Raw genomic sequence first — 213,988 nt, 5'->3', positions numbered from 1 at the left:
ACCGGGGCCCTCCGGGCGCTTCCCTTCGTTCTTGCGTTTCCGACTCTATCAGACTCTTTCGTGTCCGATTCCCGGCCGAAGCGGGTTACTGCTTGCTTCGCTTTCCAGTTCTTCGCTTTCGCGTTTCCCTTTCCGGCGAGTCCGACTCTATCAGGCCTTTTCCCTTTCCCTTGACCACGGTCTCGCGAGCATGCGAGAGCACAATCAGAGTTAGAGTCTGGGCTTGGGAGTCGCTGCCGACCCCCGACTCGAAGTCGCGTTGGGGTCAGGCAGGGGTATGACAGTACAGGTCGCTGTGGGGCGAGGCAAATCGTTTCCGGTGCACCCCTAGGTCGGCCAACCGGTAGCTCTCGGGCGGAACCGGGACTTCATATGACTTACGCTGCTGATCAGTACGCCGCACTCCATCAGTCGTGGCGGTTGACCCCACAAACGGATCCCCACCCCTGGGAGGCTCTCCATGACCACAGTGACGTCCCCTCTTGCCGGCCGCGCCATCGGACTCACCGCGGTTCCCGACCCCGTGTTCTCCGGAGCCATGGTGGGTCCCGGTACCGCCATCGACCCGGTCCGCGAGCCCTCCGAGGCCGTTTCGCCGGTCGACGGCATCGTCGTCTCCCTGCACCCGCATGCCTTCGTCGTCGTCGACGACCAGGGACACGGGGTGCTGACGCACCTCGGGATCGACACCGTGCAGCTGAACGGCGAGGGCTTCGAGCTGCTCGTGAACAAGGGGGACACGGTGACCCGCGGTCAGGGCATCGTCCGGTGGGACCCCGCCGGGGTGGAGGCGGCCGGCAAGTCCGCGATCTGCCCGGTCGTCGCCCTGGAGGCCACCGCCGAATCCCTCTCCGACGTCCGTGAGGACGGCGACGTGAAGGTCGGCGACACGCTGTTCGGCTGGCAGTGACACCCTCGGCGCAGTAACGAGCCAGTTGGGCATCAACCGCGGCGGCGCAGCCGCCGCACGACCGGAGACGGGTGAAATGGAGACAACGCTGCGAGGCGTCGGCGTGAGCCACGGTGTGGCGATCGGCGAAGTTCGGCACATGGGTACGGCGGTCCTGGAGCCGCCGGCCAAGCAGATTCCCGCGGAGGAGGCCGAGCGCGAGCAGGGGCGTGCCCGCCAGGCCGTGGAAGCTGTGGCGGCCGACCTCATTGCGCGCGGCAACCTGGCCGGGGGCGAGGCACAGCACGTGCTCGAGGCCCAGGCCATGATGGCGCAGGACCCCGAGCTCATCGCGGACGTCGAGCGCCGTATCGCCGTCGGCAGCACCGCCGAGCGCGGTGTCTACGACGCGTTCGCCGCCTACCGGGCGCTGCTGGCCAACGCCGGTGAGTACCTGGCGGGGCGCGTGGCCGACCTCGACGACGTGCGGAACCGGATCGTGGCACGGCTGCTGGGTGTGCCGATGCCGGGTGTGCCGGACAGTGACCAGCCCTATGTGCTGATCGCGCGTGACCTGGCTCCCGCCGACACGGCCCTGCTCGACCCCACGCTGGTCCTCGGCTTCGTCACCGAGGAGGGCGGGCCGACCAGCCACAGCGCCATCCTGGCGCGCGCACTCGGGGTTCCGGCCGTGGTCGCCCTCCCCGGCGCGGGTGAGATCGCCGAGGGCACGGTCGTGGCGGTGGACGGCAGCACCGGTGAGATCTTCGTCGAGCCGAGCCAGGAGAAGCGCGCCGAGATGGAGAGCGCTTCGGCCGCACGCAAGGCGGCCCTGTCGGCCGTGACCGGTCCCGGTGCCACCTCCGACGGTCACAAGGTGCCGCTGCTCGCCAACGTCGGCGGTCCCGGCGACGTGCCGGCCGCGGTGGAGGCCGGTGCCGAGGGCGTCGGGCTGTTCCGTACGGAGTTCCTCTTCCTGGACGACAGCAAGCAGGCTCCGTCCGAGGAGAAGCAGACTGCGGCCTACCGTGCCGTCCTCGAGGCGTTCCCCGAGGGTCGTGTCGTCGTGCGGGTGCTGGACGCCGGTGCCGACAAGCCTCTGGACTTCCTGACGCCGGCGGACGAGCCGAACCCCGCACTGGGTGTGCGTGGTCTGCGCAGCCTGCTGGACCACCCGGACGTGCTGCGGACCCAGCTGACGGCGCTGGCCAGGGCGGCCGAGGGGCTGCCCGTGTACCTCGAGGTCATGGCCCCGATGGTGGCGGACCGTGCCGACGCCAAGGCGTTCGCCGACGCCTGTCGTGAGGCGGGGCTGCAGGCCAAGTTCGGGGCGATGGTGGAGATTCCGTCCGCCGCGCTCCGGGCGCGCTCGATCCTTCAGGAGGTGGAGTTCCTGTCGCTGGGTACCAACGACCTGGCCCAGTACACCTTCGCGGCCGACCGTCAGGTGGGTGCCGTGTCGCGGCTGCAGGATCCCTGGCAGCCCGCACTGCTCGATCTGGTCGCTCTCTCGGCCGACGCCGCGAGGGCCGAGGGCAAGAGCTGTGGCGTCTGTGGTGAGGCCGCTTCGGACCCGCTGCTGGCGTGTGTGCTGACCGGACTGGGGGTCACCTCCCTGTCGATGGGTGCGGCGTCCATCCCCTACGTGCGGGCCACGCTGGCGAAGCACACCCTCGCGCAGTGCGAGCGTGCGGCCTCCGCCGCCCGTGCGGCGGACTCCGCCGAGGAGGCGCGCCTCGCTGCGCAGGCGGTGCTCTCGGGCGAGTGACGCCGTCCGCAGGACGCAGTCGGATGTGAAGGGGTTCCCGCCGGTTCCGGTGGGAACCCCTTTCGTCTGTCGGCGGCGGGCCGCCGCGGCTGTCAGCGATGGGCCTCCGGTTCGTCGGCGCCGAGGTCGGACCCCGCGCAGTACTCGACGCCGGACTCCGGCGAGACAGGTTCACCCGTGTCCGCGTCGGTGCAGTAGGCGCTGAAGACCTCGCCCGCCGTGAGCGGCAGGAGACTTCCCCGGTGCAGACGCCAGCCGTGCACCCGGTCCGGGGTGTCCGGCGTGGTGGTGCGCAGTACGACACCCCCCTGGGTCTCCAGCGCGACGCCCACGGCGAGGACCGTGGCGAACTCCGCCCCCTCCGCCGACTCGAGACAGGCAGGGCCCTCCGGGTCCCGCGTCGTGTGGAGGACGGCGAGGAGCTGTTCGCTCTCCGTGGGGATGCTGCAGACCACGTGGTGGGTGCCCGGACCCGCGGTGTCCAGCAGCCGCGTCAGCAGGTGGGAGGCCCGGTCGAAGGCCGCACGGCCGATGTCCTGCCCGCAGTCCGCGCAGTCGCCGAGGCCGGCGAGCAGCATGGTGGCGTACTCCCATGTCGCCCGTCGGACGGCTCGGGAGACGAGCAGGGGGATCAATGTGTCGATCGGCTGGCCGGTGTAGGCGACGGTGGCGCCCGCCGCGGCGATCTCGGCGGTGAAGCGGCCCCTGCTCGCGCGCTCGTCGGGTTCGATCCCCGACTCGGCGCAGAACTCCGCGTAGTCCTCCGGGTCGAAGAGGGCGACGGTGGTGTGCATGCCCTGGGCGGCGAGCGTGCGCAGCAGGCCCTCGACCTGCCGCAGATAGACCGTGTGGTCGTCGAAGGTGAAGGTCCGGTAGTGGCGCATGGCCGCGAAGTCCTCGGGGTCGACCAGGAGGCCGACGGTCGTGGGTGCTTCGCGGCGCAGCGCGCGTCGCATGGATGTCGCGGAGTGTCGCCGGCCGCGCCCGGTCTGCCTGATGTGCGCCATGAGTCCCCCTGTGCGCTGTCGATCGTTGCTCACTCAGCGTAATCAGGGGGACTGACAACGGCCGCCCGCGGCCGGTTCAGCGGCGCTTGCGGGCGAGGTCCTCGTAGAAGTGGAGGAGTTCGAGGTTGTCGATGGAGCCCGGGTTGACCGCCTTGGACAGCGCGGTTCCCTGGAGGAGCCGCTTGACCGGGACCTCGATGCGCTTGCCGGTGAGGGTGTGCGGGATGCCGGGCACCTCGATGACCTCGTCCGGCACGTGGCGCGGGGAGAGGTTCTCCCGGATGGTCCGCTTGATGCTGTCGCGGAGTGCGTCGTCGAGGGTGGCGCCCTCGGCGAGGTGGACGAAGAGCGGCATCCAGTAGCCGCCGTCCGGCTCTTCGAGGCCGATGACGAGGGACTCGCGGATTTCGGGGAGCCGCTCGACCGCCTCGTAGATGTCGGCGGATCCCATTCGGACACCCTGCCGGTTGAGGGTGGAGTCGGAGCGGCCGTGGATGACGACCGAGCCGCGGTCGGTGAGGGTGATCCAGTCGCCGTGGCGCCAGACGCCGGGGTACATGTCGAAGTAGCTGTCGTGGTAGCGGCTGCCGTCGGGGTCGTTCCAGAAGCGGACCGGCATGGAGGGCATGGGGGCGGTGACGACGAGCTCGCCGACCTCGTCCGTGAGCGGCTGCCCCGCCGGGTCCCAGGACTGGAGGTCGGTACCCAGGCAGGGGGCCTGGAGTTCGCCGATGTGGACCGGCAGGGTGGGGACCGCGCCCGCGAAGCAGCTGCAGACGTCGGTCCCGCCGCTGACGGAGGCGATCCAGAGGTCCTCGGCGACCTCGTCGTGGAGCCAGCGGAAACCGTCGGGCGGGAGCGGGGAGCCGGTGGTGGCGACGCACTGGACCCTGCTGAGGTCGTGGTCGCGGCCGGGGTGGACCTCGGCCTTGCGGCAGGCCATGACGTAGGCGGCCGATGTCCCGAAGAGGGTCGCGCCGGTCTGTTCGGCGACCCGCCACTGGGCGCTGACGTCCGGATACCCGGGGCTGCCGTCGTACAGGACGAGGGTGGTGCCGGTGAGCAGGCCGGAGACGAGGAAGTTCCACATCATCCAGCCCGTCGAGGTGTACCAGAAGAACCGGTCGTCGGGGCCGAGGTCGCAGTGCAGGCCGATCTGCTTGAAGTGTTCGAGCAGGATGCCGCCCTGGGACTGGACGATCGCCTTCGGCAGGCCGGTGGTGCCCGAGGAGTAGAGCACCCAGAGCGGATGGTCGAAGGGGACCTGTTCGAAGACGGGTGCGGTGTCCGAGGCGGTGAGCTCCGCCCAGTCGAGGGCGCCTTCGGGGGTGTCCGTGCCGAGGAGCGGGATGTGGACGACGGCGCGCAGGGTCGGGAGTTCGCCGCGGAGTTGGGCCACGGTGGCGGTGCGGTCGTGCTCCTTGCCGCCGTAGCGGTAGCCGTCGACGGTGAACAGGACGACCGGTTCGACCTGCTGGAAGCGGTCCAGGACGCTGCGGGCACCGAAGTCCGGGGCGCACGAGGTCCAGACCCCGCCGACCGCGGCGGTGGCGAGGAACGCGACGACCGCCTGCGGGATGTTGGGGAGGTATCCGCTGACCCGGTCGCCGGGGGTCACGCCGAGGGCGCGGAGTCCGGCGGCCAGCGAGCCGACCTGGCGCCGCAGTTCGGACCAGCTGACGGCGACCTGGGTGTGGGTCTCGTCGACGTACAGCAGGGCGGGGGCGTCCGCGCGGATCGGGTCGTCGGCGGTGCGCAGGGCGTGCTCGGCGTAGTTGAGGGTGGCGCCGGGGAACCACTGCGCGCCGGGCATGGTGCGGTCGCCGAGCACGGCCTCGTACGGGGTGGAGAAGCGTACGTCGAACCATTCGGCGACGGCCTCCCAGAAGGTGTCGAGCTCGTCGACCGACCAGCGGTGCAGCGCCGCGTAGCCGCCGTCGGCCGGGGCTCCGTGGCGGCCGGCCGCCCATCGCTGGAAGCGGGTGACGGCCGCGGCCTCGACACGCTCGGGCTCGGGCTGCCAGAGGGGGGCTTCGCCGGCTGCTGAGGTCATGGAGGCTCCCTGGCCTTTCGGGGTGTACGCGGGGTGTGCGTGCGTCGCGCGCACGGGCTGGGGTGTGCGCGTGAACGGCAGTTACGGACGATGCCATGTGATCGTCTTGCGCACCAGGGTCCCCCCGCCATGGTTGCGTGTCCGGCTGTGTGGCGAAGCCACAGGTGAACGGAAGCTGAACGGAGCACGTATCCGTCCGGGCTGATGGCAGGGTGGCCCGCATGGATGGTCGTGACCTGGTGCGCTCGGTGAAAATGGTCGGTTCTGTGCAAGGGATGCGTACGGTGCGCTCGGCCTGGCGGCGGCAGCGCGCGGATGCGCGGGCGCTCGCGCCGCGCGGTGCGGAGAGGGCGCGTGTGCCCGGTCTCCTGGTCAGTGCGGAGCCCGGGCCGGGCGGTGGTGTGGTGCGCTTCGCCCGCTCGGAGCTCTGTGTGCGGGTGTCGGTGGGCGGTGCGGTGTTCTGGTCCTGGGACGGCGCCGCATCCCTGCCCTCGTACGCCCTGCCCGATGCCGGGCCCGACCCGGATCCCCGGGCGCGGCTCGAGCCGGACACGAACGGGGGCTGGCAGGTGGTGTCGGAGCGGCTGACCGTCGTCGTGTCGCGGCACGGGGCGGTGGAGCTGCGTACGCCGGGCGGGGTCCTCCTTCGGCGGGAGCTGCCGCCGCGCTGGTGGGAGCCGGTGGGCGGGGGCACCGCACGGTGGGTGCAGCGGTCCGAGGTCCCGGCCGACGCCCGTTTCTTCGGGCTGGGCGGACGGGCCGGCGGGCCGCGGCTGCGGGAGGGTACGTACGGGCTGTGGAACACCGATCCCGGAGGGCGGTTCGGTCCCGGTGACGATCCGCTGTACCTGACGATGCCGGTGCAGGTGGTGGTCTCCGACGCGGGGACGCATCTGGTGTTCCACGACAACTCCTGGTCGGGACGGGTGACGCTCCGGGAGGGCGAGGAGGGCGCCGGATCGGGCCATGACCGGCCGGGTACCTGTGAGGTGCGGATGGACGGCGGTCCGCTGCGCTGCTGGGTGGTCGTGGGGACGCCGGCCAGGGTGCTCCAGGGGTGGACGGCTCTGACGGGGGCGCCCGCGCTGCCGCCGTCGTGGGCGCTCGGTCCGCAGCACGCCCGCTGGGGGTTCGGCAGCGAGCAGGAGGTGCGCCGGATCGTGGCGGGGTACCGGGAGCGGGGGCTGCCTCTGTCGGTGCTCCATCTGGACATCGACCACTACGACGCCCATCAGGTGTTCACGGTCGACCGGGAGCGGTTCCCCGGTCTCCCCCGGCTGGCGGAGGAGTTGCGCGAGGACGGTGTCCGGCTGGTGTCGATCGTCGATCCGGCGGTGAAGGCGTCGGCGGGCAACGCGGTGTTCGACAGCGGTCTCGGCGTCGGGGTGGAGGGCGCGTTCGTGCGGGGCCCGGAGGGGGAGCCCGTGCTCGGCGAGGTGTGGCCGGGTGAATGCGTCTATCCCGATTTCACCGACCCGCTGGTGCGGGAGTGGTGGGGTGCGCTGTACGAGGAGCGGCTCGGCCAGGGGTTCTCCGGGGTGTGGCACGACATGAACGAGCCGGTGTCGTTCTCGGCGTTCGGGGATCCGTCGCTGCCCCGCTCGTCCCGGCACGCGTTGGAGGGCCGCGGCGGCGACCACCGGGAGGCGCACAACGTGTACGCCCTGGCGATGGCGAGGGCCGGGTACGAGGGGCTGCGCCGGCTGCGCCCCGACGAGCGGCCGTTCCTGTTCTCCCGTTCGGGGTGGGCGGGGATGCAGCGGTACGGGGGCACCTGGTCCGGTGACGTGGCGACGGGCTGGCCGGGGCTCCGGGCGTCGCTGGCTCTGGTCCTGGGGCTGGGACTCTGCGGGGTGCCGTACTCGGGACCCGATGTGGGCGGGTTCGACGGGTCGCCGTCGCCGGAGCTCTATCTGCGCTGGTTCCAGTTGGGCGCGTACATGCCGCTGTTCCGTACGCACGCGGCTGTCGACGCGGGGCGCCGGGAGCCGTGGGAGTTCGGACCGGAGGTGCTCGCGCACGCCGGACGGACGCTGCAGGAGCGGGAGCGGCTGTTGCCGTACTTCGTGACGCTGGCTCAGCTGGCCCGGCTGACGGGCGCTCCGTATGTGCGGCCGGTGTGGTGGGGGGCTCCCGGGGACCGGGAACTGCGGGACTGCGAGGACGCGTTCCTGCTGGGCGACGCGCTCCTGGTCGCTCCCGTGCTGGAGGAGGGGGCGGACCGCAGGTCTGTCCGGCTGCCGCGAGGGCGGTGGTTCGACACGTGGACGGGACAGGCGTTCGAGGGGCCGGGCCAGGTGGTGGTGGAGGCGCCGCTGTCACGTGTTCCGGTGCTGGCGCGGGCCGGTGCGGTGATGCCGGTGCGGGCCGCGGACGGGGGCCTGGAACTGGAGGTGTGGGCTCCGCCCCCGGGGCGTGCCGGAGGCGGGCTGGTGGTGCGGGACATGGGCGACGGGTGGGAGAGCGCGGAGGTGGAGCGGTACACGTCGCGGCTCCTGTCCGGGCGTGTGGTGGTCGAGCGGGACGGTGAGGAGGGGCTGGTGCCGTATCCGGTCCGGGTACGGGGGCTGGCGCAGGAGGCTCAGCCGTAGGCTCCCGCGAACCAGGAGCGCACGGCCCGGGTGTGCAGCGGGAAGGCGAGGTCGCCGGGGGCGCTCAGCACGTCGTACCCCGAGGTCTCGTCCGTCGGGGCCGAGGGCGGGAGCTCCGCGGCGGGGCGCGGCGGGAGCAGTCCGAAGAGCAGCAGGTGGCCGTCGGGGCTGCTCAGAGCGTCGGCGAGGCGTACGTCCGCCTCGTCGGCGGGGATGCCTGTCTCCTCGCGCAGTTCACGCACGACGGCGTGGCGCCAGTCCTCGGTCCGGTCGACGTATCCGCCGGGCAGCGCCGTCCCGCCCCGGTGCGGCGGGATGGTGCGGGTGATGACGACGAGGCCGGTGCCGTGCGGTCCGGTGACGGGCAGCAGGGCGACGGCCACGGGCAGCGGATTGCGGTAGGCGGTCCTGCCGCAGGCCGCACATGTGCGGGGCCAGTCGGAGGCGGCGTACGGGGTCCCGCAGCTGCCGCAGTGGGAGTCGTTCACGGCCGGACTGTATCCGATCACCCTTCTCTTGTGGCTCCGGAGCTGATAAACGGTGTGCCCATGACAGGAATTGCTCGTGTTCTCCGCGCCCTGGCCGCCTCCGGCGGCGCCCTGCTCGCCGTGACCGCCGCCGCGCCGGTGGCGGTGGCCGGCCCCGAACCCAAGGCTCCGCCGGAGTTCGTCGATCTCCGCTCCGTCGATCCGACGATCATCACGGAGATGCGCTACACCACGGCGCACAACTTCGTGGGTGAGCCGGTGGACGGCTACCGGCAGCCCGTCTGCATCCTGACCCGGCCCGCCGCCCGCGCCCTGCGGTCCGCCCAGCGGAGTCTTCTTCGCCAGGGCTACTCGCTCAAGGTGTACGACTGCTACCGGCCGCAGCGGGCCGTGGACCACTTCGTGCGCTGGGCGGAGGATCTCGACGACGAGGTGATGAAGGACGAGTTCTACCCGAAGGTCGACAAGACGCGGCTGTTCGCGGACGGTTACATCGCGGAGAAGTCCGGTCACAGCCGGGGCAGCACCGTGGACCTCACGCTCGTGAAGCTGCCCGCGCTGCCGACGCGGCCGTACCGGCCGGGTGAGGAGCTGAGCCCGTGCTACGCGCCGAAGGATGAGCGCTTCCCCGACAACTCGGTGGACATGGGCACGGGGTACGACTGTTTCGACACCCTGTCCCACACGGACGACCCCCGGGTTCAGGGGGCCCAGCGGGCCAACCGGCAGTTCCTCAAGAAGACGCTGACGGATCTGGGCTTCGTGAATCTGGCCGAGGAGTGGTGGCACTTCACCTACAAGCCGGAGCTCTTCCCGGACACGTACTTCGACTTCCCGGTGGCCAGGCGGTCCGTCGCGGGGCACTGACGGTCCGGGCGGAGGACGGGCGACCGGGACCACCCCCGTGGGCTCCGGCCGCCCGTCCTCCTCTTCGGACGCCGAACGGGCGTTTCCGGTTGCCGTGCGAGCCATTACGGTGCCCTTATGTCACCACAGACGTTCGATTCGTATGAAGAGTTCTGGCCCTACTACGTCGCCATGCACTCCAGAGCGGCGACCCGATGGGTGCATCTGACCGGGACGCTGACGGGACTCGCGCTCACCGCGTACGGTCTGGCGCGCGGCCGGAAGCGCTACGCCCTGGCGCTGCCCCTGATCGGCTACGGCACGGCGTGGCCCGCACACTTCCTCATCGAGAAGAACAACCCCGCGACGTTCGGGCATCCCGTGTGGTCGCTGCGCGGGGACGCGCAGATGATCCGGACGATGCTCGCGGGGCGGGACGAGGAACTGGCCGAGACCGCGGCCAAGTGGCTCGCGGAGAACACCTGATCCCGCTGGTGCGCGGAGGGTTGACGGGCCGTCACCCCGGGTGAACACTTCATCCACGCCCGCTGTCCCCACACCGTACGCGCGGCCCGTACCCCGGTCGGCGGGGGTACGGGCCGCGTCACGTGCGGTGGGGCAGCGGGTGTCAGGTCCTGGCCGGCTCCCGGAGCCGGTCGGCGCGCGCCACGGCGTTCTCCACCACGGCGACGAGCACATCCCGCACGGAGGCACGGTCGCGCGCGTCGCAGAGCAGCACCGGCACCTCGGGGTCGAGGTCGAGGGCCGCCCGGACCGTCCCGGCGGGGAACTGCTCGGCCCCCTCGAAGAGGTTGACGGCGACCGTGAACGGGATCCCCCGGCGTTCGAAGTAGTCGACCGCCGCGAAGCAGTCCTCCAGCCGCCTGGTGTCGGCGAGGACCACCGCGCCCAGGGCGCCCTGGGCCAGTTCGTCCCAGAGGAACCAGAACCGGTCCTGCCCGGGGGTCCCGAACAGGTAGAGGACCAGGTCCTCGCGCAGGGTGATCCGGCCGAAGTCCATGGCCACCGTGGTGGTGCTCTTGCCCTCGACCCCCGCCACGTCGTCGACGGGGCGGCCCGCCTCGCTCAGCCTCTCCTCCGTGCGCAGCGGTCTGATCTCGCTGACGGCGCCCACGAGGGTCGTCTTGCCCACCCCGAAGCCGCCCGCCACCAGGATTTTCAGGGTGACGGGCTCCACGTGCCGCCTCTTGCGGCTAGAGCGCCCGAAGGCCATTGATCACCTCGCGAAGAAGGCTCTCGTCCGGCAGCTCGGCCGGCGGAACGGGACGGGTGACGTGCACCAGCTCGTCCTCGACGAGGTCACCCACCAGGACGCGGACCACCCCGACGGGGAGATCCAGCCCGGAGGCGAGCTCGGCGATGGACTGGGGCATGTCGCTGCACAGTTCGACGATCTCCACGTGTTCCGGGGAGAGCGTCTGATCCCGGCCGGGATCGTCGGCCGCCGGTTCGGGGATGACGATCGCGATCAGGTCGAGGCGATGGCGGGACGCGCTGCTGGTCCGCCCCCGGGTCATCGCGTAGGGCCGGACCACCGGCCCCGCTTCGGCGTCGTACCAGCGCGAGGAACCCGCTTCGGAGGGAGCGGGCGGTGATCCGGACACGGTGTCCCGGGCGGAGTCTGCGCTCATCCCCTCGCCTCACCCTCCGGCGGGCAGACCGGTGGTCCTGGGGGCATTGGCCAGGTGGGCCCCCACGCGCTTGACCATCAGGGTCATCTCGTACGCCACCTGCCCGACGTCCGAGTCCGAGTCGGCCAGGACGGCGAGGCAGCTGCCGTCACCGGCCGCCGTGACGAAGAGGAAGGCCTCGTCGAGCTCGACCACCGTCTGGCGGACCCGGCCGGCGTCGAAGTGGCGGCCGACGCCCTTGGCCAGGCTGTGGAATCCGGAGGCGACGGCCGCCAGGTGCTCGCTGTCCTCGCGCGTCAGGTCCTGGGACGTGCCGGTGGCCAGGCCGTCGCTGGACAGGACCAGCGCCTTGCGGATACTCGCGACGCGCTCGACGAGTTCGTCGAGGAGCCAGTTGAGCTCGCCGGATCCCTGGCGTGCGGCGTTGTGTGCTGCGGCGTTCGGTGCGGTCATCGACCGTCCCCTCCCGGAGTGGTTCCTGGTGCTGTCTCGCCGGGGCCGGTCACGTCCTCGGCATTCTGCCGACGGCCGCGCTGCCAGCCGCGTTGAAGCGAAGCCATGCGATTGCGTACGTCGTCCGCGTCACGTTCGAGGTCGTCGTCGGTGTCCGCGGGGGCGTGGCCGGAAGTCCGCCCTGCGGAGTCCTCCCGGAGCTGTGGGGCGAGGTTCGCCTGCCGGACCCTGCGAGGGAGCCCGCCGACCGTGTCGGGTGCGGACGGCCGGGCCGTGGGCCTGGGCCGTGCCCGGGGCTCGTCGGCCGGGGGCTCGCCCGGTGCGGGTTCGGCGGTCCCGGGGCCGGGGGCCGCCGGGAAACCGCCGGGCGCGCTCCGATGGGTACGGGGCCGGTCCCCGATCCGGCGGCCCTGGTCGGCGACGAGGGTCGGCGGCTTGCGGCGGGGCAGCGGCACGGGGCCGGCGGGCCGCATGGGCCGCACGTCGGCGGCACGGCCGTCCGAGGCGTCGAAGGCCTGCTGGTGCTGTTCCCGGTCGGCTTCCCGCCTCAGGTCGCGGGCGCGGAAGATGCCGCCGCGCTCGCTCTCGGTGTCCTCCAGGTCGGAGACCCCGTCGAGGACCGGGCCGAGGGCCGGGTCGAGCTCCCGGTCGCGTGCCGGGTCGGTGAAACCGAGGGTCCCCACCGGGCCTTCGAGTTCGACGGGTCCGTCGAGCACGGACGGGTCGGTGAGACCGGTGGGAACCGGGGAGAGGCCGGAGGTCCTGCCCGGGATGCCGGCGTCCGCTACTCCGTCCCTGCGGGCCTTGTCGCTGCCGGGCACGTCGCTGCCGGGCCGTCCGCTGCCGAGTGCCTTCTCGGCCCGGCGGTCCAGGCGGAAGCCGGTGCCGTGCGTGTCGGGCGCGTCGGTGAGCAGCTGCGCGGGGATGAAGACGACCGCGGTCGTCCCTCCGTACGGCGAGGTCTGCAGGGACACCCTGACGTTCTGCCGCTGCGCGAGCCGGCTGACGACGAAGAGGCCCAGCCGGTCGGTGTCCGAGAGCTCGAAGTCGGGGGTCTCGGCGAGCCGGAGGTTGGCGTCCAGGAGGACCTCCGGCGCCATGCCGAGGCCACGGTCGTGGATCTCCAGGGTGAAGCCGTTGGCCACCCGCTCGCCGTGCACCTGGACGGCGGTGTGCGGGGGCGAGAACACCGTGGCGTTCTCCAGCAGTTCCGCGATCAGGTGGGTGAGGTCCGCCACGGCGGGGCCGCCCACGCCGATGCGCGGCAGGCGCCGGACCTCGATGCGCTCGTAGTCCTCCACCTCCGCGACCGCCGCCCGCACCACGTCCATCAGCTGGATCGGCTTGCGCCACTGCCGGGACGGAGCCGCCCCGGAGAGGATCACGAGGCCCTCCGCGTGGCGGCGCATACGGGTGGTGAGGTGGTCCAGGCGGAACAGGTCGGCGAGCTCGTCGCTGTTCTCCGTACGCCGTTCCATGGCGTCCAGAAGGGTCAGCTGGCGGTGCAGGAGGACCTGGTTGCGGCGGGCGAGGTTGACGAAGACCTCGGAGACGCCGCGGCGCATGTCGGCCTGCTTGACCGCGGCCTCGACCGCGGCGCGCTGGAGGGTGTTGAGCGCCTGGCCGACCTGGCCGATCTCGTCGCGCTCGTAGCTCAGGTGCGGGGCCTCGGTCTCCACGTCGACCTGTTCGCCGGCGGCGAGGCGCCGCATGACGCTGGGCAGCCGCACCCCGGACACCTCATGGGCGTCCTTGCGCAGCCGGGAGAGGTCGCGGACGAGTTCGCGTCCCACCCGCACGGACACGAAGACGGAGACGAGCAGGGCGACGAACCCGAGGACGCCGGCGACGCCCGCCCGGATCAGGACCCGGAAGCCGGCGGGTTCGGCGCGGTCCTGGAAGCGGTTGGACATCTCGGTGCCGTCGTTGGCGAGGTGTTCCAGGACCGGCGGGGCCACCTCCTCCCAGCGTGCGGAGTCGACGGGCCCCGGCTTCGTGATCGGGCCGGCGGCGATGAGCTTCTGCTCGGCGGTCCGCAGCGGCTCCGTGTCGGGGCTGCGCCAGTACTGCTCCATGCGTCCGCGCTCGCCGGCCGGCAGCAGCTCGAGGTTGACCTCGTACAGGAGGGAGCGGCTGGCGGCCAGGTCGGAGACGACGCGGAGTTCGGGGGCGCCGAGCCGGCCGGCGATGAGGCCCGACGCGATCAGCGCGTCCTCGCGCGACAGCATCTCGCGGGCCCGGGAGATGCCGACCAGGGCCCGGACCTGCTTGTCCATCGACACGTTCTCCATGGTGTGGAGGCCGTTCAGGAAGCGGTAGCAGGGGTCGACGAGGCCGTTGTAGAAGGCGAGGGCCCGCGTCCGGTCGATGGTGCGCTTCTCGACGGAGCCGCGCAGCGCGTCGAGGCCGTCGATCTCGCTCAGGATCGAGTCGAGCCGCGCCTCCGACTCCGGACTCAGCCTGTCCCGGATGTCCTTGCTCTTCGCGCTCTTCGTGACGTCGGCCACGACCCGGTCGGTCGCGGCGCGCCGGCTGCGCAGCAGCGGCAGGGCGTCCGAGGCGCGGGGGTCGGCGAGGTAGACGAGCGTCTGACGGCGTTCGCCCTGCACGGCGCGGATGGTGTCTTCCAGCGGGTGGCCGACCTGCTCCACGATGGCGCTCGCGCCCATCAGCTCCCCGGCCTCACGGCCGGTGACGTAGGTGGCGAAGACCCAGAGACCCGTGAGGGAGGCGAGCGGCACCAGGAGCAACGCCACGATCTTCCTGCGGATGGACTTCCCGCGAAAGCGCATGGCCTCCCCCAGCTCGGCCCCGCACCGCGGGGGTCGTCGTGTCGGTGTTCCCGGTGGTTCCGGTCGCCCGGTCCGCCTGGTCGTTCCGGCGTTCCTGTCGCGGTCCACCGCGCGTCGGCCGGTGTTTCCGTCAACAAACGGCGCGAGCCTACTACTGACGCGCCAGTAACTCGAAGACGTGTCCGGACGAATTCAGGCCGCTCTGCCACGGCTTGCTCACCAGTTGTCCCGGTATTCCCTGCGAAGAAATTCGCGAAAGCGACAGAGAACTCCAGGCCGAACGCGGTGCATCCACACAAGGCAGTTGGCTGGAATTTTTCGTTCCATGACCTTTCGGGGCTTGTTGATGCCTCTTGGCGGGAATCTTCACGACCTGGCGTTCGTCCAGACGTACGGGGCAGAAGAACCTCACGGGGGCCGTGAGACGGACGAGTGGCTCCGCCCGCGTGGAGCGGGCCCGAGCCGGGCAGTCACCCATGAGTCGGACTGTGGCGGGGAGTTGAAGGTCGTTGGACACGGATGAACGCCGGGGCACGACAGGTCCGGCAGCAGCGGTGACGGACACGTCGTCGGCCGCCTCTACGACCGGTGCGCCGCGGACGGCCGCGTCGGCACCCGGCTCGTCGCCCGCCGGTCCCCGGATCCCGCGGCAGCTGTGGGTGGAGGAACCCGCGATACGGCGGCGCATGCCGGACCCGGTGCGTACGGCGGCCGTGCGCGCCGTCATCATCCTGGCCCTGACCCTCATTCAGGCCGTGGTCGCGTTCCTGTGCACCCTGGCCGGGTCGTGGCTCGCCTTCCCCATGGTGCTGAGCGGTGTGGCGGGCACGGTGGTCGCCACGTGGTCGGTGCTGGACGTCTGGGTGACCCGGCAGGTGTGGAACCAGCGGCACGGCGTGGTGTCCGTGCCCAGCAGCACGGCACGTCGCATGCGGCGGGAGCGCCGGGCGGCCCGGCGCTCCGCCAGGGCGCGGGTGCGACAGGAGGACCGGATACGACGCCGGGGCGAAGGCCGCCTCTCACGGGCCTGACTGCCCGGGAGAGCGGCCCGCGCCCCGGGCACTCCTACCGCTGCTCCGAGGCCTGAGCCGGTGCGTTCCGCGCGTCCGTCATCTCCGTGCGCATCTCCGGGACGGCGGAGGCCGTCCCGCTCGCGGTGCCGCTCCGCTTGAACATGCGGGTCGCAGTGATCTCCCCGTGGACGGTCTCACCCTCGGGGTCCTGCTGGGGCAGGCCCGGCCTCAGGTGCTCCTCGACGCTGATGTACTTCAGCCCCGCCCTCAGGTCCGCGTCGTTGCGGAGGCGGATGACGAGCGGGAACTCGGCGAGCGCAGTGGTGTCGAACAGACCCGTCGTGTAGAGCAGCTGGACCCCCAGGGCGTCGGAGACCGCGCGCTGGAGCTCCAGCAGGTATGTGGCGTTGGCGCGTCCGATGGGGTTGTCGAGAAAGAGCGTGCCCGCGTGGCGGTGCCGGTCGCGGCCCCGGTCGTTGCTGCGCAGCGCGGCCATCGTGCAGTACAGCGCGATCGCGGCGGTGAGCAGCTGGCCGCCGGAGAAGACGTCGCCCATCTGTCCGACGGGGACGCGCTCGGCACGGAGCACCGCGTCCGGCTTGAGGATCTCCACGGCGATGCCCTTGGGCTGCAACGCCGCCTGCACACCCCGCAGCAGGAGGGACATCCCGTCCCTGCGCAGGTCGGAGTTCTTCTTGAGGGCCGCGTGGGTGGCCTCGTCGATGACCTCTCCGAGCCGCTCGGTGAGCGTGGCCTGGTCGGGTTCCTCGAAGCGGATCCGGAGGAACTCCTGTCCGGACCACTCCCCCAGCCCTTCGGGCAGCTGGGAGAGCCGCTGGGCGGAGCGGAGTGTCGTGAGGGCCGACTCCACCAGGCCGCGGAGCCGGTCGACGATGGAGTCGCGGTTGCGCTCCAGCTGGGCCAGCTCGTCGGTGAGCACCCGCAGCCGGGGCGCGAAGGCCGCGGCCCACTTCTCGGCGTGGTCCGGCAGGGCCACTGCCGGGAGTTCCCGGATCTGCTGCCGGGCCGGGGTGCGGACCTGTTCGTACCGGGTGGAGTTGGCGTGCCGGACGAGGACGTCGCTCGCCTCCCGTACGGAACTCTCCGCGGCCGACAGGTCGGTGGCACAGCCGCGCAGCGAGCGGCGGGCCTCGCCGGCGGACTGCCGTGCCTCGTCCAGGGTTCCGTGGTACGGGTCGGGCGCCTCGGTGTCGTCCTCCGCTCCGTGGTCCCTGAGCAGGTCGCGCAGGAGTGCGGCGGTCTCGTCGAAGCCGCTCGCCGAGTCCTCGGCGGTGCGGTGGGCGCGCAGCAGTTCGGCGTGGGCGGCGCGCGCGGTGTCCAGCGCGGCGGTGGCGGAGGCCAGCTCGCCCGTGGCCGTACGGAGCAGGGTCTGGGCCTGGCCGGCGTCCGCCGGGGCGAGGTCGGAGGGGAGCTCGGTGTGGTGGGGTGCCTCGTCGGCGGGGGCGAGGCGCTCCGCCTCGCCGCGCAGCCGGCCGAGCTGTTCGCTGGCCGTGGACGCCCGGGTCTCCAGGAGCTGGACGTGGGACTCGGCGCGGGCCGAGGCCGCCTGCCGTGAGGGGCCGTCGGCGCCGTCCGTGCCTTCGAGGAGCTGGGCGGCGCGGGTGCGGACCTTGTTGGTGAGGCGGTCCAGCTCGGCCAGGGCGGCGCTCTCGTCGCTCTCGGCGCGGGCCTGCTCGGCACGCAGGTCGGCCCCGACGCCCACCTTCTCGTACAGCCGTGAGGCCGCCCGGTACGCCTCGCGCAGGGCGGGCAGGGAGGTGCGCACGCCGGCGGGGTCGGGCTCCGGGAGCTTCTCAGGGACACCGGCGATCTCTGCGCGCTCGGCACGCAGGGCCCGGGCGGTGCGGTGGGCGTCGTCGGCGGCCCGCTGGGCGGCCCGGCGGTCCTCGTCCGCGGCGCGTGCCCGCTCCAGGCAGACCGTGGCCCGTGCCTCCGACTCGGCCGCCTCGTCGGTCAGTTCACGCAGTCGCGCCTGCCAGCCCGCACGGTCGCGGAGACGGTGGGCCAGGCCGGCGAGCGCGTCGGCGGCCCGGCGGGCGCGCTGGGCCGCCTCCTGCCGCTCGTCGCGGACACGCGCGGCGTCGGCGGCGGCCTCGTCCGCCTCGGCGCGCACGGTGCGGGCTTCGTGGAGGGCGGCTTCCGCGGTCTCCGCGGCGGCGCGGGAGGTACGGGCGGCGTCACCGAGCTCGGCGAGCATGCCGGGCGGGCAGTCGGCGCGCCAGGCGCCGATGCGGGCGGCGAGCGAGCGGTCGGCGGTGAGCCGGGCCGCGAGTGTCCGGATGTCCTCGTCGCGCGCGGCGGCCCGGGCCCTGAGCGCCTGCCGCTCCTCGTCGGCGGCGAGTTCGTCGTGCATCGCCGGGTTCGGCGGGACCAGGAACACATCGTCCGCGCCTGCGCCGCCGGGTGCCGGCACGGGCGCGAGCAGGGCCGCGGTCGTACCGACGGCCACCGCCGACCGGGGCAGCAGGGCGGCGGCGGCCAGCACCTCGCGGGCGCGGGTGTGCGCGTCCGGGTCGGTGATGACGACGCCGTCGACGAGTTCCGGCCGTGCGGCCAGCACCGCGGCGTGGTCGGCGGGGTCGACCGCCTGGGCGAGATAGCGCCAGCCGGGCAGCGCGGGGATGCCGTGCTCGCCGAGGTACTCGACGGTGGCGAGGACGTCGGGACCGGGGGGCAGCAGCCCCCCGTCACCGAGGGCGCCGAGGATGCGTGAGTCGTCGGCGGCCGCCGTGCGCAGGTCGAAGAGCCTGCGCTCCGCCGTGGTGATGCCCTGGTCGAGGAGTTCGCGCAGTTCGTCGGCGCTGTTGTCGAACTCCTGGGCCGTGAGGGCCTGCGGGTCCCCCGGTGCCTCCTGCGTCTCCTGCGCGGTGTCGCCGCTCCCGTCCGCGCCGGCCGCGCCCCGGCGGGGTCGCGGGACGCCGGCGCCTGCCGCCGGGAGACCCAGGAGGTCGGCGAGGCGGGGGTCGGCGGCGATCGACTCGGCGGCTCTGCGCTCGGCCTCGTAGGACTGCTCGGCCGCCTCCGCCGCGTCGGCGGCGCGGGCGGCGGCGAGCTCGGTGCGGCTCTCGGCCGCCGCGGCGTGACGTGCCTGGTCGGCGGTGGCCCGTGCGGCCTCCCGCGCGGTGTCCCAGGCGGCTACGGCGGTCTGTTCGGCGTCGTTCGCGGCGAGGGCGGCGCGGGCGGGGTCGGCGTCCGGCGCGGTGTCGTCGAGCCATCCCGCCCGCACGGCCTCGGCGGTCTCCTGCTCGACCTCGGCGAGTCGCTGGCGCAGGTGGCCGGCTTCGCTGCGGGCGCGCTGGGCCTCGGTGGCGGCGGTGGTGGCGTCCCGGTGCGCGGTCTCCCCCGTGCTCTGGAGGATGGCGGAGCGCTCCTCCTCCTCCTCGGCCACCCGCTCCCCCGCCTCGGCGGCGGTGTGCAGGGCGCGTACGAGATCGGCGGCGGCGGTGGCGCGTGCGGCCAGGGCGGGTGCCGCGTCGCGCTCGGCCTCCTGGATGGCGACGGCGACACGGTGCGAGCGGTCGGCGGCGGCCCGGTGGCGCAGAACCGCTTCGGCCGCCTGCCAGGCGGCGTGCAGGGTGCGTGCCTCGCCCAGCTCCCGGCGCTGGGCGGCCGCGCTCTTCTCGGCGGCGGTCAGGGCCAGGGACGCGTGCCGGTAGGCGAGTTCGGCCGCGACCAGACTCCGGTGGCCACGGGTGGAATCGGCCTCGGTGACGGTGTGGGCGGCTGCCGTGACCTGCTCGGCGAGCTCGGAGGTGCGGCCGCGCTCCTCGGCGGCGCGGCCGGAGAGCCGGCGCGCGAGGGTGCGGGTGCGCCGCTCGGCGCCCGCGTGGACGTCACGGCTGCGGGCCCTCGTCGCGGTGGCTTCGACGATCCGTCCCAGCAGGTCGACGGAGCCGGCGGTGAAGTCGCATTCGGCGGTGAGCTCGGCGCGGCGGCCGAGCTTGTTGCCGAAGCCGCTGACGAGATCGGCGAGGCCGTCCGTGTCGCGGGTGTCGGTGACGGCCCGCAGCAGCAGATCGGTGAAGTCGGAGTCCTTCTTGACGGCGAAGAGGCCAGCCGCCTCGCCCTCGTCGGCGTTCATCTCACGCTGGTAGCGGAAGAGTTCGGGGTCGAGCCCGAGGTCACCGAGGTGTTCGTTCCACCGGTCGTGGATCTCCTCCCAGTACACGTCCAGGTGCGGGTAGAACTTGCCCGCGTCGGTGAGGGCGTCGCGGAAGCCCTTCATCGTGCGGCGCCTGCCACGGGCTCCCGAGACGCCTTCGGCGGGGCGGCCCACCGTGGTGGCCTCGGCGACGGGGAGGCTGTCGAGACTGAGTCCGGGTCCGGGGCGGAAGGAGTACCAGGCCTCGGCGAACTTCCGGGGGTCGTTGGAGACCTGGCGGCCGCGCCACTCGCTGACCTTGCCGACGACCACGCACTCGCCGGTGAGCGTGTGCTGCCACTCCAGGGCCACGTGACCGCAGTCGTCGGCGAGCAGGAACTTGCGCAGCACACCGGAGCTGGCGCCGCCCAGGGTGTTGCGGTGCCCCGGCAGCATCACCGAGAAGATCAGCTTGAGCAGGACGGACTTGCCGCCGCCGTTCTCCAGGAAGAGCACGCCCGCGGGCGCGGGGCGGCGCGGGGGGCCGACGGGCTCGTCCTCGAAGAACTCCGCCTGGGCCGGGGCGGGCCGGGGCACGGGCTGGCCGACTCCGCGCAGGTCGAGCACGGTGTCGGCGTAGCGCGCACCGGCGGGCCCGATGGAGTAGAGACGGACCCGGGACAACTCGTACATGGCGGCGGACTCTCGTCGTTCAGGGGGGCGGGCGGCTGGTGGGGCGGCGGGAGGGGGCTCAGGAGTGGAAGGGAAGTCCCGCGTCGGCGGCCAGCTCCAGGCCCTCCGCGTCGGGCGGGGGCAGCAGGGTGGCCGAGCCGTCCGTGACCGGGACGACGCCGAGCTCCAGCAGCTCGGCCATGGCGGCGCTGCCCGCCATGTCGCGCACCTGGAGCTGGTAGCGGGCCGTGGTGCGGTAGGCGCCGCCCGCGTCGTCCCCGGTGCGCTGGAGGAAGCCCGAGTCGGTGAGGAAGGCGACGGCCTTGCCGATGATGCCCGTGGTGGAGCCGGCGAGGCGGCGGGCGTCCTTGGTGGCTCCGGTGGCGCTGCGCCGGGCGTAGATCCGCCACCCCGACTCCAGGCCGGGGGCGTCGGTGGCCGGGTCGGTGTTGTCGCCCTGTTCCTCGGCGCGCTCCTCCAGGCGGTGGCAGGCCTGGCGCACGAAGGCGTCCACGCCGTTGACGGTGATGCGGCCGATGTAGGAGTCGTCGGCCAGGTCCTCGGGGCGGGGGAAGGCCAGGGCGGCGACGGCGAGATGCGCGAGGCCGTGCAGGAAGCGGTCGGCGGAGTCGGAGGAGGCGCGCCGGGCGTAGTCGCCCATGCGCACGGCGAAGACGGAGTCCTCCCCGGCGGTCACGGCCATCCCCGCGCGCGTGGAGACCTCCAGGACGATGAGTCCGAGCCCGGTGGCGACCGCGTCGGCGAGGCGCGCGAACGCGGGTTCCTCCCGGTAGCGGCGGAGCAGCTCGGTGTATTCGGCGTCGCGTGCCGGCATCAGCTTGGGCTGCAGACCGAAGGAGACCAGCCGCGCCGCGTCGGCCGCGTCGGCGGGGGTGACGGCGGTGGGAGCGGGCGGCCCGGCGGCGTCGGCCGCCTGCGTGAGGGACGGGTCGCCCCACGCGTCGGTGTGCTCGGCGTACTGCTCGCTCAACTCGGTGACTCCTCGGTACGGGTGCCGCTCCCGGGCGGCAGGGGGTGGGTGGTCGGGCCGGGGACGCTCACGAGGCGTCCTTGCGGTCCGCGGCCATGCCCGCCGCGTCCAGCAGGGCCGTGCCCACTATCAGGTCGGCCCCGCCGAATTCGTGGTCCTCGAGCGGGGTGCCGTCGTCGACGGCGAAGAGCAGCCTGCGTTCGCCCTGGCGGTAGGCCGTCCCGACCGGCGGGCTCGCCGCGTGGACGGCGAGCAGGGCGACCAGGTAGGGCAGCTCGGGATCGCGCAGCCGGGCCTCCGCGAGGAGTCCGGAGAGCCGGCGGGGAACGTCGTGCTCCAGGTCGAGCAGCTCCATGGCGTGGGCGAGCTGTTCCTCGCTGAACCGGCTGTCGTCCGGGGTGGCGATGAGGTCGGGCTCGGGCATCTCGGCGCCCAGGTGCTCGCGCTCCACCGGGGGCATCAGCAGCAGGTCGACGAGGTCGCCGACCCGGACCGAGGTGGGTGTGCGCAGCCCGGTGCCGTGCGCGAAGAACGCGTCGGTGGCCCGGGTGGCCTGCTCGACGGGGAGCGGCAGCAGGGGGGCGACGAGCTGTCCGTACAGGTCGAGGCCGGCCCGCGCGGTGGGGGCCGCGAAGGCCTGCCGGTCCTGCTCGGCGCGGAAGAGCGGCCCCGCCTCCAGCAGCCTGGACTGGAGCTGGGTGTGGCGGCGGATGCAGTCCTTGACGATGTCGACGAGTTCGGCGGCGCGGCGCTTGTGCTCGGGTTCCTCCGCCTCGTCCCTGGCCTTGCGGATGTTGGTGAGGATCGCGTTCTCGTGGCGGTACCGGTCGGCGACGTGGTCCAGCGCCTCGGTGATCATGTCGGGCACGGCGTTGAGCCAGTCGACGGCGCGGACGTTGCGCCGGGTCGCCTCCAGCGTCCTGCGGAGCGTCTCGGCGTACTGCACGGTGCGGTAGCGGGCCTGTTCGGCGGCGAGCTGCGCGTCGGCCAGGCGGCCCCTGCTGATGAGGACCTCCAGCTTCACCTCGGCGGCGATCTGGGCGCTCGTGACATCCGTGTCGAGGGCCCCGACGAGGACGTTGACCGCCTCGTCGGTGGCGCGGAGGTAGACGGTGCCGCCGTGACCGGGGACTTCCTCGATGAGCTTGAAGTCGTAGTCCCTGCGGACGTAGACGCCGTCGGGGCCGAAGGTGCCGTAGACCGCGCGGAAGCCGCGGTCCACGCTCCCGACGTTGATCAGGTTCTCCAGGACCCAGCGGGCGACCCGCTCGTGCTCGGCGACGGGCCGGCGCGGCGCCTGGGCCGCGACCCGCGGGAGGAGCCTGGCCACTATCTGGTCGTGGTCGGCGCCCGTGTCGAAGTCCATGTTGAGGGTGACGAGGTCGATCGCGGCGAGGGCGACCTCGGCCATCGCGTAGACCGTGTACTCGCCCGCCAGATTGGCCTTGCGCACGTCGAGGTCGTGCAGGGGCGCCGTGCAGGCGAGCGCGCGCAGCCGACGCGAGAGCCCCTCGTCGGCGGCGGGGCCCGGAGCGGGCCTCGGCCCCGCGCTGAGCTGCGGCGCAGCGGTGTGGGTGTCGGCAGGCGAAGTCACGCTGCACAGATTAGGTCCTCGCACCGACAACGGTCGAAACGGCGCAGAAGCGACCGGTCACGGACGCCCGTATCCGCCGCCTCCGGGGGTGCGCAGCACCAGGACGTCGCCTGCCTCCAGCTCGGCGGTGTCGCACCCTTCGAGCGGGGTGACCGACCCCCCGTGCGCGCGTTCGACGTACTGCTCGCCGAGGGCTCCCGGGCCGCCTCCCGCCATGCCGTACGGGGGGACCCGGCGGTGCCCCGAGAGGAGGGCGACGGTGACGGGTTCGAGGAAGCGGAGCCTGCGCTCCACCCCGCGTCCGCCGTGCCACCGGCCCGGCCCGCCGCTGTCCGCGCGTACGCCGAAGCTCTCCAGCAGCACCGGGTGGCGCCACTCCAGGACCTCGGGGTCGGTGAGCCGCGAGTTGGTCATGTGGGTCTGCACGGCGTCCGCGCCGTCGAAGCCGTCGCCGGCGCCGGAACCGCTCGCGACCGTCTCGTAGTACTGGACCCGGTCGTTGCCGAAGGTGAGGTTGTTCATGGTGCCGGAGCCCTCGGCCTGGACGCCCAGGGCCGCGTAGAGGGCGCCGGTGACGGCCTGGGAGGTCTCGACGTTGCCGGCGACGGTCGCGGCCGGGTGGACGGGGGCCAGCATCGATCCCTCCGGGACGCGGATGTCCAGGGGTTTCATGCAGCCGCTGTTCAGGGGGATGTCCTCCTCGACGAGGGTCCGGAACACGTAGAGCACGGCGGCCATGACCACGGAGGTGGGCGCGTTGAAGTTGCCGGGCTGCTGCGGGGAGGTTCCCTCGAAGTCGAGGACGGCCCGGCGCGCGTCGCGGTCGACGGTCACACGCACCGCGATGACGGCGCCGCCGTCGGTCTCGTAGCGGCAGGAGCCGTCGTGCAGCCCGGCCACGATGCGGCGTACGGACTCCTCGGCGTTGTCCTGGACGTGACCCATGTACGCCTCGACGACGTCCTGCCCGAACTGCCGTGTCATGCTGCGCAGTTCGGTGATGCCCTTCTCGTTGGCGGCGATCTGGGCGCGCAGGTCGGCGAGGTTGGTGTCCGGGTCGCGCGAGGGGTGCGCGGCGGTGGTGAGCAGGGTCCGGGTCTCCTCCTCGCGGAGGGCGCCGTCGCGCACCAGCAGCCAGTTGTCGAAGAGGACGCCCTCCTCGTCGACCGTGCGGCTGAAGGCGGGCATGGAGCCGGGGGTGATGCCGCCGATCTCGGCGTGGTGGCCGCGTGAGGCCACCAGGAAGCGGAGCCGGGGCCCCTGCCCTCCGCCGGGCTCGTCGGCGTCGAACACGGGCGTCACGACGGTCACGTCGGGCAGGTGCGTACCGCCGTGGTACGGGTCGTTGACGGCGTACACGTCCCCGGGGCGAAGGGTGTCCCCGTTGCGCCGGAGCACCTCCTTGATGGTCTCCCCCATGGACCCCAGGTGGACCGGGATGTGAGGGGCGTTGGCCACCAGGTTGCCGTGGGCGTCGAACAGCGCGCACGAGAAGTCCAGCCGCTCCTTGATGTTGACGGAGCGGGCCGTGTTCTCCAGCCGTACGCCCATCTGTTCGGCGATCGACATGAACAGGTTGTTGAACACCTCGAGCATGACCGGGTCCACCCGCGTACCGACGGCGGTCCGCCCGGGTCCGGGGTCCACCCGGTGCAGCACGAGGTGTCCGGCCGGTCCCACCGCGGCCTGCCAGCCGGGGTCGACCACGGTGGTGGCGTCGTCCTCGGCGACGAGGGCCGGGCCGCACACGGTGTCCTCGGGGCGCAGTGTCTCCCGGCGGTACAGTCCGGCCTCCCGCAGACCGCCCCCGGAGGACATCGTGACGGTGTCCAGGGGCCGGAGCGGTCCGCTCCGGGTGCCCGCGACAGCCCGGGGCGGGCTGTGCGTCCCGGCCGTTCCGGTGGCTTCCACGGAGACGGACTCGACGACCAGGGGCTTGTCCGCCGTGAATCCGTACCGCGCCCGGTGGACGTCGGTGAACTCCTCGGTCATGGCGGCCACGGTCCCGTGGGCGACGGGCAGGGCGGCGTCCGTCCCCTCGTAGCGCAGGAGGATCCGCGCCCGGGTGGTGATGTCGCCGTCGGGGACGCCGTCGACGCGGAGTTCGGCCCGGGTGCGCTCCGCCAGGCCGTCCCGGACGGCGTCCACCCGGGCCGCCGTCCCTTCGTCGAGCCGGGCCTCGACGGACTGCTCGCGCATCGCGGTGGCGTCGGCGAGGCCGATCCCGTACGCGGAGAGGACTCCGGCGAGCGGCGGGACGAGGACGGTGTCGATGCCCAGGGCGTCGGCGACGGCGCAGACGTGCTGTCCGCCGGCGCCGCCGAAGCCGGTCAGCGCGTAGCGGGTGATGTCGTGACCGCGCTGGACGGAGATCTTCTTGACGGCGTTCGCCATGTTCAGGACGGCGATCTCCAGGAAACCGGCGGCCACCTCGGCTGCGGTGCGCCGGAGTCCCGTGGCGGCCGACACCTCCTCCGCGAGTTCCTCGAAGCGCTCCGTGACGAGGGCCGCGTCGAGCGGCCGGTCGCCCGTGGGGCCGAAGACGGCGGGGAAGTGCTCCGGACGGATGCGCCCGAGCATCACGTTGGCGTCGGTGACGGTGAGGGGACCGCCCCGCCGGTAGCAGGCCGGGCCGGGGTCGGCCCCCGCCGAGTCGGGGCCGACCCGGTACCGGCGGCCGTCGAAGTGCAGGACGGAACCGCCGCCGGCCGCCACGGTGTGGATGCTCATCATGGGCGCGCTCATCCGCACGCCCGCCACCTGGGTGCCCAGCTCGCGCTCGAACTCCCCCGCGTAGTGGGAGACATCGGTGGACGTGCCGCCCATGTCGAAGCCGATCACCCGGTCGTGGCCCGCCTGCTCCGAGGTGCGCACCATGCCGACGACGCCCCCGGCGGGACCGGAGAGCACCGCGTCCTTGCCCCGGAAGTGCGCGGCCTCGCGCAGCCCGCCGTTGGACTGCATGAACATGAGCCGGATGCCCGCGAGTTCGCCTGCCACCTCCTCCACGTAGCGGCGCAGGATCGGTGAGAGGTAGGCGTCGACGACGGTCGTGTCGCCGCGCGGCACGAGCTTGATCAGCGGGCTGACCTCGTGCGAGCAGCTGATCTGGGTGAAACCGGCAGCCCTGGCCTCCTCGGCGACCGCCCGCTCGTGGTCCGGGTACCGGTAGCCGTGCATGAGCACGACGGCCGCGCTGCGGATCCCGTCCCCGGCGGCCGCCCTCAGCCGCTCCGCCACGGCGGCGCGGTCGAGCTCCTTCACGACCGCGCCCCGGGCGTCGGTGCGCTCCGGGACCTCGACGACCCGGTCGTACACGGCCTCGGGGAGCAGGATGCGGCGGTCGAAGAGGCGCGGCCGGTTCTGGTAGGCGATCCGCAGGGCGTCGCGGAAGCCTTCGGTGATGACCAGGACCGTGGGTTCGCCCCGTCGCTCGAGGAGTGCGTTGGTGGCGACGGTCGTGCCCATCTTGACGCCCGCGACCCGGTCGGCGGGGACCTGGTCGCGGGGGCCGAGACCGAGCAGCAGCCGGATTCCGGCGACGGCCGCGTCGCGGTAGCGGTCCGGGTCGTGCGACAGAAGTTTGCGGGAGACCAGCCGGCCGCCGGGGTCACGTCCCACGACGTCCGTGAAGGTGCCGCCACGGTCGATCCAGAACTCCCAGCGTCCTGTCATCCCTCCATTCTGGCGCGGGGGACGAACCCGTGCAGAAGCCGCGTACGCGGCAGGGCTTCCAGCGCCTCGCGCAGCGCTTCCTCGGCCCGTTCGTCGAGCCGTCGGCTCGTGCCGCGCGCCCGGTGTCCGGCCTCGGCCGCGGCGAGGCCCAGGAGCTGCGGCAGCAGGTCCGTGCTGCGCCGGACCAGCCAGCCCGTTCCCTCGATGGCCAGCCAGCGGGCGCCCGACAGGCGGGTCGGCGGCGGCCGCAGCGGTTCGCGGCCGGGCGGCGGGCCGAGGGCGAGCCCCCGTTCGGCCAGCGGACGGTGGAAGGCGGCGGCCAGCCGGCGGTGTCCCCGCTCCGCGGGGTGGAGCCGGTCGACGCTCCACAGCGAGCGGTCCCCGGTCCAGGCCCGGTCCGCGGCGTGCACATGGACGGTGCCGTAGCGGAGGGACAGGGCGTGCACCACGGCGTTGACCGCCTGCTGGCGCCGCGCCAGCGGGCGGCGCAGCGGGCCCGGGAGCCCCAGCGCGGTGCCGGGGTCGGGCAGACACGCCGTCAGGAGTACGGCGCCTCCTCCGGCGAGCAGGGCGCAGACCTCGTCGAGCCGCACGGCGAGACGGCGGATGTCGAAGGAGCGGCGCAGGGTGTCGTTGACCCCGACCACCACCGAGGCGATGTCCGGCCGGAACTCCGCCGCGGCGGCGGCCTGGTGGGCGTGGACGTCCGCGGAGAGCGCACCGGCGACGGCGAGGTTGCGGAACTCCACGCCCTGCCCCGTCTCGCCCAACCCCTCCGCGAGGAGGGCGGCCCAGCCCCGCCAGCCGCCGGGAACCGGATCGCCGATGCCCTGGGTCAGCGAGTCCCCGAGCGCGGCGAAGCGCACGGTGGCACGGGCGGGTACGGCAGATACGGGTGAGGCACGTACGGCTGGTACGGATACGGCGGATACGGGTGCGGCACGTACGGCGGGTACGGGTACGGCGGGCGCCGGGTGGTCCGTGGCCCTCAGGCCTTCTGCCGCGGGCGCCGTCACGCCGGCCAGCGCGCCGCGGGCGGGCGCGGGGGCCGGCACGCGCGGCGCCGTCGCCCCGCTCACCGCCGCACCTCCAGGGCGCCGTGCCGCCGCGGCACGTCGTGGGCGCCCAGGAACGCCGCCACCGAGCGGTCCCAGCCGAAGAGCGAGGCCCGTGCCCGTGCCGCGGCCCTGCGCTCCCCTTCCGGCCTGGCGAGCAGCTCCTGGAGTGCGGCCGCGAACGCCGGGCCGGTGTCGGCGGCGGCGAGCCCGGCCGAGCCGATCACCTCCGGCAGGGCGGACGCGGAGCTCGCCACCACCGGGGTGCCGCAGGCGAGGGCCTCCAGGGCCGACAGCCCGAAGGTCTCCGCCGGCCCCGGTGCGAGGCACAGGTCGGCGCCGGCCTGGAGACGGGCCAGCCGCGCGCGGTCGCGTACGTGGCCCAGGAATTCGGCGGGCAGCCGCTCCGCCCGTGCCCTGCGCTCCAGCTCCGCGCGCAGCGGACCGTCACCCGCCACCACGAGGGACGCGCGCACGCCCAGGCGCCGCAGCACCGCCAGGGCGTCGAGCGCCCGGCCGGGCCGCTTCTCCACGGAGAGCCGCGAGCCGAGCAGCAGCAGCACGTCCTCGCCGCGCAGATGGTGCGCGCGCAGTTCCGTGCTGCGCAGCCCCGGACGGAACTGCCTCAGGTCGACCCCGAGCGGCGCCCGCACCACGTTGCGCACGCCGATGCGCAGGAACTCGCGCTCGGCCCACTCGGTGGTGCAGACGACGCGGGTGTAGGCGTGGGCGCTGCGCGCGTTGAGCTGGTCGGCGGTCCGTCGCGCCGCGCCCGGGGGGACGCCCCAGGTGCGGAGCACCCCGTCGGCCGTCTCGTGGGACACCATGACGGCGGGGACCCGGGCGCGCCGGGCCCATTCCCCCGTCCATCGCAGCGTGGTCCGGTCGGACACCTCCAGACGGTCGGGGCGCAGGTCCTCCAGGAGGCGCCGGAGCCGTCCGCGGTGGGCCAGCACCCGGTAGCCGCCGGTGCCCGGCAGCTCCGGACCCGGCAGCGTGAGGACTCTGCCCTGCGGGGTGTGCACGTCGCTCGCGGTGGCTCCGGGGACGACCAGCACCGGCTCGTGGCCCGCCGCCCGATAGCCGCGCCCCAGCTCGTCCAGCGCGGTGCGCAGTCCGCCGGAGGCAGGGGTCACGAAGTTCGCCAGCCGCACGATCCTGAAGGCGCCGGGGGCGTGCCCGTTCATGCGGCCACCGCCGTCCGGCCGCGCAGGACCTTGTCGTAGTGGCCCAGGAGCTGGTCGCCGACCGCTTCCCAGGTACGGCCCTCGACCGCGGCCCGCGCGGCCCTCCCGAACGCTTCGGCGCGCGCGGGGTCCGCGACGAGTGCGGCGACCGCGTCGCGTACGGCCTGCGCGTCGTGGGGCGGTACCAGGAGCCCGGTGCGCCCGTGGGCGACGAGGTCGAGGGGGCCGCCGGCGGCCGGGGCCACCACCGGGACCCCGGAGGCCATGGCCTCCTGCACGGTCTGGCAGAAGGTCTCGTACGGCCCCGTGTGCACGAAGACGTCCAGCGAGGCGAAGAAGCGCGCGAGGTCCGTCCCCGTGCGCCGCCCCAGGAAGACGGCGCCGGGGAGCGCCGCACGGAGCGAGGGCTCGCTCGGTCCGTCGCCGACGACCACGACGCGCACCCCCGGCAGCGTGCAGGCCCGGGCGAGGAGTTCGACGTGCTTCTCGGGTGCGAGCCGGCCGGCGTAGCCGACGATCTTCTCCCCGCCCGGGGCGAGGGCCCGGCGAAGTGCCTCGTCCCGCAGGCCGGGACGGAATCGCACGGTGTCCACTCCGCGCGGCCACAGGCGCACGCGCCGTACACCGTGGTCGATGAGGTCGCGCGAGGCCGCGGACGAGGGTGCGAGGGTCAGGTCCGCCGCGTCGTGCACGGCGCGCAGGCGGCGCCAGGCGGCACCCTCCCCGGTGCCCAGATAGGTGCGGGCATAGCCGGCCAGGTCGGTCTGGTAGACGGCCACGGCGGGCAGTCCCAGCCGGGCGGCGACCGCCATTCCGCGCACGCCGAGGACGAACGGTCCGGCCAGGTGGACGAGTTCGGCGCGGTGACCGGTGAGTGCGGCGGCGAGCCTCCGGCCGGGGAGCGCCACGCGGACCTGCGGGTAGCCGGGGAGGGGGAGCGAGGGGACGCGCACCACCGGACAGGGGTCGTCCGTGTGCGAGGAGTCGGTGGAGCCCGTCGCCCCGGCCGGGGCTATGACGAGCGGCTGGTGACCGCGGGCGACGAGGTGCCGGGCGGTCTGCAGGGTGCAGTGGGCCACACCGTTGACATCGGGCGGGAAGGATTCGGTGACGATGACGACACGCATACGGGTGTTGTCGCCGCGCCGGACGTGCCTTGGCCGACGTGGATCTTTCCGCCCGGGAAACGTCCCATGGCGTTTGCGCCGCGCCCCCCGGCGCGGCATCCGGGCCCCCGGGGCGCCGGCTCAGACGGCGGGCGCGTCCGGTCCGATCCTGCTGCGGACCGCGGTCTGGACCTCGGCCTCCTCGGCAGGGTCGGCGGCGAGCCGCCTCAGCCGTTCGGCGACCCTGATGTCACCGGTCTCGGCATGGTGCGCGGCCAGTTCCCGGGTGGTCTCCTCGCAGTCCCAGAGGCATTCGACGGCGAATCCGCTGGCGAAGGACGGGTCGGTGGCGGCCAGCGCCTGGGCGGCCCTGCCCCGCAGGTGCGAGGAGGACGTCTCCCGGTAGACGTGGCGCAGGACGGGTGCGGCGCAGGCGATGCCGAGGCGGCCCGTGCCGTCGACGAGGGTCCACAGGCGCGGGGCGTCGGGGCCCTCGCCCCGGACCGCCTCACGCAGGGCGGCGAGGACGAGCGGCGCGTCCTGGACGGATCCGCGGCAGGCCAGCACCCCGGACGCCGAGGCTCCGAGGGTGTCGGGCCGGTGCGCCCAGCGCCGGGCACGGTCGACGGCCGCCTCTCCGCACATGCGCTCGAAGGCGGCCACGGCCGCGTCGGCGACGGTGCGGGACGGGCCGGCCGCAGCCTGTTCGACGAGGTCGAGCACGGCTGGGTCGCCGGCCTCCGCCAGATAGTGGAGGGCGGCGCAGCGCGCGCCCTCGGAGCCGCTGCGGGCCGCCTCGACGATCAGGGGGCGGTCCTCGGCCCCGGCGACGGCCGAGAGGCAGCGTGCCGCGGGGACGTGGAGCGCGCTGCCGCGCTCCAGGCCCTCCTGGGCCCAGTCGAAGACGGCCTGGACGCTCCAGCCCGGCCGTGGTCCGCCCGGCCGCATCTGGCGCTGCCAGCGGTCGAAGGAGCCCTGCTCCGTCGCCGCCCTGACACGGCCGCCCACAGCTTCGCGCGGGTCGTCGGCCCAGAGCCGCCAGGGCCGGGGCTCGAAGGCGTCACGCACGGCGGCCGCCAGGCCGGCGGAGCCCTCGGCGTCGGCGGGGAACCGGGCGAGCACCGGCTCGGCGAGGGAGCGCAGCCCTGCGTCGTCGTCGCGCAGGGCCAGCTCGTCGAGCGCCCACGCCCAGTTGGCCCCGGTCGCGGCGTAGCGGCGCAGGAGTGCGAGGGCGTCGTCGCGTCCGTAGGAGGCGAGGTGTCCGAGCACGGAGAGCGCGAGGCCCGTGCGTGAGTCGTCGGTGTCGAGGTGGTCCTCGGGGTCCCACAGGTGGCGTTCGATCTCCTCGGTGCCGCCGTCGAGATCGAGGTACAGGCGCGCGTAGTAGAGGGAGCGGTTCTCGACCTGCCAGTCGTGGCGCGGATCGCTCAGGACGCAGTGGTGGAGAGCCGCGAGGGCCTCGGGGCGGGGGGCGGCCAGCGCGTGGAGCGTGCCGTCTCCGCGGCCCCTCTGCAGCAGGCCGAGCAGGGTGCCGCTCGGCGCTATGAACGGATCGAACATGGGGAAAGCCTCACATCAAGCTGTCGACGCAACCGGGACTGTGCTGTTCCATGTGCCGGGGTGACATCCCCTAGGCCGCGCAGCAACATGATCGGCCGACCGCCGTCTTCTGCCTGGTGCTCATCTTCCTCTGCCTCTCGTCGGTGGTCCGGATCGGACCCGCGACGTCATGATGACCCAGCCATTTCGCCGACGCGACCACATTTACGACGCACCGGCCGGCCGGCGGCCCGGGCCGCGTCTCAGCGCGCACCGAAGAGTTCCAGCAGGTCGTCCTTGCCGAACATGCGCGCGGTGTCCACCGCGGACGGTGTCCCGGCGGCCGGATCGGCCCCTGCGGCGAGCAGCGCGTCGATCACGTCGCGCTCCCCCTTGAAGACGGCCCCGGCCAGGGGGGTCTGTCCGCGGTCGTTGGCCCGGTCCGGGTCGGCACCGCGGCCCGCGAGAGCGACGACGGCCGGCGCGTGCCCGTGGTAGGCGGCGAGCATCAGCAGCGAGTCGCCCCGGTCGTTGGTGAGGTTCGCGGGGACTCCCGCGTCGACGTAGGCGGCGAGGGCGTCGCTCTCGCCCCGGCGGGCGAGGTCGAAGACCTTGGTCGCCAGCTCGACCACCTCGGGATCGGGGGTTTCGCTCATCGGACGGACCGCCTTCCATTGCCGTTGTGGCCGTTCCCGACCTGGTGGGGGTACGGCGGGAGGGCCGTACGAGTGAATCGACAGGGTACTGCTCCGGGGCAGTCGTCAGCCTGCCCGGCCGCGGCGGAAGATCACGCCGAGGACGCCGCTCTCCGGCGGGAACGGGGCCGGAGGGGCTCAAGGAACTCCCGGGCAAGGCATTTTCGCCCACCGGTCGAGTGAAATGGATCGCTATTCACTCAGTTGCACCTTTTATCGTATAGGTACATCTTGTGATCCTGGAAGTACTCATGGTGACTGTCCCCATCAACCAGGAGAACCGCTCATGATCCTCTCCATCTCCGGCGTGGTCCTGCTCGGCATCATCGCCTTCCTGTTCTTCAAGAAGGACGGACTCAAGGCCTCCCACGGCCTCATCTGCGCGCTGTTCGGCTTCTACCTGGCCGGCACCGCCATCGCCCCGAGCATCACGGCCGGCGGGGCGAGCCTCGCCAGCATGCTCGGCGGAATCAAGTTCTGACGCTCCGAAACCGCTCCCACCTCTTCAGGAGACCGACGTGGCCAGGCGACCACTCCCCCGCATCCTCAAGGGCGGCAGCGCCTCGATCACCCGCAGCCGGGAGTTCGCGCGCACGGCCGCCGACAACGCCACCGACGTCCTCCACCCGCTGATCACGGTCACCCGTGGGCTGCGGCTGCTGGTGGGAGCGGGGCGGCAGAAGTGGGCCGTGACGCCCAAGGACCGGCGCGGGCACGTGCTGTTCCTCGTCGCGGCCTGCGTACTGGCGCTGGCGCTCATCCCCTACGGGCCCCTGCTGGCCCTCGTCTCGGTGATGGGCGCCGCCGCTTGGCGGGGGCGCGACCGCACCCCCGCCAAGACCGGCCCGGACGAGGCGGAGACCGCACGGCTCCGGGCACTGTACGAGGCGCTGGTGCCGCACTTCTCCGTGACCGACGACCCGGGTCCGCTCTTCTCCCACGGAGGCGACTGGGAGAAGGCCTTCGGCACGTCGTACGTCTTCGACGGCGACGGCCGCCTCACCCGGCTCCAGGTGGACTACCCGGCCTACTTCACCGACGGCGACCCCGCGTCCCGGGACCGGGTCGAACAGGTGCTCCACGCCAAGTCCGGCCGGGGCCGCGAGTACCACTTCGCGTGGGACGAGGAGGGCAACCACCTCCTCATGACCGTGCTCGCCGCCCTCCCCACGACCATCGCCGCCCAGCGCTTCGTCACCGCGCCCGGCGAGACCGTGCTCGGCTTCACCGACGCCGACGCGGTCCGCCGCACCGTCCCGGTCCAGGACGGCGACACGACGCGTGACGCCTCTCCGGTGATCTGGCGGACCGGCGCCCGTTCGACGGAACCCCATCTGCTGGTCGCCGGGCACCCCGGCAGCGGCACCACGACACTGATGCGCTCCCTCGCCCTGCAAGCCCTCCAGCACGGCGACGTCCTCGTCGTGGAGGGCGGCGGCACCGGCGAGTACGGCTTCCTGGCCGGCCGCGACGGCGTACTGGCCGTGGAGTGCGGGCTGGCCGGCGCGCTCGCCACGCTCGAATGGGCCGCGCACGAGACCGAGCGGCGCCTCATCGCCGCGAACCGGGCCCGCCAGGCCGGGCACCCCGAGCCCGAGGACATCAAGCGCCCCCTCTGGATCCTGCTGGACCGCCCGAGCGCGCTGGGTCACCTGGCGGCCGCCGACGGCCGGCAGGACCCGCAGGAACTGCTCCAGGTACCACTGCGGCACGGCCGCGCCGCCGGCGTGACGGTCGTGGTGGCGGACCAGTTCGACAGTCTGGACGCCCTCACCGAGACCGTACGGACCCACACCAGGGCGCGGGTCGTCCTCGGCCCGGCGGACCGGGAGCAGATCGAGTCGGTCCTGGGCACCCGGCCGCACACCACACCCACCCAGGACGTCCCGCCCGGCCGCGGCTACACCCGGCTCGGCGCCGGGGAGGTGCTGCGGCTCCAGGTGCCGGCCACACCCGACCCCTTCGACGAGGCCACGAGCGAGGCGCACCGCCAGTCGGTGCTCGACCTGCTGCCCGGTGGCGCGCCGGTCGTGGAGCAGGCCGCGCCGGAGGCGGGCGTCGCACCCCTGTCCGCGCACGGCGACCGGCTGATCGGGGCTCCGGCCACCGCGGAGGGGTGACCCCGGGTCCGCCGCCCGGACGGCGGACCGGGGCGCTGGCGCCTCAGGCCACGAAGGTCCGGGGCGCCTCCGCTCCCGCGCTCGCCCCGGAACCCACCAGGTCGGCGGCGGCGGCCAGCCGCAGCGCCGCCTCGTCGGCCACCGGGCCGCCCACGGTGAAGGGCAGCCGCACATACCCCTCGAACGCCCCGTCGACCCCGAACCGGGGCCCCGACGGGACGCGTACGCCGACCCGCTCGCCCGCCACGGCCAGCCGCGAGCCGGAGAGTCCGCCGGTGCGGACCCAGAGGGTGAGACCGCCGCGCGGAACCCCGAACTCCCACTCCGGCAGCTCCCTGCGCAGCGCCTGCACCAGGTCGTCCCTGTTCTCCCTCGCCTGCCTGCGCCGCACCGCGACGGCCTGCTCCCAGCCGCCCATCCGCAGCAGCCAGTTGATGGCGAGCTGTTCCAGCACCGGTGTCCCCATGTCGGCGTAGGCGCGGGCCGCGACCAGGCTCCGGATGACGTCCGGCGCCGCCCGCACCCATCCGATCCGCATGCCCGCCCAGAAGGCCTTGCTCGCCGATCCGACGGTCAGGACGGTGCTGCCCGCCGGATCGAAGGCGCAGACCCTGCGCGGCATCTCGACATCCGCGTCCAGGTGCAGTTCGTGCATCGTCTCGTCGACGACCAGGACCGTGCCCGCGGACCGCGCAGCTTCGACGAGGGCGCGGCGCTGCTGCTCGTCGGCCAGCGCCCCGGTGGGGTTGTGGAAGTCCGCGACGACGTAGGCCAGCCTCGGCGCGGCGTCCCTCAGGACCTGCCGCCAGCGGTTCATGTCCCAGCCGCCGAGCCCTTCCTCCATCGCCACCGGCACCAGCCGGGCGCCCGCCTCCCGCATGAGCTGGAGGATGTTGGCGTAGCTCGGTGACTCCACGGCGATGCGCTCACCGCGTCCCGCGAAGAGGTGGCAGATGGCGTCGATCGCGCCCATCGCCCCCGTGGTGACCATGATCTGCTCGGGCATCGTGGGGATGCCGTGCCCGGTGTAGCGGTCCGCGATCATCTGCCGCAGCGCGGGCAGGCCGGCCGGGTAGTCGCCATGGGTGTGGGCGTACGGTGGCAGCTCCTCCAGCGCCCCCTGGACGGCCCGGGTCAGCCACGGCTCGGGGGCGGGCAGCGAGGCGCATCCCAGGTCGATCATCGAGCCGAGCGACTCGGGCGGCAGGGGTTCGAGACCGCGGGCGGGCAGCGGGTTGCCCGCGGGGACGGCGGTCCAGCTGCCCGCCCCGCGGCGCGACTCGAGGAACCCTTCCGCCCGCAGCGCCTCGTACGCGGCGGCGACGGTGGTCCGGCTGAGGGAGAGGGCGAGCGCGAGCTCCCGCTCGGCGGGCAGGCGGGCGGCGACCGGCACCCGGCCCTCCAGGACGAGGAGGCGCACACCGTCGGCGAGGGCGCGGTAGGCGGGAGGCTTGCGGACTCCCGGCGGGAGCGGACGCGCCTGCTGGCCCTGGAGCTGACGGGCGAGCTGCGCCGCGCCGACGGTCGAAGTCCACTGCGCCATGTAAATCAGTCCACCTTCCTCGGATTGGCCGTAGTTGGAAGCCAATCCCCCGCCACAGAGTGACATGCAGCAGTCCACTATCACCACACAGGGGGCACCACTTGTCCGACATCACCGCCCGGAGCGGCACCCGGCTCACCCGGCGGCTGACCCATCTGTACGTGGGCCTCGCCCTGTACGGAGCCAGTTCGGCGCTCCTGGTCCGCGCGGGGCTGGGGCTCGAGCCCTGGGGGGTGCTCCATCAAGGGCTCTCCGAGCGGACCGGCATCTCCATCGGCGTCGTCTCGATCATCGTCGGCGCGGTCGTCCTGCTCCTGTGGATCCCCCTCAGGCAGCGCCCGGGGCTCGGCACCGTCTCCAACGTCTTCGCGGTGGGCATCGCGATGGACGGCACGCTCGCCCTCGTCCCTGACGTGCACGGCCTCGGCGCACGGATCCCGCTGATGGCCGCGGGCATCGTGCTCAACGGCGTCGCCACCGGCCTGTACATCTCCGCGCGCTTCGGCCCGGGGCCGCGCGACGGCCTGATGACGGGCCTGAACCGGCTCACCGGCCGTTCCATCCGGCTGGTGCGTACGGCGATCGAGGTCGCCGTGGTCCTGACCGGCTTCCTGCTCGGCGGGTCGCTGGGCGCCGGCACGGTCCTCTACGCCCTGGCCATCGGGCCGCTCGCCCAGTTCTTCCTGCGCTTCTTCGACCTCTCCGCGCCCGAGGCCCGCACGGTGCCCGTTGCCGGCCGGACACCCCGAGGGGCGATACTTCCGCGGTGAACGCAGCGACTCCGGGGCGCCACCCCTATCTGGACCATCCCTCGACGATCCCCTTCGCCCACCGGGGCGGGGCGGCGGGCGGGGCGGAGAACACCGCGGCCGCGTTCCGGCGCGCGGCCGACGCCGGCTACCGCTACTTCGAGACCGACGTGCACACCACGGCCGACGGCCGTCTGGTCGCCTTCCACGACCCGACACTGGACCGGGTGACGGACGCGCGCGGCCGGATAGCCGAACTGCCGTGGAGCGAGGTGAGCCGGGCGCGGGTGGCGGGCATCGAACCGCTGCCGCTCTTCGAGGAGCTGCTGGAGGAGTTCCCGGACGCCCGCTGGAACGTGGACATCAAGGCGGAGCGCGCGCTCGCCCCGCTCATCGGACTGATCCGCAGGACCGGCGCCTGGGACCGGGTGTGCGTGGGCTCGTTCTCGGAGGCGCGGGTGGCCAGGGCACACCGCCTCGCGGGCCCCCGCCTGGCCACCTCCTACGGGGTGCGCGGGGTGCTCGCCCTGCGCCTGCGCTCCTTCGGCATACCGGCCGCGCTCCGGGCGGGCGCGGTCTGCGCGCAGGTCCCGGAGAGCCAGAGCGGCATCCGTGTCGTCGACCGGGCCTTCGTGCGCACGGCGCACGCGCGCGGCCTCCAGGTCCATGTCTGGACGGTGAACGAACCCGATCGGATGGCCGCACTCCTGGACCTCGGGGTGGATGGCATCATGACCGATCACATCGAGACGCTGCGCACGGTGCTGAGCGAGCGGGGGGCCTGGACCTGACGCCGGGACCCGCCGCGTCGGCACGGGACGAACGAGGGGGCGCGGCGTGAGCACCGGTACCGCAGAGAAGGCGGATCCGCCCGGACGGCCGGACGGGGCCGCCGAACGCAGGCGGGAGCAGCGCGGCTGGTACTTCTACGACTTCGCGTGCTCCGTCTACTCCACCACCGTCCTCACGGTCTTCCTCGGCCCCTATCTGACGTCCGTGGCGAAGGCGGCCGCCGACGCGGACGGGTTCGTGCATCCGCTGGGCATACCCGTGCGGGCCGGCTCGCTCTTCGCGTACGCGGTGTCGGTGTCCATCGTCGTGGCGGTGGTCGTCATGCCGGTCGCGGGCGCGGCGGCGGACCGTACCGGGCGCAAGAAGCCGCTCCTCGCGGCGGCGGCCTACACGGGGGCGACGGCCACGGCCTGCATGTTCTTCCTGGAGGGCGACCGCTATCTGCTGGGCGCCTTCCTGCTGATCGTGGCGAACGCGTCGATCTCCGTGTCGATGGCCCTGTACAACGCCTATCTGCCGCAGATCGCGGGCCCGGAGGAACGGGACGCGGTCTCCTCGCGCGGCTGGGCCTTCGGATACACCTCGGGCGCCCTCGTCCTCGTCCTGAATCTGGTCCTCTACACGGGCCACGCGTCCTTCGGCCTGTCCGAGTCCGACGCGGTCCGGATCTGCATCGCTTCGGCCGGCGTGTGGTGGGGGGCCTTCACCCTCGTACCGCTGCGGCGGCTGCGGGACCGGCGGGTGACGCCCGGCGGTGACGGGGCGGTGGGCTCCGGATGGCGGCAGCTGCGGGCGACGCTGCGCGACATGCGCCGCCATCCGCTCACCCTGGCCTTCCTGCTCGCCTATCTGGTCTACAACGACGGCATCCAGACGGTGATCTCCCAGGCCTCCCTGTACGGCTCCGAGGAGCTCGGCCTCGACCAGACGACGTTGATCACGGCGGTGCTGCTCGTCCAGGTGCTCGCGGTGGCGGGGGCCCTGGGGATGGGGCGACTCGCCCGGGTGTACGGGGCGAAGCGGACGATTCTCGCCTCGCTCGCCGTCTGGACGCTCATCCTCGCCGCGGCGTACGTGCTGCCGGCCGACGCGCCGGTGTTCTTCTACACCCTGGCGGCCGCGATCGGGCTGGTGATGGGCGGGAGCCAGGCCCTCTCGCGGTCGCTGTTCTCGCACCTGGTGCCGCGCGGGAAGGAGGCCGAGTACTTCTCCGCGTACGAGATGAGCGACCGGGGGCTCAGCTGGCTGGGGCCGCTGGTCTTCGGTCTGGGCTATCAGCTCACCGGCAGCTACCGGGATGCGATCCTGTCCCTGGTGCTCTTCTTCGCGCTCGGTTCGGTGCTGCTGGCGAGGGTCCCCGTGCGGACCGCGGTGGCCGCCGCGGGCAATCCCGTGCCGGACAGGATTTAGACGTCGAAGTGAAAGGCCGGTAGTGTACGCCTTTGGTGTGCCCGGAGGACCGTTACTGCGAACCGAAGAAGTCAAACCGTTGGGTGACAACTTCGACAAGAGGTAGCAAACCGGGCACCGGTGGGTAGGAGACCCAGACCAAGCAGCGGCACGACGGACGACGCATGACCGGCGACGGGAATCTTTACCGCCGACCGGACGTTGACCGGATGACGACGACAGCGACACCTGTCCTGTGGGCGACAAGCCCGGGAGGCACGATTCATGAGTGAGCGAGCTCTCCGCGGTACGCGACTCGTGGTTACCAGCTACGAGACGGACCGCGGCATCGATCTGGCCCCGCGCCAGGCGGTGGAGTACGCATGCCCGAACGGACATCGATTTGAGATGCCGTTCTCGGTAGAGGCGGAAATTCCGGCGGAGTGGGAGTGCAAGGCGTGCGGCGCCACGGCACTCCTGGTGGACGGGGATGGCCCCGAGGAGAAGAAGGGCAAGCCCGCGCGTACGCACTGGGACATGCTCATGGAGCGGCGTACCCGCGAGGAGCTGGAGGAGGTGCTGGCCGAGAGGCTGGCGGTCCTGCGCTCCGGCGCCATGAACATCGCTGTGCACCCGCGTGACAGCAGGAAGTCTGCCTGACCGCGTACCACCGCAGAGATCAAGAGCCGCGGGCCGCGACACAGCACATGTGTCGCGGCCCGCGGCTCTTCGCGTACGAGCGCCGTCCGGGTGACGACGACGCGGCCCCGGCCCCTCCGTGTCCGGGAGGGCCGGGGCCGCGTCGCGTTCCCGGGCCGTCAGTTCTCAGGGGATCAGCGGCGGGCGGCCGGCGGACGGGCCGTCGTCGGGGCGGGGCCGCCCCGGAGTGCCGTCCTCACGGATGACCTCACCCTGGACCACCTTGCCGTCCGGCCGGTGGATCCGGGCCTGCTGGAAGGCGTCCGAGAGGCCGCCGGGCGCCGACTGCCTCATCCGGCGCTCCAGGGAGCGTTCCGTGGAGCGGCGGAGCACCGAGCGGACCGGAGGCAGCAGGAGCAGGAGTCCGGCCACGTCGGAGATCATGCCGGGGATCATCAGGAGCAGACCGCCCAGCATCAGGAAGCCGTTGCCCCGGCTGCCGGCGGGGGCCGTCTGCGGCGGGGTGGCGGGGGCGCCGGGCTGCCCCGGCATCTGCTGCAGGGTCTCGGTGAGGTTGCGGAAGGCGCGGCGGCCCGCGCGCTTGATCACCGCGGCGCCGAGCACGGCACCGGCGACCAGGATCAGCAGCACGGTGAAGCCGTTCGACGCACCGGCCACGAGCGTCAGCAGCCAGATCTCCAGCACCAGCCAGGCGGCGATGCCCAGCGGCAGGAGGGTACGGGCGCGTGAGCGCCGTGGACGGTTCGGAGGCGGAGTGCCGGTCGTCATGCCCCCAGTGTGCCTGTACGGGCGTGCATGCGGCGTAAGGGGGTGATCATGAGGCAGCCGGCCGGCCCCGGCGGGACGGTCAGGGGGCCTTGCGCCCCAGAACCTTGTTGGCGCGGCCGGTGATGCCCCAGCCGGTGACCCTCCACAGGGCCTCGACGAGGATGTCGCGGCTCATCTTGGAGTCGCCGATCTCCCGCTCCATGAAGGTGATCGGCACCTCGACGACGTGGTAGCCCGCCTCGACGGCCCGTCGGGCCAGGTCGACCTGGAAGCAGTAGCCCTGCGAGGCGACCTCGTCGAGGCCGAGTCCGTCCAGCGTCTCCGTACGGAAGGCCCGGTAGCCGCCGGTGACGTCCCGCACCGAGAGACCCAGGAGCATCCGGGAGTAGAGGCTGCCGCCGCGCGAGATCATCTCGCGGTGCCTGGGCCAGTTGACGACCCGGCCGCCGGGAACCCAGCGCGAGCCGAGGACCAGGTCGGCGCCCTTCAGCGCGGTGAGGAGCCGGGGCAGTTCCTCGGGCTGGTGGGAGCCGTCCGCGTCCATCTCCACCAGGACGCCGTAGCCGTGCTCCGAGCCCCAGCGGAAGCCCGCCAGATAGGCGGCGCCCAGGCCCTCCTTGCCCTTGCGGTGCAGGACGTGCACATGGCTGTCGCCGGCCGCGAGCTCGTCGGCGACCTTGCCGGTGCCGTCCGGGCTGTTGTCGTCGGCGACGAGGATCTCCGCTTCCGGAACGGCGGCACGTACACGCGCGACGATGAGCTTGACGTTCTCGGCCTCGTTGTAGGTCGGAATGATCACCAAGACTCTGCCGAGCGGGCCGAACTGCCTCTGACCGCCGCCGTCGTTCACTACTGCCCCTTAAAGTCCGTACGCAGGTGCACACCATATCCAGCGCGACAGGGCCGGACTCCGACGCGGTGGCGGGGCGGCGTGTGCGGCGCGGACAGAAGCGTGGAACTGCGGACAGAAGGACCGCCGCACTGCGGATCGGGGCCCGGCGTCCTTCGGGCCGACCTGGGACCCGCTGGCTGCGGGTCGACCGAGAGCCGTTGTCTACTGAACCTCCGGGCCCCACCCGGGTCGCACCTGCCGTCCGGACGAAACCTTCCCTCGCCCCCGAGGCGCGGGCGCTGAACCTGGCTGTCAGTGGTGGTGCGCCGGTGCGGCACACCACCCCATGACCCAGCGGCGTTCGACGACTGCGTGGAGGTTTGACCGGTCGGACGTCCAGTGGTGGACCCGGCCGAACCTACCGGCCTCCGGGCGCTTTCTGTCAATACTCCTCCGACCTGCGGTTTCTCCCGAAAGCACCAGGTCAGTGCGGAGGACGCGCAGGTCGTGGCGGAGTCCCCGCGCCTTCGATCGGCGGTACGGAATACACGGACGTCACTCGTTCGGTCGTACGTAGACAGTTTGTCCGAAGACCACGGTGCGCAGGCAGACCGGAAGCTCGGTTCCGGGTGTGAGGTCGGGGAGGCCGGGGGTGCCTGAACGGGGATCCGTGGACCATCGCGCCACCCGGTCGTCCGGGGCCTGGACCAGGAGTTCACCGGTGCGCCAGACGGCGTAGTCGGCCGGGGCACCCGGCACGAGCACACCGCCGTCGTCGCGGCCGACGGCCCGCCAGCCGCCCCTCGTGTGGGCGGCGAAACCGGCGCGCACGGAGACCCGGTGGCCGGGCGTGCGGTGGTGGGCCGCAGCCCGGACGGTCCCCCACGGGTCCAGCGGGGTGACCGGGCTGTCCGAGCCGAAGGCGAGGGGCACACCGGCGCGCAGCAGCGCCGCGTACGGGTTGAGGGTCGCGGCGCGCTCCGCGCCCAGACGCCGGGCGTACATGCCGTCGGGGCCGCCCCAGGCGGCGTCGAAGGCCGGCTGCACCGAGGCGGTGAGGCCGAGTTCGGCGAAGGCCGCGACGGTCTCGGGCGTGAGCATCTCCGCGTGTTCCACCCGGTGCCGCGCGGCCCGGATCCGTGCGAGCCCGAGGGTCTCGGAGGCGGCGCGGACGCCCGCCACCACGGCGGAGACCGCCGCGTCGCCGATGGCGTGGAAACCGGCCTGGAGTCCCGCCTCGGTGCACGCCGTCACATGAGCGGCGATCCCGGCAGCATCGAGCCGCCCGGTGCCGGTGTGCGGGGCGTCGGCGTAGGGCTCGTGGAGGAGGGCGGTGTGCGAGCCGAGGGAGCCGTCGACGAACAGGTCACCGGCCGCCCCGACGGCGCCGAGCTCACGGATCCTGGCGGCTCCCTTCGCGTCGCCGATGTGCTCGGCCCAGTAGCCGAAGACCCGGGGGCCGGGCTGCTCGGCGGCGAGCTCCAGGAGGCCGGCGAAGTCCTCCTCGTCCGAGATCTCAGGGCCCGCGCACTCGTGCACCGTGCCGATGCCGAGCGAGGCGGCGTGGTCCAGGGCGGCGCGCTGCGCCTGTGCCCGCTGCCGGGGCGTGACGGCACCGTGGGCGGCCGCCCGCACCGCGTGGTGGGCGTCACCGGTCAGGGGGGCGTCGGGGTGGTAGCCGGCCAGCGTGGTCACGCCCGGGACGAGGTCCAGGAGGGCGGTGGTCACCACGGCGGAGTGCACGTCGACGCGGGGCAGGTAGACGGCTCTGCCGCCGGCCGCCTCGTCGAGTTCGCCGCGCGACGGTGGCCGCTGCTCGGGCCAGCGGGCCGCGTCCCATCCATGGCCGAGGACGACCCCGTCCGCGCTGCGGCCGTTCACGAACGCACGGACGAGCGCGAGGGCGTCGGCGAGCGTGCGGGCACCGGAGAGGTCCAGCCCGGTGAGGGCGAGCCCGGTCGACGTGGTGTGGACGTGCGAGTCGGTGAAGGCCGGGGTGACCAGGGCCCCTTCCAGGTCGATCACCTCGTCGACACCGCTCGCGAAGGCGTCGGCCGCCCCCTCCGAGCCCACCCAGGCCACATGCCCCCGCTCGACGACCATCGCGGTGGCGAACGGATCGGCGGGGCTGTGGACGTCTCCACCGCGCAGCAGCACGGTGCGGTGTTCGCTCTGGGGGGCGGTGCTCTCGGTCATGGGACCAGTCTCCCGCCTGCCGGAACCGGTTCCTCCCCCGCCCCCTCCGCCACGCCGGGCGGGGCGCCTCAGATACGGGGCGGCCGCGCCTCGTAGGGCGTGGAGAGGACGACGGTCGTGCGCGTGGAGACGCCGGCCAGCGTCCGGATGCGGGTGAGCAGGTGCTCCAGCTCCAGCGGGCTGGCACACCGGACCTTGAGGATGTAGTTCTCGTCGCCCGCGACGCTGTGGCACGCCTCCAGCTCCGGCACACCGGCGAGCCGCTCGGCGATGTCGTCGGGGGCGCTGGGGTCGAAGGGTTTCACCGAGATGAACGCGGTGAGGGGCAGGCCGACGGCCTCGGGGTCGACGACCGCGGCGTAGCCCCGGATCACCCCGCGCTGCTCCAGCCGGCGGACACGCTGATGAACGGCCGAGGTGGACAGGCCGGTGGCCTTGCCCAGGTCGGTGTAGCTCATCCGCCCGTCCTTGACGAGCAACTCCACAATCTGACGGTCCAGCTCCTCCATGCGGATCAACCTATGCCCCGGGTCCCTCCAGGCACAGCCGCAGGACCCCCGGAAGGGCACGTTCGAGGGGCATGTGACGAATGCCACAAGTTTACGGGTGGGTAGCCGACGACCACGCGGTTACAGCCGACTTCCCGCGGGAAGTGCTTGCTGTGGCCGAGGCCGTGGCGCCATGTCGGCCCACCCGAGGGGGGAAAGATCCATGCAGAGCCTGAAGCTCACCGGACGTATCGATGCGGAGTCCGGCGCATACGCCGACCAGGACGAGGACGCCGTTCCCGACGCGTACGACACACTCGAGATGTACCGGGTGGTCTGCCCGGACTGCGCCCAGCCGATCGCCCTGCTGGCGGACGAGGACGTGCTCCCCGAGCACGCACTGTGCCCCACCCCGTGGAACCCCTTCGTGCTCACCGTGTGCCCCGGCACCGGCCGTGACGCCTCCCGTGCCCGCCCGGCCGACGAGTCGCTCGAGGCCCAGGAGCAGGAGACGGCGCTGCTGTTGACGCTCCCCCAGGGGCTCGACTGGCGGATGCAGCCCTTCTCGCACGCCGGCGGTCCGGGGTCGCGCCCCCTGCGGTACGTGCCGCAGACGCAGCGGCACGCCGCCTGACGCCCCGCTCCGGGCCACGACGGGCCCGTCGTGGCCGGTGGCCTCCGGCGCGGCAGTGTGGCGCGTACCGGAGGAACGGGAGCGCGAATCGGCCGGACAGTGACCGGGGACCCGGCAGCGGCGTTGGCCCTGTATGACCACGCTGCATCCAACGGCCGGGCCCGTGCGCCGCCGTCTCGCCGCTCCGCCGTCCGGAGAATCGGTTCCGCAGCCCGGACCGCCCCGGGATCCCGCAGGGCAGGCCGTGCCGCACCTCACGGACACGCCCATCTACCGGGCCGTGCTGGGCCATTGGGAGAGCACGGGCCGGACCCTGCCGGGCCGCCAGGACCAGGAGTGGAACCGGATCATGACGACACCGGTCTGGTCGGACCGGCCCGTCCGGATCAGCGCGTCTCGGGACCCGCGAGGTGACGGGCGATGACCATGCGCTGGATCTGGTTGGTGCCCTCGACGATCTGCAGCACCTTGGCCTCGCGCATCAGCCGCTCGACCGGGAAGTCGAGGGTGTAGCCGTAACCGCCGAGCACCTGGACCGCGTCGGTGGTCACCTGCATGGCCGCGTCGGTGCAGAACAGCTTCGCCATCGCCGCCTGGCGGGAGAACGGCAGGCCGGCGTCACGGAGGCGTGCCGCCTCCAGGTAGAGCGCGCGGCCCGCCTCGATCCGGGTGGCCATGTCGGCGAGCATGAAGCGCAGCCCCTGGAAGTCGGCGACGGGGCGGCCGAACTGCTGCCGGTCGGTGGCGTATCGGACCGCCTCTTCCAGGGCTGCCTGGGCGACGCCGACGGCACACGCCGCGATGCCCAGCCGCCCCGAGTCGAGTGCGGAGAGGGCGATGGCGAATCCCTGCCCCTCCTCGCCGAGCCGGCGGTCGCCGGAGATCCGCACCCCGTCGAAGTGCAGCTGGGCGGTGGGCGAGCCCTTCATGCCCATCTTCTTCTCGGGCACGGCCGCTTCGAGCCCCTCGGCGTCGCCGGGGACGAGGAAGGCGGTGATCCCGCGCGGGCCGTCCTCCCCGGTCCGGGCCAGGACCGTGTAGAAGTCCGCGACGCCGCCGTGCGTGATCCATGCCTTGGTGCCCGTGAGCACCCAGTCCTCGCCGTCCCGTACGGCCTTCGTGCGGAGCGAGGCGGCGTCGGAGCCCGAGGAGGGCTCGGAGAGGCAGTAGGCGCCGAGCAGGCCGCCGGAGAGCATCGCGGGGAGGTGTGCGGCCCGTTGCTCCTCGGTGCCGTATCCGGCGAGCGCGTGGCAGGCCAGCGAGTGGACGCTCACCCCGAGGCCGACGGTGAGACGGGCCGCGGCCAGCTCCTCGAGCACCTGGAGGTAGACCTCGTACGGCTGGTCGCCGCCGCCGTGGGCCGAGTCGTACGGCAGTCCGAGCAGCCCCGCTTCGGAGAGCAGAGTGAAGACCGGGCGGGGGAAGACTCCCGCTTCCTCCTCCTCGGCCGTCCGGGGAGCGATTTCCTTCGACACGATGTCGCGTACGAGCTCGACGAGCTGCCGGGACTCCTCGGTGGGCAGACGGCGTTCCACCGGCTGCGGGGCACGGTCGGACATGACGGCGCTCTCCTCCCTGTCGGGCGTGACGGCGGTCGCTCGCGCGGGGTGTGCGCGGCACCGCCGGACGGTCCCGGGCGTTGCCCGGAAATCTACGGCTCCGCAGCCGATCCTGCCTTCCCGGATCACGGGAGGCGCTGGCCAGCGGCTGTGGCGCGTCGAGTATGCCCGATCGGAGCGCACACGTCACTGGTCGGCGGACTCCGTGATCAGGGAAATTGGTCCGAACCATTGACCTGAATGGTCTAGTCCATCTACGGTCTCGCCCAATGCCTCACCGCGTTCATGTCAATAGCACGGACCCGGCGGCAGCCTCATCACCAAGCCCTCCCCCACGAGGAGCCACCATGACCGGACTTGACCGTCCCCGCGCCCGCCTCCGGGCGTTCGCCGCGACCCTGTGCACCGCTGCGCTCGGCGCAGCCCTTCTCGGCGTCGCCGGGACGTCGTCGGCAGGCGCGGCCCCCACGGCCGCCGCCGAGGCCACCCCCACCGCCGCCGGCAGCAAGGTGGTCGGATACTTCACCAACTGGGGTGTCTACGACCGCAATTACCACGTCAAGAACATCGAGACCTCGGGTTCCGCGGACAAGCTCACCCACATCAACTACGCCTTCGGGAACGTCCAGGGCGGCAAGTGCACCATCGGCGACAGTTACGCCGACTACGAGAAGGCCTACACCGCCGATCAGTCGGTCGACGGGGTCGCGGACACCTGGGACCAGGAACTGCGGGGCAACTTCAATCAGTTGCGCAAGCTGAAGAAGCTGCACCCCGACCTGAAGGTCATCTGGTCGTTCGGCGGCTGGACCTGGTCCGGCGGCTTCGGCGAGGCGGCGAAGAACCCGGCCGCCTTCGCCGACTCCTGCTACAGCCTGGTGGAGGACCCTCGCTGGGCCGACGTCTTCGACGGCATCGACATCGACTGGGAGTACCCCAACGCGTGCGGGCTGACCTGTGACACCAGCGGTCGTGACGCCTACGGGGACGTGCTCTCCGCACTCCGGTCGAAGTTCGGTGCGGACAACCTGGTCACCTCCGCGATCACCGCGGACGCCTCGGAGGGCGGCAAGCTCGACGCGGTCGACTACGGCGGCGCGGCGCAGTACGTCGACTGGTACAACCCGATGACGTACGACTTCTTCGGCGCCTGGGAGGCCAAGGGCCCGACGGCCCCGCACTCCCCGCTGACCTCCTACACGGGCATTCCCAAGGAGGGCTTCGACAGCGACGCGGCCATCAGCAACCTCAAGGCGCAGGGCGTTCCCGCCTCGAAGCTCCTGCTCGGCATCGGTTTCTACGGCCGCGGCTGGACGGGCGTCACGCAGGACGAGCCCGGCGGCACGGCGACCGGAGCGGCCGCGGGGAAGTACGAGGCCGGCATCGAGGACTACAAGATCCTCAAGGACAGCTGCCCGGCCACCGGCACGGTCGCCGGTACCGCGTACGCCCACTGCGGCACCAACTGGTGGAGCTACGACACCCCGGCCACCATCGGCACCAAGATGGAGTACAAGAACCAGCAGGGCCTGGGTGGCACCTTCTTCTGGGAGCTCAGCGGCGACACCGCGAACGGTGAGCTCATCAAGGCCATCAACTAGCCCTGACGGGGTACACGCACCGCAGGGCGGGTCAGGGGTGGGGTGCCGGGCGGGCGCCCCACCCCACCCGTCGTACGCGGGGACCGCAGGTCACATGAGTCCTGCCTGGGTGACGAACATGGCGAGGACGACGACGAGCGTCCAGCCCAGGATGTGCTCCAGGACCTTGGGTCCGTCCTCGGGGCCACCGGTACGGGTGCGGGTCCGGTTCTCGGCTGTGGTCGCGGTCATGGCATCTCGCTCGGTCGGTCGGCAGTGGGGGTCCCCCGTGACCCGACCACAGTGCCAGCCGGCGGGTGCGGCGCGGTAGAGATCCGGGTCACAGCGGCCCGCCGGCAACTCCCGGCCCGCACGGACGGGGCCGCCCCCGCAAGGGAACGACGGGGGGAGGACGCGCCCGACGACGGCCGGATGTGGTCCGTCCCACAGCCGCCCCGTCCGGCTCCGGCGGCATCGTGCCGCACAGGTGCCCCAGCGCCTGGAACCCCGCCGACCGCACCCACGACGGGCAGGACGAGGCCCGCTCGGTCGTGCAGATGGTCGACCACGTGAAGGCGAACCACGCCGCCGGCGCCGACCGCGTCTTCGCCACCGGATACTCCGGCGGGGGCGCGGCGACCGACGTGATGCTCGCGGCGCACCCCGAGGTGTTCAAGGCCGGCGCCGTCTTCTTCGGCATGGCCTACGGGTGCGCCGACACCGAGCAGGACTACTTCCGCACGGGCTCCTTCGCTCCGTGCCCGGGCCGGTACAACCTCGTCGCCCCGCACGAGTGGGGGGACGAGATCCGGAGCGCCCACCCCGGCCGGTCCGGCGAACGGCCGCGCGTGCAGCTCTGGCACGGCGGCTCCGATCCGCTGATCAACAAGAAGTCGATGGAGAAGCAACGTGACGGCTGGACCGATGTGTTCGGCATCCCGCAGACCCCGTCGCCCACCTCGCGTCCCGCTTCCGGCGTCACGGAGCAGGTGTACGGCGACGGGCAGGTGGAGACGTATCTGATCGACTCGATGGGCCATGAGGTGCCGGTCGACCCCGGTACCGGCATCGACCGGTGCGGCACGGCCGGCCGGGGGCACGCTCGCTCTGCGGTCCGTACGACGCGGCACGGTTCTTCGGGCTGGGCGGCTGAGGCGTCCTCGCCCGCCCGCCCGCGGTCAGGCTCCTCACGGAGGCACTGCGGCGTTCCGGTGCCTCCGTGACGCATGCCCGCGCCCGCGCACCTTCCTCGCCGCCGGCCCTCCTCCCGGCGGTAGGGGCCGGACAGCCGGGGTACCCAACTTCTACAGTCACGTAGAAGCATAGAGTCGTCCCCACCGACCGGTGCGGTCCTGCCGGGTCGGCGTGGGCACGGTGGCCGGGAACCAGGTTCCGGCCAGAATCGTTTTCCGTATGCACACCAAGATGAGGAGCCCTCGCTTGTCCGCCAGATCGACGGACCCCTCGGGACACCGTTCCCGGCCACCCCTCCCTGAGATTCCTGAGCACCGCACACGGCCGGGTGGTGTCGGATGAGCGCCGCGCAGGCATGGCTGGGCGTGCTGTCCGTCTTCGTCCTGACCGCCGGGACCGGCTACTTCGTCGCCCAGGAGTTCGCCTACGTCTCCGCCGACCGGCTCGCACTCGCCCGGGAGGCCGAGGCCGGCGACCGGAAGGCCGCCCGCGCCCTGGACGTGCTGGGGCGGCTGTCGTTCATGCTGTCGGGTGCCCAGCTCGGCATCACCGTGACCGGCCTCGTCGTCGGGTTCATCGCCGAGCCGTCCGTGTCCGCGCTGCTCAGGCCCGCCCTGTCCGGGGTGGGCATCCCTGACGGCGCCGTGAGCGGCATCTCCGTGGTGCTCGCGTTCGTCCTGGCCACCGCGGTGCAGATGGTGCTCGGTGAACTGGCCCCGAAGAACCTGGCCATCGCCGTCCCGGAGCGACTGGCGAAGGCGCTGGCCGGCTCCACGCTGGCCTATCTCAAGGTCGTCGGCCCGGTGGTGCGGATCTTCGACGGGGCGGCCGACAAGCTGCTCCGGAAGGCCGGCATCGAACCTGTGGAGGAGCTCCACCACGGTGCCACCCTGGAGGAGCTCGGCCATCTCATCGGCGAGTCCCACGAGCAGGGCCAGCTGCCCCGGGGGACGGCCGAACTGCTGGACCACGCACTGGGGTTCTCCGAGAGGACGCTGCACGAGGTGATGGTGCCGCGCGTCGACGCGGTCTTCGTCCGCGGGGACGCCACCGCCGCGGAGGCGATCGGCCTCATCGGCCGGCACGGCCACTCCAACTACCCGGTCCTCGGCGACCATCCGGACGACGTGGCGGGTGTGCTGGGCGTAAGGGAGCTCATGGGGCTGCCTGCGGACCGGCTCGCCGGCGTCACCGCCGGAGCGGTGGCCCGCGCGGCGCTGCTCCTGCCGGACACCCTGCCCCTGCCCGGGGCCGTGGAGCGGATGCGGGAGCGGGACGACGAGTTCGCCGTCGTCCTGGACGAGCACGGCGGTGTCGCCGGGGTCGTCACCTACGAGGACATCGCCGAGGAGCTGGTCGGCGACATCGCCGACGAGTCGGACGCGGTCACCGAGGTCGCCGTCCGGGACGGCGACGGCTGGATCGTGGACGCCGGGCGCCGCCTGGACGAGGTCGCCGGGACCACCGGGATCGAACTGCCCTCCGAGGAGGACTACGACACGGTGGCCGGACTGGTCATCGACCGGCTGGGGCGTTTCCCGGCCATCGGCGACCACCTCACCGTGGGGCTGCCCGACGGCTCGGTCGCGGCGATCGACGTGCGCACCCTCGACCGGCACGTGCCGGAGCGTGTCCGGATCGAGCATCAGGCGGACAAGCCCGAGGAGCAGTCATGAGTTTCCCGATGGCGGTCCTCGTCACCGTGCTGCTGCTGATCGGCAGCGGGTTCTTCGTCGCTGCCGAGTTCGCCCTGGTCGCCGCCAGACGCCACCGGATGGAGAAGGCCGTCGCCGAGGGGCGGCGCGGCGCCGGGGCGGCCCTGGCCGGAATGCGCGAGCTGTCGCTGATGCTGGCCGGCGCGCAGCTCGGCATCACGGTGTGCACCCTGGGCCTGGGATCGGTGTCCAAGCCGGCGATCTCCCACGAACTGGACCCGCTCCTGCGCGAGCTGGGGCTTCCCGGCGCGCTCAGTTACGGCGTGGCGTTCGCCGTGGCGATGATCGTGGTGGTGTTCCTGCACATGGTGCTCGGCGAGATGGCGCCCAAGTCGTGGGCCATCGCCCACCCCGAGCGCTCCGCGATGCTGCTCGCACCGGCCTTCCGCAGCGTCGTGAAGGCCGTACGCCCCCTGATCCGGGTGCTCAACATGATGAGCAACGGCCTGGTCCGGCTGTGCCGGGTCGCCCCGCGCGACGAGCTGACGTCGGTCCACAACCGTGAGCAGCTCACCCACCTGGTGGAGGAGTCGGAGCGGCTCGGGCTGATCAGCGGGACCGACTCCGGTCTCCTGACGCGTTCGCTGACCGAGCCGGAGACCCCGGTCCGGGACCTGCGGATCCCGGCCTCCGCCATCTCCGCCGTCGGCGCGGACGCCGACGCGGAACAGATCCTGCGTCTGGCCGCGGACACCGACCGCACCCGGCTGCTGGTACAGCAGGACGGGGCCGTCCTCGGGTCGGTGCACGCCCGGGACGTCCTCGTCGCGCGCGCCCAGGGCCGGGCCGCCGTCGCCCGGGAGCTGGCGCGGCCCGTGCCCGAGCTGGCCGAGGACGCCACCGTCGCCGAGGCGATCGAGCTACTCCGCCGGCGCCGGGCCTCGCTCGCCGTCGTCCGGGACGGCTCGGGCGCGCTCACCGGCATGGTGAGCCTGGACGACCTGCTGGCGCGGTTCCTCCAGCCCCGGGGAGCGTAGGGATACCGGGCCGGGGCCCGGTGTCCGCACCCGGCCCCGGGACCGGGCGTGGGCACCCGGCCCGCGCCTGCGCCCATGCCGGTGCGGGCCGGCCCCAATGGAGGGGCCCTCCTGCGGCCGGTCAGCCCTGGAGCCACCAGGGGCTGCTGTACGCCACCCCCAGTCGTTGCACACGTGCCCGGCCGGGCCTGGCGAGCCGTTCGCCCGGGTCGGGTCGGGTCGGAGACGCGCAGGACCGCCCAGTCGCCGTCCGCGGTGTCCAGCGGCACGGTGAACTCGGTGATCCGCCCCGCCGTCGTGACGACGTCGACGACCTCGGGCGCGGCGGTGCCCGGCCGGCAGGTGAACGTTGCGTGAGCGGTCCCGTACGGGCGCGCGGGAGCGGTCCCGTCGAGGAGACGACCGGCTGAGACGACCGGCCGGGCCCCGCGCGGCACCAGGTGGGGCCGTGGAGACCTCACGGCGCGGCCGCCGCTTTTGCAGGCCTTTCGGCACCGGAGGAGACTGATGCGGGACGGCATCACTCCGGAAGGACCTGGGCCGATGGGCGACTACGTGGAGCTTCGCGGCGTGAGGACGTGGTACGAGACGGAGGGCGACGGCGATCCGCTGGTGCTCCTGCACGGCGGCTTCTGCACGAACGAGACGTGGGGCGCCCAGCGGGCCGATCTCGCGGCGCGGTACCGCCTCTTCCTTCCCGAGCGCCGGGCGCACGGGCACACACCAGACGTCGAAGGACCGCTCTCCTACCGGGACATGGCCGACGACACCGTCGCCTTCCTCGAATCGGTCGTCGGAGGTCCGGCTCATCTCCTCGGGTGGAGCGACGGAGGCATCGTCGCCCTGCTCGTCGCCCTCGCCCGCCCCGACCTGGTCCGCAGGGTGGCGGTCATCGGGGCGAACCACCGGCCCTCCCCCGAGTGCTGGGTGGAGCCGGCCATGCTCGACGCCATGACTCCCGACAGCCCCGACCTGGCGTTCTTCCGGGAGATGTACGAAGCCGTGAGCCCGGACGGCGCCGGCCACTGGCCGGTGGCGGCCGGCAGGATCATCGACATGTGGCGCAGGGAGCCGGAGCTCTCCGCGGAGGACCTGGGCCGCATCGGCGCACCCACGCTGGTCCTGGTCGGGGACGACGACATGATGACGCTCGAACACACCATCGGCCTGTACCGCGCGATCCCCGGCTCCCAGCTGGCCGTGGTGCCCGGCGCCTCGCACCTGGTCCCGCTGGAGAAGCCGGATCAGGTGAACCACCTGGTCCTCGACCATCTGGAGAACGGCCCGGTCGAGACCATGCTGCCCCTACGGCGTGCCCGTGCGGCGGTCCCGGACCCGGCCTGACCGCCCATCGGCGGCTTCGACGGTGACGGCGCGGCGGCACGGGTGAGCGCACCGGGTCGCCCCGCCGCCCGTACGACGGCGCCTCTAGGCTTGGTTCCCGGAGCTGAGCGACGGGAGGCCGATGTGTCCGGGACGACGGTGACCGAGGTGATGGCCGAGCTGGCCGGACTCGAGGACCCGAAGGCACGCGCGGTGAACGAGCGGCACGGGGACGACCACGGCGTGAACCTCGGTGCGCTGCGGGCCCTCGCGAAGAGACTGAGGACGCAGCAGGACCTCGCGTGCCGGCTGTGGGAGACCGAGGACTCCGCGGCGAGGCTGCTGGCACTCCTGATCTGCCGGCCGAAGGCGTTCGGCCGTGACGAACTGGACGTCATGGTGCGTGAGGCGCGGACCCCCAAGGTGCACGACTGGTTCGTGAACTACGTGGTGAAGAAGAACCCGCACGCCGAGGAGGTGCGCGCGGCCTGGTCCGCCGATCCGGATCCGGTGGTCGCGAGCGCAGGCTGGGCCCTGACCGCCGACCGCGTGACGAAGGAGCCCGGAGGTCTCGACCTGGAAGGGCTGCTCGACGTCATCGAGGCGGAGATGAAGGACGCCCCGGAGCGTCTGCAGTGGGCGATGAACACCTGCCTGGCCCGGATCGGGATCGAGCACGCCGCCCTCCGCACGCGTGCGATCGGCATCGGCGAGCGCCTGGAGGTGCTCAAGGACTACCCGACGCCCGCGGGCTGCACCTCTCCGTACGCGCCCGTCTGGATCGGCGAGACGGTGCGCCGGCAGCAGGCCGGTTAGCCCGGGGCGGCGCCTCCGCCCCGGGCCGCCGGGCGGGTGTCAGGACCTCTGCCGTGCAGCCGCCCGGGTGTACCGCGTCTCCTCGGGGACGCGCGAGGTGTCACGGCGGGCCAGCAGCAGGTACAGGGCCGCGGGGACCACCAGGCCCACGATCCAGGAGATGTCCGCGCCGCCCAGCACCTCCACCATCGGGCCCGTCCAGAAGTGCGTCGCGAGGAACGGCAGCTGGGCCAGGACGCCCACCCCGTAGACCGTGAGGGCGTCGCCGCGCCAGGCGCCGTAGCGGCCCCCGGGGTCGGAGAGCGCGGGGATGTCGTACCGCTCCCGCGAGATCAGGTAGTAGTCGACCAGGTTGATCGCCGACCACGGCGTGAAGAACGTCAGCAGGAACAGCAGGAAGTCCTTGAAGGACGTCAGGAAGCTGTCCTTGCCCAGCAGCGCCACCGCCGTGCCGGCCACCATGATCAGGGCGATGTACGCGGTCCTGCCGCGCGGCGAGAGCGTCGTCCGCCCGCGGAAACCGCTGATGCCGGTCACCATCGACATGAATCCGCCGTAGGTGTTGAGCACGTTGATGGTCAGCTTGCCCAGCGCGATCACGAAGTAGAGGAACGAGGCGATCAGGCCGGCGCCGCCCAGGCCGACCACGTAGCCGACCTGGTCGGCGAGGAACGCCTCACCCGCGGTCGCCGCCACGAGCACCCCGAACGTCATCGACCACTGCGAGCCGAGCACCGATCCCGACAGGGTCCACCAGAACGTGGCCCGGCCCGACGTCGTACGCGGCAGATAGCGCGAGTAGTCCGCGACGTACGGGCCGAAGGCGAGCTGCCAGGACGCCGACAGCGACACGGCCAGCAGGAACATCGGCAGGTCGAAGTGGGCGTCGCCGAGGAGGGCCGTGAGGTCCACCCGGTCCAGCAGGCGGATGCCGAGGTAGAGGAAGGCGATGGCGCAGACGACGCTCGCCACACGGCCCAGGGTGTGGATCACGCGGTAGCCGGCCGTCGCCACCACCCCGGTGACCACGGCGAAGACGATGATGCCGGTGGTGTCGCCCGTGTGCGTGAGCTTCGCCGTGGCCTGTCCCGCGAGAACGGTGCCGCTCGCGAAGAAGCCGACGTACATGAGGATGACCAGGAACAGCGGCACAGCCGCGCCCCGTACGCCGAACTGGGCGCGGGACTGGATCATCTGGGGCAGTCCGAGCTTGGGCCCCTGTGCCGAGTGCAGTGCCATCACGGCACCGCCCAGCAGGTTGCCCAGCAGCAGACCGGCCGCCGACCACACGACGTCGCCGCCGAAGACGACGGCGAGCGCGCCGGTGACGACCGCGGTGATCTGCAGGTTGGCACCGAGCCAGAGGGTGAACTGGCTGAACGCGGTGCCGTGCCGTTCGTCGTCGGGGACGACGTCGATGGAGCGATGCTCCACGAGGGTGTCTGCCATGATGCGGTGAACTCCCTGCTGCCGGTCGGCCTACTTCGTGCTGATCCCGTGCCGCGCCGCCCAGTCGTGCGCGACGTCCTCCGGGTCCTTCTTGTCCTTGTCCACCAGGCGGTTGAGCTCGGTGAGGTCCTCGGTCGTGAGCGCGTTGCCGAGACGGGCGAGCGCGGCCCGCACCGTCGAGTCGGCCTTGCGGTCGGCGATGAGCGGGACGACCCGCTGACCGGGGATCAGGTTCTTGGGGTCGGCGAGCACGACCCACTTCTCCGCGGCGATGTCGGTGTCGGTGGTGAAGAGGTTGGCGACGTCGACGTCCCCCTTCCTGAGGGCGCCCTTCACCAGCGGCCCCGAGGAGTCGAGGGACGTGAACTCCTTGAACTCCACGCCGTAGACGTCCTTGAGGCCCACGGCTCCCACCGTGCGCTTCTTTACCTCGGGAGCGGCTCCGATGACGAGCTTCCCGTTGTGCTTCGCGAGGTCCGCGAGGGACTTCAGGCCGTACTTCCCCGCGGTCTTCCGGGTGACGACGAAGGCGTCGGAGTCCTCCGCCCTGCCGTACGGGAGGATCTGCAGGCCGCGCGGGAGGGCCATGGCGAGGGCGTTCTGCATCTCGCCCTCCTCGGTGGCCTCGGCCTCGGGGTCCAGGTAGTGGAGGAGCGCGCCCTGGTACTCGGGCAGGAGATCGATGTCGCCGCCCTTCAGGGCGGGGATGAGGATCTCGCGCGTGCCCAGGTTGGGGCGGACGGTGGTCTTCACGCCGGCGGCTTCGAGTGCGGCCGCGTAGAGGTGTCCGAGGACCTGGTTCTCCGTGAAGTTGGCGGTGCCGATGGTGACGCCGTTCCTGCTGGAGCCTCCGCCCCCGCCACCGGACCCCTGCCCGTCGAGGGAGGTGATGCCGCTGCTGCAGGAGGCGAGCGCGGGGACGGTGGCGGCGGCGAAGAGCCCGCCGAGGAGGTTTCTGCGGTTCATCGTGGTTGCTCCTAGGCCGTCGTGGCGGGGCGGTGGCGGAAGAGGACGCGCTGGAGCGCGGAGAGCGCGAGGTCGAGGACGACGGCGACGACCGCCACGAGCACGGCACCGCCGAGCACCTGGACGAGGTCGCGCTGGGCCAGACCGTCGAAGACGTAGCGGCCGAGCCCCCCGAAGGAGACGTACGCGGCGATGGTGGCCGTAGCGACGACCTGGATGAGCGCGAGCCTGAGCCCGGTCATGATCAGGGGCAGTGCGAGGGGCAGTTCGACCTGGAGGAGGACCTGGTGCCGGCGCATCCCCTGGCCTCGCGCGGCGTCGCGCACCTCGGGGTCGACGGCGGTCATCCCGGCGTACGTGTTGGTGACGATGGAGGGGACGGCGAGCGCCACGAGCGCGATGTAGACGGGCCACATCGACAGTCCGCTGGCGAGGAAGACCAGCACGACGAGCCCGACCGTGGGGAGCGCCCGTCCGAAGCTCGCGAGGTTGATCGCGAGGAAGGCACCGCGCCCGGTGTGCCCGATGAGCAGGCCGACGGGCAGTGCGAGGGCGGCGGCGACCAGGGTGGCGAGCAGCGAGTACTGGAGGTGTTCCGCGAGGCGGTGCCCGATGCCGTCGGGCCCGGTCCACTGGTCGGCGCTGACCAGCCAGGCGCCGAGGTCCTTGAGGAGTTCGTCCATGGGTCAGGCCCCCTGCTTCCGGCTGCGCGTCCAGGGAGTCAGGACGTACTGGAGGGTGACGAGCGCCGCGTCCGCGACGAGCGCGAGGAGCAGGGTCAGGACGACGCCGACGATGACGGGGGTGGGGAAGTTGCGCTGGAAGCCGTCCGTGAACAGCTGCCCGAGTCCGCCGTCCCCGATGTAGGTGGCCACCGAGACGAGGGAGATGGCCATCACCGTCGCGATCCGCACGCCCGCCATGATCACGGGGAGGGCCAGGGGGAGTTCGACGGTGAGCAGGGTGCGTAGCGGCCGGGCGCCCATGGCCTTCGCGGCCTCCTTGGTCCGTGCGGGCACGGAGTCCAGGCCCTCGACGGTGTTCCTCAGGAGCACGACGAGGGTGTAGATCGTCAGGCCTATGACGGTGGTGGTGCGGGTGAGCCCGCTGACCGGCAGGAGGAGCACGAAGACGGCGATGGACGGGATGGTGAACAGGACGTTCGACAGGCCGAGGAGGAAGCCGCGCAGGGGGCGCACCCGGTGCGCGACCACGGCCAGCGGGAGCGAGACGGCCAGGCCGAGGAGCACGGCGGTGAGGGCGGCCTGGAGGTGCGAGAGGGTCAGGGTGGTGAGATCGCCGGTGTGGTCGGATATCCACGACCAGTCGACGGTCACGCGGCCACCGTGCTTGCCTCGCTGTGCACGTGTCCCGCGTGGTCGTGGATGTCGTCGCGGGAGGTCACTCCCGTGAGGACGCCCTCAGCGTCGACCCGGGCGACCAGGCCGCTCGGCGCGGCGATCGACTCGTTGAGCGCCGAGAGGAGGGAGTCCGTGTCCCGCAGCGGCCGGACCGGGGTCTCCGCGTCCGTCCCGGTGTCGCGCCAGGCCAGCGGCTTGCGGGCGGCGTCGAGTGTGAGCCGCCAGCGGGTGCCTTCGGGGGCGGGCCCCTGCGGGACGTCGGCGAGGGTCGTCAGGGACAGCAGTTTCAGGCCCCGCTCCGCGCCCAGGAAGTCCGCGACGAAGGGGTCCGAGGGGCGGGCCAGGAGTTCGGCGGGGCCGGCGCACTGGACGAGGTGACCGCCTGTGCGGAAGACGGCTATGCGGTCGCCGAGCCGTACGGCTTCGTCGATGTCGTGCGTGACGAAGACGATGGTCTTGCTCAACTCGCGTTGGAGTCTCAGCAGTTCGTCCTGGAGCTGGGTGCGCACGACGGGGTCGACGGCTCCGAAGGGCTCGTCCATCAGGAGCACGGGCGGGTCCGCGGCGAGCGCGCGGGCCACGCCGACCCGCTGCTGCTGACCGCCGGAGAGCTGGTGCGGGTACCGCTTCCCGGCGTCGGCGGCGAGGCCGACCGTCTCCAGGAGTTCCGCCGCCCGCGTCCGGGCCTTCTTCCGGCCCCAGCCGAGCAGCAGCGGCACCGTCGCGATGTTGTCCAGGACCGTGCGGTGCGGGAAGAGCCCGGACTGCTGGATCACGTACCCGATGGAGCGGCGCAGCTCGGCGGCGTCCTGCTCCAGGACGTCCTTGCCGTTGACCCTGATCGTCCCGGAGGTCGGGTCGACCATCCGGTTGATCATGCGGAGCGTCGTCGTCTTGCCGCAACCGGAAGATCCGACGAGGACGGTCACGCCCCCTTCCGGCATCTCAAGAGTGAGGTCGTGCACCGCGGTTGTGCCGTTCGGGAAGCGCTTGTGGACCGTATCGAATTGGATCATGAGGAGTCCCTTGCCCGGCTGTATATCGTCATGCAGACTTCTTGGTGACTGAATAGATTGTCAATAGTTCGTCGCCGCTCAGGCGTAAATCCCTGGTGACGTAGGGCCGTAGAGCGAGATGGAACGTCCGGTTGAGGAGGAATGGCGAGTGATGTCGTCTCGCATGGCGAACAGGGCGGCCGACACGAGCAGCGCGACCGTCGTCCTGGAAGGCCGCGGACTGATGGTCGCAGATGTCGTACGCATGGCCGAATCCACCGCGATACCCGTCCCTGGAGAGGACGGGATGAAGCGCGTGGAGGCGTCGTGGAACGCCGCGCGGGAGATCGCGTCATGGGGTCGCGTCTACGGTCGCTCCACCGGCGTGGGCGCCAACCGGAACGAGTCGGTGCCCACGGAGGCGGCGGCCGATCACGGGCTGCGGCTCCTGCGCAGCCACGCCGGGGCGATCGGTGAGAAGCTGCCGGCACGAGAGGTCCGCGCCATGCTCGCCGTCCGCGCCAACCAGCTGCTGGCCGGCGGCGCCGGCCTGCGGCCGACCGTCGTCACGGCCCTGTGCGAGGCCCTGGCGACGGGCGCCCACCCGAAGGTCAACGAATTCGGCTCGGTCGGCACCGGCGACATCGCCGCCCTCGCGCAGATGGGCCTCGCCCTGACCGGCGAACACCCCTGGGAGGGGCCGGGGACCGCCCCCGCCCCGCAGCCCCTGGACAACAACGACGCCCTCGCCCTGATCAGCAGCAACGCCCTCACCCTCGGCCAGTCCGCGCTCGCCCTGCACGAGCTGCGCGGCCTGATCGCCGCGACGCAGGTGGTGGCCGCCCTCTCCCTGATGGCCATCGACGGGTCGTACGAGGCGTACGCGCTGCCCGTGCACGAGGCACGGCGGCACGCGGGGTCGTACGCGGTCGCGGAGCGGATGCGCCGGCTGCTCGGTGCACCCGACCGCCCCACGCCGCCGCTCGGCCGGATCCAGGACCCGTACGGCTTCCGCTGCGTCCCGCAGATCCACGGGCCGGCGCACGACGCCGCGGACGCGCTCGAAGACGTCCTCACGGTCGAGATCAACGCGGCGGCCGAGAATCCGCTGATCTCGGCACAGGACCGCGCCGCCTACCACCACGGCGGCTTCTACCTCGCCCAACTCGCCCTTTCTCTAGACCACTTCAGACTGGCGGTGACACAGGCGGCACGCCTGTCGACCTCGCGCCTCTCGACGCTGAACGAACCGGGCTTCACCCGCCTGCGGCCGTTCCTCGCGGACGGCGAACCGGCGTCGTCGGGCGTGATGATCCTCGAATACGCCGCCGGGGCGGCGCTCGGCGACCTGCGCGCCTTCTCGGCACCCGCCTCCCTCGGCCACGCGGTCCTCTCGCGGGGCGTCGAGGAGCAGGCGAGCTTCGCCTCCCTCGCGGCCCGCCAGACACTGCGCGCGTGCGAGGCGTACCGGCTCGTCGTGGGCTGTGAACTGGTCTCAGCAGTAAGGGCGTTGCGCCAGCGCGACATGCGGCTCGATCCGGAGCTGCCCGTCGGCCGCGCCTTCGGGCTCGCGGACGCCGCGCTCGACGCGGAGCTGGCCGACCGGCCGCTGACGGACGACGTGACCAGGGCCGCGGGCCTGCTCGACCGGTTCACCGAGCTGTGGCTGGACGCAGCCCCCGGGAGCAACGACGCCTGAGCGTGCAGGAGTTGCCTTCCCTCTCCCTCTCCCTCCCTCAGGACCGGGACGGCACCCGCCCGGCGGACGGCCAGGTGCGGTGGTACCGGTCGATGGCGTAGTGGTGCCGGTGCCTCCAGCCGTCCCGGGTCGGGCTCGCGCCGGCCAGGTGCGGATGGCCGGGCTCCAGTCCGGCGTGGACGTGGTCGATCCGGCCGGGATCGACCGCAGGCCACATCGCCCCTGCGGCGAGGGTCGCGGCGAGCGCGAGCACGCCGAGCACGACGGCGGTGGCCGGGAGCCCGGCACCGGCGGCGAGCCATCCCGCGAGCGGGTAGGTCAGCAGCCAGCAGCCGTGGGAGAGGGAGAACTGGGCACTGAAGGCGGCAGGCAGGTCGGGAGTGGTCGCGGAGCGGCGGACCACTCGGCCGGCCGGTGTGAGGACGGCGGAGCAGGCCGCGCCGATCAGGGCCCAGACGGCGAGGACCCCCGCCCAGGACCAGCCGCTCGGCGCGGCCGCACCGAGGGCCGCGACCGCGACGAGGGCGACGGGGAGCGTGCGCGCGGCGGTGAGCATGACGGTGCGGTCCCCGGCCCCGTGGAGCAGCCGGGGCAGCAGGAGCGCCGTGGCGGCGGATCCCGCACCGTAGGCACCGAGCGCGAGGGAGAGCGCGCTGTCCGGGCGGTGGAAGTGGTCCCGTACGAGAACGACGGTGTCGACGAAGACGATCGCCCCGGTCGCGGCGACGGCGAGGTCGAGCGCGAGCAGGGCCCGCAGCCGCGGGGTCGCCAGGAACAGGCGGGTCCCGAGGACCGCCTTGGCGCGGGCACCCCCCTGGTGTTCCGGCGCGGAGGGACCCGGCAGCACCACGGAGCCGACGAGGACCGCGGAGGCCAGGAAGCCGGCCGCGGTCCCGGCGAACAGCCCGCCGGAGGAGATCAGGGTCAGCAGGCCTGCGGCCAGCACGGGACTGAACAGACTCTCCAGGTCGTAGGCCAGCCGGGAGAACGAGAGGGCGCGGGTGTAGTCGCGCTCCTCGGGCAGCACGTCGGGGATCGTGGCCTGGAAGGCCGGGGTGAACACCGCGGACGCCGCCTGCAGGAGGAAGATCAGGAGGTGGATCTGCCAGACCTCGTTGACGAACGGCAGGACGAGCGCGACACCGGCCCGGGTGACGTCTGCCGCCACCAGCAGCGTGCGGCGCGGCACGCGGTCCGCGAGGGCGCCCGCCAGGGGCGCGATGGCCACGTAGGCGACCATCTTGATCGCCAGGGCGGTCCCGAGGACGGCCGAGGCGCCGCTGCCCGCGAGGTCGTGGGCGAGCAGGCTCAGCGCGACGGTCGCCAGCCCGGTGCCCACCAGGGCGACGACCTGCGCGGTGAACAGACGGCGATAGGTGCGGTTGCGCATCACGGAGAGCATCGGTCCCGTCCCTGTCCGGCGTGAGGAGACCGCCCCATTAGACAACATGTGCACACCTGCGCACATGTTGTCTTCAGGCCACTCCCGCCGGCGCCGGAGGTCCGGTCAGTCGTGGGGCGGCAGAGCCCTGATGCGGTGGTCGGCGACGTTCAGCGCTTCGTCGACCAGGCGGCGCAGATGGCCGTGCCGCAGGGAGTACACGACGCGGCGTCCGTCCTTGCGCGTCGTGACCAGTCCGGCGAGACGCAGCTTGGCCAGGTGGTGGCTGACGGAGGTCCGCGCCGCACCGCACGCCTCGGTCAGCGTGGTCACATCGGCCTCGCCCCGGCCGAGCCGCTGCAGCAGGGCCAGGCGCGTACGGTCGGCGAGCAGGCCCAGGACCGCGGCGGCGACGTCCAGCCGCTCCCCTGCCGTCTCCTCCTGCAGAGGGGACGCACCTGCTGAACCTGTGCGTGAGGCCATGCGCCCATCGTAGAGGTGGGTCAGGAAGCGGCTTCCCGTGCGAGCCCCCGAGGAGGGGCGCCGGGCCGGCGGCGACGTATCGCGGCGCGCCCCCGCAACCCCGGTGCGTCCGGCCGTCGTCGACGGAGGAGACGCGGTCCAGCCGGCGCGCACGATACGTTCCGGACGCCGTGCGCCGGGCGGGCGTCGCCCGGGAGCGTCAGGTCCGGGGCGGCCGTGTCCGGGGCGGCCTCGTCCGGGCGGGCCGACGACAAGGGGCCGTCTCCGGGCGGGCCTTGTCAGGCAGCCGTCTCCGGGCGGGCCGTCTCCGGCGGGGAGCATGTCAGGGTCATGGCTGGCCGGCATGTCAGGGTCATGCCCGTGCCAGACATGTCCGGCGCCGACGGCCGGGGGCCCGCTCGTCCCCCCGCCTTCAGTGCGGGAACACCCAGCCCGGCCTCCAGGTCCCGGCGGCGTCGTGGCCGGGCGCCGCGTCGGCGAGGTGGGAGCGGAGCGTGGCCAGCGCCGGGTGGGGGTTGTCGCGGTGCCAGAGGAGCGAGTGCGGGTAGACCGGCGTCGGCCCGGTCACCGGGATGCGGCGCAGTCCGTGGCCGGAGGGCCAGACCAGGCGGGTCTGACCGCCCATGAAGGTGGCCAGGGCCGGGGTGTCCGCCACGGTGTCGAGGAGCGCGTCGGACCCGAAGTTGGGGCCGGTCGCCTCGATCGTGAGACCGAACGCGGCGACGAGGTCGTCGTAGAAGGCGGCCCACTCCGTACCGGGCACGATGCCGGGCATCCAGATGCGGTGCCCGGCGAGCTGTGCGACGGTCACCGACCGGGCGCCCGCGAGGGCGTGGGCCGGACCGGTCAGGAGCTGGAGCTCCTCGTCGAGCACGCGGACGGACTCGATGTCGTCGGGGAGGGGACGGCCGGGTGCGGCGACGGCACGGAAGGACGCGTCGATCTCCCCGGACCGGATGGCGGCGAGGGCCCGCTCGATGTCGTGGAGCATCACCACGTCGAGCTCGATCCCGGGGTGCGCGCGGTGGAATCCGCGCATCAGGCCCGACGCCGCGCCGCGCGAGGCGATGATGTCGACGCGCAGCGCACGGCGGCCGGTGCGCACGGAGGTCGCTGCGCGCTCGGCGACGCGCAGCAGTTCGCGCGCGTGCGGCAGGAAGGCCTGTCCGTCGATGGTGAGCTCGGCACCGCGCGGCGTGCGGGTGAAGAGCCGCACCCCGAGGGTGCGCTCCAGCGCGGCGATGCGCTTGGAGACCGCCTGCTGGGTGACCGCGAGCTCGGCGGCGGCCTCCTGGAACTGCCCCGCGTCGGCGGCGGCGACGAAGGTCCGGACGGTGTCGAGGTCCATGGCGAACACCCTACGGGCACAACCGTTGGTTGTGCCGCATGGCCGTCCGGTTGTTTGATCCCCTGGTATCGCACTCGCTTTGATGCTTCCGATCGCGCAACAGTTGTACGGGTGAGTGGCGAGGGGCGTCGGGCATGGGAAGCGGGCAGCGGCTGGGGCGGTCGTTCGGGTGGCTCTGGGGAGCGTACGGGACGAGTGCGCTCGGCACCTGGCTCGCCTTCGGCGCCTTCCCGCTGATCGCCGTCCAGGTGCTGCACGCCGGACCGGCCGAGGTCGCCGCGCTCGCCTCGGTGGGGGCCGCGGTGGGCGCGGTCGTGGCGGTGCCGCTCGGCCCGTGGGTGGAGTTCCGGCGCAAGCGGCCCGTGCTGGTCTCGATGGACCTGGCGCGGTCAGCGGCGCTGCTGACGGTCCCCGCCGCGTTCGCGCTCGGCGTGCTCACCTTCCTTCAGCTCCTGCTGGTCTCGGTCGTCGTCGCGGCGGCCGACATCACCTTCCGCGCCGCTTCGGGCGCCTATCTGAAGACGCTGCTGCCGGCCGAGCACCTGCTGGTGGCCAACGCCCGGTTCGAGTCCACGGCCTGGACCACCACGATCGTCGGACCGCCGCTGGGCGGCCTGGCGATCGGGCTCCTCGGCCCGGTGGCGACCGTGGTGGCCGACGCGGTCAGCTATCTGCTCTCGGCGCTGGGCATCCGCGCGATCGGCGGGAGCGAGCCGCCGCCGGAGCGCCTGGAGGCCGTCCGCATACGGGCCGGAGACCTGCTCGACGGCTGGCGGTACATCCTCGGCGACCCGGCCCTGCGCCCGCTGTTCTTCAACACCGCCCTGTTCAACGGCCTGGTGATGGCCACCTCGCCGCTGCTCGCCGTCCTGATGCTCGGCCGGCTCGGCTTCGCCCCGTGGCAGTACGGCCTGGCCTTCGCCGCGCCCTCGGTCGGCGGGCTGCTCGGCGCGCGACTGGCCCGGCCGCTCGTCGCCCGGTTCGGGGAGCACCGGGTCCTCGTGACGGCCGGGTCCCTGCGCGCGGTCTGGCCTGTGGGCCTCGCCTTCGTGGGGCCCGGGACCGGAGGGCTGCTGCTCGTGATGGGCGTCGAGTCCGGGCTCATCCTCTGCTGCGGGATCTTCAACCCGGTCCAGGCCACCCACCGCCTCCGGCGCACCGCGACCGACCGGGTCACCCGCACCCTGTCCGCGTGGGCGGTGACGAACAAGGGCGCCACCGCCCTCCTGACGGCTGTGTGGGGCGTGCTCGGCGGCGTGCTCGGGCCGCGTACCGCCGTGGGCCTGGCCGGAGTGCTCCTGCTCGCGACCCCGCTGCTGCTCCCCCGCCGCGAAGCACTGCCGCTCTCCGGGCCGGATCAGGCACGGAGCCGCACCTGACGATGCCCCGGGGCGGTCAGGTCGGGCCGGTGACGGCTTCCGGCGTGGAGGTGCCGTGCCACGCCGGGCGGCCGATGGTCACGGCACCGCGGAAACGGTCGTCCGAGAGGGTGGACATCTCGTCGAGCGAGGCGTCGGGGACGGGCAGCAGATGGGCGTCGACCCAGGTGTCCCCCGCCGTCGCGTGGGCCCACGGGTCCTCGATCACCAGGGCTCCGGGGACGGCTCCGTGGCAGAGCACCCAGTGCGGCACGTCGAACCCCTGCATCCCGGCGAGCGAGATCAGGAGCAGCACGTGTTCCTCCCTGCCGACCGCTCGCCGGACCGCGGCCAGGGAGAGGTGAGCCGGATCGACCGGGAGGCCGGTCAGCCCGGCGTCCTCCCGCGACGCGCGCTGGAGCAGGGCACGCCACTCCTGCTCGCCCTCCGGGTAGTGGTCGAGCAGGACGGGCCGGTCCACGTCGAGGTGGACCGTCACCGGGGACGACGGCCACGCCCGGCGTACGGCGAGGCCCAGCCCGACGGGCTCGCACGCGGGGAAGTTGGTCGCGTCGCGCCACAGCCTCAGCTCCGCGCCGCGGTCGAACGCCCCCCGCTCCAGCGCCCCCGCGTGCGCCTGGGCGACCAGCGCGGTGACGGCGCCGCACGTGAAGTGCGTGCTCTGGCCGTAGTACGGAGGCTCGCTCACCTCGCCGCCGCTCAGCCAGCGCACGTATCCGGTGGAGGGCCCGTCGGCGTCCTCCACCGGAGCGAGCGGTGGGCGCAGCGCGGTGAAGCCGGCCGCAGCGGCGTCCTCGGGACCGGCCGTCCAGCCCTCCCACTTCACCTGCGCGAGCCCCTGGCCGCGTGCGTACGCGACGACGGCTCCGACGGCGGCGGGCACGTCGCCGAGGGCATCGACGATCTTCAGGTAGGACGTGCGGGGGCGCGACGTCACGAGTGCGGCAGCGGTCCATCCGTCGCCGTCGCCGGCCGGGACGGCCACGATGCGGGGAGCGTGGGCGGAGCGGTCGACCGCCCGCCAGCGTTCCGCCGCCTCCGGGTGTCCGAGCCGCCCCAGCGGGGCCGGCGGGGCGTCGGGCTCGTACGGGACGACGATGCTGCTCACGGGTGTTCCCCGGTGGAGGGGCATTCCGGCACTCCTTGCGGGATCGGAGGGGACAGGACCGGCGCGCCGCCGGTCCTCATGCGCGGGACCTGCGGAGCACCCACACGAAGTACGGACCGCCGACCAGGGCGATCATCAGACCCGCGGGCACCTGGGCGGGGGCGACGAGCGTGCGGCCGAGGGCGTCGGCCACGCAGACCAGCAGCCCTCCGAGCAGCATCGCGACCGGGATCGAGCGGCCGTGCCGGGCACCCACCAGCGACCGGGCGAGGTGCGGGGCGACGAGCCCCACGAAGCCGACGACGCCGACGGCGATCACGCTGAGCGCGGCCAGGACCGCCGCGATCGCCAGGGCGACGAAGCGCGTGCCCGCCGGCCGGACGCCGACGATGCGCGGGGTGTCCTCGTCGACGGCGAGCAGGTCGAGCCGGCCGCGCAGGGCGAGCAGCACGGGAAGCGCCAGTGCCAGGGCCACCGCGACCGGCACCACGTCGGGCATCGTGCGCCCGTACGTCGTGCCGGAGAGCCAGGTGAAGATCCGGGGCGTGTTGTACGGGTCGGCGCGCAGCAGGAGGAAGGTCGTGATCGAGCTGAGGCCGTACCCGCAGCCGATCCCGATCAGGACGAACCGGTCGGGCAGGAAGCCGCCGCGCCACGACAGCAGGGCGATCACGGCGAAGGTGGCGAGCCCCGCCGCGACCGCGACGGCGATGAGCACCGGTCTGCCGCCGGGGACACCGGAGGTGACGACGCTCGCCGCGCCCAGCCCGGCGCCCGCCGTGATGCCGAGCACCCCCGGCTCCGCCAGCGGGTTGCGCACGGCGCTCTGTACGACGCACCCGGCCAGGCCGAGCGCGGCACCGGCCAGGACCGCGGCGGCGACGCGCGGCACCCGGTCGTCGAGCGCCTGGCCGATCAGACCGGGGGCGGTGCCCCGGGCCCAGAGGGCGAGGTCGCCCGTGCGCAGCCAGAGGCTTCCGGCCAGGACGGCCACGAGGACCGCGCCCGCCAGGAGGACCAGTGCGCCGAGCACGACGAGGAGGAAGGCGCGGGTCGACCGTGCGGCGACCCGGGCGTGCGGGGGCTGCCGGAGCCGGCCGGTGTCCCGGAGGCGCAGGGCGAGAACGACGATGACGACGGAGCCGAGCAGCGCGGTCGGTACGCCGGTGGGGATGGAGGCGGCCCCGTCGGCGCCCTGTACGGCGCGCAGCGTGGCGTCCGCGAGCAGGACGAGCAGCGCGCCGAACAGCCCGGCGGCGGGCACCAGGTAGAGGTGGCGGCGAAGCGCCCGGACCCTCCCGGCGACCAGCCGGGCGAGGACGGGGGCGCCGAGCCCGACGAAGGCGATCGGGCCGGCGAGGGTCACCGCGGTCCCGGTCAGGAGCACCGCGCAGAGCACGGCGGCCACCCGTGTGGCCCGGATCGGCACCCCGAGGGTGGACGCGGCGTCGTCGCCGAGGTTCATGACGTCGAGCCGCCGGGACAGGGCCAGGGCGGCGCACAGCACCACGGCCACGAGGGGAAGCGCGCGCAGGGAGGCGTCGACGTTCAGCTGGGCGAGCGACCCGCTCCCCCAGGCGAAGAGACCGGTCGTGTTCTGGTCGAACAGGATGAGGAGCATCCCTGTCGCCGCGTCCAGGGCCATCGCGGTCGCCGATCCGGCGAGGACGAGGCGGGTGCCCGCGGTGCCCGCGGCGCGGCCGGCGAGGAGCAGCACGACCGCCGCCGCGACCAGTCCGCCCGCGAAGGCGACGGCGCCCGACGCCCACAGCGGGACGGTGAGACCGAAGGCCGCGACGAGGGTGAGGGTGAAGTAGGACCCGGCCGTGACCGCGAGGGTGTCGGGGGAGGCGAGCGCGTTGTGCGTGACGGACTGGAGCAGCGCGCCGGCGCAGCCGAGGGCGAAGCCGACCGCCACACCGGCGAGCAGGCGCGGGACCCGCGAGCCGGAGATGATCTCGCCGACCGGCGGGCCGCCGCCGTCCTCTCGTCCCCCTGCGAGATGGCGCACCAGGTCGCCGACGCCGACGCCCGAGGTGCCCTGCGTCAGGTGCCACATGCCCACCAGGGCCGTCACGACGAGAAGGAGCCCCAGAACGGCCGGCCCGGTGGGGCCGCCGCCGCGCTCGGCACGCGGCAGCGCCTCCCCACCGGCTGTCGATGTCCGCGGTGCGCTCACTTCGTGTCGAGTACGTCGACGTAGGCGTCGATCGCCTGCTCGTTGGAGCGCGGACCGCCGGCGCCCCACACCCGCGCCGGGAAGGCGTGTGCACGGCCTTCCTTCACGGCCGGGAGGATCTTCCAGATCGGGTTCTTGCCCAGTGCGGCGACGTACCCGCCGGCACCCTCGTCGTTGGCGTAGAAGAGGTTGGCGTCGCCCACGGCGGTGAGTCCCTCGACGTCGGTCTGCGCGAGCCCGTAGGCGGGGTCCACGCCCCCGTCACCGTGCTTCTTGTCGACGTCGGCGGTCCACGCCGGCTTCAGGCCGAGTTCCTTGCCTATCTCGGTGAACAGGGCACCGTCGCTGTACGGGCGGACGGTGAGGTTGCCGCCTTCGAGCCATCCGTCGAAGAACACGAAGTCCTTCGTCGGGAGATCGGCGTCGGTGACCTGCTTCTTCGCCGTGGCGAGGTGCTCGTCGAACTCCTCCAGCACCTGGTCGGCCCGCTCGGTGCGGCCGGTCGCCTCGCCGATCATGCGGAAGACCTCGCGCATGTTCCCGATCGGGTCTTCCGGGTTCGCCCCTCGCGTCGCCATGACGGGGACGCCGCGCTTCTCCAGCTTCCTCACCGTCTCGTCGTCGGCGTCGAACGCCTCCACGACGATGAGGTCGGGCTTCGCCGCGTAGAGGGTGTCGAGGTCGGGCTCCTCACGGGTGCCGATGTCCGTCACCCCGTCGGGCAGCTTCTCCGCGCTGACCCAGGTGCTGTAGCCCTTCGCGTCGGAGACCGCGGTGGGGGTGACGCACAGGGTCAGCGCGTCCTCGACCTGCTGCCATTCCAGGACCGCGATCCGCCGGGCGGGCTTGTCGAGCTCCACCTGCCGGCCGACGCCGTCCTTGAAGGAGACCGGCTTCGTCGAGGTGGTCGTGGTGTCGTCGGCGCAGCTCTTCGACGCGGGCGCGGCGGCGGCGCTGTTCCCGGGCGCGGCCTTGTCGACGTCGGTCGTGCCGCAGGCCGTTGCGGTGAGGACGACGAGCCCTGCGGCGGCTGACGCCGTCAGGAGACGGGCACGGTTCATGAAGGGGCTTCTTTCTGGTGGTTCGCCGGAGCGGCGGAGGTGCCGTTCCGGTCGGATGCCTCGGCGGGCGGGCCCGCTCAGGCGGGGTGGCGTCCGATGGGGTCGATACGGAGACGGCCCGTGCGCGGGTCGACGCCGACCTCGACGCGGATGTCGTAGACCTCGCCGATGTTCTCGGCGGTGAGCACGTCGGCGGGTGCGCCCGCGGCGTGCACGCGGCCGGCGCGCATCAGGACCAGCGTGTCCGCGACGCGGGACGCCTGGTCGAGGTCGTGCAGCACGATCCCGACGGCGATGCCGTGCTCCTCGACGAGGTCGCGTACCAGGTCCAGGGTCTCGATCTGGTAGCGCAGGTCCAGGTGGTTGGTGGGTTCGTCCAGCAGCACCACGCCCGTGTCCTGGGCCAGGCACGCCGCGAGCCAGACGCGCTGCATCTCGCCGCCGGAGAGCTCCCCGACGGGCCGGCCCGCCATGTCGCGCACCCCGGTGACCCCCATGGCGCGGTCGACGGCGGTGCGGTCCTCGGCGGTGGGTCCGGCGAAACCGCGCCGGTAGGGGTGGCGTCCGAACGCCACGACCTCCTTGACCGTCAGCCCCTGGGGCGCGGGCCGCGACTGGGAGAACAGCGTGACCTCGCGGGCGAACTCACGGGCGCCGAGGAGGGCCGCGTCGCGCTCGGGCAGGTCCTCGTGGCTGCCGAGGGTGACCCGGCCGCCGTCCACCCGGTGGAGCCGGGAGAGCGCGCGCAGCAGCGTGGACTTCCCGCTGCCGTTCGGCCCCACCAGGGCGGTCGCGCGGCCGGGACGCAGGGCCAGCGAGGCACCGTGGACGACCGTCGTGCCGCCGTACCGCAGCACCAGGTCGTGCCCGCCGAGGGCGGCGGCCGGCGTGGCGGCGGCCGCGGGGCGCTCGGCGTGCCGGAAGGGGCTTCTGAACATGGGTGGGTCCGGACGGTCGCAGGGGCAGGGTCCGCGGCACCCTCCGTCCGGCCCTTCGCAGGCCGGGCAGCAGACTCCGCCCCGTACGGACAGCACCGTCCGGGGCGAGGAACAACTAAGGGTTACCTAACTCCGGGAAGGTTATATTCCGCCCGTCGTGTCGGCAATCAGGAGTTCTGGACACGCGATACGGGATTCCGGACATCTCCGGAAGCGCCGTCGCCCTCCTCGAAGAAGGCGCCCGGCGTGGTGCCCATGACGCGCCGGAAAGCGGCGATGAAGGAGCTGGGCTGCGCGTAGCCGAGCACCTCGGAGACGGTCGTCACGTCGAAACCCGCGGACAGGAGCGTCAGCGCCCGGTGTGCGCGCAGCACCTGGCGCCACTGCGCGAAGGACAGCCCGGTCGCATGACGGAACGCGCGGGTGACCGTGCGGTCGCTGATCCCCAGCGACCGGGCCCACTCCTCCAGGGAGCGGTCGTCGGCGGGATCGTCCAGCAGGGCCTCGGCGATCGCGTCGATCCGCGGGTCGCCGGGCAGTTGCAGGGCGAACTGGCGTTCCGACGGCCGGAGTACGTCGAACACCACCGACTCCGCCCGCGCCCTGGCCGCCGTGTCGAGGTCCGTACGGGACAGATGGGCCAGCAGCGATTCGAGCAACGGCGTCATCGCGATCGCCGTGGGCTCCGCGAAGGCGAACGCGGTGGGCGTGCGGTCGGGGGCGAAGAACGCGTCGTGGAACTCCGCGCCCGCCGTCGCGCGGCCCCCGTGCACCATCCCGGCCGGCATCCAGAGCCCGTACCCCTCGGACACGGTGAAGACGCGGTCCTCCACCCGGGACGTCAGCGTCCCGCCACGCACCCAGACGAGTTCGTGCCGGGGGTGCGCGTGCGGCGCCCACTCCGTGGGGACGCGGGGGACATGGAGTCCGGCGACGATGGCGAACGGGCCCGCCGCCCGCTCGGGGAGGGCCGCCGCCCGGCGCATCACGGTGCCCGCCTCGCGACGCCACATCCCGGGGGTCGCCTCACCACGGGACGATCGGACCATGCGGACAAAACTATCAGGGCCCTCACCGGCGCCCGGGGCCCCGGCCTGCGACGACATGGCGACGCGCCGGTGGTGAACCCCTCGGAGGGCATCGGGCCGCCCTCTCCTCGCCGTACGCCTCCCAGGAGCCGGTGACCCGCTCCCGGCAGCGCGGCCGACCGGGGCGCGAGGGGCACCGAATCCCATAGGTGACCAATGCGAAATTTCCACCCCAGAAGGGCAAACCTTCTCCGCATCGGTCCCGAATGCCTTGTAGAGAGTCCCCACGCGGCTCACCGCTCACATCGAGTCGCGTTCGGCACACCGAGCAGCCTGCCCGGGACCGGGTCATCACCCGGCCCGGCCCCCTGCCCGACGCACATGCGCCCACGGTCCGGCGCGCGCGTCATCGACGCGCCGGGCCACCGGAGGAATCGCGCGAGGGAGCCCCCATGACCGGCAATCAGGTCGCCACACTGTCCCCGAGCCCCGGGGGCGGCCAGGAGGTGCGGCAGGAACCGCCCGATGCGACGGCCGCATCGACCGAGGAGACACTCGCCCGGGTGCTGGCCGACGTCATGCACCTGGATCACGTACCGGCCGACAGCCGGTTCTTCGACGACCTGGGTGCCGACTCCTTGGTGATGGCCCATTTCTGCGCGCGGGTCAGGAAGCGCGCGGACCTGCCGTCGGTCTCGATGAAGGACGTCTACGCGCACCCCACCGTCGGCGCCCTGACGCGCGCACTGACGACGGACGCCCCCGCCGCACCCGTCGCCCCGTCGTCACCCCCCGCCCGGTCCCGGCCCGCGCCGGCACCGGCCGGGCCGACGGGCCGGGCCAGGTATGTCCTGTGCGGGACCTTGCAGTTGCTGACCTTCGTCGCCTACTCGTGCCTCATCGCGTTCGTGGGTGTCCGGGGCTACGAGTGGATATCCGCCGGCTCCGGCGTCCTCGACGTGTATCTCCGCTCCGTCGTCTTCGGCTCCGCGGTGTTCCTGGGGCTGTCCGCCCTGCCGATCGTGGTGAAGTGGGTCCTCGTCGGGCGCTGGAAGCCCCAGCGGATCCGTATCTGGAGTCCGGCGTACTTCCGGTTCTGGGTCGTCAAGACACTCGTACGCGCGGACCCGCTCGTCCTCTTCGTCGGGTCACCGGTCTACACGCTCTACCTCAGGGCGCTGGGCGCGCGCATCGGGTCAGGCGTCGCGATCTTCTCCCGCCATGTGCCTTCCTGCACCGACCTGTTGACCGTCGGCGACGCCACGGTCGTCCGCAAGGACTCCTTCTTCACCTGCTACCGCGCCCACGGCGACGTGATCGAGACGGGCCCCGTGACGCTCGGGAAGGACGCGCTGGTCGCCGAGGCCTCCGTCCTCGACATCGGTACGTCGCTCGGCGACGGCGCCCGGCTGGCCCACGCGTCCGCCCTGCACAGCGGGCAGACGGTACCCGCGGGCGAGCACTGGCACGGCTCACCGGCGGAACGTGCGGGGACGGAGTACCCGGTGGTGGAACCGGCGGCCTGCGGCCCGGTGCGCCGGTCGGTGCACAGCGTCACGCAGCTGCTGAGTGCACTGCTGGTGTATCTGCCGCTGGCCGTCGGCGGGATCGGCATCCTGCTGGCCGAGGCCCCGCAGCTCGGGGCGGTGCTCGAACCGGGATCCACGGTCCTCACGAGCTGGGAGTTCTACCGCGACGGCCTGATGGCCTCGTTCGTCATCGTCTTCGTGATCGTGCCGCTCGGCTTCCTCGTCCTCGCCACCGTCCCGCGGCTGCTCAGCCGCACCATCACGCCGGACCGGGTCTACCCCCTCTACGGCTTCCACTACGGCGTGCACCGCGCGATCACCCTGCTGACGAACCGTCGCTTCCTGACCCGTCTGTTCGGCGACAGCTCCGCAGTGGTCCCCTACCTCCGCATGCTGGGCTACGACCTCTCCCGGGTGGAGCAGACAGGGTCGAACTTCGGGACCGAGGTGAAGCACGAGACGCCGTTCCTGAGTTCGGTCGGGACAGGCACGATGGTCGCCGACGGACTGTCGATCAACAACGCCGAATTCTCCAGCACCTCCTTCCGGGTGTCCCGGACCGCCATCGGCCCGCAGAACTTCCTGGGCAACCGGATCGCCTACCCGTCCCGGGGCAGGACCGGCGCCGACTGCCTGCTGGCGACCAAGGTCATGGTCCCGGTGGACGGAGAGATCCGCGAGGGGGTCGGGCTCCTCGGCTCCCCGAGCTTCGAGATCCCCCGGTCGGTCCGGCGCGACAGCAGCTTCGACCTCATGAAGAGCGGCAAGGAGCTGGCGAGCGGTCTGGCGGGCAAGAACAGGCACAACGGCGCCACCATGGGGCTGTACCTGCTGGTCCGGTGGATCTTCGTCTTCGTGTGCACCCTGGTCGCGTCGGGATCCGCCGAGCTCTACACCTCGGTCGGCGCGGTGGCGATCGCCCTGGGCAACATCCTCGTCGTGCTCCTCGGCGCCGTGTACTTCATCCTCGTGGAACGCGCGGTCACCGCCCTCCACCCGCCGGGCCCCCTGTTCTGTTCGATCTACGACCCCCGGTTCTGGCAGCGCGAACGCTTCTGGAAGGTGCCCTCGGAGACCTATCTCCAGGCCTTCGACGGGACCCCGTTCAAGAGTCTGGTCTGGCGTCTGCTGGGCGTGCGGATCGGACGCAGGGTCTTCGACGACGGCTGCTCCCTGACGGAGCGCTCCATGGTCGCCATCGGGGACGGCGCCACGCTGAACACCGGAAGTGTCGTCCAGTGCCACTCGCAGGAGGACGGCGCCTTCAAGTCCGACCGCTCCACCATCGGGGCCGGCGTCACGCTCGGCGTCGGAGCCTTCGTCCACTACGGCGTCACGATCGGCGCCGGAGCGGAGCTCGCTCCGGACTCCTTCCTGATGAAGGGCGAGACAGTCCCGCCGCACGCGCTGTGGGGCGGCAATCCGGCCCGCCGGATCGACCGGGCGACGCCCGGGGCGAGGAGTTGACCCCATGGACACGCTCACACACACCTCCGCGGAGTACTGGCGCGACGTGCTAGCCGCCGGCGGAACCACCTCGGTGGGTCCGTGGACCCGTACCCCCGAACCCGGCACCGCCGTGGTCGAGACGGCCGTTCCCGAGGAGCTCGTCACGGAGCTGCACGACATGGCGTCCGCGATGGGGGTCTCCCCCACCGCGCCGGTCCTGGCCGCCCACGCCAAGGTGCTCTCCGCCCTGTCCGGTGACCTCGACGTCACCACGGGCTACGTCGCGGGCACGGGCGGCGGTCCGCTGCCGTGCCGGCTGACGACCCGTGCCCTGTCCTGGCGGGCACTGATCAGGCACGCGGACAGCATCGAGTCCGGACTGCTGGCCCACAAGGACTTTCCCGTCGACGTCCTCCGTGCGGAACTGGGACTGCCCCTCACCACGCCCGAGGCGGTGTTCGATCCGACGGGCGCGGGGGACGCGGCCGGGGACGCGGTGCTGCACGTGGCTCTCACGCGTCGCGGCGGCCGGTCCGTGCTCCGGACCCGGTACCGGACCGAGGTCATCGACGAGGAGTACGCGACCAGGATCTCCGGCTACCACCTCGCCGCGCTCAGGCTGATCGCCGACGATCCGGACGCGCTCCACGGGCCGCAGAGCCTGCTGTCGCCGGACGAACTCCGCCACCAGCTCGTCGGGCTCGCGGGGCCGAGCCGCGCACTGCCGGACCTGCGCTTCCACCAGCTCTTCGAACAGCGGGTGCGCGCACACCCGGACGCCGTCGCCGCCGTCCAGGACGACCGGCGGTGGACGTACCGCGAGCTCGACAACCGCGCCAACCGGCTGGCACACGCGCTGCTCGGCGCCGGCCTCGGCCGGGAGGACGTCGTCGCCGTGGTGTCCGGACGGAGCCTGGAATGGCTGGCCGCGGTCCTCGCCGTCCTCAAGTCCGGCGGCGCCTACCTCCCCGTCGAACCGCACTTCCCCGCCGAACGCGTCACGACCATGCTGGCCCGCGCCGGCTGCCGGCTGGTGCTCGCGGAATCCGGCACCCCCGCGGCGCTCGGCACCACCGCGGCGCTCGGCGGCGCCCCCGACGCCCTGCCGGACGTCCGGATCCTCGGCATCGAGGGGATCTGCGAGGAGAGCCGCGAGGACACCGATCCCGATGTGGCGGTGGCCCCCGGAGATCTGGCGTACGTCTTCTTCACCTCCGGTTCCACCGGCGAGCCCAAGGGCGCGATGGTGGAACACGCCGGCATGCTCAACCACCTCCTCGCGAAGATCGACGACCTCGGCATCCGCGAGGGCGACGTGGTCGCCCAGACCGCGCCCCAGTGCTTCGACATCTCCCTGTGGCAGCTCCTCGCCCCACTGATCACCGGTGGACACACCCTCCTGGTCGGCCAGGAGGCGATCATGGACGTACGGCGGTTCGTCGACACCCTGGCGGACGGCGAGGCCGGGGTGGTGCAGGTGGTTCCGTCCTACCTCGACGTGGTCCTCTCCTTCCTGGAACGGCACCCGCGCCCGCTGCCGCACCTGCACTGTGTCTCGGTCACGGGCGAGGCGCTGAAGAAGGGGCTCGTCGAGCGCTGGTTCGCCGTCAGGCCCGGAGTCCGGCTGGTGAACGCCTACGGACTGACCGAGACGTCCGACGACACCAACCACGCGGTCATGGACGAGGTGCCGGACACCGACGAGATCCCGCTCGGCCGTCCCGTCGGCAACGTACGCGTCTATCTCGTCGACGAGCACCTCTCCCCCGTGCCGCTGGGCTCCCCCGGTGCGATCGCCTTCTCGGGGGTCTGCGTCGGCCGCGGGTACATCAACGACCCCGAGCGGACACGGGCGGCGTTCCTGCCCGATCCGTACCGCGCGGGTGAGCGGCTCCACCTCGGTGGGGACTACGGCCGCTGGCTGCCCGACGGCCGGCTCGCGTTCCTCGGCCGCCGGGACGCCCAGGTCAAGATCCGGGGATTCCGGATCGAGATCGGTGAGGTCGAGAACGCCCTGCTGCGGCAGGACGGGGTGCGCGGCGGTGCGGTGGTGGTCGCCGAAGGTGCCGGACGCGACCGGCGACTGGTCGCCTTCTGCACCGGCGCACCCCCGCTGCGGGCCGACGTCCTGCGTGACGGGCTCTCCACCGCCCTTCCCCCCTACATGGTCCCCTCCGCCTTCCACTGGCGCGAAGCGCTTCCGCTGACCGCCAACGGAAAGATCGACCGCCGGGAACTGAGCCTGATAGCCGCCGGGTCGGACGGACCCGAGGAACGTGGGGGCGACGACTCGCCCCGCACCCCCACCGAGCGGCGTCTCGCTGCGGCCTGGGCCGAGGTGCTGGGGGTCCCCCAGCACCTCGTGGGCCGGCAGGACGACTTCTTCGCCCGTGGCGGCACCTCACTGTCGGCGGTCGGCGTCGCGGTCTCCCTGGACCGGGAGATCTCGCTCAAGGACCTCGTCCGGCACCCCGTACTCACCGATCTGGCGGCGCTGATCGACACACGTTCCGCCCGATGAACCCTCGCACCCCCAAGGAGACCCAGATGCCTTCCATCGACACCACCGCCCCTCCGCTCGACCTGGAGCAGGAACCCGGCAGGCCCGCGATGCTGCGGGTGCCGGCGATCCACGACCCGGCCGGTCGGGCCGCAGGGGCCTGGGGCGCCATCCGATCGGCACTGGCCGAGCACGGTGCCGTCCTGGTCCGCGGGCTCGGCCTGCGGGACGTGGCGGACGTCGGCACGGTCCTGCGGCAGCTGGCGGTCGAACCGGTGACGGAGAGGGAGGCCTTCGCCCCCAGGCGGACCCACTCCCCCGGCGTCCACTCCTCGTCCGCCTGGCCGCCGAACCAGCCGATGTGCATGCACCATGAGCTGAGCTACACGCTCGACTTCCCCGGCCTCCTGCTCTTCGCCTGCCTCTCCGCGCCCACCACGGGCGGGGCCACCGGCCTCGCCGACGCGGCGGCCGTCCTCGACGCACTGCCCCGGGGGCTGACCGAGAGGTTCGAGCGGGAGGGGTGGCTCCTCACCCGCAGCTACAACGGTGAGATCGGGGCCACGCTGACCGAGGCCTTCGGCACCGACGACCGCGACGCGGTGGAACGCTACTGCCGGGCCCACGCCATCGACTTCGCCTGGCAGACCGACGGGACGCTGCGTACCGCGCAGCGCCGCAGCGCCGTGGTGCGTCACCCGGCCGACGGACGGCGCTGCTGGTTCAACCAGATCGCCTTCCTGAACAGGTGGACGCTCGCCCCCGAGGTGGCCGAGTACCTGATCGACGAGTACGGGCCCGACGGCCTGCCGTTCAACACGTGGTACGGCGACGGCGAGCCCATCGAGGAGGAGGTCGTCCGCGTCCTCAACTCGGTCTACGAGCAGCACACCGTTCGCACGCCGTGGCAGTCGGGCGATCTGCTCCTCGTCGACAACATCCGCACCGCGCACAGCAGGGAGGCCTACGAGGGGCCGCGCGAGGTCGTGGTCGCCATGGCCTCGCCCACCCGGCTGGAGACCGGCCCGGTCACGGAGGAGGTGGGGCTGCGATGAACACCACCCGGACCACGGGTCCCGCACATGCCGTAGCCGGAGAGACCGTCGTGCCCCCGTTCGCGGTGGTTCCCGGCGGCCAGGTCCAGCAAGCCCTCGAAGGCCGCGAGAAGGAGATCGTGGAGGTGGTCGAGGCGGCATACAGGCTGCACGGGTCCGGCCGCACGGTGAACCCGCCCTCCTCGTTCCTCCGCTTCCCCGACCGCCCCGCCTCCCGGATGATCGCCCTGCCCGCCTCCCTGGGCGGCGAGTCACCGGTGGACGGAATGAAGTGGATCTCCAGCTTCCCGGGGAACGTGGCATCGGGTGTGCCGCGTGCCTCGGCCGTGCTGATCCTCAACGACCCCGCCACCGGCTATCCGTTCGCCTGCATGGAGAGCTCGATCATCAGCGCGACGAGGACGGCCGCCTCCGCGGCATCGGCCGCGGACCGGCTCAGCCGTGACCGGCCGCGTCCCACCCGTGTGGGGTTCTTCGGAACGGGCCTGATCGCCCGGTACATCCACACCTTCCTCGAAGGTTCCGGCTGGTCGTTCGACGACGTCGGGGTGTACGACCTGTCGGCCGACAGCGCGGCCGGATTCCGCGTGTACGTGGAGCAGTCCGGCAGCGCCGCCGCTGTCACCGTGCACCCGGGCCCCGAGGAACTCATCCGCACGAGCGACCTCGTGGTCTTCGCGACCGTGGCCGGACAGCCGCACGTCACCGATCCGGCGTGGTTCGACCACGACCCCGTGGTCCTGCACGTGTCACTGCGCGACCTCGCGCCGGAGATCCTTCTGGCCTCGACCAACATCGTGGACGACATCGACCACTGCCTCAGGGCCGCCACCTCACCCCATCTGACCGAACAGCTCACGGGAAACCGGGAGTTCGTGAACGGAACGCTGGACGACGTGATGGCCGGAAGCGTGACCGTGCCGGGCGACCGGCCCGCGGTCTTCTCACCCTTCGGCCTCGGGGTGCTCGATCTGGCGGTCGGTGGCTACGTCTACGACCGGATCGCCCGCGCCGGCGAACTCCGTGTCGTCGACGGCTTCTTCCACGAACTGAGCCGCTACGGATGACGGTTCCGCCGCGATGCGCCGCCCTGCCCGCACGACGACCCAGCACCATCCCGAGGAGGAGTTCACCGTGTCGGTCATAACCGTCCCCCAGGCCTTCAACGAGGAGGATCTCTATGTGGACGTCGAGGCCGTCTTCGGCCAGTCCCTGCTCCTCAAGTGCGAGGGATTCAACTTCGCCGGCTCGATCAAGCTGAAGGCGGCCGCCGAGATGGTGGCCTCGGCCGAACGCGACGGCACGCTCCGGGCCGACTCCGTCCTCGTCGAGTCCTCGTCCGGGAACCTGGGCGTCGCACTGAGCATGATCGCGGCCAGCAAGGGTTACCGCTTCATCTGTGTGACGGACTCACGCTGCAACCTGGCCACGCGGCTGATGATGGAGGCACTGGGCAGCGAGGTGCACCTGGTGGCCGCCGAGGAGTCCAACGGCGGCTTCCTCGCCGCGCGTCTGGCCCATGTCCGGCAGCTGTGCGCCTCCGACGACCGGTGCGTGTGGCTGAGCCAGTACTCCAACCCGGCCAACTGGAGGGCGCACTACCTCACGACGGCTCCGGGGATCGCCCGCTCCTTCCCGCAGCTGGACGTCCTGTTCATGGGTGCGGGGACCACAGGGACCCTGATGGGCTGCGCGCGGTGGTTCCGGGACTGGCCCCGCCCCGTCCGGATCGTCGCGGTGGACATCGCCGGCTCGGTGGCGTTCGGCGGAGCACCCGGCCGCCGGATGATCCCCGGGCTCGGTATGAGCATGCGTCCGCCGCTCCTGGACGAGTCGTACGTGGACGAGGTGGTGCGGGTCGAGGAGACCGACACGATCCGCGCCTGCCGCCGCCTGGCCAGGCGGGGCTTCCTGTTCGGCGGTTCCACCGGCACGGTGGTGAGCGGAGCGGTCAGCTGGCTGGCCCGGCACGGGACCCCGGGACTCACCGCGGTGGCGATCGCCCCCGACCTGGGCGAGCGCTACCTCGACACCGTGTACCAGGACAACTGGGTCGAGGACCTGTACGGCGCGGACGTCCTCGAACCCGCTGCCCGCGCCCCGGCCGCCAGTAAGGAACTGGCCGTGGCCAGCCCCTTCACCCCCCGCTCCGCACCGGAGGAACCGGGGGCGCCGGAGAACCGGTGAGCCGCCGTCCGCCACGGGGAGCGGTCCGGGCCGTCCGGGAGGGGCACGGCACCGTTCCACCAGGCGCACGGCGTCCTCCCGGGGACAGCGGGGTTGCGGTGCGTCACGCCGGCTGGTCGTCCAGCAGTCCGGCGACCGCGTCCGGGGCCTCGCGCATGGCGTCGTGGCCGGTCGGCAGGTCGTGGACGCGCCAGGCAGGATCGGCACCGAGCCGCGCGCGGAGCCGGGTGAAGGGCGTGGCGTCCTCCCATCCCGAGCAGTGGATGAAGTCGCGCCGGGGCACGCGATCGACGGCACCGGTCAGCCGGATCCTCTGTACGAGGGAGGCCAGCGGGTGAGGACGGCGCCGGGGCTCGCCGCCGTGGGGCGCCCGGAACGGCGGCCGCACGGCGTACCCCGTGTCCGCCGCGCCGTCGACGAACGCCTGCCGGTAGGCGTCGGTGGTCGAGGACCAGCACGACTCCCCGTCGCGCGGAACGTAGGCATCGAGATGGACCAGCCGGGAGACGCGGCCCGGCGTGCGGTCCGCGGCGGCGGAGATCACCATTCCGCCGTAGCTGTGGCCGACGAGCGTCGCGTCGGTGATCTCGAAGGCGTCCATGAGACGCACGACGTCATCGGCATGGGTGTCGAGGTCGGCGCGCGCCACGGTCGCGTCGTCGTCGTCCGGTCGCAGCCCCGTCAGGGTCAGGGAGTGGACGGTGTGTCCGGCGGCCTCCAGCAGCGGTGTCACGGCCTCGAACGCCCAGGAGCCGTGCCATGCGCCGGGGACGAGGATGAGCGTTGCCATCGCGGCTCTCCTTCTGTGATGACTGACGGACCGGACAACCTCAGCATCCCGACGGTGTGGCTCGCCACCCGTGAACTGACAGCTGATGCCCGTAGCCCGCCAAGAAGCCGGATCGTCCGTGACGTCGCTCGTGTGGCCGTCCGGCGGCCGGCACCTGTGGCCGTCCGGAAGCTCCAGCGCGTCGCAGTCCCACGCCCGCGGCCACCTCGTGCACGCCGCCACCGGCGTCCTCACCGTCCACACCGTCCGGGGCACCTCGATCGTCCCCGCCGACCGGGTCGCGTGGACCCCCGCGGGAACGCCCCACCGGCACACCGCACACGGCGACACCGACATGCGGATCGTGTTCCTCCCGCCGTCCCTCGCCAGGCGGATACCGGACCGTCCGGCGGTGTTCCTGGCCTCCGCTCTCGCCCGTGAGGTCCTGCTCGCCCTCACCGGGCCGCACCGCCACGACGGGACGGTGCCGGGCCACAGCCCGTCTGCGCGCATCCGCCTCCTCCGGGTCCTCATCGACGAACTCAGGGAGACCCGTGGGCAGCCCCTCTTCCTCCCGGAACCACAGGACGACCGGCTGCGGGCCGTTGCGCGGCTCCTGTCCGACGACCCTGCGGACGGCAGTCCGCTGACCGAGCGGCAGGAAGGCCGGCGCCGGAGCCCGCACGCTCAGCCGCCTGCTGCACGACGAGTTCGGCATGACCTTCTACGAATGGCGCACCCAACTGCGCGTCCACCACGCCCTCGTGCTCCTTGCGGACGGCCATGACGTCACGCGAACCGCGCACACCTGCGGGTGGGCCAATCCCAGCAGCCTCATCGCGGCCTTCACGAAGATCACCGGCAGCACCCCCGGCGCGTACCGGGCCGACCGCCGGAACACGGCGCCCGAGCGCTGATCCCGGGCGGAGCGGGACCAAGGCCCTGGAGCCGTTCCGCGCCGCCCGCGTCAGGGGACGGGCAGCACCGGCACGGCCACCTCGCCCGGGACGGCCAGGAAGGAATGCCGTCCGGTCGTCGAGGTGGCCGTGGAGTGGTTCCGGAGGTTCAGGCCAGCCCGAGCGTGCGCAGAACGCGGCGCTGACGCGGTGTCGGGTCGACGGGCCAGTAGAGGTAACAGACCCCGCCCGTCCCTCCCCTGACCGCGCCGCTCGCGTCGTAGCGCTTCGTGCGCAGCCAGATGTTCTCCCACTCGCGCCGCCGGTACACACGGCGCACCGCGTCGTTGGACGGTGAGGCGGGGTCGTTGGCGATGACGTCGCCGTCGGCCGTGAAGCCGATGACCGTCATCAGGTGGCCTGATGTCCCGTAACCCGCCCCGGTCAGCTCGTCCTTGACGAACGACTGGGACGTTATGGCCGGGATGCCCGCGTCGATCAGCTTCTCCAGGTCGGTCAGCGACCCGAGCCGCGTGACCACGGCGTTCATGTCCTTGTAGGTCGCGGCGTAGGCGGCGTTGAAGGGCCAGTTGCCGCACCCGTCGTACTGGTGGTCGAAGGTGTACCGCGCCGCATGGCAGACCTGAGGGTCGTCGATGCCCGGCTTGACCCAGGCGAGGTCCTCGGCGGTGGGCCTGCGCCCCCACGACTCGATGATCATCTGCGAGGAGGTCGGGCTGCACCAGGCCTCGCCGCCGTTGTCGTACTCCGGGTACTGCCCCACATGGACGTTCTGCGAGTAGCGGGGCACGGCCAGCTCCCGGGTGACGCCCGGTGTGGTGGCCGGCACCGTGAAGCGGTCCGGGACGTCCGAGGCCATGGCGCCGATCCGGTGGACCGTCGGGGTGAGGCGGGACCCCGGGGTGCGGTGGAGGGTGAGCCTCAGCCGGTACGACACCAGCCGCAGCCCGCTCGCCGCGTCGTCGAGGGAGAAGGTGTCGGTCCAGATGGTGCTTCTGCCGTCGGTCTGGTCGTCCACCGAGGTGCGGCGGATGTCCGTGTCACCGGAGGCCCAGCGGCCCATCACGTACCAGGGCGTGTCCGTCCCGTCCGAGTAGCTGCCGCGCAGCTCGATCTGGATCCAGGTGCCCTGCGGCGTGTGCGCGTTCCAGGAGGCGATCACCTCGGTGGCGGGTACGGCCGGGCGGTGGACCGGGGAGGTCCAGGTGGCGTACTCCCACGTGCTGGTGGTGCCGGTGTGCGGATCGGCGTAGTCGGTGGTCCCGGCGGGGGCGGAGATCACCAGCCCCGGCCGGCGCCCGGCGACGGCGCGGGTTCCGGCCGAGGAGCCGAAGCGCCAGTCGGTGTACGAGGTCCAGAAGCGGTTGTCCACGAGCGAGGCTGCCGCCGGGGCCGAAGGTGTACGGGTGGGGGCGGCGCTCGCCGGGCCGGCGGAGGCCACGGTGCCCGCCCCGGCCGCTGCCGCGAGCGCGGCGGTGAGCACGGTCCTGCGTGAAGTCGGTCTGGTCATGGGCGAGACCCCCGGTCGTTGAGCGGATTGGGGCTGCGGGTGCCGATCGGTGGGGCAACTATCGCGGGTCGGGAGGGCATCCTGCCAGTGATTCGGCCCGTGCCGCGTGAGCAATATTGGTCTGGTCCACTGGCGTGACCTGCGCGGGACCTTAGAAGCGGGGCAGGAGGGGCAGCGGAACCGCGCTCTCGTAGGGTGGAGCCATGAACGACCTGGCGGACCACGCACGCCGGCTGCGCACCCTGCCCCCGTCCTGCGGCCCGGTGCGGCTGGTCGCGGTCGACGGCCACGCGGGGTCCGGCAAGAGCACCTTCGCCGGCCGCCTGGCCGCCGCGCTCGACGGCGCCCCCGTGCTGCACCTCGACGACCTGGCCACGCACGAGGAGCTCTTCGACTGGACGGACCGCATCCGGGCGCAGGTCCTGGACCCGCTGTCCCGGGGAGAGCCCGCGCGGTACGCCCCGTACGACTGGACGGCCCGGCTCTTCGGCCCGCCGAGGACACTGGACCCCGCCCCCGTGACCCTCGTCGAAGGCGTCGGTGCCGGCCGGGCCGCGGTGCGGCCGTTCCTCGCGGGGCTGCTGTGGATGGAGGGTGACAGCGAGTCCTCGTGGGAACGCGGCAGGCGCCGCGACGGTCCCGGGCTCTCGGAGTTCTGGGACGGCTGGACCGTCGCGGAACGACGGCATTTCGCCGACGACCCCTCAGCTCCTTTCGCCGACGTGGTGGTACGGCAGACACCCACGGGATACGTGTGGCTGGAAGGGCCTCGTCCGACAGCGGGGGCGAGTCGGATCATCACGGACAGTGAAGCGTGAGGGTCCCCATACCGGCCAGTCGGAAAAAGCCCCGGAGGCGCCCCGACCCGGCTTGACCGACGGGCCGTACTGGTTCTACGTTCTCGATGTGCGGCTTTTCGGAGCCCCGGCAGACGCGAAGCCCCCGGTTGTTCCCCCGTGACCGGGGGCTTCGTCCTGCTCTCCCGCACCCCTCGGACCGGGCCCCACTCACCCTCGGTCACCACCGGCGATGCGCCGGTATCGCACTTAACCGCTCACTCCCTGTACAGGTACGATGCGTCTCTGGTGGGGTCAATTCCCGTCCCGGGCGCGGTGATTAGGTACGTCGCGCTGGGCATGCTGTGCGGGCGGGACATTCTGGGGGCACGGTTTGTGGGGGACCTGATGGACATCGGCACGCCGGGCACGCAGGCCCCGGCCGACCTTGCCTGGCTGCGCGGGGTGGACGCCTACACCATGGGCGCGTACCCGCAGGCCGAGGAGGAGTTCAGGACCGCGGTGCGCCTCGATCCCGGGATGGCGGACGGCTGGCTGGGCCTGCACGCGCTGCGGATCGACACCACCACGGCGCTGTTACGCATGTACCGCCACCGCGAGCGCTTCGGCGAGCAGCGCGGACGCCACCGCCGTACGCTCAACTCGTGGTACTGGCTGGGGTGGTGGGTGCAGCCGGTGCTGGAGAGCCCGCGCGACCTGCTTCTCGCGCACGCCTCGCACTGGCTCGACGGCCGTCATGTGCCGGAATTGGACCGGGCGTTGGCAGGTCTGCCGCCGGTCGACGCCGATCCCCAGGTGCGGTTCCTGCACGCCTGCCGCTCCTACCTGGTCAAGGACTGGGACCAGCTCGTGCGCACCACGGAGCAGCTCACCGACGATCCGCTGCTGGGCATCGAGGCGGGGCTCTTCGGCGGCATGGCGCGGGTACGCCTGGAGATGTACGGGCAGGCCGAGCCCCTGCTGTCCGCCGCCCTGATGCGATGTCGCAGCGAGCAGCCCCAGCGCAAGGAGCTCCGCTACTGGCTGGCGCGCGCCCACGAGGGCACCGGACGCAGCGCGGCGGCCCTGCCGCTGTACCGGGCGGTGCACCGGGTGGACCCGGCCTTCATGGACACCTCGGCCCGGCTCGCGGCGATCTCCGAGGGGGACGGCTACGACGAGGCCGCCGATCTCGCCGCGGTCTCGCTGGCCGGCTTCGGTTCGGACGGCACGGGGGCCGAAGCACAGGCCGACGGGGACGTGGCACTGGGCACCGATCTGGCGGACGGCCGCGACCCCTGGCTCGGCGGCGACCCGCAGGTCCTGCCCGGGGCCGTGCTGCCGTCGTCCGGTCCGGTCGGCGACGGTGCACGGGCGAAGCCGGGCGCCCCGCGGGCCGTCGTCTTCCCCGCGGGGCCGAGCGACCCGGAGATGCTCGCGCAGGCCCTGGCCGAGCTCGAACGGATGGTCGGGCTGGAACCGGTGAAGCGCCAGGTCAAGGCCCTGTCGGCACAGCTCAACATGGCGCGCCTGCGGGCGGAGCAGGGACTGCCGGTGCAGCCGCCGAAGCGCCACTTCGTCTTCTCCGGCCCGTCCGGGACGGGCAAGACGACCGTCGCCCGCATCCTCGGCAGGGTGTTCTACGCACTCGGGCTCCTGGGCGGCGACCATCTGGTGGAGGCCCAACGGTCCGATCTGGTCGGCGAGTTCCTCGGGCAGACAGCGGTGAAGGCCAACGAGCTGATCGATTCGGCGCTCGGCGGTGTGCTGTTCGTGGACGAGGCGTACAGCCTCTCCAACTCCGGTTACAGCAAGGGCGACGCGTACGGTGACGAGGCCCTGCAGGTGCTCCTCAAGCGGGCCGAGGACAACAGGGACCATCTGGTCGTCATCCTCGCCGGCTATCCGGAGGGCATGGACCGGCTGCTCTCCACCAACCCGGGGCTGTCCTCACGCTTCACCACGCGCGTCGACTTCCCCAGCTACCGTCCCCTCGAACTCACCGCGATCGGCGGGGTGCTGGCCGCCGAGAACGGCGACGTCTGGGACGAGGAGTCCCTCGACGAGCTGCGCAGCATCAGCGGGCACGTGGTCGGCCAGGGCTGGATCGACGAGCTGGGCAACGGCCGCTTCCTGCGCACCTTGTACGAGAAGAGCTGCGCCTACCGCGATCTGCGGCTGTCCGGCTACGCCGCAGTGCCGACCCGCGACGACCTGGCCACCCTGCGGCTGCCGGACCTGATGCAGGCGTACGGCGAGGTGCTGTCCGGGCGGGGCCCGATGGACCGCGGGACGCAGGAGCCCGGCGCGCTGTGAGACGGCCGCCGCCGGGCAGCCCCCTGTGGGGCTGCCCGGCGGCGGTGGCGACCGGCTCCGGGTGTCAGCCCAGAGGGGCCATGGCCTTCGGCACCTCCACCGTGCGGCGGGGCACCGACACGCGGTGGGCCGGGTCCCGGACCTCGCCCACGAGCATCTCCAGGACGTCCTCCATGGCGACCAGGCCGAGCACCCTGCCCGAGGCGTCTGCGACCTGGGCGAGGTGCGTGGCCGCGCGGCGCATGACCGTCAGCGCGTCGTCCAGAGGAAGCTCCGCCCGCACCGTCGCCATGGGGCGCCAGACCTGCTGGGGAACGGCCCGCTCGCCGTCCTCCAGCTCCAGGACGTCCTTGACGTGCAGATAGCCCATGAAGGCACCGCCGCCCTCCGCACAGACCGGGAAGCGTGAGAAGCCGGTCCGTACGGTCAGCTCCTCGACACGGCGGGGGGTGACGGAGGGGTCCACCGTCACCAGGGACGCCCTGTCCAGCAGCACGTCGGTGACGGGCCTGCTGCCCAGCTCCAGGGCGTCGCCGAGGCGCTCCTGCGCCTCCGGTTCCAGCAGGCCCGCCAGGCCCGCGTCCTCCACCAGCCGGTTGAGCTGCTCACTGGTGAAGACGGCCTCCACCTCGTCCTTCGGCTCGACCTTGAAGAGCCGCAGCACGAAAGCGGCACAGGCCCCGAGCGCCGAGGTGACCGGCCGGCAGAGCCGGGCGAAGCCGACCAGGCCGGGGCTGAGCCATAGCGCGGTCCTCTCCGGGGCGGCCATCGCCAGGTTCTTCGGGACCATCTCGCCGATGACGAGGTGGAGGAAGACCACGGAGACGAGAGCCACGGCGAAGCCGAGCGGGTGGACGAACCCCTCGGGCACATGGGCCGCGTGGAAGACCGGCTCCAGGAGGTGCGCGACGGTCGGTTCGGCGACGGCGCCGAGGGTGAGGGAGCAGATGGTGATGCCGAACTGTGCCGCCGCCATCATCTGCGGCAGGTTCTCCAGGCCGTACAGGACCTGCCTGGCGCGGCTCGACCCGCCCGCCGCGAGGGGTTCGACCTGGCTGCGCCGTACGGAGACGAGCGCGAACTCGGCGCCGACGAAGAAGCCGTTCGCCAGCACGAGGAGACCGGCGAGGGCCAGCTGTACGAGGCTCATCGCACGGCCTCCAGCAGCTCCTGGGTGAGGGGTTCCGCCGGGGAGGCCGGGAGGTCCGCCAGGCGGACGAAGCGGACCTGTTCGGCGCGGTAGTGGCCGACCTGGCGGACGGAGATCCGCCAGCCGGGCAGCTCGGCGCGGTCACCGGGTGCGGGAATGCGCCCGAGCAGGTCGGCGACCAGCCCGGCCACGGTCTCGTACGGGCCCTCGGGCACGTCGAGGCCTATACGGTGCAGGGTGAGCACCCGGGTACTGCCCTCCACGTCCCAGCCGGACCGTCCGTCGTCGGCGACGACGGGGGTCAGCTCGGGGCGGTCGGCGCCCTCCGCGTCGTGCTCGTCCCTGACCTCTCCGACGAGCTCCTCGATGATGTCCTCGAGGGTGACGACGCCGGCGGTGCCGCCGTACTCGTCGACCACCACGGCGATCGGCTGCTCGCTGCGCAGCCGCTGGAGCAGCTGTTCCACGGGCAGGGTCTCCGGCACCAGGAGCGGCGGTACGGCGATACGGCTCACCGGGGTGCGCCGCCGGTCCTCGGAGGGGACGCCCAGGGCGTTCTTCAGGTGGACCATGCCCACGACCTCGTCGATGCGGTCCCGGTAGACGGGAAAGCGCGACAGGCCGGTGGCGCGGGTCAGGTTGAGGACGTCGGCCGCCGTCGCCGACGCCTGCAGCGCGCTGACCTTCACCCGCGGGGTCATGACGTGCTGCGCGGTGAGACCGGCGAGGGACAGGGTCCGCACGAAGAGATCGGCGGTGTCCTGCTCCAGGGTCCCGGCCTCCGCGGAGTGCCGGGCCAGGGAGACCAGCTCACCTGGGGTCCTCGCGGAGGCGAGCTCGTCGGCCGGTTCGACACCCAGCAGCCGCACGAGCCGGTTGGCGACGGTGTTCAGGGCGGTGATCACCGGTCGCAGGAGGGTGGAGAAGCGGTGCTGGGGCCCGGCGACGAACCGTGCGACCTGGAGGGGCCGGGAGACCGCCCAGTTCTTCGGTACGAGCTCGCCGACCACCATCTGCACGGCGGAGGCGAGCAGCATGCCGGTCACGACGCTCACTCCGGGCACGGCCCCGTCGGGCAGCCCGGTGGCGGTGAGAGGTCCGGCGATCAGCTGGGCGAGCGCCGGTTCGGCGAGCATGCCCACGACCAGCGAGGTGATGGTGATGCCGAGCTGGGTGCCGGAGAGCTGGAAGGAGAGTTCGCGCAGGGCCGCGACGACGGTACGGGCCCGGCGGTCGCCGTCGGCGGCCGCACGTTCGGCGTCCGGCCGTTCCACCGTGACGAGCCCGAATTCGGCTGCCACGAAGAACCCGTTGGCGAGGATGAGGAGGAATGCCGCGAGGAGCAGCAACAGGGGGGTGGTCATGCCGCCGCCTCCGGGGAGAGGGCGGCGCAGGTACTACCGGACGATCCGTCCATTGCTGGAGGGAGTCACTCCTTGGGTCGCAGGAAGAGGCCCCGCGGGGCCCGGGGGCCTTCTGGTGCGGGGCGGGGCGCACCCGGTGCGCCGCCGGTCCCAGAATAATCGGGATCCGGCCGAACGGGGCAGGGGGCTCAGCCGTTCTCCGTGGCGTCGTTCACTCCGCTGCCGTGGAGGTCGGTGAGGGCGCGGAGCGCGCGGGCGTCCCGGATCGCCTGCTTCCTGGCGATTCCGGGCTGGATGCCGAGCGCGGGCAGGCTGGTGCCGTCGCTGAGGTCGAGGAAGACCCACGGGTCACCGGCCCGCAGATTGACGCGGAGGATCTCCGCCCACGCGAGCCGCCGGGTGCGGGTGATGTTGACGACCGTGATCCCCGTCTCGTCGGCGGTGATCCGGGGCCTGCTCAGCAGGGCGAGGACGCCGAAGAAGAGCAGGGCCACGAAGACGAAGCTGGCCCGCTCCCCCGGTCCGAGGTTCTCCAGGACCAGTGCGACCGCCGTGATGACGACGAACATCGCCGCCCCCACGGCCAGCAGGACCACTCGGGTGAGGGTGGGCCTGAAGGTGGCCGGGAGAGCGGGGAGTTCGGTCGGGCCGGGCTCGGGCATGGCGGCGGTGACGTCCTCGGGTGTGCTGTGGTCCTGCGGTCAGAGGCGGCAGGCGTGGATGGCCGTGGTGAGGATCGCGCGCGCACCCAGCTCGTACAGGTCGTCCATGATCCGCTGGGCCTCCTTGGAGGCGACCATGGAGCGTACGGCGACCCAGCCCTCGTGGTGCAGGGGGGAGATGGTCGGCGACTCCAGGCCCGGGGTGAGGGCGACCGCGCGCTCCAGGTGCTCGACGCGGCAGTCGTAGTCCATCATCACGTAGGTGCGGGCGACCAGGACGCCCTGGAGGCGGCGCAGGAACTGCTGCACCTTGGCGTCCTCGGCGTCGGCGCCCTTGCGGCGGATCACGACGGCTTCGGAGGTCATGATCGGCTCGCCGATGACCTCGAGCCCGGCGTTGCGCAGGCTGGTGCCCGTCTCGACGACGTCGGCGATGATCTGGGCGACACCGAGCTCGATGGCGGTCTCGACCGCGCCGTCGAGGTGGACGACGGACGCCTTCACGCCGGCCTCGGCGAGGTGGGCCGCGACGATGCCCTCGTACGACGTGGCGATGGTCATCCCGTCGAAGTCCTGCGGGCCGTCGGCCGTGCCGGGCTTCGTGGCGTAGCGGAAGGTCGAGCGCGCGAAACCGAGCTGGAGGATCTCCTCGGCGTCGGCACCCGAGTCCAGCAGCAGGTCGCGGCCGGTGATGCCGATGTCGAGGCGGCCCGAGCTGACGTAGATCGCGATGTCCCGCGGCCTCAGGTAGAAGAACTCCACCTCGTTCGTCGGGTCGACCAGGACGAGTTCCTTGGACTCCTTGCGCTGCTGGTAGCCGGCCTCATGGAGCATCGCCATCGCAGGCCCGGAGAGTGAACCCTTGTTGGGGACGGCGATGCGCAGCATGAAGTCGGGTTTCCTTTGTGCGGAGGGATGTGCGGGAACGTGCGGTGCGTGGCTCAGAGGTGGGCGTAGACGTCGTCGAGGGAGATCCCGCGGGCGACCATCATCACCTGGACGTGGTAGAGCAGCTGCGAGATCTCCTCGGCGGCGGCTTCCTTGCCCTCGTATTCGGCGGCCATCCAGACCTCGGCGGCCTCCTCGACGACCTTCTTGCCGATGGCATGCACGCCCTTGCCCACCAGCTCGGCGGTGCGGGAGGTGGAGGGGTCGCCGTCGGCGGCCTTGAGCTGGAGCTCGGCGAAGAGCTCTTCGAAGGTTTTGTTCGCCATGATGGTCCTTAGAATACGGGGTCCCGGACCGCTGCTCAGCGCCAGGGTTCGCTGACGGTGCGCAGTGTGGCCGCGGTGGCCACGGCCGCGGTGACCGCTTCGTGCCCCTTGTCCTCGTTGGAGCCCTCGAGTCCGGCGCGGTCCAGCGCCTGCTCCTCGTTGTCGCACGTGAGTACGCCGAAGCCCACGGGAACCCCGGTGTCGACCGTGACCTGGGTGAGGCCGTTGGTCACACCCTGGGACACGTATTCGAAGTGGGGGGTGCCGCCGCGGATGATCACTCCGAGGGCCACGATCGCGTCGTAGCCGCGGCCGGCGAGCACCTTGGCCACCACCGGGAGTTCGAAGCTGCCGGGGACCCTGAGCAGCGTCGGCTCGTCGATGCCGAGGTCGCGCAGGGCGCGCAGGGCCCCGTCGACGAGCCCGTCCATGACCTGCTCGTGCCACTGGGCCGCGATCACCGCCACCCGCAGGTCCCCGCAGTTGCGTACGGACAGTTCGGGTGCGCCCTTGCCGCTCATGTCTCTCCTGTGTGTGGTGTTCGGTGCTTACTGGTTGCCGCAGGCGGACGCCGTGGCGTCCAGCCAGGGCAGGTCGTGGCCCATCCGGTCGCGCTTGGTGCGCAGGTACCGGAGGTTGTGCTCGCCGGCCTGCACGGGCATGGGCTCGCGCCCGGTGACCTCGAGCCCGTGGCGTACGAGCGCGGCCGTCTTGTCGGGGTTGTTGGTCATCAGCCGCAGGGTGCGCACCCCGAGGTCGCTCAGGATCCGGGCGCCCGCAGCGTAGTCCCTGGCGTCGGCCGGGAGGCCGAGTTCGAGGTTGGCGTCGAGGGTGTCGGAGCCGCGCTCCTGGAGTTCGTACGCGCGCAGCTTGGACAGCAGTCCGATGCCGCGGCCCTCGTGGCCGCGCAGGTAGACGACGACCCCGCGGCCCTCGGCCGTGACACGCTCCATCGAGGCGTGCAGCTGCGGACCGCAGTCGCAGCGCTGCGACTGGAAGATGTCGCCGGTCAGGCATTCGGAGTGGACCCGGACGAGGACGTCCTGGCCGTCACCGATGTCGCCGTGGACGAGCGCCACGTGCTCGACGCCGTCGACGGTGGAGCGGTAGCCGTACGCGGTGAACGCGCCGAAGGTGGTGGGCAGCCGGACCTCGGCCTCGCGCCGCACCGTGGGCTCGGAGCTGCGGCGGTAGGCGATCAGGTCCTCGATGGAGATGATCGTGAGGCCGTGCTTGCGGGCGAACGGGACGAGTTCGGGCAGCCGCAGCATCACCCCGTCCTCGCCGGCGATCTCGACGATGGCGCCCGCGGGGCGCAGTCCGGCGAGCCTGGCCAGGTCGACGGCCGCCTCGGTGTGGCCGTTGCGGACGAGGACACCGCCGGTCCGGGCGCGGAGCGGGAAGACGTGGCCGGGGCGCACGAAGTCGCCGGGGCCCGCCGTGCCGCCCGCGAGCAGCCGGAGCGTGGCGGCCCGGTCGGCCGCGGAGATCCCGGTGGTCACGCCGTGCTCCGCGGAGGCGTCCACGGAGACCGTGAAGGCGGTCTGCATGGACTCGGTGTTGTGCGTGACCATCTGCGGGAGGTCGAGGCGTTCCAGCTCGTCGTTCTCCATGGGCGCGCAGATCAGGCCGCGGCACTCGCTCATCATGAAGGCGATGATCTCGGGGGTCGCCTTCTCGGCGGCGATGACGAGGTCGCCCTCGTTCTCCCGGTCCTCGTCGTCGACGACCACGACGGGCCGCCCGGCGGCGATGTCGCGGATCGCCTGCTCGACGGGGTCGAGCGAGAGGTCTTCGAGGGTCCGGTCGTGCAACCAGGTGGGCTGGGCAGTCATGCCGTGGCTCCTTCCAGAGCGGGTGTCCGCGTACGCAGCCACCAGTCGCGCATGCCCCACAGGACGAGGGCCCCGTAGACGACGTAGATGAGACCGGAGAAGGCGAGTCCGCTGTGGAAGTTGAGCGGTACGCCGACGAGGTCGACGAGCAGCCAGGCGAACCAGAACTCGACCATGCCGCGCGCCTGGGCGATCATCGCGACGAGGGTGCCGGCGAAGATGTAGGCGTCGGCCCAGGGGCTCCAGGAGAGCGACGGGAAGGCCGTGAACAGCCCGCCGACGGCGAGCGTGCCGAGGGCGGCGCCGCCCACCAGGTACCCGCGCTCGCGCCAGGTGGCGAAGCGCACGGCGAGGGTGCCGTCCTGCGCCTGCTGCCGGCCGCGGGTCCACTGCTGCCAGCCCCAGACGGCGACGGCGATGACGATCAGCTGCTTGCCGACGCTGCCCGCCTGCTGCACGGAGACGTTGGCGGCGACGAGGACCACGCCGGACAGGAGCTGGGCGGGCCAGGTCCACACCGAGCGGAGCCAGCCGAGGGCGAGGGCGATCAGGCCGATCGTGTTGCCGATCATGTCCGACCAGATGATGTGCTGCCCGAAGGCGGTGAACGCCTCCGAGTTCAGCCAGTCCAGGGCGTTCATGCGACCGGCTCCCCGGACGCCGGCACGGTGCCGTGGGCGAGCAGCCGTTCGACGTACTTGGCGAGGACGTCCACCTCGAGGTTGACCGGGTCGCCGGGCTCCTTGAGGCCGAGCGTGGTCAGCGCGAGGGTCGTGGGGATGAGGCTGATCGTGAAGAAGTCGGGCCCGGCGTCGACGACGGTCAGACTCACCCCGTCGACGGTGATCGAGCCCTTCTCCACGACGTAGCGGGTCAGGCCGGCGGGAAGGGAGACCGTGACGAGCTCCCAGTTCTCGGAGACCTTGCGCTCGACGATGTGACCGGTGCCGTCCACGTGACCCTGGACGATGTGACCGCCGAGGCGGCCGCCGAGCGCCATGGGGCGTTCCAGGTTGACGCGGGAGCCGGCCACGAGCGCGCCCAGGCTGGAGCGGTCCAGCGTCTCGGCCATGACGTCGGCGGTGAACTCGTCCTCCCCGAGGTCCACGACGGTGAGGCAGACGCCGTTGACGGCGATGGAGTCGCCGTGTTTGGCGCCCTCGGTCACCACGGGGCCGCGCAGTCGGAAGCGGGAGGCGTCGTCGAGCTTCTCGACGGCCGTGACCTCACCCAGTTCTTCGACGATTCCGGTGAACACTCAGTTTCCCTTCCGAGCAGGAACAGGGACGGCGGTGATGCGCAGATCGGGGCCGATGCGGACGGTCTCGGTCACATCGAGGCGCAACGCCTGGGAGATGGTGGAGATTCCGGCGTCGGCGAGGGCCGCGGGGCCCGCGCCGAGGAGGACCGGAGCGAGATAGCCGACGACGGTGTCGACCGCTCCCGCGGCGACGAAGGAGCCGGCCAGGACCGGCCCTCCTTCGAGGAGTACGGAGCGGATGCCGCGCTCGTGGAGGGCGGCGAGCAGCGCCTGGACGTCCAGGCCGGGACCGGTCGCGGCGCGCGGCAGGCGCAGGACCGCCTCCGCGGGGAGGTGGCCGGTATCGGCGTCGCCGGCCACCGCGACCAGGGTGGGCGCCGTCGCGTCGAGGACCCGGGATCCGGGCCGTACGGCGGTGGCGCCGGTGTCGACGACCACCCGCAGCGGCTGCGTGGCGCCCCCGATGCCGCGCGCGCCCAGCTGGGGGTCGTCGGCGCGGGCGGTGCCGGAGCCGACCACGACGGCGTCGGCCTCGGCGCGCAGCCGGTGGACGTCGGCGCGGGCCTCCGGGGAGGTGATCCAGCGGCTGGTGGCGTCGGCAGCGGCGATCCGGCCGTCGAGGGTGGCGGCGTACTTCCACAGGACGTACGGGCGGCCGAGGCGGACGGAGGTGAGCCACGCGGTGTTGCCGGCCTCCGCCTCGTCGGCGAGGAGGCCCTGCTCCACCTGGACACCGGCGGCACGGAGCGTGTCCGCACCGCCCGTGGCCTGCGGGTTCGGGTCGGCCACCGCGTACAGGACCCGGCTGACCCCGGCCTCGATGAGGGCCTGGGCGCAGGGACCGGTGCGTCCGGTGTGGTTGCAGGGTTCGAGGGTGACGAGGGCGGTGCCGCCCCGGGCACGTCCGCCGGCCTCGCGCAGGGCGTGGATCTCGGCGTGGGGCCCGCCGGCGCGCTGGTGGAAGCCCTCGCCGGCCTGTTCGCCGGCGGCGTCGAGAATGACGCAGCCGACGACGGGGTTGGGACTGGTGGCGCCGAGTCCGCGCGCCGCGAGCGCGATCGCACGCCGCATGGCGGTTCGTGTCGCTGCGGTTGCCACCGGGTCCTCCTGCCTCTTCGGGCACGGACTCCGGGGCCTGTCGATGACGACAGAGAGAGCGGAACGCAACAGGGGAACGCCGGGAACCGGAAGACGGATGTGACCGTCCCGGGACACCCCGGAACGCATCCGCCTACGGCGGCGTACCTGTGACGGCCCGCCGCGCACTGCCTCCCATCCGGACTTTCACCGTCGGTCCAGGAATCTCACCTGGTCAACCGGCCGCTGGATGCGGACGGGTCGCGGACTATAACCGCCGGTTCGGAATTACACCGACCCCGGAGTGCGCTGCTGCTGGTACAGGACTCATTGTGCCACGGCCGGGACCGGGCCGAACGGGTGATGTCTGTGGGACGCCTCACAAACCGAGGAGAGACCCCCCCCGGACAGCGCCTCTCCTGAATGGTCCATACCTATTGACTCAATGGTCTAGTCCTCTTAATCTCTGCGTCACCTCCGAGGAACGCCGTCCGGGTGTGCGCACACCCGGGCACCGCGCAACCAACCCCTTTTCGCCAGTTGTGTTCTGCCGACCTCCCCAGGAGGAACAACACATGCTGTCCCCCACCCGCGCGAGAGCCGCCCTGATGGCCGCCGGCGCCGCCGGCGCCCTGCTGCTGGGCTCTCTCACCGCGTCCCCGTCGGCCGCAGCCGACCAGGAGTCCTGCCGGCCCGACGGTCTCTACGAGACCCCGGGCGTCGCCGTGCCCTACTGCTCCGTCTACGACACCGAAGGCCGCGAGAAGATGGGCGCCGACCACCAGCGGCGCGTCATCGGGTACTTCACGAACTGGCGTACCGGCAAGGACGGAAAGCCCGCCTACCTCGCCTCGGACATCCCCTGGGACAAGGTCACCCACCTGAACTACGCCTTCGCGCACGTCGACGGCGCCAACAAGATCTCCGTGGGCACGGACGGCCCCGAGAACGCGTCCACCGGGATGACCTGGCCGGGCGTGGCGGGGGCGGAGATGGACCCCGCCCTCCCCTACAAGGGCCACTTCAACCTGCTCAACAAGTTCAAGAAGCAGCACCCTGCCGTGAAGACCCTGGTCTCCGTGGGCGGCTGGGCCGAGACCGGCGGCTACTTCGACGACAAGGGCGCCCGGGTGGACTCCGGCGGCTTCTACTCGATGACCACGAACGCCGACGGCTCGGTGAACCAGGCCGGCATCAACACCTTCGCGGACTCCACCGTCGCCTTCATCAAGAAGTACGGCTTCAACGGCGTCGACATCGACTACGAGTACCCGACGACGATGAAGGACGCGGGCAACCCGCTGGACCACACCCTGGCGAACGCCCGCCGCGCCGGTCTCGTCAAGAGCTACGCCGCCCTGATGAAGACCCTGCGCGAGAAGCTCGACCGCGCGTCGGCCGCCGACGGCACGCACTACCTGCTGACGGTCGCGGCTCCCTCCTCCGGCTACCTGCTGCGCGGGATGGAGACCTTCCAGGTCCAGAAGTACCTGGACTACGTCAACATCATGTCCTACGACCTGCACGGCGCCTGGAACGAGTACGTCGGCCCCAACGCCTCGCTCTTCGACGACGGCAAGGACGCCGAACTGGCGCAGGCCGGTGTCTACTCGACCTCCCAGTACGGGGGCGTCGGCTATCTCAACACGGACTGGGCGTACCACTACTTCCGCGGGTCCATGCCGGCCGGCCGGATCAACATCGGGCTGCCGTACTACACCCGCGGCTTCAAGAACGTGCAGGGCGGCACGAACGGCCTGTGGGGCAAGGCCGCGACGACGGACTGCCCGGCGGGCGCGGGTCTGACCAAGTGCGGTGACGGCGCGGTCGGCATCGACAACCTCTGGCACGACCTGGACACCAACGGCAAGGAGTCCCCGGCAGGCTCCAACCCGATGTGGCACGCGAAGAACCTGGAGAAGGGCGTGGTCGGCGACTACGTCACGCAGTTCGGAATCCCCGCGTCGACCAAGCTGACCGGCACCTACGTCCGCAACTACGACTCCACGCTCGTCGCCCCCTGGCTGTGGAACGCCCAGAAGAAGGTGTTCCTCTCCACCGAGGACGAGCAGTCGGTGGCCGCCAAGGCCGACTACGTCGTCGACAAGGGCATCGGCGGCACGATGATCTGGGAGCTCGCGGGCGACTACGCCTGGAACGCCGCCAAGGGCCAGTACGAGCCGGGGTCCACGCTGACCTCGTCGCTCTACGACACCTTCAAGTCGGCCTCGCCGTACGGCGCCAAGAGGTCCACCGTCGCCCTCCCCTCCCAGGCCCTCGACATCGACGTGTCGTTCGACCAGTTCCCGCTGGGTGACTCGAACTACCCGATCAGCCCGAAGCTGAAGATCACCAACAACACGACGGCGACCCTGCCGGGCGGCACGGAGTTCCAGTTCGACTACTCCACCTCCGCGCCCGCCAACGCCAAGGACCAGTCCGGCTTCGGCACGAAGATCGTGCGCAGCGACCACACCGCGGCGAACAACGTGGGCGGACTGAAGGGCGACTACAACCGCGTCTCGCTGAAGCTGCCCTCCTGGCAGACCCTGGCCCCGGGAGCCTCCGTACAGCTGGACTTCGTCTACTACCTCCCGACGTCGACCCCGTCCAACTGGACCGTGACCTTCGGCGGATCCACGTACGCCCTCGCCGGCGACCTGGCCCGCGGCACCACCGTGGTCCAGCCGGGGACGGGGAGCACACCGACCCCGACCCCCACCCCGACGCCTACCCCGACCTCGGGGCCGGGCGGCGGCAGCTGCTCCGCGACGGCGTGGAGCGCCACGGCGGAGTACGGGGGCGGCACGACGGTGAGCCACGCCTCGCACACCTGGAAGGCCCGGTGGTGGACCAAGGGCGAGACCCCCGGCACCACCGGTGAGTGGGGCGTCTGGCAGGACCTCGGGGCCTGCTGATCCGCTCCCGCACCACAACCGCCCCGCGGTGACCGGCAGGACGCCGGTCACCGCGGGGCTCGCACGTGCCGGGGCGGGCGCCCCGGCCGGACGGGGCGTCCCACCTGGACTTCGGCGCAGGACCGGCGCCCACCCTGCTGCGGCCACCGTCTCGGCGCCGCTCAGCCGACGCGCTTCCACTCCTGGCAACGGGTGGACGTGAAGACCTCGCCCTTGTCGACGGTGCCCCGGCCGCTTCCGTCCAGGTTGCCGTTGGCGATGATCGCGTCGAACTCGCCGCTGGCGTTGCTCGCCCGCTCCCAGTAGCACCCGAAGCCCCCATCGGATCCCGCGGTCTTGCAAGTCCCCGCCTTCATGTCCTCCCCCACCAGGTACTCGCCGTCCCCTTCGACCGTGGTCGGCGGACCCTTGGGCTTGGGCGGCGGAGCCGTGACGGTCGCAGCCTTCGTCACGGTGACCTTCGGCGCCGGCACCTCGACCTCCTTGGTGACGGTCTTGGTGACAGTCACCTTCGGGGCGGGGCCTGAGGAGTCCGTGGCCTGGGCCTGGTCGTCCGAGATGCCGATCCCGACGCCGAGGAACAGAGCGACGAGACCGACGGCTCCGTGGGTGAGCCACTTCCTTCCCTGCGACGGCTGCGCGGGCGGGTGCGTGAACCCGCCCGGGTACGGACCGTGTGGCGGCGGGGCGGGCCGCGTCGGGTACGCGCCGAAGGTGGAGGCGCTGACGGGACGGGGTGTGCCGGGCTGCTGCGGGTTGTCGGAAATTCAGCCTGCGGGCTCCTGATCGTCGCGATCGGGCGTCGGTGGTTGCGGCGATGCCATTCACTGCCCCCGGATGCGCCGTCCCGCCTCCTCACCCGGGTAGAGCACCGCGTCGGCGACACGGCCGCCGGAATCCTTCACGCCGCCACTGAAGTTGAGCCGGCCGGTGGCCCCGGCCTTCGCGGCCACGCCGTCCCAGTAGCGCGCCTCCCGCTCCCACTGGATGTCGGCGAGGAGCCGCTGCAGCGCGTCCGTGCTCAGCGCGTTCGCCGGGTCCGCCCAGGGCGTCGTGTGGTGGACGGCGATGCCGGCACGGCGGGTGCGGTGAGGGCGCTGCGCGAGACGAAGTGGGAGCTGTGCTCGGCAATGAGCCGGGCGAGCAGTAGTACGACGTGTCCCTCGACCTGAGTGGCGTCGGTACCGGCGGGCAGCTCGTCCTCCTGGATGGTCTCCGCGGAACGGGACAGCCCGTTACGCGGAGACCATCCAGGAGGACGAGGGCCCGCAGAGCGGAGAGCGTGATGACCTCGGGGTCGCTCTTGCCGACCTGGCGCTTGCTGGCGTTGACGAGCTTGGTGAACGGTACGAGCTTGCCGTCCAGGTCCACCTTGACGGCCTCGGCGACACGGTGCGCGAGGCGGGTGGCGAAGTCACGCTGGTCGCCGGATACGTCGACCGGCTCCCCGACGGCGCGGCCATGGACATCAAGTCGCTCGCCAAGAGCCTCCCGCTGTACGGCCAGATGGCCGTCTCCAGCGCGTTGAAGGCCCTCGGAGTGGCGGGGCATCTGCGGCGCGTACGCTGCCTGGCCGGCGAGGGGGACCAGGTCCGCTGGGTCTCCAGTGCCTACTGGTCCCGTACGGCCCGCGACAACGAGTGGTGGGGCGCGTTCCTGGCCGCCGAGTCCAGTCACTCCACCCCGGAGGCGACGCCCGTTCCCTCGGCGCCCGGGCACACAGCTTCACCTGTGCGGGCGACCGTCGCCCCCGCCACCACGCCCGACCCACGGCGCCGCCTGCCTCCACGCCCGTGCCGCCCGCCGTGCCCGCACAGCGCACCTCCGCGGCACCGGCGGCCGACGGCTCCCCGGCGTACCTCGCCCTGGTCCAACTCGGCCGCCTGGAAACGCGCCTGGCGCTCTCAGCGGCGGACTGTCGCGCCCCTGGAGCCGCTGGCCGCCGGCTGGTTCGCACGCGGGGTGGATGCCGACTACCTCACCCACGCTCTCACGGCGGGCCTCCCCGCCCAGGTCGGCTCACCCGTCGGCCTCGTACGCCGCCGCCTCACCGACAAGCTTCCGCCGCTCACGGCGAGCAGCCCGGCACCTGCCACGACCCGTCGCCCCGAAGCGCCGCGTCCTCGCCGAGTGCACCGAATGCGGGCGCCCCGGCTCGCCCGAGGCACTCCCCGACGACCTCTGACGTCCCTGCCGCACCACCCCGCAGGATGCGTCCGCCGCTCCACCCTCTGAACGCGACGTCCAGACGCTGGCCGGACAGCTCTGCGAGTTGACCCGCCTGGCTTGACCTTCTGCGATCAACTCGGGGCATTCGCGCCGAACCGTAGGGCATGGGGCCATAGAATCCGCCGTGAACGCCGACGACGTCTGGTCGTTGGGCGTCCCCGCAGGAGGAGATCGCATGCAGGGCCCTCTGGACTCGACGGAGATACCCGAGCCTGAAGAGGACGGCAAGGGCGATTACGCCGACTCACCCGGGACGGACGGTCCGGCACTGGGCCCGGGTCTCGATTCGTCACCCACGTCGACAGTCATCGCGGAGGTGCTCCCCGGTGTGGCAGTCGTCTGTGGCGAGGTCCCGACGGAGCTCAAGCCCGATCTGATCGACTTCGGCATCGTGCCGGCCGCCGACCGCAAGCAGATCTCCGCGGTCCTCGCCTCGCTCGGGAACGCGGCAACCGTGCTCACCCCCGAGCAGATCGCGCACTTCGTAGAGGAGGCACACCGACGTGCTTGACAACGTGCCGGAAAAGGCAGCCATGAGCATCGAATCCATCGAGTCCGTGACACCGGCCGTTCCCGGCGCGGCGGACGCCGTAGCCATTTGCGTCGTCCGCTGTGTTGAGGGGACGGCACGGCTGGGAATGGTGTTCCAGCACCCGGGTTCCTCAGCCTCTCCGGGCACGGCCACACCAGAGTGCTCGCTGACCGCTATTGAGTGGTACGGCAGGCAGGTCGAGCAACTGGACACCGTTCACTCCGGCAAGGTCACGCTCACGGGAACCGGAGCAGAGACGTTGGCCAAGCGCGACGTCCTGAATTCGGCACCGCAGCACTGAACGCCCCGTCGGCACGGGCGTCGAAGGCCTCTCCCTCCCGGAGGGCGGGGGGACCGTCCCGTCGGCGGGGTTGCAATCACCGCCCATACGGGACCGGGTGTGACCGGTCACAGCGCTACCCATTCGACCTTGCATGCTCATTCACAGGCTTGAAGAACAGCTGACACCGAACTCACATTCCGTGGTCAGCCAATTGCCGGTGCCGTATCCGCGATGACCGGGATACTCAACGTTCCGGCCAAGCTACGCGCAACGAGGCGCGCTCCACTTCCGGTGACCGGAAAAAGACGCCCCCTCACTCACTCCCGCGGCTTCGCTGGACTGGAGATCGCCGCACGGAGAGACTTGGCCCCACCACGCCGGGTCCACGCGCCAACACACGTCGGCCCTCAGTACACGCACACACGGGGGCAGGGTGCCGGAACAGCCGATCGCCGGACGGTACGAGCTCCTGGAGGAGCGTTCGCGAAGGTGTCGGACGGCGACATGGCTGCGCTCGGCATCGACGAGGGCTGCGGCTCCGGCCCGCCCGGACGATCTGTTCATCGCGGGCGACCCTCACCAGCGCATCTACGACACGAAGGTCTCTCTGAGGACGGTCGGCGTGAAGGGGACCGGCCGGTCCACGAAGATGCGCAAGAACTACCGCTCCAACCACGAGATCCTCAGCTGCTCCACCGCGCTTCTTGTCGGCCGCCCCTTCGAACAACTGGCGGATGACGCACGCAACGAAACCCTGCTCGGCTACCGTTCCGCCCTCCACGGCAGCGGACCCGAGACGTTCGGCGGGGGTTCGGAGGACGCCGAAATGGACGCCCTGGTCACGAGGGTGTGCGGATGGCTCGGAAGCGGCATCGCGCCGGGCGAAATCGGTGTCAGCGCCCGGTTCAACAAGACCTGCGACAGGGCGGTGGACCGCCTCAGGGTGGCTGGCGTCCCTGCCGTGCGACTCCGGGGCAACGCGCCGCCCGACCCGGGCACCGTGCAGATCGGCACGATGCACGCTTTCAAAGGGTTGGAGTTCCGGTGCGTCGCGGTCATCGGGGTGAGTGAGGGAGCCCTGCCGTTCCCGAAAGCGGTCACCGCGGCGGAGGTGGATCGGCTCCAGTACGACGCGGACCTCCTGGCGGAGCGCTGTCTGCTCTTCGTCGCGTGCACCCGGGCCCGGGACGGGCTGGACGTGTCGTGGTCGGGCGACCCGAGTGAGTTCCTGGTGGAAACGGGTGCCGTGAACCGCCAAGCCCTCTCTGATCGGGGCTGAGAAGCGGTCCCGGGCCCGAATCGGACGCGGCCCCCGACACTTGCTCCGGTCTCATCCGAGAAGCCGTCCTCAACCACGTACGGCAGGCCCTGCGCGACCGGCCGCGTCCGGTTGTGAGACCTTTCGCGTTGACCTGCCCCTCGAGCCTGATCACCGCCGCCCGGTGGGCGATCGCACCTCGGTCATCGGGCGGAACGCTCACGCCACCTGGCTGGATACGCCCCGGAGGCGCCTCACCCCCTCGGCGCGAACAGCTCTTCCTGCGCCGATTCCCGGGCGGCGAACAGCGCACCGCGCAGGACCGCCCCACCGCCCAGCGTCCCCGCCCTGACCTCCGTGCGCAGGGGTGACATCCGGGCCAGGCGCTCCTCCACCCGGGCGGCGAGCGCGTCGCCGCCGGCGCGGCCGACCTCGCCGGCCAGGACGAGGCAGCCGGGGTCGAGCACGGAGACGACGGCGGCGGCCCCGAGCGCCAGGCGGTCGGCGAGGGCAGCCAGGAATGCCTCACCCTCGGCGTCGTCGGCGCGCAGCGCGGCCCGGACGGCGAACGCGGCGGCCGGGTCCTGTTCATGGCCTCCGTCGGCCGTGGGCCCCCAGGAGCGGATGCCGTGCTCCTCGGCCAGCTCGCACACGGCGGCCGACCCCACCAGGGAGTGAAAACCGCCGTCGCAGTTGACCGCCGAGGGGACCCCCGGAGTGCCGGGCACGGGGAGGAAGCCGATCTCCCCCGCGCCTCCCGAGGCGCCGTGGCGGATCTTTCCGTCGAGCATGACGGCGGCGCCGATGCCGTGACCGAGCCAGAGCAGTACGAAGGTGTCACGGTCCTGGGCGGCCCCGATGCGGTGTTCGGCGACGGCGGCGAGATTGGTCTCGTTCTCGACGAGGACGGTGGCGGACAGCCGCTGCTGGAGCTCCCTGACCAGCCCCCCGTGCCAGGCGGGGAGCCCGGCGGTGTTCCTGAGCTCCCCGGTGACCGGGTCGACCAGTCCGGGGGCGCCGATGCCGACGCTGTGCAGAGGGGCCGTTCCGGCGGTCCGGGCGGTGCGCTCCAGCATCGCGACGGCCTTCTCGACGGCGGGCCGCGTATCCGTGTCGCTGCCGATCGGCAGGGTCGCCTCGGCGAGGGTGACCCCGAGCAGATCCGCGACGACCACGGCGACGCTGTCCGTCCGTACGTCGAGGGCGGCCAGGTGCGCGCGGTCGGCGACGATCCCGTACAGCCGGGCATTGGGGCCCCTGCGGTCCGCGCCGCTCTCCCCGACCACCCGGACCAGGCCGGCGTCCTGGAGGCGGTCGACCAGGTCGGCGACCGTGGGACGGGACAGACCGGTCAGGGTCTTCAGCTGAGTGGCCGTCAGCGGGCCGTCCTGCTGGAGCAGTCGCAGGGCGAGCCGGTCGTTGATGGCCCGGGCGGTGCTCGGGGATGCGGGCATGCCGGGATCCTTCCAGATCACTGACGGTCCGCCGCCATGGGGGTTATTTATCAGGCAGGGTTCCTGATAGTTTACGCCCCGCACCGCGCGACGTCCGCCGGGACACGGCGGATCAGGGCTTCCAGGGGAGGGCACGGCACATGACACAGGACTCAGCGGTCCCGGTCTTCGGCACGGAGCAGGTCAGGCGGGCGAGATATGCGGTCGCCGCGGTCTTCACCGTGCACGGGGCGGTGACCGGCAGCTTCGCGACCCGGGTCCCGTGGATCCAGGACCACGCCTCGGTGAGCGCGGGCCAGCTCGGCCTCGCCCTAGCCTTCCCCGCCATCGGCGCCTCCCTGGCCATGCCGCTGGCGGGACGCGTCAGCCACCGGTTCGGCGCCCGGACCGCGCTGCGGGGGCTGCTGGCGCTCTGGACCCTGGCCCTGATCCTCCCGGCCCTGGCCCCGAACCTGCTCACCCTCTGCGCCGCGCTGTTCGTGTACGGGGCGTCGGCGGGGATGTCGGACGTGGCGATGAACGCGCTCGGCGTCGAGGTGGAGAACCGTCTGGACCGGTCGATCATGTCCGGGCTGCACGGCATGTGGAGCGTGGGCGCCCTGATCGGTTCGGCGGCCGGCACGGTCGCGGCGCACATCGGGGCCGATGCCCGGCTGCACCACACCCTGGCCGCGCTGGTGCTGACGGCGCTCGGCCTGGCCGCCTGCCAGGGCGTCCTGGACCTGCGGAGCGAGCCCGACGAGGAGCCGCCGCCGCGCTTCACCCTGCCGCCGAAGTCCGCGCTGGTCATCGGAGCGGTGGGCTTCTGCGCGGTGTTCGCCGAAGGGGCCAGCATGGACTGGTCCGCGGTCTACCTCCGGGACATCATGGGCAGTTCGGCGGGGCTCGCGGCCGCGTCGACCACGGCTTTCGCCCTGATGATGGCCATCGCCCGGATCGCCGGCGACAAGGTCGTCGACCGTTTCGGCGCGGTGCGGACCGTACGCGTCGGCGGCGTCCTGGCCACCGCGGGCGGACTGCTCGTGGTCCTGGCCCCCGGCCCGGCCCTGGCGCTCTGCGGCTTCGGGATGCTCGGCCTCGGCGTGGCGGTCGTCGTACCGCTGGCCTTCGCGGCCGCCGGGCGCAGTGGCACGAACCCGAGCCGGGCCATCGCCGGCGTCGCCACCATCACCTACACCTCGGGGCTCATCGCCCCGTCCGCGATCGGCTCGCTGGCCGAGGCGACCTCGCTGCTCGCCTCCTTCGGCGTGGTGACGGTGCTGTCCTTCGGGCTGGTCCTGGGTGCCGGGGTGCTGCGGGCGGGCGACCGCACGGTCGCGGAGGGCGGCGTCGCGCAGCCGGCACCGACCAGGAGCCCGGCCGGCGGCTGACCGGGGGCCGCGAGAGGCGGGCGGGCGAGCAGACGGTCGGGCGGGCGGGCGGACAGCCGGACCGGACCGGAGCGGCCAGGCGGGCAGGCTGAGCGGGGACCGGACGGGCAGGGTCGGAACAACAGATTCCGCTCGCGGCGGGGCCGAGCGCGAGGCCCTCGCCCTCCGGCACTACCATGGCTCTGATCTTTTCCGCGGATGGACCCCCAGGGCGCACCGCACACACCAATCAGGGAGCGACCATGGGCCTCGGCGTGCGCTGGACCTTGCACGGCGACGGAAAGACCCCCGCACCGGGGGCCGTGGTGCGCCCCGACGAGCGGCTCAGCTGGCCCCGCACGTTCGGGCTCGGGGCCCAGCACGTGGTGGCCATGTTCGGCGCGTCCTTCGTGGCGCCCGTCCTGATGGGCCTCGACCCCAACCTCGCCATCATGATGTCCGGTGTCGCCACCGCCATCTTCCTCCTGGCGACCAAGGGCAGGGTCCCCAGCTACCTGGGGTGCTCGCTCTCCTTCGTGGGTGTGGCCGCCGTCATCCGTGCGAGCGGGGGCACCAGCGCCACGGTCACGGGCGCGGTCCTGGTCGTCGGCGCCGTGCTGTTCCTCGTGGGGCTCATGGTGCAGCGCTTCGGCGCGCGGATCATCCACGCCGCGATGCCTCCCGTGGTGACCGGTGCCGTCGTCATGCTGATCGGCTTCAACCTGGCGCCGGTCACCGCGTCGACGTACTGGCCCCAGGACCAGTGGACGGCCCTGCTGGTGATGCTCTTCACCGGGCTGGCCGTGGTCTGCCTGCGCGGGTTCCTCTCCCGCATCGCGATCTTCCTGGGCCTGGTCTTCGGATACGTGCTGTCCTGGGTGCTCGACCTGGTCTTCGGGAAGATCCACTCCCCGGCCGGCGGCGCCGAGGCGGTGGACCACTGGCGGCTGGACCTCTCGGCCGTGGCGGACGCGGACTGGATCGGCCTGCCGTCCTTCCACGCCCCGAGCTTCGAATGGTCGGCGATCCTGGTGGCGCTGCCGGTGGTCATCGCCCTGATCGCCGAGAACGCCGGACACGTCAAGGCCGTCGGCGAGATGACCGGAGACTCGCTCGACGACAAGCTGGGCACCGCCATCGCCGCCGACGGCGCGGCGTCGATGCTCTCCACAGCCGTGGGCGGACCGCCGAACACCACGTACTCCGAGAACATCGGGGTGATGGCGGCGACCCGGGTCTACTCCACCGCCGCGTACTGGGCCGCCGCGTTCTTCGCGCTGCTCTTCGGCCTCTGCCCCAAGTTCGGCGCGGTCGTCGCCGCCATCCCCGGCGGGGTGCTGGGCGGGATCACCGTCATCCTCTACGGCATGATCGGCCTGCTGGGCGCCCAGATCTGGCTCAACGCCGAGGTCGACCTGCGCAACCCGCTCAACCTCGTGCCGGCCGCCGCGGGCATCATCATCGGCGTCGGCGGGGTCAGCCTGAAGATCACCGACAACTTCCAGCTGAGCGGCATCGCCCTCGGCACCCTCGTCGTGATCACCGGCTACCACGCGCTGCGGGCCTTCGCCCCCGCCCACCTGAAGACCCAGGAACCCCTGCTGGACTCGGGCACGTCCCAGTACGACGAGAAGCCGCCGGCCGACGCCTCCTGACCGGAGGCTCCCCCTGCACGGGTCCCGGACCGTAGCGCGGCCGGCCTTCGTGGGACCGGTCGCCTCCGGCCGGTCCCGGGTCAGCCTCGCTGGAAGAACTCCACCTCCGCCAGAGCCAGTTGACGTCCCGGTGTCAGTTCCACGGGCTCGCGCAGGACCAGGCGTACCGTCTTCACGTCGCTGAGGGCGGTGTGGATCGTCTGCGGGCCCGGCTTGTCGCCGAGGGCCAGTTCCTTGTGCTGCTGCCCGCCGTCCTGCGTCGTCACCTCCAGGTCGATCCGGAGTGCGCGTGCCTCGCTGGTGTAGTCCTCCGGATCCTTGGAGGGGCCGTTGGTGATGATCAGGTCGACCAGGCGGAACGGCTCGCGGAAGGTGTACGTCACGGAGTCGCCCTCCGCGGGTGCGCCCCAGTAGCTGTTGCTCAGCCCGTCCGTGGTGTTCTTCGCCGGATGCCGGGGCGATGCGGCGCTCGCCTCGATGCTCACCGGGGTGATGGGCCTGGCCTTGCCCAGCTTGTCCCGGGTGTCCTCGAACAGGGCGCGTCCGGCGGGGAGCAGCAGGAGAGCGCCCGCGCACAGCGCCAGCACCACGGCCAGGATCACCAGGAACCGCACCGCCCTGCCCGAACCTGCCCGCACCCGGCGGTGGAACGGCCACACCCTCCGCCACCATGGCAGCGGCTCGGGCTTCGCGGCGGGGTCGAGCGCGGCCGCGCACCGTCGGCAGAACCGTCGGCCGGGCGGGTTGGGGGTTCCACAGGAGGGGCAGGGCGCGCCCGCCACCTCATCGGGAGCCTCCACCGGGCGTACGACCGGACGGCGCGCCACCGGCTTCGCGGGGCGGACAGGCTGGATGGGGGCGGGAGCCGACGGGCCGGAGGCAGGGGTGACCGGGGGCCGGGGGCCCGGCGCGTTCCCAGGGGCCGGGGCAGGTGGAGCAGTCGGAACGGGGTGGGGGGCGGGGCTCGGCGTCCCGCCCTGGCCGGAAACGGTCCCGGAGCCCTCGCTGTCGTCGCCGCGTGAACCCGCGACGGGTGCCGTGTCCGTCCGGTGCACCTCGCCACGGCCGCGTCCCGTCAGCCGGCTGCGCAGCGACGAGCCACGGACGCGCTCGGCGGACCCCGGTTCCCCGGCCGGGGGCGGCGCCGAAGGGGTGGCCGGGGGCGATGCCGGTTCCCCTGCCGGGGGCGGCACCGAGGGGGTGGCCGGTCGGGCGGTGTCGGGCGGGGTGACGTGTGGTGCGGCCGGGGGTTCTGCGGGCGCTCCGGGGGTCTGCGGCTCCGAAGCTGCGGGGCCGGGTGCGCCCGTGCCCGACGGCCGCCCCGAGGACGTCCCGGAGGCCGGGGGCTCCGTCGGCGTGCTCGGCGAGGGCTCAGCGGGTGTACCGGGTGCTGGGGGTTCCGACGACGTACCCGAGGGCGCCGAACGGTCCGACCATCCCAGGTACGCCCCGCAGTTGCCGCAGAAGTCGTCCGTGGAGCCGTTGGACGCCCCGCACGCGGGACAGGCACGCATGACGTCACCTCCCTTCGTCGGTGGGCGGGCCGGGCAGGACTTCCACCCGGCAGACGGTGTGCACAGGGCACATGGCCCTGACGACGTCATGGACCCTGGCCGGGTCGGCCCCGTCCCCGTGGGCCGGCCACACCCGCACCAGGACCTCGGCCGGGGGCTCCGGCGGCAGATCGGCTCCGGGGGTGCTCGACCACACGGCGCCGCCGTCCCCGACGACCTCGGCGTGCACGCCGAGCGCGAGCCGCAGCGCCTCGACCAGGCCGCGCCGGGTGCCGCTCCAGCGGTGCAGCTCCATCGCGCGGGCGACCGTCTCGCGGCGCCGTTCCACCGGCCACGCCGGGTCGTCGGCGGCGCCCACCCAGGACGCCAGCCAGGCCAGGAAGTCGGCCGGTGCCACCCGGGGGTCGAGGTAGGCGGGCAGGTTGTCGAGGCTCGCGAACACCGGGGCGAGGACGGTGTCCAGTCCCGCGGTGAAGCGCTGGGCGAAGTCGTCGTCGGCGTACAGCGCCGGCAGTTGCCCGCCGATCGGGTACCGGCTCGGCAGACCGGGGACGGCGGCGCGGCTCATCCCCGTCCCTCCGGCTCCAGGGCCGTGACGACCACCTGGTGCTGGTAGGAGAAGACCAGCGCGCCCGCAGCCACGTCGACGCGGTCCGTCGGCGCGCCGCGCCGCCCGGTGACCGGGTCGGCGGGAAACAGCAGGATCTCCTCGATGAGGGCGTTGCCGGCGGCGCGTTGGAGAACGCCGAAGACGTCGCCGTACTGGGCCGGTCGGCCGAAGGGCCATCCGGTGCCGTCCGGGCCGCCGACCAGGGGGTTGAGGTGGCGGAAGAGGGCGGCCAGGGCCGCCTCGCGCACGCGGTCGGTGTCGGCGGGGGCCGCCGCCAGCCGGGCGACCACGGTGACGCCCTGGTAGACCGGCGGCTCGACCACCAGGCGGGTGCCGATGAGACGCCGTTCGTCGAGGCTCGCGGTGATGGTCCGCAGGACCTGGTCGGAGGGGATGAGCTGTTCGAAGCGGAGACGGTCGTCCCCCTCGTCTGCCACCGCGTCCGGGACGACCAGCACCCGTACGGCGCCCGCTCCTTCGGCGGCGGGCAGGCAGCGGACCCGGCGTACCGAGGGCGCGGCCTGGCCCGCGATGATCTCGTAGTCCCTGGCGGTGACGGCCCGTTCCTGCATGCGCAGCGCGTCCGGTGCCCGCAGCCGGGCGTTGGCGAGGGTCTCGCCGGCGACGCCGCCGCCGGCCGACTCCCGGTTGACGACCCGTGCGACGTAGGGGACGGAGCTGCGCAGTACGGAGATCGCGCCGCGGGCCACGTTGCCCGCGGGGCCGCCGCCGGTGCGGTAGCGGGCCACCCGGATCCGGGCGCCCTTGGGCGGCACGGCGCCGCACTGCCGCAGGGTGCCGTCCGGTTCGCGCAGCACCGGCGGGAAGGTGAACTCGCCGGTGGTGGCGTCGACCTGGACATGCCGGTCGGCCGGGCCCGAGCGGCCGAAGTGCTCGACCACGTCCCAGCGCTGCCAGCCTTCGGCCGAGGACGCTTCCACCACCGGGGGCTCACGGTCGAGGAGGACCGGCGGGCGGCCGAGCCGGAACCTCTGCCCGGCTACGCCCTCCGAAGTGCCGAGCGGTACGTCGGTCTCGGTCTCGGCGTGCTCGACGGTCATGGTGCCGCCCACGGTGAACACGGACGCCTCGCGCACCGTCGGCGACTCCGAGTAGAACGGCTGGCCCGGCTCCGCCTCGGTGACCCGGCAGCGCAGCCAGCCGGCACGAGTCCCGCCGATCACCGACGCGGTGTGCCCGGCCGGTACGTACACGATGACCTCGCCGGGCCGGTTCAGGCCTCCGGTGGAGTCCTCGCCGGTCTCGCACACCTGCCAGCCGCCTCCGTCCCACGCCTCCCACACAAGCGGCGGCTGGCGGGGGTCCACGCCTATGCCCTCCACGCGGCTGTCCAGGTTCACCGCGACCACGCAGCGCGGCACCGCCGTCGGCAGGCCGAACAGCAGCGCGTCACCGGGCTGGGGTGCCGCCTGGAAGGCGGGGATGTCGCGGCCTTCGGTGAGCTCACCGGTCCGGTCGGTCTGCTCACCGGCGCGGGACGCGGTCACCAGGCGGATCAACTCGCTGGGCACGATGCACAGTTCGTCCGTGGTGGTGAACACCACGGCTTCTTCGGCCTCGCCGCCCGCAGTGGCCACCTCGGTGCGCGGGGTCAGTGTCACGGTGTCGGGCTGCGGCGCCGACAGCCAGAAGTCGACCTCGGCCACGGCCGCGGCCGGCGGGAACAGGCGGATGCCGAGCAGGTCCAGGAAGGCGGTGTAGTTCTTGTCGGGAACCCGGTTCAGCCGGTACAGCAGCTGGTCCACGAGGTAGGCGAACGTCTCGATCAGGGTGACGCCCGGGTCGGAGACGTTGTGGTCGGTCCACTCCGGGGCACGCTGCTGCACGTACCGCTTCGCCTCGTCGACGAGCTGCTGGAACCGCCGGTCGTCCAGGTTGGGGGAGGGCAGGGCCATCAGGCGGCGCCCCATTCCTCGGCCCCCTCCTCGGAGGGGATCGTGTAGAAGGGAAAGACCAGGTTGCGCCGGTCGTTGGTGGAACGCAGGGTGTAGTGCACGTCGATGTAGAGGGTGCCGTCCTCGATGGCGTCGAAGGCGACCACCACGTCGTCCACCGTGATGCGCGGTTCCCACCGCTCCAGGGCCTCGCGCACCCGCTGGGCGATCCGTCCGGCGGTGGCACCGTCGCCGGGCGCGAAGACGTAGTCGTGGATGCCGCAGCCGAACTCGGGGCGCATGGGCCGCTCGCCGGGCGCGGTGCCGAGGACCAGGCGGATCGCCTCCTCGATCTCGCGCTCACGCTCGACCATGCCGATCCCGCCTGTCGGCCCGACCCGCAGCGGGAACGCCCAGCCTCGGCCGATGAACCGGTCGCTCATCACACGCCCCCGATCAGGACGTTCAGGGCACCACCGGAGATCATCGCGCCGCACGTGGTCCTGTCGCGCATCTTCGCGGCCGGCAGCCCGCCGATGAGGACCTGGCCCCGGGCGGGCGCGGCGGGGTCGGGCATGACCACGTTGCCCGGTCCCAGGGCAAGGTGCGGGGGTACCACGCAGGCGTGCACGCTGCCCGGGGGGCCGGGGAGGCCCGTGGTCACGGCCGCAGGACGGCCGCCGATCAGCACGCGCAGCACCACCTGGGCGGCGGGGCCGGCCGGCAGGGCGATCACGCCGCCGTGGTTGGTGGGATCACCGGTACGGGCTGCGGCAGGCATGCGGACTCCTCGGGGGTGGTGGGACCGTCGGGGGACGGAGGTCAGTTGATCCGGATGAGCTTGGCCTTGAGGACGCCCAGCAGACCGCCGTCGACGGTGACGTTCGACGCGCCGTTGACGCTCACCGTGCGGCCGCCGATCTTCACCCCGACCCGGCCCTGGATGTCCACGTTCCGCCCCGACACGCTGACGTCGCCGCGCCCCGCGTCCAGGGTGATGCCCTTCTTGTCGAGCAGGACGGAGCTGAGGGGCCGTTGGCGGCCCTTCCCCGCGTAGACGGTCAGCTCGATCCGGTCACGCCGGTTGTCCAGGAACACTTCGAGGCGCTCGTCGGCGCTCGTCAGCCGCACCCCTGAGCGACCGGGCGCCCGCGCGTCCAGCAGCTCCACCCGGTGCCCCGAACGGGATACGAGGGAGCGCCGGTTGACCCTCCCCGTGGTCCTGTCGACCAGCGGGACGTCGTGCGGTGAGGGCTTGTCCACGCCGTTGTAGAGCCCTCCGATGACGTACGGACTGTCCAGGAGACCCTGTTCGAAGCCGACCAGGACCTCGTCGTTGACCTCCGGGCTGAACACACCGCCACCGCCCTTGCCGCCCCACTGCACGGTGCGCACCCAGTCGGTGACGTAGGTGTCGTCCAGCCAGGGGAACTTCAGCCGCACGCCGCCGGACTCGGCGCCGCCGGGTTCGCGTACGTCGGTCACCACCCCGATGGCCAGGCCGGGCATACGGGGTCCGCGGCCGGGCGCGTTCGCGCCGGTCACCAGGCCCGTCAGGGAGCGGTCCGGGCTGGCGCTGACCCACACCGTCGTCCGGTATCCGCCGTGCGGTTCCAGGACGTGCTGCACCGCCGTCGCCGTGTACTTCCCGGAGAACGCCTGCCCGACGTTGCCGAGTGCCACCGGTTTGCCCGCCCGCAGCTTGGGGTTGCCCTCGACGAGCGCCTCCAGCTCGGCGAACCCCGCGCTGACCTCGGCGGCCGTGGCGTCCGCGACCGCCTTCGTCTCGGCATGGGTGCGGTACGGAGTGTCCGTGACGGTCAGTTTCGACGACGTGCCGAACCGGGCGGCGAACGCCGGGCTCAGTCCCGGCACCACCGTGTCGCTGTCCACCGACGCCTTGCGGGCCACCAGCGGCTGCTTGTTGGCGACGTCCCACCCGCGCACCTCCACCTGCTGGGCGCCGTCCGCGGCCGACAGGGAGGCCCGCAGCGCCAGCAGGTTGCGCCCGTACTCCAGCACCATCGGGGTGCGGGTCGCCGGGGTCGACGGAGCGGGCGCGCCGGACGCCTTCCGCGGCTTGGTGAACTGCAGCATCCCCTTGTCGTCGACCCGCACCTGCGCGCCGCTCTCGCCCGCGAGGAACTGCAGGAAGTCCCAGTCGGACACGTTGGCCTGCGACAGCTGCTGGTAGGTGACCGGCTCGGCCTCGACCGTTCCGCAGGCCAGCCCGGCCCCGGCGGCCACCTTGCGGACGATCGCCGCCGCCGTCATGTTCCGGTACGCCACGACCTTGCGGCCCCGCTGAAGGCGGTGCGCCCGGGAGTAGGCGCGCACCACCGTGAACGAACCCGTGCGGTCCCGGTCCAGCTCCAGGGCGGTCACCTCGCCGCTGAACAGCCGCGCGCGTGCCTGCCCGGAGACGGTCACCACCGACACCTTCAGCGGGGTCCCGATGGTGATGCCGGTCTTCTGGAGGAACTCGTGGTCGGGGTCGCGGAAGGTGAGGACGGCCGAGTCCGGCAGGCCCACGTTCTCGTCGACCACGCAGTTCACCAGCTGGGCGGCCCAGATCCGCGGGAGTTCGGCGGGTGTCTCGATGACCGGGTCGGCCGCGAACGACCGGCCGCCCGGCGCCTCGGGTGTGCTCACTGGTCCTCCTCGGCGCCCGCGTCGCGCAGCCCCGGCAGCACCAGTTCGGTGCCCGGTGCGAGAGCCATCGGGTCGTCCATGTCGTTGGCCTCCGCGATGACCCGCCAGGCCGTCGCGTCGCCGTACTCCCGCCAGGCCAGCAGGGCCAGGCTGTCGCCCGCCACCACGGTGTGCGTGCTGCGGGCGGTGCGCGACCCGGACGTCGGGTTCTGGCCCGCCGGGTCGACACTCGCCTCCTCGATGGACAGTGCGCAGGTGGCCCGCAGCGGTCTGCCGTCCACGTCGAACAGCGTGTAGCTCACGGACAGGCTCGACAGCACCCCGTCGAACGACGTCGTGCGCGCCGTACCCCACTCGAACCGCACCCACGGGCTGGCCGGCTTCTTGCGGCCCAGGCTGGCCGGGGTCGGCACGCACCCCTTCATCAGCTTCTCCACCGCCAGCTCCACGGAGTCGTCGTGGGTGGCGGTGGCGTCCAGGAACACCTCCAGGCTGAGCGTGCGCGGGCCGCTGCCCACGAACTCCGGCAGCGACGACTGACCCGCCATCCGGGACGGGGTGCGCCGCCACTCGGTGCTCTTGCCCAGCTCCAGGGTGGAGGGGTTGAACTGGAGGTTCAGCCGGGCGATGGTCCCGCCGGGCTTGGCGCCGACGGCCGTGGGGGGCTCCTTCAGCGTCAGCTGGGCCCTGGCCCGGCTGGAACGTGCGGGGGACACGGCAGGACCTCCTTTCCTGTGGCGGCTGCGGGGTGTGCAGGTCGGGGACGGTGTGTGAGGGACCGGGTCAGGACGGGCGCAGGCCCTGGTGGGCGATCTCCAGGGTCTCCACCGCCGCCTGGGAGGTGGCGGGGTCGAAGGACGGGCCCTGCCAGCGCACCGGGACGATCCCGGACACCTGCCAGCTGATGATCGGCGTCAGGTCCGGTTGCAGCGCCACGATCTCGCCGTCCTTGGGCTCCACCCGCTTCAGCGTCTCGTCGAGCCAGCGGGCGATCTTCGCCGTGTCGGCGGTGACGGGCCGGGTGAGCGTGATGTTGGTCCAGCTCACGCGACCTGGCAGCTGCCAGGCGAAGCCGTTGTTCCCGCCCTCGGCGTACGTCTCCATCTCGACCTCGGCCCCCATGCCGGAGCACGTGTGGAAGGCGCCCAGGTCGTTGCCGCCGATCGCGAGCCGGAAGAACACGCTCGTCGCGAAGATGCTGTCGGTCATCGGTCCGTCACTCGCCCGTCCATCGTTCGTCGTACGGTCGGTCATCGTCCATCGCGTGCCTCAGCGGCGTCCGTCGTGGGGGCGGCCGGTGCGTTCCCGACCGCGCCGCAACTCGGTCCGCAGCAGCCGCGACACGGGGTCGATCAGACGGCGTGCCAGGTCGTCGAGGTCGAGGCCGGGGTCGTCCTGGGGGCTCTCGGGCCGGCGGCGGGAGGCCGCCTTGCCCGAGGCGGAGGCCGGGGTGGGGGCGGGTGGCGCGGACGACGACCGCGGACGGCCGCGCGCCGGCGCCTCCTCGGCCTGTACGCCCTTGGGCAGGTCGGCCGCGACGTCGCGCTGCACCGGGGTGATCGCACCCGGCGCGACGACCGTCGTCGGCCGGACCGCGGGAAGGGATCCCGGGACGGATCCCACCGGTGCCGGGACGCCCGGCGGAGGGTCGGCGAGCGGCGGCGCCTGCGGGGCGGTCACCGGCAGGGGTTTCCGGGGTGCGGCGCCGGCCGCGCCCGCGGTCACCGGGCGGAGCGGCGCGGGTCGCACGACCGGGACCCGCTGAACCGGGGCCGGGGAGCCGGACGGCTCCGTGCCCGCGTCCCGGCCCGGTGCGCTCCGCGTGCCCTCCGGTCCGACGTGCGTGGTCGCGGCCCGCTGGACGTGCGGTGTGGCGGGGGGCACGGGCCGGCCGAACAGCGGGCGCACGGGTGTTCCGGAGCCGCCGGGAGGAGGCACCGGGAGGACGGGCGACCGGCCGGCCCGGTGTGCGGGAGCTCCGGTCGGTGGCGCGGTGTCGCTCCGAGCGGAGGCCGGCGCGCCTGGCCAGCGGGCCGCCACCACGGGACGGCCGCCGGAGCGTGCGGCGACGGGCGGTGCCGCCCCGTCCGGCAGCCGGGAGCTCGGGGTGAGCGGGCGGGCCGCCAGGAGCGGGAGCATGCGGGGAACCGCCGTGGCCGAGTGCGCCGCGGAGCCGCTCGGAGTGAGGGGGCGCGGGTCTGCCGAGCCGGTGGACCGGATGCCGGCGGTGCCTGGTGACACCGCCCTGGCCACGACGACCGGGCCCGGGACGGCGGGGCGACCAGGCCGCCGCCCGCCGGAGCGTGGTCCGTCCGCCCGGTGGCTGCCGGAGGCCGGCCCGTCAGGGCCCGATCCGCCCGGGCCGGTCCCGCCCGAGCTCACCCCACCGGACGGCTTTCCTCCCGCGGCTACGGCGTTCGCCGGATCCGGGCGCTCGGGGGCGACGGCCGGGGACGTCGTCACCAGCGGCGTGTCAGGCCCGTGTCCATGGGGCACGGGAGTGGCCCCGATGCTGGTGGTGCCCCCAATGGTGGAGTGTTCCGCGGGGCTGCGCCGGGCGTCGGCCGTCCCCAGCAGCGGGGCGTCCGCTCCGGGAGCGCGCTGGACGTCCGGGCCCGTCCCCGGAGCGGAAGCGCGAGAGGCACGAGCAGCAGGGGACGCGGCGGAACGGGGCAGCCCGGCACTCGGCGGCAGCTCGGTCAGCGGTGCTCCCAGGCCACCGCGCGCGCGGGCGCCCGGGCCGTCCGGGGCCGGGGTCCGGCGCGGAGCGCGGGCCGGGGCCGCGGATGCCGCTCCCCCGGTGGTACTCGTGCCGCTGTCGTCCGGCACCGGTGTGCCTGCCTGGCGCTGGACGACAGGCAGGGCCGGACCGGGCGCCGGACCGGCGCCGCGCTCGACTGCACCGCTCACCAACGGCACTGCCGTGGAGGGCAGTTCACTCAACGGGGCGCCGAGAGGACCGCGACCGCGCGAGGGTGTGGCGGCGCGGCGCACGGGGACGGAGGGGTCCGTGCCCGCGCCGGCCGGTGCGGTGGCGGCGGAAGGGTCCGGTCCCGTGCGGGCACCTGCCGTGGTGCCGGGGGGATCCGTGCTCGTACCGGCGGGTGAGGCGGTGGCGCCGGAGGCGTCTCGCGGGGGCGCCGGAGGGGTCGCGGGCCGCACCACCGCGACACGGCGCACGGGTCCGGCCGGGCGGCGGGCGACGGTCAGGCGAGGCCCAGGGCTGGTCCGGACCGCCGCGTGGGACCCCTCGGCTCCGGGCGTACGGGATGGCTCCGGGTGCGGCCCGGGCGCCTCCGTCACGGCGCGTCGGGCCGCCGGGTCCGAAGGCGTACGGCGCCCGGAGGCACTCCGGGCCGCGGACGCCCGCCCGGGGTCCGGTACGGAAGGGGGCCGGCCCCCGGCTGGGAGCGGCACGACTGCCACCCGTCGCACCAGCGGGTTCCTGGCGGCGGCCGGCGGACGGCCGGTGCCGGCGGGAGTCACGACCGGGCCCGTGCCCGGCCCGACGGCCCGTTGGACGGCGGCCGGTGAGGCGGCGAGGGAATCCGCGGCCGTGAGGCCACGGGACCGGGGAACCGCGACGCTTCGACCCGTCCTTCCCGCACGGATGGCGTCACCGGCGCGGGAGGGCCGTGCGGCGGAGGGGCCCGGGCGTGATCCCTTCGCGCCCGGCTCCGGCTCCCCCGCAACCGGCCGCAGGGCGTCCTCGGGTGCCCCGCCGGCAGCCGTCGCGCCCCCCTCCGCACCGTCCGGCCGCAGTGCTCTCAGAAGCAACGGCCCCCCGGCGGTGTGCCCGGCCCTCGGAGCCGCCGGGCGGGCGACGCCGCGCACCACTCCGGCCGGAGCGGCGGGGAGCAGCGCATGCCCGAGGCCGCTGCCGAACGACGGGTCCTGCCAGGCCGCCAGGCCCGCGCGGAAGGCGAGGCCGTCGCTGACGCCCAGCGGGGCTCGGGACACGGTGAGTTCCGGCGCGGCGGTGCGGCGCCACCCTCCGTCCCAGTCACCGGGCACGGAAGGCGCCGGGGCGCCGGGCACGGCCGCACCCGGGGTGCCGGGCACTCCCGGGGCCGGGGCCGGGGCAGCAGGCGCAGCAGCCCGGCGGCGCAGCCTGTCGCGCCATCCCATGTGCTCAACCGCCTTCGTTCACGCGGGTGTTGATACGGGCTATCTCGGCCACCCACTGCTGCCGTTCGCCGTGGGTCAGGTCGAGGATCTCCTCGCGTTGCCAGTGGAAGTGATAGGCGATGTACGCGATCTCCTCCCGGAGCCGGGGAAGGGCGTACGTCACGATTCCCCCAGGCGCCCACCCGAGAGGTCGACCTCGAAGCCGCCCTCGCAGTGCGGGCAGGTCACCGCGGCCCTGGTGTGGCCCTCGCTGTTGACCCGGCGGTAGAAGTCCTGAAGAAAGGCGACGTCGGTGGCGTACATCCGCTCCACGACCCCGGCGTGCACATCGGTGACGGTGCCGATCCGGGTGATCACCTGACTCAGCAGCACCACGCTCAGGTACGCCGGGTTCTCCTTGACCCTGAGGTCGATCTGCGGACGCAGCTCGTCCCGGGCGGTGGCCAGGCGCATCGAACCGTGCCGGTGCACCGTGCCCGCCTCGTCCACGTAGCCGCGCGGCAGCTCGAACTCGAACTCGGTGCGCAGCGCGTTCTCCTCCCGGTGCGGCACCGGGGCGGCGGGGGCCGGGGGTGCCGCCGCCTGCTCCGGAGCCGGGGCGGGCGCGGTGGCCTGGAGGATCTCCTCCAGACTGCCCGCCGTGACGGTACGGCGCCTCATTCGACGATGATCTCTTCGAACACGATCGTCACGGACTCGGTGGCCGCGGCCGACTCGCCCGCCTTCAGGGAGGGTCCCTCCCACTTGGAGGCCCAGCCCTGCATCAGCTGGATACGGCGGACCGTGTTGCCTTCGCTGTCCTTGATCTCGATTGTGAGGTTCTGCCGCGCGGAGTTCACGGCGCCGTTGTTCAGGGTCTCCTTGATCCAGTCGGTGAACTCACCGCTCTGGTCGAGCCCCCGGGTGATCGTGATCTCACCGGCCTGGCGGGCGCCGGGCTGCTTGCGGATGATCTGCTTGCCCTCCGCGCTGACCTGACGTACCTCGACGACCTCCTCCTCGACGGTCAGCCCGCTGATCTCCTGGACCGACTCGACCAGGTAGCCGCCGAGCTGCACGCCGAAGACGTGGGTGGAAAGAGCATCGCCCGTTGCCATGACTGTCCGTCACCTTCCGTTGCTGAGCTGTTCGTTCTTCCGGTCCGGGGTCACTCGTCGATGAGGCTGGTGCTGTCGGAGAACTGGGCCAGCCGGAACACCACGAACTCGGCGGGCTTGACCGGCGAGACGCCGATCTCACAGATGACGCGGCCCTGGTCGATGGATTCCGGCGGATTGTTGTCCCGGTCGCACTTGACGTAGAACGCCTCCTCGGCCGTGCGGCCGAACAGCGCGCCCCTGCGCCACTCCTCGGTGAGGAACGCGGTGACGTTACGCCGGATGCTGGACCACAGCCGGTCGTCGTTCGGCTCGAAGACCACCCACTGGGTGCCCAGGAGGATGGACTCCTCCAGGTAGTTGAAGAGGCGGCGCACGTTCAGGTAGCGCCAGGCCGGGTCCGAGGAGAGGGTACGGGCGCCCCAGATGCGGATGCCGCGTCCGGGGAACGCCCGTACGCAGTTGACGCCGACCGGGTTGAGCAGGTCCTGCTCGCCCTTGCTGAGCCGGAGCTCCAGGTCCACCGCGCCGCGGACGACCTCGTTGGCCGGTGCCTTGTGCACACCGCGCTCGCCGTCGCTGCGCGCCCACACGCCGGCGACGTGGCCGCTCGGCGGAACGGTGGTGTTGCGTCCGGTGGCCGGATCGAAGACGCGGATCCAGGGGTAGTAGAGGGTGGCGTACCGGGAGTCGTAGCCGGCCTCGTCGTTGCGCCAGGCGCGCACCTGCTGGGCGCCCAGGCCGGGCGGTGCGTCCAGGACGGCGACGCGGTCGCCCATCTGCTCGCAGTGGGAGATCACCGCGAGCTGCACGGTGCGGACGCCCTCGGCGTCGATGTCGCCGCGCTGATGGGCGCTCATCAGGTCCGGCACGGCGACCATGGTGATCTCGTCGATGGTCTCCAGGCCGCCGAAACCGGTGCGCGCGGAGGCGTCGCCGACGTACTCCGCCGGGTCGAGGCGGGCCACCTCACCCGAGCCGCCCGGCGCGGGCGCGGTGGCCGGGGCGTCGGGCACGGCCAGGGTCTGGGCCGCGGGCCTGGCCTGGGGGGCGCCCTGCTGCTCGGTGACCTGGATCAGCTTGGAGGCGCGGGCCTGGCTGACCAGGTACCCCTTGACGTTCTTGCGGGTGGAGGCCTCGTAGGTCTCCACGACCTGGTCCCCCTGGCGGACCAGGACCTTGAAGCGGTCCTCCGGCGGGTTCTCGCCGTCCACGTCGGCGACCTCGACCGACACGCCGGTCACGCCCTGCCTGGCGGCGACGAGGAAGCCGCCGAGCGCCACCGGCGCGGCCGCCTCGGGCGCATGCCGGCCGCCGTCGGCCGACGGGACGGAGGCGTCCTCGGCCTGGCCGCCGATCCGCACGATGTACGCGGCGCCGCCGCCGTTGGCGAAGTAGCCGTGGACCGAGAGGGGCAGGTAGGCGCCCTCGGTGAAGCCACCGAACGTCCGGGTGTACTGGTCCCAGCTGGTGACCAGTGTCGGTGCGTGGAACGGGCCGCTCCCGGCGAACCCGACGAACGCGGCGACGGCGGTGCCGACCCCTTCGATAGGTCGGGCACCGGACTGCACCTCCTCCACGTACACGCCCGGGGTGAGGTACGTCGGCATGCTCGCTCCTTCGCGTCCTGCGGGTCGTTCACCTGTGTCCAGGTCGAGTCTGCGCGGGGGGCGGGTGGGACGGCAGGGACGCGGGGACCTGGTCAGGGGCAGGAACGCTGCCTTTCGCTGCCTGTGGGAACCGTCCGGCCGCCACCTGGACGTGCCCCCCGATCTGCCCGTACGGGCCTGGACGCGCCGCTCCGCCAGGCGCTCGACTGGGGTCGCAGGAGTACTGCGCCGACGAGGAGGCAACACGTTGCGGACGACCGGTGCGCACGCCGAGCAGCACGATGACCGGCAGACCACGCGCGGCCCCGCCCGCCAGGAGACTCAGGAAGCCTCCGGCGCCCCGGACGTACCGCCGCCCCTCACCGCGGATGCTCTCCGCGCGGCCCAGCGCGGCGCGGGCAACGCCGCGGTGACCGCGATGATCGCCCGCCGCGCCCGCCCTGCACCCGTCGTCGAGCAGGACCACGGAGTGGACGAGGTCCTGCATTCCCCCGGCAAACCCCTCCCCTCGCGGGTGCGCCAGGACATGGAGTCCCGGTTCGGCACCGACTTCTCCGACGTACGGCTGCACACCGGGGCCGGCGCCTCACGCTCGGCCCGCGCCATCGGGGCCCGCGCCTACACCTCCGGCAGTCATGTCGTCCTCGGCGCCGGTGGCGGCGACAAGCACACCCTCGCCCATGAGCTCACCCATGTCGTCCAGCAGCGGCAAGGTCCGGTGTCCGGCACCGACCAGGGCGCGGGCCTGCGGCTCTCCGATCCGTCCGACCGCTTCGAGCAGGCCGCGGAGGCCAACGCCCGACGGGTGCTGTCGGGTCCGGCGCCGGTCCAGCGGGAGGAGGGGTCCGCGCATGCGACAGGACACGCGCATGGGGGCGCGGTCCAGCGCATGGTGACGGACGAGACCGAGGAGGGGGACACCTCGGTCCCGGCGGACGGGCGGCCGCAGCCCCAGCAGATCGACGACGCGAAGCGGGTGGGGCTGGAGATCGAGATCACCGTCCCGCTCGAAGAGGTCTTCCCTGAGACCCAGGCCAGCGGTTCCAAGAGCAAGGGCAAGGCCGTCAGCACCCTCAAGAACGGTGACGTGCTGGCCGAGTCGGACGCGAAGGAGCTGGGTCTGCCGGTGATCAAGCTGGAGGTCGAGGGGACGGACCGCGGGGTTCCGAGCATCGAGTTGATCTACGGGCCGTTGCCGCGCGAGGAGTACGGACAGGAGGCCCATCTGGCGGCTCGGCGCAGTCTCCTCGACCAGTTCAGGAAGGTGGCCGGGAAGTCGGTCCCGCTGGAGACCGTCATCACCGCCTACAACAGGTCCGTCGGCGGGACCGACGCACGCTACGCGCTGAAGACGAAGGCCGCGGGCCGAAAGGTGAAGACCAAGCAGGCGGGCACCATCAACCAGAACATCCAGACCAACATCTCCCTCCCCTACTCCAAGGTGGGGGCCGCCCCGGCGCCGGCCGACGCCCCGGCGGCCCGTGGCCGGGGCGGGTCCCTCGCCGGACGCGGGCGGGGCGCCGCCCCGGCGGGGCGCGGTCGCGGCCGGGGCGGCAGTGTCCCGGCGCCGGCCGGACAGGCGGCGGGCGGTACCAGGGGCGACTTCGCCGGACTTTTCCAGGAGAAGAACGCGAAGCAGCTGTTCGAGGCGGCTCGCGCGACGGCCAACAGCATCACCGACGAGCGGGTGACGGGCCGCCCCAACGTCATCTCACTGCTCACGCAGGTCGTTTTCCAGGAAGCGATGTACGCCCTGCACCGCATCACGAAGGGCGCGGAGCGGGATGTGGACAAGCAGCGTTTCCATGTGATGCTGAAGGTGAGCCCGCAGGATGTCGCGATGGCTGTCCTCACCGACGAGGAAGCGGCCGGTCTGCTCACGTGGCTGCAGGAGAGCGCCGCGCAGACGACACTGAACCGCGGGGCCGCGGAGGCCGCCCGGAAGGGCGGTGCGGTGACCACCAAGGGCGTCGGCGTCGACGTCGCCGACCTGCTCACGGCCCTGAACACGCGGCTGACCGCAGGAAGGCAGCAGCTGGGGGTGCGGAAGAAAGGGACGGAGAACGACCACTCCTCCCCCGTGCTGGACGCGACCGGCGCATCCACCGGTGACCTTCGGCACTTCCACCCGCGTGCCAGCAACCGAGTACCGGTCACCGTCGACAACGGGGTCCCTCACGTGGTGGTCGAGGAACGCTCCGCGGGCCATCCGCTCAACCAGCCCGATGGCAGCGCCGCCGCCAAGAACCAGCTCATCAAGGATCTCCAGGAGTAGGGGTCTCGGGCCGCAGCGCTCCCCAGGACCGGTGCACGGGGCGGGCACGGCGGCCCGCCCCTCCGTCCTCACGCCCGGGCGGCCTCCGCCAGATGCGTCCCGAACTCGGACTCCAGCACCAGCCGCCCCAGTTTGCGGTACTCCTGCGCGACCGCCGTCACCAGTTGCCTCATGGTGAGCGGGCCGGTGGACTCCGCCGCCAGGTAGGCCGCGGTCACCGCGCAGGCGCGGATGGAGCCGCCGGCCAGTTCGAACCGGTCCGCGCAGAAAGTGAGGTCCAGGTCGTCGGCACGGGGCAGGCGGTCGCCCAGGCAGCGCTCCCACAGGGCGAGCCGCTGGCCCGAGTCGGGCACCGGGAAGTCGGCCACCACATCGAGGCGCCGGGTGAACGCCTCGTCCAGGTTGGCCCGCAGGTTGGTGGTCAGCACCGCGATGCCGTCGAACGACTCCATGCGCTGCAGCAGGTACGCCGACTCCATGTTGGCGTGCCGGTCGTGCGCGCCCTTCACCTCCGAGCGCTTGCCGAAGATCGCGTCGGCCTCGTCGAAGAGCAGCACCGCGTTGACCGCAGAGGCCTCGGTGAAGATCCGCTCCAGGTTCTTCTCGGTCTCCCCGATGTACTTGTCCACGACCGTGGACAGGTCCACCACGTACAGGTCCATGCCCAGGTCGGCGGCGACGACCTCGGCGGACATGGTCTTGCCGGTGCCCGACCCGCCGGCGAACAGCGCGATCACCCCGCGCCCCCGGCCGCCGCCGGGCCGCATCCCCCACTGCCCGAGCACCTGCTCGCGGTGACGGGCGCGCAGCGCGAGTTCGCGCAGCCGCCGCTCCGTGGTGGGAGGCAGCACCAGGTCGTCCCAGCCGACGCCCGGCTCCACCCGGCGGGCGAGCCGGTCGAGCCCCGCGCCGTTCTGGGCGCGTACGGCGGTGCGCAGGTCTTCGGGGTGGACCGGGTGGCCGGCGAGGGCGGCCGTGCGCACCGCCACATCGGCGGCACGGCGCAACTGCCCGGAGTCCAGGCGGTGTGCGGCCACGGCCTCGGCGAGCGCCGCCACGTCTCCGATCGCCATGCCCTCGCCTGCGGCATCGTCGAGGGCGTACCGCCAGCGTGCGGCCTGCCGTTCGGGCGAGGGCGCCGGCACGGTCAGGACCACGGGGGTGTCGGCGGCCCACTCCGGAACCCAGCCGCCGGTGCCGTGCGTGAACAGCGGGATGCCCCGCAACGCCGCGCACAACGCCCCGAGCGTACGGGCCCGTTCGGCGGGTTCCGCGGGTAGTGCCTCCAAGGGGCCGAGGACGACTCCGGCGCCGGTCAGACGGGCTTCGAGAGCGGCGATCCTGGCGAGTTCGGGTACGTCGCCCGGGCGGCGGGCGAGCGCCACGGCGTCCAGGACGAGCGGGCGCAGGCCGGCCGCGTCCAGGGCGGCGGTGGCCAGCCCCGCCGCGTCACCACCTCGGCTGCGTACATGGACGAGGCCGGCACCGGTGCCGGCCGCGGCCGCCGTCCGCCGGACCACCGCCGACTCGGCGGTCGGGTCCTCACGGGCCTCACCGAGCACCCCGGCGAGTCTGGCGTCGGGCCGGGCGCTGCCCAGCAGGTGTCCGGTGACACGGTCGGGGACGGCCAGCACCCTGGACAGCGGCGGCCGTTCGGCCTCGGTGACCTCCAGCAGACCGCCCTCGATCAGCGGTGCTCCGGGGGCGAGCCGGAACCGGGCGGACGCCGCCCCGGCCAGCCCGCACAGCTCCAGGGCCAGCCCGACCGTGGGCCGACGCCGGGTCAGGTCGTCGTTGAGGAACCCGTAGAGCCGCTCGAACCGTGCGTCGAGGTCCGGTGCCACCGCGACCAGGAGCAGGTCCAGGTCCAGCGCGGACAGGCCGAACCGCCGGGCGAGTCCGTCGAGCACGGAACCGGCGGCCGGCTGCCACGGCTCGTAGCCGGGCACGCCGAGTCCGCCCGGCTCGTCCAGGATGCGGGCGACGGCGTCGGGGGTGAGGTACTGGCCGCGGTACGGGTCGTCGGGGTCGGGGTCGGCGGCGCGCCGGACGGCGACGGCGTGCCGCACCCGGTCCTCGACCAGCCGAAGCCTGTCCCACAGGGGATCCACGCCGGTGGCCACGGATCCGGCGTCGACGGACACCGGGTCGGCGACGGCGACGGGTTCGACGGTGTGCGTCACGGCTGGCGGTCTCCTCGGTGGCGGCGGCGGGCGGGAACGGGGCCCCGTTCGCGCGGCCCCGCGAGGCCGCCGTCCGGGCCCGGGTCGGTGGCCTCCGTGTAGCGCAGGCGGCGGCCCGGCGTCGCCTGGGCGCCCTCGCTCCTGGAGGCGGTGCGCACGACGAGACCCTCGGTGACCGGCGGCGCCGTCACCCTGGTCACACCGGCGAGCGGCGCCCTCGCCCGGATCTGGAAGGACGCTTTCAGCTCACCGCCGAGCGCCGACCACACGTCGGCGGCGGCGGGAGCGTCGAGCCCGACCCCGCCGGCGTCCAGTCCCACCGTCAGACCGAGGTCGGCGAGCGTGCCGGTGAGCAGACGGGCGGGCAGGGTGTCGGCACCGACCAGGGTCTCCAGCGCCTGTGAGAGCAGCCGGTGTTCGTCCTGCGGCCGGCTCGCCCACGCCGTGACGAGGTACGTCAGCTCGAACCAGCGCGGCGGGGTGCGCCGCGCCACCAGATGCCCGTCGGCGTCGTGGACCTCCCCGGCGCCGCTCCCGCGCCGGGTGGCGTCCTCCCGGATGTCGTAGAGGAAGACGCAGACGGTGGGGGCGCTGCGGCGCGCCGCCCAGTCGCGGGTGGGGGCGTCGAAGGCCAACTCGACGCCCGCCGAGTCCAGACCGGACTCGCCGAGCAGCCGGCGCAGGCCCTCGTCGACTTCGTGGATCACCGGCGGGTCACCTCACCCGGTGGCTGGAAGGTGCCGCTGACCACCAGGAAGTCGGTCGTCACCGGCGAGAACCCGCGGCCCTTGGCGGTGATGACGCGCGGTCCGGTCTGGTCCTTGGCGAGGATGAGCAGCTGTCCGATGAAGGTGCCGTCCGGGAGGGGCACGGTCGGCGCCGCCGCCGCGGTGATCCCCGGCTTCCAGCTGAACCGCACCGGCACTCCCGGAGGGAAGTCCTTGCCGCGCACGGAGGTGACGAAGCCGGGCTTGCCGATGTCCGGCACCGCGACGATACGCGGCTGGAGAATGCGCAGCCGCTGCCGTGCGGTGTTGTCGCCCCTGTCGGCGTCGGTGCCGGTCGTGGTGAGCTCACCCGTGACACGGCCGGTCATCGCCTTGTCCGGGCTGAGGACGACCCGTACGACGGTGCTCGCGCGGGGCTTCAGGTCAGGCAGCGCGCACACCCACGAGCTGTCGCAGCCGGGCGGCCGCCCGTTGTCCGGGATGCCCCGGGGCAGGCCGATGCGCAGCCGCAGCCCGGTGGCGAGCGCGTTGCGGCCGTTGCGGACGGTGTAGGTCACCACGACGCGTCCGCCGACGTAGCCCGGGTCGGGCTGGGCGGTGACCCGCACGCCGGGTCCGGCGTCGGGTGCGGGCGGCTCGGGAGGCACGGTGGGCGTCGGGACCGGCGGGTCCGGGGTGGGCGACGGTGGGTCCGGGGTGGGCGGGGTCGGGGTGGGCGGGGTCGGGGTCGGGGTCGGTTCCGCCTCGCCCACCGGGACCACGGTCCGGCCGGCGTTGTCGCTGGGCTCCGGATCGATGACGGTGCCGGTGACCGACCAGCCGACGGGCTGGTCACCGATGGTGAGGCCCGTGAGGGTGACGTCCACCGTGACGGTGGTGCCCGGCCCCACCACGCCGACGTCGCACTGGAGGGTGGCGGCGTCACAGGTGCCGCCGGGGTGGGTCACCTCGGTGACCTGGACGCCGGCCGGCGGGGCGATGGTCAGGGTGGTGCCCGGGGAAGCGGCGGGGCCGTTGTTCACCAGGCCGACCCGGACGGTGGTGGACGTGCCGACCGTGACCTCGGGGGTGGTGCCGGGTGCGTCGACGGCGAGGTCGACCGACTGCTGGACGCTGGGCTCCTTCTGCCGGCCCGGGAGCGTACCGGTGAGCGGGGTGAGGTCGCCGGAGTCGACGTCCAGCACGCCCAGCTTCTCGGGGCTGTTGACCGCCGCCTCGGCCCGCGAGCTGATCACCAGGCTCTCGCCGTCGGCCGTCCAGGCGGCGTCACGCGGCTGGAACGGGCCGGTGGCCGGAGGGTCCGGCAGCTGCCGGCCGCAGGCCCCGGGCAGGTCGACGGCCGTCGCGGGTGTCAGCACCCGGCAGTCGCCGCCCGTGAGGGAGGTGAGCAGGATGCCGCCGCCCTGGTCGATCTGGCCGCCGCCGCTCTTGCGGTTGAAGGCGACGGTGGTGCCGTCCGGCGAGAACGCCGGGCTGTCGTCGATGACCTCGCAGGCGCCGGGGCAGTTCCGGATGCTCAGGTCGCTCTGCTGGTCCAGACGGTCGACGGGCACGGTCCAGATGTGCTTGTTGCCGCCGTTGCCGTCGATCACCGTGTTGCGGGTGAACGCGAGAGTGGTGCCGTCGGAGGACCAGGTGGGCTGGGCGTCACCGCCCGTCTGCTGCCCGGCCGGAGGGGTGATCCGCCCGGTGATCTCTCCGGTGGCCGCGTCCGCGACGAGGATGTGGCTGGGCCCGCCGACGCCGCCCGGTGAAGTCCGGGTGAAGGCGAGGTACGTGCCGTCCGGAGAGAAGGCCGGATCGGTGTCCCGGTCCGTCTCGCCGCGTCCCGCGAGCGGCATGGGCCGGGCGTTCGTCCCGTCGGCGTCGGCGGTCCAGATCCGCTCGATCCGGCCCTGGGAGCCGTCCTCGAAGCGGGTCAGCACGATGCGGCGGCCGTCGGGTGTGTAGTTCTGCCGCTCGGTCCACGGGTCGTACCCGGCCTCGGGCTCGAACAGCGGGTCCTTGGCGGGATCGGTGTTGGTGTCGGCCGCCGGGTCCTCGTCGAGGATCGGCAGCCCCAGGTCGCGGGGGTCGGTCCCGTCCGCCCGGATGTCCTGGAGCGTCACCACGTGCGCGCCGGAGTGCTCCTCGTCGGGGGCCGGCGCCGAGGTGCGCTCGACCACTGCATAGCCGCCGTCGAGCGGACCGGACCAGGTGACCGAGGAGACCTCCCGGTCCTCGTTCAGCACGAGCGGGGGGACCTGGCCGGCGTCGTGGGCGGTCGCCTTGAACACATGGTCCCAGTCGCCCTCGCACTCGCACGTGATCTCGGGGCTCAGGAACAGCACCTGGTCCCCGTCGGGCAGCCACGCTGCCCCGTGGGCACGCCACTGCGCCCGATCGCCCCCGAGGAGCGGCTCGTCACCGGTGCCGTTCGCGTTCGTCACCCGAAGCCGGGGCACGCTCAGGCCGTCGACGGTGGTCGTGGCGGTGTACGCGATCCAGTCCCGGTTCTCGTCGTCGTCCACGGGGTTCCACGCCGGTTCGCCGGCCGTCCCGTTCCCGGGGGAGGTGACGCGGGTGGCGGCGCCGCCGCTCAGGGGCCGTACGTAGATCTGCTGCCCGGCCGCCGCGTCGCCGTCACTCGCGTACGCCAGCCGCTGCCCGTCGGGCGAGACGGTCGGGCCCTCCTCGTCCGCGGGGGTGTCGGTCAGCCGGGTCAACCCTGTGCCGTCGGTGCGCACCTGCCACAGGTCGCGCTGCGTCCGGTTCCCCGGACCGCCGGACCCGGCCGCGTCGAACACCACGGAGGCGCCGTCCGGGGCCAGCCGGGGGTGCGCGGCGTCCATGCCGCTGGTCAGCCGTCGTACCGAACCGTCGGCGGACCGGAGGTAGATCTGCGGGGTCGCCTCGTCGCGCAGGCTCGCGAAGACCATCCGGTCGCCGAGGGCGGACGGCTGGACGTCCTGGTGGGCCGCGCCCTCGCCGAACAGCGGGGTGCTGGAGGTCGTGGTGGCCACCTTGCCGAGACTGCGGTGCCGGGTGCCGGCGTACGCGATCCGGGTGTCCGTGGGGTCCGCGGCCGCGGCCTGCGGTGCGGACTCGGCGGCGCCGGGCCCGGAGGCCGCCGTCACCCCGAGCAGCGGGACCAGCAGCAGCAACGACATGCCGAGTCTCCCGGGGCGGTACCGCCCGCCTCGGCCAGCGGTTCCCATGGAGTCCCCCTCGCGTTCCGCGCGGCACGTGGATGTGCCCCTGCCACCCTGCGACGGCCGCGCACGGCGCGGCAGGGCGGCGGGGCCGTACCCGGGGGAAGGGACCGGTGTGCTTTCGGGCAGCGCAGGAGTACCCGGCTGTCGTCAGATGAGCCCGTTCCGCAGTGCGTAGCCCACCGCATGGGCCCGGTTGCGCAGTTGGAGGCGGTTGGTGATCTCGTGCAGGACGTTCTTCACGGTCCGTTCGGAGTACGCGGTCTTGCGGGCTATCTCGGCGGTGTCCAGTCCCTCCGACACCAGCCGCAGCATGTCCGCCTCCCGTCTGGTCAGCGTGGACAGGGACAGGCCCTGCGGATCCAGCGCCGAGCGCTGGAGGCTCCCGACGTGGGAGAGCAGCTTGCCGAGCAGGTCGCCCGGAAGCACCCCCTCGCCGTTGGCCGTCGCGAGGACCAGCTGGACGAGCCGGTTCTGGTCGGCGTCGGCGCGCCGCAGCACCGCCGGGACGCCGCACTCGATGACACGTTGCAGCGCGCCGGAGCCGAGGGTGGCGACCACGAGCGCGACGCGGGTGGCGGAGTTGAGGCGGAGCCGGTGCAACAGGGCGGCGACGTCGTCCTCGACGTGGTCCGCGACCACCAGCGACACCTGGGCGGTCTCCGCGTCGGCCTCGGCCAGCAGATGGACCTCCGGGCGCTGGCGTAACTGCTGGACGACGCCGACACGGAGGATGGGGTCGGCGGCGTAGACGGCCACGGTCACCCGCTCCGGCGCTCCGGTGGGTGGGGCCCGGTGCCCGGAACCGGCGGCGGGCACATGGGACGGGGAGGCAGGCATGGAGGGGTTGTTCTCCTCTGCGCAGGACATGAGGGTTACCTGTTCATGAGTTCAGGGGGAGGATCGCAAGGGCGGGACGAACACCGGAAGGCGGCGCACGGGAGCCGTCGAGTGACATCAGCCACCCACTTCCACGGCCGGGCCGGCGGTGGCGTCGCGGGCACCACGACTGCCCGGGAGTTGCCCTCGCGCCCCTCGGCGCACCCGTACGGGCGTCTCTAGCGTGGTGCTGTGACGCCTTCTCCAGCCTCTCCCGGTCCCGGTGCGCCCGGACTCGACATCCCGGTCGTGACAGTGACCCCGGGCAGTACCGCCACGACCGGTCTGACGGTCCGCAACGACAGCGACATCGTCGAGGCCTACAGCCTCGAGGTCGTCGGGGACTGTGCATCCTGGACCACCGTGGAACCCGCGCGGGTCTCCCTCTACCCCGGCACCTCCGAGACGGTGACGATCCGTCTGGATCCGCCGCGCTCGCCGGAGATCCGGGCCGGCGAGATGCCCCTCGCGGTGCGGGTCCTGCCGGCCGAGCATCCCGACGCGGTGCGGGTTCCCGAGACCACCGTGCACGTGGAGGAGTTCCACGAACTGCGCACCGAGGTGCGGCCGCGCCGTCGCCGCGGCTGGCTGCGCGGCCGCTACCGGCTGGCGGTACGCAACGAGGGCAACACTCCGGTGACGGTGGGCTTCACTCCCGATCAGGCGGGCGAGGAGCTGACGTTCGCCTTCAACCCGGCCGCGCCGGCGCTGGAGCCCGGCGAGTCGGCCGAGGTCGGGTTGCGGGTCCGGACGGGCAAGCCCGTGTGGTTCGGCTCCCCGGTGGTGTGGCCGTTCACGCTGACCACCGCCGAGACCGGTGAGCAGGACGAGTCCGGTGCCGACGAGAGCGCCGGCCGGTCGTCCCTGGACGCGGAGTTCGTCCAGATCCCCGTCTTCCCCAAGTGGCTGCTCGCCGTGCTCGCCGTACTGCTCGCGCTGCTGCTCGCCTGGTTCGCGCTGGTCCGTCCGGCGGTGCGCAGCGCCGCGAAGGAGGCGGCCACCGAGGTGGTCCAGCCGCGCCCCGCGCCCGCCGGAGAACAGGGCGGCGAGAGCGGGACACCGGGCAGCGGTTCCGGCGGCGCGAGCACCTCGCCCACCGGCCCGGGCGCGGGCCAGGGGCAGGGGCAGGGCCAAGGGCAGGGTCCAGGAGGAGGTGACGGCACGTCGGCCGAGGGCGGTCAGCAGAGTTCGGCGACCATCGACCTGAAGACCTCCGGCGGGCAGACCGAGACCGGTACCTACAAGGTGCCCGAGAAGAGCGTCTTCGGCGTCACGGACATCGTTGTCGCCAACTTCCAGGGGGACGAAGGGGTGATGACGATCAGCTTCGGCGACCGCAAGATCACCACGATCGCCCTGGAGACCTTCCGCAATCAGGACTACCACTGGGTCACCCCCATCAGGATCCCCGCGAACGACACCGTGACCATCGAAGTGACCTGTTCCGAGCCGGGGACTCCGGCCACCGGCCGCAGGGCGCAGGGGTGCCACGAGGTTCTGAACGTGAGCGGTGTACTCACCCGCACCGAGCAATGAAACGGACGTCAGCCCTCCGATCATTTTTTATGGGCGCCGACAACTCTGTAAAGAAAGGCCAGTGATTCCGTCCAGAAAGCGACAACCCTGGTCTGAAAACTGGCATCAGTCACATACGCCGCACCGCCCTGGCCGGCGATGCTCCACGCTCGCCGGACCCGGGCGTGTCGCGGTACGCCGGGAAACCGCCGGCCGGAAGGCCCTGACAGCGCTCTCGGCCGGAACCCCGGGCCGATCGGCGGGGATTCCCCGCAACGGTTCCCTGACCGACCTCGATGAGATGGCCGTCCGTCGCACGCGGGGAGCGGCGGAGCTCCGGCCTTCGGCCGATCGGCGAGGTCGGGAACTCCGTCCTCCGGAAATCCGCCCGAAGCGCTCCACTCGCGTGGCACCGTTCGATGTCGGCCACGGTCCGGCTCCACTGCGCGATCACCCGTCCCGCCGTCGGGCGACCGGGCCTCTCCGGCCCGCCTGCCCCGGCGGTACCGCTCAGCCCGTGGCCAGCTCGTAGGCGTAGTCCGGGGTGAACGAACCGGCCGACCCCTTGCAGCCGTCCGACTCCCCCGGCAGCTTCACCCAGAGGTACGCGTCGATCCCGGGCAGACCGGTGTCCGTCGTCGGAGTCCTGCCGAGGGCCCGGCCCGGCGGGTCGCACCACTCCCCGGCCTCCGGCGCGCCGTTGCCGTTGCGGCTGGTGTCGATGACGGCGCCCAGGCCGGGCGGGCCGCCGAGGGCGGCGAGCACCCGGCGGGCGTACGCGGCCTCGTCGGCCGTGCCGTGGAAGTTGGACACGTTGGTGAAGATGCCGTCCCCGGCGGTCGCGGCTCCCGCAGCCCGGAGCGCCGCGGCCTGCTTCGCCGGGCTGTGCCAGCCGGAGTGCCCACCGTCGAAGTAGACCCTGGCCCGGGGGTTCGCCGCGTGCAGGATGCGGCCCGCGCGGGCCAGCGACGCGAAGCGGTCGGCCCGCTGCCCGGCCGTGAGGCAGTCCGACAGGGCGACCGCGTCCGGTTCGAGGACCACGATGACCGGTCCGTCCCCGAGGCCCGCGGCGAAGTCCTCCATCCACGCGTCGTACGCGTCCAGGCCGGGCGCCCCTCCCTCGGACGCCCCGCCGCAGTCCCGGTCGGGTATCGCGTACGGCACGAGCACGGGTGTGCGGCCGGCAGCCGCGGCTGCGGCCGTCACGCCCCGGACCTGACCGGTCACGGCCCCCGGGTTGTAGGCGGGGAACCACACGGCGGCGGGCTGCGCCGCGATCCTGGACTCGATCAGGGGGCGGCGCGGGTCGTCCCGGTGGGCGGCGACCCAGTCCAGGACCTGGGACTGCGGGTGGCGGTAGAGCGCGGCGGACCGCGCGGCGCTCGGCGGGGGCCGCTCGGACGACGTGGCCGGAGCCGGGCTCCTGCGCGCCGTCCGGGAGGACTCCGGGGACGGCGCGGGCGCCACGGACGCCGAGGGGGAGACGGAGGGAGTGAGCACGGCGGGCAGCGGTTCCAGGACCGGGGAGGCGCTCGTGTCCGGGCGGGCGGTCGTGCGCCCGCCGTCGTCGGCGGCGGACAACACACCCGTCGCCGCACCGGCGGCCACGACGGCCGACGCCAGCGCGGCCATGGTGTGGCGGCGTGCCGCGCGCCTCCGGCACCCCGCCTCGGTCCTGCCTCGTTCACGTGCGCCCGACACCCCTCGTCCCCTCCCCCGGCGCCCGGTGTTCGTCCGTTCCGATGAAGTCTCCGGCCCGTCGGCGCCGTGGCGAGCCTATGGCTGGGACGCTGCCCGCATGGAGCGGATCGAGCAGTTCGCAAGTCCGGCCGGCGCGGCCGGCACGGTGACCGATGTCGGCACGGTGATCGAGCGGATGCGTGCCTTCCGCTCCGGCTGGCCGCCCGGGGACGGCGTGGCCGTCTTCAACCAGGTCTATCTGACGGTCACGGAGACCCTCGGCCGGCACCTCGCGGACGGCGCGTTCCAGGACCGGGAGGCCGTGTCCGCACTGGACGTGCGGTTCGCGGAGCACTATCTGGCGGCGGTCGACACGGCCGTCTCGGGCGGCACCCCGCCCGCCTGCTGGCGTCTCCTGTTCCAGTACCGCCGCCACCCCGGTGTACGCCCGCTCCAGTTCGCACTGGCCGGTATCAACGCGCACATCGGGCACGATCTCGCCCTGGCCGTGGTGGACACCTGCCGTACGCTCGACTGCGCTCCCGCCGACCTGGAGGAGGAGTTCGAGCGGGTGGGTGATCTCCTCGTCCTGCTGGAGGAGCAGATCCGCGAAGATCTGATGCCGGGCCCCGATCTGCTGGAGGTCGCGGATCCGCTGACCCATCTCGCCGGGGCCTGGAGCCTGGAGAGGGCCCGTGAGGCGTCGTGGTCGGCGGCCAGGATGCTGTGGCGGCTGCGTGCGGTGCCGCCGCTGGCCGAGGAGTTCCGGGTGCGGATGGACGCCGGGACGGGCCTGGTGGGGCGCTTCCTGCTCACACCGTGCCGCTGAAACGCTTCGCCCGGCACGCCGGCTGCATCCCTTCGCGGTCCGCTCAGCCCTCCGGGAGCTCGACCGGCGCGATGGTGTCGAAGACGTCGCCGGGGCCGGGGTTCGCGGGGTCGGTGGAGCCGCCGAACTGCGCCATCACGCCCCACACGGCGTTCAGCGCGGTCTGCACCGCGCCCTCGGCCCAGCCGGCCGTCCAGGAGATGTCGTCGCCGGCGAGGAACAGGCCCCGCTTGTCGGCGGGCAGCCGCTCCTGCATGAAGTGGGTGAACAGGCGCCGCTGGTAGCGGTAGTGGCCCGGCAGGTTGGCCTTGAACGCACCCATGAAGTACGGCTCGTTCTCCCAGGAGACGGTGACCGGGTTGCCGATGATGTGCTTGCGGATGTCGACGCCCGGATAGATCTCGCCGAGCGACTTCAGCATGACGTCCATGCGCTCGTTCGGGGACAGGGGCAGCCACTTCAGGCTGTCGTCGCACCAGGTGTAGGAGAGGCAGATGACGGCCGGCTTGTCGGGCCCGTCGTCCAGGAGGTACGTCCCCCGGGTCATCCGGTCGGTCAGCGTCATGGACATCGTGTCCCGGCCGGTGGGCCTCCCCGCCCCGTCGACGGCCTCGTCGAGCCAGAACGGCCGGTCGACGGGGACGAAGAGCTTGGACGACTCCATGTAGTGGGTGCGCTCCATCGCCGTCCAGTGGTCGATCGGGAAGAGCGCGTCGTCGCAGGCGATCTTGGAGAGCAGCAGCCAGGACTGGCCGGTGAAGACCGCTGCCCGGTAGGTGCGGATGTCTCCGGTGGCGTCGGTGACGGTGATGCGGTTCCCGGCGGTGCGGTCGAGCCGGGTCACCGCGGTACGCGGCTCCCCGTCGTGCAGGGAGGCCAGTGACGTGCCGAGCGGCCAGTGCGTGACCTTCTGCGGTTCACGGTCCCACAGGCGCAGCGGCAGCTGCTGGCTGCCGCCGACGATCCCCCGGTGGTGGTCGTCGGCCTCGGTGTAGACGACGCGGAGGATCTCCAGGATCGAGTTGGGGAAGTCGGTGTCCCACCCCCCGGTGCCGAAGCCGACCTGCCCGAAGATCTCGCGGTGGCGGAACGAGGCGAAGGCGTCGGAGCCGCAGAGGAAGCCGTAGAAGGTCTGGTCGTCGAGCTTCTCCACGAGCTTCGCCCAGATCTCGCGGATCCGCGGTACGTCGCGTTCGCGCATCGCGCGGTTCATGTCGGAGAAGTCGGCGCCCTCCTCCAGGCACGAGTTCCAGGCGTCCATCACCTCGCGGTACACCGGCGGCAGGTCGTCGATGGTCCGCGCGTAGTGGGACTCCCCCTTGAGGTCGACGACGGTCGACGGGGTGGCCGGGGAGAGCGGGTTGGGGAACGCCTTGGTCTCCAGGCCCACCAGGTCGATGTAGTGCTGGAGCGCCGTGGACGACGGGGGGAAGCGCATGGCGCCCATCTCGGCGGTCAGCGACGGGTCGCACCCGTCGAAGCCGACGGTGCGCAGCCGTCCGCCGATCCGGTCCGCCTCGTAGACGACGGGCTTCAGGCCCATCTTCATCAGCTCGTACGCGGTGACGATGCCGGAGAGCCCCCCGCCGATGACGGCGACCTCGGTGCCGTGCTCGGTGGCCGGTATCTGCCCGATGCCGGCCGGGTGGGCCAGGAAGTCGTCGTAGGCGTAGGGGAAGTCCGGCCCGAACATGGTGATCGGCGGCTGCGCGTCGGTGTGCTGGACGGCGTTGGGCACCGTGGACGTCATGGGGCGGGGACTCCTTGCGGGGAAGCGTGGGACAGGGGGCGGGCTGCTCAGGCCAGGGAGCCGTACAGCCCCGGGACGCGGTCCGCGAGATAGGGGTTGGCCGCACGCGACGCGGCGAGGAGGCCGGGGTCGACCTCACCGACGAGCAGTTCCTCGCCACGGCCGGCGCGGGCCCGGGCCGTGCCGTCGGGGCCGGCCAGGCAGCTGAGCCCGGTGAAGTCGAACTCGCCTTCCTTGCCCGCCCTGTTGACGTACGCGATGTACAGCTGGCTCTCGAAGGCGCGGACCGGCACGACGGCCTCGGCGACGAACGGGAACGGGTGCATCAGCGCGGTCGGGACCAGCAGGAGCTCGGTCCCGGCCAGGGCGTGCGCCCGGACGTTCTCCGGGAACTCGACGTCGTAGCAGATGAGCAGCCCCACCCGTACGCCGTCGACCTCGGCCTGGACCACGGGGCGGTCGCCGGGGGTGAACCACTCCTCCTCGAAGCTGCCGAAGAGATGGGTCTTGCGGTAGTTGGCGAGCGCCGTGCCGTCGGGGCCGATGAGCTGCGCGGCGTTGAAGACGGCGTCCCCGGCGCGCTCCGGGTAGCCGTAGTGGACGGCGAGGCCGTGGCGCCGGCAGATCTCGGCGACGGCGTGCGCGGAGGGCCCGTCGGCGGGCTCGGCGAGCGCGGGGACGGCGTCACCGACGGCGTAGCCGGTGAGGAAAAGCTCCGGGCAGACCAGCAGCCGGGCCCCGGCGGCTGCGGCCCGGGCGGCGGCCTCGTCGAGCGCTGCGAGGTTGGCGGTCACGGAACCGGTCCGTCCGGAGCTCTGGAGCAGGGCGGTGCGCAACGGCGGCATGGCTGACCTCGGGCGGGGCGGGCGGGGCGGGGAGACCTATCGAAGGTACGGCGCGGGGATCAGGGGCGACAAGACGCGAATGTTGCGCGTGCACCGTCGATCCGTTGCGCACGAGGCGGCCGGTGCGGCGATTCGTTGCGCACGACGTCGTCGCAGGTCAGGCGAGTGATTTCGGTCTCCACGGGACGTGTCTGCGGGGCGGCGCGGGCCGGGTCCCCGGGTGGTCGGCGCCCGTCAGGCCGGCGGGCCCGAGGAGTACCGCCGCAGCAGCGGGGAGAGCACGAGGACGGACTTGGTCCGCTCGACGTACGGCTCGCCGGCGATCCGTTCCAGCACCTGCTCGAAGTGACGCATGTCGGCCGCGAAGACCTGCACGATCGCGTCGGCGTCACCCGTCACCGTGGAGGCGGACGCGACCTCCGGGTAGGCGGCGAGACCCCGCTTGATCGCCTCGGGCGCGGTGTTGCGGCTGCAGTAGATCTCGATGAACCCCTCGGTCTCCCAGCCGAGCGCCGCCGGGTCGACCCGCACGGTGAAGCCCGTGATGGCGCCTTCGGCGCGCAGCCGGTCCACACGACGCTTCACCGCGGGCGCGGAGAGGCCGATGAGTGCGCCGATGTCCGCGTAGGAGCGGCGGGCGTCTTCGGCGAGGGCGTGGACGATGCGTTCGTCGAGGTCGTTCAGGCGCACGTCGGGTGGGTCGTCTCTCTGCGGCGGAGGGGGTACGGGGCGGCACGGGCCGCCCCCGAAGTAGACCACGGGCGCGCCACGAGGGGCGCGCCCGCCGCAGGGAGGGGCCGGTCAGAAGGGGAACTGCGAGCGGCCGTGCTGGACCGAGATCCACTTCTGGGTGGTGAACGCCTCGAGCATCGACTCGCCGTTCAGCCGGCCGAGTCCGGAGTTCTTCTCGCCGCCGAAGGGGACGATGGGCTCGTCGTGGACGGTGCCGTCGTTGATGTGGATCATGCCGGTGCGGATCCGCTGCCCCACCCTTACGCCGCGCTCGATGTTGCCGGTGTGCACCGCACCGCTCAGCCCGTACGGGGTGTCGTTGGCGATGCGGACGGCCTCGTCCTCGCCGTCGAAGGGGACGAGCAGGGCCACCGGGCCGAATATCTCCTGCTGGAGGACCGGGGAGTCCGCGGCGAGGCCGGTCAGCACGGACGGGCTCACCAGGTTCCCGTCGGCCCGGCCGTGCAGCAGCGCCGTGGCGCCCGCCGCCACGGTCTCGTCGACGAGCTTGGACACCGCGTCGGCCTGCGAGGAACTGATCAGCGGGCCGATGTGCGTCGCGGGGTCCGCGGGGTCACCGACCCGCAGGGAGGCGACCTTGGCGACGAACTTCTCGGTGAACTCCTGCTCCACGGAGCGGTCCACCAGGATGCGGTTGGCCGCCATGCAGACCTGGCCCTGGTGGATGTAGCGGCTGAAGACGGCCGCGTCGACCGCGTAGTCCACGTCGGCGTCGTCCAGGACGATCAGCGCACTGTTGCCGCCCAGTTCGAGCACGGCGCGCTTGAGGTGGGCCGCGCAGACCCGCGCGACGTGGCGGCCGATCGCGTCCGAGCCGGTGAAGGAGATGACCTGCGGCACGGGGTGCTCCAGCAGGCTGTCGCCGATCTCGGCGATGTCGGTGACCACCACGTTCAGCAGCCCGGCGGGCAGCCCTGCCTCCTCGAACACCTTGGCGATCAGGGTGCCGCCGCAGACCGGAGTGCTCTGGTGCGGCTTCAGGACCACGGCGTTGCCGAGGGCCAGGGCGGGCGCGACCGACTTGAGCGACAGGAGGAAGGGGAAGTTGAAGGGGCTGATGACGCCCACGACGCCGACGGGCAGCCGGTAGACGCGGTTCTCCTTGCCCTCCGTGGGCGAGGGCAGGATCTGCCCGGTGGAGCGCAGGGTGAGCTGGACGGCCTCGCGCAGGAACTCCTTGGCCAGGTGCAGCTCGAAGCCCGCCTTCAGACGGGTCCCTCCGAGCTCCGCGACGATCGCCTCACCGATCTCGGCCTCGCGTTCCTCGACCACGCGGAGTGCCTTCTCCAGCACCGCCCGCCGGGCGTACGGGTTGGTGTCCGCCCATCCCTGCTGGGCCCGCTCGGCCGCCCGGTATGCCTGGTCGACCTCGTCCGCCGTCGCCACGGTGATCGAGGCGAGCTTCTCCCCGTCGTACGGGTTGAAGTCGATGATGTCCCAGGATCCCTTCCCCGCCCTCCACTCACCGTCGATGTACTGCTGGGCCAGGTCGGTGAAGAACGAAGACATGAGATCCCTTACCGCAGAGGGGGGGGGCAGCTGATTGCGGCTCATATTACTTACCCTTCAACCAAGTTGAAGGGGTGACGGGAGTGCTCACAGGTGGACGCCAGGTGCCCTCCGGGCGCCCGGTGGGCTCACACGGAAGTGCCCCTCCCGGCGTGAACTCCCGGAAGGGGCACCTGCGACGAGGCCGTACCGGCCTCCGCTCCATCAGCTCCAGCTGGCGTGCAGCGGCTTGCCCTCGGCGTAACCGGCGGCGCTCTGCACCCCCACGATCGCCTTCTCGGCGAACTCCTCGAGCGAGGAAGCGCCCGCGTAGGTGCAGGAGGAACGGACACCGGCGATGATCGAGTCGATCAGGTCCTCCACCCCGGGGCGGGTGGGGTCGAGGAACATCCGCGAGGTGGAGATGCCCTCCTCGAACAGCGCCTTGCGGGCCCGGTCGTAGGCGGACTCCTCGGAGGTGCGGTTCTTGACGGCACGCGCCGAGGCCATCCCGAACGACTCCTTGTAGTACCGCCCGTCGGCGGACTGCTGGAGGTCGCCGGGCGACTCGTACGTACCGGCGAACCAGGAACCGATCATGACGTTGGACGCACCGGCGGCCAGCGCCATCGCCACGTCGCGCGGGTGCCGGACGCCGCCGTCGGCCCAGACGTGCTTGCCGTGCTTCTTCGCCTCGGCCGCGCACTCCAGCACCGCGGAGAACTGCGGCCGGCCGACGCCGGTCATCATCCGGGTGGTGCACATCGCACCCGGGCCGACACCGACCTTGATGATGTCGGCGCCCGCCTCGATGAGGTCGCGCACGCCCTCCGCGGCGACGATGTTGCCCGCGACGATCGGGACCCGGGGGTCGAGCGCCCTCACGGCCCGCACCGCGCTGATCATGGATTCCTGGTGGCCGTGGGCGGTGTCGACGACGAGCACGTCGGCACCGGCGTCCAGGAGCTGCTTGGCCTTGCCCGCCACGTCGCCGTTGATACCGACGGCCGCCGCGATCCGCAGCTTGCCGTCCGCGTCCGTCGCGGGAGTGTAGAGCGTCGCGCGGAGCGCGGCCTTCCGGGTGAGGATGCCGACGAGCCGGCCGTCCGCGTCGACCGCCGGGGCGAGCTTGCGGTTCGCGCCGTCGAGCGTGTTGAAGGCCTCGCGCGGGTCGATGTCCGCGTCGAGCACGACCAGGTCCTTGGACATGACCTCGGAGAGCTGGGTGAAGCGGTCCACCCCGGTCAGGTCGTGGTCGGTGACGACGCCGACGGGCCGGTTCTCCGCGTCGACGACGACGCCCGCGCCGTGGGCCCGCTTGTGCAGCAGGGACAGCGCGTCGGCGACCGTCTGGCCGGGGGCCAGCACGATCGGCGTGTCGAGGACGAGGTGGCGCTTCTTGACCCAGCTGATGACCTCGGTGACGACCTCGATCGGAATGTCCTGGGGGATCACGACCAGACCACCCCGACGGGCGATCGTCTCGGCCATCCGGCGGCCCGCGATGGCCGTCATGTTCGCGACGACGAGCGGGATGGTGGTACCGCTGCCGTCCGGCGAGGCGAGGTCCACGGCCTGCCGGGACCCGACCGCGGAGCGGCCGGGGACCATGAAGACGTCGTCGTACGTCAGGTCGTAGGGGACCGAGGGAGAGGTCGTGTAGCGACCGGTGCCGGGCTCAAGAAAACGCATAACACTCATTTTTTCATACGAAACGGTGCAGGTCGTTTCCACGAAGACACAGCGATGCGCCCCCGCGTTCGTCAGTTCCTCCAAGGAGGCTGCCCGGGGGCGGGGCAAGTGGAAACCTGCCTTACCCATGGACCCTACCCGAACAGGATTCGATCCTTCGTGATCACGATCCCTGGACCGGGTGACGGGGGCTCAGGTAGCTTCAAATCCGCAGGTCTCGGCGGTAGGCGACACGCCGTCCACGAGCCCCGAACACCTGTCGCGCGTCTGGCCGGAGAGGATGGGGATCCGCCTGTGGAGAGCGAACTGCCCGACATCTACTGCCCTTTCCCCCAGCGGAGCAATCCGCATGTGGACCACACCCGTGAGCACCTCGACGCCTGGACACGGCACACCGGCCTGGTCCACCGCGAGTCCGCCCGGGAGCGTTTCGAGCAGGCCGACTTCGGGGCCTTCGTGGGCATGGTCTACCCGACGGCGGACGGCGAGCACCTGGACCTGGTGGCCGACTGGTTCGTCTGGCTCTTCCTCGTCGACGACCAGCTCGACGACGGACACCTGGGCCGCAGCCCCGACCGCGTACGCGACGTGGTCGAGCGCATGCGCGCCGTGGTCGAGGGCACGGCGCCCGGCCCGGGGCCGGGCGAGGAGGCCCCGGCCGCGCTGATCGCCCTGGCGGACCTGTGGGAACGTACGATTCCGCGGGCCGCCCCGCACTGGCGCGCCCGCTTCACCTGGCACCTGATGACCTACCTGACGACCGCCACGACCTGGGAGGCGGGGAACCGCGCCGACGGCGTCGTGCCGTCAGAGGCGACGTACATCGCCAAGCGCAGGCACACCGGGGCCATCCATGTGTGCATGGACCTGATAGAGATCGTGGCCGGGATCGTGGCCCCCGAGTCGGTCCACAACGACGCCCGGTTCATCACCGCGCTGGAGGCGTCCTGCAACGTCGTGTGCTGGGCCAACGACGTCTACTCCTACGAGAAGGAGCAGGTGCTGGGCGAGATCCACAACCTCGTGCACCTGGTCCGCCACCACCGCGGCTTCGGAAAGCAGGAGGCCCTCGAACACGTGTGCGCCGAGATTGCCACCGAGACGGAGCGCTTCCTCACCGCAGAGGGCGAGCTGCTCGACCGCCACCCTGAGCTGGCCGGGCTGCTCGTGCCCTACCTCGACGGGATGCGGAGCTGGATGCGGGGCAATCTCGACTGGTCTCGGCAGACCCCCCGCTACGCCCCCGCGGATGTCAGCCAGTACGCCGAGCCCGGCGCGTATCTGGAGGAGTCCGTCCTCGGAGTGGGCGCGGAGCCCGCGGAGCCGGGGACGGGGGCCGCACGGCCCGGGACGGACGCCGCGCGGCCGGACCGGGCACCGGGGGTCGACCCCGGCCCCGCACCCGTGGACACCGGCGCCGGGCTGGGCGCGGGCCACGGCCGTCGCTGAGGCGGTCATGACGGAGGCCGGGCACCCCTGCGGGTGCCCGGCCTCCGTCATGACCGGTGCCGGTCGCGCGGCCGGTCTCAGTCGTCCGGGTCGGCCCGCTCCAGGGCGGGCCGCTGGCCTGCGGCGGACTCCGTCAGGAGGTAGTCGGCCGCAGCGGTGTCCGTCACGAGGCTGGTGACCAGCCCCGAGCGCAGGACCGCGCCGATCGCGGCCGCCTTGCGCTGCCCGCCTGCGATGGCCACCACCTCGGGGATCCGGCGCAGCCGGTCCGCCTCCACGGTGATGCACCGCTCGCCCAGGTCGCGGCCGACCCGTCGCCCGTTCGTGTCGAAGAGGTGGGCGGACATCTCCGCGGCCACGCCGAGGGAGGCGTAGTGCGCGCGCTCCTCGTCCGAGAGCATGTCGTGGACGGTGGAGATGCCGGGCTCCCAGGAGCCGATGGAGACCGCGGCGACCGTCACCTTGTCGAAGTACTCGAAGGCCCGGGCGATCCCCGTCTGGTGGCGCAGCGCGGCCGCCGTCGCCGGGTCCGGCAGCAGCATCGGCGCGTAGATGGGGTGGGCCTCTCCCCCGGACACCTGCGCGGCGCGGCGGACCGCCTCGACCGAGCCGCGCTCGGCCGTCCCCGCGTCGTAGACCCCGGTCAGCTGGACGACCGTGCACGGGGGCAGCCGGTCGAGGGCCGCCGCCATGTGGATGGTGGAGCGGCCCCAGGCCAGCCCCAGCACATCGCCCTCGTTGACCAGCTCGCCGAGCAGGTCGGCCGCCACCTCGCCCAGGTTCTCCGGGTCGGCGGCGTCGTCCTGCTCCTCCGCCGGCGACTCGACCACGACGGCGTGCCGCAGGCCGTACCGCGCCCGGAGCGCGTCGGAGCGCTCCGCGTCCAGCTCCGCCGGTACCCGGATCTCGATCCGTACGAGATCACGCTCGAGGGCCGTCTCCAGGACCCGGGCCACCTTGAAGCGGCTGACGCCGAACTCCTCGGCGATCTGGATCTTCGACTTGCCCTCGAGGTAGAACCGGCGGGCCATGGCCGCCGCCTGCACCAGCTCCGCGGGTCCCATCCGCATGGCTGACCGACCCGCCGAGATGCCAGACACCGCGATCTCCTCACTGCTGTTCACACGCTCGATACGCCGTCCATCCTGTCAGATCCGGCGATCCTTGATCAGGCCCGTCGGGCCGCGTTCACCTGAGCTTGGTTCAGTGGCCGCATGCCCAGGGTGCCGTGGCCGTGACCGCGTCGGCCTGTGCGCGGAGCGCCCGGACCGCCTCGGCCGGGTCCTCGGCCCCGTAGACCGCCGAGCCGGCGACGAAGACGTCGGCGCCCGCCTCGGCGCACCGCTCGATGGTGGTGGCGGAGACCCCGCCGTCGACCTGGAGCCACAGTTCCAGGCCGTGCTTCGAGATCAGCTCACGGGTGCGGCGGATCTTCGGCAGCATGATGTCCAGGAAGGCCTGGCCACCGAAACCCGGCTCGACCGTCATGATCAGCAGCATGTCGAGCTCGGGGAGGAGGTCCTCGTAGGGCTCGATGGGCGTCGCGGGCTTCAGCGCCATGGAGGCGCGGGCGCCCTTGGCCCTGATCTCCCGGGCCAGCCGTACGGGCGCGGCCGCGGCCTCCGCGTGGAAGGTGACCGAGCCGGCCCCCGCCTCGACGTACTGCGGGGCCCAGCGGTCCGCGTCCTCGATCATGAGGTGGCAGTCCAGCGGGGTGTCCGCGGCCTTGCTCAGCGCCTCCACGACGGGCACGCCCAGCGTCAGGTTGGGCACGAAGTGGTTGTCCATGACATCGACATGGAGCCAGTCGGCGCCTTCCACGGCCTTCGCCTCCTCGGCGAGGCGGGCGAAGTCGGCGGACAGGATGCTGGGGTTGATCTGGGCCATGCACCCAAGCCTGCCATGCTCCGGGCCACTTCCCCGCCCCGGTGGGCCTCAAAGCCTCACGGGATCATTACGGTTCGCGCAATCCCGGCCTTTTCCCCCCGGTCAGGCCGTGCGGCGCAGGAGGGCGAGGTACATCGCGTCCGTGCCGTGCAGATGCGGCCACAGCTGGACGTCCGGACCGTCACCCAGCGCGGGTACCCCCGGGAGCAGCGGGCGGGCGTCGATCCACTCCGCCTCGGCGGCCGGTCCGCCGCGCCCCTTGAGCACGTCCTCGACGACGACCCTGGTCTCCGCGAGGTGCGGCGAGCAGGTCGCGTAGCCGACGACTCCGCCGACCCGGACGGCCTTCAACGCCTCGCGGAGCAGACCGCGTTGCAGGGGGGCGAAGCTCTCCAGGTCCTCCGCCCGCCGGCGCCACCGGGATTCCGGACGCCTGCGCAGGGCTCCGAGGCCGGAGCACGGGACGTCCATGAGGACCCGGTCGAAGGACCCGGGCCGCCACGGCGGGCGGGTCCCGTCGGCGGTGATCACCTGGTACGGCCCGGGATTGCCGGCCAGTGCGCGTTCGACGAGCCGTGCGCGGTGCGGCTGCTTCTCCGCGGCGAGCAGCGTCGCGCCGCGTCCGGCGGCGAGCGCGGCCAGCAGCGCGGCCTTGCCTCCCGGGCCGGCGCAGCCGTCCAGCCACCGGGTGTCGCCGCCCTCGACCGGAGCAGCCGCCAGCGCGGCGGCGACGAGCTGGCTGCCCTCGTCCTGCACACCGGCGCTGCCGTTCCGCACGGCTTCCAGGGCGCCCGGCTCGCCGCCCTCCGCCATCCGCACGGCGTAGGGAGACCAGCGGCCGGGCAGGCCGCTCTCCTCTCCGAGGGCGTCGAGCAGCTCGTCGGGGGTGGAGCGCCCGGGCCGGGCCACCAGGGTCACCTCGGGCCGCTCGTTGTCGGCCTCCAGCAGGTCCTCGATCCCGGCGCGGCCGCCGCCCAGGGCGTCCCAGAGGGCGGAGACGATCCAGCGGGGATGGGAGTGGACGACCGAGAGGTGCTCCTCGGCGTCCTCCTCGTAGGAGGGCGCGACGCGCTCCACCCACGTCTCCAGGTCGTGCGCGGACACCTTGCGCAACACCGCGTTGACGAACTTGGCGCGGCCCTCGCCGAGCACCACCCGCGCCAGCTCCACGCTGGCGGAGACGGCCGCATGGGTCGGGATACGGGTGCCGAGCAGCTGGTGGACACCCATGTTGAGCACGTCGAGCACCGGCGGGTCGACCTCGCGGAGCGGCCGGTCGATGCAGGCGGCGACGATCGCGTCGTACGTGCCCTGTCGGCGCAGTGTCCCGTAGACCAGCTCGGTCGCCAGTGCCGCGTCCCTGCCCTCGAAGTCGCCCTTGGCCCGTGCCTTCTTGAGCAGCGGGGGCAGGACGAGGTTGGCGTAGGCGTCGCGTTCGTCGACCGCCCGGAGCGCCTCGAAGGCGAGGAACCGGACCGGGTCCTTCTTGGGGCGGCGATGTGGCTTGGCGGGACGTCGACGCTGCTGGTCGTTCACGTGAAAGGTGCTCCGCTGAGGGTGAGGGGGCGAACCCGTCCAGCGTACGTCGCCCTCCCCGGGGCCCGGTCCCGAGCCCCGGCCGGACCGCTCCCGCGGCTCAGAGCCCGAGGAGCTCCCCGTGGACGATGCGCACGCCGCGGGCCCAGTCGGCGGCCCTCATCGGCTTCTTGCCCTGCGGCTGGACCCAGAGCAGCTCCACGGCGTGGGAGCCGGTGCCGACGTACACGTTGTTCTTGGCGGCGGAGAGCTCGCCCGGGGCGAGGTCGGTGCGGTCCAGCACGGGGTGGGCCTGGACGAGCTTGAGGCGCTCACCGCGGAAGAGGGTCCAGGCCCCCGGGGCGGGTGTGCAGCCGCGGACCACGCGGTCGACCCGGAGCGCGGGTTCCGTCCACCGCACCTGGGCGTCCTCGACGCCGATCTTCGGGGCGAGGGTGACGCCCTCGGCCGGCTGCGGCACGGCGTGGAGGGTGCCGTCCTCGACTCCGTCCATGGTCGCCGCGAGCAGTCCGGCTCCCGCGAAGGCGAGCCGGGTGAGCAGATCGCCACTGGTGTCGGTGGGCCGGACCTCCTCGGTGAGGACGCCGTACACCGGGCCCGAGTCCAGCCCCTCCTCGATGAGGAAGGTCGACGCCCCGGTCACCTCGTCACCGGCCATCACCGCGTGCTGCACGGGCGCCGCCCCGCGCCAGGCGGGCAGGAGCGAGAAGTGCAGGTTGACCCAGCCCTTGGCCGGCACGTCCAGCGCGCTCTTGGGGAGCAGGGCGCCGTACGCGACGACGGGGCAGCAGTCCGGTGCGATCTCCCGCAGCCGCGCCAGGAAGTCCTCGTCGCGCGGCCTGGCGGGCTTGAGCACCTCGATGCCCGCCTCCTCCGCGCGCTCGGCCACGGGGCTGGCGACCAGCCTGCGTCCCCGCCCGGCCGGCGCGTCGGGGCGGGTCACCACGGCGGCCACCTCGTGGCGGTCGGAGGCGATCAGGGCGTCCAGAGCGGGGACGGCGACCTCGGGGGTGCCTGCGAAGACGAGCTTCATGGGTGGCGGACTGCCTCTCGGGCCGGAACGTACGTGGCGAGCAGCACACCAGTCTAGGGGGTGCCCCGAGGTCCCGCCCGGGCCGCCCGGACCGGGGGCGTACGCACGCGGATGCGCCCCGCGCATATGCACATACGCCCCTGTTGCGTGACCACATGGCCGGGTGAGGCGTTGGTCAAGTGAGATTGACCGAAGTGGACCGCCGCCGCGCGGTCCGATCCCTTTCAACGCCGGTTCGAGAGGCTTGTTCATGGCCGACCACGCAACCCACGACGCCCAAGCGCGTGCCAGCCTGCACCTGTTGGTGCGGGACATCGAGCGGGTGCGGCGGCAGGTGGACGCGCTGCGCACCCTCACTGCGCAGCTGGGCAACGTCTACCGTCCCCGCCGCTCCGGCCCGTCCGCGGGCTTCGTCGTCTACGGCAGGGCGCCGGCTCCGACGGTCCGGCTGGCCCAGGAACTGCGGGACAGCGTCGAGACGCTGGTCACCGCCGCGGTGGACTTCGACCGCTCGCTGGGGTTCTCGTGGGACGCGGTGGGCTCCGCCCTCGGGGTCACCAAGCAGGCGGTGCACCGCCGTTACGGCGCGCGCCGCGCCACCCCGCAGCCGTCCGCGGCGGAGGCCGCCGCGGAGCCGGTGAACCGCGCGGTGCCCGCGGGGCCCGGCTCCGCCCCCGTGGTGCCCGCGGCCCGCTCCATGCCGCCGCAGCCCTCGGACCGGCCCGGCGCCTTCCCCGGCCCGCGCAACGGCTGACGGCGTGCACGGCCGGGACGCTCCCGGCCGGAGCAGGACAGGGACAGGGCGGGGACGGAGGCCGAGGACGCTCGGCCTCCGTACAGGGGTCCGGATGCCGGAGAGCCCGCGGTGGCCCGCCCGGCCGCCGCGGGCTCTCCGAAGGCCCGGCTCCCGCCGGGCCCCGTCCCCGGCGCCGACCGCGGGGTGCGGCCGCGTCAGCCGATGTCCGGCGGATCGATCCTGATCCGTACGGGATCCCCTGTGCCCCTGGCCGTACGGGCGGCCTGGGCCGTCTTCAGGGCGGTCGCGAGCGCCGCCCCCCGTCCCGGCGGGACCCTCACCAGCGCCCGCTCCCAGGTCTCCCCGGGCGGGGCGTCGCCCTGCCTGCGCGGCCTGCCGGGCCCGGCCCCGGGCACCGGCACGGGCCCGAGCACCTCCGCCTCGGGGGGCAGCTCCGCACCGGCGAGGTACGCGGCCACCGCCTCCGGCGGGCCGGTCACCGCGGCCATCCGCGACACCGGGGGGAAGCCGAGCTCCGCCCGCTCCGCGAGTTCCCGCCGGGCGTGGCCGACCGGGTCCCAGCGGACCAGCGCCTGCACGGGCCTCAGGGTCGGCTCGGCCACGATCACCACCGTGCCGCCCTCCGGCTGCCCCCGCACTAGGGCGGCGGCGGCCGTCCAGCGCCGCAGGGCCTCCTCGCCCGCCCGGAGGTCGGGGCGGCCGACCATCGCCCAGCCGTCCAGCAGGAGCGCGGCCGCGTAGCCGCCTTCGGCCACCGGTTCCGCCCCGGGTGTGCTCACGACCAGGGCCGGCTGGTCCGGCACGGAGTCCAGGACGTGGTCCCGCCCCGAGGTCCGCACCGGCACCGCCGGAAACGCCCGCCCCAGCTCCTCGGCGGTCCTGCGGGCACCGACGATCTGCGCCCGCAGCCGCACACCTCCGCAGGCCGTGCAGTTCCAGGCCGTCTCGGCCCGCCCGCACCAGGCGCAGTCGAGATCCCGCTGGTCCGGGGCCTGGAGCGGCCCCGCGCAGTGCCGGCACCGGGCAGGCTCGCGGCAGCGCTCGCAGGCCAGCCGGGGTGCGTACCCCCGGCGCGGCACCTGGACGAGCACGGGGCCGGTGCGCAGCCCGTCCCGCACGGTCTGCCAGGCCAGGCTGGGCAGTCGCGCCGAGCGGGCCGCGCCGTCCCGGGCGAGCTCCCCGTCGCCGACGGTGCGCACCAGGGGCGCCGCGATCCGCAGCTGGTCGCGCTCCGCTTGCAGCGGCAGGGCCCAGCCGCTCTCGACCAGCTGGGCGGCCTCGACCGTGCAGCTCGTCCCGCCCAGGAGGAAGGCGCAGCGGCCGTGCGCCGCCCTGAGCTCCAGGACCTCCCGGACGTGCGGGAAGGGGGCGTTGTCGTCGCTGTGGCTGGAGTCGCCGTCGTCCCAGAGCGCCACCAGGCCCAGATCGGCGACCGGGGCGAACATCGCCGCCCTGGTCCCGACCACGGCGCGCACGGAACCGCGCCGGACCGCCAGCCATTGGCGGTAGCGCTTCTCCGGCCCGGAGTCGGCGGTCAGCAGGGCATGACGCCCCTCCCCCAGCACCGCGGTGAGCGCGGCATCGACGCGGCCGGCGCTCCGGCCGTCCGGTACGACGACGAGCGCGCCCCGGCCCGAGGCCAGGGTGGCGGCCATCGCACGGGCGATCTCCTCGGGCCAGTGCGGTCCGGGCAGCGCCGTCCACACGGCGCGGGGCGCCCCGCCCTCCGCCAGCGCCCGCAGGAAACCGGGCCCCTGGGCGTAGCGCTCCCAGGTGCCGGGCGACGGGGCGGTCGGGGGCGGGAGGGGCTCGGGCGACGGTCTGCCCTCCGCACGGCCGTTCCTGGGGGGCACGGCGAGCTGGAGCACGTCCGCGAGACTGCCGGCGTAACGGTCGGCGACGGCGCGCGAGAGCTCGAGCAGCTCCGGCCCGAGGACCGGCTCGGGCGAGACGACGTAGGCGAGGGCGGCGAGGGCTCCCTGGTAGTCCGAGGTGGCGCGCCGCTCGATCAGGAAGCCGTCGATCAGCCCGCCGCCTTCGCGCCGCCCGCCGCGGACCTGGCGTCCTCCGGCTCCGAAGCGCACCCGGACCCGGACGCCGGGCTGTGCCTCGGCGTCGAGTTCCTCGGGGACGGCGTAGTCGAAGTACTGATCGAGGTGGAGCGCGCCCTTGTTCACCAGGACGCGGGCGACGGGCAGCTCCCCGGCGAGCGCGGCGCCCCGCCAGGTCCGCGGCTTCGCGCGCGGCACGTTCGCCCGGCGCACCGTCTCCCGGATGAGCGCAAGCTGCTCCGGTGCCCCGGACCCGGGCTCGTCGGACCGCTCGTCGTCGCTGCTCACAGCCACCTTCCTACCAGACGCCACTGACACGTCCGGGCCGTCCGGAACGGCCTGGACAGCACGCCGGGGCCCGGACACCTCGTACGGTGTCCGGGCCCCGGCGTGAAGGAGTGCAGGCGGTGCTCAGAGCCCCGCAGCCGCGCGCAGCGCGTCCACGCGGTCGGTGCGCTCCCAGGTGAAGTCCGGGAGCTCACGGCCGAAGTGTCCGTAGGCCGCGGTCTGGGCGTAGATCGGGCGGAGCAGGTCGAGGTCGCGGATGATCGCGGCCGGGCGGAGGTCGAAGACCTCGCCGATCGCGTGCTCGATCTTCTCCGTGTCGACCGCGGCGGTGCCGAAGGTCTCGACGAAGAGGCCCACCGGCTCGGCCTTGCCGATCGCGTAGGCGACCTGGACCTCGCAGCGGGCGGCGAGCCCGGCCGCCACGACGTTCTTGGCGACCCAGCGCATGGCGTAGGCGGCCGAGCGGTCGACCTTGGACGGGTCCTTGCCGGAGAAGGCGCCGCCGCCGTGGCGGGCCATGCCGCCGTAGGTGTCGATGATGATCTTGCGGCCGGTGAGGCCGGCGTCGCCCATGGGGCCGCCGATCTCGAAACGGCCGGTCGGGTTCACCAGGAGGCGGTACCCCTCGGTGTCCAGCTTGATGCCGTCCTCGATGAGCTGCGACAGGACGTGCTCGACGACGAACTCGCGGATGTCGGGCGCGAGCAGCGAGTCGAGGTCGATGTCGGAGGCGTGCTGCGAGGAGACGACGACGGTGTCGAGGCGTACGGCCTTGTCGCCGTCGTACTCGATGGTGACCTGGGTCTTGCCGTCGGGGCGCAGGTACGGGATGGTCCCGTTCTTGCGGACCTCGGAGAGGCGGCGGGAGAGCCGGTGCGCGAGGTAGATCGGCAGCGGCATCAGCTCGGGCGTCTCGTCGCAGGCGTAGCCGAACATCAGCCCCTGGTCGCCCGCGCCCTGCTTGTCGAGCTCGTCCTCGTCTCCCTCGACCCGCTTCTCGTAAGCGGTGTCGACGCCCTGGGCGATGTCCGCGGACTGGGCGCCGATGGACACCGAGACACCGCAGGAGGCTCCGTCGAAGCCCTTCTTGGAGGAGTCGTAGCCGATCTCCAGCACCTTGTTGCGCACGAGGTTGGGGATGTCGGCGTAGGCCTTGGTCGTGACCTCACCCGCGACATGCACCAGACCGGTGGTGATCAAGGTCTCGACGGCGACACGCGAGGAGGGGTCCTCACGCAGGAGCGCGTCGAGAATCGTGTCGCTGATCTGGTCAGCGATCTTGTCGGGGTGGCCCTCGGTAACGGACTCCGAGGTGAAGAGACGGCGGGACACATCGCTCCCTGGGGTTGCAGCGGCTGCTGGCTGATCATTGATGGAACTCCGGGAGCTGCGCCCGGCACATTCCGTCGACCAGTTTATCGGTCGCTTCCGGTGTTTGGGTCACGCGTCTCGCCCCTTGGGAGGTCTGTGACCTGCGGCACTGTTGACAGCAGTACGACAATCCCTCCTTCCAGGGGCGAGAGAGAGCCGATCACCGTGGGTTCCTTCCCGGCGGGACGGCATTTACGCAATCTAACGGAAACGCGCCGTGACCAAGTCCCATACGGTGTCGGCAAGCCCTTCCTTGGGCCCGTACGGCACAGCGGTCTCGCTGCCGTCGGCCCCGAGCACGACCGCCTCGTTCTCCTCGGAACCGAAGGTCTTGCGCTCCCCCACCTCGTTCACGACGAGAAGATCACAGCCCTTGCGGCGGAGTTTCTCGCGGCCGTTGGCGAGGACGTCGTCGGTCTCGGCGGCGAATCCGACGACGAGCTGCCCCGGCCGGGCACGGTCCGCGGCGACCTCGGCGAGGACGTCGGGGTTGCGGACGAGCGCGACCGGAGGCTGTTCCTGGCCGTCCTTCTTCTTGATCTTCCCCGCCGCGTAGGCGGCCGGCCGGAAGTCGGCGACCGCCGCGGCCATCACGACCGCGTCGGCGTCGGCAGCCGCCTTCAGCACCGCCTCACGCAGCTGCACGGCCGTCCCGACGCGCAGGACGTCCGCTCCCGCGGGGTCGGGGAGCCCGGTGTTCGCCTCGATCAGGGTCACCCGGGCGCCCCGGGCCACAGCGGTGCGGGCGAGGGCGTAGCCCTGTTTGCCCGAGGACCGGTTGCCCAGGTAGCGCACCGGGTCGAGCGGCTCACGGGTGCCGCCCGCGCTGATCACCACGTGACGGCCGGCGAGGTCCGGGACGACGGGACCGCGGGCGAGGACCCGGCGGCAGACCTCGAAGATCTCCCCGGGGTCGGGCAGCCTGCCCTTGCCGGTGTCCACACCGGTGAGCCTGCCGACGACCGGCTCGATGACGACGGCGCCCCGGCGGCGCAGGGTGGCGACGTTCTCCTGGGTGGCCGGGTGCTCCCACATCTCGGTGTGCATCGCGGGCGCGAAGACGACCGGACAGCGCGCGGTCAGCAGGGTGTTCGTGAGGAGGTCGTCGGCGAGGCCGTGGGCGGCCTTGGCGAGCATGTCCGCGGTCGCGGGAGCCACGACGACGAGGTCGGCGGCCTGGCCGATCCTGACGTGCGGCACCTCGTGGACGCTCTCCCAGACCTCGGTCGAGACGGGGTTCCCGGAGAGGGCCGACCAGGTGGCGGCCCCGACGAAGTTCAGCGACGCGTCGGTCGGGACGACCCGTACGTCGTGGCCGGACTCGGTCAGCCTGCGCAGCAGCTCGCACGCCTTGTACGCGGCGATGCCCCCGCTGACCCCCAGGACGACCTTCGGCTTCTCCACTGCGTCTCCCCGCACTCGTGTCTCCGCGCACTCGCGTGCGGCCTCGTGACGTACGGACCCCATGCTGCCTCACCGCGCCGGGCTCGCTCCGGCGGGTCCGGCACCGGACACGCCGCAGGCCCGGCGGTCGGTGACCGCCGGGCCTGTGGTGAAGGTGCGTTTCCTGCGTGCCGCCTGCTTACTGCGCGGGGCCCTCGATGGCCTCGGAGGTGAGCAGGCCCGCGTTGATCTCGCGGAGCGCGATCGAGAGCGGCTTCTCGTGCACGTGGGTGTCGACGAGCGGACCGACGTACTCGAGGAGGCCTTCGCCGAGCTGCGAGTAGTACGCGTTGATCTGGCGCGCGCGCTTGGCGGCGTAGATCACGAGGCTGTACTTCGAGTCGGTGGCCTCGAGGAGCTCATCAATCGGCGGGTTGATGATGCCCTCGGGCGTGGTGATGGAAGAGGACACTCTCTGCCTTCCGAAGGGGATAGTGACCAAAGAGATCTTTGGTCATGCTGGTTCCGCAGTGTGATGCTCTGCGTCCGCGGGCCGGCGGGGGACCGGTGAGGTCAGCCGTCGGTACCGTGGAGGCCGGAAGCCTGCAGCATCAACGTTAGCAGCTCGCGTGCCACGTCCTCGACGGAGGTGTTGACGAGCGTGGTGTCGAACTCGGCCTCGGCGGCCAGCTCGACCTTCGCCGCCGCGAGCCGGCGCTCGATCACGTCGGGCGCCTCCGTGCCGCGGCCGGTGAGCCGGCGCACCAGCTCGTCCCAGCCGGGCGGCGCGAGGAAGACGAGCTGCGCCTCGGGCATCGACTGGCGGACCAGCCGGGCACCCTGCAGATCGATCTCCAGCAGCACCGGCTCGCCCGCCTCCAGGCGGTCGAGCACGGCCCGGCGGGGCGTGCCGTACCGGTTGCCCGCGAACTCGGCCCACTCCAGCAGCTCGCCGTTGGCGATCAGTTTGTCGAACTCCTCGTCGTCCACGAAGAAGTAGTGGACACCGTTGCGTTCGCCGGGGCGGGGCTTACGGGTCGTGGCCGACACCGAGAGCCACACCTCGGGGTGAACCTTGCGCATATGAGCGACGACCGTGCTCTTGCCGACACCCGAGGGGCCGGAGAGCACGGTCAGCCGCGGACGTACGTCCGGGGGTACGGGGGACTTCCCCCGGGATGTTGCAGCCATGGGGCGATTATCCCCGCTCTCAGGAGTGCCTGAGAACGTCAGGCGGCGCTGCCGCCGAACTCACGCTCCAGGGATGCGATCTGGTTGGAGCCAAGACCCCGGACCCGGCGGCTCTCGGAGATGCCGAGCCGCTCCATGATCTGCTTGGCGCGGACCTTGCCCACGCCCGGCAGGGACTCGAGAAGGGCGGAGACCTTCATCTTGCCGATGACGTCGTTCTCCTGGCCCTGCTTGATGACCTCGTGGAGCGAGGCGCCGGAGTGCTTGAGTCGATTCTTGACCTCGGCCCGCTCCCGGCGAGCCGCGGCGGCCTTTTCGAGCGCGGCTGCGCGCTGTTCAGGGGTAAGGGGCGGAAGAGCCACGCCTACGTCACCTCGGATGTCGATCTGTCGGATACGGACCGGCGAGGAACCTGATGGCTCCGCACCTGGTGAGCCAACGAACAACGTGTACTCGTTGGCTCTCGACGGAGACTAGCGGCCAAGGCCGCCTGAGTCAGCGAGAACAGCGGAAAAGTCCTGGTCAGCCTCGATCGAGCCGGACATTTCGGCCATAACAACCCGGAATTTTGGTCAGGATTCCGCCAACAGGCAGTTACGTGGCATGGTCAAGCTTCCGAGACGGCCGTACGGATCTCCTCCGCGAACCGTCCGGCGGCTTCGCGCAGCCCTGACACGTCCGGTCCGTGACGCAGCACACCCCGGCTCACGCTCGGCACCACGTTGCCCACCGCGGCACCGAAGACACCGGGGAGATCCGCGGGCGTGGCGCCCTGGGCGCCGATGCCGGGAGCGAGCAGCGGGCCGTTGACCGACAGGTCCACGCCCGCGTCCCCGAGCGTCGCGCCGACCACCGCGCCGACGGAGCCGAGCGGCGTAGCACCCGCGTTCTCGGCGGCCATGTGGTCGAGCATCAGCTGGGCCAGCGAGCGCCCGTCGGCGGCGGTGGCGCGCTGCACCTCGGCCCCCTCCGGGTTGGAGGTGAGGGCGAGCACGAAGACACCCGCGCCGGAGACCGCGGCGGCGTCCAGCGCGGGCCGCAGAGAGCCGAAGCCGAGGTACGGCGAGACGGTGACCGCGTCCGAGAAGAGCGGCGAGTCCTTGTCGAGGTAGGTGGCGGCGTACGCGCCCATCGTGGAGCCGATGTCGCCGCGCTTGGCGTCCATGAGCACCAGGGCTCCCGCCGCGCGCGCCTCCTCGACGGCCTTCTCCAGGACCGCGATGCCGCGCGAACCGAAGCGCTCGAAGAACGCGGACTGCGGCTTGAGCACGGCGACCCGGTCGGCCAGCGCCTCGACGACCGTGCACGTGAAGCGCTCCAGTCCCGCGACGTCGTCGCTCAGGCCCCAGGAACTGAGGAGGGAGGCGTGCGGGTCGATGCCGACGCAGAGCGGCCCGCGGGTGTCCATGGCGTGGCGCAGACGCGCGCCGAAGGGTTCGAGGGTCACTGTGCGGCCTTCCGTGTCTCGGCGCCGACGGCGTCGGCAAGGGTGGCGTAGGGGGAGGCCGCCAGGCGCGCGGCCAGGCCCTTGTGGATCGCTCGGGCGTAGAACGGGCCCTCGTAGATGAAGGCGCTGTACCCCTGGACGAGCGTGGCACCGGCCAGGATGCGCTGCCAGGCGTCCTCGGCGTTCTCGATGCCCCCGACGCCCACCAGGGTGATCCGGCTTCCCACGCGGGCGTACAGGCGGCCCAGGACCTCCAGGGAGCGCTCCTTGAGGGGCGCGCCGGAGAGTCCGCCGGCCTCCTTGACCAGGGACGCGTCGGACTTCAGGCCGAGGCCGTCGCGGGCGATCGTGGTGTTGGTGGCGATGATGCCGTCCAGACCGAGCTCGACGGCGAGGTCGGCGACCGCGTCGACGTCCTCGTCGGCCAGGTCCGGGGCGATCTTGACGAGCAGCGGGACCCGCCGGCCGGTGACCGTGCGGTCGGCCGCCTCGCGCACGGCGGTGAGCAGCGGGCGGAGCGCCTCGGTGGCCTGGAGGTTGCGCAGGCCGGGCGTGTTGGGCGAGGAGACGTTCACGACGAGGTAGTCGGCGTGGGCGGCGAGCCGCTCGGTGGACTTCACGTAGTCGCCCGCGGCCTCGTCCTCGGGGACCACCTTGGTCTTGCCGATGTTGACCCCGACCGTCGTGCGGAAGACCGGGGTGCGGGCGGCGAGGCGTTCCGCCACGGCCGCGGAGCCCTCGTTGTTGAAGCCCATGCGGTTGATCAGCGCGCGGTCCGCGACCAGGCGGAACAGCCGCTTCCTCGGGTTGCCGGGCTGCGGCTCCCCCGTGACCGTGCCGATCTCGACGTGGTCGAAGCCGAGCATGGACATGCCGTCGATCGCGACGGCGTTCTTGTCGAAGCCGGCGGCGAGACCGAAGGGGCCGTGCATCCGCAGCCCGAGGGCCTCGGTGCGCAGTTCCTCGTACCGGGGGGCGAACACGGCGGCGACGAAGGTGCGGAGCACCGGGATGCGGGCGGCGAGGCGGATCCAGCGGAAGGCGAGATAGTGCGCCTCCTCGGGATCCATCCGCTTGAAGACCAGCTGGAAGAAGAGTTTGTACATCTGGGTGTCCTCATGAAGAGGGGGACACCGTTTCCGGTGTCCCCCTGGCTGGCTTCCTAGTCGCGGGCCGCGGTCAGATGTTCCGCGTGTTCCTGGAGGGAACGTACGCCGACCCCGCCGTGGTTGAGCGCGTCGATGCCCTGCACGGCTGCGGCGAGTGCCTGGACCGTGGTGAGACACGGCACGGAGCGGGCCACGGCCGCGGTGCGGATCTCGTAGCCGTCGAGCCGGCCGCCCGTTCCGTACGGGGTGTTGACGATGAGGTCGACCTCGCCGTCGTGGATCAGCTGGACGATGGTCTTCTCGCCGTTCGGGCCCTCGCCCTCGGAGAGCTTGCGCACGACGGTGGCGTTGATCCCGTTGCGCTTGAGGACCTCCGCGGTGCCGGAGGTGGCCATCAGCTCGAAGCCGTGGGCGACCAGCTCGCGGGCCGGGAAGATCATCGTGCGCTTGTCGCGGTTGGCGACCGAGATGAACGCGCGGCCCTTGGTGGGCAGCGGTCCGTAGGCGCCGGCCTGCGACTTGGCGTACGCCGTGCCGAAGACGGAGTCGATGCCCATGACCTCACCGGTGGAGCGCATCTCCGGGCCGAGGACCGTGTCGACGCCGCGGCCCTGGATGTCGCGGAAGCGCGACCAGGGCATGACGGCCTCCTTGACGGAGATCGGCGCGTCCAGCGGCAGGGTGCCGCCGTCGCCGGTCTTCGGCAGCAGGCCCTCCTCGCGCAGCTCCGCGACGGTCGCGCCCAGCGAGATGCGGGCGGCGGCCTTCGCGAGCGGCACCGCGGTCGCCTTCGAGGTGAAGGGCACGGTCCGCGAGGCGCGCGGGTTGGCTTCGAGGACATAGAGGATGTCGCCGGAGAGGGCGAACTGGATGTTGATCAGTCCGCGTACGCCGACGCCCTTGGCGATGCCCTCGGTGGAGGCCCTCAGCCGCTTGATGTCGTAGCCGCCGAGGGTGATCGGGGGCAGCGCGCAGGCGGAGTCGCCGGAGTGGATGCCGGCCTCCTCGATGTGCTCCATCACGCCGCCGAGGTAGAGCTCGGTGCCGTCGTAGAGCGCGTCGACGTCGATCTCGATGGCGTCGTCGAGGAAGCGGTCGACCAGGACCGGCCGGGTGGGGCTGATCTCGGTGGACTCCTCGATGTACGAGGACAGCCGGGTCTCGTCGTAGACGATCTCCATGCCGCGTCCGCCGAGCACGTACGACGGGCGGACGAGGACCGGGTAGCCGATCTCGTCGGCGATGGCCTTGGCCTCGCCGAAGGTCGTGGCCGTGCCGTGCTTCGGGGCCGGCAGGCCGGCCTCGGCGAGCACCCGGCCGAAGGCGCCGCGGTCCTCGGCGGCGTGGATGGCCTCGGGGGACGTCCCCACGACCGGCACGCCGTTGTCCTTGAGCGCCTGCGCCAGGCCCAGCGGGGTCTGGCCGCCGAGCTGCACGACGACACCGGCGATCGGGCCCGCCAGCGACTCGGCGTGCACGATCTCCAGGACGTCCTCGAGGGTGAGCGGCTCGAAGTAGAGCCGGTCGGAGGTGTCGTAGTCCGTGGAGACGGTCTCCGGGTTGCAGTTGACCATCACGGTCTCGTAGCCCGCGTCGCTCAGGGCGAAGGAGGCGTGGACGCAGGAGTAGTCGAACTCGATGCCCTGGCCGATGCGGTTGGGGCCGGAGCCGAGGATGATCACCGCGGGCTTGGTGCGCGGCGCGACCTCGCTCTCCTCGTCGTAGGAGGAGTAGAAGTACGGCGTCTTCGCGGCGAACTCGGCGGCACAGGTGTCGACCGTCTTGTAGACCGGGCGGATGCCGAGGGCGTGCCGGACCTCGCGCACGACGTCCTCGCGCAGGCCGCGGATCTCGCCGATCTGCGCGTCGGAGAAGCCGTGCCGCTTGGCCTCGGCGAGCAGCTCGGTGTCGAGGCGCTCGGCCGCGGTCAGCTCGTCGGCGATCTCCTTGATCAGGAAGAGCTGGTCGACGAACCAGGGGTCGATCCTCGTGGCGTCGAAGACCTCCTCCTGGGTGGCGCCGGCACGGATCGCCTGCATCACGGTGTTGATGCGGCCGTCGGTGGGGCGGACCGCCTCGGCGAGCAGCTCGGCCTTGTCGCCGGGCTCCCCGGTGAACGCGAACTGCGAGCCCTTCTTCTCCAGGGAGCGCAGGGCCTTCTGGAGCGCCTCGGTGAAGTTGCGTCCGATGGCCATGGCCTCGCCCACCGACTTCATGGTGGTGGTGAGGGTGGAGTCGGCGGACGGGAACTTCTCGAAGGCGAAACGCGGGGCCTTGACGACGACGTAGTCGAGGGTCGGCTCGAAGGAGGCCGGCGTCTTCTCGGTGATGTCGTTGGGGATCTCGTCCAGCGTGTAGCCGACGGCCAGCTTGGCGGCGATCTTGGCGATCGGGAAGCCGGTGGCCTTGGAGGCGAGCGCCGAGGAGCGGGAGACGCGCGGGTTCATCTCGATGACGATGACCCGGCCGTCGGTGGGGTCGATGGCGAACTGGATGTTGCAGCCACCGGTGTCGACGCCGACCTCGCGGATGATCGCGATGCCGATGTCGCGCAGCCGCTGGTACTCACGGTCGGTGAGCGTCATCGAGGGGGCGACGGTGATCGAGTCACCGGTGTGGACGCCCATCGGGTCGAAGTTCTCGATGGAGCAGACGACCACGACGTTGTCGTTCTTGTCGCGCATCAGCTCCAGTTCGTACTCCTTCCAGCCGAGGATGGACTCCTCCAGGAGCACCTCGGTGGTCGGCGAGAGGGTGAGGCCCTGTCCCGCGATGCGGCGCAGCTCCTCCTCGTCGTGGGCGAAGCCGGAGCCGGCGCCGCCCATGGTGAAGGAGGGGCGGACGACGACGGGGTAGCCGCCGAGCGTGTCGACGCCCGCGATGACGTCGTCCATGGTGTGGCAGATGACGGAGCGGGCGGACTCGCCGTAGCCGATCTTCGCCTTGACGGCCTCGACGACCCCCTTGAAGAGGTCGCGGTCCTCGCCCTTGTTGATGGCCTCGACGTTGGCGCCGATGAGCTCGACGCCGTACTTCTCCAGCACGCCGTTGTCGTGCATGGAGATCGCGGTGTTGAGCGCGGTCTGGCCGCCCAGGGTCGGGAGCAGCGCGTCGGGGCGCTCCTTGGCGATGATCTTCTCGACGAACTCGGGGGTGATCGGCTCGACGTACGTGGCGTCGGCGATCTCCGGGTCGGTCATGATCGTCGCCGGGTTGGAGTTCACCAGGATGACGCGCAGGCCCTCGGCCTTGAGCACGCGGCACGCCTGGGTGCCGGAGTAGTCGAACTCGGCGGCCTGCCCGATGACGATCGGACCGGAGCCGATGACCAGGACGGACTGGATATCGGAGCGCTTAGGCACGCTGGCCCTCCATCAGGGTGACGAAACGGTCGAAGAGGTACGCGGCGTCGTGCGGGCCCGCAGCCGCTTCGGGGTGGTACTGGACGCTGAAGGCCGGCTGGTCGAGCAGTTGCAGCCCTTCGACGACCTGGTCGTTCAGGCAGACGTGGGAGACCTCGGCGCGGCCGAACTCCGTGTCGGAGACCTTGTCGAGCGGGGCGTCGACGGCGAAGCCGTGGTTGTGCGCGGTGACCTCGACCTTGCCGGTCGTGCGGTCCTGCACGGGCTGGTTGATGCCGCGGTGGCCGTACTTCAGCTTGTAGGTGCCGAAGCCGAGCGAGCGACCCAGGATCTGGTTGCCGAAGCAGATGCCGAAGAGCGGGGTCTTCCGCTCCAGGACGCCGCGCATGACGGAGACCGGGTGGTCGGCGGTGGACGGGTCGCCGGGGCCGTTGGAGAAGAAGACCCCGTCGGGCTCGACGGCGTACACGTCCTCCAGGGTGGCGGTCGCCGGCAGCACGTGCACCTCGATGCCGCGCTCGGCCATGCGGTGCGGGGTCATGCCCTTGATGCCGAGGTCGATCGCGGCGACGGTGAACTTCTTGGTGCCGATCGCGGGGACGACGTACGCCTCCTCGGTGGCGACCTCGGCGGCGAGGTCGGCGCCGCTCATCTCGGGGGCCTGCCGGACCTTGGCGAGGAGCATGCCCTCGTCCTGGAGGGAGTTCCCGGAGAAGATGCCGACGCGCATGGCGCCGCGCTCACGCAGGTGGCGGGTGAGGGCGCGGGTGTCGATGCCGCTGATACCGACGACGCCCTGGCTCGCGAGCTCCTCGTCCAGCGAGCGCCGGGAGCGCCAGTTGGAGGGGACCCGGGCGGGGTCGCGCACGACGTAGCCGGAGACCCAGATCCGCTTCGACTCGGGGTCCTCGTCGTTGACGCCGGTGTTGCCGACGTGCGGGGCGGTCATGACGACGACCTGGCGGTGGTAGGAGGGGTCGGTCAGCGTCTCCTGGTAACCGGTCATACCGGTGGAGAACACCGCTTCTCCGAAGGTCTCCCCCACGGCCCCGTAGGCGCGGCCGCGGAAGGAGCGGCCGTCCTCCAGGACGAGTACGGCGGGAGCTTTTCCGGCTCCCCGGGTGGAGATCGTCATCGTACGGTGCCTTCCGTCGTGTTGGTGAGGTTCTTGCCGGCCGAGCCGGTGAGGCGGTCGACGGCGTCGACCCATGCCTGGTGCTCGGCCGCGTGGTCGGAGCGGAACCCGGAGTCGATCAGCTGGTCGCCGTGCGCCCAGGTGATGACCAGGAGGCCGCCCTCGGGCAGGACCTTGCCTGCGAGTGCCTTGTCGAGCCGGGCCTCGCGGAGCGCCGCGGCCGGTACGAAGAAGTCCGCCGCCCCGGGGCGTACGACGTCGAGACCCTGCTCCGTGAGGGTCAGCTCGACCCTGCTGCGGGTGCCGAGGCCGTGCGCGACGATCCGGTCGAGCCACTGCCCGGCGGTCGTCGAGGCGTGGTAGCGGCCGGTGAGGGTGAGGAGCGGCTCGCCGTCCGCGAACCCTTCGGGGGTGGTCGCGAGCGCGGGCAGGCCGGACTGCAGCCGGCCCCGCCACTTCCATCCCTGGCGCATCAGCCAGTAGACGAACGCGATGAACAGGAGCAGTCCGAGGACCCAGCTGATGCGGGCGGACCAGTCCGTCACCTCGGCCGACTTCTGCTCGGCGGCCAGCTGGTGGAGGAGGTTGAGTGTTGTCACGCGAGCTTCCCGTCGACGACCGTGGCACGGCCCCGCAGGAAGGTGTGGGTGACTCGGCCGGGCAGCTCGCGACCCTCGTACGGAGTGTTGCGGCTGCGGGAGGCGAAGCCCGCGGGGTCCACGGCTCCACGGTATGCCGGATCGACCAGGGTGAGGTTGGCGGGCTCACCCGCCGAGACGGGCCTGCCGTGTCCTTCGAGCCTGCCGATGGCCGCGGGGCGCAGCGACATGCGGTCGGCGACGCCCGCCCAGTCGAGGAGTCCGGTGTCCACCATCGTCTGCTGGACCACGGAGAGCGCGGTCTCCAGGCCCACCATGCCCATGGCGGCGGCGGCCCACTCGCAGTCCTTGTCCTCGTGCGGGTGCGGGGCGTGGTCGGTGGCCACGCAGTCGATGGTGCCGTCGGCGAGCGCCTCGCGCAGGGCCATGACGTCGGCCTCGGTGCGCAGCGGCGGGTTCACCTTGTAGACCGGGTTGTAGGTCCGCACGAGTTCATCGGTGAGCAGCAGGTGGTGGGGAGTGACCTCGGCGGTGACGTTCCAGCCCTTGGACTTGGCCCAGCGGACGATCTCGACGGAGCCGGCGGTCGACAGGTGGCAGATGTGCACCCGGGAGCCGACGTGGGCGGCGAGCAGGACGTCGCGGGCGATGATCGACTCCTCGGCCACGGCGGGCCAGCCGCCCAGACCGAGTTCGGCGGAGACGACGCCCTCGTTCATCTGGGCGCCCTCGGTGAGGCGGGGCTCCTGGGCGTGCTGGGCGACGACGCCGTCGAAGGCCTTCACGTACTCCAGGGCGCGGCGCATGATCACGGCGTCGTCGACGCACTTGCCGTCGTCGGAGAAGACCTTCACCCCGGCGGCGGAGTCGTGCATGGCGCCGAGCTCGGCGAGCTGCTTGCCCTCCAGCCCCACGGTGACGGCGCCGACGGGCTGCACGTCGCAGTAGCCGGACTCCTTGCCGAGCCGCCAGACCTGCTCGACGACGCCGGCGGTGTCGGCGACGGGGAAGGTGTTGGCCATGGCGTGGACGGCGGTGAAGCCGCCGACCGCGGCGGCCTTGGTGCCGGTGAGGACGGTCTCGGAGTCCTCGCGTCCGGGCTCGCGCAGGTGGGTGTGGAGGTCGACGAGGCCGGGCAGCAGGATCTGGCCGGCTGCCTCGATCACGGTGGCGTCACCCGCTTCGATGCCGGTGCCGACCTCGACGACGTTCTCGCCGTCGATGAGGACGTCCTGCGGCTCGCCGCCGAGGATCTTCGCACCGCGGATCAGGATCTTGCTCATGGTCACTTGTTCTCCTCGGTACGGGCGGAGGCGGAGGGCAGGGCGGTCTCGGAGCCGCCGAGCAGCAGGTACAGGACGGCCATGCGGGTGGAGACGCCGTTCGCGACCTGCTCGACGGCGGTGCAGCGGTCGGAGTCGGCGACCTCGGCCGTGATCTCCATGCCGCGGACCATCGGTCCGGGGTGCATGACGATGGCGTGCTCCGGCATCTTCGCCATACGTTCGCCGTCGAGGCCGTAGCGGCGGGAGTACTCGCGCTCGGTCGGGAAGTAGGCGGCGTTCATCCGCTCGCGCTGCACACGGAGCATCATGACCGCGTCCGACTTGGGGAGCACGTCGTCGAGGCGGTAGCTGACGTCGCAGGGCCAGTGCTCGACGCCGACCGGCACGAGGGTGGGCGGGGCCACCAGGGTGACGTGGGCACCTAGCGTGTGCAGGAGGTGGACGTTGGAGCGGGCGACGCGGCTGTGCAGGACGTCGCCGACGATCGTGATCCGCCGGCCTTCGAGGTCCCGGCCGATGCCGGCGTCGGGCCCGACCAGCCTGCGGCGCATCGTGAACGCGTCCAGCAGCGCCTGGGTGGGGTGCTCGTGCGTGCCGTCGCCCGCGTTGACGACCGCGCTGTCGATCCAGCCGGAGGTGGCGAGGCGGTACGGGGCACCGGAGGCGCCGTGCCGGATGACGACGGCGTCGGCGCCCATGGCCTCCAGGGTCAGGGCCGTGTCCTTGAGCGACTCGCCCTTGGAAACGGACGAGCCCTTCGCGGAGAAGTTGATGACGTCGGCGGAGAGGCGCTTCGCGGCGGCCTCGAACGAGATCCTCGTGCGGGTCGAGTCCTCGAAGAAAAGATTGACGACCGTTCGTCCACGCAGCGTGGGGAGCTTCTTGATCGGCCGGTCCGCGACCCGTGCCATCTCCTCGGCGGTGTCGAGGATCAGGACGGCGTCGTCGCGGGTGAGGTCTGCGGCCGAGATGAGGTGACGGGGGGTCCGGGGGTTGTCCCCGGGAGGGCGCAGCATCTGGAGTTCTCCGTGGAGGGTGGAGGAATCGGGCCGGCGGGCGTGGCGGAGCAGCCGTGCGGCCGGTGGGACGCACGGGACGGGGCTCCGCTACTGCTCGCCTGCCGGGACGGTCTGCTTGACGCCGAGCAGCACGGCGTCGCGGCCGTCCTCCTCGGCGAGCTGGACCCTGACCGTCTCCCGCAACGAGGTGGGGAGGTTCTTGCCGACGTAGTCCGCGCGGATCGGGAGCTCCCGGTGTCCGCGGTCGACGAGGACCGCGAGCTGCACGGCACGGGGCCGGCCGATGTCGCCGAGCGCGTCGAGTGCGGCGCGGATCGTCCGGCCGGAGAAAAGCACGTCGTCGACGAGCACGACGAGACGGCCCTCGATGCCCTCACCGGGGATCTCGGTGCGTCCCAGGGCGCGCGCGGGGCGCAACCGGAGGTCGTCGCGGTACATCGTGATGTCGAGTGACCCGACCGGCGTCTTCCGGCCGGTGATCTCTTCGAGTTTTCCGGCGAGCCGACGGGCGAGGAAGACCCCGCGTGTCGGGATGCCGAGAAGCACCACGTCGTCGGCGCCCTTGGCGCGTTCGACGATCTCGTGGGCGATTCGGGTCAGTGCCCGGGCGATGTCGGGAGCCTCGAGAACGGGCCGTGCCGCATTGCCGGTGTGGTCATGCTGTGCGTCCATAAGAAACGGACCTCCTTCTCCGCCTCACTGGACGGACGTTAAAGGACGTCGAAATTGCGTCATCCACGTTACCAGGGCTTGTGCGAGCCCCTGGCCCCACCCCCGGGAGGTGGCAGACCGGACCTTTCGGCTTGACGCAGCCAAGTAACGCTGCGTAACCTCACAGTGAGTTACCAGCCACGCGGCCCAGCCGCAGAATGTTCCAGCGTCCGGGGAGCCTTATGTCCAGCGAATACGCAAAGCAGCTCGGGGCCAAGCTCCGCGCCATCCGCACCCAGCAGGGCCTCTCCCTCCACGGCGTGGAGGAGAAGTCGCAGGGCCGCTGGAAGGCCGTCGTGGTCGGTTCCTACGAGCGCGGCGACCGCGCCGTGACCGTGCAGCGCCTTGCCGAGCTGGCCGACTTCTACGGTGTCCCGGTGCAGGAGCTCCTGCCCGGCACGACCCCCGGCGGTGCCGCCGAGCCGCCGCCGAAGCTGGTCCTCGACCTCGAGCGCCTCGCCCACGTACCGCCGGAGAAGGCCGGACCGCTGCAGCGTTACGCGGCGACGATCCAGAGCCAGCGCGGCGACTACAACGGCAAGGTGCTCTCGATCCGCCAGGACGACCTGCGGACGCTCGCCGTCATCTACGACCAGTCGCCGTCCGTGCTCACGGAGCAGCTGATCAGCTGGGGCGTTCTGGACGCCGACGCGCGCCGCGCGGTGGCGCACGACGAGGGCTGACCGGCTCCGGAATCAGACGCGTACCGCCGGGTGGGCGGGGTCCCCAGGGCCCCGCCCACCCGGCGTTCCCATACGTACGCACCCCCACCGGGATCCCCTCGGGTGAGCCGGACACCGGGATCAGGCGGGGTACGCCGAAGGGCCCACGGTCACGTCGACCGTGGGCCCTTCTTCGGCTCGGCGCCGCCGGAGGCTACTGCTCCCGGCGGAGGTTCGGCTTGAGGTCCTTGAACCGGGCCAGCAGGCCGTTCACGAAAGCCGGGGAGTCGTCCGTGGAGAACTCCTTGGCGAGCTGGACCGCCTCGTCGATGACGACGGCGTCCGGGGTCGAGTCCATCCAGATCAGCTCGTACGCACCGAGCCGCAGGATGCTCCGGTCGACGACCGGCATGCGGTCGATCTCCCAGTCCACGGCGTAGGTGACGATGAGGTCGTCGATCCGGTCGGCGTACTGCGCGTACCCCTCGACCAGTTCCATCGTGAATTCACCGACCGGCGGCTGACGGTCGTCGGTCCGCGAGAGCCGTACCCAGTCCGCGAGGACCGTCTGCACGGACTCACCGCGCTGGTCGGCCTCGAAGAGGATCTGGAAGGCGCGCTTGCGGGCCTTGTTCCGGGCAGCCACGGTTAGCTGTTCACCCGGCCGAGGTAGTCGCCCGTACGGGTGTCGACCTTGATCTTCTCGCCGGTGGTGATGAAGAGCGGCACGCCGATCTCGTAACCGGTCTCCAGGGTGGCGGGCTTGCTGCCACCGGTGGAGCGGTCGCCCTGGACACCGGGGTCGGTGTGCTGGATGGTCAGCTCGACGGCGGCCGGCAGCTCGACGTAGAGCACCTCGCCCTCGTGCTGCGCGACCGAGGCGGTGAAGCCCTCGATCAGGAAGTTGGCGGCGTCGCCGACGGCCTTGCGGTCGACCATGAGCTGGTCGTACGTGCTCATGTCCATGAAGACGAAGTACTCGCCGTCCATGTACGAGAACTGCATGTCACGGCGGTCGATGGTGGCCGTCTCGACCTTCACGCCGGCGTTGAACGTCTTGTCGACGACCTTGCCGGAGAGCACGTTCTTGAGCTTGGTGCGCACGAAGGCGGGGCCCTTGCCGGGCTTGACGTGCTGGAACTCGACGACGGACCAGAGCTGGCCTCCGTCGAGCTTGAGCACCAGGCCGTTCTTGAGGTCGTTCGTGGAAGCCACGGTTGCGGAATCTCCTGGACTGAAGCTGGTGGACGACCGGGGATGCGCGCCGGAGCCTCCGCGAGGAGATCTCCTAGAGCGCGAGCAGCTCCTTGGTCGTAATGGTGAGTAGCTCGGGTCCGCCGTCCGCCTCGGGGCGCACGACGAGCGTGTCATCGATCCGGACACCGCCCCGGCCCGGGAGGTGGACCCCCGGTTCGACGGTGACCGGCACACAAGCGTCCAGTTTACCCATGGCTGTCGGTGCCAACTGCGGGTCCTCGTCGATTTCCAGTCCGACCCCGTGCCCGGTGGAGGCCTGGAGGCCGTCGGCGTGGCCCGCGGAGTCCAGGAGATGGCGGGCTGCACGGTCCACGTCACGGTAGGCGGCACCGGGCACGAGAGCCTCACGTCCGGCCCGCTGAGCGGCGAAAACAAGGTCGTAGAGCTCGATCTGCCACTCCGCGGGACTGGTCCCGATGACGAACGTCCGGCCGATCTCGCAGCGGTATCCGCGGTAGTTCGCCCCGAGGCAGACGGAGAGGAAATCACCTTCCTCGACCCTGCGATCGGTGGGCCGGTGCCGGCCCAGCCCCGAGTGGGGCCCCGTCCCCACCGAGGTGGCGAAGGCCGGGCCGTCGGCACCGTGGTCCACGAGCCGGCGCTCCAGCTCCAGGGCCAGGTGGCGTTCGGTCCGTCCCACCAGGATGGATTCGAGGAGCTCGCCGAGCGCCTGGTCGGTGATCTCCGCCGCGATCCGCAGGCAGGCGATCTCCTCCTCGTCCTTCACCAGGCGGAGCTGCTCCACCGTGCCGCCGAGGTCGCCGAGGCGCAGGCGCGGGGCGACGGAGCTCATCGCACGGTGGCGGGAGACCGTCAGGTCGTGTTCCTCGACGGCCAGGGAGTCGGCGTGCAGGCCGCCGGCGAGGTCCGCCGCCGCGACCACCGGGTCGCCGTCGGTGTCGGGCAGGACGGTCAGCCGCAGATGTTCGTCGGGCCGCCCGTGGGCGGGGTCCCCGGTCGGCGCGCGGGGGCAGAGCAGGACGTCCTCACCGGGGCCGAGCAGCAGCACGGCGCCCGGCGGGGCCCCACCCGCGAGATAGCGGACGTTGGCGGGGCGGGAGACCAGTGCGGCCGCGGATCCGGCGGCGGCGTACCGGTCACGCAGCAGCCCGCGTCGTACGGCGTACACCTCTGACATGGTTCCGAGCCTACGAGCGCGGGCGGAGCCCCGCCCGGTCAGCGCACCCGACCGGGAACCACGGGGCCCTACCAGGCGGGCGGGCTGGCTATGGAGCGGGCCAGGACGTCGTCGAGGACCCGGGCGGTCGTCTCGACGTCGTAGGTGGAGTTGTCGATGATCGGCAGGCCGGAGCCGTACCAGCCGGCCATCCGGCCGTGGATCCTGGCCACTTCCTCGTCGGAGAGCCTGCGGTTCCCGCTGCGGGCCGCGTTGCGCTCCAGGACGACCTCCAGGCCGGGCAGGAGGACGACGGGGAGCAGCCCGGGGCCGACGTGCCGCTTCCAGCCTCCGAGGCCGACGACGGGCCGGTCCGGGAAGACCGCGTCGTCGAGGATGCAGGAGATGCCGTTGGCCAGGAAATTACGGGCGGCGAAGCCGCAGGTGCGGCGGGCCAGGCGGTACTGGGCCTCGGAGTGGTCGTTCCATCCGGCCTGCGGGTCGGCGAATCCGGAGCAGACCCATTCGCGGACGTCGTCGAGGGACACGTGCGCGGTGGGGACCCTGCGCCGGGCGGCCCAGAGCTTGGCGACCGTGGTCTTTCCGGCTCCGGCCGGGCCGATCAGCAGCACGGCCAGCGTCGCGGCACCGGTACCCGGCTCCGCGGGCGGGGCGGGCAGCGGGACCGGCCCTCCGGGCGGGAGCTGGACGTGTCCGGTGGTGTCCCGGGAAGGAGGCGGAGGTGCGTGCTGCGGCCCGGGCGCCGCGGGAACGTGACGGGGCGCGGGAGGCGGCGGCCCCGGCGCCGCGGGAGGGGGCGGCGGCGGCCCGGCCTGGCCGGGGTGGCCCGGCTGCTGGGCCTGCTGCGTCCACGGTCCGATGCCGGGACCCTGGGGCGGAGGCAGCGGGGCCCCCACTGCGTGCTGCATCCGGTGCCACTCCGTCTCGTACAGGCAATGGGCGCTGGTCGAACGGCAACCGTACCTTCCCCGGCCGCCCTGCGGTGAACGGGCGGGGAAGGCGGGAAGTGCCCGGTGTCAGTCCGTCAGTTCGTCGGCCAGGGCGCGCAGGGCGAGCCGGTAGGAGCCGATGCCGAACCCTGCCACCGTGCCGGTGGCCACCGGGGCGATCACGGAGGTGTGGCGGAACTCCTCGCGCGCGTACGGATTCGAGATGTGCACCTCGATCAGCGCGGCGGTGCGCTGGGCCGCGGCGTCGCGCATCCCGTACGAGTAGTGCGTGAAGGCGCCCGGGTTGATGACGACCGGGATCGAGCCGTCCGCCGCCTCGTGGAGCCAGCGGATCAACTCGCCCTCGTCGTTGGTCTCCCGGACCTCGACGTCGAGGCCGAGCTCCTCGCCGACGGCCCGGCAGGCGTCGACGAGGCCGGTGTAGGAGGTCGCCCCGTACACGTCCGGTTCGCGGGAGCCGAGACGTCCGAGGTTCGGCCCGTTGAGCACGAGGACCCTGCGGGCCGTCATGCGGAGACCTCTCCGAAAGCGGCGAGCAGGACGGACGGGTCGGGGCCCTCCAGCACGGTGGGCTTCCCGATGCCGTCCAGGACGATGAAGCGCAGCAGGTCGCCGCGGGACTTCTTGTCGACCTTCATGTTCTCCAGGAGCTTCGGCCACTGGTCACCTCGGTAGGTGAGCGGCAGTCCGACGGACTCCAGGACGGCACGGTGCCGGTCGGCGGTCGCGTCGTCGAGCCGGCCGGCGAGCCGGCCGAGCTCCGCCGCGAAGACCATGCCCACCGAGACGGCCGCACCGTGGCGCCACTTGTAGCGCTCGTTCTTCTCGATGGCGTGCGCCAGCGTGTGGCCGTAGTTGAGGATCTCCCGGAGACCGGACTCCTTGAGGTCGCTGGAGACGACCTCCGCCTTGACCCGGATGGAACGCTCGATCAGCTCGGCGGTGTGCGGTCCCGCGGGAGTGCGGGCGGCCTGCGGATCGGCCTCGACGAGGTCGAGGATGACCGGGTCGGCGATGAAGCCGGCCTTGATGATCTCGGCCATGCCGGAGACGTAGTCGTTGACCGGCAGGGAGTCCAGGGCGGCGAGGTCGCAGAGGACTCCGGCCGGCGGGTGGAAGGCGCCCACGAGGTTCTTGCCCTCGGCGGTGTTGATGCCGGTCTTGCCGCCGACCGCCGCGTCGACCATGGCGAGCACGGTCGTCGGTACGGCGATCCAGCGCACGCCGCGCAGCCAGGACGCGGCGACGAACCCGGCGACGTCGGTGGTGGCGCCGCCGCCGACGCCGACGATGACGTCGGTGCGGGTGAAGCCGGTCTGGCCGAGCGCCTTCCAGCAGTAGGCGGCGACCTCGACGGTCTTGGCCTCCTCGGCGTTCGGCAGCTGGATCGCGATGGCCTCGTAGCCCTGGGCGGCGAGGTCCTCGCGGACCGCCTCACCGGTCTCGGCGAGCGCCTCGGGGTGGAGTACGGCGACCCGCTTGGCACGGTCACCGATGAGGTTCGGCAGCTCGCCGAGGAGCTGGCGGCCGACGAGCACCTCGTAGGCCTCGGTGCCCGCAGTCCCGGCGATCTGGATGCGCGTGGTGCCCTGCTCGCTCATGTCTGTGTTCTCCCGGCCGGACGGCACGGTCCCGGCCGTGCGCTCCGGCAACTCCGTTGCGTCGAGGACCGCCTGGGCGACCTCTTCGGGGGTGCGTTCGTCGGTCGTGACGGTCACGTCCGCCACTTCGTCGTACAGATGGCGCCGGGCGTCCATGAGTTCGCGCCACTGGCGTCGCGGGTTGACGGCGAGCAGGGGGCGGGCGGTGTTCAGCCCGACCCGCTTGACCGCTTCGTCCACGTCCATGGAGAGGTAGACGACCCGGTGGCCGGCGAGCAGCGCGCGGGTCGACGCGTCGAGGACGGCCCCGCCGCCCAGCGCGAGGACCCCCGGGTGTCCGGCGAGGGACTCCCGCACGGCTTCGGACTCCAGGGCACGGAAGTGCTCCTCGCCGTCGTCGAAGAAGATCTCGGGGATCGACTTGCCCGCGGCGGCCACGACGTCGGCGTCGGTGTCCCGGTAGGTGGTGCCGAGCCGCTCCGCGAGCAGCTCCCCCACCGTGGACTTGCCGACCCCCATGGGTCCGACGAGGACGATCAGCGGGCCGCTCACCGGATCTGGAGGTGGGAGAGGTACGACTGGACGTTGCGGTGGGTCTCGGCGACGCTGTCGCCGCCGAACTTCTCCGCGACCGCGTCGGCCAGCACCAGGGCCACCATCGCCTCGGCGACGATCCCGGCGGCCGGCACGGCGCAGACGTCGGACCGCTGGTGGTGCGCCTTCGCCGCCTCGCCGGTGACGACGTCGACGGTGGCGAGCGCGCGGGGCACGGTGGCGATGGGCTTCATCGCGGCGCGCACGCGCAGGAGCTCACCGGTGGTGAGACCGCCCTCGGTGCCGCCGGAGCGGCCGGAGGCACGCTTGATGCCGTTCTCGGTGGCGAGGATCTCGTCGTGGGCCTTGGACCCGGGGACCCGGGCCAGGTCGAAGCCGTCGCCGACCTCGACGCCCTTGATGGCCTGGATGCCCATGAGGGCGGCGGCGAGCCGGGCGTCGAGCCTGCGGTCCCAGTGGACGTGCGAGCCGAGGCCGACGGGGACGCCGTAGGCGAGCACCTCGACGACTCCGCCGAGGGTGTCGCCGTCCTTGTGGGCCTGGTCGATCTCCTCGACCATGGCCTTCGACGCCTCGGCGTCCAGGCAGCGCACGGGGTCGGCGTCGAGCCGCTCGACGTCGGAGGGCTTGGGGTAGACGCCGTAGGGCGCCTTGGCCGCGGCCAGCTCGACGACGTGGGAGACGATCTCGATGCCCGCGGTCTCCTTGAGGTACGACCGGGCAACGGCGCCGAGGGCGACACGGGCCGCGGTCTCACGGGCGCTCGCGCGCTCCAGGACCGGACGTGCCTCGTCGAAGCCGTACTTCTGCATCCCCGCGAGGTCGGCGTGGCCGGGCCGGGGGCGGGTCAGCGGGGCGTTGCGCGCCTGAGCGGCGAGCACGTCGGGGTCGACCGGGTCGGCCGACATGACCTGCTCCCACTTGGGCCACTCGGTGTTGCCCACCATCACGGCGACGGGCGAGCCCATGGTCAGGCCGTGCCGGACACCGCCGAGGAAGGTGACCTCGTCCCGCTCGAACTTCATACGGGCGCCGCGCCCGTAACCGAGCCGTCGCCTGGCGAGCGCGTCGGCCACCATCTCCGTGGTGACGGGGATACCGGCGGGAAGACCCTCCAGCGTCGCCACCAGTGCGGGGCCGTGCGACTCTCCGGCGGTCAGCCAGCGCAACCTGCTCAACGGTGCTCCTCATGCTCGCGCCTGTAACTGCAACGGCGCGACCGGGTGCGCGGCCCTGGCCCGCCGCCCCTGATCCTCCCACGACCCGGAGCGCCGACCCGCCGCCGGTCCATCAGACGGACGGCCCTGTCGGCCGGACACCGGACCCGATCAACCGGAAAAGTCGCCACATTCATGCATTCACACGCCATACATGCCATATGAATAGACGAATTGAATTGCAGTTGACGGCCTGTCAACGAGTAGTGATAATCACGGCGCAATAACTTCACACAAATAATCCACAAGGATGAACATCATGCGTAAGTCCCTGATCTCGCTCACCCTGGGCGCCGCGCTGGCCCTCACCGCCACGCTCGGTGGCACCGCTTACGCCGGGGAGGGCAACTCCGACTGGCGCTACATGACGTGCACCTCGGGCGGCGCCCAGGGTGAGCTGGGGTACCGCTGGTGGAGCAAGGGCACCATCACCTCCATCGACCTGGAGCTCACCGCACTGGACATCTCGTCCGACGGTCACCACCCCGAGGTCCGCTTCGTCTCCCGCAACTACGGCGGCGGCATCAAGTACTGGGGCTGGCACTCCTACGACGGCGGGGCGCCCGGCGGCCGCGCCTGGTACACCAGCGCCCAGAGCGACGCCGGCCTCTACGGCATCGGCATCCAGATCGCCAACAAGGAGGGCAGCGAGATCGTGACCTACAAGACCTGCTGGGTCTCCGAGGCCGCCTGACCGTCCGGAAGACAGGCCCGAGGGTGGGACGGTGCGCCGCCCCACCCTCCCGCCTCGGACTCAGACGCCCGGGGTACGCCCGCCCAGCGCGGCCTCACCCGCGGCGCGCATGACGGCGAGCGGGGCGTCCAGGCCGGTCATCTGCTCCACCTGCAGGACGGCCTGGTGCACCAGGAGGTCGAGGCCTCCCACGACGCCCGCCCCCGCCGCCGCCCAGCGCGAGGCCAGCGCGGTCGGCCAGGGGTCGTAGAGGACGTCGAAGAGCGTGCCGGGCGCCGGGGGTACGGAGCCGGCGAGGCCGTCGGTGGTGCCGGCCGGGGTGGTGGCGATCACCAGGGGCGCGTGCAGGGCCTCATCGGCCTCGGCCCAGTCCGCGATCCTGACGTCGACGCCGAGGCGCGCACCCCAACCGCGCATCTCGTCGGCCCGCGCCGCACTGCGCACGTACGCCGTGACGGGCCCGGTGCAGATCGCGGCGAGGGCGGCCAGCGCGGAGGAGGCCGTGGCGCCCGCTCCGAGGACCGCGGCGGATTCGACCTTCTCGACGCCGCGTTCACGCAGGGCCGCGATCATCCCCGGGATGTCCGTGTTGTCCCCGAGACGGCGGCCGTCCTCGCTGAACACCACGGTGTTGACGGCCTCGACCGACGCCGCCGTGTCACTGATCCCGTCCAGCAGCGGAATGATCGCCCGCTTCAGCGGCATGGTCAGGGAGAGCCCCGCCCAGGACCTGTCCAGGCCCTCGACGAAGCCGGGCAGCGCCGCCTCGTCCACGTCGAAGCGGTCGTACGACCAGTCCTCCAGGCCGAGCGCCGCGTACGCGGCGCGGTGCAGGGCCGGGGAGAGGGAATGCGCGATGGGCGAGCCGAGGACGGCGGCCCTGTGCGTGGCGCTCACTGGTCCGCCTTGTTCTCTTCGTACTGCCTGCGGTTGCGCTCGTGCTCCTCGTTCGTCACCGCGAAGAGCGTCTTGTCCTCGGTCACGGAGACGAAGTAGTACCACGGGCCGGATGCCGGGCTGATCGCCGAGTGCAACGCGTCCGCACCCGGATTGGAGATCGGCCCGAGAGGGAGTCCCTTGATGCTGTACGTGTTGTACGGATCGTTGATCTTCCGAAGGTCGTCCACGGCACCGATGTCCAGTGTGCTCTCAGCTCGAATGTAATTGACCGTCGAGTCGAATTCGAGCCGTCCGACGGTTTCGAGGTTGTCCGGCTTGAGCCGGTTGTAGACCACCCGCGCGACCTTGTCGAAGTCGTGCTTGTACTTTCCTTCCTTCTGGACGAGGCTCGCCACGGTGATGACGTCGAGCGGAGAGTCCAGGTTCAGCTTCTTCGCGTTCTGCTCCAGGTCGAGCTTCGCGTATTCCTTGTTGGCCCGCGTGACCATCTTCTTCAGCGCGTCCTCGGGCTTCGAGCCCTTGGGAACTGCGTAGGCGGACGGAAAGAGGAACCCTTCCAGCGGATCCTTGATCTTCGGGTCGTCGTCCGCCCAGTCGGGCAGCCCGAGACTCTCGGCCTTCGTGTGCGCGACCTCGGCCGTGGTGCCCGCTTTCAGCTCCAGCCTTCGGTCGATGGCAGCGTAGATATCGCGGGTGCTCGTCCCCTCGGGAATGACGAGAGCGTTCTGGCTCTTCGGGTCGAGCATCATCTCGACAGCACTGTCCGCCGACATCTCCTTCTTCAGGAGATAGACGCCGGCCTGAAGGGACTTCCCCTTGGGGTTCCCGTTCTGCGCGGAAATGAAGGCGTCGGACGACTTCACGACGCCGGCCTTCTTCAGGATGCTCGCGATCTCGTTCCCGTACGCGCCCTCCGGGATCTCCACCTCGACCGAGCCCGTGCCGCTGCCCGTGTAGTCCGGGGCGGCGCCGAACTGGCTCTGGTAGTAGGAGTAGCCGAAGTAGCCCACTCCGCCCAGGCCTCCGACGAGGACCGCGGCCACACCGAGGCAGGCGCAGCCGTTGCGGCTCTTCTTCTTGCCCTTGCCGCGGCGCTCACCCCCGCCCCGGCCGGACTCACGCGGGTCGTCGTCGTACGCGTCGTCCTCGCGGGAACGGGAGCGGGAGCCGCGCCCGTCGGCCGGCTCGTCCTCGCCCGTGAAGAAAGGATGCGTCTCCTCCTGCGGCGCGTCCGGGTCCCAGTCCTGGCCCTGCTCGGGCTGCTGAGGCTGCCGGTCCTGCCGGGGTGCCTGCTCGCGGTGGCCCGGGGGCTGTGGCGGCGGGTACGCCTCGGAGGTGCCGTAGTAGTCGCCCTGCTCGCCGTAGCCGCCGGGGCCGTTCCCGTACTGGTGCTGCTGGGCGCCGTACGGCATCGCCGCCTGCTGGCCGGTGTCCCAGCCGCCGTTGTCGTACGGCGGCTGCGACTGCGGCTGGGCGTAGGGGTCCTGCGGCACGCCGTACGGCTGCTGCTGGTAGGGGTCCTGCTGATGCTGCTGCTGATACGGGTCCTGCTGATGCTGATACGGGTCCTGCTGATGCTGCTGGGCGTACGGGTCCTGCGGGTAGCCCTGCTGGGCGTAGGGGTCCTGGGCGTAGGGCTGCTGCCGGCCGTCGTACTGGCCCTGGTCCTGGCCGTGGGCGGCCTGGGGGCCTCCCCATCCCTGGTCCCCGTACAAGGGGTCCTCGGGATGCCACGGTTCGGAGCCGGAGCCCCGGCCATACTCAGTCATCGATCCCCTTGAGCCGCGAGACGACGCTCCGTCTCTTCGCTTTGCTGTGCGGTGTCTGTTCGAACACCGGCGCATCGCGCGGAACGTTACCGTATCGCGATCAGACAACCACTTCGACGCCCTCACCCGGCGCAGCGCCTGACGCCCGTTCGGACTCCAGAGCGTTCTGGAGGATCACCACAGCGGCAGCCTGGTCGATGACAGACCGGCCCTTCTTGGACTTCACGCCCGAAGCGCGCAGCCCCTGAGTGGCCGTCACTGTGGTCATCCTCTCGTCCAGGAGACGTACAGGAATCGGTGCGATGGCACGGGCGAACACCTGCGCGAACTCACGGACCTTCGCGGCCGCCGGTCCTTCCCCGCCCCCGAGGGAGCGGGGAAGCCCGACGATGACCTCGATCGGCTCGTACTCCTCGACGATCCGGCCGAGCCGCCGGTGGGCGGCCGGGACGTCGCGTCCCGGCACGGTCTCCACCGGCGTGGCGAGGATCCCGTCGGGGTCGCACGAGGCGACCCCGATCCGGGCGTCACCGACATCGATCGCGAGTCGGCGTCCTCGGCGCATCTGCGACATGTCGGGCGTCACGCCTTCTCGGTGACGAGGCGTTCGACAGCGGCTACGGCGTCACCGATGGCGTCCGGGTTCTGCCCGCCGCCCTGGGCGACGTCCGGCTTGCCGCCGCCACCGCCACCGAGGGTCTTGGCGGCGGTGCGGACCAGGTCGCCGGCCTTGAGACCGCGCTCGCGGGCGGCCTCGTTGGTGGCGATGACCGTCAGCGGGCGGCCGTTGGCCGTGGTGAACAGGGCCACGACGGCCGGGCGGCCGCCCTGGATGCGCCCGCGCACGTCGAGGACGAGCTTGCGCAGGTCGTCGGCCGTGGTGCCGTCCGGTACCTGCCCGGTGACGAGGGCGACGCCGCGCACGTCCTTGGCGGACTCCACGAGCCCGGCGGCGGCGGCGAGCACCTTCTCCGCACGGAACTTCTCGATCTCCTTCTCGGCGTCCTTCAGCTTGCCGAGCATGCCGGAGATCTTCTCGGGGAGCTCCTCGGGGCGGCCCTTGAGCAGCTCCTGGAGCTGGGCGACGACCGTGTGCTCCCTGGCGAGGAAGTTGTACGCGTCCACGCCGACCAGGGCCTCGATGCGGCGGACCCCGGAACCGATGGACGACTCGCCGAGCAGCTTGACCAGACCCAGCTGGGCGGTGTTGTGGACGTGCGTACCGCCGCACAGCTCCTTGGAGAAGTCGCCGATGGTGACGACACGGACCCGCTCGCCGTACTTCTCGCCGAACTCCGCGATGGCGCCCTGCTTCTTGGCGTCGTCGATGGACATGACCTCGGCCTGGACGTCGAGCTCCCGGGCGAGGACCTCGTTGATCTTCTGCTCCACGTCGGTCAGGACCGTGCCGGGTACGGCGGCGGGCGAGCCGAAGTCGAAGCGGAAGCGGCCGGGCGAGTTCTCCGAACCGGCCTGGGCGGCCGTCGGGCCCAGGGCGTCGCGCAGCGCCTGGTGGGTGAGGTGCGTGGCGCTGTGCGCGCGGGCGATGGCCCGGCGGCGGGTGTTGTCGATGGCGGCGAAGGCGGAGGCGCCGACCGTCACCTCACCGACCTGGACCGAGCCCTTGTGGACCGAGACGCCGGGCACGGGCTGCTGCACGTCGCGGACGGTGATCACGGCGCCGGTGTCGAGCCTGATCCGGCCCTGGTCGGCGAGCTGGCCGCCGCCCTCGGCGTAGAACGGGGTGCGGTCGAGGACGACCTCGACCTCGTCGCCCTCGGAGGCGGCGGGCGAGGGCACACCGTCGACGAGCAGGCCGACGATCTTCGACTCGCCCTCGGTGCTGGTGTAGCCGGTGAACTCGGTGACGCCGGAGTTGTCGGCGACCTCGCGGTAGGCGGACAGGTCGGCGTGGCCGGTCTTCTTCGCCTTGGCGTCGGCCTTGGCCTTGTCCCGCTGCTCCTGCATCAGACGGCGGAAGCCGTCCTCGTCGACCGCAAGGCCCTGCTCCGCGGCCATCTCCAGCGTGAGGTCGATGGGGAAGCCCCAGGTGTCGTGGAGCAGGAACGCCTTGTCGCCGGCCAGGACCTTGCCGCCGGCGGCCTTGGTCTCGGTGACGGCGGTCTCGAGGATGTTCGTGCCGCCCTTGAGTGCCTTGAGGAAGGCGGCCTCTTCCGCGAGGGCGACCGTCTCGATGCGCTTGCGGTCGGTGACGAGCTCCGGGTACTGCTGCCCCATGGTGTCGACGACGACGTCGACCAGCTCACGGACGACCGGACCGGTGGCGCCCATGAGGCGCATGTTGCGGATGGCGCGGCGCATGATGCGGCGCAGGACGTAGCCGCGGCCCTCGTTGCCCGGGGTGACACCGTCGCCGATGAGCATCACGGACGTGCGGATGTGGTCGGCGACGACGCGGAGGGAGACGTCGGAGCCCTTCTCGGCGCCGTAGCGGACGCCGGTGAGCTCGGTGGCCTTGTCCATGACGACGCGCAGGGTGTCGGTCTCGTACATGTTCTGCACGCCCTGAAGGATCATGGCGAGGCGTTCGAGGCCGAGACCGGTGTCGATGTTCTGCGACGGCAGGTCCCCGAGGATCGGGAAGTCCTCCTTGCCGTCGCCGGCGCCGCGCTCGTACTGCATGAAGACCAGGTTCCAGATCTCCACGTAGCGCTCGTCGTTGACGGCGGGGCCGCCCTCGACGCCGAACTCGGGGCCGCGGTCGTAGTTGATCTCGGAGCACGGGCCGCAGGGTCCGGGGACGCCCATGGACCAGAAGTTGTCCTTCTTGCCCAGGCGCTGGATGCGCTCGGCAGGGACGCCGATCTTCTCGCGCCAGATCTGCTCGGCCTCGTCGTCGTCGAGGTAGACCGTGATCCACAGCCGCTCGGGGTCGAGACCGAAGCCGCCGTCCTCGACGGAGTTCGTGAGCGCCGCCCAGGCGAGCTCGATGGCGCCTTCCTTGAAGTAGTCGCCGAACGAGAAGTTGCCGCACATCTGGAAGAACGTGCCGTGGCGGGTGGTCTTGCCGACCTCTTCGATGTCCGGCGTACGCACGCACTTCTGCACGCTGGTGACGCGCGGGGCGGGCGGCTTGACCTCTCCGAGGAAGTAGGGCTTGAAGGGAACCATGCCCGCGGGGACCAGCAGCAGAGTCGGGTCGTCCGCGATGAGCGACGCCGAAGGCACGACGGTGTGGCCGCGCTCCTCGAAGAAGCTCAGCCAGCGGCGACGAATTTCAGCCGACTCCATTAGTGGTCCTCATTCCGGTTGTTCGAGTTGTAGGGGAGTGTGCGGTGGGCGACGAGATCGGGGTCCGCGGGCGCCTCGATACCGAGTGCCCCGCCCAGTTCGGCCTCGCGCCTGACCATGCCCTCACGGACGTCGAGGGCGAAGTCCTTCAGCTTGTGACCTGCCTCGATCGCCTTGTCCGCGGCCTGCGCCGCGAGGCTCTCGGGGGTCAGCTGCCGGATCTTGCGGTTGACCTTGGTGGTGGCCCAGACGCCGGCGGCTGCGCCGGCGGTGAACCAGAAGGTACGGCGGAACATCGCTGGATCAGTCCTTCTGTCCGCGGGAGCTTCGGCCGTTCCGCTTCCTGTCACGGGCGGACGGCACGGTACGGCCGACGATCACGGTGCGGCGGGAGGCCCTGCGGTCCGGTTCCGGCTCCGCGGCGGTACGGCGGCCGATCGCCTGCCGTACCCCGTAGCCGAACGCGGCGACCTTCACGAGCGGACCGCCGAACGTCGACGCGACGGTGGTCGAGAGCGCGGAGGCGTTGGAGGTGACCTCCTGGACGTCGCTGGCGATGGCGTCGACCTTGTCGAGCTGGGTCTGCGCGGAACGCAGGGTCGCGGAGGCGTCGGCGAGCAGCGGGACCGCCTGCTCCGTCACGTCCGCCACCAGCGCGGTGGTCGCCCTGAGCGTCTGGGCCAGCCTCACCAGTACAACGGCGAGGAAGGAAACCAGGATCGCCCAGAAGACAGCCACCAGGATGCCGGCCACCTCTCCACCGGACACAGTGCACCGCTCTCTGCTCGTCGCCCTTGTCGGCCGGGACCTCCCCCGGCCGGTTTCTGCCTGGCGCCGCTCGGCCGGCGCGTCCTGCCACCCCTGCCGATCGTCGTCCCCCGAGCCTATCGCGCCGGGCGTCGCGCGCCGTACCGCATTACGGGGCGTGCGGCACGGGTGGTCACGGGGCGTGCGGTACGGGTCGTCACGGGGCGTGCGGCACGGGTCCCGGACGCGGGGCGATTGTACGGAGAGCGTACGTGCCAGTACTCTGCGTGTTTCATGCGACGCCCTCAGCGCCCCTCTCCCTCACCGGACGATCCGGAACCCGTCCCCGTGCGCGGCAACCTCCCGGCGGAGCTGAACGCCTTCGTGGGGCGCGAGGCCCAACTCGCCGAGATCCGCCCGCTCCTGGACAGGTCCAGGCTCATCACCGTGGCGGGCGTCGCGGGAGTCGGCAAGACCCGTTTCGCCACGCGGATCGCCGCCCTGATGGAGAAACGGTACTGCGACGGCGTCTGGCTGGCCGAGCTGTCGGCCGTCCACGACCCGGACCTCCTCGAACACGCGCTCGTCGACGCGATGGGGCTCACCGACCACACGAACAGGCCGCCGCGCGCCGTGCTGGTCGAGCACTGCGCGGAGCGCCGGCTCCTCCTCGTGGTCGACGGCTTCGAGCATCTCGCCGGCGCCTGCGCGGAGCTCGTGCGGGAGTTGCTGCGCCGGGCACCGGGCCTCCAGGTGCTCGCGGCGGGGCGCCGTCCGCTGCGGGTGGACGGCGAACTCACCTTCCCGCTCGCGCCGATGGCCGACGACGACGCCCTGGAACTCTTCACCCGTCGCGCCGCCGCGGTCCGGCCCGGGTTCCGGCTGACGGACGCCGGCCGGGACACCGCGCGCGAGCTCTGCCGCCGGCTCGACGGCATCCCGCTGGCCCTGGAGCTCGCCGCCGGGCGGCTGCGGGCCCTGACGGTGGAGCAGGTGCTGCACCGCCTCGACGACCGGTTCCGGCTGCTGACCGGGGGAAGCCCGAGCGCGCTCCCCCGCCACCAGACGCTGCGTACGGCCATCGGCTGGAGCCATGAACTGTGCGCCCCCGAACAGCGGCTGCTGTGGGCGCGGCTCTCGGTGTTCGCCGGGCAGTTCGACCTGGAGGCCGTCGAGTACATCTGCAGCGGTCCCGGCCTGCCGGCCGACTCCGTGCTGGACGTGCTGGACGAACTGCTGGCGCAGTCCGTGGTGGTGCGCGAGGACTCCGTCGTCGGCAGCCGCTACCGCCTGCTGGACACCGTGCGGGAGTACGGCGCCGAGTGGCTGCGCGCGACCGGGGACGCCGAGCGGCTGCGGCGCAGGCACCGGGACTGGTACCTGGGGCTCGCGACCTGGTGCGAGCTCGACTGGTTCAGCCCCAGGCAGGCGGAGGCGGCGGCGCGGATCGACAGCGAGCTCCCCAATCTGCGCCGGGCCATGGAGTGCTCGATGGAGAGTCCGGAGGAGGTCCATCTCGCGCAGTACCTGGCGGGCACGCTCTGGTTCTACTGGGCGGGATGCGGGCGCCTCTCCGAGGGGCGCCACTGGCTGGACCACGTGCTGGAGGAGGAGACCCCGTACGACCACTCGCGACTGAAGGCCCTGTGGGTGCTCGGTTACGTGGCCGTGCTGCAGGGGGACCCGGTCGGCGCGGTGTCGGCCCTGCAGGAGTGCCGCGAGGAGGGCGAGCGCTCGGGGGACGCCACGGCGGTGGCGTACGCCGTGCACCGCACGGGCTGTCTGTCGATCGTCACGGACGACCCTGCGCGCGCGGAGGAACTGCTGCGTGAGGCGCTCGGGCGCTACCGGGAGATCGGCGAGCTGAACAGCAACGTGCTGATGGCCCAGGTCGAGCTGGGCATGGCCGTGGCGTTCCGGGGGGATCTGGAGGGGGCCGCGGCGATCTGTGACGAGGTCCGCGAGATCTGCGAGGACCACGGTGAGCGGTGGACCCGGGCCTACGCCTTGTACGTCCTGGGCTACGCGGCGCTGCAGGCCGGGCGGGGCGGGGCGGCGCGCCGGATGCTCGGGGAGTCGCTGTCCATCGCACACGCCTTCCACGACCTGCTCGGCACGGTCCTCTCGCTGGAGCTGCTGGCCCTCATCACGCTCACCGAGGGCGACGCGGCGGAGGCAGCGGTGCTGCAGGGTGCGGCGGACCGGATCTGGCCCTCGGTGGGCCTGCCCCTGTTCGGCTCGGCGCACTACGGCAGGCCGCGCGCCGAGTGCGAGGAGCGGGCGAGGGCCGAGCTCGGGGACGCGCGGTACGAAGCGGAGCGGCGTTCCGGCCGCCGGCTGGACCCGGACGCCGTCGTGACCCGGGCGCTCAGGACGGGGACGGCCGGCGGCGACCGCCAGGAGGGGGCGTCCGGTACCGGGGCCGACGGCACCACGCCCCCCGAGGAGGCTCCCCCGGCCGCGGCGCCCGGGGACACGCGAAGGCCCGCCGCCTCCCGTACGACAGGGAGGGGCGGGCCCGAGCTCGGTTGAGAGCTACGCCTGGATCAGCGGGCGTAGTACTCGACGACGAGCTGCTCGTCGCAGATGACCGGGATTTCCTTGCGGTTCGGGTCACGGTCCAGGCGGAAGGCCAGGGCCTTCAGGTTCACCTGGAGGTAGCGCGGGGTCTCGCCGTCCGTGTCGTAGCCACCCTCGCGGGCGACCTGGAACGGGACCTTGGAGCGGCTGCGCTCGCGGACCTGCACGACGTCGTCGGGGCGCACGCGGAACGACGGCTTGTCGACCTTGCCACCGTTGACCTCGATGTGGCCGTGGACGACCATCTGGCGGGCCTGGTAGATGGTGCGGGCGATGCCCGAACGCAGGACCAGGGCGTCGAGACGGCGCTCGAGCTCGACGACCAGCGCCTCGCCCGTCTTGCCCTCGGCCTTACGGGCGCGGTCGTAGGCGCGCGCCATCTGGCGCTCGCTGATGTCGTACTGCGCGCGGAGACGCTGCTTCTCGAGCAGACGGACCTTGTAGTCCGAGTTCTGCTTGCGGCCACGGCCGTGCTCGCCCGGCGGGTAGGGGCGGGCTTCGAAGTACTTGACAGCCTTCGGCGTCAGGGCGATGCCGAGGGCACGCGACTTCTTGACCTTGGGACGCGACTGGTTAGGCACGTTCTCCAGACCTCCGTTGTAGGTTAGGTTAGGCTTACCTTACTCAAGGAGATCGCATGTCTCGCCCTGGGAACACCACACACGTCACGGACAGCACAGACAGCGACGGCGCACACGAAGGCGCCGTAACGACGGAAGGCCGATCTGATCGTGGTCAGCCGCGTCCCAGCGGGCTTGAAAACACTCGGATGCCGTCAGCAGCCGAGCGCACACGAACTCTCGTACAGAGTACCTGCTCCGCGGTGCTGCTCGTACCGGGGCTGTCGGTGATCCACCCGGACCAGCTGATGCCCGACTCCAGGAGCATCGGTCCGGAGGGGGATCTCTTCCTCGGATTCCCCGCGGACTCCCCGGTCGTACGGGCCGCGACGCGGGCCCAGGGGGACGAGCTGACCGCCGTGCTGGAGATCACCGACGTCGCCCCCGTCTCCGTGCCGCACCGCATCCGCGGACGGGCCCGGATCGCCGGCTGGCTCACCGCCGTACCCGGGCTCGCGCAGCCGGGACGGATGATGCTCCGGCTGGAGACCGGGGAGGCGTCGGTCGACGACCTGTGGGGCTTCGAGGAGGTCGAACCGGACGACTTCCGGGACGCCGTCGCCGACCCGCTGGTCGCCCACGAGGCCGAGCTGCTCCAGCACCTGCACGCCGCCCACGGAGAGCAGATGGCCTCGCTGTCCGCGCTGCTCGGCGACCGGGCCGAGTGCGGCTGCGCGGACCACCGTCTCGACGCCGTGCCGGTGGCACTGGACCGCTTCGGTCTCCGGGTGCGGTTCGTCGAGGACGGGAACGCCTGCTTCGACGCCCGGTTCGAGTTCCCCGGGCCCGTGCGCGACGTCGGAGAGCTGCGCCGGGCGATGCACACCCTCTTCGAGGCGGCGTCCTGCTGAGCGGGGGCGGTCACGAGGACGCCGGACCACCCGGACCGGCACGGCCGAGCCGCTCGCGGACCCGGTCCGCCACGTCGGCGTAGCGCGCCTCCGCGCCGTACCGCGTGGGCTCGTAGTAGCGCCTGCCGCGCACGGCGTCCGGGGCGTACTCCTGGGCGGCGATGCCGCCGGGTACGTCGTGCGGGTAGACGTAGCCCTGGGCGTGGCCCAGCTTGGCGGCGCCCTTGTAGTGGCCGTCGCGCAGATGGGCGGGGACCGGGCCGGCGAGGCCCCGGCGGACGTCCTCCTGCGCGGCGGAGATCGCCAGCGTCGCCGCATTGGACTTGGGCGCGAGTGCCAGCGCGATCGTGGCGTGGCTGAGGGTGAGCGCCGCCTCGGGGAAGCCGATCATGGCGACGGCCTGGGCGGCCGCCACGGCCGTCGGCAGCGCCGTCGGATCGGCGAGCCCGATGTCCTCGCTGGCGGAGATCATCAGCCGCCGGGCGATGAAGCGCGGGTCCTCCCCCGCCTCGATCATCCGGGCCAGGTAGTGGAGGGCTGCGTCCACGTCGGACCCGCGGATCGACTTGATCAGGGCACTCGCCACGTCGTAGTGCTGGTCGCCGTCCCGGTCGTACTTCACGGCGGCCCGGTCGACGGTCTCCTCGAGCGTGGTGAGCGTGATCTCCTGCTCGTGCGTGGCGAGGGCCGCTCCGGCGGCGGCCTCCAGCGCGGTCAGCGCGCGCCTCGCGTCCCCTCCGGCGATCCGCAGCAGATGGGCCTCGGCGTCCTCGGGCAGGGTGACGGCACCGCCCAGCCCCCGCTCGTCGGTCAGGGCCCGGCGCAGGAGCGCGCGCAGGTCCTCGTCGGTGAGCGGTTCCAGGGTGAGGAGCAGCGAGCGGGACAGCAGCGGGGAGATGATCGAGAAGTACGGATTCTCCGTGGTGGCCGCGATCAGCGTGACCCAGCGGTTCTCGACGGCGGGGAGCAGGGAGTCCTGCTGGGCCTTGGAGAAGCGGTGGATCTCGTCGAGGAAGAGGACCGTCTCCTTGCCGAAGCCGCCGGTGGCGCGGCGCGCGCCCTCGATGACGGCCCGGACCTCCTTGACCCCGGCGGTGATCGCGGAGAGCTCGACGAAGCGCTTGTTGGTGGCCTTGCTGACCACGTACGCCAGGGTCGTCTTCCCCGTGCCGGGCGGACCCCAGAGGATCACCGACGAGGGACCGGCGGGGCCCCCGCTGCCTTCGCCCACGAGGCGGCGCAGGGGTGAGCCCGGCTTCAGCAGGTGCTGCTGGCCGACGACCTCGTCCAGCGTGCGAGGGCGCATCCGGACAGCGAGGGGGCTGCCGGACGGGTCCTTCTCCTGGCGGTCTTCGGCTGCTGCGGTAAACAGGTCGGGCTCCACGCAAGAAGCCTATGCCACCCCACTGACACGGCCCCCTGCCGCGTCAGCTGGTCCAGAAGTCCCACCAGCGGGTCAGGATCAGCATGCCGATGATCCCGATCCAGAGCACCGGCGGCACCCAGTGGAACTCGGTGAGGGTGTTCCGCAGCCAGGCGGGGGCGGGCAGGATGCCGTGCTTGATGTTGTGCGTGGTGACGTAGCAGAACATGAAGATCGTGGCGACCCAGGCCAGGCAGCACCACAGGCAGAGCGAGTTGATGTTGTAGAGCGACTGGTACTGCAGCCAGGTGCAGAAGCCGACGCCGAACAGCGTGCCCGCGTTGAGGCCCAGCCAGTACCAGGAGCGGAAGCGGGCGCCGGCGAGGAGCGCCATGCCGATGCCGATGACCACCGAGTAGGTGGCGATGCCGAGCATCGGGTTGGGGAAGCCGAAGGCGGCGGCCTGCTCGCTCTTCATGATGTTGCCGCACGCGACGACCGGGTTCAGGCTGCAGCCCGGGGTGAAGCTCGGGTCCTCCAGCAGCTTGAACTTGTCGATCGTGATCACCCAGGCGGCGAGCAGCCCGGCCGCGCCGGTGATCACCAGCAGCAGCGCGAGCGCGCGACTGCCGCCGTAGGTCTTCGCGCCGCTGTCCTCGTCCTGCCGGGAGGAGGGATGATCTACCGCTGCCATCGTCATATCGCCGTTCCATCACTGAGTAGTCAGCTGGGCAGGGTCATTGTGCCGCACCACCGGCACGGCCGTTCGTTCGATACGGATAAAGGCGTTCCCATGCAGGGCTCGGAACGCAGAGCTCCGGGAGATCCTCCTCCCCAGGGGCGAATCGGCGAGCGACGTACGGGGACTGCGCGGGCGTGACGGCGATCCGACCGCAGTGGACGGTCTCGACCTGCGGATCCGTCCCGGCGAGGTGGTCGGGATTCTCGGGCCGAACGGCGCGGGGAAGAGCACCACCGTGGAGATCCTCCAGGGGCACCGCAGCCGCGACGGCGGCACGGTCCGTGTCCTGGGGGCCGATCCGGCGACCGCCGACGGCCGTCGGCGTTCCCGCATCGGCATCGTCCGGCAGGATGAATCGGCTCCCGCCGAGTTGACGGTGAAGGAGACGGCGGAGCACTTCGCGCGGTCCGTGGCCCTGCGGGAGCGGTTCGGCAGCGAGGCCGCCCAGGGGTTCCGCTCGGTGTTCCTGCCCGACTCCGCGGCCGTGATCGAGCAGACGGGCGCCTGGGAACCGGGCCGGATCGCCCTGGTGCCGGGCGCCTGGTGTCTGGGCGGCCTGGTCCTGTGCCTCCTGACCTTCCGGTGGCGCAACCGGCGCTGAACGCGCTGTGCCCGCCCGGACGGATCGGGCGGGCACAGCGGGTGGGACGGGTGCGGATCAGGCCAGCTTCGCGCGCACCGTGGCCACGACCGCGTCGAGTGCGACCGGTTCCTGCTCGCCGGACTCCATGTCCTTGAGCTGGACGTTGCCGTCGGCGAGATCACGCTCGCCGGCCACGACCGTGAAGCGAGCGCCGGAGCGGTTCGCGCTCTTCATCGCGCCCTTGAGCCCGCGGCCGCCGAACGCGAAGTCCGTGGCGACGCCGGCCCGGCGCAGCTCGGTCACGAGGCCGAAGAGCACCCGCCGGGCGTCTTCGCCGAGCGGCACGGCGTACACGCTGGTGGTCGAGGGGATCTCCAGCTCGACGCCCTCCGCCTCCAGCGCCAGCACCGTGCGGTCCACACCGAGGGCCCAGCCGACGGACGGCAGTGCCGGGCCGCCGATCATCTCGGAGAGGCCGTCGTACCGGCCGCCGCCGCCCACCGCGGACTGGGAGCCCAGACCGTCGTGGACGAACTCGAACGTCGTCCGCGTGTAGTAGTCGAGGCCCCGGACCAGCTTCTCGTCGTCCTCGTACACCACGCCCGCCGACGTCAGCAGGTCGCGGACCTCCTCGTGGTACGCCTTGCAGGCGTCGCAGAGGAAGTCACGGAGCATCGGGGCGCCGGTCAGCTGCTTCTGGACGTCGGGCCGCTTGTCGTCGAGCACGCGGAGCGGGTTGATCTCGATACGCCGGCGGGTCTCCTCGTCGAGGTCGAGATCGCGCAGGAACGTCTGGAGGGCCTCGCGGTAGACGGGGCGGCACTCCTTGTCACCCAGCGAGTTCAGCAGGATGCGGAACTGGCTGAGGCCGAGGGAGCGGTACGCCTGGTCGGCCAGGATGATCAGCTCGGCGTCCAGCGCGGGGTCCTCGGCGCCGATCGCCTCGGCACCGACCTGCGAGAAGTGGCGGTAACGGCCCTTCTGCGGGCGCTCGTAGCGGTAGTACGAGCCGGAGTACCAGAGCTTGACGGGGAGGTTGCCCGCCTTGTGCAGGTTGGCCTCCAGCGCCGCGCGCAGCACGGAGGCGGTGCCCTCGGGGCGGAGCGCGAGCTTGTCGCCGCCCTTGGTCTCGAAGGCGTACATCTCCTTGGAGACGATGTCGGTGGACTCACCGACTCCGCGCGCGAAGAGGGCGACGTCCTCGAAGCCGGGCGTCTCGATGTAGCCGTAGCCGGAGTTCTTCAGGGGCTCGGCGAGCGCCCCGCGCACCGCGAGGTACTTCGCGGAGTCCGGCGGGGTCAGGTCGTACGTGCCCTTGGGGGCCTGGAAGGTGCTCACGGTTCTTTCTCTCGTCACATTCCTCGGCGGGGCGCGGCCAGACCGTTCAGGTACGGGTTGGAGGCGCGCTCGCGGCCGATGGTCGTCTGGGGGCCGTGGCCGGACAGCACCACGGTCGAGTCGTCGAGCGGCAGGCACACACGGGCCAGCGAGTCGAGGAGCTCGGCGTGGTCGCCACCGGGCAGGTCGGTACGTCCGACGGAGCCGGCGAAGAGCAGGTCGCCCGAGAAGAGGACCTGCGGGACATCCGCGGCCTCGGGCATCCTGAACGTCACCGACCCCTTGGTATGCCCGGGCGCGTGCGCGACGCCGAACTCGAGGCCCGCCAGGTTCAGCACGGCGCCGTCGTCCAGCTCGTGGACGTCGTCCGGCTCGCCCACCGTCAGGTCGCCCATCAGCGGCATTCCGAACGACCGGCCGAGCGCCTTCTCCGGGTCGCTCATCATGTAGCGGTCCTCGGGGTGGATCCAGGCGGGGACGTCATGGGCACCGCACACGGGGACGACCGAGGCGACGTGGTCGATGTGGCCGTGGGTGAGGACGACGGCGACGGGCTTGAGCCGATGCTTCTTCAGCGTGTCCTCGACGCCCTGGGCGGCCTGGTGGCCCGGGTCGATGATCACGCACTCCTCACCGGCGGCGGGGGCGACCAGGTAGCAATTGGTCCCCCAGGCCCCGGCGGGGAACCCGGCAATCAGCACGTTCGTCCTTAGTGTTCGTCCGACGAGAAGGGCCGCGGAGTGAAATGCGGCAGATCAGAGCCTACCGGCGCTCCTCATTCCACAGCTAACCCATATACCGTACGGGCATTCCAGGTCCGATCACACGACGTACAAGGAGACCATCCGGTGGTCAGCAGCGATCAGCGGCGGCGGCAGCTCGCCCGGGAGAAGTTCGAGCGGCAGCAGCAGCGCCGGGAGGAAGCGCGCCGGAGGACCAGGCGTCTCACGGTGATCATCGCCTCGTCGGTGGCCGTGGTGGCGGTCATCGGTGCGGGCGCCTACGTCTCGCTCGGCGACGACGACTCGAAGAGCACCGCGGACGCGGCCGCGAGCGCCGACCCCTCGGCGTCGCCCTCACCCTCGGAGAGCGAGAGCAAGGCTCCCGAGCCCGCGATGAAGATCGACAAGAAGGCGACGTACTCGATGTCGCTCAAGACGAGCCAGGGCGACATCAAGATCGCGATGGACGCGGCGAAGACCCCGCACACCGTCAATTCGTTCAAGGCCCTCGCGGACAAGGGGTACTTCGACGACACGAAGTGTCACCGACTGACCACGGAGGGCATCTTCGTGCTGCAGTGCGGTGACCCGAAGGGCGACGGGACCGGCGGCCCCGGCTACACGATCCCGGACGAGAACCTGACCGCACTGGGCAAGGCGGGCGACGACGGCTCGGTGACGTATCCCGCGGGCACCGTGGCGATGGCGAACACCGGCCAGCCGGGCACCGGCGGAAGCCAGTTCTTCCTGGTCTACAAGGACACCAAACTGCCGCCCAGCTACACGCCGTTCGGCACCATGGACGATGCCGGCCTGAAGGCCGTCAAGAAGGTCGCCGAGGCGGGCGTCACCGGTGGCGCGGGCGACGGCGCTCCGAAGAAGACCGTGACGGTGGAGAAGGCGACGGTCGACAAGGCCTGACCGTGTGCGAGGCCACCCGGCGCGGGGTCACCGGACCGCACCGGAGAATTTCAGCCGCGCTGAGTGCGGACAGCCGGGTGGCCGGTCGCCTAGATTGGCGTTGTGCAGGGCGGGCGCTGCCCGCCCCAGGAAACTGTGGACGATGCACGGGGGGCGAACCCCCTCGATGCATCAGGTGGAGGAGGCGCTGTGAGCAGCGACCCGTGGGGCCGTGTCGACGAGACGGGCACCGTGTACGTGCGTACGGCCGAGGGCGAGCAGGTCGTCGGATCGTGGCAGGCCGGTTCCCCCGATGAGGCACTGGCCTACTTCGAGCGCAAGTACGAGGGCCTGGTGGTCGAGATCGGCCTTCTCGAGCGGCGGGTGAAGACCACCGACCTCTCGGCGAAGGACGCGACGACGGCGATCGATCACCTGCGTCAGCAGGTCGACGAGCACCACGCCGTCGGTGACCTGGCCGCGCTCGGCAAGCGGCTGGACGCGCTCGTCGCGACGGTCGACTCGCGCCGCGAGGAGCGCAAGGTCCAGAAGGCGAAGCAGACCGACGAGGCCCGTCAGGCCAAGGAGGCGCTGGTCGTCGAGGCCGAGGAGCTGGCGCAGAGCGAGCAGTGGCGCTCGGCGGGTGAGCGTCTGAGGGCGCTGGTCGACACGTGGAAGGGGCTGCCTCGTCTGGACCGCAAGTCCGACGACGAGCTGTGGCACCGGTTCTCCCACGCCCGCTCCGCCTTCTCCAAGCGCCGCAAGGCCCACTTCGCGGCGCTGGACGCCCAGCGCGAGGAGGCCCGCAAGGTCAAGGAGCGGCTCGTCGCCGAGGCCGAGTCGCTCTCCGGCTCGACCGACTGGGGTGCGACGGCCGCGCGTTACCGCGACCTGATGACCGAGTGGAAGGCCGCGGGCCGCGCCCAGCGCGAGTCCGAGGACGAGCTGTGGAACCGCTTCCGCGGCGCCCAGGACGTGTTCTTCGCCGCCCGCAGCGGCGTCTTCGCCGAGCGGGACGCCGAGCAGGGCGAGAACCTCAAGCTCAAGGAGGAGCTCGCCGCCGAGGCCGAGAAGCTCGTCCCGGTGACGGACCTGAAGGCGGCCCGGGCCGCCTTCCGTTCCATCAACGAGCGCTGGGAGGCCATCGGCCACGTCCCGCGTGACGCCCGGCCGAAGGTCGAGGGCAGGGTGCACGCCGTGGAGCGGGCCCTCCAGGAGGCCGAGGAGTCCGAGTGGCGCCGGACGAATCCGGAGGCGCGGGCACGCGCCGCCGGGCTGACCGGGCAGCTCCAGGGAGCCGTCGACAAGCTGCGCACGCAGATCGACGCGGCTCGCGCCTCGGGCAACAACGCCCGGGCGGACAAGCTCTCCCGCGAGCTGGAGGGCCGTCAGGCGCTCCTGGACCAGGCGCTGAAGGGCCTGGAGGAGTTCGGCGGCTGACGCCGGGCGACTCCTCAGGGGCCTTCTCGCGTACAAGCGGGGAGGCCCCTTCCTCGTACGGGCGGCAATGAGGGAGGGGCGAGAACTGCCGGAAACCAGCAGTGAACCGGACGCGCCGGGAAGCGATGATCCACGCACCGGCAGGCTACGGTCCCTGCCGGACTTCCGTGTACATTCACGTAGTTGAGGCAGGTTCATTGATGAGAACGACTCGTGTCGCCCTGACCGCGGCGGCTTTCGCCCTCGCCCCGGCCCTCCTCCTTTCCGGGCCGGCCTTCGCCGCAGGGACGGCGTCCCCGTCCGCTGCGGCGGTCGCCCCCTCGGCGGGCGAGGCAACCGACATCCCGGTGGACGAGATGTCCGACGACGACGTACGCGTGGCCCTCTTCCGCATCCTCGGGGACCCGGACTCCGGGAAGCGCGTGACCGCGGAAGTCACCGCCCTCCTCGACAGCGGCGACATCGCGCAGATGCGGGAGTGGCTGAAGACCGGCTACGCGGCGGCCCAGGCCGAGGACGACCGCGTCGCCATAGTCCGTATCCTCGCCGACCCCGACTCCGGCAAGCGCGTCAAGGCCGAGATCAACGCACTCCTCGACCACAACGACCCCGCCGAGATCCGCGAGTGGCTCGAGACCGGCTACCGCCTCGCCCAGGCCGAGGACGACCGCGTGGCGATCGTGAGCATCCTGAACCGCCCCGGCATCAGTGATGCTCTCCGGGCCGCGGTCCAGGACGCGATCGACGGCACCCCGGAGGAGATGCGCTACTTCCTCGAGTACGGCCAGTACGAGGTCGACGCCTGAGAAGCGTCACCGCCCGGGGACGATCAGGGCCGGCGGGCGGGAAGCCTGCGGCCGGCCCTGGACGCGTTCCTCGGTCCTGTCCGGCGGATCCTCGTGCCTGCGAAGATCCGCCGGAGGGAACCTCAGGGCCGCCGCGCCGAGGTGACCCGGTAGACGTCGTAGACGCCCTCCACGCCGCGCACGGCCTTCAGGACGTGTCCCAGGTGCTTGGGGTCGCCCATCTCGAAGGTGAAGCGCGAGGTGGCCACCCTGTCCCGGGACGTCTGCACGGCCGCCGACAGGATGTTCACGTGCTGGTCGGACAGGACGCGGGTGACGTCGGAGAGGAGCCGCGACCGGTCCAACGCCTCGACCTGGATGGCGACGAGGAAGACCGACGACTGGGTGGGCGCCCACTCGACGTCGAGGATGCGCTCGGGCTGCTGCGACAGCGAGTCGACGTTCACGCAGTCCGCGCGGTGCACCGAGACTCCGCTGCCCCGGGTGACGAACCCGATGATCGGGTCGCCCGGAACGGGAGTGCAGCAGCGGGCCAGTTTGACCCAGACGTCCTCGACGCCCTTGACGACCACACCCGGATCCGCCTTGGACCGGCGCTTGTTGCGGCCGTGCGAGGGCGGCGAGCTCTCCGCCAGGTCCTCGTTGGCCGCGTCCTCGCCGCCGAGCGCCTGGACGAGCTTCTGGACGACACCCGCCGCGGCGACATGGCCCTCGCCGATCGCCGCGTACAGCGACGAGATGTCCGGGTAGCGCATCTCGTGCGCCAGCGTGACCAGGGAGTCTCCGGTCAGGATGCGCTGGATCGGCAGGTTCTGCTTGCGCATGGCCCGCGCGATGGAGTCCTTGCCCTGCTCGATCGCCTCGTCACGCCGCTCCTTGGAGAACCAGGCGCGGATCTTGTTGCGCGCCCGGGGCGACTTGACGAACTGGAGCCAGTCGCGGGAGGGCCCGGCGCCGGCCGCCTTGGAGGTGAAGACCTCCACCAGGTCGCCGTTGTCCAGCGTCGACTCCAGCGGCACGAGCCGTCCGTTGACCCGTGCTCCTATGGTCCGGTGGCCGACCTCCGTGTGGACGGCGTACGCGAAGTCGACCGGCGTCGCACCGGCGGGCAGCGCTATCACGTCGCCCTTCGGCGTGAAGACGAAGACCTCGTTGCGCGACAGGTCGAAGCGGAGGGACTCCAGGAACTCGCTGGGGTCCTCGGTCTCCTTCTGCCAGTCCAGGAGCTGGCGCAGCCACGCCATGTCGTTGACGGTGTCCTGGCCGCGGCCGCCCGTGTTCTTGGGGACGTCCGTACGCACCTTGGAGGCACCCGCGACGGCCTCCTGCTTGTACTTCCAGTGCGCGGCGATGCCGTACTCGGCGCGGCGGTGCATGTCGAACGTACGGATCTGGAGTTCGACGGGCTTGCCGCTGGGGCCGATCACCGTGGTGTGCAGCGACTGGTACATGTTGAACTTGGGCATCGCGATGTAGTCCTTGAACCGCCCGGGCACGGGATTCCACCGGGCGTGGACGGTGCCGAGCGCCGCGTAGCAGTCGCGGACGGTGTCGACGAGGACGCGGATGCCCACCAGGTCGTAGATCTCGGCGAAGTCGCGGCCCCGCACGATCATCTTCTGGTAGACGCTGTAGTAGTGCTTCGGCCGGCCGGTGACGGTGGCCTTGATGCGGGCGGCGCGCAGGTCGGACTGGACCTCGTCGGTCACTATGGCCAGGTACTCGTCACGCTTGGGCGCGCGCTCGGCGACGAGGCGGACGATCTCGTCGTACATCTTGGGGTAGAGGATCGCGAAGGCGAGGTCCTCCAACTCCCACTTGATGGTGTTCATGCCCAGGCGGTGGGCCAGCGGCGCGTAGATCTCGAGGGTCTCGCGGGCCTTCTTCTCCTGCTTCTCCCGCTTGAGATAGCGCATGGTGCGCATGTTGTGCAGCCGGTCGGCGAGCTTGATGACGAGGACCCGGGGGTCCTTGGCCATGGCGACGACCATCTTGCGGACCGTCTCGGCCTGGGCGGCCTCGCCGAACTTCACCTTGTCGAGCTTGGTGACGCCGTCGACCAGCAGCGCGACCTGGTCGCCGAAGTCCTTGCGCAGGGTGTCCAGGCCGTACTCGGTGTCCTCGACCGTGTCGTGCAGCAGCCCGGCCATCAGCGTGGCCGGATCCATGCCGAGCTCGGCGAGGATCGTCGTGACGGCCAAGGGATGGGTGATGTAGGGGTCGCCGCTCTTGCGCTTCTGGCCCCGGTGCCATCGTTCGGCGACCTGGTAGGCCTTCTCGATCTGGCGGAGGGTCGCGGACTCGATCTTGGGATCGTTGCCGCGGACCGTGCGCAGGAGGGGTTCCAGGACCGGGTTGTACGGGCTGGAGCGCTGTACGCCCAGCCGGGCGAGGCGGGCCCGGACGCGGTTGGAGGAGCCACCGGAGCGCGCGGGAGCAGCCGGCGGTGCGGCGGCGGACCTGGCCGGCGGCTTCGCAGCGGGCGCGGGATTCCTGGTGGCGGGCGCGGGAGCCGGGGAATCGGGAGCCGCGGCCGCGGGCTTCGCCGGTGACGCGGGCTTCGCCCCGGAGGACGGTGCGGGCTTCGCCCCGGACGACGGTGCGGCCTTCGTCCCGGGGGGCGGGGAAGGCTTCGCCTGTGTGGCGGGCGCCTGGGGGGCCGGAGCCTCGACGGGGCCCTGCGTGTGCTCGCCTGCGGTCCCGGGCTCTGCGGCCCCGTCGGACTGCGCCTTCCCGGGCGTGGCGGAGGCCGCCTCAGGCCTGTCGGGCTGCGGGGCGGCGGCGGGCTGGGCCTCGTCTGGCAAGAGCGCTCCTCGTGCGGATCCGGGCTACCGGAAAGCCCATGGTATCGACCCCCGGGCAGGTCCTCGCCCGGGGAGTGTGGAACCCCTCACAACACAGGACGGGTACCCGGATGTTCCCGGGTACCCGTCCTGTACGTCCCTACGCGCGCTGTGACGGCGCGGTGCAGGTCAGAGGGTGATCAGAGCCTCCAGCGGGGCGTCCCGCAGCCCTGCTTCCAGCCGGCCGCGGCCGGCGAGGAAGCCGAGCTCCATGAGGACCGAGACCCCCGCGACCTGGGCACCGGCCCGCCGGATGAGCTCCAGCGAGGCCTCCGCGGTACCACCGGTGGCGAGGACGTCGTCGATGACCATGACGCGGTCGTCGGCGGACAGGTCCTCGGCGTGGACCTCGATCTCCGCGGTGCCGTACTCCAGCTCGTAGGCCTGCCCGAGCGTGGCGCCCGGGAGCTTGCCGGCCTTGCGTACGGGGACGAAGCCGATCCCGGCCCGGACCGAGACCGGCGCGGCCAGGATGAAGCCCCGGGCCTCCAGACCGACGATCTTCGTGGCCCCGTGGCGCACGCAGAGCTCCACGAACCAGTCCGTGAGCGCCGTGAAGGCCACCGGGTCCGCCAGGAGCGGGGTGATGTCCTTGAACAGCACCCCCGGCTTCGGGTAGTCCGGTACGTCACGGATCCGGCTGAGCAGCAGCTCCCGGGTGGCGTCGTCGATGTCCGTGCTGGTCATCGGCGGTTCCTCGGGGAGCGGCCGTGGCCTCCGGCCTGACGCCGCTGGCCGACGACCGCACCTGCGGGCTCGTCGCCCTCGTCGAGGTCGTCGGCCCGGTCGTCGCGCTCGTCCTCGACGGACTCGCCCTTGGCCGCGGCCGCGGCCCTCTTGGCGAGGATCCGCTTCTTCAGTGCCTTTATCTGCGGCTCGCGCTCCTTGAGGTCGGCGACCAGCGGGGTCGCGATGAAGATCGAGGAGTACGCACCGGCGGCGAGGCCGACGAAGAGGGACAGCGAGATGTCGTTCAGCATGCCGGCGCCGAGGACACCGCCACCGATGAACAGCAGACCGGCGACCGGCAGCAGCGCGACGACGGTGGTGTTGATGGAGCGCACCAGCGTGCCGTTGATGGAGCGGTTGGCGATCTCGCTGTAGGTCCAGCGGGTCTGCTTGGTGATCCCCTTCGTGCCCTCCTTGAGGCTGTCGAAGACGACGACCGTGTCGTACAGGGAGTAACCGAGGATGGTCAGCAGACCGATCACGGTGCCCGGGGTGACCTCGAAGCCGACCAGGGCGTAGACACCGACCGTGATGGTGATGTCGTGGATCAGCGCGACGAGCGCGGCGATGGCCATCCGCCACTCGAAGGCGATGGCCAGGTAGACCACCACGAGGACCATGAAGATGCCGAGGCCCGCCCAGGCCTTGTTGGCGATCTGCTCACCCCAGCTGGGGCCGACCAGGTCCGCGTTGATCTTCGCCTCGGGGATGCCGAGGTCCTCGGAGAGCTGCGTCTTGATCTGGTCGGCCTTGGCGGTGTCGACCTCGGTGATCTGGATCCGGAGCCCGCCGTTGCCGAGCTCCTGGACGATCGCCTCGTGGCCGGAGGCCGCGACCGCGTCCTCGTGGGCCTGGGAGACGGACACCTTGGCCTTGGTGTCGGTCGTGAAGACGGCACCGCCCTTGAACTCGATGCCCATGTTCAGGCCGCTGACCGCCAGGCCGAGGATGGCCGTGATGGTGATCAGGATCGAGACGCCGTACCAGATCTTGCGCTTGCCGATGAAGTCGTAACCGACCTCGCCACGGTAGAGCCTGGCGCCGAGATCGCCGAGTCGCGACATCTCACGCCTCCTTCGGGTGGTCGGTACGGGCGTTGACGCGGCGCGAGCGGCGCAGCGGCGGCTTGGCTCCGAGACGCTTCGGGTCCAGGCCGGACCACGGGTGACCGCTGGCGAAGAACTTCGTGCGGGCCATCAGCGTCATGACGGGCTTGGTGAAGAGGAACACCACGACGACGTCCAGCAGGGTCGTGAGACCCAGCGTGAACGCGAAGCCCTGGACCTTGCCGACGGTGACGAGGAAGAGCACGGCCGCGGCGAGGAACGACACGAAGTCGGAGACGAGGATGGTGCGACGGGCCCTGGGCCAGGCGCGCTCGACGGCCGGACGGAGCGTGCGGCCTTCCCGGATCTCGTCGCGGATGCGTTCGAAGTAGACGATGAACGAGTCCGCGGTGATACCGATCGCCACGATGGCGCCGCAGACGGCCGGGAGGTTCAGCGCGAAGCCGATGGCCGGGCCGAGCAACGCCATGATCGTGTACGTCAGGATGCCGGAGACCAGCAGGCTGAGGAGCGCGATCAGCGCGAGGCCGCGGTAGTAGGCGACCAGGTAGATGACGACCAGGGCCAGCCCGATGGCGCCGGCGATGAGACCGGCCTCCAGCTGCTCGCCGCCGAGGGCGGCGGTGACGGTGGTGACGGTGTCCTCGCTGAAGGACAGCGGGAGCGCACCGTAGGAGAGGACGTTGGCCAGGTCCTCCGCCGACTGCTGGGTGAAGCTGCCGGAGATCTCGGCGCTGCCGCTGAGCGTCTCGTTCACCTGGGGGGCGGAGACGACCTCACCGTCGAGGGAGATCGCGAACTGGTTCTGCGGGGACTGCTGCGCCGACAGCTTCTTGGTGATCGTCTGGAACTTCTTGGAGCCCTTGTCGGTGAACTCCATGGAGACGAGCCAGATGCCGCGCTGCTGGTCGAACTGCGCCTTGGCGTCGTCGACGTCCGTACCGGAGACCTCGGCCGGGCCGAGGAGGTACTTGGCGTCACCCTCGGAGCTGCACGCGACCGTGGGGTCCTCGGGCTTGACGCCGTCGCCGGCCTTGGCCCGGGCGGACTTGTCGGAGCAGTCCAGCGCGGTGAACTTCTTCTCGAGCGCCGCCGTGGCGGGGTCGGGCGTCTGGGTCGCCGCGGGGGCGTCCGAGGACTTCGCCGAACCGGAGGGCGTGGGCGTCGCGTCCTTCTTCAGGGCGTCGGTGACGGCACGGCCCTGGGTGGTGGCGCTCGGCGAAGGCGTCGCCTTCGGGCTCGACGCGGTGTCCGGGTCGCTCGCCTTCGCACTGGGCGTGGCGCTCGGCTTCCCGGAACCGCTCGCGGAGGGGCTCGCGGAACCCTCGGGCGTCGGTCCACCGTCGGTGACCGTCAGCACGGGCCGGAAGTAGAGCTGGGCGGTCGTGCCGACCTGCTCCCGGGCCTGCTTCGAGTTCGTCCCCTTGGGGATGTTGACGATGATGTTCGATGCGCCCTGGGTCTGGACCTCGGCCTCGGAGACACCCAGACCATTGACACGGCGTTCGATGATGCTGACCGCGGTGTTCATGTTGGTCTCGTTGATCGCGTCAGGCTTGCCGGGCTGGCTCTTCGCCTTGAGCGTGATCGATGTGCCACCGGCCAGGTCGATGCCGAGCCGGGGCGTGGTGTGACCGGACAGGAACATCCCGCCGGTCAGGGCGACCATGGCAATCAGGATCAGCGCCAGGGCACGGCCCGGCCTGCCCTGTCCACCGGATGAGCCCCGGCCTTTCTTCGGTGCTGCCACCTTTTCGTTTCTCCCTGTCCAACCGCCCCGCGCCGGGTACGCGCCCGAGCGGCCACGAAGTGTTGTGGGGACCCGCCCCCGCAGAAGACCGCACGGCCCGTGAGACGCCGGACACCCGTGGGTGTCCGGCGTCTCTGGGTCGTGGAACTACTTCGCGTCGCCCTCGCCGTCGGCCTTGGCCTCGGAGCCCTTGACCTCAGCGTCCTTCGGTGCGTCGGCGCCCTCGGACTTCTTGCCGAGGTCGATCTTCGCGACGTCGTCCTCCGAGTCCGCTGCGGCCTCACCGTCGGTGAGCGAGGAGGCGTCGTCGGGAACGATCGTGCCCTCGCCCTCCAGCTCGTCGTCGCCGTGGACGATGCGGTTGTACTCCGCGTCGTCCAGGACGGCACCGATGGCGTTCTTGGCGTAGACGGCGTGGACGCCCGGCGCGACCTCGAGGATGACCGTGTCGTCCTGGATCTCCTTGACGGTGGCGTACATGCCCCCGATCGTCCGGACGCCGGTGCCGGGCTGCATGTCGTTGCGCATCTGCGCAGCCGCCTGCTGCTTCTTCTTGGCGGACCGGGTCATCAGGAACATGGCCCCGATGAGCACGATGAAGGGGAGGAGGGTCACGAGACTCACGGGACGGAACTTCCTTCGCACGACCACGCTGGATTCACGCGGCCTGGTCTACGGGGGTGGGTACACCGACCTGTAAGGGCGGCATCGGCGGAGTCTAAGCGAGTCCGCATCATTGGAACAACGTCCAGCATCGCACCGTGGTTCCCCTGGTGGCCAACCCGTCGTTCGTCACGCCCCGAACAGGCCCTGTTGTCCCTTTACGCCGTGCTGCGGGGGGACCAGCCCGAGGTGGGCCCAGGCAGCGGGGGTGGCGACCCGGCCCCGGGGAGTCCTGGCGAGCAGTCCCTCCCGGACGAGGAAGGGCTCGGCCACCTCCTCGACGGTCTCGCGCTCCTCCCCCACGGCCACCGCGAGGGTGGAGAGACCCACGGGGCCTCCGCCGAAGAGCTTCAGCAGGGCGCCGAGCACCGCCCGGTCCAGCCGGTCGAGCCCCCGGGCGTCGACCTCGTAGACGCGCAGGGCGGCCGCCGCGATGTCCCTGTCGATCCGCCCCTCGGCCTTGACCTGGGCGTAGTCCCGGACGCGGCGCAGCAGGCGGTTGGCGATACGGGGCGTGCCCCGGGAGCGTCCGGCGATCTCGGCCGCCCCTGCCGGGTCTATGGCGACGTCGAGCAGTCCGGCGGAGCGGTGGATGACCCGCTCCAGCTCGGTCGGGGCGTAGAACTCCATGTGGCCGGTGAAGCCGAAGCGGTCGCGCAGCGGGGGCGGCAGCAGTCCTGCCCTGGTGGTGGCCCCGACGAGGGTGAACGGCGGAAGTTCCAGCGGGATGGCCGTGGCGCCGGGCCCCTTGCCGACGATGACGTCGACGCGGAAGTCCTCCATCGCCATGTAGAGCATCTCCTCGGCGGGCCGCGACATGCGGTGGATCTCGTCGAGGAAGAGGACCTCGCCCTCCTGGAGGGACGAGAGGATCGCCGCGAGGTCTCCGGCGTGCTGGATGGCGGGCCCGGAGGTGATCCGGATCGGGGCGCCCATCTCGGCGGCGATGATCATGGAGAGGGTGGTCTTGCCCAGCCCCGGGGCGCCGGAGAGCAGGACGTGATCGGCGGTCGCCCCCCGGGCACGGGCCGCCTTGAGGACCAGGTCGAGCTGCTCGCGCACCTTCTCCTGCCCGACGAACTCGTGCAGGTCCTTCGGGCGCAGGGCGGCCTCGACCGCGGTGTCCTCGCCGTCGGCGCCGGCGTCGACCAGGCGGTCGTCCAGCCTCTCGTCGTCGAGGTCTCCGGTGGGGGTTCCGGTCTCGTCCCAGTTCATCTCGTCAGTCCCGCCTCGGGTGTTTCGGTGCCGGGCCGTACGGTGCCCCGGCCGGCGTAGGGGGGTGGGCCCCTGGGGTCAGCGTGCGCGGTTGAGGGTCTGCAGGGCGGCGCGCAGCAGCTGGGGGACGGGGGCCTGGCCGCCGTCGGCGAGGGCCGCCTCGGCCTGCGGGGCCACGGCGCTCACCGCCTCGTCGGCCTCGCGGGTGGCGTAGCCGAGCCCGATCAGGGCGGCCTGGAGCTGGTCCCGCCAGGAGCTGCTCACGGCGGTGCCGATGCCCTGCTGGCCGATGTGGGCGCCGACCGGTTCGCCGAGCCGGTCCTTGAGCTCGAGGAGGAGCTTCTGGGCGCCCTTCTTGCCGATGCCCGACACCGCGGTGAGTGCCTTCTCGTCGCCGGTGGCGACGGCGATGCGCAGGGCGTCCGGGCTGTGTGTGGCGAGCATGGCCTGGGCGAGCCGGGGGCCCACACCGCTGGCGGTCTGGAGCAGCTCGAAGACCTGCCGCTCGTCGTCGTCGGCGAAGCCGTAGAGGGTGAGCGAGTCCTCCCGGACGACCAGGGAGGTGGCCAGCCTGGCCTCCTGGCCGATCCGCAGGCCGGCGAGGGTGGCGGGGGCGCACTGGACGGCCATGCCGATGCCGCCGACCTCGATCACGGCCGTGGCCGGGGCGAGAGCGGCCACCGGGCCTGAGACGAAGGCGATCATGCGGTACGGCCTTTCAGCGTGCGGTGGGCGGCGACGGCCTGCTGCAGTCGGTTCTGCGCGGGGGCGCGCCAGATGTGGCAGATGGCGAGGGCGAGGGCGTCGGCGGCGTCGGCGGGCTTCGGCGGCGCGTCGAGCCGCAGCAGGCGGGTGACCATGGCGCCGACCTGGGCCTTGTCGGCGCGCCCGGACCCGGTGACGGCGGCCTTGACCTCGCTGGGGGTGTGCAGGGCGACAGGGATGCCGCGGCGGGACGCGCAGAGCATCGCGACGGCGCTGGCCTGCGCGGTGCCCATGACCGTACGCACGTTGTGCTGGGCGAAGACCCGCTCCACGGCGACGTACTCGGGCCGGTGCTCGTCGAGCCAGCGCTCGATGCCCTGCTCGATCGCGACGAGGCGGTGGCCGAGCTCCGCGTCGGCCGGGGTCCGTACGACCCCGACGCCGACCATGGTCAGCGGACGGCCGGCGACTCCCTCGACGACTCCGACGCCGCACCGGGTCAGCCCCGGGTCCACACCCAACACCCGCATGAAGGGGCCCCCTCCGCCTCTCGGTCATCTGTTCCCGCAGGCTATCGGCTACCGCTGACAATGCGACGGGCCGACGGGGTGTGTCCCGTCGGCCCGTCGGTGCACCAGGTGCCGCCTCAGGCTTCGACCTTCTCCATGACCTCGTCGGAGACGTCGAAGTTGGCGAAGACGTTCTGCACGTCGTCGCTGTCCTCCAGCGCGTCGATGAGCTTGAAGATCTTGCGCGCGCCCTCTTCCTCCAGCTCGACCTGCATGGTCGGGACGAAGTTGGCCTCGGCCGAGTCGTAGTCGATGCCGGCCTCCTGCAGGGCGGTGCGGACCGCGACCATGTCGGTGGCCTCGCTGAGCACCTCGAAGGTGTCGCCGAGGTCGTTGACCTCCTCGGCACCCGCGTCGAGGACCGCGCCGAGGACGTCGTCCTCGGACAGTTCACCCTTCGGGACGATCACGACGCCCTTGCGGTTGAACAGGTACGCGACCGATCCCGGGTCCGCCATCGAGCCGCCGTTGCGGGTCATGGCGACGCGGACGTCGGACGCGGCACGGTTGCGGTTGTCGGTGAGGCACTCGATGAGCACCGCGACGCCGTTCGGGCCGTAGCCCTCGTACATGATCGTCTCGTAGTCGGCGCCGCCGGCCTCGAGACCGGCACCGCGCTTGACCGCGGAGTCGATGTTCTTGTTCGGCACGGAGCTCTTCTTGGCCTTCTGGATGGCGTCGAAGAGTGTCGGGTTGCCGGACACGTCGGCGCCGCCCGTACGGGCCGCGACCTCGATGTTCTTGATCATCTTCGCGAAGAGCTTGCCGCGCTTGGCGTCGATCACGGCCTTCTTGTGCTTCGTCGTAGCCCATTTAGAGTGGCCGGACATCTGCCTTCTCCTTCGCGTCACCAAAATCGATCCGAACCCGAGAGATCCTACCGGGATCGGATCAGCCCACGGCGCGCACCATGTCGGTGAAGAGTGCGTGCACCCGGTGGTCCCCGGTCAGCTCCGGGTGGAAGGACGTCGCCAGGGCGTTTCCCTGCCGTACGGCCACGATATGACCGCCGTGCATCGCGACGACGTCCGCGCGGGCGCCGACCGACTCCACCCAGGGTGCCCGGATGAAGACGCCGTCGACGGGTCCGCCGGGCACACCCTCGACCTCGACGGCCGCCTCGAAGGACTCGTTCTGCCGCCCGAAGGCGTTGCGGCGCACGATCATGTCGATGCCGCCGACCGTCTCCTGGCCGGAGCGCGGGTCGAGGATCTTGTCGGCGAGCAGGATCATCCCGGCGCAGGTGCCGTAGACGGGCATGCCGGAGGCGACCCGCTCGCGCAGCGGCTCCAGCATCCCGAACAGGACGGCCAGCTTGGACATGGTGGTGGACTCGCCGCCGGGCAGGACGAGCCCGTCGACCTCGGCGAGCTCCTCGGGCCGCCGGACCGGCCTGGCCACGGCGTCCGCCGAGGCCAGGGCGGTCAGGTGTTCCCGTACGTCGCCCTGGAGAGCCAGGACTCCGATGACAGGGGTGTCGGTCATCGGTGCTTACCAGCCGCGGTTGGCGTAGCGCTCGCCCTCGGGCAGCGTGTCGCAGTTGATGCCGACCATGGCCTCGCCGAGGTTGCGGGAGGCGTCCGCGATGATCTTCGGGTCGTCGTAGAAGGTGGTGGCCTTCACGATGGCGGCGGCGCGCTTGGCCGGATCGCCGGACTTGAAGATGCCGGAGCCCACGAAGACGCCCTCGGCGCCGAGCTGGCGCATCAGGGCCGCGTCGGCGGGGGTGGCGACGCCACCGGCCGAGAACAGGACGACGGGCAGCCGGCCGAGCTCGGAGACCTCCTTGACCAGCTCGTAGGGGGCGCGGAGCTCCTTGGCGGCGGCGTACAGCTCGTTGTTGTCGTAGCCGCGCAGCCGGGCGATCTCGTTCTTGATCTGGCGCAGGTGGCGCACGGCCTCGACGACGTTGCCCGTGCCCGCCTCGCCCTTCGAGCGGATCATCGCGGCGCCCTCGGCGATACGGCGCAGGGCCTCGCCCAGGTTCGTGGCGCCGCAGACGAAGGGGGTGGTGAAGGCGAACTTGTCGCTGTGGTTCACCTCGTCGGCCGGGGTGAGGACCTCGGACTCGTCGATGTAGTCGACGCCGAGGGACTGGAGGACCTGGGCCTCGACGAAGTGGCCGATGCGGGACTTGGCCATGACGGGGATGGAGACGGCCTCGATGATCTCTTCGATCATGTTGGGGTCGGACATCCGGGCCACGCCGCCGTCCTTGCGGATGTCGGCCGGCACCCGCTCCAGGGCCATGACGGCCACGGCGCCCGCGTCCTCGGCGATCTTCGCCTGCTCGGCGTTGACGACGTCCATGATCACGCCGCCCTTGAGCTGCTCGGCCATGCCGCGCTTGACGCGGGCGGTGCCGGTGGCCGGGGCCTCGGTGGACTGCGGGGTGCTGGGAAGCGTGGACACGGATCGACCTCACTGGGGTGGAAAGACGCTGGATGCTGCAGGTCCGAGCAAACGCTCCGGGAGCAGTCCACAGCAAGGGCCAATGAGTACCGCGTGGATCGTTCCGTACGCCGGCGGGGCGCCGGCACCCCTCCCCCGGGCCCGGTCTCAGCTGCCGGGACGGTCCGCCAGGGCGACCGGGGGCGCGTCGTCCATCTCGAACGCCAGCGGGAACGGGGCGTGCCCCGCGAGCCGGAACAGCCGGACGGTCCGGTGCCGGCGCAGCGCGCGTGCGGCACGCACGGCGTCGTTGTGGAAGCGGCGCGCCATCGGTACGCGGCGTACGGCGGCGGCCAGCTCCCTGGCCGCGTCCTCGCCGCCCGGGAACTCCTTCACCGCGTCGACCTGCGCCGGCTCGCCGAACACGGCCCGCAGGGCGGTGCTCAGCTCGCTCTCGGCGACCTCGCGCTGCTCCTCCTCGGCCTGGCGTGCCGCGTGCGCCGCCTCGTACAGCACGATCGACGCGGCGGGGTCGAGGACACCGGACGTGGCCAGCTCCTGGGTGACCGAGGCACGGCGCAGCAGCTGTGCGTCCAGCGCCGCACGGGCCGCGTCGATACGGGCGTGGAGCCGGTCGAGCCGCCCGGCCGTCCAGCTGAGGTACAGGCCGATCGCGAACAGCGCGACGGCGGTCCAGATGAGGATTTCGATCACGGGCGGCAAGGCTACCGTCGGCGGGCCCCACCCGGACCCGCCGGTGCGGCCGTCAGTCCCTGGCGAGGCCGAAGCGCGCGCGCAGCCCGGTGCGTTCGTCGGTGTCCACGGCCGCGGCCCCGTCCGTGACCGTCTCGTACACGGCCAGGATGTCCGCGCCGACCGTCGTCCAGTCGAAGCGGCGCACATGGGCGCTGCCCCGCTCCCGGAGTCCTTCGCGCCGCTCCGGGTCGCCGAGCAGCCGGATCGCGGCAGCGGCCAGCGCGTCGGCATCCTCGTTGGCGAACAGGTCGCCGGCGGCGCCCTGGTCGAGCACCTGCGCGAACGCGTCCAGATCGCTGGCGAGGACCGGAGCCCCCGCCGAGAGCGCCTCGACCAGGATGATGCCGAAGCTCTCGCCGCCGGTGTTGGGCGCGACGTACACGTCGACGCTGCGCAGCAGCCGTGCCTTGTCCTCGTCGCTCACCATGCCGAGGAACTCGACGCGCTCGCGCATCTCCTCGGGCAGGGAGGCGACCGCCTCCTCCTCGTCACCGCGTCCGGCCACGAGCAGCCTGGTCCCGGGCCGGGCGGCGAGGATCGCGGGGAGCGCCTTCATCAGGACGGGCAGTCCCTTGCGGGGTTCGTCGATGCGCCCTATGAAGCCGAGCGTGCCGCCCTGCCACTCGGCCTTCGGCTCGGCACGCGCGAAGAAGTCCACGTCGACGCCGTTGGGGATGACCACGGCGTCCCCGCCGAGGTGCTCGACCAGCGTCCGGCGGGCGTACTCGCTGACCGCGATGCGCGCGCTGATCTTCTCCAGCGCCGGCTGGAGGATCGGGTACGCCGCGATCATGGCCCGGGAGCGGGGGTTGGACGTGTGGAAGGTGGCCACGATCGGGCCCTGCGCCGCCCAGCAGGTGAGCAGCCCCAGGGAGGGCGAGGTGGGCTCATGGATGTGGATGACGTCGAACGTGCCGTCGTTGAGCCAGCGCCGGACCCGTGCGGCGGAGAGGAATCCGAAGTTCAGCCGGGCCACCGAGCCGTTGTACGGGACGGGCACGGCCCGGCCCGCGGACACGACGTACGGCGGGAGCGGTGTCTCGTCGTCGGCGGGCGCGAGCACGGAGACGTCGTGGCCGAGGCGGATCAGGTGCTCGGCCAGGTCTCGGATGTGGAACTGCACCCCGCCCGGCACGTCCCAGGAGTACGGGCAGACGATGCCGATCTTCACGGGGCTTCTCCCTGGGGTTCCAGATCGGAGATCCAGAGCCGTTGCAGCATGTGCCAGTCCTCCGGATGCTCGGCGATCCCGCCGGCGAAGGCGTCGGCCAGCGCCTGGGTCATGGAGGTCGTCCTCCCGTTGCGGTCGCCCGACTCCGGTACGGCGACGGGCGGATGGACCCGTGCCTGCATGACCGGGGTGCCGTCGTACCAGAGGGTGACGGGCAGCAGCAGCGCGCCGGTCTGCTGGGCCAGCAGCGCGGGTCCGGCGGGCATCCGCGCGGTGTCGCCGAAGAAGTCGACCTCGACGCCGGAGGCCGACAGGTCGCGGTCGGCGACGAGGCAGACGAGCCCGCCCGAGCGCAGCCGCCGGGCCAGCGTGCCGAAGGCGGCGCCCCCGTTGTGCGGCAGGACCTCCATGCCCAGGCCCTGGCGGTAGGCGACGAAGCGGTCGTACAGGGTCTCCGGCTTGAGCCGCTCGGCGACCGTCGTGAACGGCACCTTCAGGTCGGTGGTGACCCATGCGCCCGCCAGGTCCCAGTTCCCCAGGTGCGGCAGCGCGAGGATGACTCCCTGGCCCGCGTCGAGCCCCTCGGTGAGCCGGTGGGCGTCGCGGACGTCGATGGAGGCCTTGATCCGCTCCGGGCTCCAGGTCGGCAGCCGGAAGGACTCCATCCAGTACCGCATGTACGAGCGCATGCCGGCCTTCGACAGTTCGGCGAGCTTCGCCGCGTCCGCGTCCGGCACCACCCGTGCGAGGTTCGACTCCAGGCGCAGCACCGACTTCCCCCGCCGCTTCCACACCTGGTCGGCCAGGGTGCGGAAGAGCGCGGCGGCGGCCGGCTCGGGAAGCTTCTTGACCGCGCCCCAGCCGAGGCCGTAGAGCCCGTCGGTCAGCCGTTCCCTGAGGTCGGATGCGGTGCCGCTCACTGCGCGGCCTCGCTCCCCCGGGCCGCCGCGGCGGCGTCGGCCTCGGCCGACTCCCTGCGCACGGTCACCACCCGCTGGACGAGCGTGACGAGGCTTCCGGCGGCGACGATCCACAGCGCGATCGGCAGCAGGACCTGGATGCCGGGCACCCCGAAGCCGTGCAGTCCGGCGAGGCCGGCGGCGACCAGCGAGATCACGAGCCGTTCGGCGCGCTCCACCAGCCCGTTCACCGCGACCGGCAGGCCGATCGACTCGCCGCGCGCCTTGGTGTACGAGACGACCTGGCCGCTGGCCAGGCAGAAGATCGCTACCGCGCAGAGGACGTCGTCGTCACCGCTGCCCGCGTACCAGAGCGCGAACCCGGCGAAGATCGCCCCGTCCGCGACCCGGTCGAGCGTCGAGTCCAGGAACGCGCCCCACCGGCTGGAGATCCCGGCCTGGCGGGCCATGTTGCCGTCGACCAGGTCCGAGAAGACGAAGACCGTGATCACGATCGTGCCCCAGAAGAACTCCCCCATCGGGAAGAAGACCAGCGCACCTGCCATCACTCCGGCCGTGCCGACGAGGGTGACCGCGTCGGGGCTGACCCCGAGACGGAGCAGCAGAGCGGCGAACGGTGTGAGGACACGCGTAAAAAATGCACGCGCGTACTTGTTCAGCATGGCCTTCCCGAGGTTCGGTGGGCGCCGCGCGGCCCCTTCGGCCACCGGCTGGCCCATCGTAGTCACCAGCCGTGCCCGGTATCGGCCGGGCACCCCGTCCCGACCCGTGTCCGGGAAGTCACGCCTCGCCGCACGCGACGGATGGACGGCGTCCGGCACGGGTGAAAAGCTCGAATGACCGCGGGCGTCGACGGGACCGCCGCGACGGCTCTCCTCCCGCCCGTGCATCCGCTCCCAGCTCTTGCGGCACCACGCCACCGATCGGGAGGCACGCATCATGGGTGACAGGACACATACGCACACCGGAGCCGCCGGCAGGGCGCCGGCGGCCGACGGGCCCGCTTCCGTACGGAACGTGGTGCTGGTCGGCCACAGCGGCGCGGGCAAGACCACGCTGGTCGAGGCGCTCGCGCTGACGGCCGGAGCGCTGAACCGGGCCGGCCGGGTCGAGGACGGCACGACGGTCTCCGACCACGACGAGATCGAACAGCGCCGACGGCGTTCCGTACAGCTCTCGCTGGTCCCCGTCGAGTGGGACGGCCACCGGATCAACCTGCTGGACACGCCCGGCCACCCCGACTTCGTCGGGGAGCTCAGGGCCGGTCTGCGCGCGGCGGACGCGGCCCTTTTCGTCGTCTCGGCCGCCCAGGAGGCGGAGGCCGTGGCGGGGACGGCCCGCGCGGCATGGGAGGAGTGCGCGGCCGTCGGGATGCCGCGGGCCGTCGTCGTGACCCATCTGGACACCGCGCGCACGTCCTTCGAGGAGATGACGCGGGTCTGCGGCCGGATCTTCGGGAACGGCGACCCCGACGCCGTGCTCCCGCTCCACCTCCCGGTCCAGGGGCCCGAGGGGCCGGACGGGCATGCCCCGCTCACCGGGCTGACCGAGCTCCTCACCCGGCGGGTGGTGGACCACTCGTCGGGGGAACGCCGGGAGACGCCGCCCTCCGGGGGCCGGCGGGAACCGCTCCGGCGGGCACGTGACCGCCTCATCGAGGGGATCATCGCCGAGAGCGAGGACGAGACCCTCATGGACCGCTACCTCGGCGGCGGCGAGATCGGCCTCACGACGCTCGTCGGCGACCTGGAGCGTGCCGTGGCACGTGGATCCTTCCACCCCGTGCTCACGGCCGCACCGGCCGCCGGGGGCGCGCGGCAGGGCGTCGGCACCGTGGAGCTCCTCGACCTGATCACCCGCGGCTTCCCCTCCCCCGCGGAACACGCGCCGCCCGCCGTCACCGCTCCGGACGGCACCCCGCGCCCCGCCCCCGTCTGCGATCCGCAGGCGCCCTTGGTCGCCGAGGTCGTCAAGACCTCGTCCGACCCCTACGTGGGCCGGGTCTCCCTCGTCCGTGTCTTCTCCGGCACGCTGCGCCCCGACGACACCGTGCACGTGTACGGCCACGGCCTCACCCCGCCCGGCGGGGAGGCCCGCCCCGGCCACGGGTCCGACGTGCGCGTCGGCGCCCTCTCCTCGCCCTTCGGCGGACAGCAGCGCCCGCTGGACCGGTGCGTCGCCGGAGACCTGGCCTGCGTCTCCAAGCTGGGCGGGGCGGAGACCGGCGACACGGTCTCCCACGACGGCGGCCCCCTGCTCATGGAGCCCTGGGCCATGCCCGACCCGCTGCTCCCGCTGGCGGTCCGCGCCCACGGCAAGGCGGACGAGGACAGGCTGTCCCAGGGGCTGGCACGTCTGGCCGCCGAGGATCCCACCATGCGGCTGGAGCAGAACCAGGACACCCACCAGGTCGTCCTGTGGTGCATGGGCGAGGCGCACACGGAGGTGGCCCTGGAGCGCCTGCGCAGCAGGTACGGCGTCCAGGTCGACGCCGAGCCCCACCGCGTCCCGCTGCGGGAGACGTTCGCCTCCCGGGCCGTGGGACACGGCCGCCACGTCAAGCAGTCCGGCGGCCACGGCCAGTACGCCGTCTGCGAGATCGAGGTGGAGCCGCTGCCGTCCGGCGCGGGCATCGAGTTCGTCGACAAGGTGGTCGGCGGCTCGGTGCCGAGGCAGTTCGTCCCGTCCGTGGAGAAGGGCGTCCGCGCCCAGGCGGCCCGCGGTCTCGCGGCCGGGAACCCGCTCGTCGACGTGCGCGTGACCCTGCTCGACGGGAAGTCCCACTCGGTCGACTCCTCCGACGCCGCCTTCCAGACCGCGGGCGCACTGGCGCTGCGGGAGGCGGCGGCGGACACCCGCGTGGAACTCCTCGAGCCCGTCGCCCGGATCGGTGTGCTGGTCCCCGACGACTACGTGGGTGCGGTCATGAGCGACCTCGCGGGCCGGCGCGGCAGAGTCGTCGGAACCGAACAGTCGACCGGTGAACGCACGCTGGTCCGCGCCGAGGTGCCCGAGGCCGAGCTCGGCAGGTACACCGTCGACCTCCGCTCCCTGACGCACGGGACCGGGCGGTTCGACCGGGCGTACGCCCGGCACGAGCCGATGCCTCCCCACCTCGCCGACCGCGTCCGCGAAGCGCAGGAAAACAGCACAAAGGTGAGCTAGCTGACTGGATATGACCCCTTCCGTCCGCTCCCGGCCCGATCCGCGGGCGGGCGACCGGCCCGGGCGATACGCTGTGGGCCCAGCTCAGAAGGTGTGCGACGTACGGTAGTTGGGAACAGCCGCAGGAGCAGACCGTGCGGGCGAGTGGGGGCGACAGTGGCCAACGACGGATTCGATTTCTCTCCCGGAGCGCAGATCCCGCTCCAGGGTGCGGGGGCGCAGGCGGTGGCGACCAACGCCCTCGCCTCCGCCGCGTACCGCGACAGCGATGTGACGGAGATCCTCAAGGCCAACAGCGAGTGGCACAAGTCCCAGGTGAAACCGGGCGAGTCGAAGCTGTTCAAGTCCGACTACTTCAAGCCGAATCTCGGTGAGGCGTTCTCCAGGGCCGTCCAGGAGCGCATGCTCGGCGGCGACCGCGCCGCGCTCATCCAGTCCTTCGGCACCGACCCGCAGACCGTCGTCGAGCACTGCCTCTCCGCGAGCGGTCTGCGCAAGGCCCGTGACAAGAAGCTCACCCTGGTCACCGTGCTCTTCGGCGTCCTCTTCCTGCCCGGGATGCTCTTCTGGGTCCTCGCCTTCCGGCTGCGCGACTCCCTCAACAAGTCCACGGACAAGTTCTTCCAGGCCCTCGGCGGCCTCCTGCTCGTCGTGCTCGGCGGCCTCGCCGCGGTGTTCCTGATCGCCATGCCGCTGACCGGTCTCCCGGCTCTCTACCTGCGCGCCGCGGCGATCGCCCCGGTGATCGGCTGGCTGCTCGCCAAGCGGATCGCGGAGACCTCCGTACGCGACCTGCGGGCCCGCTGGGAGGGGCTCCTCTCCGGCGCCGGCGTGATCGCGAAGATCCCCGAGGCCGCACCCAAGAGCCCCAACGAGACCGCGCGCGAGGCCCTGCGCCAGAGTCTGGAGAAGCTCGCCGCCGAGCAGCAGTCCAACGCCGTCTTCTACGCAGGTCCCAAGGGCATCCTGGGGATGGGGACCCGGTGGGGCGGCTGGCACCTCGCCGAGGAGCTCACCCCCGCGGACCCCGCCAAGGAGATCCATCAGTTCCGCAGCTGGGACGTCGTGCGGGCCATCCACGACCAGCTGAAGCTGCTGGAGCGCGGCCCGCTGAACACCGGCGGATTCCCCACGCCGTCCGTCAAGCACTGGATCGTCTCCCCCATCGGGGAGAACGCGGACTCCGTGTCGCGCCCCGCCGGCGAGGACGTCGCCACCTTCCAGGTCAAGCCCCACGAGATACAGCGCATCTGCAACCACCAGCAGTTCGGCAGCGGCGACCGGCACTACCTGGGTGTCCAGTTCACCCTCTGGGACGGCCAGCTGGTGATCACCATGCTGATCACCGTCACCGTGCTCCACGAGACCCTGAGGATCGAGGTCACCGGGCACGCGCTCGGGCCCGTCCACGGGCTCTTCCTCAGCAAGCCGGAGGCGCCGACCAAGACGGTCAAGAAGGCCGTCAGGTTCTGGGAGACGCGAAAGGTGGCGCTTCCCCTCATCAAGGCGAGCGAGGTCGTCCGGCTCGCCCTTCGGGCCCCGTTGACCTGGTATCCCCCGCTGCTCGACTACCTGGGCGGAAAGATCGTCCTGCCCGAGCCGTTCGGCCTGCGCCACGCCTGGGCGGCCAAGCCGTGGGGGCACCGCTTCATGGCCGACGACGCCATGCGCGCGGCCACCCCGGTGCTGCGCGTGGTGCACTCCGCCGCCAAGCGGGTCCTGACGGAGCACGGCGTCGCCACCGACCGCTTCGACACCCGCTCCTCGATCCTCAGCGGCATGGTCCAGGACGCCGCCCCGAGGAAGGCCGACGTCTACGACGCCTGACCCCCGCCCGGGGCGTGAACCCGCTCAGGCCGACGGCAGCTCGGCCGGCCAGGCGCGGGCCAGCATCGTCCGGGTGTCCCCCAGCAGCTGCGGGAGCACCTTCGTGTGTCCGACGACCGGCATGAAGTTGGTGTCCCCGCCCCAGCGGGGCACCACGTGCTGGTGGAGGTGGGCGGCGATGCCGGCGCCCGCCTCCGCCCCCTGGTTCATCCCGATGTTGAAGCCGTGCGCCCCGGAGGCGGCCCGCAGCGCGACCATGGCCCGCTTGGTGAAGTCGGCCAGCTCCACGGTCTCCGGACCGTCCAGCCCGGTGTAGTCGGCCACGTGCCGGTACGGCACCACCATCAGGTGGCCGCCGTTGTACGGGTAGAGGTTGAGCACGGCGTAGACCCGCTCGCCCCTGGCGACGATGAGCCCGTCCTCGTCCGACTTCGACGGGATCTCGCAGAACGGACAGCCGTCGCCCGCTCCCGGGCCGCTCGGCTTGCTCTCACCCTGGATGTAGGCCATCCGGTGGGGCGTCCACAGGCGCTGGAACGCGTCGGGCGTCCCCACTCCGATCTGCTGTTCCGGCTCACTCGTCATGCCCGTCAGCATATTGCGTCGCTCCCGCCGCGCGTGTCGCCGGGGCCGACCTCGTCCGCGCACCGCGATGCTGGCGCCATGAGCGACCGCCCCGCAGCCCCCGCCCCCGACCGGCTCGAGGAATGGGAGCAGCGCACCGAGGTGCCGCTCTTCGTCGCGGGGCTGGTCTTCCTCGCCGGATACGCGGCCCGCGTCCTCTTCCCGGTCGGCTCCCAGCCCTGGCGCGACATCGCCCTCGCCCTGGTCGCGGCCACCTGGCTGCTCTTCGCCGTGGACTACGCCGTACGCCTGCGGCTCAGCGGCCTGGGCGTCCGGTTCGTCCACAGCCACTGGCTGGACACGGTGGTCCTCCTCCTGCCGCTGCTGCGCCCGCTGCGGATGGTCAAGGTCTACACGGCCGTCCAGAAGCACACCGACAAGCCGAGGCTGAGCCTGTACGCACGGGTCATGGCGTACGCGGGCCTGACCGCCGGGCTGCTGGGCTTCTCCTCCGCCCTCGCGGTGTACTACCAGGAGCGCGGGGCTCCCGGAGCCTCGATCCGTACGTTCGGTGACGCGGTGTGGTGGGCGTGCGCGACGCTCACGACGGTGGGGTACGGCGACGCCGTGCCGGTGACGGCGGTCGGCCGGGTGATCGCGTCGTTCATGATGGCCTGCGGGCTGGCGCTGCTGGGAGCGGTGACGGGCTCGTTCTCCTCGTGGCTGGTGGAGGTCTTCCAGCGGGAGGACGAGAAGAAGCCCCCGGGGAGCGCGTAGCTCCCCGGGGGCCTCCTGCCGTACGGATCAGACCTGTACGCGGCGCTCCACCACGTCGAGGAGCTTGGCGATCGCCTCGTCGCGCGGGATGCCGTTCTCCTGCGAGCCGTCGCGGTGGCGGAAGGACACCGTGCCCGCGTTCATGTCGTCGTCACCGACGATGATCATGAAGGGCACCTTGGCCTTCTGGTGGTTCCTGATCTTCTTCTGCATCCGGTCCGAGGAGGCGTCCACCTCGACCCGCAGCCCCTTCCTGCGCGCCTCGGCGGCGAACTCCTGGAGGTAGGGGATGTGGGTGTCGCCGATCGGGATGCCGACCGCCTGGACCGGGGCGAGCCAGACCGGGAACGCGCCCGCGTAGTGCTCCAGCAGTACCGCGAAGAAGCGCTCGATGGAGCCGAACAGGGCGCGGTGGATCATGACGGGGCGCTGCTTGGACCCGTCCGGGCCGGTGTACTCCAGGTCGAAGCGCTCCGGCAGGTTGAAGTCCAGCTGCACGGTCGACATCTGCCAGGTCCGGCCGATGGCGTCCTTGCACTGCACGGAGATCTTCGGGCCGTAGAACGCGGCGCCGCCCGGGTCCGGGACCAGCGGGAGGCCCTGCTTCTCGGCGACCTGGCGCAGCGTCTCGGTGGCCTCCTCCCAGGTCTCGTCCGACCCGACGTACTTCTCCGGGTCCTTGGTCGAGAGCTCCAGGTAGAAGTCGGTCAGCCCGTAGTCGCGCAGGAGGTTCAGGACGAAGGTGAGCGTCCGGTCGAGCTCCTCCGCCATCTGCTCCTTGGTGCAGTAGATGTGCGCGTCGTCCTGGGTGAAGCCGCGCGAGCGGGTCAGCCCGTGGACGACACCGGACTTCTCGTACCGGTAGACCGTGCCGAACTCGAAGAGGCGCAGCGGGAGTTCACGGTAGGAGCGGCCGCGCGCGTCGAAGATCAGGTTGTGCATGGGGCAGTTCATCGGCTTGAGGTAGTAGTCCACCCCGTCGTCGAGCTGCATGGGGGGGTACATGCCGTCGGCGTACCAGTCGAGGTGGCCGGACTTCTCGAAGAGCTTGCCCTTGGTGGCGTGCGGCGAGTAGACGAACTCGTAGCCCTCCTCCTCGTGGCGGCGGCGCGAGTAGTCCTCCATGGCCCGGCGGACGATGCCGCCCTTGGGGTGGAAGACCGCGAGGCCGGGGCCGATCTCGTCAGGGAAGGAGAACAGGTCCAGCTCGTTGCCGAGGCGGCGGTGGTCGCGCTTGGCGGCCTCCTCGAGGAACTCCAGGTGCGCCTTGAGCTCGTCCTTGGTGGGCCACGCGGTGCCGTAGATGCGCTGGAGCATCGGGTTCTTCTCGCTGCCCCGCCAGTACGCCGCCGCGTTCCGCATCAGCTTGAACGCGGGGATGAACCGGGTGGTGGGCAGGTGCGGGCCCCGGCAGAGGTCCTTCCAGCACAGGTCGCCGGTCTTGGGGTCCAGGTTGTCGTAGATGGTCAGCTCGCCGCCGCCCACCTCGACGTCCGCGCCGTCGTCCGTGGAGGCGGAGCCCTTGATGCCGATGAGCTCCAGCTTGTACGGCTCGTCGGCGAGCTCCTCGCGGGCGGCCTCGTCGGAGACGACCCGGCGGGAGAACCGCTGACCCCGCTTCTGGATCTCCTGCATCTTCTTCTCGATGGCCTTGAGGTCCTCGGGCGTGAACGGCTTCTCGACGTCGAAGTCGTAGTAGAAGCCGTCCTTGACCGGCGGGCCGATGCCCAGCTTGGCCTCGGGGAAGAGCTCCTGCACCGCCTGCGCCATCACGTGCGCGGTGGAGTGCCGCAGGATGTTCAGGCCGTCCTCGGAGGAGATCTCGACGGGCTCGACGGTCTCGCCGTCCTTGAGCTCGTACGCGAGGTCCTTCAGCTCCCCGGCGATCCGCGCGGCGACGACGGTGCGCTGCCCGGGGAAGAGCTCCGCGGCCGTCGTGCCCGTCGTCACCACGTGCTCTTCCCGCTCGGAATCGCGTTGGATGATCACACGGACGTCTGACACCGGTCTCTCCTGACTGAGGGGGTGCGTCGCTTTCCTCTTGCGCGCGCAAGAGGAATCGTACCGAGCCGGGGGGCTCCGACGCGAAAGGGATACCGGGCCGGCTACTCCTCGTCCCCCGTGCACGCCTCCTCGAAGAAGTCGACGTTCTCCTGGAGCGCCTTCATCAGCCGGTCGCGCTCGGCCTCGTCGACCTGGACGGGTGCCACCTGTGAGGCTCCGGTGAGCCTCCGGAAGCCTCCCCGGTTCTCCAGCCTGCCCTCCACGCGCAGCGGGAGTCCGACCAGGTGGGCGTGGCCGGCGATCCGGTAGGCCTCCTCGTCGAGCTCGATCCGCACGTGCGCGACCTCCGCCCCCGCCAGGACCCGCAGCCGTACGACGCCGGAGCCCCGGGGGCCGGAGCGGCGCAGCCGTACGACGGCACCCGTGATCCGTACGGCGACGGCGGGTTCGTCCTGGAGGTAGCGCACTCCGGCCAGCCGCAGGGCGGGCAGGTCGCCCGGCGAGAACTCGACCGGTTCGGGGCCGGCCGGGCAGCCCGGCGGGGCGCCGGCGGCGGGAGCCCAGGCCAGCGTGATCCTGGTGCCCTCCGTCCCCCGGACGAGGGCGACGACCGCCTCGGTCAGTTCCCGGCTGACGCCGGCCGCGACCGCGGCGTCGAACGCCTCCATCCCGCCGGTGGCGCGCTGGTAGTCCACGGCCTCCCGGGCCGCGTGGAGCGCCGCGTAGAGCTGGACGGCCACGGCGCGGCCCGTGGTGACGGGGACGAACGCGGTGAGGGCCCGGCCGTCGGCGGCGGGTCCGACGAGCGTGCCGTCCAGGGCGCTCCGGGCCTTCCGCCGGTGGCGGGCACCGTGGTAGCCGGCCCGGCCGCGTACGGCGAGGGCTCCGGCGAGCAGGATCTGCCGGGCGGCCGTGCGCAACTGGTCCGTGTCCGTCCAGTCGGCGGCCCCCACCGCTCCCGCGGCTCCTTCGGGGACGTCACGCCACCAGTGGATCTCGTCGCTGGGCACGGTGAGGGCGACGAGGATGTCGCGGGCCGAGGGGGCGGCGCTGCGGGCGAGCGCGGTGAGGGCCTCGGCGAGCAGGTCCTCGCTGTCGGGGAAGTCGGCGGTGTCCGGTACGAGCAGGCT

At 72.2% G+C, this 213,988-nt stretch carries 180 protein-coding genes, 1 pseudogene and 1 riboswitch (1 of these 182 running past the window's edge); of the genes and pseudogenes, 53 read left to right on the top strand and 128 right to left on the bottom strand.

Translation table 11 applies throughout. From position 1 onward, the window contains the following. Positions 1 to 460: 460 nt before the first annotated feature. Entirely contained in the window at positions 461 to 910 is a 450-nt protein-coding gene (locus tag ACFC51_RS18605; RefSeq protein ID WP_376529647.1) for a PTS glucose transporter subunit IIA, read from the top strand. A gap of 76 nt (positions 911 to 986) precedes the next feature. After that, positions 987 to 2,657 carry a phosphoenolpyruvate--protein phosphotransferase gene (ptsP, locus tag ACFC51_RS18600; protein WP_376377621.1) on the top strand — a complete coding sequence of 557 codons (1,671 nt, stop codon included), beginning with the start codon at positions 987 to 989 and terminating at the stop codon, positions 2,655 to 2,657. Positions 2,658 to 2,749: 92 nt separating this feature from the next. On the opposite strand, the gene ACFC51_RS18595 is transcribed toward ptsP, so the two are convergent. Together ACFC51_RS18595 and ACFC51_RS18590 are read right to left on the bottom strand one after the other, a co-directional pair. Then, a complete protein-coding gene (locus ACFC51_RS18595; RefSeq protein WP_376377619.1) occupies positions 2,750 to 3,664 on the bottom strand; it encodes a hypothetical protein in 915 nt (304 codons plus the stop codon). 76 nt (positions 3,665 to 3,740) lie between these two features. Next, positions 3,741 to 5,717: an acetoacetate--CoA ligase gene (locus ACFC51_RS18590; RefSeq protein ID WP_376529645.1), complete on the bottom strand. Its 1,977-nt coding sequence runs from the start codon at positions 5,715 to 5,717 to the stop codon at positions 3,741 to 3,743. A 221-nt stretch (positions 5,718 to 5,938) separates the two neighbouring features. Here ACFC51_RS18590 and ACFC51_RS18585 point away from each other — a divergent pair, with 221 nt between their 5' ends. Further along, the gene (locus tag ACFC51_RS18585) at positions 5,939 to 8,308 is read left to right on the top strand and encodes a glycoside hydrolase family 31 protein (protein ID WP_376529643.1); all 2,370 of its coding nucleotides are present in this window, start codon (positions 5,939 to 5,941) and stop codon (positions 8,306 to 8,308) included. Here ACFC51_RS18585 and ACFC51_RS18580 read toward each other — a convergent pair. Next, complete coding sequence (locus tag ACFC51_RS18580) at positions 8,299 to 8,796, bottom strand: NUDIX domain-containing protein (RefSeq protein WP_376377614.1); 498 nt, start codon at positions 8,794 to 8,796, stop codon at positions 8,299 to 8,301. The genes ACFC51_RS18585 and ACFC51_RS18580 overlap by 10 nt on opposite strands. A 60-nt stretch (positions 8,797 to 8,856) precedes the next feature. Between ACFC51_RS18580 and ACFC51_RS18575 the strand changes: the two genes are divergently transcribed. Together ACFC51_RS18575 and ACFC51_RS18570 are read left to right on the top strand one after the other, a co-directional pair. Continuing rightward, positions 8,857 to 9,663: a M15 family metallopeptidase gene (locus ACFC51_RS18575; RefSeq protein WP_376529641.1), complete on the top strand. Its 807-nt coding sequence runs from the start codon at positions 8,857 to 8,859 to the stop codon at positions 9,661 to 9,663. Positions 9,664 to 9,780: 117 nt separating this feature from the next. Next, entirely contained in the window at positions 9,781 to 10,128 is a 348-nt protein-coding gene (locus tag ACFC51_RS18570; RefSeq protein ID WP_376377610.1) for an Mpo1-like protein, read from the top strand. A gap of 142 nt (positions 10,129 to 10,270) precedes the next feature. Here the strand turns inward: ACFC51_RS18570 and ACFC51_RS18565 are convergent, their stop codons facing one another. From ACFC51_RS18565 to ACFC51_RS18550, 4 genes are read right to left on the bottom strand one after another with little or no spacing between them, the layout of a single operon-like run. Continuing rightward, the gene (locus ACFC51_RS18565) at positions 10,271 to 10,876 is read right to left on the bottom strand and encodes an ATP/GTP-binding protein (protein WP_376377608.1); all 606 of its coding nucleotides are present in this window, start codon (positions 10,874 to 10,876) and stop codon (positions 10,271 to 10,273) included. After that, on the bottom strand, positions 10,857 to 11,294 hold the full coding sequence (locus tag ACFC51_RS18560; RefSeq protein ID WP_376377606.1) for a DUF742 domain-containing protein: 438 nt from the start codon (positions 11,292 to 11,294) through the stop codon (positions 10,857 to 10,859). Before ACFC51_RS18560 ends, ACFC51_RS18565 begins: the two co-directional genes overlap by 20 nt. A gap of 9 nt (positions 11,295 to 11,303) precedes the next feature. Next, positions 11,304 to 11,747 carry a roadblock/LC7 domain-containing protein gene (locus tag ACFC51_RS18555; protein WP_329226487.1) on the bottom strand — a complete coding sequence of 148 codons (444 nt, stop codon included), beginning with the start codon at positions 11,745 to 11,747 and terminating at the stop codon, positions 11,304 to 11,306. Further along, on the bottom strand, positions 11,744 to 14,539 hold the full coding sequence (locus ACFC51_RS18550) for a nitrate- and nitrite sensing domain-containing protein (RefSeq protein ID WP_376529639.1): 2,796 nt from the start codon (positions 14,537 to 14,539) through the stop codon (positions 11,744 to 11,746). The genes ACFC51_RS18555 and ACFC51_RS18550 overlap by 4 nt, the downstream gene beginning before the upstream one ends. A gap of 509 nt (positions 14,540 to 15,048) precedes the next feature. On the opposite strand from ACFC51_RS18550, the gene ACFC51_RS18545 reads away from it, so the two are divergent. Continuing rightward, on the top strand, positions 15,049 to 15,570 hold the full coding sequence (locus tag ACFC51_RS18545; RefSeq protein ID WP_376377602.1) for a hypothetical protein: 522 nt from the start codon (positions 15,049 to 15,051) through the stop codon (positions 15,568 to 15,570). Between the two features lie 34 nt (positions 15,571 to 15,604). Here the strand turns inward: ACFC51_RS18545 and ACFC51_RS18540 are convergent, their stop codons facing one another. The 9 genes from ACFC51_RS18540 to ACFC51_RS18500 all read right to left on the bottom strand — a co-directional run bounded on the left by ACFC51_RS18540 (position 15,605) and on the right by ACFC51_RS18500 (position 32,129). Continuing rightward, positions 15,605 to 20,347: a hypothetical protein gene (locus tag ACFC51_RS18540; protein WP_376377600.1), complete on the bottom strand. Its 4,743-nt coding sequence runs from the start codon at positions 20,345 to 20,347 to the stop codon at positions 15,605 to 15,607. A gap of 58 nt (positions 20,348 to 20,405) precedes the next feature. Then, complete coding sequence (locus tag ACFC51_RS18535) at positions 20,406 to 21,317, bottom strand: hypothetical protein (protein ID WP_376377598.1); 912 nt, start codon at positions 21,315 to 21,317, stop codon at positions 20,406 to 20,408. Positions 21,318 to 21,384: 67 nt separating this feature from the next. Beyond that, entirely contained in the window at positions 21,385 to 22,911 is a 1,527-nt protein-coding gene (locus tag ACFC51_RS18530) for a hypothetical protein (protein ID WP_376377596.1), read from the bottom strand. Between the two features lie 57 nt (positions 22,912 to 22,968). Next, entirely contained in the window at positions 22,969 to 26,586 is a 3,618-nt protein-coding gene (locus ACFC51_RS18525; protein ID WP_376529637.1) for a hydantoinase B/oxoprolinase family protein, read from the bottom strand. Continuing rightward, on the bottom strand, positions 26,583 to 27,452 hold the full coding sequence (locus ACFC51_RS18520; RefSeq protein WP_376529680.1) for an SGNH/GDSL hydrolase family protein: 870 nt from the start codon (positions 27,450 to 27,452) through the stop codon (positions 26,583 to 26,585). The genes ACFC51_RS18525 and ACFC51_RS18520 overlap by 4 nt, the downstream gene beginning before the upstream one ends. Positions 27,453 to 27,661: 209 nt before the next feature. Further along, positions 27,662 to 28,828 (bottom strand): glycosyltransferase, encoded by a 1,167-nt coding sequence (locus tag ACFC51_RS18515; protein WP_376529635.1) that lies wholly within the window; start codon positions 28,826 to 28,828, stop codon positions 27,662 to 27,664. Continuing rightward, entirely contained in the window at positions 28,825 to 29,955 is a 1,131-nt protein-coding gene (locus ACFC51_RS18510; RefSeq protein ID WP_376377590.1) for a glycosyltransferase family 4 protein, read from the bottom strand. The genes ACFC51_RS18515 and ACFC51_RS18510 overlap by 4 nt, the downstream gene beginning before the upstream one ends. 120 nt (positions 29,956 to 30,075) lie before the next feature. Further along, on the bottom strand, positions 30,076 to 31,494 hold the full coding sequence (locus ACFC51_RS18505; RefSeq protein WP_376529633.1) for a HEAT repeat domain-containing protein: 1,419 nt from the start codon (positions 31,492 to 31,494) through the stop codon (positions 30,076 to 30,078). Positions 31,495 to 31,736: 242 nt separating this feature from the next. Then, positions 31,737 to 32,129 (bottom strand): ankyrin repeat domain-containing protein, encoded by a 393-nt coding sequence (locus tag ACFC51_RS18500; protein ID WP_376529631.1) that lies wholly within the window; start codon positions 32,127 to 32,129, stop codon positions 31,737 to 31,739. A gap of 325 nt (positions 32,130 to 32,454) precedes the next feature. Here ACFC51_RS18500 and ACFC51_RS18495 point away from each other — a divergent pair, with 325 nt between their 5' ends. Both ACFC51_RS18495 and ACFC51_RS18490 read left to right on the top strand, forming a co-directional pair. Beyond that, complete coding sequence (locus ACFC51_RS18495) at positions 32,455 to 32,649, top strand: hypothetical protein (protein WP_056787333.1); 195 nt, start codon at positions 32,455 to 32,457, stop codon at positions 32,647 to 32,649. 37 nt (positions 32,650 to 32,686) lie between these two features. Next, a complete protein-coding gene (locus ACFC51_RS18490; RefSeq protein ID WP_376529630.1) occupies positions 32,687 to 34,288 on the top strand; it encodes a hypothetical protein in 1,602 nt (533 codons plus the stop codon). Between the two features lie 43 nt (positions 34,289 to 34,331). Here ACFC51_RS18490 and ACFC51_RS18485 read toward each other — a convergent pair whose 3' ends face one another. Next, a complete protein-coding gene (locus tag ACFC51_RS18485; RefSeq protein ID WP_376529628.1) occupies positions 34,332 to 35,831 on the bottom strand; it encodes a PLP-dependent aminotransferase family protein in 1,500 nt (499 codons plus the stop codon). A gap of 101 nt (positions 35,832 to 35,932) precedes the next feature. On the opposite strand from ACFC51_RS18485, the gene ACFC51_RS18480 reads away from it, so the two are divergent. From ACFC51_RS18480 to ACFC51_RS18465, 4 genes are all read left to right on the top strand, one after another. After that, positions 35,933 to 36,601, top strand: a complete 669-nt coding sequence (locus ACFC51_RS18480; protein ID WP_376377580.1) for a YitT family protein — start codon at positions 35,933 to 35,935, stop codon at positions 36,599 to 36,601. Further along, positions 36,598 to 37,371, top strand: a complete 774-nt coding sequence (locus tag ACFC51_RS18475) for a glycerophosphodiester phosphodiesterase family protein (protein ID WP_376529625.1) — start codon at positions 36,598 to 36,600, stop codon at positions 37,369 to 37,371. The genes ACFC51_RS18480 and ACFC51_RS18475 overlap by 4 nt, the downstream gene beginning before the upstream one ends. A 46-nt stretch (positions 37,372 to 37,417) precedes the next feature. Then, a complete protein-coding gene (locus ACFC51_RS18470; RefSeq protein WP_376377576.1) occupies positions 37,418 to 38,782 on the top strand; it encodes an MFS transporter in 1,365 nt (454 codons plus the stop codon). Between the two features lie 264 nt (positions 38,783 to 39,046). Continuing rightward, positions 39,047 to 39,421: an RNA polymerase-binding protein RbpA gene (locus ACFC51_RS18465; RefSeq protein ID WP_078598328.1), complete on the top strand. Its 375-nt coding sequence runs from the start codon at positions 39,047 to 39,049 to the stop codon at positions 39,419 to 39,421. A gap of 165 nt (positions 39,422 to 39,586) precedes the next feature. Here the strand turns inward: ACFC51_RS18465 and fxsA are convergent, their stop codons facing one another. From fxsA to ACFC51_RS18445, 4 genes are all read right to left on the bottom strand, one after another. Further along, positions 39,587 to 40,189 carry an FxsA family membrane protein gene (gene fxsA / locus ACFC51_RS18460; protein ID WP_376376793.1) on the bottom strand — a complete coding sequence of 201 codons (603 nt, stop codon included), beginning with the start codon at positions 40,187 to 40,189 and terminating at the stop codon, positions 39,587 to 39,589. 79 nt (positions 40,190 to 40,268) lie between these two features. Continuing rightward, on the bottom strand, positions 40,269 to 41,039 hold the full coding sequence (locus ACFC51_RS18455; RefSeq protein ID WP_376376795.1) for a polyprenol monophosphomannose synthase: 771 nt from the start codon (positions 41,037 to 41,039) through the stop codon (positions 40,269 to 40,271). 537 nt (positions 41,040 to 41,576) lie between these two features. Then, positions 41,577 to 43,217: an amidohydrolase gene (locus ACFC51_RS18450; protein WP_376529622.1), complete on the bottom strand. Its 1,641-nt coding sequence runs from the start codon at positions 43,215 to 43,217 to the stop codon at positions 41,577 to 41,579. A 68-nt stretch (positions 43,218 to 43,285) separates the two neighbouring features. After that, the gene (locus tag ACFC51_RS18445) at positions 43,286 to 43,726 is read right to left on the bottom strand and encodes an Lrp/AsnC family transcriptional regulator (protein WP_329226512.1); all 441 of its coding nucleotides are present in this window, start codon (positions 43,724 to 43,726) and stop codon (positions 43,286 to 43,288) included. A gap of 202 nt (positions 43,727 to 43,928) precedes the next feature. Here ACFC51_RS18445 and ACFC51_RS18440 point away from each other — a divergent pair, with 202 nt between their 5' ends. After that, positions 43,929 to 44,339: a hypothetical protein gene (locus ACFC51_RS18440; protein WP_376529620.1), complete on the top strand. Its 411-nt coding sequence runs from the start codon at positions 43,929 to 43,931 to the stop codon at positions 44,337 to 44,339. A gap of 386 nt (positions 44,340 to 44,725) precedes the next feature. Here ACFC51_RS18440 and ACFC51_RS18435 read toward each other — a convergent pair whose 3' ends face one another. Further along, positions 44,726 to 45,898: an acyl-CoA dehydrogenase family protein gene (locus ACFC51_RS18435; RefSeq protein WP_376376801.1), complete on the bottom strand. Its 1,173-nt coding sequence runs from the start codon at positions 45,896 to 45,898 to the stop codon at positions 44,726 to 44,728. Between the two features lie 347 nt (positions 45,899 to 46,245). On the opposite strand from ACFC51_RS18435, the gene ACFC51_RS18430 reads away from it, so the two are divergent. Continuing rightward, positions 46,246 to 47,499 carry a glycoside hydrolase family 18 protein gene (locus tag ACFC51_RS18430; protein ID WP_376529617.1) on the top strand — a complete coding sequence of 418 codons (1,254 nt, stop codon included), beginning with the start codon at positions 46,246 to 46,248 and terminating at the stop codon, positions 47,497 to 47,499. Positions 47,500 to 47,589: 90 nt separating this feature from the next. Here the strand turns inward: ACFC51_RS18430 and ACFC51_RS18425 are convergent, their stop codons facing one another. Next, the gene (locus tag ACFC51_RS18425) at positions 47,590 to 47,730 is read right to left on the bottom strand and encodes an SCO1431 family membrane protein (RefSeq protein ID WP_376376805.1); all 141 of its coding nucleotides are present in this window, start codon (positions 47,728 to 47,730) and stop codon (positions 47,590 to 47,592) included. Between the two features lie 182 nt (positions 47,731 to 47,912). Between ACFC51_RS18425 and ACFC51_RS18420 the strand changes: the two genes are divergently transcribed. From ACFC51_RS18420 to ACFC51_RS18400, 5 genes are all read left to right on the top strand, one after another. Further along, complete coding sequence (locus ACFC51_RS18420; protein ID WP_376529614.1) at positions 47,913 to 48,701, top strand: prolyl oligopeptidase family serine peptidase; 789 nt, start codon at positions 47,913 to 47,915, stop codon at positions 48,699 to 48,701. A 309-nt stretch (positions 48,702 to 49,010) separates the two neighbouring features. Then, positions 49,011 to 50,348, top strand: coding sequence for a hemolysin family protein (locus tag ACFC51_RS18415; protein ID WP_376529612.1), 1,338 nt, complete (start codon positions 49,011 to 49,013; stop codon positions 50,346 to 50,348). Beyond that, on the top strand, positions 50,345 to 51,364 hold the full coding sequence (locus tag ACFC51_RS18410) for a hemolysin family protein (RefSeq protein ID WP_376376809.1): 1,020 nt from the start codon (positions 50,345 to 50,347) through the stop codon (positions 51,362 to 51,364). The genes ACFC51_RS18415 and ACFC51_RS18410 overlap by 4 nt, the downstream gene beginning before the upstream one ends. Positions 51,365 to 51,907: 543 nt before the next feature. Then, positions 51,908 to 52,708 carry an alpha/beta fold hydrolase gene (locus ACFC51_RS18405; protein WP_376376811.1) on the top strand — a complete coding sequence of 267 codons (801 nt, stop codon included), beginning with the start codon at positions 51,908 to 51,910 and terminating at the stop codon, positions 52,706 to 52,708. 150 nt (positions 52,709 to 52,858) lie between these two features. Continuing rightward, positions 52,859 to 53,503: a DNA alkylation repair protein gene (locus tag ACFC51_RS18400; RefSeq protein WP_376376860.1), complete on the top strand. Its 645-nt coding sequence runs from the start codon at positions 52,859 to 52,861 to the stop codon at positions 53,501 to 53,503. Between the two features lie 39 nt (positions 53,504 to 53,542). On the opposite strand, the gene ACFC51_RS18395 is transcribed toward ACFC51_RS18400, so the two are convergent. From ACFC51_RS18395 to ACFC51_RS18375, 5 genes are read right to left on the bottom strand one after another with little or no spacing between them, the layout of a single operon-like run. Further along, entirely contained in the window at positions 53,543 to 54,952 is a 1,410-nt protein-coding gene (locus ACFC51_RS18395; RefSeq protein ID WP_376529610.1) for a purine-cytosine permease family protein, read from the bottom strand. Between the two features lie 30 nt (positions 54,953 to 54,982). After that, positions 54,983 to 55,918: an ABC transporter substrate-binding protein gene (locus ACFC51_RS18390; RefSeq protein ID WP_376376815.1), complete on the bottom strand. Its 936-nt coding sequence runs from the start codon at positions 55,916 to 55,918 to the stop codon at positions 54,983 to 54,985. Between the two features lie 11 nt (positions 55,919 to 55,929). Next, entirely contained in the window at positions 55,930 to 56,601 is a 672-nt protein-coding gene (locus ACFC51_RS18385) for an ABC transporter permease (protein ID WP_376376817.1), read from the bottom strand. A 3-nt stretch (positions 56,602 to 56,604) separates the two neighbouring features. Next, the gene (locus tag ACFC51_RS18380; RefSeq protein WP_376376819.1) at positions 56,605 to 57,255 is read right to left on the bottom strand and encodes an ABC transporter permease; all 651 of its coding nucleotides are present in this window, start codon (positions 57,253 to 57,255) and stop codon (positions 56,605 to 56,607) included. Further along, complete coding sequence (locus ACFC51_RS18375) at positions 57,252 to 58,295, bottom strand: ABC transporter ATP-binding protein (protein ID WP_376376821.1); 1,044 nt, start codon at positions 58,293 to 58,295, stop codon at positions 57,252 to 57,254. Before ACFC51_RS18375 ends, ACFC51_RS18380 begins: the two co-directional genes overlap by 4 nt. Positions 58,296 to 58,446: 151 nt before the next feature. Here ACFC51_RS18375 and ACFC51_RS18370 point away from each other — a divergent pair, with 151 nt between their 5' ends. Further along, positions 58,447 to 59,973 carry an aromatic amino acid ammonia-lyase gene (locus tag ACFC51_RS18370; RefSeq protein ID WP_376529607.1) on the top strand — a complete coding sequence of 509 codons (1,527 nt, stop codon included), beginning with the start codon at positions 58,447 to 58,449 and terminating at the stop codon, positions 59,971 to 59,973. A gap of 37 nt (positions 59,974 to 60,010) precedes the next feature. Here the strand turns inward: ACFC51_RS18370 and ACFC51_RS18365 are convergent, their stop codons facing one another. The 3 genes from ACFC51_RS18365 to ACFC51_RS18355 form a co-directional block, all read right to left on the bottom strand. Beyond that, positions 60,011 to 61,375, bottom strand: coding sequence for an MFS transporter (locus tag ACFC51_RS18365; protein WP_376529605.1), 1,365 nt, complete (start codon positions 61,373 to 61,375; stop codon positions 60,011 to 60,013). Between the two features lie 105 nt (positions 61,376 to 61,480). Beyond that, a complete protein-coding gene (locus ACFC51_RS18360) occupies positions 61,481 to 61,837 on the bottom strand; it encodes an ArsR/SmtB family transcription factor (protein ID WP_376529603.1) in 357 nt (118 codons plus the stop codon). A gap of 412 nt (positions 61,838 to 62,249) precedes the next feature. Next, entirely contained in the window at positions 62,250 to 63,185 is a 936-nt protein-coding gene (locus ACFC51_RS18355) for a LysR family transcriptional regulator (RefSeq protein WP_376529601.1), read from the bottom strand. A 134-nt stretch (positions 63,186 to 63,319) separates the two neighbouring features. Here ACFC51_RS18355 and ACFC51_RS18350 point away from each other — a divergent pair, with 134 nt between their 5' ends. After that, a complete protein-coding gene (locus tag ACFC51_RS18350; protein WP_376529599.1) occupies positions 63,320 to 64,564 on the top strand; it encodes an MFS transporter in 1,245 nt (414 codons plus the stop codon). A 16-nt stretch (positions 64,565 to 64,580) separates the two neighbouring features. Here ACFC51_RS18350 and ACFC51_RS18345 read toward each other — a convergent pair whose 3' ends face one another. From ACFC51_RS18345 to ACFC51_RS18325, 5 genes are all read right to left on the bottom strand, one after another. Next, positions 64,581 to 65,696: a peptidase C39 family protein gene (locus ACFC51_RS18345; RefSeq protein WP_376529597.1), complete on the bottom strand. Its 1,116-nt coding sequence runs from the start codon at positions 65,694 to 65,696 to the stop codon at positions 64,581 to 64,583. Between the two features lie 52 nt (positions 65,697 to 65,748). Further along, entirely contained in the window at positions 65,749 to 67,851 is a 2,103-nt protein-coding gene (locus ACFC51_RS18340; protein WP_376529595.1) for an iron ABC transporter permease, read from the bottom strand. Next, positions 67,848 to 68,912, bottom strand: a complete 1,065-nt coding sequence (locus ACFC51_RS18335; protein WP_376529593.1) for an iron-siderophore ABC transporter substrate-binding protein — start codon at positions 68,910 to 68,912, stop codon at positions 67,848 to 67,850. The genes ACFC51_RS18340 and ACFC51_RS18335 overlap by 4 nt, the downstream gene beginning before the upstream one ends. A gap of 77 nt (positions 68,913 to 68,989) precedes the next feature. Then, on the bottom strand, positions 68,990 to 69,850 hold the full coding sequence (locus ACFC51_RS18330) for an ABC transporter ATP-binding protein (protein ID WP_376529591.1): 861 nt from the start codon (positions 69,848 to 69,850) through the stop codon (positions 68,990 to 68,992). Positions 69,851 to 70,017: 167 nt separating this feature from the next. Next, positions 70,018 to 70,899 carry a helix-turn-helix domain-containing protein gene (locus tag ACFC51_RS18325; RefSeq protein ID WP_376376841.1) on the bottom strand — a complete coding sequence of 294 codons (882 nt, stop codon included), beginning with the start codon at positions 70,897 to 70,899 and terminating at the stop codon, positions 70,018 to 70,020. A gap of 431 nt (positions 70,900 to 71,330) precedes the next feature. On the opposite strand from ACFC51_RS18325, the gene ACFC51_RS18320 reads away from it, so the two are divergent. From ACFC51_RS18320 to sbnA, 5 genes are all read left to right on the top strand, one after another. Further along, positions 71,331 to 73,874: a Pls/PosA family non-ribosomal peptide synthetase gene (locus ACFC51_RS18320; RefSeq protein WP_376529589.1), complete on the top strand. Its 2,544-nt coding sequence runs from the start codon at positions 71,331 to 71,333 to the stop codon at positions 73,872 to 73,874. A gap of 4 nt (positions 73,875 to 73,878) precedes the next feature. Then, positions 73,879 to 76,377 carry an amino acid adenylation domain-containing protein gene (locus ACFC51_RS18315; RefSeq protein ID WP_376529588.1) on the top strand — a complete coding sequence of 833 codons (2,499 nt, stop codon included), beginning with the start codon at positions 73,879 to 73,881 and terminating at the stop codon, positions 76,375 to 76,377. A 26-nt stretch (positions 76,378 to 76,403) separates the two neighbouring features. Next, complete coding sequence (locus tag ACFC51_RS18310) at positions 76,404 to 77,411, top strand: TauD/TfdA family dioxygenase (RefSeq protein WP_376376847.1); 1,008 nt, start codon at positions 76,404 to 76,406, stop codon at positions 77,409 to 77,411. After that, the gene (gene sbnB / locus ACFC51_RS18305; protein ID WP_376376849.1) at positions 77,408 to 78,478 is read left to right on the top strand and encodes a 2,3-diaminopropionate biosynthesis protein SbnB; all 1,071 of its coding nucleotides are present in this window, start codon (positions 77,408 to 77,410) and stop codon (positions 78,476 to 78,478) included. Before ACFC51_RS18310 ends, sbnB begins: the two co-directional genes overlap by 4 nt. 67 nt (positions 78,479 to 78,545) lie before the next feature. Continuing rightward, positions 78,546 to 79,598, top strand: a complete 1,053-nt coding sequence (gene sbnA / locus ACFC51_RS18300; protein WP_376376851.1) for a 2,3-diaminopropionate biosynthesis protein SbnA — start codon at positions 78,546 to 78,548, stop codon at positions 79,596 to 79,598. A 103-nt stretch (positions 79,599 to 79,701) separates the two neighbouring features. Here the strand turns inward: sbnA and ACFC51_RS18295 are convergent, their stop codons facing one another. Then, positions 79,702 to 80,388, bottom strand: coding sequence for an alpha/beta fold hydrolase (locus tag ACFC51_RS18295; protein ID WP_376529587.1), 687 nt, complete (start codon positions 80,386 to 80,388; stop codon positions 79,702 to 79,704). 85 nt (positions 80,389 to 80,473) lie between these two features. Between ACFC51_RS18295 and ACFC51_RS18290 the strand changes: the two genes are divergently transcribed. After that, positions 80,474 to 81,154, top strand: coding sequence for a cupin domain-containing protein (locus tag ACFC51_RS18290; RefSeq protein WP_376529584.1), 681 nt, complete (start codon positions 80,474 to 80,476; stop codon positions 81,152 to 81,154). Beyond that, entirely contained in the window at positions 81,084 to 81,284 is a 201-nt protein-coding gene (locus tag ACFC51_RS18285) for a helix-turn-helix domain-containing protein (protein ID WP_376529581.1), read from the top strand. The genes ACFC51_RS18290 and ACFC51_RS18285 overlap by 71 nt, the downstream gene beginning before the upstream one ends. 148 nt (positions 81,285 to 81,432) lie before the next feature. Here the strand turns inward: ACFC51_RS18285 and ACFC51_RS18280 are convergent, their stop codons facing one another. After that, on the bottom strand, positions 81,433 to 82,794 hold the full coding sequence (locus ACFC51_RS18280) for a peptidase C39 family protein (protein ID WP_376529579.1): 1,362 nt from the start codon (positions 82,792 to 82,794) through the stop codon (positions 81,433 to 81,435). Positions 82,795 to 82,997: 203 nt separating this feature from the next. Between ACFC51_RS18280 and ACFC51_RS18275 the strand changes: the two genes are divergently transcribed. Then, entirely contained in the window at positions 82,998 to 83,612 is a 615-nt protein-coding gene (locus ACFC51_RS18275; RefSeq protein WP_376529577.1) for a uridine kinase, read from the top strand. Positions 83,613 to 83,930: 318 nt separating this feature from the next. Further along, entirely contained in the window at positions 83,931 to 85,886 is a 1,956-nt protein-coding gene (locus ACFC51_RS18270) for an AAA family ATPase (RefSeq protein WP_376529678.1), read from the top strand. A 64-nt stretch (positions 85,887 to 85,950) separates the two neighbouring features. Here the strand turns inward: ACFC51_RS18270 and ACFC51_RS18265 are convergent, their stop codons facing one another. From ACFC51_RS18265 to ribD, 10 genes are all read right to left on the bottom strand, one after another. Further along, positions 85,951 to 87,036 (bottom strand): hemolysin family protein, encoded by a 1,086-nt coding sequence (locus ACFC51_RS18265; RefSeq protein WP_376380588.1) that lies wholly within the window; start codon positions 87,034 to 87,036, stop codon positions 85,951 to 85,953. Then, positions 87,033 to 88,400: a hemolysin family protein gene (locus ACFC51_RS18260; protein ID WP_376380591.1), complete on the bottom strand. Its 1,368-nt coding sequence runs from the start codon at positions 88,398 to 88,400 to the stop codon at positions 87,033 to 87,035. Before ACFC51_RS18260 ends, ACFC51_RS18265 begins: the two co-directional genes overlap by 4 nt. Positions 88,401 to 88,588: 188 nt before the next feature. Next, positions 88,589 to 89,062, bottom strand: coding sequence for a PH domain-containing protein (locus ACFC51_RS18255; protein ID WP_376380594.1), 474 nt, complete (start codon positions 89,060 to 89,062; stop codon positions 88,589 to 88,591). Positions 89,063 to 89,101: 39 nt separating this feature from the next. Next, positions 89,102 to 89,950 (bottom strand): ATP phosphoribosyltransferase, encoded by an 849-nt coding sequence (hisG, locus tag ACFC51_RS18250; protein WP_376380597.1) that lies wholly within the window; start codon positions 89,948 to 89,950, stop codon positions 89,102 to 89,104. Between the two features lie 53 nt (positions 89,951 to 90,003). After that, positions 90,004 to 90,276 carry a phosphoribosyl-ATP diphosphatase gene (locus ACFC51_RS18245; RefSeq protein WP_014157415.1) on the bottom strand — a complete coding sequence of 91 codons (273 nt, stop codon included), beginning with the start codon at positions 90,274 to 90,276 and terminating at the stop codon, positions 90,004 to 90,006. Positions 90,277 to 90,311: 35 nt separating this feature from the next. Further along, positions 90,312 to 90,797, bottom strand: a complete 486-nt coding sequence (gene ribH / locus ACFC51_RS18240) for a 6,7-dimethyl-8-ribityllumazine synthase (protein WP_033304266.1) — start codon at positions 90,795 to 90,797, stop codon at positions 90,312 to 90,314. 27 nt (positions 90,798 to 90,824) lie between these two features. Continuing rightward, positions 90,825 to 92,111 carry a bifunctional 3,4-dihydroxy-2-butanone-4-phosphate synthase/GTP cyclohydrolase II gene (locus ACFC51_RS18235; protein WP_376380601.1) on the bottom strand — a complete coding sequence of 429 codons (1,287 nt, stop codon included), beginning with the start codon at positions 92,109 to 92,111 and terminating at the stop codon, positions 90,825 to 90,827. Then, the gene (locus ACFC51_RS18230; RefSeq protein ID WP_376380604.1) at positions 92,108 to 92,752 is read right to left on the bottom strand and encodes a nicotinamide riboside transporter PnuC; all 645 of its coding nucleotides are present in this window, start codon (positions 92,750 to 92,752) and stop codon (positions 92,108 to 92,110) included. The genes ACFC51_RS18235 and ACFC51_RS18230 overlap by 4 nt, the downstream gene beginning before the upstream one ends. Next, positions 92,749 to 93,369 carry a riboflavin synthase gene (locus ACFC51_RS18225; protein WP_376529575.1) on the bottom strand — a complete coding sequence of 207 codons (621 nt, stop codon included), beginning with the start codon at positions 93,367 to 93,369 and terminating at the stop codon, positions 92,749 to 92,751. The genes ACFC51_RS18230 and ACFC51_RS18225 overlap by 4 nt, the downstream gene beginning before the upstream one ends. Further along, on the bottom strand, positions 93,370 to 94,470 hold the full coding sequence (gene ribD, locus ACFC51_RS18220; protein WP_376529573.1) for a bifunctional diaminohydroxyphosphoribosylaminopyrimidine deaminase/5-amino-6-(5-phosphoribosylamino)uracil reductase RibD: 1,101 nt from the start codon (positions 94,468 to 94,470) through the stop codon (positions 93,370 to 93,372). It abuts the gene before it with no gap. 160 nt (positions 94,471 to 94,630) lie between these two features. Continuing rightward, positions 94,631 to 94,761, bottom strand: a riboswitch (FMN riboswitch). A 263-nt stretch (positions 94,762 to 95,024) separates the two neighbouring features. Between ribD and ACFC51_RS18215 the strand changes: the two genes are divergently transcribed. After that, the gene (locus ACFC51_RS18215) at positions 95,025 to 97,367 is read left to right on the top strand and encodes a chitinase C-terminal domain-containing protein (protein WP_376529571.1); all 2,343 of its coding nucleotides are present in this window, start codon (positions 95,025 to 95,027) and stop codon (positions 97,365 to 97,367) included. A 161-nt stretch (positions 97,368 to 97,528) separates the two neighbouring features. Here ACFC51_RS18215 and ACFC51_RS18210 read toward each other — a convergent pair whose 3' ends face one another. Continuing rightward, positions 97,529 to 97,876 (bottom strand): hypothetical protein, encoded by a 348-nt coding sequence (locus ACFC51_RS18210; protein ID WP_376529568.1) that lies wholly within the window; start codon positions 97,874 to 97,876, stop codon positions 97,529 to 97,531. 315 nt (positions 97,877 to 98,191) lie between these two features. Further along, positions 98,192 to 98,320, bottom strand: coding sequence for a hypothetical protein (locus ACFC51_RS18205; RefSeq protein WP_376529565.1), 129 nt, complete (start codon positions 98,318 to 98,320; stop codon positions 98,192 to 98,194). A gap of 439 nt (positions 98,321 to 98,759) precedes the next feature. Here ACFC51_RS18205 and ACFC51_RS18200 point away from each other — a divergent pair, with 439 nt between their 5' ends. From ACFC51_RS18200 to ACFC51_RS18185, 4 genes and pseudogenes are all read left to right on the top strand, one after another. Then, on the top strand, positions 98,760 to 99,602 hold the full coding sequence (locus ACFC51_RS18200; RefSeq protein ID WP_376529563.1) for a MarR family transcriptional regulator: 843 nt from the start codon (positions 98,760 to 98,762) through the stop codon (positions 99,600 to 99,602). A 169-nt stretch (positions 99,603 to 99,771) separates the two neighbouring features. Beyond that, positions 99,772 to 100,107, top strand: coding sequence for a hypothetical protein (locus tag ACFC51_RS18195; protein WP_376529560.1), 336 nt, complete (start codon positions 99,772 to 99,774; stop codon positions 100,105 to 100,107). Continuing rightward, positions 100,100 to 100,429 carry a hypothetical protein gene (locus ACFC51_RS18190; protein ID WP_376529558.1) on the top strand — a complete coding sequence of 110 codons (330 nt, stop codon included), beginning with the start codon at positions 100,100 to 100,102 and terminating at the stop codon, positions 100,427 to 100,429. The genes ACFC51_RS18195 and ACFC51_RS18190 overlap by 8 nt, the downstream gene beginning before the upstream one ends. Before the next feature lie 508 nt (positions 100,430 to 100,937). Continuing rightward, a pseudogene (locus ACFC51_RS18185) lies at positions 100,938 to 101,690 on the top strand (3'-5' exonuclease); the annotation flags it as partial. 233 nt (positions 101,691 to 101,923) lie between these two features. On the opposite strand, the gene ACFC51_RS18180 reads toward ACFC51_RS18185, so the two are convergent. After that, entirely contained in the window at positions 101,924 to 103,123 is a 1,200-nt protein-coding gene (locus ACFC51_RS18180) for an ROK family transcriptional regulator (RefSeq protein WP_376377568.1), read from the bottom strand. Positions 103,124 to 103,263: 140 nt separating this feature from the next. Between ACFC51_RS18180 and ACFC51_RS18175 the strand changes: the two genes are divergently transcribed. Further along, on the top strand, positions 103,264 to 104,493 hold the full coding sequence (locus tag ACFC51_RS18175; RefSeq protein WP_376377566.1) for an MFS transporter: 1,230 nt from the start codon (positions 103,264 to 103,266) through the stop codon (positions 104,491 to 104,493). A gap of 242 nt (positions 104,494 to 104,735) precedes the next feature. Next, on the top strand, positions 104,736 to 106,127 hold the full coding sequence (locus ACFC51_RS18170; protein WP_376377564.1) for a uracil-xanthine permease family protein: 1,392 nt from the start codon (positions 104,736 to 104,738) through the stop codon (positions 106,125 to 106,127). Positions 106,128 to 106,207: 80 nt separating this feature from the next. On the opposite strand, the gene ACFC51_RS18165 is transcribed toward ACFC51_RS18170, so the two are convergent. The 13 genes from ACFC51_RS18165 to ACFC51_RS18105 all read right to left on the bottom strand — a co-directional run bounded on the left by ACFC51_RS18165 (position 106,208) and on the right by ACFC51_RS18105 (position 119,633). Beyond that, positions 106,208 to 106,786 carry a zinc ribbon domain-containing protein gene (locus ACFC51_RS18165; protein WP_376529555.1) on the bottom strand — a complete coding sequence of 193 codons (579 nt, stop codon included), beginning with the start codon at positions 106,784 to 106,786 and terminating at the stop codon, positions 106,208 to 106,210. 859 nt (positions 106,787 to 107,645) lie between these two features. Next, on the bottom strand, positions 107,646 to 108,209 hold the full coding sequence (locus ACFC51_RS18160; protein ID WP_376377560.1) for a phage tail protein: 564 nt from the start codon (positions 108,207 to 108,209) through the stop codon (positions 107,646 to 107,648). After that, positions 108,206 to 110,167, bottom strand: coding sequence for a putative baseplate assembly protein (locus ACFC51_RS18155; protein WP_376529676.1), 1,962 nt, complete (start codon positions 110,165 to 110,167; stop codon positions 108,206 to 108,208). Before ACFC51_RS18155 ends, ACFC51_RS18160 begins: the two co-directional genes overlap by 4 nt. Then, positions 110,167 to 110,589, bottom strand: a complete 423-nt coding sequence (locus tag ACFC51_RS18150; protein WP_376529553.1) for a GPW/gp25 family protein — start codon at positions 110,587 to 110,589, stop codon at positions 110,167 to 110,169. The genes ACFC51_RS18155 and ACFC51_RS18150 overlap by 1 nt, the downstream gene beginning before the upstream one ends. Continuing rightward, complete coding sequence (locus ACFC51_RS18145) at positions 110,589 to 110,927, bottom strand: PAAR domain-containing protein (RefSeq protein WP_376377557.1); 339 nt, start codon at positions 110,925 to 110,927, stop codon at positions 110,589 to 110,591. Before ACFC51_RS18145 ends, ACFC51_RS18150 begins: the two co-directional genes overlap by 1 nt. 41 nt (positions 110,928 to 110,968) lie before the next feature. Continuing rightward, entirely contained in the window at positions 110,969 to 112,798 is a 1,830-nt protein-coding gene (locus tag ACFC51_RS18140; RefSeq protein WP_376529550.1) for a VgrG-related protein, read from the bottom strand. Beyond that, complete coding sequence (locus tag ACFC51_RS18135) at positions 112,795 to 113,514, bottom strand: LysM peptidoglycan-binding domain-containing protein (RefSeq protein ID WP_376377553.1); 720 nt, start codon at positions 113,512 to 113,514, stop codon at positions 112,795 to 112,797. Before ACFC51_RS18135 ends, ACFC51_RS18140 begins: the two co-directional genes overlap by 4 nt. A 67-nt stretch (positions 113,515 to 113,581) precedes the next feature. Continuing rightward, positions 113,582 to 114,007: a phage tail protein gene (locus ACFC51_RS18130; RefSeq protein ID WP_376377551.1), complete on the bottom strand. Its 426-nt coding sequence runs from the start codon at positions 114,005 to 114,007 to the stop codon at positions 113,582 to 113,584. Positions 114,008 to 114,067: 60 nt separating this feature from the next. Then, the gene (locus ACFC51_RS18125; RefSeq protein WP_376377549.1) at positions 114,068 to 114,478 is read right to left on the bottom strand and encodes a hypothetical protein; all 411 of its coding nucleotides are present in this window, start codon (positions 114,476 to 114,478) and stop codon (positions 114,068 to 114,070) included. A gap of 2,452 nt (positions 114,479 to 116,930) precedes the next feature. Then, entirely contained in the window at positions 116,931 to 117,089 is a 159-nt protein-coding gene (locus tag ACFC51_RS18120; protein ID WP_164992666.1) for a DUF6760 family protein, read from the bottom strand. Beyond that, entirely contained in the window at positions 117,086 to 117,586 is a 501-nt protein-coding gene (locus ACFC51_RS18115; protein WP_376377547.1) for a hypothetical protein, read from the bottom strand. The genes ACFC51_RS18120 and ACFC51_RS18115 overlap by 4 nt, the downstream gene beginning before the upstream one ends. Beyond that, positions 117,583 to 118,023: a phage tail protein gene (locus ACFC51_RS18110; protein ID WP_376377545.1), complete on the bottom strand. Its 441-nt coding sequence runs from the start codon at positions 118,021 to 118,023 to the stop codon at positions 117,583 to 117,585. Before ACFC51_RS18110 ends, ACFC51_RS18115 begins: the two co-directional genes overlap by 4 nt. A gap of 50 nt (positions 118,024 to 118,073) precedes the next feature. Next, positions 118,074 to 119,633, bottom strand: a complete 1,560-nt coding sequence (locus ACFC51_RS18105) for a phage tail sheath family protein (RefSeq protein ID WP_376377543.1) — start codon at positions 119,631 to 119,633, stop codon at positions 118,074 to 118,076. A 247-nt stretch (positions 119,634 to 119,880) separates the two neighbouring features. Between ACFC51_RS18105 and ACFC51_RS18100 the strand changes: the two genes are divergently transcribed. Continuing rightward, positions 119,881 to 121,908: a DUF4157 domain-containing protein gene (locus ACFC51_RS18100; RefSeq protein ID WP_376377541.1), complete on the top strand. Its 2,028-nt coding sequence runs from the start codon at positions 119,881 to 119,883 to the stop codon at positions 121,906 to 121,908. A 68-nt stretch (positions 121,909 to 121,976) separates the two neighbouring features. Here ACFC51_RS18100 and ACFC51_RS18095 read toward each other — a convergent pair whose 3' ends face one another. The 4 genes from ACFC51_RS18095 to ACFC51_RS18080 form a co-directional block, all read right to left on the bottom strand. After that, positions 121,977 to 124,052 (bottom strand): AAA family ATPase, encoded by a 2,076-nt coding sequence (locus tag ACFC51_RS18095; protein WP_376529674.1) that lies wholly within the window; start codon positions 124,050 to 124,052, stop codon positions 121,977 to 121,979. A 35-nt stretch (positions 124,053 to 124,087) separates the two neighbouring features. Beyond that, complete coding sequence (locus ACFC51_RS18090; RefSeq protein ID WP_376377539.1) at positions 124,088 to 124,798, bottom strand: DUF4255 domain-containing protein; 711 nt, start codon at positions 124,796 to 124,798, stop codon at positions 124,088 to 124,090. Beyond that, entirely contained in the window at positions 124,795 to 127,968 is a 3,174-nt protein-coding gene (locus ACFC51_RS18085) for a hypothetical protein (protein ID WP_376529547.1), read from the bottom strand. The genes ACFC51_RS18090 and ACFC51_RS18085 overlap by 4 nt, the downstream gene beginning before the upstream one ends. 192 nt (positions 127,969 to 128,160) lie before the next feature. Then, a complete protein-coding gene (locus ACFC51_RS18080; protein WP_376529672.1) occupies positions 128,161 to 128,850 on the bottom strand; it encodes a response regulator transcription factor in 690 nt (229 codons plus the stop codon). A gap of 231 nt (positions 128,851 to 129,081) precedes the next feature. Between ACFC51_RS18080 and ACFC51_RS18075 the strand changes: the two genes are divergently transcribed. After that, on the top strand, positions 129,082 to 130,425 hold the full coding sequence (locus ACFC51_RS18075; protein ID WP_376529545.1) for a hydrolytic protein: 1,344 nt from the start codon (positions 129,082 to 129,084) through the stop codon (positions 130,423 to 130,425). 489 nt (positions 130,426 to 130,914) lie between these two features. On the opposite strand, the gene ACFC51_RS18070 is transcribed toward ACFC51_RS18075, so the two are convergent. Then, positions 130,915 to 132,105 (bottom strand): glycoside hydrolase family 6 protein, encoded by a 1,191-nt coding sequence (locus ACFC51_RS18070; RefSeq protein WP_376529542.1) that lies wholly within the window; start codon positions 132,103 to 132,105, stop codon positions 130,915 to 130,917. A gap of 97 nt (positions 132,106 to 132,202) precedes the next feature. Between ACFC51_RS18070 and ACFC51_RS18065 the strand changes: the two genes are divergently transcribed. Continuing rightward, a complete protein-coding gene (locus ACFC51_RS18065) occupies positions 132,203 to 132,913 on the top strand; it encodes a DUF5995 family protein (protein ID WP_376529539.1) in 711 nt (236 codons plus the stop codon). Between the two features lie 43 nt (positions 132,914 to 132,956). Here the strand turns inward: ACFC51_RS18065 and ACFC51_RS18060 are convergent, their stop codons facing one another. The 5 genes from ACFC51_RS18060 to ACFC51_RS18040 all read right to left on the bottom strand — a co-directional run bounded on the left by ACFC51_RS18060 (position 132,957) and on the right by ACFC51_RS18040 (position 139,441). Beyond that, complete coding sequence (locus ACFC51_RS18060; protein ID WP_376529536.1) at positions 132,957 to 134,663, bottom strand: flavin monoamine oxidase family protein; 1,707 nt, start codon at positions 134,661 to 134,663, stop codon at positions 132,957 to 132,959. A 47-nt stretch (positions 134,664 to 134,710) separates the two neighbouring features. Next, positions 134,711 to 135,508 (bottom strand): carbon-nitrogen hydrolase family protein, encoded by a 798-nt coding sequence (locus ACFC51_RS18055; RefSeq protein ID WP_376377528.1) that lies wholly within the window; start codon positions 135,506 to 135,508, stop codon positions 134,711 to 134,713. Between the two features lie 234 nt (positions 135,509 to 135,742). Next, positions 135,743 to 136,198, bottom strand: a complete 456-nt coding sequence (locus ACFC51_RS18050; RefSeq protein ID WP_376377526.1) for an Lrp/AsnC family transcriptional regulator — start codon at positions 136,196 to 136,198, stop codon at positions 135,743 to 135,745. Positions 136,199 to 136,309: 111 nt separating this feature from the next. Further along, positions 136,310 to 137,770 (bottom strand): aldehyde dehydrogenase family protein, encoded by a 1,461-nt coding sequence (locus ACFC51_RS18045; protein ID WP_376377524.1) that lies wholly within the window; start codon positions 137,768 to 137,770, stop codon positions 136,310 to 136,312. Positions 137,771 to 137,974: 204 nt separating this feature from the next. Then, positions 137,975 to 139,441 (bottom strand): GuaB1 family IMP dehydrogenase-related protein, encoded by a 1,467-nt coding sequence (locus tag ACFC51_RS18040; RefSeq protein ID WP_376377522.1) that lies wholly within the window; start codon positions 139,439 to 139,441, stop codon positions 137,975 to 137,977. 294 nt (positions 139,442 to 139,735) lie between these two features. Here ACFC51_RS18040 and ACFC51_RS18035 point away from each other — a divergent pair, with 294 nt between their 5' ends. Continuing rightward, on the top strand, positions 139,736 to 140,890 hold the full coding sequence (locus ACFC51_RS18035; RefSeq protein ID WP_376377520.1) for a terpene cyclase: 1,155 nt from the start codon (positions 139,736 to 139,738) through the stop codon (positions 140,888 to 140,890). A 77-nt stretch (positions 140,891 to 140,967) separates the two neighbouring features. On the opposite strand, the gene ACFC51_RS18030 is transcribed toward ACFC51_RS18035, so the two are convergent. From ACFC51_RS18030 to fmt, 4 genes are all read right to left on the bottom strand, one after another. Further along, positions 140,968 to 141,954, bottom strand: coding sequence for a sugar-binding transcriptional regulator (locus tag ACFC51_RS18030; protein ID WP_376379327.1), 987 nt, complete (start codon positions 141,952 to 141,954; stop codon positions 140,968 to 140,970). Between the two features lie 139 nt (positions 141,955 to 142,093). Beyond that, the gene (rpe, locus tag ACFC51_RS18025) at positions 142,094 to 142,777 is read right to left on the bottom strand and encodes a ribulose-phosphate 3-epimerase (RefSeq protein ID WP_376379280.1); all 684 of its coding nucleotides are present in this window, start codon (positions 142,775 to 142,777) and stop codon (positions 142,094 to 142,096) included. 102 nt (positions 142,778 to 142,879) lie between these two features. After that, the gene (locus tag ACFC51_RS18020) at positions 142,880 to 144,313 is read right to left on the bottom strand and encodes an RsmB/NOP family class I SAM-dependent RNA methyltransferase (RefSeq protein WP_376379283.1); all 1,434 of its coding nucleotides are present in this window, start codon (positions 144,311 to 144,313) and stop codon (positions 142,880 to 142,882) included. A 100-nt stretch (positions 144,314 to 144,413) separates the two neighbouring features. Then, entirely contained in the window at positions 144,414 to 145,346 is a 933-nt protein-coding gene (gene fmt, locus ACFC51_RS18015) for a methionyl-tRNA formyltransferase (protein WP_376379286.1), read from the bottom strand. Between the two features lie 250 nt (positions 145,347 to 145,596). Here fmt and ACFC51_RS18010 point away from each other — a divergent pair, with 250 nt between their 5' ends. After that, positions 145,597 to 146,100, top strand: a complete 504-nt coding sequence (locus ACFC51_RS18010; protein ID WP_376379289.1) for a hypothetical protein — start codon at positions 145,597 to 145,599, stop codon at positions 146,098 to 146,100. Between the two features lie 197 nt (positions 146,101 to 146,297). Here ACFC51_RS18010 and ACFC51_RS18005 read toward each other — a convergent pair whose 3' ends face one another. The 14 genes from ACFC51_RS18005 to pyrR form a co-directional block, all read right to left on the bottom strand. Beyond that, positions 146,298 to 148,442, bottom strand: a complete 2,145-nt coding sequence (locus ACFC51_RS18005) for a primosomal protein N' (protein ID WP_376379292.1) — start codon at positions 148,440 to 148,442, stop codon at positions 146,298 to 146,300. Between the two features lie 123 nt (positions 148,443 to 148,565). Then, positions 148,566 to 149,774 (bottom strand): methionine adenosyltransferase, encoded by a 1,209-nt coding sequence (metK, locus tag ACFC51_RS18000; RefSeq protein ID WP_376379295.1) that lies wholly within the window; start codon positions 149,772 to 149,774, stop codon positions 148,566 to 148,568. A gap of 240 nt (positions 149,775 to 150,014) precedes the next feature. Next, positions 150,015 to 151,217, bottom strand: a complete 1,203-nt coding sequence (gene coaBC, locus ACFC51_RS17995) for a bifunctional phosphopantothenoylcysteine decarboxylase/phosphopantothenate--cysteine ligase CoaBC (RefSeq protein ID WP_376529534.1) — start codon at positions 151,215 to 151,217, stop codon at positions 150,015 to 150,017. A 178-nt stretch (positions 151,218 to 151,395) separates the two neighbouring features. After that, on the bottom strand, positions 151,396 to 151,668 hold the full coding sequence (gene rpoZ / locus ACFC51_RS17990) for a DNA-directed RNA polymerase subunit omega (protein ID WP_003970369.1): 273 nt from the start codon (positions 151,666 to 151,668) through the stop codon (positions 151,396 to 151,398). A 101-nt stretch (positions 151,669 to 151,769) separates the two neighbouring features. Continuing rightward, the gene (gene gmk / locus ACFC51_RS17985) at positions 151,770 to 152,387 is read right to left on the bottom strand and encodes a guanylate kinase (protein ID WP_376379301.1); all 618 of its coding nucleotides are present in this window, start codon (positions 152,385 to 152,387) and stop codon (positions 151,770 to 151,772) included. Between the two features lie 38 nt (positions 152,388 to 152,425). Next, positions 152,426 to 152,749 (bottom strand): integration host factor, encoded by a 324-nt coding sequence (locus tag ACFC51_RS17980; protein ID WP_014157387.1) that lies wholly within the window; start codon positions 152,747 to 152,749, stop codon positions 152,426 to 152,428. Between the two features lie 245 nt (positions 152,750 to 152,994). Next, positions 152,995 to 153,834 (bottom strand): orotidine-5'-phosphate decarboxylase, encoded by an 840-nt coding sequence (pyrF, locus tag ACFC51_RS17975; protein ID WP_376529531.1) that lies wholly within the window; start codon positions 153,832 to 153,834, stop codon positions 152,995 to 152,997. Then, a complete protein-coding gene (locus tag ACFC51_RS17970; RefSeq protein ID WP_376379307.1) occupies positions 153,831 to 154,940 on the bottom strand; it encodes a quinone-dependent dihydroorotate dehydrogenase in 1,110 nt (369 codons plus the stop codon). Before ACFC51_RS17970 ends, pyrF begins: the two co-directional genes overlap by 4 nt. Positions 154,941 to 154,996: 56 nt before the next feature. Continuing rightward, the gene (gene carB / locus ACFC51_RS17965; protein WP_376379310.1) at positions 154,997 to 158,305 is read right to left on the bottom strand and encodes a carbamoyl-phosphate synthase large subunit; all 3,309 of its coding nucleotides are present in this window, start codon (positions 158,303 to 158,305) and stop codon (positions 154,997 to 154,999) included. Beyond that, on the bottom strand, positions 158,298 to 159,440 hold the full coding sequence (carA, locus tag ACFC51_RS17960; protein ID WP_376379313.1) for a glutamine-hydrolyzing carbamoyl-phosphate synthase small subunit: 1,143 nt from the start codon (positions 159,438 to 159,440) through the stop codon (positions 158,298 to 158,300). Before carA ends, carB begins: the two co-directional genes overlap by 8 nt. Continuing rightward, positions 159,437 to 160,039, bottom strand: a complete 603-nt coding sequence (locus ACFC51_RS17955; protein ID WP_376379316.1) for a hypothetical protein — start codon at positions 160,037 to 160,039, stop codon at positions 159,437 to 159,439. The genes carA and ACFC51_RS17955 overlap by 4 nt, the downstream gene beginning before the upstream one ends. Continuing rightward, on the bottom strand, positions 160,036 to 161,322 hold the full coding sequence (locus ACFC51_RS17950; protein ID WP_376529529.1) for a dihydroorotase: 1,287 nt from the start codon (positions 161,320 to 161,322) through the stop codon (positions 160,036 to 160,038). The genes ACFC51_RS17955 and ACFC51_RS17950 overlap by 4 nt, the downstream gene beginning before the upstream one ends. A gap of 2 nt (positions 161,323 to 161,324) precedes the next feature. Beyond that, entirely contained in the window at positions 161,325 to 162,341 is a 1,017-nt protein-coding gene (locus tag ACFC51_RS17945) for an aspartate carbamoyltransferase catalytic subunit (protein WP_376529526.1), read from the bottom strand. 90 nt (positions 162,342 to 162,431) lie between these two features. Further along, positions 162,432 to 163,016 (bottom strand): bifunctional pyr operon transcriptional regulator/uracil phosphoribosyltransferase PyrR, encoded by a 585-nt coding sequence (gene pyrR, locus ACFC51_RS17940; RefSeq protein WP_376379325.1) that lies wholly within the window; start codon positions 163,014 to 163,016, stop codon positions 162,432 to 162,434. 221 nt (positions 163,017 to 163,237) lie between these two features. Between pyrR and bldD the strand changes: the two genes are divergently transcribed. Then, entirely contained in the window at positions 163,238 to 163,738 is a 501-nt protein-coding gene (gene bldD / locus ACFC51_RS17935; protein WP_014157378.1) for a transcriptional regulator BldD, read from the top strand. A gap of 193 nt (positions 163,739 to 163,931) precedes the next feature. Here the strand turns inward: bldD and nusB are convergent, their stop codons facing one another. The 7 genes from nusB to aroC form a co-directional block, all read right to left on the bottom strand. Further along, positions 163,932 to 164,363, bottom strand: a complete 432-nt coding sequence (gene nusB / locus ACFC51_RS17930) for a transcription antitermination factor NusB (RefSeq protein WP_031097763.1) — start codon at positions 164,361 to 164,363, stop codon at positions 163,932 to 163,934. A 2-nt stretch (positions 164,364 to 164,365) separates the two neighbouring features. Beyond that, the gene (gene efp / locus ACFC51_RS17925; RefSeq protein ID WP_329226688.1) at positions 164,366 to 164,932 is read right to left on the bottom strand and encodes an elongation factor P; all 567 of its coding nucleotides are present in this window, start codon (positions 164,930 to 164,932) and stop codon (positions 164,366 to 164,368) included. Positions 164,933 to 165,005: 73 nt separating this feature from the next. Then, entirely contained in the window at positions 165,006 to 166,112 is a 1,107-nt protein-coding gene (locus ACFC51_RS17920; RefSeq protein WP_376373448.1) for a M24 family metallopeptidase, read from the bottom strand. Between the two features lie 68 nt (positions 166,113 to 166,180). Continuing rightward, entirely contained in the window at positions 166,181 to 167,020 is an 840-nt protein-coding gene (locus ACFC51_RS17915; RefSeq protein ID WP_376373451.1) for a Pro-rich N-terminal domain-containing protein, read from the bottom strand. Between the two features lie 108 nt (positions 167,021 to 167,128). Beyond that, positions 167,129 to 167,572: a type II 3-dehydroquinate dehydratase gene (gene aroQ / locus ACFC51_RS17910; RefSeq protein WP_376373454.1), complete on the bottom strand. Its 444-nt coding sequence runs from the start codon at positions 167,570 to 167,572 to the stop codon at positions 167,129 to 167,131. Then, entirely contained in the window at positions 167,569 to 169,215 is a 1,647-nt protein-coding gene (gene aroB, locus ACFC51_RS17905; protein WP_376373456.1) for a 3-dehydroquinate synthase, read from the bottom strand. Before aroB ends, aroQ begins: the two co-directional genes overlap by 4 nt. Then, the gene (gene aroC / locus ACFC51_RS17900) at positions 169,212 to 170,396 is read right to left on the bottom strand and encodes a chorismate synthase (RefSeq protein WP_376373459.1); all 1,185 of its coding nucleotides are present in this window, start codon (positions 170,394 to 170,396) and stop codon (positions 169,212 to 169,214) included. The genes aroB and aroC overlap by 4 nt, the downstream gene beginning before the upstream one ends. Before the next feature lie 298 nt (positions 170,397 to 170,694). Here aroC and ACFC51_RS17895 point away from each other — a divergent pair, with 298 nt between their 5' ends. Further along, positions 170,695 to 171,129, top strand: a complete 435-nt coding sequence (locus ACFC51_RS17895) for a hypothetical protein (protein ID WP_376373462.1) — start codon at positions 170,695 to 170,697, stop codon at positions 171,127 to 171,129. A 60-nt stretch (positions 171,130 to 171,189) separates the two neighbouring features. On the opposite strand, the gene ACFC51_RS17890 is transcribed toward ACFC51_RS17895, so the two are convergent. The 6 genes from ACFC51_RS17890 to ACFC51_RS17865 all read right to left on the bottom strand — a co-directional run bounded on the left by ACFC51_RS17890 (position 171,190) and on the right by ACFC51_RS17865 (position 177,803). Next, complete coding sequence (locus ACFC51_RS17890) at positions 171,190 to 172,026, bottom strand: shikimate dehydrogenase (protein WP_376373465.1); 837 nt, start codon at positions 172,024 to 172,026, stop codon at positions 171,190 to 171,192. Continuing rightward, on the bottom strand, positions 172,023 to 173,798 hold the full coding sequence (mltG, locus tag ACFC51_RS17885) for an endolytic transglycosylase MltG (RefSeq protein WP_376373468.1): 1,776 nt from the start codon (positions 173,796 to 173,798) through the stop codon (positions 172,023 to 172,025). The genes ACFC51_RS17890 and mltG overlap by 4 nt, the downstream gene beginning before the upstream one ends. Before the next feature lie 100 nt (positions 173,799 to 173,898). After that, complete coding sequence (ruvX, locus tag ACFC51_RS17880; RefSeq protein ID WP_376529523.1) at positions 173,899 to 174,372, bottom strand: Holliday junction resolvase RuvX; 474 nt, start codon at positions 174,370 to 174,372, stop codon at positions 173,899 to 173,901. 8 nt (positions 174,373 to 174,380) lie between these two features. After that, positions 174,381 to 177,050, bottom strand: coding sequence for an alanine--tRNA ligase (gene alaS, locus ACFC51_RS17875; protein WP_376529520.1), 2,670 nt, complete (start codon positions 177,048 to 177,050; stop codon positions 174,381 to 174,383). Beyond that, positions 177,050 to 177,346, bottom strand: a complete 297-nt coding sequence (locus ACFC51_RS17870; protein WP_376373476.1) for a hypothetical protein — start codon at positions 177,344 to 177,346, stop codon at positions 177,050 to 177,052. Before ACFC51_RS17870 ends, alaS begins: the two co-directional genes overlap by 1 nt. A gap of 7 nt (positions 177,347 to 177,353) precedes the next feature. Then, a complete protein-coding gene (locus tag ACFC51_RS17865) occupies positions 177,354 to 177,803 on the bottom strand; it encodes a DUF948 domain-containing protein (protein WP_376373593.1) in 450 nt (149 codons plus the stop codon). Between the two features lie 288 nt (positions 177,804 to 178,091). Here ACFC51_RS17865 and ACFC51_RS17860 point away from each other — a divergent pair, with 288 nt between their 5' ends. Next, positions 178,092 to 180,329 (top strand): AAA family ATPase, encoded by a 2,238-nt coding sequence (locus ACFC51_RS17860; protein WP_376373478.1) that lies wholly within the window; start codon positions 178,092 to 178,094, stop codon positions 180,327 to 180,329. Between the two features lie 14 nt (positions 180,330 to 180,343). Here ACFC51_RS17860 and rpsD read toward each other — a convergent pair whose 3' ends face one another. Beyond that, positions 180,344 to 180,958 (bottom strand): 30S ribosomal protein S4, encoded by a 615-nt coding sequence (gene rpsD / locus ACFC51_RS17855; RefSeq protein WP_014157362.1) that lies wholly within the window; start codon positions 180,956 to 180,958, stop codon positions 180,344 to 180,346. Positions 180,959 to 181,146: 188 nt separating this feature from the next. On the opposite strand from rpsD, the gene ACFC51_RS17850 reads away from it, so the two are divergent. After that, positions 181,147 to 181,848, top strand: coding sequence for a DUF2470 domain-containing protein (locus tag ACFC51_RS17850; protein ID WP_376373482.1), 702 nt, complete (start codon positions 181,147 to 181,149; stop codon positions 181,846 to 181,848). A gap of 10 nt (positions 181,849 to 181,858) precedes the next feature. On the opposite strand, the gene ACFC51_RS17845 is transcribed toward ACFC51_RS17850, so the two are convergent. Together ACFC51_RS17845 and ACFC51_RS17840 are read right to left on the bottom strand one after the other, a co-directional pair. Further along, positions 181,859 to 183,232 (bottom strand): replication-associated recombination protein A, encoded by a 1,374-nt coding sequence (locus ACFC51_RS17845; protein WP_376373485.1) that lies wholly within the window; start codon positions 183,230 to 183,232, stop codon positions 181,859 to 181,861. Positions 183,233 to 183,275: 43 nt separating this feature from the next. Beyond that, entirely contained in the window at positions 183,276 to 183,911 is a 636-nt protein-coding gene (locus tag ACFC51_RS17840; protein ID WP_376373488.1) for a vitamin K epoxide reductase family protein, read from the bottom strand. A 124-nt stretch (positions 183,912 to 184,035) separates the two neighbouring features. Between ACFC51_RS17840 and ACFC51_RS17835 the strand changes: the two genes are divergently transcribed. Beyond that, entirely contained in the window at positions 184,036 to 184,554 is a 519-nt protein-coding gene (locus ACFC51_RS17835) for an ATP-binding cassette domain-containing protein (RefSeq protein ID WP_376529670.1), read from the top strand. Between the two features lie 57 nt (positions 184,555 to 184,611). On the opposite strand, the gene hisS is transcribed toward ACFC51_RS17835, so the two are convergent. Together hisS and ACFC51_RS17825 are read right to left on the bottom strand one after the other, a co-directional pair. Further along, the gene (hisS, locus tag ACFC51_RS17830) at positions 184,612 to 185,874 is read right to left on the bottom strand and encodes a histidine--tRNA ligase (protein ID WP_376529517.1); all 1,263 of its coding nucleotides are present in this window, start codon (positions 185,872 to 185,874) and stop codon (positions 184,612 to 184,614) included. 14 nt (positions 185,875 to 185,888) lie between these two features. Then, the gene (locus ACFC51_RS17825; RefSeq protein ID WP_376529515.1) at positions 185,889 to 186,575 is read right to left on the bottom strand and encodes an MBL fold metallo-hydrolase; all 687 of its coding nucleotides are present in this window, start codon (positions 186,573 to 186,575) and stop codon (positions 185,889 to 185,891) included. A 147-nt stretch (positions 186,576 to 186,722) separates the two neighbouring features. Between ACFC51_RS17825 and ACFC51_RS17820 the strand changes: the two genes are divergently transcribed. The 3 genes from ACFC51_RS17820 (at position 186,723) to ACFC51_RS17810 (ending at position 189,742) form a co-directional block, all read left to right on the top strand. Further along, entirely contained in the window at positions 186,723 to 187,517 is a 795-nt protein-coding gene (locus ACFC51_RS17820; protein ID WP_376373494.1) for a peptidylprolyl isomerase, read from the top strand. 189 nt (positions 187,518 to 187,706) lie between these two features. Then, positions 187,707 to 188,936: a DUF349 domain-containing protein gene (locus ACFC51_RS17815; protein WP_376373496.1), complete on the top strand. Its 1,230-nt coding sequence runs from the start codon at positions 187,707 to 187,709 to the stop codon at positions 188,934 to 188,936. Between the two features lie 200 nt (positions 188,937 to 189,136). Beyond that, positions 189,137 to 189,742: an ALF repeat-containing protein gene (locus tag ACFC51_RS17810; protein WP_376529513.1), complete on the top strand. Its 606-nt coding sequence runs from the start codon at positions 189,137 to 189,139 to the stop codon at positions 189,740 to 189,742. A 122-nt stretch (positions 189,743 to 189,864) separates the two neighbouring features. Here ACFC51_RS17810 and ACFC51_RS17805 read toward each other — a convergent pair whose 3' ends face one another. The 15 genes from ACFC51_RS17805 to pgsA form a co-directional block, all read right to left on the bottom strand. Beyond that, a complete protein-coding gene (locus ACFC51_RS17805) occupies positions 189,865 to 192,546 on the bottom strand; it encodes a RelA/SpoT family protein (RefSeq protein WP_376373502.1) in 2,682 nt (893 codons plus the stop codon). A gap of 168 nt (positions 192,547 to 192,714) precedes the next feature. Beyond that, on the bottom strand, positions 192,715 to 193,272 hold the full coding sequence (locus tag ACFC51_RS17800) for an adenine phosphoribosyltransferase (protein WP_376373505.1): 558 nt from the start codon (positions 193,270 to 193,272) through the stop codon (positions 192,715 to 192,717). Continuing rightward, on the bottom strand, positions 193,269 to 194,378 hold the full coding sequence (gene secF / locus ACFC51_RS17795) for a protein translocase subunit SecF (protein WP_376373507.1): 1,110 nt from the start codon (positions 194,376 to 194,378) through the stop codon (positions 193,269 to 193,271). Before secF ends, ACFC51_RS17800 begins: the two co-directional genes overlap by 4 nt. 1 nt (position 194,379) lies before the next feature. Further along, entirely contained in the window at positions 194,380 to 196,131 is a 1,752-nt protein-coding gene (gene secD, locus ACFC51_RS17790; RefSeq protein WP_376373510.1) for a protein translocase subunit SecD, read from the bottom strand. Positions 196,132 to 196,278: 147 nt separating this feature from the next. Then, on the bottom strand, positions 196,279 to 196,755 hold the full coding sequence (gene yajC, locus ACFC51_RS17785) for a preprotein translocase subunit YajC (protein WP_376529511.1): 477 nt from the start codon (positions 196,753 to 196,755) through the stop codon (positions 196,279 to 196,281). A gap of 168 nt (positions 196,756 to 196,923) precedes the next feature. Then, positions 196,924 to 198,009: a Holliday junction branch migration DNA helicase RuvB gene (ruvB, locus tag ACFC51_RS17780; protein WP_376373514.1), complete on the bottom strand. Its 1,086-nt coding sequence runs from the start codon at positions 198,007 to 198,009 to the stop codon at positions 196,924 to 196,926. 78 nt (positions 198,010 to 198,087) lie between these two features. After that, positions 198,088 to 198,714 carry a Holliday junction branch migration protein RuvA gene (ruvA, locus tag ACFC51_RS17775; RefSeq protein WP_376373516.1) on the bottom strand — a complete coding sequence of 209 codons (627 nt, stop codon included), beginning with the start codon at positions 198,712 to 198,714 and terminating at the stop codon, positions 198,088 to 198,090. Continuing rightward, positions 198,711 to 199,244, bottom strand: a complete 534-nt coding sequence (gene ruvC, locus ACFC51_RS17770; protein ID WP_329226740.1) for a crossover junction endodeoxyribonuclease RuvC — start codon at positions 199,242 to 199,244, stop codon at positions 198,711 to 198,713. Before ruvC ends, ruvA begins: the two co-directional genes overlap by 4 nt. A gap of 116 nt (positions 199,245 to 199,360) precedes the next feature. Beyond that, a complete protein-coding gene (locus tag ACFC51_RS17765) occupies positions 199,361 to 200,113 on the bottom strand; it encodes a YebC/PmpR family DNA-binding transcriptional regulator (protein ID WP_376373519.1) in 753 nt (250 codons plus the stop codon). Positions 200,114 to 200,174: 61 nt separating this feature from the next. Then, positions 200,175 to 200,768 (bottom strand): pyridoxal 5'-phosphate synthase glutaminase subunit PdxT, encoded by a 594-nt coding sequence (gene pdxT / locus ACFC51_RS17760; protein ID WP_376373521.1) that lies wholly within the window; start codon positions 200,766 to 200,768, stop codon positions 200,175 to 200,177. Positions 200,769 to 200,774: 6 nt separating this feature from the next. Beyond that, positions 200,775 to 201,695: a pyridoxal 5'-phosphate synthase lyase subunit PdxS gene (gene pdxS, locus ACFC51_RS17755; protein WP_103514736.1), complete on the bottom strand. Its 921-nt coding sequence runs from the start codon at positions 201,693 to 201,695 to the stop codon at positions 200,775 to 200,777. Between the two features lie 147 nt (positions 201,696 to 201,842). Next, a complete protein-coding gene (locus tag ACFC51_RS17750) occupies positions 201,843 to 202,388 on the bottom strand; it encodes a hypothetical protein (RefSeq protein WP_376373523.1) in 546 nt (181 codons plus the stop codon). A gap of 52 nt (positions 202,389 to 202,440) precedes the next feature. Then, positions 202,441 to 203,601, bottom strand: a complete 1,161-nt coding sequence (locus ACFC51_RS17745) for a glycosyltransferase family 4 protein (RefSeq protein ID WP_376529509.1) — start codon at positions 203,599 to 203,601, stop codon at positions 202,441 to 202,443. Then, complete coding sequence (locus ACFC51_RS17740) at positions 203,598 to 204,521, bottom strand: phosphatidylinositol mannoside acyltransferase (protein WP_376529506.1); 924 nt, start codon at positions 204,519 to 204,521, stop codon at positions 203,598 to 203,600. Before ACFC51_RS17740 ends, ACFC51_RS17745 begins: the two co-directional genes overlap by 4 nt. Next, positions 204,518 to 205,183, bottom strand: coding sequence for a phosphatidylinositol phosphate synthase (gene pgsA, locus ACFC51_RS17735; RefSeq protein WP_376373598.1), 666 nt, complete (start codon positions 205,181 to 205,183; stop codon positions 204,518 to 204,520). The genes ACFC51_RS17740 and pgsA overlap by 4 nt, the downstream gene beginning before the upstream one ends. 277 nt (positions 205,184 to 205,460) lie before the next feature. On the opposite strand from pgsA, the gene ACFC51_RS17730 reads away from it, so the two are divergent. Together ACFC51_RS17730 and ACFC51_RS17725 are read left to right on the top strand one after the other, a co-directional pair. Beyond that, positions 205,461 to 207,686 (top strand): elongation factor G-like protein EF-G2, encoded by a 2,226-nt coding sequence (locus ACFC51_RS17730; protein ID WP_376373531.1) that lies wholly within the window; start codon positions 205,461 to 205,463, stop codon positions 207,684 to 207,686. A gap of 156 nt (positions 207,687 to 207,842) precedes the next feature. Continuing rightward, entirely contained in the window at positions 207,843 to 209,513 is a 1,671-nt protein-coding gene (locus ACFC51_RS17725) for a hypothetical protein (protein ID WP_376373601.1), read from the top strand. Between the two features lie 24 nt (positions 209,514 to 209,537). Here ACFC51_RS17725 and ACFC51_RS17720 read toward each other — a convergent pair whose 3' ends face one another. Beyond that, positions 209,538 to 210,110, bottom strand: coding sequence for an HIT domain-containing protein (locus ACFC51_RS17720; protein WP_376373534.1), 573 nt, complete (start codon positions 210,108 to 210,110; stop codon positions 209,538 to 209,540). Positions 210,111 to 210,176: 66 nt separating this feature from the next. On the opposite strand from ACFC51_RS17720, the gene ACFC51_RS17715 reads away from it, so the two are divergent. After that, complete coding sequence (locus ACFC51_RS17715) at positions 210,177 to 210,854, top strand: potassium channel family protein (RefSeq protein ID WP_376373536.1); 678 nt, start codon at positions 210,177 to 210,179, stop codon at positions 210,852 to 210,854. 27 nt (positions 210,855 to 210,881) lie between these two features. Here the strand turns inward: ACFC51_RS17715 and thrS are convergent, their stop codons facing one another. Together thrS and ACFC51_RS17705 are read right to left on the bottom strand one after the other, a co-directional pair. Next, positions 210,882 to 212,858 (bottom strand): threonine--tRNA ligase, encoded by a 1,977-nt coding sequence (thrS, locus tag ACFC51_RS17710; protein ID WP_376373539.1) that lies wholly within the window; start codon positions 212,856 to 212,858, stop codon positions 210,882 to 210,884. A gap of 101 nt (positions 212,859 to 212,959) precedes the next feature. Then, positions 212,960 to 213,988, bottom strand: partial view of a hypothetical protein gene (locus tag ACFC51_RS17705; RefSeq protein WP_376529504.1) — the 3' portion only. Its footprint extends 222 nt past the window's final position; 1,029 of the gene's 1,251 nt are visible here — the last part of the coding sequence; the start codon falls outside the window, past its right edge; its stop codon occupies positions 212,960 to 212,962.

The sequence above is a fragment of the Streptomyces sp. NPDC055962 genome (assembly GCF_042270185.1).
GTDB lineage: Bacteria > Actinomycetota > Actinomycetes > Streptomycetales > Streptomycetaceae > Streptomyces.
This window is presented reverse-complemented; position numbering and strand designations above follow the sequence as displayed.

Bases quoted from the DNA above. Each gene is read 5' to 3' on its own strand.
- ACFC51_RS18605 (WP_376529647.1), top strand. From the start codon at position 461: ATGACCACAGTGACGTCCCCTCTTGCCGGCCGCGCCATCGGACTCACC.
- ptsP (WP_376377621.1), top strand. From the start codon at position 987: ATGGAGACAACGCTGCGAGGCGTCGGCGTGAGCCACGGTGTGGCGATC.
- ACFC51_RS18595 (WP_376377619.1), bottom strand. From the start codon at position 3,664: ATGGCGCACATCAGGCAGACCGGGCGCGGCCGGCGACACTCCGCGACA.
- ACFC51_RS18590 (WP_376529645.1), bottom strand. From the start codon at position 5,717: ATGACCTCAGCAGCCGGCGAAGCCCCCCTCTGGCAGCCCGAGCCCGAG.
- ACFC51_RS18585 (WP_376529643.1), top strand. From the start codon at position 5,939: ATGGATGGTCGTGACCTGGTGCGCTCGGTGAAAATGGTCGGTTCTGTG.
- ACFC51_RS18575 (WP_376529641.1), top strand. From the start codon at position 8,857: ATGACAGGAATTGCTCGTGTTCTCCGCGCCCTGGCCGCCTCCGGCGGC.
- ACFC51_RS18570 (WP_376377610.1), top strand. From the start codon at position 9,781: ATGTCACCACAGACGTTCGATTCGTATGAAGAGTTCTGGCCCTACTAC.
- ACFC51_RS18565 (WP_376377608.1), bottom strand. From the start codon at position 10,876: ATGGCCTTCGGGCGCTCTAGCCGCAAGAGGCGGCACGTGGAGCCCGTC.
- ACFC51_RS18560 (WP_376377606.1), bottom strand. From the start codon at position 11,294: ATGAGCGCAGACTCCGCCCGGGACACCGTGTCCGGATCACCGCCCGCT.
- ACFC51_RS18555 (WP_329226487.1), bottom strand. From the start codon at position 11,747: ATGACCGCACCGAACGCCGCAGCACACAACGCCGCACGCCAGGGATCC.
- ACFC51_RS18550 (WP_376529639.1), bottom strand. From the start codon at position 14,539: ATGCGCTTTCGCGGGAAGTCCATCCGCAGGAAGATCGTGGCGTTGCTC.
- ACFC51_RS18540 (WP_376377600.1), bottom strand. From the start codon at position 20,347: ATGTACGAGTTGTCCCGGGTCCGTCTCTACTCCATCGGGCCCGCCGGT.
- ACFC51_RS18525 (WP_376529637.1), bottom strand. From the start codon at position 26,586: ATGACAGGACGCTGGGAGTTCTGGATCGACCGTGGCGGCACCTTCACG.
- ACFC51_RS18515 (WP_376529635.1), bottom strand. From the start codon at position 28,828: ATGAACGGGCACGCCCCCGGCGCCTTCAGGATCGTGCGGCTGGCGAAC.
- ACFC51_RS18510 (WP_376377590.1), bottom strand. From the start codon at position 29,955: ATGCGTGTCGTCATCGTCACCGAATCCTTCCCGCCCGATGTCAACGGT.
- ACFC51_RS18505 (WP_376529633.1), bottom strand. From the start codon at position 31,494: ATGTTCGATCCGTTCATAGCGCCGAGCGGCACCCTGCTCGGCCTGCTG.
- ACFC51_RS18500 (WP_376529631.1), bottom strand. From the start codon at position 32,129: ATGAGCGAAACCCCCGATCCCGAGGTGGTCGAGCTGGCGACCAAGGTC.
- ACFC51_RS18495 (WP_056787333.1), top strand. From the start codon at position 32,455: ATGATCCTCTCCATCTCCGGCGTGGTCCTGCTCGGCATCATCGCCTTC.
- ACFC51_RS18485 (WP_376529628.1), bottom strand. From the start codon at position 35,831: ATGGCGCAGTGGACTTCGACCGTCGGCGCGGCGCAGCTCGCCCGTCAG.
- ACFC51_RS18465 (WP_078598328.1), top strand. From the start codon at position 39,047: ATGAGTGAGCGAGCTCTCCGCGGTACGCGACTCGTGGTTACCAGCTAC.
- fxsA (WP_376376793.1), bottom strand. From the start codon at position 40,189: ATGACGACCGGCACTCCGCCTCCGAACCGTCCACGGCGCTCACGCGCC.
- ACFC51_RS18450 (WP_376529622.1), bottom strand. From the start codon at position 43,217: ATGACCGAGAGCACCGCCCCCCAGAGCGAACACCGCACCGTGCTGCTG.
- ACFC51_RS18445 (WP_329226512.1), bottom strand. From the start codon at position 43,726: ATGGAGGAGCTGGACCGTCAGATTGTGGAGTTGCTCGTCAAGGACGGG.
- ACFC51_RS18440 (WP_376529620.1), top strand. From the start codon at position 43,929: ATGCAGAGCCTGAAGCTCACCGGACGTATCGATGCGGAGTCCGGCGCA.
- ACFC51_RS18435 (WP_376376801.1), bottom strand. From the start codon at position 45,898: ATGTCCGACCGTGCCCCGCAGCCGGTGGAACGCCGTCTGCCCACCGAG.
- ACFC51_RS18430 (WP_376529617.1), top strand. From the start codon at position 46,246: ATGACCGGACTTGACCGTCCCCGCGCCCGCCTCCGGGCGTTCGCCGCG.
- ACFC51_RS18425 (WP_376376805.1), bottom strand. From the start codon at position 47,730: ATGACCGCGACCACAGCCGAGAACCGGACCCGCACCCGTACCGGTGGC.
- ACFC51_RS18415 (WP_376529612.1), top strand. From the start codon at position 49,011: ATGAGCGCCGCGCAGGCATGGCTGGGCGTGCTGTCCGTCTTCGTCCTG.
- ACFC51_RS18410 (WP_376376809.1), top strand. From the start codon at position 50,345: ATGAGTTTCCCGATGGCGGTCCTCGTCACCGTGCTGCTGCTGATCGGC.
- ACFC51_RS18405 (WP_376376811.1), top strand. From the start codon at position 51,908: ATGGGCGACTACGTGGAGCTTCGCGGCGTGAGGACGTGGTACGAGACG.
- ACFC51_RS18400 (WP_376376860.1), top strand. From the start codon at position 52,859: ATGGCCGAGCTGGCCGGACTCGAGGACCCGAAGGCACGCGCGGTGAAC.
- ACFC51_RS18395 (WP_376529610.1), bottom strand. From the start codon at position 54,952: ATGGCAGACACCCTCGTGGAGCATCGCTCCATCGACGTCGTCCCCGAC.
- ACFC51_RS18390 (WP_376376815.1), bottom strand. From the start codon at position 55,918: ATGAACCGCAGAAACCTCCTCGGCGGGCTCTTCGCCGCCGCCACCGTC.
- ACFC51_RS18385 (WP_376376817.1), bottom strand. From the start codon at position 56,601: ATGGACGAACTCCTCAAGGACCTCGGCGCCTGGCTGGTCAGCGCCGAC.
- ACFC51_RS18375 (WP_376376821.1), bottom strand. From the start codon at position 58,295: ATGATCCAATTCGATACGGTCCACAAGCGCTTCCCGAACGGCACAACC.
- ACFC51_RS18370 (WP_376529607.1), top strand. From the start codon at position 58,447: ATGTCGTCTCGCATGGCGAACAGGGCGGCCGACACGAGCAGCGCGACC.
- ACFC51_RS18365 (WP_376529605.1), bottom strand. From the start codon at position 61,375: ATGCTCTCCGTGATGCGCAACCGCACCTATCGCCGTCTGTTCACCGCG.
- ACFC51_RS18360 (WP_376529603.1), bottom strand. From the start codon at position 61,837: ATGGCCTCACGCACAGGTTCAGCAGGTGCGTCCCCTCTGCAGGAGGAG.
- ACFC51_RS18355 (WP_376529601.1), bottom strand. From the start codon at position 63,185: ATGGACCTCGACACCGTCCGGACCTTCGTCGCCGCCGCCGACGCGGGG.
- ACFC51_RS18350 (WP_376529599.1), top strand. From the start codon at position 63,320: ATGGGAAGCGGGCAGCGGCTGGGGCGGTCGTTCGGGTGGCTCTGGGGA.
- ACFC51_RS18345 (WP_376529597.1), bottom strand. From the start codon at position 65,696: ATGCCCCTCCACCGGGGAACACCCGTGAGCAGCATCGTCGTCCCGTAC.
- ACFC51_RS18335 (WP_376529593.1), bottom strand. From the start codon at position 68,912: ATGAACCGTGCCCGTCTCCTGACGGCGTCAGCCGCCGCAGGGCTCGTC.
- ACFC51_RS18330 (WP_376529591.1), bottom strand. From the start codon at position 69,850: ATGTTCAGAAGCCCCTTCCGGCACGCCGAGCGCCCCGCGGCCGCCGCC.
- ACFC51_RS18325 (WP_376376841.1), bottom strand. From the start codon at position 70,899: ATGGTCCGATCGTCCCGTGGTGAGGCGACCCCCGGGATGTGGCGTCGC.
- ACFC51_RS18320 (WP_376529589.1), top strand. From the start codon at position 71,331: ATGACCGGCAATCAGGTCGCCACACTGTCCCCGAGCCCCGGGGGCGGC.
- ACFC51_RS18315 (WP_376529588.1), top strand. From the start codon at position 73,879: ATGGACACGCTCACACACACCTCCGCGGAGTACTGGCGCGACGTGCTA.
- ACFC51_RS18310 (WP_376376847.1), top strand. From the start codon at position 76,404: ATGCCTTCCATCGACACCACCGCCCCTCCGCTCGACCTGGAGCAGGAA.
- sbnB (WP_376376849.1), top strand. From the start codon at position 77,408: ATGAACACCACCCGGACCACGGGTCCCGCACATGCCGTAGCCGGAGAG.
- ACFC51_RS18295 (WP_376529587.1), bottom strand. From the start codon at position 80,388: ATGGCAACGCTCATCCTCGTCCCCGGCGCATGGCACGGCTCCTGGGCG.
- ACFC51_RS18290 (WP_376529584.1), top strand. From the start codon at position 80,474: ATGCCCGTAGCCCGCCAAGAAGCCGGATCGTCCGTGACGTCGCTCGTG.
- ACFC51_RS18285 (WP_376529581.1), top strand. From the start codon at position 81,084: ATGACCTTCTACGAATGGCGCACCCAACTGCGCGTCCACCACGCCCTC.
- ACFC51_RS18280 (WP_376529579.1), bottom strand. From the start codon at position 82,794: ATGACCAGACCGACTTCACGCAGGACCGTGCTCACCGCCGCGCTCGCG.
- ACFC51_RS18275 (WP_376529577.1), top strand. From the start codon at position 82,998: ATGAACGACCTGGCGGACCACGCACGCCGGCTGCGCACCCTGCCCCCG.
- ACFC51_RS18270 (WP_376529678.1), top strand. From the start codon at position 83,931: ATGCTGTGCGGGCGGGACATTCTGGGGGCACGGTTTGTGGGGGACCTG.
- ACFC51_RS18265 (WP_376380588.1), bottom strand. From the start codon at position 87,036: ATGAGCCTCGTACAGCTGGCCCTCGCCGGTCTCCTCGTGCTGGCGAAC.
- ACFC51_RS18260 (WP_376380591.1), bottom strand. From the start codon at position 88,400: ATGACCACCCCCCTGTTGCTGCTCCTCGCGGCATTCCTCCTCATCCTC.
- ACFC51_RS18255 (WP_376380594.1), bottom strand. From the start codon at position 89,062: ATGCCCGAGCCCGGCCCGACCGAACTCCCCGCTCTCCCGGCCACCTTC.
- hisG (WP_376380597.1), bottom strand. From the start codon at position 89,950: ATGCTGCGCATCGCCGTCCCCAACAAGGGTTCACTCTCCGGGCCTGCG.
- ACFC51_RS18245 (WP_014157415.1), bottom strand. From the start codon at position 90,276: ATGGCGAACAAAACCTTCGAAGAGCTCTTCGCCGAGCTCCAGCTCAAG.
- ribH (WP_033304266.1), bottom strand. From the start codon at position 90,797: ATGAGCGGCAAGGGCGCACCCGAACTGTCCGTACGCAACTGCGGGGAC.
- ACFC51_RS18235 (WP_376380601.1), bottom strand. From the start codon at position 92,111: ATGACTGCCCAGCCCACCTGGTTGCACGACCGGACCCTCGAAGACCTC.
- ACFC51_RS18230 (WP_376380604.1), bottom strand. From the start codon at position 92,752: ATGAACGCCCTGGACTGGCTGAACTCGGAGGCGTTCACCGCCTTCGGG.
- ACFC51_RS18215 (WP_376529571.1), top strand. From the start codon at position 95,025: ATGCTGTCCCCCACCCGCGCGAGAGCCGCCCTGATGGCCGCCGGCGCC.
- ACFC51_RS18195 (WP_376529560.1), top strand. From the start codon at position 99,772: ATGCAGGGCCCTCTGGACTCGACGGAGATACCCGAGCCTGAAGAGGAC.
- ACFC51_RS18180 (WP_376377568.1), bottom strand. From the start codon at position 103,123: ATGCCCGCATCCCCGAGCACCGCCCGGGCCATCAACGACCGGCTCGCC.
- ACFC51_RS18175 (WP_376377566.1), top strand. From the start codon at position 103,264: ATGACACAGGACTCAGCGGTCCCGGTCTTCGGCACGGAGCAGGTCAGG.
- ACFC51_RS18170 (WP_376377564.1), top strand. From the start codon at position 104,736: ATGGGCCTCGGCGTGCGCTGGACCTTGCACGGCGACGGAAAGACCCCC.
- ACFC51_RS18160 (WP_376377560.1), bottom strand. From the start codon at position 108,209: ATGAGCCGCGCCGCCGTCCCCGGTCTGCCGAGCCGGTACCCGATCGGC.
- ACFC51_RS18155 (WP_376529676.1), bottom strand. From the start codon at position 110,167: ATGGCCCTGCCCTCCCCCAACCTGGACGACCGGCGGTTCCAGCAGCTC.
- ACFC51_RS18150 (WP_376529553.1), bottom strand. From the start codon at position 110,589: ATGAGCGACCGGTTCATCGGCCGAGGCTGGGCGTTCCCGCTGCGGGTC.
- ACFC51_RS18145 (WP_376377557.1), bottom strand. From the start codon at position 110,927: ATGCCTGCCGCAGCCCGTACCGGTGATCCCACCAACCACGGCGGCGTG.
- ACFC51_RS18130 (WP_376377551.1), bottom strand. From the start codon at position 114,007: ATGACCGACAGCATCTTCGCGACGAGCGTGTTCTTCCGGCTCGCGATC.
- ACFC51_RS18115 (WP_376377547.1), bottom strand. From the start codon at position 117,586: ATGAGGCGCCGTACCGTCACGGCGGGCAGTCTGGAGGAGATCCTCCAG.
- ACFC51_RS18110 (WP_376377545.1), bottom strand. From the start codon at position 118,023: ATGGCAACGGGCGATGCTCTTTCCACCCACGTCTTCGGCGTGCAGCTC.
- ACFC51_RS18105 (WP_376377543.1), bottom strand. From the start codon at position 119,633: ATGCCGACGTACCTCACCCCGGGCGTGTACGTGGAGGAGGTGCAGTCC.
- ACFC51_RS18085 (WP_376529547.1), bottom strand. From the start codon at position 127,968: ATGTCGTTGCTGCTGCTGGTCCCGCTGCTCGGGGTGACGGCGGCCTCC.
- ACFC51_RS18080 (WP_376529672.1), bottom strand. From the start codon at position 128,850: ATGCCTGCCTCCCCGTCCCATGTGCCCGCCGCCGGTTCCGGGCACCGG.
- ACFC51_RS18065 (WP_376529539.1), top strand. From the start codon at position 132,203: ATGGAGCGGATCGAGCAGTTCGCAAGTCCGGCCGGCGCGGCCGGCACG.
- ACFC51_RS18060 (WP_376529536.1), bottom strand. From the start codon at position 134,663: ATGACGTCCACGGTGCCCAACGCCGTCCAGCACACCGACGCGCAGCCG.
- ACFC51_RS18055 (WP_376377528.1), bottom strand. From the start codon at position 135,508: ATGCCGCCGTTGCGCACCGCCCTGCTCCAGAGCTCCGGACGGACCGGT.
- ACFC51_RS18045 (WP_376377524.1), bottom strand. From the start codon at position 137,770: ATGTCTTCGTTCTTCACCGACCTGGCCCAGCAGTACATCGACGGTGAG.
- ACFC51_RS18040 (WP_376377522.1), bottom strand. From the start codon at position 139,441: ATGCGTTTTCTTGAGCCCGGCACCGGTCGCTACACGACCTCTCCCTCG.
- ACFC51_RS18030 (WP_376379327.1), bottom strand. From the start codon at position 141,954: ATGGGACCCGCGGAGCTGGTGCAGGCGGCGGCCATGGCCCGCCGGTTC.
- rpe (WP_376379280.1), bottom strand. From the start codon at position 142,777: ATGGCCCAGATCAACCCCAGCATCCTGTCCGCCGACTTCGCCCGCCTC.
- fmt (WP_376379286.1), bottom strand. From the start codon at position 145,346: ATGAAGCTCGTCTTCGCAGGCACCCCCGAGGTCGCCGTCCCCGCTCTG.
- ACFC51_RS18010 (WP_376379289.1), top strand. From the start codon at position 145,597: ATGGCCGACCACGCAACCCACGACGCCCAAGCGCGTGCCAGCCTGCAC.
- gmk (WP_376379301.1), bottom strand. From the start codon at position 152,387: ATGGCTGCAACATCCCGGGGGAAGTCCCCCGTACCCCCGGACGTACGT.
- ACFC51_RS17970 (WP_376379307.1), bottom strand. From the start codon at position 154,940: ATGTACAAACTCTTCTTCCAGCTGGTCTTCAAGCGGATGGATCCCGAG.
- carA (WP_376379313.1), bottom strand. From the start codon at position 159,440: ATGACGATCTCCACCCGGGGAGCCGGAAAAGCTCCCGCCGTACTCGTC.
- ACFC51_RS17950 (WP_376529529.1), bottom strand. From the start codon at position 161,322: ATGAGCAAGATCCTGATCCGCGGTGCGAAGATCCTCGGCGGCGAGCCG.
- ACFC51_RS17945 (WP_376529526.1), bottom strand. From the start codon at position 162,341: ATGCTGCGCCCTCCCGGGGACAACCCCCGGACCCCCCGTCACCTCATC.
- pyrR (WP_376379325.1), bottom strand. From the start codon at position 163,016: ATGGACGCACAGCATGACCACACCGGCAATGCGGCACGGCCCGTTCTC.
- bldD (WP_014157378.1), top strand. From the start codon at position 163,238: ATGTCCAGCGAATACGCAAAGCAGCTCGGGGCCAAGCTCCGCGCCATC.
- ACFC51_RS17920 (WP_376373448.1), bottom strand. From the start codon at position 166,112: ATGTCAGAGGTGTACGCCGTACGACGCGGGCTGCTGCGTGACCGGTAC.
- ACFC51_RS17915 (WP_376373451.1), bottom strand. From the start codon at position 167,020: ATGCAGCACGCAGTGGGGGCCCCGCTGCCTCCGCCCCAGGGTCCCGGC.
- aroQ (WP_376373454.1), bottom strand. From the start codon at position 167,572: ATGACGGCCCGCAGGGTCCTCGTGCTCAACGGGCCGAACCTCGGACGT.
- ACFC51_RS17895 (WP_376373462.1), top strand. From the start codon at position 170,695: ATGCGTAAGTCCCTGATCTCGCTCACCCTGGGCGCCGCGCTGGCCCTC.
- mltG (WP_376373468.1), bottom strand. From the start codon at position 173,798: ATGACTGAGTATGGCCGGGGCTCCGGCTCCGAACCGTGGCATCCCGAG.
- ruvX (WP_376529523.1), bottom strand. From the start codon at position 174,372: ATGTCGCAGATGCGCCGAGGACGCCGACTCGCGATCGATGTCGGTGAC.
- alaS (WP_376529520.1), bottom strand. From the start codon at position 177,050: ATGGAGTCGGCTGAAATTCGTCGCCGCTGGCTGAGCTTCTTCGAGGAG.
- ACFC51_RS17870 (WP_376373476.1), bottom strand. From the start codon at position 177,346: ATGTTCCGCCGTACCTTCTGGTTCACCGCCGGCGCAGCCGCCGGCGTC.
- ACFC51_RS17860 (WP_376373478.1), top strand. From the start codon at position 178,092: ATGCGACGCCCTCAGCGCCCCTCTCCCTCACCGGACGATCCGGAACCC.
- ACFC51_RS17850 (WP_376373482.1), top strand. From the start codon at position 181,147: ATGCCGTCAGCAGCCGAGCGCACACGAACTCTCGTACAGAGTACCTGC.
- ACFC51_RS17840 (WP_376373488.1), bottom strand. From the start codon at position 183,911: ATGACGATGGCAGCGGTAGATCATCCCTCCTCCCGGCAGGACGAGGAC.
- ACFC51_RS17810 (WP_376529513.1), top strand. From the start codon at position 189,137: ATGAGAACGACTCGTGTCGCCCTGACCGCGGCGGCTTTCGCCCTCGCC.
- ACFC51_RS17800 (WP_376373505.1), bottom strand. From the start codon at position 193,272: ATGACCAGCACGGACATCGACGACGCCACCCGGGAGCTGCTGCTCAGC.
- secF (WP_376373507.1), bottom strand. From the start codon at position 194,378: ATGTCGCGACTCGGCGATCTCGGCGCCAGGCTCTACCGTGGCGAGGTC.
- ruvB (WP_376373514.1), bottom strand. From the start codon at position 198,009: ATGAACTGGGACGAGACCGGAACCCCCACCGGAGACCTCGACGACGAG.
- ruvA (WP_376373516.1), bottom strand. From the start codon at position 198,714: ATGATCGCCTTCGTCTCAGGCCCGGTGGCCGCTCTCGCCCCGGCCACG.
- ruvC (WP_329226740.1), bottom strand. From the start codon at position 199,244: ATGCGGGTGTTGGGTGTGGACCCGGGGCTGACCCGGTGCGGCGTCGGA.
- ACFC51_RS17765 (WP_376373519.1), bottom strand. From the start codon at position 200,113: ATGTCCGGCCACTCTAAATGGGCTACGACGAAGCACAAGAAGGCCGTG.
- pdxT (WP_376373521.1), bottom strand. From the start codon at position 200,768: ATGACCGACACCCCTGTCATCGGAGTCCTGGCTCTCCAGGGCGACGTA.
- pgsA (WP_376373598.1), bottom strand. From the start codon at position 205,183: ATGCTGAACAAGTACGCGCGTGCATTTTTTACGCGTGTCCTCACACCG.
- ACFC51_RS17730 (WP_376373531.1), top strand. From the start codon at position 205,461: ATGGGTGACAGGACACATACGCACACCGGAGCCGCCGGCAGGGCGCCG.
- ACFC51_RS17720 (WP_376373534.1), bottom strand. From the start codon at position 210,110: ATGCTGACGGGCATGACGAGTGAGCCGGAACAGCAGATCGGAGTGGGG.
- ACFC51_RS17715 (WP_376373536.1), top strand. From the start codon at position 210,177: ATGAGCGACCGCCCCGCAGCCCCCGCCCCCGACCGGCTCGAGGAATGG.